Origin of the sequence: Derxia gummosa DSM 723 (assembly GCF_000482785.1) — a bacterium.
In the GTDB taxonomy this organism is placed as follows: domain Bacteria; phylum Pseudomonadota; class Gammaproteobacteria; order Burkholderiales; family Burkholderiaceae_E; genus Derxia; species Derxia gummosa.
The window spans coordinates 618,470-849,155 of the sequence record NZ_AXWS01000008.1 but is presented as its reverse complement, the minus strand read 5'-3'; the positions used below and the strand labels follow the sequence as shown (position 1 = coordinate 849,155).

Here is a 230,686-nt window from a genome sequence, read left to right as displayed (position 1 = left end):
TTCGGTGCGTTCGATGCCGCGCGCCACCTGATCGATGCGCAGCGCGAGCTGGCCGGCGCGCTGGTCGGCGGCCGCTTCGGCCTCGGCCAGCGCGTCAAGCGCGCCGCTGCTCCCGCCGAGCCGCCTCAGCACCAGCGCCAGTCCGCCGAGCGCGGCGATCAGGAGGACGAGGACGGCGGCGAGCAGCAGATCGGTCATTGACGGCGGAAGACGGAAGAAGGCGGATGCGCGACGAAGGCCCATGCTGGCGACGGTGCGGGCCGCGCGATGGCGAAGGCGCGACTCTAGCGCCGCGCCCGACCGGCGCGGCCCGGACCACTCGTCCGCCGCTCCCGCCGCCCCTACCCGCGAAGCGGTCGTCTGTACCGGATGCCAGCCGTAATTCCACGCAACGGAAGCAGCCGCGCAAGCCGATGCTCCCGAAGATCGGCCTGACCACAACACAACGACGGAGAAGCCATGGCAATCGAACTTTTCTACTGGCCTGGTCTGCAGGGGCGCGGCGAATTCGTGCGGCTCGCGCTGGAGGAGGCGGGGATCGAATACATCGAGGTCGGCGCGGGGGCCGAATCGGAAGGCCGGGGCGTGCCGGCAATCACCCACTGGCTCGACGGCGAGGACGTGCAGCGTCCGCCCTTCGCGCCGCCCTTCATCAAGGTGGGCGACCGCGTGATCGGCCAGACCGCGCTCATCCTCATGTGGATCGGCGAGCACTACGGCCTCGCGCCCAAGGACGAACCGGGTCGGCTGTGGACGCACCAGATCCAGCTCACGATCGCCGACGCGGTGGTCGAGGCGCACGAGAGCCATCACCCGGTGTCGGCCGGCCTGTACTACGAAGACCAGCGCGCCGAGGCGCAGCGCCGCGCGATCGACTTCCGCGAGCAGCGCATCCCCAAGTTCCTGCGCTGGTTCGAGACCCTGCTGGCGCGCAATCCGGCGGGTCCGGAATGGCTTGTCGGGGACGCGCTCACCTATGCCGATCTGTCGCTGTTCCAGTTGGTCGAAGGGCTCAGCTATTCGTATCCGAAGGCCACGGCGCGCGCGCTGGCCGAGTGCCCGAAGGTGGTGGCGCTGCATGCGCATGTCGGCAACCGGCCGCGCATCCGCGCCTATCTGCACAGCGGACGGCGTATCGCGTTCAGCGAGGGCGGGATCTTCCGGAGCTATCCGGAGCTGGATGCGTGAAAGCGAAGGGCCGGATTTCCGGCCCTTTGTCATTGCGCGGCGCGGGCGGACGACCACGGCGATGCCCGGCATGCAGGCCGCATTGGCCCGACCCGCCTCAGTTCGCGTTGAGCCCGAACCGCCGCGTCATCAGCACCGACTTCCAGTGCGATTCACGCGCGAGGATGCTTTCCTGGCTGTCGTGGATGTCGGCGATTTCGAGGATCGAGAAGCGGAACTGCCATGCGCGCTGCAGCCCTTCGGCCGCGAGCAGCCGGACGAGTTCCACATTGCCGCCGTGGCCTGTGGCCGCGTAATCGCACCAGCGCTGCCAGATGCCGCCCTCGCCGCAGGCGCTGCCCACGTAGCGCTTGCCGGAGCCGGCATCCGAGATCAGGTACACGCCCGCGACGCTCGACAGCGCCGCCTTCCAGCTGTCGAGCGCCTGGCTCGTGACGATGTCGAGCTGCTCCTTCGACAGGTCCACCGCGCGGAAGCCCGGAAAGTCGGCGATGGTCAGCCGCTCGGCGCGTACATGGTCGAGCAGCAGCGCCTCGGCCCAGGTTTCGGCATTGAGATAGGACTGGCGCCCCGGCCGTTCGAAGCGTGCCACCAGCCGGCCGCTCATCTCGCGGCACGAGGTCAGCTCCTCCATCTCGTAGGCGTACATCGCGCGTTCGTCATGCCACGCATGGCCGAGCGAGGCGTACACGCCCGCAAACAGCCATTGTCCCGGCGCCGGCAGCTGGATCAGCGACAGCACCCGCGGCCGCTCGAAGTTGCGCCGCGACTGCCAGCGCTGCCATTCGTCGAACCAGCCGCCGAGATAGACGTCGAGCGGATGGTCCTCGCCGTTGCCGGTGGCGAGGTGGAGCTTGGTGTGTTCCGGCGTGACGGCCGGGTCGAGCAGGCGGAGGAAGTCGAACAGGCGCATGGGGGGCGATATCACTCGTAATGCGTCCACATCCTCAGCACCCGCACCGTCTTCCGCTCGGCAAACACTTCGTACACGAGCCGGTGCTGGATGTTGATCCGCCGCGAATACGCTCCGGCCAGATCGCCCACGAGCTTTTCGTAAGGCGGCGGATTCTGGAACGGATTGGCGGCAAGCACCGCCAGCAATTCCTGCGCCTTGGGCTTGAGGCCGGCGGAGGCGAGTCTGGCCGCGTCCTTGACGGCGTGCCTTGCAAAGACGACCTGCCAGCTCACCAGTCGAGTTCTTTCGCGCTGGATTCGAGCGGTTCGACCATGCCTTCGCGGATCGATTCGCGCATGCCGGGCACCGACAGCAGATGCAGCGTTTCCTGGATCGCCTGCCAGTCCTCGGCCGAGACGAGCACCGCGCCACCGCGCTTGCCGACGATGTGGACGGGCTGATGCGATTGCGCCGTCTCGTCGATGAGTCGGTACAGATTCGCGCGTGCTTCGCTTGCAGTGAGAGTTGACATGCCGGCTCCTCGTGAACTGCGGATGGTACGCAATTGCGTACGTTTTCGGTGGCGCAATCGAACGACCCTGCCGCGCTTTCGCCGAGGGACGGCGCCTGCCTTCCGCCTCACCCCGCGCGCAGCGTGTCGAGCGGCGGCTTGCTGAGCACCCCGCGCATCAGCCACGCCCCGGCCGCAAAGGCCAGCACCGCCCCCGCCGCCACGCCCACGCCTACCGCGCCCGGCTGGAAGCGCGCATCCAGATCGAACACCGCCCGCCCCAGCCCCACCGCCATGCCCGCCGCCGCCAGCGCCGCGAGCAGCCCGGCCAGCCCGCCCGTGAGCAGCAGTTCCAGCGCCTGCGCCCGGCCGAGCTGGCTGCGCGTCGCGCCCAGCGCCCGCAGCAGGCCGGCCTCGCTCATGCGCTCGTCCAGCGTCGCGCCGATCGCCACCTGCAGCACCAGCAGCCCGGCCACCACGGTGAAGGCGAACAGGAACTGCACCGCCGCCACGAGCTGATCGACCATCGCGCCGATCTGCCGCACCAGCGCGCCGGTGTCGATGATCGTGATGTTCAGGAACTCGGCCGCGAGCTTCGGGCCGATGTCGCGGTCCTCCGGCATGCGGAAGGCGGTGATGTAGCTGCGCGGCATGTCGGCCAGCAGCGGCGCGCGGAACATGACGAAGAAGTTCACTCGCATCGAGTTCCAGTCGAGCTTGCGCACCGAGCCGATCGGCGCCTCGACCTGCTGGCCGCCGATGTCGAAGCGCAGCCGGTCGCCCATCTTCAGATGCAGCCGCTCCATCAGCCCGGCCTCCACCGACGCCGAGGCCACGCCGGGCGCCGCCCACTGGCCCGCGACGATCTGGTTGTGCGCCGGCGCGTCGTCGCGCTCGCTGAGGTTGAACTCGCGGTCGAGCAGGCGGCGGGCGCGGTCGTCGGCCCAGTCGTCGAGCCTGACCGGCGTGTCGTTGATGGCGATGAGCCGGCCCCGGATCATCGGTTGCAGCTCCTGCGCAGGCAGGCCGTTGCGCACCAGCGCGGCGTTGAAGGCGTCGGTCTGGTCGGGCTGGAGGTTGATGACGAAGCGGTTGGGCGCGTCCGGCGGCAGCGTGCGGCGCCAGCTGTCGATGAGGTCGCCGCGCGTGATGCCGAGCAGCAGCAGCGCGAACAGCCCGAGCGCGAGCGCCGTGATCTGCACCACCGTCGGCCCGGTGCGGCGCGCCATGCCCAGCAGCGCGAAGCGCCAGGCCACATTGCCCGGCCGCAGCCGCGCGCCCACGGCCGCCGCCGCGCGCAGCGCCAGCCAGGCCAGCCCGGCGAACAGCGCCAGCGCCACCGCCAGCCCGCCCGCGACCATCAGCCCGAGCTTCACGCCGCCGGCAAACCACACCATCAGCGCCGCGTAGGCAACGGCCGCAAGGCCCAGCGTCGCCAGCACCGGCGCCTGCGGCACCGCGAGTTCGCGCCGCAGCGCGCGCAGTGGGCTCACCTCGCCGAGGCGCAGCAGCGCCGGCAGCGCGAAGCCCGCGAGCAGCACCGCGCCCGCCGCCAGCGCCTTGAGCGCCGGCCACACGGTGGGCGCCGGCAGGCTCACGGTGATGAGCGAGACGACGCTTTGCATGAGCGCCAGATGCGCCACATAGCCCGCCGCCACGCCCGCCAGCCCCGCGAGCAGTCCGACCAGCCCGATCTCGACCAGCAGCGCGCCGAGCACCAGCGGCCGGGTCGCGCCGAGGCAGCGCAGCACCGCCACCGAGTCGATGCGCCGCTCGACGAAGCGGCGCGCGCCGAGCGCCATCGCCACGCTCGCCAGCACCGCGCCCGACAGCGCCGCGAGGCCGAGATAGCGCTGGGCGCGGTCCATGCCGATGTTGGCGGCGCCGTTGCCCTCGCCCGAGGCGCTGTCGCCGCCCGCCGCGGCGATGGCGTTGAGGCTTTCGCCGCGCGCGAGTTGCGGGCGGGCGGCGTCGAGCCAGTCGTGAACCGTGGCCGCATCGCCCGCGACGAGCAGGCGCCAGCCGACGCGCGCGCCGGGCACGACCAGTCCGGTCGCGGGCAGGTCTTCGAGCCGCATCAGCACGCGCGGCGCGAGCATGCCGAAGCCGGCACCGCGATCGGGTTCGAGCAGCAGCAGGCCGGAGACAGTGAGCTTCGCGTCGCCGAGGGTGATGCGGTCGCCGGGCTTCACGTCGAGCGAGGTGGCGATCTGCGGGTCGATCCAGACGCTGCCGGGCGCGGGGGGGCGGGTGAGCGTGGCGGTGGCCTGTTCATCCTTCACCTGCAAGCCGCCGCGCAACGGATAGCCGCCCGACACCGCCTTGAGCGACACCAGCAGCCCGCGCGGATCGACCGCCGGATCCTCGTCATGCGCGAGCGCCATCGACGGGAATTGCGCGACCTCGGCCGTGGCGAGGCCGGCGGCGCGCGCGGCGTCGGAGAGCGCGGGCGGCGGCGGATGGTCGGCCGACAGCACCGCGTCGCCGCCGAGCAGTTGCGCGGCCTGGGTTTCGAGCGCGAGCCGGATGCGGTCGGCCGCGAAGCCGACGCAGGCCAGCGCCGCGACCGCGATCAGCACCGCAAGGGCCAGCGCGCGCAGTTCGCCGCCGCGCCAGTCGCGCCAGGCATCGCGCAGCCCCAGATGCAGGAAGCCGGGCGGACGGCGAGGCGCGGCATTGCCGGCGACGGCGGGAGACGATGGGGATGAGGGCGGAATCGCGGTCATGGGCGGCGGAGGAGAACAGGGTTGCCGCGCCACCGGCCGCTGCCGGCACGGCCGCGCGACCGAGGCTGCGAGGGTAGAGCCTGGCCGTCGGGCGCGGTTCGCCTGCGCGCTTACCCGTGTTCGATCAGGCGTAACCGCATGCGACAGTCGCTGCGCTCTGCCCGCCCCCGCTGTCGTGATGGAGGCCGCCCATGGATATCCGCCCCGCTTCCCTGCCCGCCGCGCCATCGCGCCCGGCATCGCCACCGACTTCCGGTCCGGGGCGGGAGGGTGCGCCCGACCGGCGAGCCGGCGCGCCGGCACTCCCCAAACCGGCGCCGGTGCGGCATCGGGAGCGCTTCACCGCCGCGCTGCTGGCCTTTGCCGGCGCGCCGCTCGGCGCGCATTGCTGGTATCTCGGGCAGCGCCGGGCGCCGGTCTATCCGCTCGCGCTGGCGGCCGGGATGCTGCTGTTCGGCGCGGTCGGCAGCGCGCGCAATGCCTGGCTCGCGGTGCTGGTGCTGCTGCCGGTGTGGATCGCCTGGTGCGAAAGCCTGGCCATCGCCGTCATGCCCGACGAGCGCTGGGACGCGCGCTGGAACGCCGTCTCGCCGCGCCACAGCCGCAATAGCTGGAACTGCGTGTTCCTCGCCATCGCGGTGCTGCTGGTGGGCGCGACCACGCTGCTCACGGCCATCATCGTGGCCGCCCAGCTCTGGTACGAGGTGGCGCCGGGCTGAGTCGGCGCCGAAGGTCGGGCCGCGCCCGGGGACGGGCGGCGATGGGCGTGTCGTACTTCGGCGCGCGACCTCAAGAGGCCTTGAGGCAGCCCGACATGAAGTCCTTGCGCTCCTGGCCGGCAAGCTTCTTCTCGCCCGCCTCCTTGTTGCAGGCGCCCATGCGCTGCTGCGGCGTCAGCGGCGTCTTGCCGCTGGCGCAGTCCGACATGAAGGACTTGCGCGCATCGCCACTCAGGCCCTTGTCCTTCGCCTGCCTGCTGCAGGCGCCGAAGCGCTGCTGCTGCGCGGTGGGTTCGCCGTCGGCGGCGAAGGCCGAGGCGGCGAGCGCGGTGAGGGTGATGGCGGCAAGACGGATGGCGGGATGCATGACGGGTCTCCGATGGCAGGCGGGGTCCGGTGCGCGGTTTCGCGGGCGATGCCTGACAAGGAAATCTGTCACGTCATCGCGCTCGATGTCGCTCCGGCGAGCCAGACGGTCGTCGCGGCACGGCGAGCGTGGGCGAGGCCTGCTTTGACCGCCACGTTGCCGACCGCCACCGATCCGCGACAAAGCCCCGTGACTCATGTTTCCGGCGCAATCGATGACCTGTTCGGGTGATTGCCGGCATCCGCTTCATGCCGAAATCCGATTCGACAGCGGGGCGGGACTGGCCGCGCGTAGGACAGCCCGGCACGGATCAAGCCTCCTTAACCGTGGCATGCCATAGCCGGTGGCTGTGTCGCATGTCACGCAAGAGAGCATTCGCCCTCGCTTAGCTTTCGATGGAAACAGTGACTTGCCGGTGTTTGCAAGCAATTGCACGCATTTGGCGCAAGTACGCACTTTCAACGACTTCTCCAGAGCGGCGGCAAGATGGCAAGCATCCAGGGCACGGACCAGCCTGATTCCCTGATGGGAAGCACTTCGTACGACGTGATCGACGGTGGTGCCGGCGATGACCGTATCTGGTCCGGCGTGACCGGCGTGGTGTTCGGCTCGACGCGCAGCGCCATCAGCTACACCGTCACAGCCGGTGACACGATCGGCGACTGGCTGCTCGGCGGCGACGGCAACGACAGCATCGTCGCGGGCGCGGGCGCCGACACTATCGACGGCGGGGGCGGCTCGCTCGTCGCCTTCGGCAATGGCGGCGCCGATGTGATCGTCTCGGCGGGCAGCGGTAATTACATCGACGGCGGCGACGGCAACGACACGATCTCGGTCGGTGCCTCGTCCACGATCGTGGGGGGCGCCGGCAATGACCGCATCAACCTGTCCGGCTCGGGCAACGTGGTGGATGCCGGTGCCGGCAACGACACCGTCGATGCCGAGGCCGCGACTGGCCGCACGGGCAGCGGCGTCATCACCCTCGGCACCGGACTCGACACGCTGGTCCTGTCGCTCGCCGGCCGCGAGGCGGGCGACAGCCTGCTCCAGGTGACCGACTTCTCGGCCTCGGACGGCGACCGCATCGACCTGTCGCCGGTGCTCGCTCGGCTGGCCGCGAACGGCTACGACTATTCCAACCCCTTCACGAGCGGCTGGCTGCGCGTCGTCACCGCCGGCAGCAACACCCTCATCCAGGCCGACCTGACCGGTAGCGCCGACGGCGGGCAATGGACCAGCCTCGTCCAGATCAACAACTTCAGCGCCGCCAACCTGACCAGCAGCCGCTTCATCTGGGGCATCGCCCCGACTGGCCTCACCACCGCGCGCATCACCACCGGCACGACGGCCGACGAGACGTTGAGCGGCGCCGACGGTGACGACAGCCTTGCCGGCCTCGACGGCAACGACATCCTCGACGGTGCCTTCGGCGGCCGTGACACCCTGCTCGGCGGCAATGGCGACGACACGCTGTTCGGATTTGCCGGCAACGATTCGCTCGACGGCGGCAGCGGCGCCGACGTGCTGCTCGGCGGCTACGGCAACGACACCCTGCTCGGTGGCGACGGCGACGACGGCAGCAGCTGGTACGGCGGCATCTGGAAGGGCCGCCAGTACAACCACGCCGGCCTCTGGGGCGAGGAAGGCAACGACAGCCTCGACGGCGGTGCCGGCAACGATTCGCTGTTCGGCGGCAGCGGCAACGACACGCTCGCGGGCGGCAGCGGCGACGACATGCTCTACGCCGCCGACGGCCCGACCGCGAGCGAGACCGATCATGACTCCCTGGCCGGCGGCGACGGCGACGACACACTCGTCGGCGGCGGCGGCAACGACACCCTGGACGGCGGCAACGGCGCCGACAGCCTGCGCTTCGACGGCGCCGGCCTGTACGCGGCCAGCCTGCGCGGCGGCGCCGGCAACGACACGATCGACGTGAGCAACGCCCTTGGCGGCAGCGTGGCCGGCGAGGCCGATGCCGACTACATCCGCCTTGTCGCCAGCCCCGGTTTGGCCGTGGACGGCGGCGCGGGCAACGACACGATCGACGCCGGCGGCAGCGCCAACGACCGCGCCACCCTCGTCGGCGGTGACGGCGACGACAGCATCGTCGCCTCGGGCGCGGCGCTGGTCATCGAGGGCGGCGCCGGCAGCGACACGATCGACCTCGCCACCTGGGACAACGCCTCGGCCACGATCACCACCGGCGCGGGCACCGACGTGGTGAGGCTGTCGCTGCGCGCGATCGAGGCCGGCTTCGCCGCCAGCGTCATCACCGACTTCACGACCGGCGCCGGCGGCGATGTCCTCGACCTCGCGCCGGTGCTCGGCCGGCTGGCCGAGCTCGGCTACGACCACGGCAATCCCTTCACCGGCGGCTGGATGCGTCTGGTCGCCACGGGCAACGGCACCGATCTCCAGGTGGACCTGACCGGCTCGCGCGACGGCGCGCAATGGATCACGCTGGTCTCGCTCGCGGGCGTGACGCCCTCGGCCTTCAGCACCGTGGCCAATCTCGTGCCGCCCTTCGACAGCGCGAGCGGCCGCAGCCTCGCCGGCAGCGCGGGCGACGACCGCATCGTCGATGCCGGCACGGGCGCGAGCGGCTCGACCTCGGGCAACGACAGCATCAGCGGCCTCGGCGGCGACGACTTCATCGACGGCGCCGGCGGCAACGACAGCCTGTCCGGCGGCGACGGCAACGACACCCTGCTCGGCCTCGCGGGCGCCGACTCGCTCGACGGCGGCGACGGCAACGACGCGCTGTTCGGCGGTGCCGGCAACGACACGCTGCGCGGCGGCCTCGGCGACGACGCCTGGTACTTCGGCGACAGCTACAAGGGCGTGGTCTGGGGCGCCGGCCTCGACGGCGGCGCCGGCAACGACCTCGTCGACGGCGGCGACGGCGGCGACCGCATCACCGGCGGCAGCGGCAACGACACCCTGCTCGGCGGCAACGGCGAGGACACGATCGACGCCATCGGCGACAACACGCTCGAAACCGATGTCGATTCGGTGCTCGGCGGCGACGGCCAGGACTTCATCAGCGGCGGCAACGGCAACGACACCCTGCGCGGCGAAGGCGGCGACGACGTCATCACCTTCGCCGGCAAGCTGCTCTGGACCGCGCTGCTCGACGGCGGCGACGGCAACGACACGATCAGCCTCGACAGCGCCATCCGCGGCACCGTGCTCGGCGGCGACGGCGACGATGTCATCCTCCTGTCCAACCGCAGCACCGGCGTGTCGATCGACGGCGGCGCCGGCAACGACACGATCGACCTCGGCGCCGGCCCGAGCAACAACGCCACCGTGCTCGGCGGCCTCGGCGACGACAGCATCACGCTGTCGGGCGCGATGCTGGTGGTGAACGCCGGCGCGGGCAACGACACGATCGACTTCACGGCCTGGAATGCCGCCGGCGGCAGCATCACCGGCGGCGCCGGCAGCGACGTGATCCGCGTGTCGGCGCGCGGCATCGCCAGCTACGGCGCGGCCACCATCACCGACTTCGCCACCGGCGCCGGCGGCGACAGGCTCGACCTGAGCGGCGTGCTCAACCTGCTGGTCGAGGCGGGCTACGACCATGCCAACCCGTTCACGAGCGGCTGGCTGCGGCTGCTGGCCTCGGGCACGAGCACCCTGCTCCAGGCCGACCTGAGCGGGCCGTCCGGCGGCGCGCAATGGACCACGCTGCTCGTGCTCCAGAACACCGCGCCCTCGGCCTTCACCGCCGACAACTTCACCGATGGCCTGTCGCCCGTGGCGCGCACGACGGCGGTCACGCTCGTCGGCGGCGACGGCAACGACACGCTCTCGGGCAACGAGGGCGGCGACAGCCTCGGCGGCGGCGCCGGCGACGACCAGATCGACGGCGGCTACGGCGGCAACGACACGATCGCCGGCGGCGACGGCGAGGACAGCCTGTTCGGCTTCGGCGGCAACGACCTGCTGCGCGGCGATGCCGGCAACGACGTGATGTTCGGCGGCAGCGGCAACGACACCCTCATCGGCGGCGATGGCGACGACGTGTGGTGGTTCTCGGGCAGCGTCAAGGGCCACGACTTCGCGGGCGCCGGGCTGAACGGCGAGGCCGGCAACGATTCGCTCGACGGCGGCGCCGGCAACGACGCGCTCACCGGCGGCAGCGGCAACGACACGCTCGCGGGCGGCGACGGCAACGACCTGATCGACGCCGTCGGTGCCAGCAGCACCGAGACCGATCACGACCTCGTGCTGGCCGGCGCTGGCGACGACTACATCACCGCCGGCGCCGGCAACGACACGATCGACGCCGGCGACGGCGCCGACACCGTGCTGCTCGCGGGCGGCGGACTCTGGCGCGCCAGCATCGACGGCGGCGCCGGCAACGACGTCATCCATGTTGACGCTGCGGCCGGCGGCAGCGTGCGCGGCGGCACCGGCGACGACGTGATCGATCTGATCGGCGCCAACCCCGGCCTCGTGGTGGACGGTGGCGACGGCAACGACAGCATCTGCGGCGACGGCAGCCGCGATGACGGCGCCACCCTGCTCGGCGGCGCCGGCGACGACCTCATCGTCGCGGCCGGCAGCGCGCTCGTGATCGACGCCGGCAGCGGCGCCGACAGCATCGACCTCGCGGCCAGCGACAACGCCTCGGCCCGCGTCACCACCGGCAGCGGCGCCGACGTGGTCAGCCTGTCGCTGCGCGCGATCGAGGGCGGCTTTGCCGCCAGCGTCATCACCGACTTCACGGCCGGCGCGGGGGGCGACGTGCTCGACCTGTCCGCCGTGCTCGCGCGGCTGGGCGAACTCGGCTTCGACCAGGGCAATCCCTTCACCGGCGGCTGGCTGCGGCTGCTGGCGAGCGGCGGCGACACCCTGCTCCAGTACGACGCCAGCGGCAGCGCCGACGGCGCGCAATGGACCACGCTGGTCACGCTCGCCGGCCTGGCGCCGTCGGCGCTCGTGGCGGCCAACTTCGGCGACGGCCTGAGCCCGACCGCCGACACCACGGCGCGCGCCACCGCCGGCGGCCTCGCCGACGACAGCTACGCCGGCAGCGACCTCGGCGACGGCTACAACGGCGGCGGCGGCAACGACTTCATCGACGGCGGCTGGGGCGGCAACGACACCCTCGTCGGCGGCGAAGGCAACGACACGCTGCTCGGCTGGAGCGGCAACGACTACCTGAGCGGCGGCATCGGCGACGACATGCTCGCGGGCGGCGCGGGCGACGACACGATCTACGGCGGCAGCGGCGACGACAGCGTCGGCCTGGCCGACCCGGTCAAGGGCGTGAACCCGCCGGCCGGCCTCAGCGGCGGCGCCGGCCGCGATTCGATCGACGGCGGCGACGGCAACGACCTGATCGACGCCGGCAGTGGCGACGACTACGCCTTCGGCGGCACCGGCAACGACACGATCAACGCCGACAACGCCGCCATCACCGAGACCGACCACGATTCCATCCGCGGCGGCGACGGCAACGACGTCATCACCGGCGGCGGCGGCAACGACACGCTGCGCGGCGACGACGGCGCCGACAGCATCGTCTTCCACGGCGACGGCGCCTGGGCCGCCCTGCTCGACGGCGGCGACGGCGACGACACGCTCTGCGCCGAGGGCGGCGGCGCCGCAAGCCTGAGCGGCGGCGCCGGCAACGACAGCCTGGTCGCCAGCGGCACGGCGATGACGCTCGACGCCGGCGCCGGCAACGACACGATCGACCTCGCCACCCACGCGGCCGGCGGCACCGTCACGACCGGCGCCGGCAGCGACATCGTCCGGCTCGCGCTCGTCGGCGCCGGGGCCGAGACGCCGGTCACGGTCATCACCGATTTCACGGCCGGCAGCGGCGGCGACCGGCTCGACCTGTCGGCCGTGATCGCCGCGCTCGGGCTGGCCGAGGGCAGCGATCCGTTCGCGGCCGGGTATCTGCGCATCTCGGGCGCGGCCGGCGGCAGCGTGCTGGAGGTGGATGCCGACGGCGGCGCCAACGGCGCGGCCTTCACCACGCTCGCGCTGCTGCAGGGCACGACGGCCACCGCCATCACCGCCGCCAACTTCGTGCAGGCGGTCGTGCCCGTGACGGGCGCCAATGCCCGCATCCCGGTGGCCGACGCGAGCCGCGCCTACAGCTTCGACGAGGACGCGCCCGCCTTCGCGCTCGGCATCGCCGCGCCCACCGATGCCGACGGCGGCAGCCCGACGGTGCGCATCGACGGTCTGCCCACGGGCGGCGTGCTCACGCTCGCCAGCGGCGCGACGGTCAGCAACGGCCAGCTGCTCACGGCCAGCCAGTTCGCCGGCCTGAGCTTCACCGCCGCCGCCAATGCCAACGGCGATCTCGGCAGCCTCGCCTACACCGTGATCGACGATGAAGGCAGCGTGCTCAGCCGCAGCGCCAGTTTCACGGCCGCCTCGGTCAACGACCTGCCGGTGCTCGCGCTGGCCGACCAGCGTTACCGGGATACCGGCAGCAACGCCTTCGCGCTCGACCTCGACGACTTCGCCAGCGATGTCGAGAGCGACGCCGCGCTCGGCTTCACGCTCGCGGTGGCCGACGGCGGCGCGCTGCCGTCCTGGCTCGCGTGGGACGCGGTCGCGCACACGCTGTCGGGCACGCCGGCCTATGGCACGACCGGCTCGGTGACGATCACCGTGACCGTCACCGATCCCGACGGCGGCAGCGCGAGCGCAAGCTTCACGCTCGATGCCGCCAACGTGAGCCTGAGCGGCGGCAGCGGCGCCGACAGCCTGGCCGGCACCTCGCTCGGCGACCGCCTCGCCGGCCTCGCGGGCAACGACACGCTCGACGGCCGCGACGGCAACGACACGCTCGACGGCGGCGATGGCGACGACAGCCTCGTCGGCGGCAACGGCAACGACAGCATGACGGGCGGCGCCGGCAATGACGTATTCGTCGGCAATGCCGGCGATGACACCTTCATCGGCGGCGCCGGCGACGACAGCTACTGGATCGAGGGCGACGACCTCGTGGTCGAGAACGAAGGCGGCGGCAACGACACCGTGCGCGCCGGCGTTTCGTACACGCTGGGCGACAATGTCGAGTTCCTGGTGCTGACCGGCACGACGGCCATCAACGGCACGGGCAATGAACTCGCCAACACGCTCACCGGAAATACCGGCGCAAACCTGCTTTCGGGCATGGCCGGCAACGACAGCCTCGTGGGCGCGGCCGGCAACGACACGCTCGACGGCGGCAGCGGCGACGACACGCTCGTGGGCGGCGGCGGCAGCGACGTGTACGTGGTCGATTCGGTCGCCGACGTCATCAAGGAGGCCACGACCGACACGGCCGAGATCGACACGGTGCGCGCCTCGGTCGGCTGGACGCTCGGGGCCAATCTCGAGAACCTGGAGCTGACCGGCAGCGCCGCCATCAACGGCAGCGGCAACGCGCTCGCCAACCTCATCACCGGCAACGCGGCCGCCAATGCGCTGTCGGGCCTGGCCGGCAACGACAGCCTCTCGGGCGGCGCGGGCGACGACACGCTCGACGGCGGCACCGGCGACGACACGCTCGTGGGCGGCAGCGGCAACGACGTGTACGTGGTCGATTCCGCCGCCGACGTGGTGAGCGAGACCAGCAACCTCGCTACCGAGATCGACACGGTGCGCGCCTCGGTGGACTGGACGCTCGGGGCCAATCTCGAAAACCTGGAGCTGACCGGCAGCGCCGCGATCAACGGCAGCGGCAACGGGCTGGCCAACCTGCTTACCGGCAATGCCGGCGCCAATACGCTCGCGGGCGGCGGCGGTGCCGACACCCTGCTCGGCGGCGCCGGCAACGACAGCCTGGACGGCGGCAGCGGCAACGACAGTCTCGACGGCGGCGCCGGCAACGACACCCTCGATGGCGGTGCCGGCTACGACACGCTCGCGGGCGGCGCCGGCAGCGATGTGTACGTGGTCGATTCGGTCAGCGACGTGATCAGCGAGACCGGCACGCTCGCCAGCGAGATCGACACGGTGCGCGCCGGCCTGAGCTGGACGCTCGGCGCCAACCTCGAAAATCTGGAACTGACCGGCGGCGCCTCGATCTCGGGCAGCGGCAATGCGCTCGACAACAGCATCACCGGCAACGCGGCGGCCAATGCGCTGTCGGGCTTGGCTGGCAACGACAGCCTCTCCGGCGGCGCCGGCAACGACACGCTCGACGGCGGCAGCGGCGACGACACGCTCGCGGGCGGCAGCGGCGCCGATGTGTACGTGGTCGATTCAGCCGCCGACGTGGTGCGCGAGACCTCGGCCGACGGCAGCGACATCGACACCGTGCGCGCCTCGGTCAACTGGACGCTCGGCGCCTACACCGAGAACCTGGAACTGACCGGCGCCGCCGCGCTGACCGGCACCGGCAATTCGCTTGACAACACGATCACCGGCAACGCGGCCGCCAACGCGCTGTCCGGTCTCGCCGGCAACGACAGCCTGTCGGGCGGCGCCGGCGACGACACGCTCGACGGCGGCTCGGGCGACGACACGCTCGCGGGCGGCAGCGGCAACGACCTGTACTACGTCGATTCGGTCAGCGACGTGATCTTCGAGACCGTCACGACCGCGAGCGACATCGACACCGTGCGATCGACCGTGAGCTGGACCCTCGGCGCCAACCTCGAAATCCTCGAACTCACCTCCACCGCCGCGATCGGCGGCACCGGCAACGCGCTCGCCAACACCATCACCGGCAGCGCCGCCGCCAACCTGCTCTCGGGCCTGGGCGGCAACGACAGGCTCTACGGCGCCGACGGCAATGACAGCCTGCTCGGCGGCGACGGCAACGACACGCTCGGCGGCGACGCAGGCCGCGATTCGCTCGACGGCGGCGGCGGCGCCGACTGGCTCGACGGCGGCGCGGGCTACGACACGCTCGACGGCGGCGCCGGCAACGACACCCTCATCGGCGGCGATGGCGTCGATTCGCTCACCGGCGGCGACGGGTACGACGTGTTCCGCTTCACCACGCCGGCCGCCACCAGCGGCAACCTCGACTACGTGACCGACTTCGTCTCGCGCGTGGATCGGCTGGAGTTCGATCACACGGCCTTCGCCGAGGCGGGCGCGATCGGAGCCCTGGCCAGCGGGGCCTTCGCGCTCGGCAAGACCGCCACCGAGGCCGACGACCGCTTCATCTACGACGTGACGACCGGCAAGCTCTTCTACGACGCCGACGGCGCCGGCGGGGCGGCCGGCATCGCCGTGGCCCAGCTGGCGGCGGGCACGACGCTGACGGCGGCGGACATCAACATCATCTGAGGCGAGGCGGGCGACAGGCCCGCCTGCGCGTGGTCAACCGGCCGGCAGACCGGCGCGGATCAAAACATCCGCGCTGACTTTGCCCGGTCTCCGTCCGAAGCTGCGCTGTCGCGCCGGCTGCTCGGGCGGCGCGGCGGCGATGGCGGACATCCAGCCTGCCACGACAACCGGAGACCGCGATGCAGCTCGACCACCGCCCCGTCATCTACCGTTTCGAAGGCTATCCGCTCCAGCCCGACAAGGGCCTCGACAGTCTCGACGACCCCGCCCGCCTGCGCCTGCTGTGCGAGGGCGATTCGTGGTTCTCCGTCGGCGCCCTGCCCGTCACCTCCAACCTGCTGATGGGTCTGCGCTTCTGGCGCGAGACCCTGCTCGTCAGCCTCGCCAGACCGGGCGACACCCTCCTGAACATGTCCGACCTGTCCGCCAATCCGCAGCTGCGGCTGCTCATCGCCGACAGGAAGTTCCAGAGCAAGTGGGACGCGATCCTGCTCAGCGGCGGCGGCAACGACCTGATCGACCGCGCCGACCGCATCATCTGCAAGCCCGGGCCGGGCGCCGGCGGCAGCATGCACGACTACATCGACAGCGCCGAGCTTGCCGATTTCCGCGCCGATCTCCAGGCCGGCTACCGCGCGATCGCCGCCCTGCGCGCCGGCAGCAAGAACGAGAACACGCCGATCGTGACCCATGTGTACGACTACCCGACGCCGCGCGACGCGCCGGTCAAGTTCTTCGGCTTCGCGACGCCGTCCGGGCCCTGGCTGTACCGGGCGCTGAAGTTCCGCGAGGTGCCGGAACGGCTCTGGGCCACGATTTCCGATCATCTGTTCGAGACGCTCGCGAGCACCCTCGCCGAGCTGGGCGACCGCCGCCGGCCCGACGCCATCCCGAACTTCCATGTCGTCAAGGCGACCCGCAACACGCTGACACGGGCCGCGCTGCACACCACCGGCCCCGACGGCGACTGGGAGAACGAGATTCATCCGACGCCGGCCGGCTACGACAAGCTGGGCCAGGTGATCTCGGCGGAACTGGCGGTACTACTCGGCGGGGTGTGAATGGCGCGTGATCTTCCTCAGCAGCTCGATGAGGATCAGGTACTCGCCGGGGCTGAGGCTGGGCAGCGCCTCGCGCTCCATCGTCAGCGCGATCGCGTGGCCGCGCCGGGCCAGATCGCGGCCGAGGTCGGTGAGCTGCACGGTCTGGGCGCGGCGGTCGGTCTCGCTGCGCACGCGGCGCACGATGCCGCGCTTGACGCAGCGGTCGAGCAGGATGGTCATGTTGGGCGCCGAGATCGCGAGCAGGTCCGACAGCTGGGTCTGCGTCACGTCCTCGTTGCTGGACAGCAGCATGAGGATCGTGAACTCGACGGGGCGCAGGTCGAGCGGCTCGCCGATGGCGCGCGTGAAGATGCCGGCGGTCACGACCCGGGCGCGCGCGAGGTGGTAGCCGATCGAGCCTTCGAGCCAGGACTGGTCGAGCGCCGGACGGCGCGCGGCACGGCGGCGCGCGGGAGCGAGGTCGCCCGCGTCGGCGTCGGGCAGGTCGGTGTCGGGGGCGGTGCTGTCGGTGTCGGCGCTGTCGCCGGCTGCGGGAGCGCCCGCGACGGGGGCGCGCTTCCTGGTGGCCATCGGCTTCCTGTTCTGTCGTGCGGGCCGGCCGGGCGCGCTGGCGTCGGCGGCAGGTGGCGCCGGGGAACGGCGGCCACCGGGGCCGGGCGAGGATACAAGAAGGCCGGGGCGGCCGGCCCTCGGCGGACCGGCTTGCAAGCGTTTGCCGCGTCAGAAGAAGTGGCGCAGCCCCACCATCGTGCCGAGCTGGTTCTTGCCCGCGTTGGGCGTGCTGCCGGCACCGCCGCCGCTCACCGAGTACTGGGCGAGCGCGCTGTTGTCGAGATAGCCGGTCTGCAGGTACACCGAGCTGCGCTTCGACAGCGCGTAAATGCCGCGCGCGACGGTCATGGAGGCGCTGCGGTTGAGGTCGCTGTTGGTGGTGCGCAGGAACTGGCCGTCGAGCGTGAGCGCCGCCGTCACCGGATAGGAGGCGCCGGCATACCAGGTGTCGGACTCGATGCTGACGGTGGTGGTCTCGACCTTGCGGCCCATCCAGCCGGCCCCGAGCCTCACGTCGCCGGCCATGACATAGCCGCCCGCGAAGATTCGGCGGTCCTTGTTGTCGGCGCTGGTGAAGGCGATGGGTGCCGCCCCGTTGAAGAACGAGGCCGTCGCGCCGGTGCCGCCGCGCTGCTCGTCGATGGCGACCGTCAGGCCGTAGGGCTTGGGTGCCCAGCGCAGGAAGGCGCTCCAGTTGCGGCAGGCCATCGCGGCGCCGGCGGTCTCGCCCGCGCAGGTGCCCGAGGCGGGCGTGCCGCCGGCCGAGTCGCGGCCGAAGGACCAGCTGCCGAAGGCGGTGAAGTCGCCGAACGTGCCGCGATAGGTGATGGCGTTGTCGGCGCGCGCGTTGGGCACGCCGGGATCGATCGAGCCGAAGGCGTAGATGGCCGGGCCGAGCACGTCGGAATCGGCCAGCGCGTAGAACAGCGCGGTCGGCTGGCGGCCGAGCGCGACCTGGCCCCACTTGCCGGCTAGGCCGACGAAAGCCTGCCGGCCCCAGGCGCGACCGCCCTGGGCCGAGGCGCCGGTGTCCATGCCGAGGCCGGCCTCGATGGTGAACAGCGCCTTGAGGCCGTCGCCGAGGTCTTCGGTGCCACGGAAGCCGAGGCGCGAACTCATGAGGCCGGTGACGGTCGGCACGCGGATGAGCGTGCGGTCGGCCGTGCCCGAATGCGTGACGACTTCGACGCCGCTGTCGACCAGGCCGTAGAGCGTGACGTTGCTGCCGGCCTGCTGGGCGCCGGCCGTGCCGGCCATGAGTGCCAGGACGGCTGCCGGGATCGCGCGGATGGTTTTCATGCTTGGGTCTCCTCTGGGGTGGAAAGCCGGCGCCGGGCGGATGCGTGTCGCGCCCGGTCGCGCAGGGGCCCGCCGCGCGCCGGCGAGACCGGTGCGCGGGAAGCGGGATTGCAAGGGTTTGCAGCGGGTGGCGGCCGCGAGGCTGCCGTGGCCTCGGCCGACGGGCATGGCGCCCGCGAGCCGAGGCCCGGGCGACGTCAGGCCGGCGCGGTCGCCAGTCCGGCCAGCGGCGGTCTTGGCGCGGGCGCCGGGGCCGGCGGCGCGACCGAGCCGTGGCCGGTGCCGAGATAGGTGTCGATCACGCGCGGATCGTTGGCCAGCTCTGCCGCCGGGCCGTGCAGCGCGAACTGGCCGGTCTCCAGCACATAGCCGTGATCGGCCACGGCGAGCGCGGCGCGCGCGTTCTGCTCGACGAGCAGGATGGTCACGCCCGTCGCGCGCAGGCCTTCGATGATCGTGAAGATCTCGCGCGTGACCAGCGGCGCGAGGCCGAGGCTCGGTTCGTCGAGCATGAGCAGGCGCGGCGCGCTCATGAGCGCCCGGCCCACGGCGAGCATCTGACGCTCGCCGCCCGACAACGTGCCGGCCAGTTGCGCGCGCCGTTCCTTCAGGCGCGGGAAGCGCGCATAGACCTCGTCGATGCGCTCGCGCCACTTGGGGAACTTGCGGCGCATCTGGCGCCAGCCGCCGAGCAGCAGGTTGTCCTCGACGGTCATGGTGCCGAACAGCTCGCGCCGCTCGGGCACGAGGGCGATGCCGAGCATCACGCGCTCCTCCAGCGAGGCGCGGCCGATGTCCTGGCCGTCGAACACGATGCCGCCGCGCGACGGGATCGCGCCCACCAGCGCATTGAGCGTGGTGGACTTGCCCGCGCCGTTCGGCCCGATGATGGTGGCGACGCCGCCCTTGGGCGCGGCAAAGTCCAGCCCGTCGAGCACCTGGGCGCGGCCGTAGCCGGCGCGCAGGTCGCGCACTTCGAGCAGCGGCGCGGCGGCCGTCGCTGCCGAGGGCGCGTCGCCCGGTTGCGAGGCGACGGCGGCCTGCGCCGCGCCGGCGTTGCAAGCGCTTTCAGCGGGGTTGGGGTTCTGGCTCATGCGGCGCTCCTCAATGCTCGGTGCCGAGATAGGCGGCGCGCACCGCCGGGCTGTTGCGCACTTCCTCGGGCGTGCCTTCGATCAGCTTGGTGCCGAACTCCATCACCACGATGCGGTCGGTCAGGCCCATCACGAAGTCCATGTCGTGCTCCACCAGCAGCAGGCTCATGCCCTCGGCGCGCAACTGCCGCAGCACCTCCACGAGGGCGAGCTTCTCCTGGTGGCGCAGGCCGGCGGCGGGTTCGTCGAGCAGCAGCAGCGCCGGGTCGAGGCAGAGCGCGCGGGCGATCTCCATGAGCCGCTGCGGCCCGAGCGCGAGATTGCCGGCCTGCTCGTGCATGAGATGGCCCATGCCGATGCGCAGCAGCTGGCGCTCGGCCTCGCGCAGCAGGCGGCGCTCGTCGGCGCGGTCGAGGCCGAGGATGGCGCGCGCGATGCCCGAGCCGCCGCGCAGATGGGCGCCAAGCGCGACGTTCTCCAGCACCGTCATTTCCGGAACCATCTTCACGTGCTGGAAGCTGCGCGCGATGCCGAGCGCCGCGATCTCGCGCGACTTCGCCTTCTCGATGCGCCGGCCCATGAAGGTGACTTCGCCCGAGGTGGCGGGCAGCACGCCCGTCAGCAGGTTGAAGGTGGTGGACTTGCCCGCGCCGTTCGGCCCGATGAGGCCGACGATCTCGCCGTGGCCGATGCTGAAGCCCACGTCCTTCACCGCGACCAGCCCGCCGAACTGCTTGCGCAGGTCCTTGGCGGCGAGCAGCGGCGCGCGGTCGGCGGGCGCGTCGGTCTGACCGAGCGCGCCATGCAGCGCGATTTCCGCATCCACCTTGCCAGCGCTTGCAGGCTCCGGCCGCGCACGCGGCGCCAGCGCCTCGGCCTCGCCCCAGTCGCGCACGCGCTGCGGTGCCGGCCAGCGCCTTTCCACCCAGTGCCAGATGCCCCTGGGCGCGAAGCGCAGCGTGGCGATCAGCACCGCGCCGAACACGATGATCTCGAAGCTGCCCGACGTGCCCAGTAGTTGCGGCAGCCAGACCTGGAGCCGGTCTTCGAGCAGCTTGACCGCCGCCGCGCCCGCGAAGGCGCCCCACACCTGCCCGGCCCCGCCCAGCACCGCCATGAACAGGTACTGGATGCCCATGTGCATGCCGAAGGGCGACGGATTGATCGCGCGCTGGAAGTGCGCAAACAGCCAGCCCGACACGGCCGCCAGCAGCGCCGACAGCACGAAAATCGCCACCTTGTAGCGGAAGGTGGAAATGCCCATCGCCTCGGGCATCGTCGTGCCGCAGCGCAGGGCGCGGATCGCGCGGCCGGGGCGCGAATCGAGCAGCCGCGTCACGCCGAAGGCCGCCGCCAGCGCCACCGCCCAGATCACCCAGAACAGGCTGCGGTTGTCGCGCAGCTCCAGGCCGAACACGCTCAGCGCCGGGATCGCGACGATGCCGTCGTACTTGCCCAGGCCGTCGAGGTTGCCCATCAGGTAGTACAGCGCCAGCCCCCAGCAGATGGTGGCGAGCGGCAGGTAATGGCCCGACATGCGCAGAGTGAGGAAGGCCAGCAGCAGCGCCACCGCGCCCGCCACCGCCAGGCTCGCGAACAGCGTGATCCACGGCGACAGCGCGAACTGCGTCGTCAGCACCGCCGTCGTGTAGGCGCCGAGGCCCACGAAGGCCGCCTGCCCGAAGGACGTCAGCCCGCCCACGCCCGTGAGCAGCACCACGCCGAGCACGGCGATCGCGTACAGGCCGATGTAGTCGAGCTGGGTGATCCAGAACTCGGGCACCGGCAGCACCGGCAGCGCGAGCACGACCGCCGCGAGCAGCGCCGGCGCCGCGCGCCGCAACGAGAGGCCGCCGCGCGCGGCCACCGGGGCCGGGAGCTTGGCGGCGGATTGGGCCGGGGTCATCTCAGTGTTCCTCATGGTCCGGATGGCGCAGCGAGCGCCAGAGCAGCACGGGCAGGATCGAGGTGAAGACGATCACCTCCTTGAAGGCGCTGGCCTGGAAGGCGCCGAAGCTCTCGACCATGCCGAGCAGCACCGCGCCCAGCGCCGCGAGCGGATAGCTGTGCAGCCCCGCGAACACCGCCGCGACGAAGCCCTTCAGGCCGATCAGGAAGCCGCTGTCGTAGAAGATCGTCGTGGTCGGCCCGACCAGCAGGCCCGACAGCGCGCCGATGAAGGCCGCGAGCAGGAAGGCGCTGCGCCCGGCCGTCTCGGTCGAGATGCCGACGATGCGCGCGCCCAGCCGGTTGACGGCCGTGGCGTTCAGCGCCTTGCCGTAGAGGCTGCGCTCGAAGAACAGCCACAGCATCGCGATCAGCGCCACCGAGGCCAGCAGCATGATCACCGTCTGCCCGCTCAGCGACAGCGCGCCGAGCGAGAAGCGTTCGTCCCAGAAGCTCGGGTTGCGATAACCCTCGGCGCCGAAGAACACCAGCCCCAGCCCGGTCAGCACGAAATGCACGCCGACCGACACGATCAGCAGCACCAGCACGCTCGCGTCGGCCAGCGGCCGGAAGGCGATGCGCCACACCATGCCGCCCAGCGGCGTGACCAGCCCGAGCGTGAGCAGCGCCTGCACCCACAGCGGCGGCAGCTTGGGCGCGGCCCATACCGACAGCATCGAGATGATGACCGGCCAGCCCGCGACCGAGCGCACATGGCGCAGCACCGCGAAGAAGTCCTGCCCGCGCCGGAACAGCGCGACGCTCTCGGTCAGGCATGCAAACGCTGTCAGCGCCAGCAGCAGCCACACCGTGCCCGGCGTCTGGCCGAGCTGGAACATGCCGAGCGTGAGCGCGCCGTAGGCGACGTATTCGCCCTGGGGAATGAAGAGCACGCGCGTGACCGAGAACAGCAGCACGGTCGCGATCGCCAGCAGCGCATAGACGGCGCCGTTGGTGACGCCGTCGAGCGCGAGGATGCCCGCGATGGAGGCGTCCATGCCTCAGTTCTCCAGCTTCCAGTCGCCGTTGACGACCTTGAGGATGACGCCGGTCTCGGGCGTGAAGCCCCAGTGGTCCTTGGCCGAGTAGTCGAGCACGCCTTGCGACACCGCGATCGGGCCGGCGGCTTCGAGCGCGTCCTTGAGCGCGGCGCGGAATTCCTTGGTGCCCGGCTTCGCCTTCTTGAGCGCGACCGGCACGATGGTTTCGAGCACGAGGCGGATGTCGTAGGCGTGGGCGCCGAACTGGTTGCGCGAGCCGGCGCCGTAGGCCTTCTCGTAGTCGGCGACGAATTGCAGCGCCGGCTTCTTCGACGGATTGCTGTCGGGCAGCTGTTCGGCGACGGTGGCCGGTCCGCTCACCACGTAGGCGCCCTCCACGTCCTTGCCGCCGACGCGCATCAGGTCGCGCGAGGCGGCCGAGTGGGTCTGATAGATCTTGCCCTTGTAGCCGCGCTCGACGATCGCGCGGTGCGGCATCGCGGCGCCGCTGCCCGAGGCGACGACGAGCATCGCGTCGGGGCTGGCCGACACGAGCTTGAGCGCCTGCGCGGTCACGCTGGTGTCGGAGCGCTGGAAGCGTTCGGTGGCCACGAGCTTGATGCCGGCGGCCGTCGCCTTGGCGGTGAAGTCCTTGAGCCAGGCTTCGCCGTAGGCATCGCCATAGCCGAGGAAGCCGACGGTCTTCACGCCGAGCTTCTTCATGTGCTCGACCATCGCGTGCGCCATCACGGCCGTGCTGTGCGCGATGCGGTAGGTGTAGGCGTCGCGGCCGTCCGGGACGATGGCGGGCGACACGGCGATCTGGAGCGTCTGGCCTTCGGCGGCGACGTCGGTCATCGCGACGGCCACGGGCGTCGCGGCCGAGCCGACGATCACGTCCACCTTGTCCTCGGTGATGAAGCGGCGCGCGTTCTTGATGCCGGCGGTCGGATCGGTCGCGTCGTCGAGGACGATGACGTTGAGCTTCTCGCCCGCGATGGACTGCGGCCAGAGCGCGATGCCGTTCTTGACCGGAATGCCCAGGCCCGAGGCCGGGCCGGTGAGCGGCAGCGTCACGCCGATGGTGATGTCGGCATGCGCGGCGCCGGCGGCGAGGGCGCAGGCGAGCGCGGTGAGAACCGCGAGCTTGCGGGGCTGGGTCATGTCTTCCTCCAACGTGGGCTTGTGGTCGGGCACGGCTCTTTCGGCTGCGCCTCATTGCTTATCACTTTTAAGCAAAAAGCTTTTTCGCTCAGTTGGTGTTTTCCCTCAGACGCATGTTGCGTTGCGGCGTGCGGTGGCGTATCTGCCTAGGGGAAACCGGCTTTGTGCGCTCATCGGCCGATGCACGCCGCCGAGGCCCCTCGGCTAGGGGTAAGCACCAGTCCTTATGACTCGATTTATTTATTTCTCAAAAATAATAATCCGGCCCCACACAGGTCCGGCGTGGCGCGCCGCATCCGTCGGCAGACGACCGGACCGGGAGGAGACGCACAGGATGAAGACCCATTTCGCAATCCCCGTCGCGCTCGCAGGCGTGCTCGGGCTGGCCGGCTGCGGCAGCGACGACAGCAGCGACGCCGCGTCGGTTACGAAGCTCGCCTGCGGCGAGATCACCACGGCGGCGCTCGGCATCACCGGCCTGACCGTCACCGCCACCGAGACGGTCGCGGCGGGCACGGTGACGCCGAGCGGCGCCGACAGCGCCCTGCCCCAGCACTGCCGCGTGACCGGCAGCATCGATCCGCACACCAGCCCGGTGGACGGCAAGGCCTATGCGATCGGCTTCGAACTGCGCCTGCCCACCGACTGGAACGGCCGCTTCATGTTCCAGGGCGGCGGCGGCACCGACGGCGTGGTGAACCCCGCCTACGGCAACATCCTCGGCGGCGGCCCGACCACGAACGCGCTCACGCGCGGCTTCGCGGTCGCGAGCACCGACGGCGGCCACACCACCGAGAGCGCGCCGATCGTCGGCGGCTCGCTGTTCGGCCTCGACCCGCAGGCGCGCGTCGATTACGGCTACAACGCGGTCGGCCGCACGACCGAGATCGCCAAGGCGGTGATCCGACGCTTCTACGGCGCGGACGCCGGGCACAGCTACTTCCTCGGCTGCTCGAACGGCGGGCGCCAGGCGCTCGTGGCCGCCACGCGCTTCGCCGACCGCTTCGACGGCATCGTCGCGGGCAATCCGGGCTTCAACCTGCCGAAGGCGGCGGTGCAGCACGCTTGGGACGTGCAGGCCTTCTCGTCGGTGGCGCCGCTCGACACCGACGGCAAGCCGATCATTGCAAGCGCTTTCAGCAATGACGACCTCAACCTCGTCGCCGCGAAGATCGTCGAGAAGTGCGACGCGCTCGACGGCCTGGCCGACGGCATGGTCAACCGCTTCGAGAGCTGCAAGGGCGTGTTCGACCCGGCCGAACTCGCCTGCGCCGGCGACAAGACCGCGACCTGCCTGTCGCGCGAGCAGGTCGTGGTGCTGAACAAGGTGTTCGACGGGCCGCGCGACGGCAGCGGCAAGCAGCTCTATTCCGACTGGCCGTGGGACGCCGGCATCGGCGCGGGCGGCTGGCGCGTGTGGAAGCTCGGCAGCTCGACCACCTCGGTGCCCAACGCGATCATCGCCACGCTCGGCGGCGGCTCGCTGCCCTATGTGTTCACGACGCCGCCCACGCGCGTGACCGGCGACGGCACCAACGTCGTGGACTACCTGCGCGGCTTCAGCTTCGACATCGACGCGCCCAAGATCTACGCGACCGACCTGACCTACACGACCGCCGCGATGACCTTCATGACCCCGCCCAACCCGAGCGACCTGTCGAAGTTCAAGGGCCACGGCGGCAAGCTGATCGTCTATCACGGCGGCAGCGACCCGGTGTTCTCGTACAACGACACGCGCAACTGGTACGCGGCGCTCGCGGCGGCCAACAGCGGCGACGCCAGCGGCTTCGCGCGGCTGTTCGCGGTGCCGGGCATGAACCATTGCTCGGGCGGCCCGGCGACCGACAAGTTCGACATGCTCGCGGCCATCGTGGACTGGGTGGAAGGCGGCAAGGCGCCGGACAGCATCGCGGCGTCGGCGCGCGCGGCGAACACGGCCGCTGCGGCCTTCCCCACGCGGACGCGGCCGTTGTGCGCGTGGCCGAAGGTGGCGGTCTACAAGGGCAGCGGGGATGTGGAGGCGGCGGCGAGCTTCAGCTGCCAGTGAAAACGGCCCGGCCCGGCGCGGGGTGGTGGCGGGAAGCCGCGCCCCGAGCCTGCGGCCGCCGCTGGACGCGGCGGCTGCCCTTCGCTCCTTCGGTAGCCCGACGGCCCGGGCTGCCGACTCGGTCTGCTGCGCAGACCTCAAACAGGCAGCCCTGAGCCGCTTCGCGGCTCGTCGTCGTCTACCTCGTCGCTCGGCGCTGGCAAGGGGCGCGGCTTCCCGCCACCACCCCGCGCCGGGCCTTGTGCCTTGCTGAGGTTGATGGGACCGCTGTGCGGTCCCGGGCTGTGGTTGAGCTGGTCGCATCTTTCGGAGGCAAGCACCGACTCAACACCAGCCGGACTGCGGCCTGTCCAGGCGCGGGGCGGGGATGAGGGTGGGCGGGGTGTCTGGAGCGCCGAGCGAACGAGGTAGACGGCGGCAAACGGCCGCAGGCCGTTTAGGCAATCCTGTTTGAAGCCCGGCATCGCCGGGCTGAGTTGGATTGCCGGGCCGTCGGGCTACCGAAGGCAGCGAGGGAAGCCTTGTGCGCAGCGCAAGGCCGCTCCAGTCGCCCCGCCCACCCTCATCCCCGCTCCGCGCCCCCTCACTTCACGATCCGGCAGCCGGATCCACCACCGCACGCCGCAGCGGCGCCCGACTCTGCTCGTTGTTCAGATGCACGAACTTCCGCAGCAGCCGCATGAAGTCCTGCTGCTCCTGCGCCTCGAAACCCTCGAACAGCCGCGCCTGCAACTCATGCACTCCGGGCACCAGCCGGGCCAGCATTTCCTCGCCGGCCGGCGTCAGCACCAGCCGGCGCTGACGGCGCGGCAGCAGCTCGCGCACGATCCAGCCCTTCGCTTCCAGCCGCACCGCGATCTCGGCGGCAGTGGAGGTATCGAGCGCCACCTCCTGCGCGAGCGTCACCTGATCGATGCCGGGCCGCTCCTGGAGCATGCGAAGGATCGCGTACTGCACCGGCGTCACGTCGCGGCCGAGCGCGTCATGGAAGATCGACACCGCGATCTGCTGCGCGCGGCGGATGAGATGGCCGGGCTGATCGTAGAGGTCGATGTCGAGCGAATCGTCTTGCGGAGCGGGCATGGCGGCGGGCGGTCGGGTGCGTGGGCGATGCGGTGGATTCTGCCTTGCGGCGTTCTGCCTTGCGGCGAGCTGTCATCGCGCGAGTGAACGGCAGGTCCGACCAGCCGAGGACCGCGCAGCGGTCCCATCAACCTCCGCAAGGCACAAGGCCCGCCACCACCCCGCGCCGGGCCGCACCCCCACATAAGCTGCATTCCACGTGCGACTTCGGGTAATCACCAAGCGCCTCCGTCGGACATCCAGATTCATCATTCCGTACACGGAATGACTAACGGAGGAGACACCGATGTTCCCGAAAAACGCCTGGTACGTGGCCGCCCTGCCCGACGAGATTCCCGCCGACAAGCCCCTCGGCCGCACCATCTGCGACGAGCGCATCGCCTTCTTCCGCGACGCCGACGGACGCGTCGCGGCGGTGGAGGACTTCTGCCCGCATCGCGGCGCGCCGATGTCGCTCGGCAAGGTCTGCGGCGGCCGGCTGCAATGCGGCTATCACGGCCTGGAGATGGACCGCGACGGCAAGACCGTGGCGATGCCGGCCCAGCGCGTGCGCGGTTTCCCCGCCGTGCGGCGCTACGCGGTGGAAGAGCGCCACGGCTTCATCTGGCTCTGGCCCGGCGACGCCGCGCTCGCCACGCCCGACACCATTCCCGACCTCGCCTGGGCGCGCCAGTCCGACTGGGCCTTCGGCGGCGGCGTGTTCCACGTCAAGTGCGATTACCGGCTCATGATCGACAACCTCATGGACCTCACGCACGAGACCTACGTCCACTCCACGAGCATCGGCCAGAAGGAGATCGACGAGGCGCCGCCGGTCACGCGCGTGGACGGCGACCGCGTCGTGACCGAGCGCGAGATGCATGGCGTGATGCCGCCGCCGTTCTGGCAGGCCGGTCTGCGCGCCAACGGCCTGCCCGACGACCAGCCGGTGGACCGCTGGCAGAAATGCCGCTTCGTAGCGCCGAGCAACGTGCTGATCGACGTGGGCGTCGCGCTCGCCGGCAAGGGCGGTTTCGACGCGCCGGCCGAACTGAAGGCGAACGGCATCGTGGTGGACTTCATCACGCCCGAGACGGCGACGACGCACTGGTACTTCTGGGGCCTCGCGCGCCACTTCAAGGCCGACGACGCCGCCCTCACCGCCGCGACGCGCGAGCGCCAGGGCCAGATCTTTTCCGAGGACATGGAAATGCTCGAGCGCCAGCAGCTCAACCTGAGCGCGCATCCGCAACGCGCGCTGCTCAAGCTCAACATCGACGCGGGCGGCGTGCAGGCGCGCAAGATCATCGAGCGGCTGTGCGCCGAGGAAGCGGCGGGCGTGGCAACGAAGGAGGTCGCGTGAACGCGCCGGCCCCCGCCGCCGTCACGGGCGAGCCGGCCCCGGCGGACATGCCGCGCCCGTGTGCCGACATGAAAGCGCTTGCAAGCCCCGGCCGTGACCTGACCTTCGCGGTGCGCGTCGCGCGCATCCGCGACGAGGCGGCCGGCATCCGCAGCTACGAGCTGGTCGCGCCCGACGGCGCCGCCCTCCCCGGCTTCGAGGCCGGCGCGCACATAGACGTGCATCTGCCGGGCGGTCTGGTGCGGCAGTACTCGCTGTGCAACCCGCCCGGCGAAACGCATCGCTACCTGATCGGCGTGCTGCGCGATCCGGCCTCGCGCGGCGGCTCGCGCGCGCTGCATGACGAGGTGAGCGAGGGCATGACGCTCACCGTGGGCGCACCGCGCAACCTGTTCCCGCTCGTGCCGCAGGCGCAGCGCAGCCTGCTCGTCGCGGGCGGCATCGGCATCACGCCGATGCTCGCGATGGCCGAGACGCTCGCGGCGCGCGGCGCGGATTTCGCGCTGCATTACTGCGGCCGTTCGCGCGAGCGCATGGCCTTCCTCGACCGGCTGGCCGAACCGCGCTTCGCGGGGCGGGTCGCGCTGCATGTCGATGACGGCGAGGCGGCGCAGAAGCTCGATCTGGCGGCGCTGTTGGCAGGTTCGGCCACGGAGCGTGGCGCGACCGAGGCTGGCGCGCATGCCTTGGTCGCGGCTGACGGTGGCGCAGCTCCGGCCCCCGACGCTGGCGCCCACCTCTACGTCTGCGGCCCGGCGGGCTTCATCGAGGCGGTGCTCGGCGCGGCGCGCGCGGCGGGCTGGCCGGAGTCGCGGCTGCATTGCGAGTTCTTCGCGGCCGAGGTCGCGCCCCATGCCGGCGACCGCGCCTTCGAGGTGGTGCTGGCGTCGAGCGGCCGCGTCGTGACCGTGCCGGCCGACCGCACCGTCGCCCAGGCGCTCGCCGAGGCGGGCGTGGACGTGATGCTGTCCTGCGAACAGGGCGTGTGCGGCACCTGCCTCACGCGTGTGCTCGCGGGCGAGGTCGATCACCGCGACCAGTACCTCACGCCCGAGGAACAGGCCGCCAACGCCGAGTTCACGCCCTGCTGCTCGCGCGCGAAATCGGCGCGGCTGGTGATCGATCTCTAGGGCGGTCGGCCGACGCGGCGCGGCATCGGCAAAGGCGTCGCGCTCGTACCCACCGGACTCCGGCGTCGTGTCAAAGCTCGTCGTACTTGCGATTGCTGCCGCGCGCGAGTTCGACCGGGTACTTGAGCGCGTTGGCCGCGAGCTTGTCGCGCACGGCCGCGTCGAGGTCCACGCCGAGCCGGTCGGCCAGGCGCACGAGATAGCAGAGCACGTCGGCCATCTCGTCGCGCACGGCGCGGGCGGTGCGCGGATCGCGCCCGGCTTCATGCGACTCCGCCTCGGTCATCCACTGGAAGATTTCCACCAGCTCGCCGGTTTCGCCCGCGAGCGCCATCGCGAGGTTCTTGGGCGAATGGAACTGCGCCCAGTCGCGCTCCTCGGCAAAGCGGTCAAGAGCGGCGGCAAGGTCGGTGGCGTCGATGAGGGGCGTGGTCATGGCGGGGTCCGGACGGGAGAAGCGTGCATTGTCGACCCGGCGCCGCGCCCGCTAGGCTCGCCCGCCTCCGCGCGCCAGCCCGGCCCGCCCGCTTCCCCATCCGCCGCCGTCATGAACACGCCCCAGCCGCAGCACCACGCCTTCGCCTACCTCGACCAGAACAGCTTCCTCAAGGCCAGCGGCGGCCCGTCCGCGCCCTACGGCATCGCCGGCCTGACGTGGGACGGCTCCACCACCAACCGCTCGGGCGCCCGCCTCGGCCCGCGCGCCATCCGCCTCGCCAGCCATCAACTCTGCGACGGCATCCATCCGCATTTCGACGTCAGCCCCATCGAGCACCTGCACGACTGCGGCGACCTGCCCCTGCCCAACACCGGCCTCGACGCGATGCGCGCCCGCTTCGCGCAACTGCTGCCCGGCCTGCTCGCCGAGCGCCACATGGTCTGGCTCGGCGGCGACCACTCTGTCACCCTGCCGATCCTGCGCGCGCTCAAGGCCCACCTCGGCCGCCCCGTCGCCGTCATCCATTTCGACGCCCATTGCGACACCTGGGAAGACCACTTCGGCGAGCCGAGCGGCCACGGCACCTGGGTGTACGAAGCCATCAACGAAGGCCTCGTGGTGAAGGAATGCTTCACCCAGATCGGCATCCGCTCCTCCGGCGAGCGCGCCGCGCGCGACTACGTGCAGGACCAGGGCGGACTCATCTTCACCGCCCGCGCGCTGCGCGGCCGCGAGAACGGCGAACAGCTCGCCCCGGTGATGGACGCCATCCGCGAACGGCTGCGCGCCCACGGCAATCCGCCCGTCTATCTCAGCCTCGACATCGACTGCCTCGACCCCGCGTTCGCGCCCGGCACCGGCACGCCCGAGCCGGGCGGCATGACCACCAACCAGGTGCTAACGCTGCTCGAAGACCTCGCCGACCTCGACTTCGTCGGCATGGATTGCGTCGAGGTCGCCCCGCCCTACGACCACGCCGAACTCACCGCCTGCGCGGCCGCGACCTTCGTGTGGACCTATCTCGCGGGGCGGATCGCGGCCGGCGGACGCTGACGGCCTCGACCGCGCGGCGCGGCTTTCTGGCGCCACGCCCATCGCGGCCGGCAGGTCATCCGCCCGGCTCGGCCCTGAATAAACGTATCATCTACAAACCGTATATTCAGGAGCCCCTATGGGCCTGGTGAAGATTTCCGATTCCATGCACGAGAACCTGCGCGTCGCCAGCGGCGCGCTGAGCCGTTCCATCAATTCGCAGGCCGAGCACTGGCTGCGCATCGGCATGCTTTGCGAGCTGAACCCCGACCTGCGCTACAGCGACCTCTGCCGCCTGCTCATCGAGAACGAGGTGGCCGCCGACGCCACCTCCGCCAACGCCGGCAACCCGGCAAGTACCCCAGTCACCACCGTCACCGCCATGAGGGCAAGCGCATGAAGAACGGCCGCATCCCCCTGCGCAGCCCCGGCGAGATCGAGATGGCGCGCCGCGCCGGCAAGCTCGCCGCCGAAGTGCTCCGCATGATCGGCCCGCACGTCAAGGCGGGCATCACCACCGACGAACTCGACCGCATCTGCCACGACTTCATCGTGAACGAGCTGGGCGCCATCTGCGCCAACATCGGCTACCACGGCTATCCCAAGACCATCTGCGCCTCGGTCAACCACGTGGTCTGCCACGGCATCCCGTCGGACAAGAAGCTGAAGAACGGCGACATCGTCAACATCGACGTCGCCCTCATCAAGGACGGCTGGTACGGCGACAGCAGCCGCATGTACTTCGTCGGCGAACCCAGCCCGCTCGCGCGCCGGCTCGTGCGGACGACCTACGAAGCGATGGTGGCCGGCATCCGCGCCGTGCGCCCCGGCGCCTCGCTCGGCGACATCGGCCACGCCATCCAGACCGTCGCCCACCGCGAGAACTTCACCGTCGTGCGCGAGTACTGCGGCCACGGCATCGGCACCACCTACCACGACGAACCGCAGGTGCTGCACTACGGCAAGCGCGGCGAAGGCATCACGCTGGAGCCGGGGATGATCTTCACCATCGAGCCGATGATCAACGCCGGCAAGGCGCCGGTGAAATCGCTCGGCGACGGCTGGACTGTCGTCACCAAGGACCATTCGCTGTCGGCGCAATGGGAGCACATGGTGGTCGTGACCGAGACCGGCTTCGAAGTGCTGACGCCCTGGCCCGAGGGCGTGGGCGACTACCCGGCGATCGAGCCGGCGGCGGCCTCGGCCGCCGTGGCTACGCCGGAAGGCACGACGCCCGCGACGAGCGCGGCATGAACAACGGCGCGCGCGACGAGGTGACGGCGGCAGCGGCTGGCTTGGCCAGCTCGGCTGGTTCGGCTGGCGCGCTGCCGGCCGCGGCCGAGGTGGCCATCGCGCTGCCCGCCGAAGCCATCGCCCGCGTGCGCCGCCTGCTCGACGCCGGTGGCCGGCGCGTGCTCGGCATCGTCGGCGCGCCCGGCAGCGGCAAATCGACGCTCGCGGCGGTGCTGCTGCGAGCGTTTGCGGATGTGGCCGTCGTCGTGCCGATGGACGGCTTCCATCTCGCGAATGTCGAGCTGGCCCGGCTCGGCCGCGCCGGCCGCAAGGGCGCGCCCGACACCTTCGACAGCGCCGGCTATGTCGCGCTGCTGCGCCGCCTGCGCGACCCGCAACCCGGCGAGACGGTGTACGCGCCCGAGTTCCGCCGCGAGATCGAGGAGCCGATCGCCGGCGCCATCCCCGTGCCGCCCGAGACGCGGCTGGTGATCACCGAGGGGAACTATCTGCTGCTCGACCAGGGGCACTGGACGGGCGTGCGGGCGTTGCTGGATGAGGCGTGGTTCGTGGAGGTGGATGGGGATTTGCGGCGGGAACGGCTGGTGGCGCGGCATCAGCGGTTTGGAAGGAGTTATGAGGAGGCGGTGGCTTGGGTGGAAAGCACTGATGAGCCGAATGCGCGGCTCATTGACACGTGCAAGGAGCGGGCAACCTGGACTGTTTGAGACAGCGCTCTTACTGCAAGAGTCAGGTGCCGGCACTGTCTCGGGCACCCATCCGAGGTTTGCAGTGGCTTTTTCCGCCTTGTGACTTCACGCCTTTACCAACCACGGCAACTCCCTTCCACAAGGCCGCACCAGCTCCAACCGCAACCGCAACTCCGGCAACAACCAATCCCTTCCATGCCCGGCAATCACGATCCGCTGGGCATACCACGCATCCCCCGGATGCCTTGCCGCCGCCCGCGCGCTCCGCGCCCAGCCCCAGGCCAGCGCCACCAACCCGAAGGCCTTGAGCACATCGCCCGCCACGGCCGCCGGCCAGCCCGGATCGTCGCGCGCCACCTGCGCCAGTTCCTCCGCCCCGGCGCGGAAGGCCACGATCGCGTCCTCCAGCGCGGTCGCGAACTCGCGCAGCACCGGCGTGCCGAGCGCGTCGCGGTCGCAGGCTTCGGACGCCGCGCGGCAGGCGGCCGCCTCGGCGGCGAACTCGTCCAGCAGCGCGCCGAGGCGCCGGCCTTCGTCGCCGAGCAGCTTGCGCTGCACCAGGTCGAGCGCCTGAATCTCGTTCGTGCCCTCGTAGATCATCGCGATGCGGCTGTCGCGCAGGGTCTGCTCGATGCCGTACTCGTGCACATAGCCGTAGCCGCCCCAGAGCTGGAGCGCGTCGCTCGCGCCGAGAAAGCCGTTCTCGGTCAGCATGGCCTTGAGCAGCGGCGTCATCAGCTCGACATGGCCGAGCGCCTTCTCGCGCTCGGCGGCGTCGGGATGCTGCTCGGCGCGGTCGAGCCATTGCGCGGTGGCATAGGCGAGCACGCGCTGGCCTTCTGCAAGCGCTTGCAGCCGGCTGAGGATGCGGCGCACCGGCGCATGCAGCGCGATCGGGTCGCCGGCGGCGCCACCGCGCTGCGGCGCCACGGTCATGCTCGCGGCGAGACCGTTGGCGGGCGCGGGCCGGGCCTTGCCCTGGGTGCGCTCGTGCACATAGCGCAGCGCGTTCTGCGTGGCGGCCTCCAGATGGCCGAGGCCCTGCATGGCCACATGCAGCCGGGCCGAATTCATCATCACGAACATCGCGTTCAGGCCCCTGCCCGGCTCGCCGATGAGCCAGCCGGTCGCGCCCTCGAAGGCCATGACGCAGGTGGCGCTGCCCTTGATGCCCATCTTCTTCTCGATGCCGTCGCAGCGCAGCGCATTGCGGCTGCCGTCGTCGAGCAGCTTGGGCACGAGCGCGAGTGACAGGCCCTTGCTGCCGGCCGGCGCGTCGGGCAGCCGGCACAGCACGAGGTGGACGATGTTGTCGGTCAGGTCGTGTTCGCCGCCGCTGATGAAGATCTTGTTGCCGCTGATGCGCAGGCTGCCGTCGGCCTGCGGTTCGGCGCGGGTGCGCACCTGGCCGAGGTCGCTGCCGGCCTGGGGTTCGGTGAGGCACATGGTGGCGAGCGTTTCGCCGCTCACGATGCCGGGCAGCCAGCGTTCGCGCAGCGCGGGGCTGGCATGGGCCTTGATGCATTCATAGGCGCCGTGCAGCAGGCCGGGGTACATGGTCCAGCCGTGGTTGCCGGCGGCGAGCATTTCGTTGAGCACGGCGTTGAGCAGCAGCGGCAGGCCCTGGCCGCCGAGGTCGGCGTCGCAGGCGAGCGCGGGCCAGCCGGCGTCAACATAGGCGCGCCAGGCGTCGCGGTAGCCGGCGGGCGTCGTCACCTTGCCGTCGGGCGTCCACTTGCAGCCTTCGAGGTCGGCGGCGCCGTTGATGGGCGCGATCACCTCGCTCACGAACTTGCCGGCCTCGGCGATGACGGCGGCGGCGGTGTCGGCGTCGAAGTCGGCATGGGCGGGCAGGCGCGGCCAGTCGGCGGGCGCGTCGAGCACCTCGTCGATGACGAAGCGCATCGCGCGCAGCGGGGGTTCATAGCTCCACATGAGGGTCTCCCTGCGAGGCCGGGCCTCGTGCTTGGCGCGGCGGTTGCTGCCGCCGTCGGGTGTTGGGTGCGCGCCGGTGGGTCACGGCGCTGGCGCGTCGGCCCGGGTCAGCGCGGCGGCAGCCGCAGCGCGCCGTCGATGCGGATCACCTCGCCGTTGAGCGCGGGGTTCTCGGCGACGTGCGCGGCGAGCGCGGCGAATTCCTCGGGCTTGCCGAGACGCTTGGGGAAGGGAATCGACTCCGCCAGCCCGCGCTGCACGTCCTCGGGCAGCTCGTACAGCAGCGGCGTGAGGAAGAGCCCGGGCGCGAGCGTGAGCACGCGGATTCCGTGCTGGGCGAGGTCACGCGCGAGCGGCAGCGTCATCGCGGCGATGCCGCCCTTCGACGCCGAGTAGGCGGCCTGCCCCACTTGGCCGTCGAAGGCGGCGGCCGAGGCGGTGTTGACGATCACGCCGCGCTCGCCGTCGGCGAGCGGTTCGAGCTTCGCCATCGCGGCGGCGGCGAGCCGCAGCACGTTGTAGCTGCCGAGGAGGTTCACCTCGACGATGCGGCGGAACTGGTCGAGCGGCGCGGCGCTGCCGTCGCGCTGCACCACGCGCTTCGCCCCGCCGATGCCGGCCACGTTCATGAGCACGCGCGCCGGGCCGTGGGCACCGGCGGCGGTGGCGATGGCGGCCTCGACGCTTTCGGGCGAGGTCACGTCGCAGGCGCAGGCGATGCCGCCGATCTCGGCCGCGACCGCGTCGGCGGCCCTGGCGTTGATGTCGAGCACGGCCACCTTCGCGCCGCGCCGGGCGAGTTCGCGCGCGGTGGCGGCGCCCAGGCCCGATCCGCCGCCCGTCACGAGGGCGGCCTGTCCTTGAAGATCCATTTGAAGCTCCGGTTCAGAAGCGCTGCGGCAGCAGCACCCAGGGGTCGGCCGGGCGGCCTTCGTACAGCGCCTCGACCAGCGCGGCGCGGTTCTTGAGCACCGCGCGCTGGTTGATCGAGCCCTTGTCGGTCAGCTCGCCGGCGTCGAGCGACGGCGGCTCGGCCATGAGGTGGGCGCGCGCGACGCGGTTGGCGCTGCCCGTGCCTTCGCGCCAGAGCCGGTCCACCACGTCCTGGAAGAACTCGCGGACCTTGGGGTGATGCAGCACCTCGGGCACCGGCGTGTCGGCCGCGAGGCCGGCGTGCGCGCGGCAGGCAGTGATCTGCGGAAAGATCAGCAGGCCGATGTCGTCGCGGTTCATGCCGGTCACGACCGAGTCCTGCACCAGCGGCGCGCCCACGGCAAGCACCTTGGCGCGCAGTGCGCCGACGCTCACGAAGGTGCCTGTCGAAAGCTTGAAATCCTCGGCGATGCGGCCGTCGAACAGCAGGCCGCGCTTCACGTCGGCCGGGTCCACGAACTGCACCGCGTCGCCGGTCTTGTAGAAGCCTTCTTCGTCGAAGGCCTCGGCGGTCTGCTCGGGCTCGCGCCAGTAGCCGGGCATGACGTTGGGGCCGCGAAAGCGGATCTCGGTCTTGCCATCGACGGGCACGAGCTTCACTTCCACGCCCGGGCAAGGCAGGCCGATGTGGCCGGCCGCCACATCGTTGCGCAGCGCGAAGATCGCCGACGGCGCGGTCTCGGTCATGCCCAGGCCGCTGTACATCGGGATGCGCTCGCCGATCGTCTTCTCGGCCAGGGCGTCGAGCTTGTCCCACACCGCCTGCGCGAGGCCGGCGCCGGCGAAAAAGAAGGCCTTGACGCGCGCGAACAGCCGCTCGCGCAGCTCGTCGTCGCGCTCCATCGCATGGGCGATCTCCTCGAAGCCCTTGGGTACGTTGAAGTACACCGTGGGCGAGATCTCGCGCAGGTTGCGCAACGTCTCGGCGATGCCGCTGGGCGTGGGCTTGCCGCCGTCGATGTAGAGCGTGCCGCCGTTGTAGAGCACGAGGCCGATGTTCTTGTTGCCGCCAAAGGTATGGTTCCAGGGCAGCCAGTCCACGAGTACCGGCGGTTCCTCGGTGAGGAAGGCGAGGCTCTGCGCCACCATCTGCTGGTTCGAGCACAGCATGCGGTGGGTGTTGATGACGCCCTTGGGCGCCTTGGTCGAACCCGAGGTGAACAGGAACTTGGCGATGCTGTCGGGCGTGACGGCGGCATGCGCGGCGGCGCCGCTGTCGCGGTACTCGATGGCGAGCAGCTCGGTGTAGCGCCGGCTCGCGCGGCCGTCGATCGCGCCTTCGCCAAACACGAGATGCACGTCGGCCGGCACGACCGCCTCGATCGCGGCCGTGAACGGCGCCGCCGACGACGCAAACACCAGCCCCGGCGTGAGCTTGCCCAGCACATGGCGCAACTTGCCGAAGTCCTTCGACACCAGCGAGTACGCGGGCGAGATGGCCGCGTACGGAACGCCGGCCCACAGCGCGCCCAGCGCGAGGATCAGATGCTCGATGTCGTTGTCGGACAGAATGGCGATGGGCCGCTCGACGCTCAGGCCCATGTCGATGAAGGCCTGTGCAAGCGCTTTCGCCTGCGCGAGCGCCTCGACGTAGGTGACGCGGCGCCAGTCGCCCGTGGCCTTGTCGCGCTGGGCGACATAGGTGCGGTGCGGCGCGATCTGGGCCCAGAGTTCGAGCCGGTCGGTCACGCGTTCGGGATAGGCGCCGAGCGCCTCGGTCGAGCGCAGCACGACGCTGCCGTCGGCGCGCGTCTCGACGGTGGCATCGACGCAGCCGCCGACGCGGGTGTTGCGCCAGCGTGGCGCGAAGCTCGTGGGATCGATCGCGTTCATTGCTTGCTCACCTTTCCGGCCTTGCCTTCGAGGAAGGCGCGCATGCGCTGCTTGGCGGCATCGTCGCCCTGGGCGATCGCGGCCATCAGCGACTCGACGAACAGGCCCTCGGCCTGGGGCAGCTCGGCGATGCGCGGCAGCGCGTGCATCACCGCGAAGTTGGAGAGCGGCGCGTTGGCCGCGATGCGCTGCGCGAGCGCCTGCGCCTTCGCCAGCCCTTCGCCGTCGGCGACGAGGTATTGCGACAGGCCGATGCGCTCGCCCTCGGCGGCGTCGTACACGCGGCCGGTGAGCATCATGTCGGTCATGCGCGAGAAGCCGATCAGGCGCGGCACGCGGGCCGAGCCGCCGCCGCCCACGAACAGGCCGCGCTGGCCTTCGGGCAGGCCGTAGAAGGTGCTCGCCTCGGCCACGCGGATGTGGCAAGCGCTTGCAAGTTCCAGCCCGCCGCCCACCACCGCGCCGTGCAGCACCGCGATGACCGGCACGCGGCCGAACTGGATCGCGTCGAAGGCCGCATGCCAGCCGCGCGAATGCAGGATGCCCTCGGCGACGCTGCGCTCCGACAGCTCCGACAGGTCGAGCCCGGCGCAGAAATGCTCGCCCTCGCCGTCGATGACCACCGCCCTCACCTCTTCGGGCAGGTTTACGAAAAAGGTGTGGAGCTGGGCGATGAGCCGGTCGTTGATGGCGTTGCGCTTGGCCGGACGGGCCAGCGTGACCGTCGCGACGACGCCGGACACGTCGATGCGCAGCAGGTCCAGGCCGTCGAACAGGGTGGGCGGGGGAAGGTCGGGAGTGAGCATCGGAAGGCTGTCCTGCAATTCGTCGGAGGCCCCATTTTGCTTATTGTTTAAAACTAAAAACAAGCTTTAGAAGGCTAAGTAGTTTCCCTCGGATGAAGCTTTGGCATAGCTTTTCGGGTAATCCCTAGCCTGCGTTGCCTTGGTGTTTTCTCCGTCGTGACAGCGTGTTGCCTGCCGTGCGCCGGGTGGTACCAGCGGGTCGGCGTAGTGCCGAATATTTGTTATTGTGAATAAACAAACGGCGCATCGCCGCCGCCCGAGGAGACCCGCATGCTCAAGCCCGACGAACTCGTCGCGATCGACATCCACACGCACGCCGAGGTGTCGTGCTGGAACCCCTTCGACAACTACGGCGAGGAATTCGACCGCGCGGCCGACAAGTACTTCCGCAGCAGCCGGCGCCCGACCATCGCCGAGACGGTCGAGTACTACCGCGAACGCAAGATCGGCCTCGTGATGTTCACTGTGGATGCCGAGGCGCAGATGGGCCGCCGCCGCATCCCGAACGAGGAGATCGCCGAGGCCGCAAAGAACAATTCGGACACCCTCATCGCCTTCGCGAGCATCGATCCGCACAAGGGCAAGATGGGCGCGCGCGAGGCACGCCGGCTCATCGAGGAGCACGGCGTGCGCGGCTTCAAGTTCCACCCCACGGTGCAGGGCTTTCACCCGTGGGACCGCATGGCCTGGCCGATCTACGAGGTGATCGAGGAATACGGCCTGCCCGCGATCTTCCACAGCGGGCATTCGGGCATCGGCAGCGGCATGCGCTGCGGCGGCGGGCTCAAGCTCGAGTACTCGAATCCGATGCATCTCGACGAGGTCGCGGCCCATTTCGGCAGCATGCAGATCGTGATCGCGCATCCGTCCTGGCCCTGGCAGGACGAGGCGCTGTCGGTGGCGATGCACAAGCCCAACGTCTGGATCGATCTGTCGGGCTGGAGTCCGAAGTACTTCCCGCCCCAACTCGTGCAGTACGCGAACACGCTGCTCAAGGACCGCATGCTGTTCGGCTCCGACTACCCGCTCATCACGCCCGAGCGCTGGATGAAGGATTTCGACGAGGCGGGCTTTCGGCCCGAGGTGAAGCCGCTGATCCTCAAGGACAACGCGGCGCGGCTGCTGGGGCTGGGCGGCAGGGCCGAGGGCTGACGCGGGCGTGACCGGTTGGCACCGCCAGCCGAGGCCGGCACACGCCGTCTACCCCCGCCCCGGCGGAAACCCGAAGCTGATGGCCGGCGCCCTCCCTTTACCCTGATGCCGACTTCCTGCCCGACGGAACCGGCCCTTGATCCACTCCCCCCGCAGCAGCGATGACCGACTCGCCATCGGCATCGACCTCGGCACTTCAGGCGTGCGCGCGGTGGCGATCGACACCGCGCTCGATGTGGTCGCGACGGCGAGCGCGGCGCTGCCGCCTTCGCGCCGGGATGGCGCCGCCGCGACGCAATCGCCCGACGACTGGTGGAACGCGACCTGGGCGGTGCTGGCCGGTCTGTGCGCCGGGCTGGGCCGGCGCGGCGGCCGCGTCGCGGCGATCGCGGTCGATGGCACCTCGGGCAGCCTGCTGCTCACCGACGCGCGGCTGCGCCCGCTCACGCCCGGCCTCATGTACGACGACACGAGCTGCGCCGACGAGGCCGCGCGGGTCGCCGCGATCGTGCCTGAAGATTCGGCGGCGCGCGGGCCGGCATCGCCGCTTGCGCGGTTGCTGCGCTGGCAGGCCACGCCGGGTGCGGCGCATGTGCTGCATCAGGCCGACTGGATCACGGCGCGGCTGCGGGCCGAGGGCGCGACGGATCTGCCCGCCTCGCTTGCCTCCAGCGACGAGAACAACGCGCTCAAGCTCGGCTACGACCCGGTCGCGCGCGACTGGCCCGGCTGGTTCGATGCGCTCGGCGTGCGGCGCGCGCTGCTGCCGGCGGTGCGCCCGCCGGGCAGCGCCATCGGCGCGATCGCCCCCGAACTGGCCATGCACATGGGCCTGTCGCCGGAGGTGCTGATCGCCGCCGGCACGACGGATGGCGTCGCGGCCTTTCTTGCAACTGGCGCCTGCGAGCCGGGCGATGCAGTCAGTTCGCTCGGCAGCACGCTCGTGCTCAAGCTCCTCACCGACCGGCCGGTCAACGCGCCGGCCTTCGGCGTGTATAGCCACCGTCTCGGCGACATGTGGCTCGTGGGCGGCGCATCGAACAGTGGTGGCGCGGCGTTGCTGCGGCATTTCAGCGTCGGGCGGATGCGCGCGCTCGAAGCCCAGCTGCGCCCGGGCCATCCGACCGGCCTCGACTACTACCCGCTCGCCGGCACAGGCGAACGCTTTCCTTTCGCCGACCCCGACCTCGTTTCACGCGACGGGCCGAGGCCGATCAGCGACGCGACGCATTTCCAGGCGCTGCTCGAAGGCATCGCGGCGATCGAGGGGCTCGGCTACCGCCGTCTGGGCGAGCTGGGCGCGATCACGCCGACGCGGGTGTTCTCGGTGGGCGGTGGCGCCGCCAATGCGGCGTGGCAGGACATTCGCGCGCAACACCTGGGCGTGCCGGTGATCCGGTCGCGCCATGCGGATGCGGCCGTCGGCGCGGCCCGGTTGGCGCTGGCCGCATTGCCCCCGCATGAACCAGACGGAAAAGGCGCGGGGAAAGCTCCGACAGTGCCGCCGCACCAATGAAAAAGCCCCGGCATTTCTGCCGGGGCTCTCGTTGGCTCGCTGCGCGGACCGCTTACGCGCCGGTGGCCAGCTTCTGCCAGGTTTCGACGACGGTGTCGGGGTTCAGCGAGATCGACACGATGCCGGCGTCAACCAGCCACTGGGCGAAGTCGGCGTGGTCCGACGGGCCCTGGCCGCAGATGCCGACGTACTTGCCCTTGGCGCGGCAGGCGTCGATCGCACGCTTGAGCATGAACTTGACGGCCGGATCGCGCTCGTCGAAGTCCTTGGCCAGCAGCTCCATGCCGGAGTCGCGGTCGAGGCCGAGCGTGAGCTGGGTCAGGTCGTTCGAGCCGATCGAGAAGCCGTCGAAGTAGTCGAGGAACTGGTCGGCCAGGATGGCGTTGGACGGGACCTCGCACATCATGATCAGGCGCAGGCCGTTCTCGCCGCGCTTGAGGCCGTACTTGGCCAGCAGGCCCTGCACCGCTTCGGCCTGGCCGAGCGTGCGCACGAACGGAACCATGATCTCGACGTTCGTCAGGCCCATCTCGTCGCGCACGCGCTTGAGCGCCTGGCATTCGAGAGCGAAGGCCTCGCCGAAGTCGGCGGCGATGTAGCGCGACGCGCCACGGAAGCCGAGCATGGGGTTTTCTTCGTCCGGCTCGTAGCGCGAACCGCCGATCAGCTTCTTGTACTCGTTCGACTTGAAGTCGGACAGACGCACGATGACGGGCTTCGGATAGAAGGCCGCCGCGATCGTCGCCACGCCTTCGGCGAGCTTGTCCACGTAGAAGGCACGCGGCGAGGCATGGCCACGCGCGACCGACTCGACGGCGGTCTTGAGTTCCGGATCGATGTTCGGGTACTCGAGGATCGCCTTCGGGTGGATGCCGATGTTGTTGTTGATGATGAACTCGAGGCGGGCAAGGCCCACGCCACCGTTCGGGATCGACTGGAAGTCGAACGCGAGCTGCGGATTGCCGACGTTCATCATGATCTTGACCGGTGCCGGCGGCAGTTCGCCACGGCTGACTTCCGAGACTTCGACGTCGAGCAGACCTTCGTAGATCTTGCCTTCGTCGCCCTCGGCGCAGCTCACCGTCACGAGCATGCCGTCCTTGAGCTTGTCGGTCGCATCGGCGCAGCCGACGACGGCCGGCACGCCCAGTTCACGCGCGATGATGGCCGCGTGGCAGGTACGGCCGCCGCGGTTCGTCACGATGGCGCTCGCGCGCTTCATGACGGGTTCCCAGTTGGGGTCGGTCATGTCGGCGACGAGGATGTCGCCCGGCTGCACGCGCTCCATCTCGCTCGGGTCGAGGATGACGCGCACGGGGCCGGTGCCGATCTTCTGGCCGATCGCGCGGCCGGTGCTCAGCACGGCCGAGCTGCCCTTAAGCTTGAACTTCTGCTCGACCTTGCCGGCCGACTGGCTCTTCACCGTCTCCGGGCGGGCCTGGAGGATGTAGATCTTGCCGTCGATGCCGTCCTTGCCCCACTCGATGTCCATCGGGCGGCCGTAGTGCTTCTCGATGATCACGGCGTACTTGGCCAGCTCGATGATGTCGTCATCGGTGATCGAGTACTTGTTGCGCTCCGAGGCCGGCACGTCGATGGTCTTGGTGCGGCCCGGCTCGCCCGGCTGCGTGAACACCATCTTGATCAGCTTGCTGCCGATCGCGCGGCGGATGACCGGGAACTTGCCTTGTTCGAGGATGGGCTTGTGGACATAGAACTCGTCCGGGTTCACCGCGCCCTGCACGACCATTTCGCCGAGACCAAAGCTGGAGGTGATGAACACCACGTCCTTGAAGCCCGACTCGGTGTCGAGCGTGAACATGACGCCCGACGAGGCCATGTCGGAACGGACCATGCGCTGGATGCCCGCCGACAGCGCGACGATGTCGTGCGCGAAGCCCTTGTGCACGCGGTAGGCGATCGCGCGGTCATTGTAGAGCGACGCGAACACTTCCTTGATGGCGACGAGAATGCTGTCGATGCCGATGACGTTAAGGAAGGTTTCCTGCTGGCCGGCGAACGAGGCGTCGGGCAGGTCTTCGGCGGTGGCCGACGAACGCACGGCGAACGACACGCCTTCGGGCGAATCCTTGACCAGCTCGGCGTAGGCCGCGCGGATCTGCGCTTCGAGCTCGGGCTGGAACGGCGCGTCGATGACGAGCTGGCGGATGTCCTTGCCGGCTTCGGCCAGGGCGCGCACGTCTTCGACGTCGAGCGCGGCGAGGCGGTCGTTGATCTTGCCGGTGATGTTGCTGTAGGCGAGGAAGTCGCGGAACGCCTGCGCCGTCGTGGCGAAGCCACCGGGCACGCGTACGCCGGCACCGGCGAGCTGCGAAATCATCTCGCCGAGCGAGGAGTTCTTGCCGCCGACGGTATCGACATCGTGCATGCGCAGATGCTCGAAGCCGACGACAAGTGCCGCGGGAGTCGAGCCGGAAGCCGAATGGCCGCCGGCCGGGACTGCCTGAGCGAGGTTGGACATGGGTTCTCCTATGGAGCAGTTAAGATTCCTTATTCCTGACGATTGTAGCGGTGCCTTTTCATCTGCGCACCGCACAATCGGGCTCATTCCCAAGCCGAAGTTCTCCTTTTCGCATGCCTCTGACTCTCGTCCCTTCCAACCGCTACGAGCGGACCGCCTTTTTCGTTTCCGACGGAACGGGGATCACGGCCGAGACATTCGGTCATGCGCTGCTGTCGCAGTTCGATGTCAAGTTCAGGCAGGTGCGCCTGCCTTTTGTGGACAGCGTTTCGAAGGCTCTGGAAGCCGCTCGTCGGATCAATGAAGCTGCCGAACGCGATGGCAAGCGCCCGCTGGTTTTCTCGACGCTGGTCAATGCCGAAGTCGCGGCGGTGATGCGTCAGGCCAACGGCATGATTCACGAACTGATTCCCACATTCGTGCCGGGTCTGGAGCAGGAACTCGGAATCAAGTCCACTCACGGAATCGGCCGCAGCCACACGATCGCCGATACCGAGGAATACAACCGCCGCATCGAGGCCATCAACTTCTCGCTCGCGCACGACGACGGCGAGTCGAACAAGGGCCTGCCCGACGCCGATGTCATCCTCGTGGGCGTGTCCCGTTGCGGCAAGACGCCCACGAGCCTGTATCTGGCGATGACGCACGGGCTGAAGATCGCCAATTACCCGCTCATTCCCGAGGATTTCGCGCGCGGCAATCTGCCGTCGGTATTGCCGCGTCAGCGCGAAAAACTGTTCGGACTTTCGATTTCGCCCGATCGGCTGCATCAGGTGCGCAATGAGCGGCGCCCGGGCAGCAAATACGCGTCCATCGAGCAATGCCGCATGGAAGTGAACGAAGCGGAGGCGCTCATGCGTCGGGAAGGAATCCGCTGGCTTTCCACCACGACCAAGTCGATCGAGGAAATTGCGGCGACCATTCTTCAGGAAATCCGCATCGAGCGGAAATCGTTTTGAATGCTGCATTGCCGTGATGGGGTGAATCGGTTTCTCGATTCGCGTCGGGCAATTGAATGAAAAAGGCCGGAATTTCCGGCCTTTTTTGCGTCTTGCAGCAATCTCGAATCGATGGCGAGCTGCGTGGTGGTCAGTAGCTTCCGCTCGGCGCGAAATTGTCGAACTTCGTGTATTCGCCGAGAAAAGCTAGGCGCACGTCGCCGATCGGGCCGTTCCGCTGCTTGAGGATGATCACTTCGGCCGTGCCCTTGTCCGGCGTGTCCTTGTTGTAGACCTCGTCGCGGTAGATCGCGAGGATCACATCGGCATCCTGTTCAATGGCGCCCGACTCGCGCAGATCGCTCATGACCGGCCGCTTGTTCGGTCGCTGCTCCAGCGAACGGTTGAGCTGGGACAGCGCGATCAGCGGACAGTCCAGCTCCTTGGCCAGCGCTTTGAGGCCCCGGCTGATTTCGGAGATTTCGGTTGCGCGGTTTTCACCGTCGCCGCGTGCCGAACTCATCAATTGCAAGTAATCGACAATGATGAGGCCCATCTTTCCGTATTGCCGCGCGAGGCGACGCGCGCGGGCGCGCACTTCAAGCGGATTGAGCGCGGGCGTTTCGTCAATGAACAGCGGGGCTTCGCGCATCTTGTGCACGGCCGCCATCAGGCGCGGCCATTCCTCGTCCTCGACCCGCCCGACCCGCACGCGCTGCTGATTGAGCCGGCCCACCGAACACAGCATCCGAAGCGCGAGTTGCACGCCGCCCATTTCCATCGAGAACACGGCCACGGGTAAACCCTGCTCAATCGCCACGTGTTCACCGATATTGAGCGAGAAGGCCGTCTTCCCCATCGAAGGCCGACCCGCGACGATGATCAGATCACCCGACTGCATGCCGGCCGTCATCTTGTCGAGATCGATGAAGCCGGTCGGCACGCCGGTGACTTCATTGCTGCCTTCGCGGTGGTGCAATTCATCGATTCGCTGCACGACTTCCGCGAGCAGATCCGGAATCTGCGCCCAGCCGGACGAACCGCGCGAGCCCTCTTCCGCAATCGCGAAGATTCGGGATTCGGCCTCGTCGAGAATCTGCTTGGTATCGCGGCCTTGCGGATTGAGTGCCTTGGTCGCGATGTCGTCCGACACCGTCACGAGCGCGCGCAGCACGGCGCGGTCGCGCACGATCTCGGCATAGCGGCGAATGTTGGCCGCGCTCGGCGTGTTCTGCGCCAGCGCGTTGATGTAGGCGAGACCACCCACTTCCTCAGCCTTGCCGATGTTCTGCAAGGCCTCGAATACCGTCACCACATCGGCCGGCCGACTCAGCTCGATGAGCTTGAGGATGGCGCGAAAGATCAGCTTGTGGTCGAAGCGGTAGAAGTCGTCTTCATGCGACAGGTCGGCGATGCGGTCCCAGGCCTGGTTGTCGAGCAGCAGGCCGCCGAGCACCGCCTGTTCCGCTTCGATCGAATGCGGCGGCACGCGCAGCTGGCCGACCTCGGGATCGGGCTGCTCTTCGCGCTCGAACTTGCGTGACGACTTCGGAGAGTTCATGGGCGATCCGGACTGGACGGGTCGGCCGGCGGTCGGGCCGGAAGGGTGTGGGCAATCCTGTGCAGAGCCGGTGCACAGGCTGTGGGCAGGCAGTGGAAAACCGGCGGCCCAGAAAGCAAAAAGGCCGGGAGACCCGGCCTTTTCAGTGAGCGGAGTTGCTCAGGCTTCGCCGCTGACCGCGACGGTGATGTCGGCCGCCACGTCGGTGTGCAGCGCGATGGTGACTTCGAACTCGCCAATGGTCTTCAGCGGGCCGTTCGGCAGGCGAACCTGGAACTTCTCGACCTTGAAGCCTTGCTTGTCGAGCGCGTCGGCGATGTCGTGGTTGGTGACCGAACCGAACAGGCGACCATCGACGCCAGCCTTGGCGGCGATGTGCAGCGTGATGCCGGACAGCTTTTCGCCGACGGCTTGCGCGGCAGCCAGCTTTTCGGCGGCGGCCTTTTCGAGCTCGGCGCGGCGGGCTTCGAATTCCTTGATCGCGGCGTCGGTGGCACGACGAGCCATGCGTTGCGGGATCAGGAAGTTGCGGGCGTAGCCGTCCTTGACCTTAACCACGTCACCGAGGTTGCCGAGGTTGACGACCTTTTCGAGAAGAATGATCTGCATGCTTTATCTCCTGTGCGGGTCGATCAGACGCGGTGCTGGTCGCTGTACGGCAGCAGCGCCAGGAAGCGGGCGCGCTTGATGGCCGTGTCGAGCTGACGCTGGTAGCGGGCCTTCGTGCCGGTGATGCGGGCCGGCATGATCTTGCCGTTTTCCTGGATGAAGTCCTTCAGGACGTCGACATCCTTGTAGTCGATCTCTTCGACCTTCTCGGCCGTGAAACGGCAGAACTTGCGGCGCTTGAAGAGCGGGTTCTGTTGCTGGCGACGGGGACGACCCTTGCCTTTGCCGGTGGGACGGGGCATGACCAAATCCTTTTACGTGTCCGCGACGGGCGCGGAAATGTTCGTGATGTGAATGACGAGCGTCTTGGACTTGAGCGACTTCTGCGCGAGAAAGCCTTCGAACCTCAGCGTGCAACCCGCCGGAGCGGCATCGGCGCGGAGTGCCATGGGACCGAGTGCGACGGCGGCTGCCTCGAAGGCGACCTGCCGGGGTGCACCGGCCTCGATGCATTGCGAGGCGTGGCCCAGTCTCAGCTCCAGCACCGGCACACCGGCCGGCGTGTAGCGGACCTGCCCGCGTTCGACGATCTGCGCTGCGAGAACGACGGTGTTGGACGGCGCTTGCGCCGTCGCGGTCGACTCCCGCGTCACTCTTGCTTCGATGCTCAGGCGGCCGGCGCTTCGGTGGTCGCGCGGCGCTGTTCCTTCTCGATCGCCTTCATCATCGGCGACGGGCCGGTTTCGGCCTTCTTCGTCTTGATGATGAGGTGGCGCAGGACAGCGTCGTTGAACTTGAACGCGTGTTCGAGTTCGTCGAGCGTCGGCTGGCCGGCTTCGATGTTCATGAGCACGTAATGGGCCTTGACCAGCTTGCTGATCGGGTAGGCCAGCTGACGGCGGCCCCAGTCTTCGAGGCGGTGAATCTGGCCGCCTTCCGACTCGATCATGCCCTTGTAACGCTCGATCATCGCGGGCACTTGCTCGCTCTGATCCGGATGGACGATGAAGATCACTTCGTAATGACGCATCACAACTCCTTGTGGTCCTGCCGCGCGGTTGCGCGGCTTGGTACTTCGGGCCGCCCCGGAGCGTCAACACCAGGTGCGGCAAGGGAAAAGCCTACAACTATAGCCTGAAATCAGGCACGTCGCACGCGAAACCACGCTGCATACAGCGCCGGAAGGAACAGCAGCGTAAGCGCGGTGGCCACGATCAGCCCGCCCATGATCGCCACCGCCATCGGCCCCCAGAACACGCTGCGCGACAGCGGAATCATCGCGAGCACGGCGGCGGCGGCCGTCAGGATGATCGGGCGGAAGCGTCGCACCGCCGCCTCGACGATCGCCGTCCAGGCATCGACGCCGGCCGCGCGATCCTGCTCTATCTGGTCCACGAGGATGACCGAGTTGCGGATGATCATCCCCACCAGCGCGATCACGCCCAGTTGGGCCACGAAGCCGAACGGCGCCCGCAGCAGCAGCAGCGACGCCGCCGCGCCAATAAAGCCGAGCGGCCCGGTCAGGAAGATCATCACCGCGCGCGAGAAGCTGTGCAGCTGCGCCATCAGCAGCGTGAAGATCACGAACACCGCCAGCGGCAGCTTGGCCGCGATCGACTTGCCCGCCACATCGCTCTGCTCCAGCGCGCCGGCGATCACGATGCGATAGCCGAGCGGCAGCGAGGCGCGCAGCGCATCCATCTGCGGGTCGAGCGCGAGCGCCACCGTGTTGCCCTGGATGCCGTCGCGCACGTCGCATTGCGCGGTGATGGCCCAGTCGCGGTTCTGGCGGAACAGCACGCCCGGCTCCCACGCGAAGCCGATGCGCGCGAGCTGGCTGATCGGCACCGGCCCGTTGGGCGTGGCGATGTTCACTTCGGCCATCGCGGCGATCGCCTCGCGCTCTTCCTTCGGCGAGCGGACGACGATGTCGATCAGGCGGTTGCGGTCGCGCAGCTGGCCGACCGTCACGCCGCTGAGCGCGGTGTTGGCCGCGCGGGCCACGTCGGTGGAAGTGACGCCGGCGGCGCGCGCCTTGTCCTGGTCGACCTCGACGCGCAGGGTCTTGATCGACTCGTTCCAGTTGTCGTTGATGCCGAGCGTGTCCGGGTTGCCGCGCATGACGTCCTTCACCTGCTCGGCGATGGCGCGCACGCGGTCGGGGTCAGGGCCTTCGATGCGGAACTGCACCGGATAGGGCACGGGCGGGCCGCTCGGCAGATAGCGCACGCGGCCGCGCACTTCGGGCAGCTGCTCGGTCACGAAACGGGTCGCGAGGTCGCGCAGGCGGGCGCGGGCCTTGAGGTCGGTCGGCAGCACGATGATCTCGGCCACCTGCTTCTGCGGTAGGATCTGGTCGAGCGGCAGATAGAAGCGCGGCGCGCCGACGCCGACGAAGCTCGTCACGCTCTCCACGCCTTCCTGCTTGAGCGCCCAGGCCTCGAAGTCGCGCGCGACCTGCTCGGTCTGCTGATAGCTCGCGCCTTCGGGCAGGTAGAGATCGACCATCAGCTCGCGCCGCGTCGAGTCCGGAAAGAACTGCTGCTCGATGAAGCCGAAGCCGACGCCCCCTGTCACCAGCGAGGCCACGGTCGCCGCGATCACGATCCAGCGCCGGTTCACGCACCAGTCCACCAGCGCGCGGAAGCGCCGGTAGAACGGCGTGTCGAACAGTTCGTGATGCTCGCCCGAGCCGACATGGCTGCGGGTGCGCAGCAGGTGGTAGCCCAGCCAGGGCGTCGAGATGACCGCAGCGAACCACGAGATCACGAGCGCGAGCCCGGTCACGGCAAAGATCGAGAAGGTGTATTCGCCCGCCATCGACTCGGCCAGCCCGACCGGCAGGAAGCCCGCCGCCGTGACCAGCGTGCCGGTGAGCATCGGCATCGCGGTATGGCTCCAGACGAAGGTCGCTGCCTCCATGCGCGAGTAACCCTCCTCGAGCTTCCGCACCATCATCTCGACCGCGATGATCGCGTCGTCCACCAGCAGGCCGAGGGCGATGATCAGCGCGCCGAGCGAGATCTTGTGCAGCCCGATGCCGAAGATGCCCATGAACAGGAAGGTCACGGCCAGCACGATCGGGATCGTCAGCGCCACCACCAGACCGGGCCACACGTCCACGCGCAGCGGCTTCGTGTGCAGGCCGAGCGCGAGGAAGCTCACCACCAGCACGATTACCACCGCCTCGACCAGCGTGTGCTCGAACTCGTCCACCGAGCCGATCACCACCGTCGGCTGATCCTGCACCTGAACGAGTTCGATGCCGACCGGCAACGCCGCCGTCACCCGCTGCTCCAGCGCCGCGAGCGACTTGCCGAGCTGGACGATGTCGCCGCCCTTGCGCATCGAGATGCCGAGGCCGATCACCTGCTTGCCGTTCACGCGCATCGACTGCGTGGGCGGATCGACATAGCCGCGCGAGACGGTGGCGATGTCGCCGAGCCGCACGGTGTTGCCGTTGGCGCGCAGCCGCAGTTCGCGGATCGCGTCCTCGGAGGCAAAGGCGCCGCTCACGCGCACCTGCACATCGTCGGTGGGCGTGACGACCGCGCCCGCCGGCTCGACCGCGTTCTGCGCCGCGATCTGCGCCACCACGTCCTGCGCGCTCAGCCCGTACTGCACGAAGCGCCGGTGCGACACCTCGACGAACACCTTCTGGTCCTGCACGCCGAACAGCTCGACCTTGGCCACGTCGGGCACGCGCAGCATTTCCTGGCGCAGCGCGTCGGCCTGACGACGCAGCTCCTCGTGCGTGAAGCCGTCGGCCGAAAGCGCGTAGATCGTGCCGAACACATCGCCAAATTCATCGTTGAAGTTCGGTCCCTGGATGCCGGCCGGCAGCTTGTAGCGCATGTCGGAGATCTTCTTGCGCACCTGGTACCAGATCTCCGGCACCTCCTTCGGCGGCGTCTCCTCCTTGAGGTTGACGATGATGATCGTCTCGCCCGGACGGGCGTAGCTGACGATCTTGTCGATGTAGGGCGTCTCCTGGAGCTTCTCCTCCAGCTTGTCGGTCACCTGTTCGCTCATCTCGCGCGCGCTGGCGCCCGACCAGTTGGCGCTGACGACCATCGAACGGAAGGTGAAGGGCGGATCCTCGTCCTGCCCGAGCTTGAAGAAGCTCATCAGGCCCGCAAGCGCGAGCACGACGATGAGATAGGCGGTGATCGACTGGTGTTCGAGCGCCCAGCGCGAGAGGTTGAAGCCGCCGCCGGGCCGCTTGTCGGGGCCGGCGCTCACGAGCGGGCTCCCGTGGCGGGCAGGCCGGTGTCGGACGTCCTGGCCGGCTCGGCCGGCGCCTGCGGAGCGGTGGCGGGCGCGTCCATCAGCTTCACCTTCTGCCCGGCCTGGAGCACATGCACGCCGGCCGTCACCACACGTTGGCCCGGCGCGAGTCCGCCGACCAGCGCCTCGCCTCCTTCGGAGCCGCCGAGCTGCACCGGCTGCGGCTTGACCGTGGAGCTGGCCTCGTCGAACACCCAGACCGAGGTCTGGCCGTTGGTGTCGAGCAGCGCCGACAGCGGCAGCTTCACCATCTGGCCGGGGCGCTGCATGTCGAAGCGCACGGTCGCCGTCATGCCCAGGCGCACGTCGGCGGGCGGGTTGTCGAGCTTCATGCGCACGGTGTAGGTGCGCGTGGCCGGATCGGCGGCGGCGGCGATGTCGCGCACGCGGCCGGTCAGCGCTTCGCCCTGCTGCGACCACAGCCGCACCTCGGCCTTGCCGAGCGCGCGGATCGCGTCGAGACGGTCTTCCGGTACGGCGATCCACACTTCCTTGTCGTCGGCGCGGGCGACGCGCACCACGGTCTGGCCGGCGGCCACGACCTGGCCGGCCTCGGCCTCGATGGCGGTCACGACGCCGGCTGCGTCCGCGGTGAGCACAGCGTAGGAGGTCTGCGAGCCGAGCGAGCGCAATTGCGCCTGCGCCCGCTCCTGCTGGGCTCGTGCCGCGTCGAGTGTGCTGCGGCGGCGATCGACCTCGGCCTGCGAGACGAAGTTCTGCTTCTGCAGATCGACCGAGCGGCGGTAGTCGGCTTCGGCCAGCTTGTAGTCGGCTGCGGCGGCGGCCAGCGCCGACTTGCCGGCGGCCTCGGCATCGGCCAGATCACGCGGATCGAGCCGCGCGATCACCTGGCCGGGTCTGACGCTCGCGCCGAAATCGACCAGCCGCTCGACGATCTTGCCGCCGACGCGAAAGCCGAGCCGCGATTCGGCCCGCGCCTTCACCTCGCCGGGAAATTCGAGCTGGGCGCCGAACACGCCGGCCTGGACGACCACGGTTCGTACCGCACGCAGAGGCGGCTCGGCGGCCGGCGGCTTGCTGCAAGCCGCGAACGACACGGCGATGATGACGGCCAGAAGCGGCCGGCAAAACGGAGAGAGGACGGCTTTCATCAGCGCACCTGATGGAGTCGCCAGGCAGCGACGCGGTGGCCGGCCGGCGCGTTGTTTATTGAGGGCGGCCGGTTATAACACGCAGCCTTTCGCCGATTTCCGGGCATTTCGCCCGCACTGAACGATCCTTCAATGCCGGTCGATCATTACGAGAATTTCCCTGTCGCGTCCTTCCTGCTGCCGGCCCGTCTACGCCCGGCGGTCGAAGCCATCTACCGCTGGGCGCGCCATGCCGACGACCTCGCCGACGAAGGCGACGCCACCATCCCCGAGCGGCTCGCCGCTCTCGCCGCGATGACTGCCGACCTCGACGCACTGGCCGCCGGCCGCGCACCCGCCAGCCGCCTCGCGGCCGACCTCGCCGGCCCGATCGCGCAATACGGCCTGCCGATCCGGCTCTTCCGCGACCTGCTCTCCGCCTTCTCGCAGGACGTGGTCACGACGCGCTACGCCGACTTCGCGTCGGTGCGCGACTACTGCCGGCGCAGCGCCGATCCGGTCGGCCGGCTCATGCTGCATCTGTACGGCGCAGTCACGCCGCGCAATTTGGAGCGGTCGGACGCCATCTGCACCGGGCTGCAACTCGCCAACTTCTGGCAGGACGTGGCGATCGACTGGCGCAAGAACGGCGGCGAAGCCCGCATCTACCTGCCCGCCGACGACATGGCCCGCTTTGGCGTGACGCCCGCGCAGATTGGCGAGGGCCGCTGCGATGACGCATTCCGCAGCCTCATGCGACACGAGGTTTCGCGCACCCGGGCGCTGCTAGAATCCGGCGCCCCGCTGGCGGCCGACCTGCCCGGGCGCATCGGCATTGAGCTTCGCTTCGTGGTTCTGGGCGGGCTCGCCATCCTCGACGCGATCGAGGCCGCCGGCTGCGATGTGTTCCGCGCCCGCCCCACGCTCGGCCGCGCCGACTGGTTCCGCCTTCTCACCCGCGCCCTGCGCTACCGCACTCTCTTCCCCGCCCGATGACGCCCGACGAGTACTGCCAGGACAAGGCCGCGCGCAGCGGATCGAGCTTCTATTACAGCTTCCTGTTCCTGCCGCCGCCGAAGCGCCGCGCGATCACCGCCTTCTATGCCTTCTGCCGCGAGGTGGACGACGCGGTGGACGATGCGATCGAACCCGCCATCGCCCGCACCAAGCTCGACTGGTGGCGCACCGAAGTCCAGCGCTTCGCCGCCGGCACGCCCGAGCATCCGGTCACGCGCGCGATGCTGCCCTTCCGCGACGAGGGCGCGATCACGCCCGAGCGCCTCGGCCTCGTCATCGACGGCATGCAGATGGACCTGGAGCAGACGCGCTACCTCGACTACAAGGGCCTGAAGCACTACTGCCATCTGGTGGCCGGCGTGGTTGGCCTGGTATCGGCGGGCATCTTCGGCCAGACCCGGCCCGAGACCAGCACCTACGCCGAGAAGTTCGGCCTCGCCTTCCAGCTCACCAACATCATCCGCGACGTCGGCGACGACGCCCGGCGCGGGCGCATCTACCTGCCGATCGAGGATTTGCAGCGCTTCAACGTGAAGGCAGCGCAGATCCTGAAGCGCGAAAGCTCGCCCGAGTTCATCGCGCTCATGAAGTTCCAGGCCGACCGCGCGCGCGCCGTCTATGCAGAAGCGCTCGCCGCCCTGCCCGCCGAAGACCGCCGCGCCCAGCGCGCCGGCCTGATCATGGGCGCGATCTACCGCACCCTGCTCGACGAGATCGAGGCCGACAACTTCCCGGTGCTGTCGCATCGCGTCTCGCTCACGCCGCTGCGCAAGCTGTGGATCGCGTGGCGCACCTGGGTGTTCGGCTGGAAGGCCTGAGCGTCATGCGCGCCGCTGCAGTGACGGGCCGAGCGGCATGAGCGCGCTCCGCCCCGCACTGTCCGGTGGAGGCACCACGGGCGCGGGTCGCCGGGTCGCCGTCATCGGAGCGGGCTGGGCCGGCTGCGCGGCGGCGGTCGAACTGGCCGAGGCCGGCTGGCAGGTGACCGTCATCGAAGCGGCGCGCGAGGCCGGTGGCCGCGCCCGGCGCATCACGCACCAGGGCGAGGTGCTCGACAACGGCCAGCACATCCTCATCGGCGCCTATCGCGAGACGCTCGCGCTCATGGCGCGCGTGGGCGTACCCGGCACGGCACTGCGCCGTCTGCCTCTGCGGCTCGATCTGCCCGGGCGCTTCTCGCTCGCGCTGCCGCGGCTGCCGGCGCCCTTTCACGTGCTGGTCGGCCTGCTCGCGGCGCGCGGCCTGACACCGGCCGACAAGCTCGGCGCGCTGCGCTGGATGGTGGGCTGCCGGCTGCGCGGCTTCTCGGCACCGCCCGGCATGACCGTCGCCGACTGGATCGCCGGTGCTCCTGCCGCACTGCGCGAGTTGATGCTCGAACCGCTGTGCGTGGCCGCGCTCAACACCCGCGCCGACGAGGCCAGCGCCGCCGTGTTCGCGCGCGTGCTGCGCGATTCGCTCGGCGCGGGCCGCGCCGGCAGCGATCTGCTGCTGCCCGCCGCCGATCTTGGCGCCCTGCTGCCCGACGCCGCGCTCGCGCGAGTACGCGCGCTCGACGGCGAGGTCAGGCTCGGCGCGCGGCTCACGGCCTTGCGGCCGATTGCGGGCGGCGCGGGCTGGCATTGCGATTCGCCCCGCCATGCCGACGAAGCCTTCGACGCCGTCATCGTCGCCACGCCGGCCGCCACAACCGCCGCGCTGCTGCGCGCGATCGGCAGTCCGGCCTTCGCGCCCGCGCTCGCCGCGCTCGACGCGTTCGAGCACGAACCGATCGCCACGATCTATCTGCGCGCCGACAGCATCACCCTGCCCGCGCCGATGATCGCCCTGACCGAAGACCCGGCCAGCGACGGCTTCGGCCAGTTCGCCTTCGACCGGCGCGCGCTCGGTCTGCCCGACGGCCGCCTCGCCGTCGTCGCCAGCGGCGCGCGCGACCTGCTCGCGCTCGACCGCGGGCGCATCGCGGCCGGTGCCGCACGCCAGCTCGCGCGCGCCCTCGGCATCGACGCGGCGCGCTTCGACCTCGCCGATGCCGTCGTCATCACCGAGAAGCGCGCCACCTTCCGCTGCGTGCCGGGCGTTGCACGCACGCCGCGCAGCAGCGGAATGCCCAAGCTGTTCATTGCGGGCGATCACTCTGATCCCGACTATCCGGCCACCCTGGAAGCTGCGGTGCGCAGCGGTCTGGGCGCCGCTCGCGCCCTGCTGACGACCGCCTGACGCCCCGTTTCTGTCCGGCGGTCGCTGCGGCGGGCCAAGCCGATGCGACGAATTGTTCGCTCCACGCTGCAGCCGCTAAAGTCCTCCGACTCACCTCTAGGACGAACTACTCGATCCATGTCGTCGCCCAAGCTCGTTCCGCTCAGTCCCACCCAGACAATGCTGTCCGACCGACGCGCGCCGCATGAGGTGAGCCCGGCCCAGGCGCCGTTTGTCCAGGCCGTGCTCGACTGGATCGACCGCCCGATCGCCTGTCTGGACTCGGCCGGACGGCTGCGCTTCGCCAACGACGCCTTTGCCGCCTACACCGGCCTGGCGCGCGGCGCCCTCGCTGGGCTGCCGATCGACGAAGCGCTCGCCGGCTCGCCGGCCGCCACGCTTGCGCCGCTGGCCCGCGCGATGGCGAGCGGTGGCAGCCACCGCGAGCGCGCCAGCCAGGCCGGCTTCTCGCTGCGCATCGAACGCGACGCCGATGGCCTCGTCTGCGGCTGCATCCTGCTCGGCCCCGAAATACTTCCGGCCGGCGGCGACGCCGACACCCGTTCCGCCGCCGACCTCGGCGCGCCGGTGGCCGCCGATCTCGCGGCGCCGGTCGCGGGCGGCGTCCATGCGCAGCTCGACGCGCTGCCGCTCGCGGTCGCCTATCTCGACCGCGAACGGCGCGTGGTCTCGGGCAACCGTCAGGGTCAGCTGCTGTTCGCCGGGCCGGTCGGAGGCGAGATCGCCGGGCGCATCGACCAGGCCTTCACGGGGCATGCGGTCGCGTTCGAGCATCTGGTGCCGCAGGCCGGCTCCGAGCCGCGCTGGATGCGCATCACGCTCATGCCCGACTTGGCGGGCGACGAGGTGGCCGGCGTGCACGGCATCGCGCTCGACGTGCATGGCGAGCGCCTCGCGCGCAGCGAGATCGAAAGCCGCGAACTGCGGGTGCGCCAGTTCATCGACAACGTGCCGCTCGCCATAGCCTGGCTCGACGACCAGCATCGCATCGGCGTCGCCAACCGTGCCTTCAGCAACGCCTTCGGCCGCGACGCCGCCAGCACGATGGGCCGGCCGATCGCCGACCTGCTCGGCGAGCCGATGGGTGCCGATCTCGACGCCGCTCTCGCCCGGCTCCAGCGCGGGCTCAGCTATGTCGACGAACGCCTGCTGCCCATCTTCACCCTGCCCGGCAGCGAAGCCGCCCCGCGCTGGGTCGAGGTGCGCTGGCTGCCCGATTTCGACCACGGCGGCGCGCTCGGCTTCGGCGCGCGTCCGCGCGGCTCGTACTTGATCTTCCGCGACGTTCACGAGACGCGGCAGGCGCGCGCCGCCTATGACGCCTCCGTCGCCGAGCTGCAACGCGCGATGAACTCGATCGGCACGCCGATCGCGCTGTTCGACACCGACAGTCGGCTGCGCTTCGCCAACGCCAGCCTGTGCGAGCTGCTCGGCCAGGGTCGTTGCGATGCCGACATCGGCAAGCCGGCCGACGAACTCCTGCCCGCCGAAGTCCTCACCATCGTCGCGCCGATGCTGGCCCGCGCCCGCGAGGGCTTCGAGGTCAGCACCGAGCGCGAGCTGCCGCTGAGCGACGGCAGCCGGCGTTGGTGGCGGCTGCGCTTCGTGCCGCAGCGCGGCCTCGATGGTGCGGTGAGCGGCGTGTACATCGTGCTGTTCGATGTGGATGACCTGAAGGGCCAGCAACGCGAGCTGCAACTGAGCCAGGAGGAACTGCGCCGCGCCAACTCCCTGCTCTCCTCCCATCTCGACAACTCACCGCTCGCTGCGCTCGAACTCAATGCCGATCTCGCCATCACGCGCTGGACCGAGCGCGCCGAGCGGCTGTTCGGCTGGAACCGCGAGCTGGTGCAGGGCCGCAGCGTCTGGGACCTGGAGATGGTCGGTCTGGGCGAGGTGGACGCCATTACGCGGTCGTTCGCGCTCGTGCTGTCGGGCCTGCAACAGCGGGTATCGGCGCTTCAGCGCGTGACCCGCGCCGACGGCAGCCGCATCTGGTGCGAGTGGTACATCTCGGCGCTGGCCGACGAGACCGGCGCGGTCACGTCGATCTTCGCGCTCGTGCAGGACGTGAACCAGCGCGTCGAGGCCGAGGCGCGGCTCCAGCAGCTCGCCGCCTTCGATTCGCTCACCGGCCTGCCCAACCGCTCCAGCCTGCAATTCGAGCTGGCCCAGGCGCTCGACCGCGCGCGCCGCACCGGCCACGGCGTGGCGGCGCTGTTCATCGACCTCGACCATTTCAAGAACGTCAACGACACGCTCGGCCATCGCGTCGGCGACCAGTTGCTGCTGGCGGTCGCGCGCATCCTCAAGAGCTGCGTGCGCAAGAGCGACACGGTGTCGCGCATGGGCGGCGACGAGTTCATGGTGGTGATCGAGCACCCCAAGGTGAGGCCGGCCGCGCAGCACATCGCCAACAAGGTGCTCGCGGCGCTCAACCAGCCGATTCCGGTCGAGGGCCACATGCTCACGGTGGCGGGCAGCGTCGGCATCGCGGTGTTTCCGGAGCACGGCCAGGACGCCAACCAGCTGCTCAAGAACGCCGACGTGGCGATGTATCACGCCAAGGAACGCGGCAAGGGCCGCTTCGAGTTCTACAGCGAGGACCTCGCGCGCGAGCATGAGGAGCAGTCGCTCATCGAGTTCTCGCTGCGCGTGGCGATGGCGACCAACCAGCTGCGCCTGCATTACCAGCCGCGCGTCAACGTGGCCGACGGCTATATCGAGGGCGCCGAGGCGCTGCTGCGCTGGACCCATCCCGAGCTGGGCGAGGTGCCGCCCAAGAAGTTCATCCGCGTGGCGGAGGAAACCGGGCTCATCTTCGATCTCGGCATCTGGGTGTTCCGCCGCGCCTGCGAGCAGCTGCGCGAATGGCAGCGCGCGGGCATCGACTTCGGCAACATCTCGGTCAACTTCTCGGCGCGGCAGCTGCTGATGCGCGACCTGATCGACCGCATCTCGACCATCCTCGTCGAGACCGGGGCCGATCCGCACTGGCTCGAAGTCGAGGTGACCGAGACCTCGATGCTCTACGACGTGGCGCTCACCAAGAAGGTGATCGCGGCGCTCAAGCGGCTCGGCATGCGCATCGCCATCGACGACTTCGGCACCGGCTTCTCCAGCCTGTCGCACCTGCAACAGCTGGAGGTGGACGCGCTCAAGGTCGACCAGAGCTTCGTGCGCGACCTGCTGCACGACACCGGCGACGCGGCCATCACGCGCGCCGTCATCAGCCTCGGGCGCGGCATCGGACTGCACGTGATTGCCGAGGGCGTCGAGAACCGCGCCCAGCTCGCCTTCCTGCGCGAGTGCGGCTGCGATGCCTATCAGGGCTATCTGTTCAGCCCGGCGGTGCCGGCCGAGACCTTTGCCGGCATGCTGCGCGAGCAGATGAGCCTGGGCCGGCGCCTGAGCGCGCCGTCGGGCGCGCGCGGGCACTGAGCCGCACCCCGTTCAGCCCGCCATGCGCTGGCGCTGCATCTCGAACAGGCAGACGGCCGCCGCCGCGCCGACGTTGAGCGATTCGATCGCGCCGCTGTGCGGGATGGTGCAGCGCTCGTCCAGCCGGTCGTCGATCGCGGCCGACAGTCCCCTGCCCTCGTTGCCGAACACCCAGGCGCGCGGCCCGCGCAGATCGAAGCCGTAGAGATTGCTGGCGCCGCGCACGACGGTGCCGATCACCGGCACGCCCAGCGTGTCGAGCGCCGCGCCCAGGTCGGGCACCTCCACGCAATCGAGCAGCATCTGCGCGCCCATGCCGGCGCGCAGCACCTTGGGCGACCAGAAGCCGGCCGTGCCCGGCCCGGCGATCGCCACCTTCACGCCGGCCGCCGCCGCCGTGCGCAGCATGGTCCCGACATTGCCTGGGTCCTGCACGCCGTCGAGCGCGATCGCGTCGCGGCCCGCGAGCCGGGCCAGATCGGCCGTCGGCGGCGCCACCACCCAGACGATGGGCGCGGCCGAGTCGAGCTGCGATACCTGGGCCATGAGCGGCCGCCCGAGCGCGAGCAGATCGGCGCCGAGCCGGTCGGCGGCGGCGATGAGCGGCGCGATCTCGGCATGACCGGCAGCGTCCTCCGCGAAGGCGCAGGCCAGCACCGGCCAGCCGCGCTCGGCCCAGGCCTCGCACAGATGGATGCCATCGAGCAGCGCGCGGCCGCGCTCCTTGCCGGCGGCGACGGTGCGCAGCTGCCTGAAGCCGGGGTTCTCGCGCGAGGTGATCGTCTTCATGCGGCGTCGGCTCCGGTGGCGAGCAGCAGCGCCTGCTGGGCGATCGGCGCGAAGGAGCGGCGGTGCGCCGGCAGCACGCCGTGCCGGCGGATCGCCGCCATGTGCTCGACCGTGCCATAGCCCTTGTGGCGCTCGAAGCCGTATTCGGGATGCAGCTTTGCGAGTTCGCGCAGCTGGGCGTCGCGCGCGGTCTTGGCGAGGATGGACGCCGCCGAGATCGACGGCACGAGCGCGTCGCCCTTCACCACGAGCGCGGTGCGCAGGCCGACGCGCGGGTCCTGATTGCCGTCAATGGCGACGAGGTCGGGCACGAGCGGCGAGCCGTCGAGGACCAGGCCCGCGACCGCGCGCCGCATCGCCAGGAAGGTGGCCTGGAGGATGTTGAGCCGGTCGATCTCCTCGACCGTCGCCTCGGCCACGCACCAGGCAAGCGCACGCTCGCGGATGACGGGCGCGAGCGCCTCGCGGCGCTTTTCGCTCATGGCCTTGGAATCGGCCAGGCCGGGGATCGGGCGGGCGGCATCGAGCACGACCGCCGCCGCGACCACCGAGCCGGCCAGCGGGCCCCGTCCGGCTTCATCCACACCGCAGAGGCAGCGCACGTCGGGGCCGAAATCAGGGGCGACATAGGTTGCGAGCTGGGCGCGGGTCGGGGTTCGGGACATGGGGGGAGGCTGGGCGCTCGGCCCTTCGGTCGGTGTCGTGGATCGGGTTCGGAGTGTCGGCGCTTCGACTGGCGGCCATGAGGTTTCGCTGGTTCCGTTCAAGCGTGCCTGATGCCGGGACGGCGGCGTTCCGGCTGGCTTGCCGCGGCGGGTTCAGCGCCCGAGACAGGTGGCGATCGCCTCGGCGGCACGCGTGCCGGTATCGCAGCGCAGCCGCTCGTGCAGGCCGGTGAAGCGCTCGACTAGCCGCGCGCGCAGCTTCGCGTCGCGCAGCGCGGCGAGCGCCGCTGTGCCGAGCGCCTCGGGCGTGGCGGCTTCCTGCAGCAGCTCGGGCACGAGCGATTCGTTTTCGAGGATGTTGGGCAGGCCCACCCAGGGCAGATAGCCCATGCGCCGCATGATCAGCGCGGTGAGCCAGGCCACGCGGTAACTGATGACCATCGGCTTCTTGTAGAGCGCGCATTCGAGCGACGCCGTGCCGCTCGCGACGAGCACCGCGTCGCAGGCTTCGATCACGTCATGCGACCTGCCGTCGACGATCGTGATTGGCAGCTCACCGGTCGCGCCCGGAATCGCCTCGAACATCGAGCGCAGCCGCGCATTCGCCATCGGCACGACGAAGCGGATGCCCGGCTCGCGCGCATGCAGCCAGCGCGCGGCGGCGATGAAGTCCGGCCCGATGCGCTCGACCTCGCCGCGCCGGCTGCCGGGCAGCACCGCGAGCAGTTCGCCGTCGGCCGGAAGGCCCAGACGGGCGCGCGCGGCGGCGGGATCGGGCAGGAGCGGAATCTCGTCCCCGAGCGGATGGCCGACGTAGGCGCAGGGAATGCCCGCGCGCTCGTAGATCGGCGGCTCCATCGGGAACATGCACAGCATCAGATCGACCGAGCGCCTGATGCGCTCGATGCGTCCGCCGCGCCAGGCCCAGATCGACGGGCTGACGAAGTGGATCGTCTTCACGCCCTGCCGGCGCAGCCGCTCCTCGACCCCGAAATTGAAGTCGGGTGCATCCACGCCGATGAAGGCATCCGGCCGGTCGGCCGCGATGGCATCGAGCAGCCGGCCGCGCACCGCGAAGATCTCGCGCAGCGAGCGGATCGCATCCCAGTAGCCGTGCACCGACAGCGGGTCCATCGGCTCGGTCTGGCGAAAGCCCGCAGCGACCATCTTCGGCCCGCCCACGCCCCAGACGTCGCTGCCCGGCAGGCGCGCCGACAGGCCGCGCAGCAGCAGGCTCGCGAGCAGGTCGCCGGAGGGTTCCCCGGCGCACATGGCCAGCCTTGCCGCCGTCATGCCGCTTAACGCACGAGTCCGCGACCCTGCACCGACACGAAGTCGAGCAGCGTCTGGACGTGGACGTTGCCGGTCTCGGCCACGAGTTCGGCGAGCTTGAGCTTGGCTTCGTCGAGCGTCAGGCCGTCGCGGTACACATAGCCCTGCGCTTTCTTGAGATGGCCGATTTCCTCGTTGCTGAAACCACGCCGACGCAGGCCGAGCAGGTTGAGGCCGTGCACCGTGGCCGGATTGCCGTCCACCGTGATGAAGGGCGCCACGTCCTGCACGATCTTGGTCATGCCGCCGACCATCGCCTGCGAGCCGATGCGGCAGAACTGGTGCACGCCCGACAGCCCGCCGATCGTGACGTGATCGCCGACCGTGACATGCCCCGCGAGCGTGACCGCGTTGGCCAGCACGCAGTGGTCGCCGACCACGACGTCATGCGCCACATGCACGTAGGCCATGACCCAGTTGTCGCTGCCGAACAGCGTGACGCCGTCCTGCTGCACGGTGCCGATGTTGAAGGTGCAGCACTCGCGGATCGTGTTGCGATCGCCGATGACGAGGCGCGTCGGCTCGTCGCGGTACTTCATGTCCTGCGGGACTTCGCCGATCGAGCAGCCCGAAAAGATCTTGTTGTCGGCGCCGATCGTGGTGTGGCCGGTGATGAGCGCATGCGCGGCAATGCGCGTGCGGTCGCCGATCTTCACGTTCGGGCCGATGACGGCATAAGGCCCGATGTCCACCTCGGCGCCAAGCTCGGCACCGGGCTCGATGACGGCGGTCGGGTGGATGCGGCTGGTCATGCCGCGCCCTTGCCCGCAGCGTCGGTCGAACGCAGGGTGCAGAGCATCTCGGCCTCGGCGGCGAGCTGACCGTCCACATAGGCCTTGCCGAGGTACTTGCCGAGCGCCTTGCTCTGACGAATCGTCTCGATCTCCATCACGAGCTGATCGCCCGGTACCACGGCCTTGCGAAAGCGCGCCTTGTCGATGCCCGCGAACAGGTAAACCGAGTCGTCGCTCGGCAGGATGCCCATCGTCTTGAACGACAGGATGCCCGCCGCCTGCGCCATCGCCTCGACGATGAGCACACCCGGCATCACCGGCAGATGCGGGAAATGGCCCGTGAAGAAGGGCTCGTTCATCGTCACGTTCTTGAGCGCCTTGATGCGCTTGCCGGGCTCGATCTCGAGCACGCGGTCGACCAGCAGCATCGGGTAGCGATGCGGCAGATGCTTGAGGATCTCGTTGATGTCCATGGCTGTCCGTTCAGTCCGGGCATGGGCCGCGACTCGGCGGCCTGGGGTGGGCGATGCGGGATGGCCCACGCGACGCGCCGGCGGTCAGGCCTGCCGGCGCCGACCGCGAGGCACCGCCGCGGTCAGGAAGGATCGGCGAGTGTGCCGACCTGCTTTTCGAGGGCGCGCAGCCGCGCCCGGAGGTCAGCCAGGTTGCGCTGGATGACGGTGTTCTTCTCCCACTCGCGGTGCGGCAGGAGCGGCGCGGTGCTGGAGTAGCGGCCCGGCTCGGTGATCGACTTGAACACCGAGGTCGCGCCCGAGATGAAGACGTTGTCGCAGATCTCGATGTGGCCGCCGATCATCGCGGCGCCCGCGATCATGCAGTGCTTGCCGATCTTGACGCTGCCCGCGATGCCGGCGCAGCCGGCGACGGCGGTGTGGTCGCCGATCTCGCAGTTGTGGCCGATCTGGATGAGGTTGTCGAGCTTCACGCCCTTGCCGATGATCGTGTCGTCGAGCGCGCCGCGATCGATGGTCGTGTTGCAGCCGATCTCGACGTCGTCGCCCATGACCACGCGGCCGATCTGCGGAATCTTGATCCAGGCGCCACGGTCGGGCGCGAGGCCGAAGCCGTCGGCGCCGATGACGCAGCCCGAATGCAGGATGCAGCGCGCGCCGATCACGCAGCCGTGATGCACGGTGGCGCGGGCTTCGAGCTGGGTGTCGTCGCCGATCGTCACGTCGGCGCCCACATAGGACAGCGCGCCGATGTCGCAGCCGGCGCCAATGCGCGCCCCGCCCTCGATCACCGCGCCCGCGCCCACATTGGCGCTCGGATGGATGATCGCGTCGGGCGACACCACCGCCGTCGGATGGATGCCCTGGAGCAGGCGCGGATGACGCTTGCGCTCGATTTCCTGCGACGCCCGCGCGAAGGCGAGATAGGGGTTGTCATGCAGCCAGAGCGCCTGGGCCTGATGGCCTTCCATCTGCGCCGCGTCGCGCGGGCGGACGATGAGCACCGCCGCCTTCGCTTCGCGCGCAGCGGCCAGGAACTTGGGCTGTTCGACGAAGGCTGCTTCGGTCGGGCTCACACGCTCGATCGGCGCGAAGCCGCTGATTTCTGCCTTCTCGTTGCCGGAGATCGAGCCGCCGACGGCGGCCACCAGATCGGCCAGCGCAAACCGCAATGCCGGATTCGCCTTCACTTCGCACCCTGCTGGTTGAGCTGCTTGAGCACCTTGTCGGTGATGTCGATGCGCGGGCTGAAATAGACCGACTCCTGAAGGATGAGGTCGTATTTCTCGCTCTCGGCGATCTGCTTGATCACCTTGTTGGCGCGGTCGAGCAGCGCGGTGATTTCCTCGTTGCGACGCTGGTTCAGGTCTTCGCGCAGTTCGCGCTGGCGACGCTGGAAGTCGCGGTCCTGATCGGCCAGATCCTTCTGGCGGCGCGCGCGGTCAGAGTCGGTGAGGATGGCCGCGTCCTTGTCGAGCTTGTCGGACGCCGCCTTGAGGCGCGCGGCCATGTCTTCCAGCTCCTTCTGGCGCTTGGCGAAATCGGCTTCGAGGCGCTGCTGCGCGGCCTTGGCCGGCGCCGAATCGCGCATCACGCGCTCGGTGCTCACGAAACCGACCTTGAGCGGCTCGTCGGCGCTGGCCACGGCTGGCAATGAAAGCAGGATGCCGGCGGCAACCCCGGCCAATTGCGTGGAAATCGTGCGCGTCAGGAACATGACTGCTCGTCCTTTCGGAAACATCCGGTCAGAAGCCCGTGCCGAGCTGGAATTGGAACAATTGCTTGCGGTCATCCGGTTTCGCATTGAGCGGGCGACCGAGCGAGAGCTTGAGCGGCCCGACCGGCGAAAGCCAGCTGATGCCGAAACCCGTCGAGAAGCGCAAATTCGAGAACGACGGACTTTCGCCTTCGGGGAAAGTATTGCCGCCGTCCAGGAAGGTGAACAGCCGGACGGTCCGGTCCTTGGTGCCGGGCAGCGGAAACAGGAATTCGGCATTGCCGAAAATCCGGCTCGCGCCACCGAGCGAATAACCGTTCGAATCACGCTGCGTGGTAAGCGAACCCGGCTCGAAACCGCGCACGGTACCGATGCCGCCCGCGTAGTAGTACTTGAACAGCGGCAGGGGCTTGCCGCCGAAACCCTTGCCATAATCGACCTGGCCATTGAGTGCCAGCGTGAACGAATCGGACAGCGGCTTGAACCATTGCTGCTGGGCCGACGCGCGGTAATAACGCAGATCGAGCACCGGCAGCGTCACTTCAAAGGACGTGCGGCCATAACGGCCGCGCGTCGGCGCGAGGCCCGAATCCCGGGTGTCGTTGATCCAGGCGATCGAGGTGGTCGCGCCGCTGCTCGAATTGCCGAACAGATCTACATATTGCTTGTAGCGCGACGGACTCGCCGAACCAACGGTGATGTCGGTGTTCTCGGCATTGACGCCGAACACGATCGTATTGAAATCCGACACCGGAAAACCGAATCGCGTGCCAAGGCCTGTACTGCGCACCTTGTAATCCCCAAGATTGAGGGACGACGGATTGTAGGTGCGAGTATAGATATCGAAACCCTGCGAAATGCCGTCCACCGTGAAATACGGATTGGTCTGCGAAATCGCGAAGGTGCGATTCACCTTGCTGGTATTGACTTCGAAGGACAGCGAATTGCCGGTGCCGAACAGGTTGTTCTGCGAGATCGACGCCGTAAGCACGAGCTTGTCGGTAGAGGAGAAACCCGCGCCCACATTCAGCGTGCCGGTCGCGCGTTCCTTGACCGTGTAATTGACATCAAGCAAGTCGGGCGCTCCAGCCACGGCTGGCGAATCGACCTTCACTTCCTCGAAGAAGCCGAGACGGTCGATCCGGTCGCGCGACTGGCGCACGCGCTCGCCGTCGAAGTAGCCGCCCTCGAGCTGGCGCGATTCGCGGCGGACGACTTCATCGCGGGTACGCGCATTTCCGGCAATGTTCACGCGGCGGACGTAAACGCGGCGGCCTGGGTCGACGATGATCGTGAATGCAACGGTCGATTTTTCGCGGTCGATGTCGGGCGACGCATTGGCATTGGAAAAGGCATAGCCGTAATTGCCCATGATCTCGTTGATCTTCTTGATCGAGTCATTGAGCACCTGGCCATTGAAGGTTTCGCCCGGCTTGATGAGCAGCGCCTTTTCCAGCTCATCGCGCTTGTCGAGCAGATCACCCGCCAGCTTGACGTCCGATACCTTGTACTTCTGGCCTTCGGTGATCGAGACGGTGATGTAGATGTCGCGCTTGTCCGGTGTGATCGACACCTGGGTCGATTCGACATTGAATTCGAGGTAGCCGCGATTCAGATAGAACGACTTGAGCGTTTCGAGATCGGCAGTCAGCTTTTGCTTCGAATATTGGTCACGCTTGCTGAACCAGGTGAACCAGCCCGGCGTCGTAAGCTGGATTTCCTTGAGCAGATCGCTTTCCGAAAAAGCCTGGGCACCGACGATATGAATCTGCTTGATAGTCGCGATTTCGCCTTCGTCGATCGTGAAATTGATCGCGACACGATTGCGCTCCTGGGGCGTGACGGTGGTGGAAATGTTCACCCCGTACTTGCCGCGCGACAGATACAGTCGCTTGAGTTCCTGCTCGGCACGGTCGAGCTGACCGCGGTCGAAGGTGCGGGCCTCGGCGATGCCGATGTCGCGTAGCGCCTGCTTGAGCTTGTCGGCCTCGAATTCCTTGGCGCCGGAGAAATTGATCGACGAGATCGCCGGCCTTTCCTCCACGGTCACGACCAGGGTTTCTCCTTCTACCTCGAGGCGCACGTCACGGTAGAAGCCGGCGCCATACAACGCACGGATCGCGGCGGCGCCCTTGTCGTCGGAATAGCTGTCGCCGATGCGGAAAGGCAGATAGCTGAACACGGTGCCGGGCTCGGTGCGCTGCACGCCCTCGACGCGGATGTCCTTGATCACGAAGGGATCGACCGCGTAGGCGGCGGGCATCATGCAGGCCGCCGCGACGGCTGCGGCAATTCTGGATCTTGTCATTGCGAAATCGGCTTGCGATTCATGTTTCGCGCATGCCGGCCAATTGCCGGCGGCAAAACACGGGAACGCACCTGGAAAGGAAAAAGCACGAGGGAATTGATCAGCCGAAAAGCCGCGTCAAATCGTTGAAGAGCGCTATCGCCATCATCGCGGCGAGAAGGCCGAGTCCGGCACGCTGCCCGACTTCGATGACACGCTGGGGCAAAGGACTGCCCCGGAGAAATTCGACCGAATAATACAGGATGTGTCCACCATCAAGGACCGGGATGGGCAGCAGATTCAGGACCCCCAGGCTTACGCTGATGAGCGCAAGAAATGCGACATACGCTTCAAGCCCGATTCGGGCGGTCTGACCGGCGAAATCGGCAATCGTGACCGGACCGCTCAGATTCCGAAGCGAAACCTCGCCGATCACCATTTTTCCCATCATGCGGAGCGAAAAGAGACTCATGTCCCAGGTGCGCTCTGCACCGTGGCCGAGTGCGCTGAACAGGCCGCGCCTGACCTCGACCGATTCGAGCTGGACATCGAAGGCGACCCCGATTCGACCGATGCTCGCGCCGTCCGCTCCGGCGGCGGCGACCGGCGTGACCGCCAGTTCAAGCCGGCTCTCGGCGACGCTGCCGACATCACGACGTACCGACAGCGTCACCTCGCGGTCGGCGGATGCGCGGATGCGTTCGACCAGAGGGCCGGCGTCGGCGATATCGACGCCGTCGATGGCCTCGACCACGTCGCCCTCGCGCAGGCCGGCGCGTTCGGCGGCACTGCCGGCGTCGATGCGCAGGATGCGGGCGCGGGGCCTGCGCGGCGCCATGCCGAGACTCTCGACGAGCTTGCCGTCAGGGTCGGCTTCGGGCAGACGGTCGAGCGGCAGCACGAGTTCGCGCCGCTGGCCATCGATGCCGGTCACGTCGAGCCGGACCGGCTTGCGGTCGACGCCCGACTTCAGAAGTTGCCAGCGCGCGTCGACCCAGCTCGTGATCGGCTGGCCGTCAACGGCGTCGAGCACATCGCCGTCACGCAGACCGGCGTCGGCCGCGAGACTGGCCGCCGGCGGCGTGCCGAGGATGGCGCGCGGCTCGCGTACGCCATGCATGTCGAGCGCGGCGTAGAGCACGGCCGCGAGCAGCAGGTTGGCGACAGGCCCGGCCGCGACGATGGCGATGCGGCGCAGCGGCGATTGGCGGTTGAAAGCGCGTGGCAGGTCGGCGGCGGGGATCGGCTCGGTGCTTTCGCGCTCGTCGAGCATAGCGACGTAGCCACCGAGCGGCAGCACCGAGATTGCCCAGAGCGTGTCGTCGCGGCCGAAGCGGCGAGCGAGGATCGGGCGGCCGAAGCCGATCGAGAACTTGAGCACCTTCACGCCGCAGGCACGCGCCACGAGGTAGTGGCCCAACTCGTGGATGAGGATCAGCAGCCCGAGGGCGACGACGAAGGCGAGGATGGTCTGCAAGAGGTCAGCTCCGTTGGCCCGGACGGCGGGCGTCGGGAATTATGGCGCGGCGCCGGGGCCGGCCTTGCGCTGCCGGCCGCTTTCCTGAAAGCAAGTGTCAGCCCGCCGAGGCCGCGCCGCGGTCGATGAAATCGGCGGTGAGGCGGCGCGCGCGCGCGTCAAGCTCGAAGATGGCCTCGATCGACGCCGCGATCGAGCCGGCGAGCGCGTCGAGCGTCGCCCGGATCGCGTCGGCGATCGCGAGGAAGCCGAGCCGGCCGGCCAGGAAGCGATCGACCGCGATCTCGTTGGCCGCGTTGAGCACGATGGAGGCCGAGCCGCCCTCGGCGAGCGCGTCGAACGCGAGCTGCAGGCAGGGAAAGCGGACAAAGTCGGGCGCCTCGAAGCTGAGGGAGCCGATCGCGCACAGGTCGAGCGGCTTGACGCCGGCCTCGATGCGCGTCGGCCAGGCCAGGGCCGAGGCGATCGGCGTGCGCATGTCGGGCTGGCCCATCTGCGCGAGCACCGAACCGTCGATGTACTCGACCATGCTGTGCACGACCGATTGCGGATGGACGATCACGCCGATGCGTTCGCGCTCGACGCCGAACAGCCAGCGTGCCTCGATCACTTCAAGGCCCTTGTTCATCATCGTGGCCGAGTCGACCGAAATCTTGCGGCCCATGCTCCAGTTGGGATGGGCGACCGCCTGCTCCGGTGTCGCGGCGCGCATGCGCTCGCTGGTCGCGGTGCGGAACGGGCCGCCGGAGGCGGTCAGCAGCAGGCGTCGTACGCGCGAGATGTCGGCACGTCCGCGTGCATCGATCGGCAGACATTGGAAGATCGCGTTGTGCTCGCTGTCGACCGGTAGCAGCAGGCCACCGGACTCGGCCACTGCGTCGAGCATGAGCTGACCGGCCATGACCAGCGCTTCCTTGTTGGCGAGCAGGATCCGCTTGCCGGCGCGGGCCGCCGCGAGACCGGGTGCCAGCCCTGCCCCACCGACGATCGCAGCCATCACCACATCGGCCTCGGGCGCGCTGGCAACTTCGCACAGCGCGGCTTCACCATGGTCGATGGCACAGCGTGGATGGCCTTCGCGCAGCAGCGCGGCAAGGCGGGCCGCGCTCTCCGCATCGCCGACAACCGCGCGGTCGGGCCGGAACTGCAAGCAGAGCGCGGCGAGTTCATCGACACGGCGGTGCGCCGTCAGGGCATGCACGCGATAGTGCGCGGGATGACGCGCGATGACATCGAGCGTGCTGCGGCCGATCGAGCCGGTCGCGCCGAGCAGCGTGAGGGATTGGACGGACATGGATTCTTGCCTTCAGGCCAGCCAGCGCAGCAGCAGTTCGGCCACGGGCAGCACGGGCAGCAGCGCGTCGATGCGGTCGAGCACGCCACCATGGCCCGGCAGCAGATTGCTGGAGTCCTTGATGCCGGCACGCCGCTTGAGCAGGGATTCGAACAGGTCACCGACGATGCCGAGCGCGACGAGCATCAGCATCACGCCGGCGAGCGCGAGGGCCGATCCGCGCCCGGCGATCGTCGTGAGGAGATCAGTGTCGGTGGCGAAGCGCGACCAGCCGAGCGCGAGCAGTGTGACGATCACTGCCGCGCCGATCGCGCCCTCCCAGGTCTTGCCCGGGCTGACCGCAGGGGCGAGCTTGTGGCGCCCGAAGCGCTTGCCGCAGAAATAGGCCGAGATGTCGGACACCCATACCACCACCATCGCCGACAGCAGTGTGAGCACCCCGCGCTCGTACAGGGCGATTACCGAGGCCAGAAAGGCCAGCAGCAGCAGCACGCCGCTCGCGGCCGCGAGTCCGCGCTGTTCCATCCAGCTCGGCGCACGCGCGCCGAGCACGGCCTGCGGCGCCTGCAACAGCCAGAAGCCGACTGAGGCCAGGAGCAGGAAGGTGACTGCCGGATCAAGCTGGCCGAACGTCAAGGCGCCTGCCGTGCCCGCGACCAACATCCCGCCCGCCACAAGCAGTACAGCGGGCACGATCAGTGGCGAGAGTGAGAACAGGCGGGTCCATTCCCAGCCGCCCGCCACGGTTGCGAGCAATGCGAGCGCGGCGACTGCGAGCACGCTGCCGGAGGCCGCGACCGGCAGCACGACGGCAAGCAGGACCAGGGCCGTGATGACGCGAGTGCGGAGCATGCGGGAAGCCGCCGTTCAGCCGCGTTGCGCCGTGGCGGTAGCCGCGACCTGGGCGCTCGTGCGACCGAAACGACGTTCGCGCTCGCTGAACGAGGCGATCGCCCGATCGAGCGCGGCAGCGTCGAAATCGGGCCAGAAGTCGTCGGTGAAATAGAGCTCGGTGTAGGCGAGTTGCCAGAGCAGGAAGTTCGAGATGCGCTGCTCGCCACCGGTGCGGATGAACAGGTCGGGTTCGGGCATGCCGGCCGTGGCCAGTCGCGCGTCGATGGCCTCTGGCGTGATGAGCGCCGGATCAGTCATGCATTCAGGCTGCTCGGCAAGCAGCCGCCGCATGGCCTGTGCCACATCCCAGCGACCACCGTAGTTGGCGGCGACAGTGAGCGTGAGCTTGTCGTTGCCGGCGGTGCGCGCCTCGGCATCGCGGATCGCGGCCTGGAGCGTGGGATTGAAGGCTGAAACGTCCCCGATTACCTTCAGCCGAACGCCGGTGCGTGTGAGCCGACCGACCTCGCGTTCGAGCGCCGAGACGAACAGCGTCATCAGCACCGAGACTTCTTCCTCGGGTCGGCGCCAGTTCTCGGAACTGAAGGCGAACAGCGTCAGGTATTCGATGCCGCGCTGCACGCAGGCCTCGACCGTCGTGCGGACCGCATCAACGCCCTTGTGATGGCCGACGGTGCGCGGCAGAAGACGACGGGTGGCCCAGCGGCCGTTCCCGTCCATGATGATGGCGACGTGGCGCGGGACCACGCTCGCGGGAGCGCCGGCCGACGCATCGGAAATTGCCGCGTTGCGGCTGCCGGTCAGACGGCGCAGGGCCTTCATACCGTCATGATTTCCTTTTCCTTTTCGCCAAGGGTCTTGTCGACCTCGGCGACGAAGCGGTCGGTCAGCTTCTGGATGTCATCCTGGCCGCGGCGCTCTTCGTCTTCGGAAATGGTCTTGTCCTTCACGAGCTTCTTGAACTGCTCGTTCGCGTCACGACGCAGGTTGCGGATCGCAACCTTGGAACCTTCGGCCTCGCCGCGGATGACCTTGATGAGGTCCTTGCGGCGCTCTTCCGTCAGTGCCGGCATTGGCACGCGGATGAGGTCGCCCATCGTCGCGGGATTCAGGCCGAGGTCGGATTCGCGAATCGCCTTCTCGACGACCGCAACCATCTTCTTTTCCCAGGGCTGGACGCCGATGGTGCGCGAGTCGATCAGCGTGACGTTCGCGACGCCCGACAGCGGGGTCGGCGTGCCGTAGTAATCGACATGGATGTGATCGAGCAGACCGGTGTGCGCGCGGCCCGTGCGGACCTTCGAGAACTCGGTCTTGAGGCTCTCGATCGACTTCGCCATCTTCTGCTCGGTCGTCTTCTTGATGTCGGCAGTGCTCATGAAGCCAAACTCCGTGTGCTCGGCCGCCGGTCAGATGTGGACCAGCGTGCCTTCGTCCTCGCCCAGAACGATGCGCTTGAGCGCACCCGGCTTGACGATGCTGAAAACCCGGATCGGCAGTTTCTGGTCGCGGCACAGCGCAAAGGCCGTCGCGTCCATCACCGCCAGATTCTTGCTGATCGCCTCGTCGAAGCTGATCGACGAGTAGCGCGTCGCGTTCGGATCCTTCTTCGGGTCGGCGGTGTAGATGCCGTCAACCTTGGTCGCCTTGAGGACGATTTCCGCACCGATCTCGGCGCCGCGCAGCGCGGCGGCGGTATCGGTGGTGAAGAAGGGGTTGCCCGTACCCGCCGCGAAGATCACCACCTTGCCCTCTTCGAGGTAACGCAGCGCCTTCGGGCGGATGTAGGGCTCGAGCACCTGCTCGATCTTCAATGCCGATTGCGCGCGAGCGGGGATGCCCACGTTCTTCAGCGCATCCTGCAGCGCCAGCGAGTTCATCACCGTGGCGAGCATGCCCATGTAGTCACCGGTGGCGCGATCCATGCCGGCGGCGCCGAGCGCCATCCCGCGGAAGATGTTGCCACCCCCGATCACCACCGCGACTTCCACACCCAAGGCGTGGATCTCGGCGATGTCGGCGACCATGGCCTGGAGGGTGCCGCGGTCAATGCCGTAGGCGGTGTCGCCCATGAGGGCTTCACCGGAGAGCTTGAGAAGAATGCGCTTGTGCTTGATCGGCATGTTTTTCAGGAGGAGGGTCGAAAGACGCCCGCAATTTAGCGGTTTATTGGGCGCCGGCGGCCATCTTCGCGACTTCGGCCGCGAAATCGTCCGTCTTCTTCTCGATGCCTTCACCGACCACGTAGAGAGCGAACGCTGCCACCGAGGCGTTCTTGCCCTTGAGCATCTTCTCGACGGTTTCATCGGGGTTCTTGACGAAGGGCTGACCGAGCAGCGCGACTTCCGACAGGAACTTGTTGATGCGGCCTTCGACCATCTTGGCGACGATCTCGGCGGGCTTGCCCGACTCGGCGGCCTGCTGCGAGAAGATGCTGCGCTCGGCTTCGATCTTGTCGGCCGGCACCTGGTCGCGCGACACGCAGACCGGCTTGCTGGCGGCGATGTGCATCGCGACGTCCTTGCCGACTTGGTCGTCTTCCGCGGTGTACTCGACGAGCACGCCGATGCGGGTGCCGTGCAGGTACGAGGCCAGCTTGTTGGCGGTCTCGAAGCGCACGAAGCGACGGATCGACATGTTCTCGCCGATCTTGCCGATCAGCGCGCTGCGCTTGGCATCGACGGTCACGCCACCGGCATCGAGGGCCGACAGGGCTTCGACATTGGCGGGCGCCTGTTCGGCGACGAGCTGAGCGAGTTCGTTCGAGAAGGCGAGGAAGTCGTCGTTCTTGGCGACGAAGTCGGTCTCGCAGTTCACTTCGATCAGGGCGCCGGTCTTCTTGTCAGCCGAGATGAACGCGGCCAGGACGCCTTCGGCGGTCACGCGGCTCGCGGCCTTGCTCGCCTTGTTGCCGAGCTTGACGCGCAGCAGCTCTTCGGCCTTGTCCATGTCGCCATCGGCTTCAGCCAGCGCCTTCTTGCATTCCATCATCGGCGCGTCGGTCTTCTCGCGCAGTTCCTTGACCATGCCCGCGGTGATTGCAGCCATTTGAGTGCTCCTCAGATTCGATTCACAAAAAAGGGGCTCGCAAGCCCCTTCGCCGGTTCAGCTGGGAACCGTGGTCAGTTCGCGACCTCGACGAACTCGCCTTCGGCGGCGCGAACCGCTTCGACGACTTCGGTCACGGCGCTGGTGCGGCCTTCGACGATCGCGTCGGCAATGCTCGTCGCGTAGATCTCGATGGCGCGGCCCGAATCATCATTGCCCGGGATGACGTAATCGACGCCTTCGGGCGAGTGGTTGGTATCGACCACGGCGATGACGGGGATGCCGAGCTTGTTGGCTTCGGTCACGGCAATCTTGTGATAGCCAACGTCGATGACGAACAGCGCGTCGGGCACGCCGCCCATGTCCTTGATGCCGCCGATCGACTTCTGCAGCTTCTCGATCTCGCGCTCGACCGTCAGCGCTTCCTTCTTGCTGAGGCGCTCGAGACCGCCTTCCTCGACCATCGTTTCGAGGTCCTTCAGGCGCTTGATCGAACCCTTGACCGTCTTGAAGTTGGTGAGCATGCCGCCGAGCCAGCGGCTGTCGACGTAGGGCATGCCGGCGCGGGCGGCTTCGGCGGCGACGATTTCACGCGACTGGCGCTTCGTGCCGACGAAAAGGATCGTGCCGCGGTTGGCAGCCAAGGTCTTGGCGTACTTGGTCGCCTCGGCCAGCTGAACAACCGTCTTTTCGAGGTTGATGATGTGGATCTTGTTGCGATGGCCATAGATGAAGGGGGCCATCTTGGGATTCCAGAAGCGGGTTTGGTGACCGAAATGGACACCCGCTTCCAGCATTTGACGCATCGTTGCCGGCATTGGAAATGCTCCGAGAAGGTTGGGTCTTACGCGGACCAGTCGGGCGGCAAAGCCGCCACCTTCGGAGTGCCACTGCGTTGCAGGAGGCACGGATCCGCGTGGATTTGCAGCCGGAACCCGGCTGCGGGGCTGACGGACGCCGGGAGGCCCCGCCATTGCCTGCGCGCGATTCAGATTCATCGCGCCGGAATGGCTGCCAGATGCCGGCGAAATGTCCATTTGATTCGGCATTTCGCTTGCGTATCGCGGCTTACATTCCGAAAGCGCCTCTGCGCCGATTGGTCGGAAGCGTTTTTCAGGAAGCCTATAATCATAACCGAATTCGCTCGACGTTTGTTGCGAGCCGTGTTCCACGTTCAAAGGGCCAGGAAAACCCCGCATGGCAATCCAGATTAAGACACCCGAGGACATCGCCGCGATGCGCGTGGCCTGCCGATTGGCGGCCGAGGTGCTCGACTTCATCACGCCGCATGTCGTGCCCGGTGTGACCACCGGCGAACTCGACCGTCTTTGCCACGACTACATGGTTGGCGTGCAAGGCACGATCCCGGCCCCGCTCAACTATGCGCCGCCCGGGTACACACCCTACCCGAAGTCGATCTGCGCCTCGGTCAACCATCAGGTCTGCCACGGCATTCCCGGCGAACGGGTGCTAAAGGCCGGCGACATCGTCAATCTCGACATCACCGTCATCAAGGACGGCTACCACGGAGACACGAGCCGGATGTTCGTCGTCGGCGACATGACGGGGCCGGCGCGGCGGCTGTGCGAGATCACCTACGAATGCATGTGGAAGGGTATCGATGTCGTGCGCCCCGGCGCGACGCTCGGCGACATCGGCCATGCCTGCCAGACGCATGCCGAAAAGCATGGCTACAGCATCGTGCGCGAGTTCTGCGGCCACGGCATCGGCCGGCGCTTCCACGAAGAACCCCAGGTGCTGCACTACGGACGTCCCGGCACGCTCGACAAGCTCCAGCCTGGCATGATCTTCACGATCGAGCCGATGGTGAACGCCGGCCGGCGCGAGATCCGCGAACTGGCCGATGGCTGGACCATCGTCACCAAGGACCACAGCCTGTCCGCCCAGTGGGAGCACACCCTGCTCGTGACGCCCACGGGCTACGAGGTGCTCACCGTTTCCGATGCCTCCCCCGCCGTGCCCGACTGGGTGCGCGGCCATCAGACGGCGGTGACCGGTGCCTGACGATTCGACCCCGGGAAACAAGCCCGCAGACGTCCTGCGCGCGGTGCGCGAGCGGCTGCATGCCGAGCGTGCCGCAGCCGTTGAAAACTTCCGCCGCGACCACGGCACGCAGGAGTTGGTCAACCGCATGCGCGCGGCCGTCGATACCGCCGTCATCGCGCTGCGCGACGAAGCCCGGCTGCCGGCCGACTGCGTGCTTGTCGCCGTCGGCGGCTACGGGCGCGGAGAGCTGTTTCCGCGTTCCGACGTGGACATCCTCGTGCTGCTCGGCCAGCCGCTCGATCCGGTCGGCCACGAGCGCGTCGAGCGCTTCATCGGCAATTGCTGGGATCTGGGCCTGACCGTCGGCCACAGCGTGCGAACGCTGGACGAATGCATCGACGAAGCGGCGCGCGACATCACGATCCAGACCGCGCTGGTCGAGGCGCGCCGCCTCGCCGGCAGCCGCGCACTGTTCGCGTCGCTGCGCGAACGGCTTGCCGCGACGCTCGACATCCGCCAGTTCTACCAGGCCAAGATGCTCGAGATGCGGCAGCGCCACATCAAGCACGACGACACGCCCTACAGCCTCGAACCCAACGTCAAGGAAAGCCAGGGCGGCCTGCGCGACACGCAGATCATCTTGTGGATCGCGCGCGCGGCGGGCCTCGGCGAAAGCTGGCGCGAACTGGCCGAGCGCCAGCTCATTACCGCTGCCGAGGCCACTGCAATCGCACGCAACGAGCGCTTCATCAAGACGATCCGCGTGCATCTGCACCTGCTGGCCGGCCGCACCGAAGATCGTCTCGTGTTCGACCTCCAGGAGCAGCTCGCCGCCAACATGGGCTTCTCACCGCAAGGCCCGCGCCGCGCGTCGGAAGTGCTGATGCAGCGCTACTACTGGGCCGCGAAGGCCGTGGTGCAGCTCAACACCATCGTGCTGCAGAACATCGGCGACCGGATCTTCGAGCGCACCACGCTGCCCGGGCGTCCCATCGACGAGCGGTTCCAGGAAATCAACGGTCTGCTCGACGTCACCGCCGACGACGTGTTCGAACGCGATCCGGCCGCGATGCTCGAAGCCTTTCTCGTGATGCAGCGCCAGCCCGAACTCAAGGGCATGTCGGCGCGGCTGCTGCGCTCGCTCTGGCATGCGCGCACCCGTATCGATCAGGACTTCCGCGCCGATCCGCGCAACAAGGCGACCTTCCTCGCCCTGCTGCAATCGCCGCGCGGCATCGTCCACGAGCTGAGGCGCATGAACCAGACCAGCGTGCTCGGCCGCTACCTGCCGGCCTTCCGCCGGATCATCGGGCAGATGCAGCATGACCTGTTCCACGCCTACACCGTGGATCAGCACATCATGAACGTGCTGCGCAACCTGCGCCGCTTCACGATGGCCGAGCATGCCCACGAGTACCCGCTGTGCTCGCGGCTCATTGCCAACTTCGAGCGCCACTGGCTGCTGTACGTGGCGGCGCTGTTCCACGACATCGCCAAGGGGCGCGGCGGCGACCATTCCAAGCTCGGCATGGTCGACGCGCGCCGCTTCTGCAAGCAGCACGACCTGCCCGACGAGGATGCCGATCTGGTCGTGTTTCTCGTCGAGCAGCACCTCCAGATGAGCAACGTCGCCCAGAAGCGCGACCTGAGCGATCCCGACGTGATCCGCGGCTTTGCCGAAACGGTCGGCGACCGCCGCCGGCTCGCGGCGCTCTATCTGCTGACCGTGGCCGACATCCGCGGCACCTCGCCCAAGGTGTGGAATGCCTGGAAGGCGACGCTGCTCGAAAACCTCTACCACGCGACCGACCGGCTGCTCTGCAACGACGCGCCCGCGCCCGACCGCCGCTCCGCGCTCGAAGAACGCCGCGCCGAGGCACTGCGCATCCTCCGGCTCTACGCCTTCTCCGACAAGGCGCACGAGGCGCTGTGGAACCAGCTCGATGTCGGCTTCTTCCTGCGCCATGACGCACAGACCATCGCCTGGCTCACGCGCTCGCTGCACTACCGCGTCGCACCCGACAGCGCGGTGGTGAAGGCCCGTCTCGCCCACATCGGCGACGGGCTGGAGGTGGCGCTCTACACCCGTGACGAGCCCGACCTGTTCGCGCGCGTGTGCGGCTATTTCGACAGCAAGCGCTTCACCATCCTCGACGCCCGCGTGCACACGACGCGCAACGGCTATGCGCTCGACACCTTCGTGGTGACCGAGGCTGGCTCGGTGCCGGGGCGCAACGACTACCGCTCGCTCGTCTCGCTGGTGGAAACCGAGTTGGCCCAGCACATCGACAACCACGCGCCGCTGCAACCGCCGAGCAAGGGCCGCATCGGCCGGGAGATCCGCCACTTCCCGATCGAGCCGCGCATCGAGCTGGTGCCTGACGAGCGCGCGAAGTTCTACTTCCTCACGATGTCGGCGGCCGACCGTTCGGGCCTGCTGTACGTGATCGCGCGGCTGCTGGCCGAGTTCCGCGTCAGCGTCCACTCGGCCAAGATCATGACGCTCGGCGATCGCGTCGAAGACAGCTTCGTCGTGAGCGGCACCGGCCTGTCCGATGCCAAGCGCCAGCTCGAACTCGAGACCCGGCTGCTCAACGCACTGCAAGTCCCCGACACAACGGCACCCACCTCGATTGTGTTTTGATGCGGGTCGGGCCGTGCGCGCGGCCCGTCTCCCACAACACAACAGGAGCCCGTCATGAACGACCGAAGCTCTGAGCCGGGCAAAGGCGCCGCCTGGCCGAAGGGAATGCAGTTCGCGAACCGTTTCGCCCGCCATCTGCCCGGTGATTTCTATGCCGAGGTCGATCCGGTTCCGCTGCCCTCGCCCCACCTCGTCGCCGTGAGCCGCGATGCCTGCCGTCTGCTCGACCTCGACCCAGCCGAATTCGAGCGCCGCGACATCGTCGAGATGTTCTCGGGCAACCGCACGCTCGGCGGCACCCAGGCGCTCGCCGCCGTGTATTCGGGCCACCAGTTCGGCGTCTGGGCCGGTCAGCTCGGCGACGGCCGCGCCCATCTGCTCGGCGAGCTCGAAACCTCGCATGGTCACTTCGAGGTGCAGATCAAGGGGGGCGGCCAGACGCCCTACTCCCGCTTCGCCGACGGCCGCGCCGTGCTGCGCTCTTCCATCCGCGAATTCCTCTGCTCCGAGGCCATGGCCGCGCTCGGCATCCCGACCACGCGGGCGCTGTGCATCACCGGCTCGCCCCAGCCCGTGGCGCGCGAGACGGTCGAGACGGCCGCCGTCGTGACCCGGCTCGCGCCGAGCTTCGTGCGCTTCGGCTCCTTCGAGCACTGGGCGGCGCTCAAGCGCCACGACCAGCTGCGCACGCTGGCCGATTTCGTCATCGACACCCAGTACCCGCAGCTGCGCGGCGAGCCCCAGCCCTACGCCGCGCTGCTCAAAGAAGTGGCACTGCGCACCGGCCGGATGGTTGCCCACTGGCAGGCGGTCGGCTTCATGCACGGCGTGATGAACACCGACAACATGTCCATCCTCGGCCTCACGCTCGACTACGGCCCCTTCGGCTTCATGGAAGCCTTCGACGCGCTGCACATCTGCAACCACTCCGACAGCGACGGCCGCTACGCCTACCGCGCCCAGCCGCAGATCGCGCACTGGAACCTCTACCGCCTCGGCAACGCGCTCTACCCCCTCATCGACGACGCCGACGCCGCGCGCAAGGCGATCGAAGACGGCTTCGGCCCCGGCTACAACGACACGTTCTTCGCGCTCATGCGCGCCAAGTTCGGCCTCGCCACCGCGCACGAGAGCGACGACCGGCTCATCCGCGACTGGTTCCAGCTGCTCCAGGACAACCATCCCGACTTCACGACCGTCCATCGCGCGCTCGCCCAGCTGCCCGCCGAGGTGGCCGAGGCCGACCGTTCCGGCGCCGACGCGCCGCTGCGCGACCAGTTCATCGACCGCGACGCCTGCGACCGCTGGCTCGCGCAATGGCGCGCCCGCCTCGCGCTCGACCCGCCGCGCACCGACGCCGACCGCCGCGCCGCGATGAACGCCGTCAACCCCAAATACGTGCTGCGCAACTGGATCGCCGAGGGCGCGATCCGCGCGGCGCGTGATGGCGATTTCTCCGAGATCGCCGACGTGCTGCGCTGCCTGCGCCATCCCTTCGACGAGCAGCCCGAGTTCGAGCGCTACGCCGCCCCGCCGCCCGACTGGGCCAACGGGCTCGCGGTGAGCTGCTCCAGCTGAACCGACAATCGCCGGCCCATGACGCCGGCTCACCACGGAGACAAGCGATGTCCGAAGCACCCAAGAAAGTCGTGAAGACCGCCGAGGAATGGCGCGCCCAGCTCGACGAGATGCAATACCTCGTCACCCGCAAGGCCTACACCGAGCAGGCCTTCACCGGCCGTTACTGGGATCACCACGAGCACGGCATCTACCGCTGCGTCTGCTGCGGCACCGCGCTGTTCGAGTCCGACACCAAGTTCGACTCGGGCTGCGGCTGGCCGAGCTATTTCCGCGCGCTCGACCCGGACAAGGTCGAGGAGCGCCGCGACACCAGCCACGGGATGATCCGCACCGAGGTGCTGTGCAAGGTCTGCGACGCCCACCTCGGCCACGTCTTTCCGGACGGCCCGCCGCCCACCGGCTTGCGGTACTGCATCAATTCAGCCTCCCTCGCCTTCGAGTCGACCTGAACCGAAAGCCCGGCTGACTACAATCCGCCGCCATCGCCACCCGCCGGAACCCGCATGAAGCTGTTGTTCGATCTCTTCCCTGTCGCGCTTTTCTTTGCTGCCTTCAAAGTCGCGGAGATAAGCCCCGATGCCGCCGCCGCGCTCGCCACGCACTGGTTCGGCGCGCTTGCCTCAGGCGGAGAGATCGGCGCCAAGGAAGCGCCCGTCATGTGGGCCACCATCGCCACCATCGTCGGCACGCTGATGCAGGTGATCTGGCTGCTGCTGCGCCGCAAGCGCATCGAGCCGATGCTGTGGATCAGCCTCGGCATCGTCGTGGTGTTCGGCGGCGCGACGCTCTGGTTCCACGACGACACCTTCATCAAGTGGAAGCCGACCGTCCTCTACTGGGCCTCGGGCATCGGCCTCGCGGTCGCGCAATTCGGCTTCGGCAACAACTTCATCCGCAAGATGATGGGCGCCGAAATCGAGTTGCCCGAGTCGGTGTGGCTGCGGCTGCTGATGGCCTGGATCGGCTTCTTCGTGGCGATGGGCTGCATCAACCTGTTCGTCGCCTTCAACTTCCCGACCGAGACCTGGGTGAACTTCAAGATGTTCGGCTCGATGGGCCTGATGCTGGCCTTCGTGGTCGGACAGGCTGTCTGGCTCGGTCGCCATCTTCCACGCGAGGAGAACTGACATGTCCCAGGCCGACACCCCCGATTTCATCGAGCAGGCATTGCGCGCGAAGCTGACCGTGCATTCGCTGCACATTGAGGACGATTCGCACGAGCATGCGGGCCATCAGGCGGCTGGAGCCGGTGGCCATTACACCGTCGCTATCGTGGCCGACGAGTTCGAGGGCAAGCGTTCCGTGGCGCGTCATCGCCTTGTGTATGATGCCCTCGGCCCGCTGATGCAGACCCGCATCCACGCGCTGGCCATCGACGCCAAGGGCCCGTCAGAGGTCTGAGGCAACAGCACCCGCCGATCGCAAAAGCATCAGTCTTGTCCCTTCACGAGCCCCAGGCTCATTTCCCAGTGAGCACCGCCGAACCGGCCGCCAGCGCGTGGCCGACGTCATCGGCACTCGTGTTCAACCAATCCCCGAGGACTCCTACATGAAGTTGAAGCAACTCCTGACGGTCGGCTCGTCGGCCGCCGCCACGACGCTCATGACCGTCGCCCTGAGCGCGCCGGCGTTTGCGCAGAACGCTGCCGTCGTTAACGGCAAGGCCATTCCGTCGGCCAAGGTCGATGAAATCGTCGCCGAGGTGAAGAAGCAGGGCCAGCCCGACACGCCGGAGTTGCGCAGCCAGATCCGTGAAGACCTTGTGATGCGCGAAGTCTTCATGCAGGAAGCCACCAAGCAGAAGATCGCCGACCGTCCGGACATCAAGCTCGCGCTCGAGAACGCGCGTCAGCGCATCTTGTTCAGCGCGCTCGCGCAGGACTACCTCAAGGGTCATCCCGTGACTGATGCCGAGGTGCAGGCCGAGTACGACCAGGCCAAGGCCCGCATGGGTGGTGGCCAGGAGTACCACGCCCGCCACATCCTCGTGGAGAAGGAAGAGGACGCCAAGGCCATCATCGCCAAGCTCAAGGGCGGCGCGAAGTTCGAAGACCTGGCCAAGCAATCGAAGGACCCGGGTTCGGCAGCCAACGGCGGCGATCTCGACTGGGCGCCGGCCACTAACTACGTGCCCGAATTCGCCGAGGCGCTCACCAAGCTGAACAAGGGTCAGACTACCGACACGCCGGTCAAGACCCAGTTCGGCTACCACGTCATCAAGCTCGAGGACACGCGCGCAATGCAGTTCCCGCCGTTCGAGCAGGTCAAGAAGCAGATCCAGGATTCGCTGCAACAGAAGAAGCTCGCGGCCTACCAGAAGCAGTTGCGCGACGCCGCCAAGGTTCAATAATTTGCAGCCAGCGTCGCACTGACATGAAGGCGCTTCCGGGCAACCGGGAGCGCCTTTTTTATTGCTGTACCCACGCTCGATCAGGGGGGGAGATGAGCCAGACCACCGCCAAGCGCTCGGCCAATGAAGCGCGCAGCCTCGCCCAGGCGATCTCGCAAGTGATCCTGTGGGGCTTCAACAAGCACTACCGGCTGTTCCGCGAAACGTCGGCGCTCGCCAAGGATCGCTTCGAGCGCGCCGACTGGCATGGCGTGCAGCAGGCGGCGAGCGACCGGATCCGCTTCTACGACCTGCGCGTGAGCGAGACGGTCGAGCGCATCGAGAACGAGTTCTCGGCCACGCTCGGCGACGAGGACGTGTGGCAGCGCGTGAAGTTCGAGTACGTCGACCTGCTGCTAGACCACATGCAGCCCGAGTGCGCCGAGAGCTTCTTCAATTCAGTGGTCTGCAAGCTGGTGCGGCGCGAGTACTACCACAACGATTTCATCTTCGTCCGGCCGACGATCTCGACCGAGTATCTCGACGCCGATCAGCCTTCGTACAAGAGCTACTACCCGCTCGATTTCCGCGACGAGAACGAGACGCCGCTCACTGGGCTGCGCCGCGTGTTCCGCGAAATGATCTCGGATATCGACTTTGCCGTGCCCTTCGCCAACCTCGATTACGACCTCGATTGCATCGAGCGCGCGCTGGCCGAGGTGCTGCCCGACAACTTCCGGCCGCTGCCCAACCACCAGGTGCAGGTGCTGCGCTCGCCGTTCTTCCGCAACAAGGCCTGCTATCTGATCGGCAAGGTCATCAACGGCTTCCGCGAGCAGCCCTTCGCGCTGGCGATCCGCCACGAGCGGCGCGATTCGCTCACGATCGATGCGCTGCTGCTGGACCGCGACCACATCCTTACGCTGTTCTCGTTCGCGCGGTCCTACTTCTTCGTGGCGATGGACGTGCCGGCGGCCTATGTGCGCTTCCTGCGCCAGATGATGCCTAACAAGCCCAAGGCCGAGCTGTACTCGATGGTGGGCCTGCAGAAGTTCGGCAAGACGCTGTTCTACCGCGACTTTCTCGACCACCTCCAGCACTCGACCGACGAGTTCCAGATCGCGCCCGGCATCCGCGGCCTCGTGATGCTGGTGTTCTGCCTGCCGTCCTTCCCGTATGTGTTCAAGGTCATCAAGGACAAGATCGGCAGCACCAAGGACACGACGCGCGCCCTGGTGCGCGAGAAGTTCCAGCTCGTGAAGCAGCACGACCGCCTGGGTCGCATGGCCGACACGCTCGAATACAGCGATGTCGCCTTCCCGCGCTCACGCTTCTCGCAGGAATTGCTTGACGAGCTGATGGACCTGGCGCCGTCGATGGTGCAGCTGAGCAAGGACACGGTCGTGCTGCGCCACTGCTACATCGAGCGCTACATGCGTCCGCTCAACATCCACATGCAGCAGGCCGACGACTCGGAGCTGAAGCGCGCGCTGATCGAGTTCGGCAATGCGATCAAGGAGCTCGCGGCGGCCAACATCTTCCCGGGCGACATGCTCTACAAGAACTTCGGCGTGTCGCGCCAGGGCCGGGTCGTGTTCTACGACTACGACGAGATCGAGTACATGACGACGATGAACTTCCGTCGCATCCCGACGCCGCGCAACGAGGAGGACGAGATGTCGGGCGAGGTCTGGTACTCGGTCGGCAAGTACGACGTCTTTCCCGAGGAGTTCAAGCCCTTCCTGCTCGGCAATCCGAAGGTGCGCGACATATTGCTTGCGTACCACGGTGACCTGTTCACAGCGGAATTCTGGCAAGGACTGAAGAACCGCATCGGCAAGGGGCACATTGAAAGCGTGTTTCCCTATCCGGCGGCGCTGCGCTTCATCAACCGCTTTCCGCCCGCTGGCGATGAAGCCTGGGCAGCCCTGCGGGCGGCCCAGAACGACGCGGCAGCCAGCGCCACCGCCACTGCGCCCATCGCGATCGTCAGCGCGCCGCTCACCGCGCGCTCGAGCATCGTCGGGCTCAGTTCCGTCTGAACCAGGCCGATGTCAACGGCCCGCCTACTGGAACAAGGACACCCATGAAACGCATCGCCCTCCTCTCCCTCGCCCTTGCGGGTGCCACCGCCCTGCCCGCCAGCGCGCATGAACTCGGCCTGCTGCTGGACCAGCAGTTCACACCGTCGCAGGATGGCGGCGGCACCCATGTCGGCTTCATCAAGCCGCATGGCGTGGGCCTGCGCGGCGCCTACACGCTCGTGAATCTTGGTGTGGCCGAGGTCGGCATCACCGGCGGCTGGCACGACAAGGTGTCGGACGACATCGCGAGCGCACCGTCGGCCGCCTGGAACCGCGCGAGCTTCGGCTACACCTCGCTCGGCGTGCAGGCCGACTGGAAGCTGCTCGTCAACCTCAATGCCGGCCTCGAACTGCGCCGAGAGGTGGTGACGCTCGATCGCGCCGCCGGTGGCAGCGAGGACCACGACTTCACCCGTCCCTGGGCGCGCGTGGGCTTCGGCTGGTCGCTGCCGACGCCGGTGGTGTCGCCCTTCCTGCGCTTCGAGGGCGCCTATGCCCTCACCCGCGACAGCCTGCCGGCCAATGCCGGCGGCAGCGATTTCGCCAAGGCGGTCGCGCCGCGCTATCAGGTGGGTGTGTACGGCGGCATCCGGTTCTGACCGGCAAGTCATGACGACGACGCATTTGCTGTCGCCGGCCGACAGGGTGCTATTCGGCGACCGGCCGCGCCAGATGGCGGATGGCAGCGCCGCCTTCCAGCGAGCACTGGAAGGCGGCTACTTCCTCAACTGTTCGCCGGGCGATCGGACGCTGATCATCACCTTCCTGCCACTGGGTCAGGTGAAGCCGGAGACGGTGACATCTTCCGACGCCGGCGCCAGCACATCGACCGATCCGCCGCGATCGACACGACGGCGCGCGGCACGGTGGCCGCCTAGCAGCCAGCAGGTCGCAGCAGCGGCTCGGGGCTGAGCTGGTAGGAGTCGTCGCTGGTCGAGAACAGCACCGAGCCGTCCTGCACCGTGCAGTCGAACTGCATCGCCCGCTCGGCAAGACGCGCAAGCGTCTGCGTCAGTTCGGTGTCGAGCCGGTACACATCCAGATTGCCCAGGCGCTCCAACTCGCCCCGGCTCTTGTCCCACCACAGGCCGGCGGTGCGCCCGTAGGCATAGACGATCACCCGGTCGGCGCGGGCGGCGGCCTTCTTGACGAGACGCGGGTCGGGCAGGCCGACGTCGATCCACAGCGTGATGCGACCGGTGTAGTCACGCTGCCAGAGATCGGCTTCGTCGTCGGTGCTGAGGCCGGCGCCGAACAGCAGGCTTTCGTCGGCGTTCAGGCCGAAGGCGAGCAGCCGCACCATCAGGCGCTCGTCGGTCTCGGACGGATGACGCGCGAGCGTGAGCGCGTGGCTGGCGTAGTAGTGGCGGTCGAGGTCGTTGACCTGGAGCTGGGCCTTGAAGACGGTGGAGCGAAGAGCCATGGCGAGCGGATGTCGGTTGTGCGGATGAAGGCCAGCGAGCGGCGGGCGGCGGGCGAGCGTGGCGGGCCGGCCGCATGACCGGCGGCGCATGGCGGCCCGGCGTCAGACCACCAGCGGCGCCTCGTCCATGAGCGCGATCTGTTCGCGCAGTTCGAGGATGCGGTCCTGCCAGTACTTCTCGCTGCCAAACCACGGAAAGGCGGCCGGAAAAGCCGGATCGCTCCAGCGCTGCGCCAGCCAGGCGGAGTAATGGATAAGACGCAACGTGCGCAACGCCTCGATCAGGTGCAGCTCCCGGCGGTCGAACTCCATGAAGTCCTCGTAGCCGGCGAGCACGTCGCAGAACTGGGCGCTCATCGAGGCGCGGTCGCCCGACAGCAGCATCCACAGATCCTGCACGGCGGGGCCGCTGCGGGCATCGTCGAAGTCGACGAAGCAGGGGCCGGGCGGATCGCCGCGATCGTTCCAGAGCACATTGCCGGCGTGGCAGTCACCGTGCAGGCGCAGCGTGGCGACGTCGCCGGCGCGGTCGAAGCAGGCGGCGACGCGGTCAAGCGCATGACCGACGGTGCTGCTCCAGGCGTCGCGCAGCCCGGTCGGGATATCGGCGTGGGCGAGCAGCCAGTCGCGCGGAACGCGGCCGTAGCTGTCGAGATCGACGGCGGGCCGCGTCGCGAAGCGCGCCATCGCGCCCACTGCGTGGATGCGGCCGAGAAAACGGCCCATCCATTCGAGCGTGTCGCTGCGGTCGAGTTCGGGTGCGCGGCCGACGCAGCGCGGGAACACCGCGTAGCGATGCCCGCGAACCGTGGCGAGCGTGCCGCATGCGTCCACCGCCAGGTCGATGCAAGCGCTGTCAGCCCGCGCTAGCGGGAGCGGCGCCGCAACCGGAATCTCGCGCGCGGCCAGCTCGGTCACGAAGGCGTGCTCCTCCGCAATCTGCGCATCGGTCCAGCGGCCGGGGCGGTACACCTTGACCACTACTGGCGCCGCGTCCTCGATGCCGACCTGGAACACGCGGTTCTCGTAGCTGTTGAGCGCTAGCAACCGACCGTCGGTAAGAAAACCCAGGGCGTCGAGCGCATCGAGCACCTGCTCGGGTGTGAAGCCGGCATAGGGCGCGGCGGCGGTGTCGGGGGAGTGATCGATCATGGGCGGGGGATGCTAGCACGCAGGTTTTCGGGCTCCGGGCCGTCTGCGGGCAGTTCGAACGAGGCCGCTCGTGGCCCGTTCCGGGCCGTCCGGAAGTGCCACGCAAGCGGCTCGCAAGCCATTTCAACCGCCACGCCGGCAAGGAAATCCACACACCTGGATTGGTCCTTGCTAAAACTCCGCCCGCGCCATCCAGCGCCATGCCGCCCGCACCGGCGCGCCACCCGAGCGCCGCCTCCATATCGATAACAACCGAGACCGCAATGCCCGCAGCCCGCAACCGGCAGCCCAGCAGCCGAACCTCCGCAGACGACTCCCAGCTCATCGACAACATCCGGCTGCTCGGCCGCATCCTCGGCGACGTAGTGCGCGAACAGGAAGGCGCCGCCGCCTTCGAGCTGGTCGAGCGCATCCGCCAGCTCGCCGTCGCCTATCGCCTCAAGAACGACGACAAGGCCGGCAAGCAGCTCACCCGTCTGCTCAACAATCTGGCCACCGACCAGGCCGTATCGGTCATCCGCGCGTTCAGCTACTTCTCGCACCTGGCCAACATCTGCGAGGACCGCAACAACGCGCGCCGGCTCGAGAACGAAGCCATCGACGGCACCCACGGCGCGGGCACGCTCGACAACAGCTTCGAGAAGCTGGCCGACGCCGGCGTGCGCGCCAGCGACATCGCCGACCTGCTCCAGCGCGCCTGGCTGTCGCCGGTGCTCACTGCCCACCCGACCGAGGTGCAGCGCAAGTCCATCCTCGACGCCGAGCATGCGATTGCCGAACTCGTGCACGAGCGCGACCGCCTGCGCGCGCCGCGCGACCTCGCGCGCAACGAGATGCAGCTGCGCCAGCGCGTCACCCAGCTCTGGCAGACGCGCATGCTGCGCTACACCAAGCTCACGGTGGCCGACGAGATCGAGAACGCGCTCAGTTACTACGGCCTCACCTTCCTCGAACAGATCCCACGCGTGTACGCCGAGCTGGAGCAGCGCCTGCCCGGCCATGACATCGGCAACTTCCTGCGCATGGGCACCTGGATCGGCGGCGACCGCGACGGCAACCCCTTCGTGCTCGCGCCGACGCTGCGGCTCGCGCTGCGCCGCCAGAGCGACACCGCGCTGCGCCACTACCTGCGCGAGGTGCATGCGCTCGGTGCCGAGCTGTCGACCACCACGCTCCTCAAGCCGGCCGAGCAGGCACTGCTCGACCTCGCCGACGCCTCGGGCGACCGCGCCGAGCACCGCAAGGACGAGCCCTATCGCCGCGCCTGCGTCGGCATCTACGCGCGGCTCGCGGCGACGCTCAAGGCGCTGTCGGGCGGCGAACCGGCGCGCTACGTGGTCGCGCCCACCACGCCCTACCCCACCGCCGAGGACTTCCTCGCCGACCTGCGCACGATGGAAGCCTCGCTCGTCGCGCACCAGGGCGATGCCTTGGCCGACATGCGCCTGCGCCCGCTGATCCGCGCCGTGCAGGTGTTCGGCTTCCACCTCGCGACCATCGACCTGCGCCAGTCGAGCGACAAGCACGAGGCGGTCATCGACGAGCTGCTGAAAGTGTCCAAGCTCGAAGCCGACTACGCCGGCCTCGACGAAGCCGCTAAGCAAGCGTTGCTGCTCAAACTGCTGAACGACGCGCGCGGCCTGCGCGTGCGCGGCGCGCAATACGGCGAGCTGGTGGAAAGCGAACTCGCCATCCTCGAAGCCGCCCGCGACATTCTGGCCACCTACGGCCGCCAGGCGCTGCGCCACTACATCATCAGCCACACCGAGACGGTGTCGGACCTGCTCGAAGTGCTGCTGCTGCAGAAGGAAGTCGGCCTGATGCGCGGCACGCTCGACGACGACGCGGTGGCCGACCTGATCGTCTCGCCGCTGTTCGAGACCATCGGCGACCTGCGCAACGCCGCGCCCATCATGGCCGCCTTCTACGCGCTGCCGGGCATCGACCGGCTCATCGTCAAGTCGCGCGTCGGCGCCGTGCCCGAACAGGACATCATGCTGGGCTACTCCGACAGCAACAAGGACGGCGGCTTCTTCACGAGTAACTGGGAGCTGTACCGCGCCGAGGTCGCGCTGGTGAAGCTCTTCGACCAGCTGCGCGCGCAGCACGGCATCGTGCTGCGGCTGTTCCACGGCCGGGGCGGCACGGTCGGCCGCGGCGGCGGCCCGAGCTATGACGCCATCCTGGCCCAGCCGCCCGGCACCGTTAACGGCCAGATCCGCCTGACCGAGCAGGGCGAGGTCATCGCCTCCAAGTACTCGCATCCCGAGATCGGCCGCCGCAACCTCGAAACCTTGGTCGCGGCGACGCTCGAAGCCAGCCTGCTCCATCCGAGCAAGCCCGCGCCCAAGGCCTTTCTGGAAGCCGCCGACGCCATCTCGACCGGCAGCATGGCCGCCTACCGCAAGCTGGTGTACGAGACCAAGGGATTCACCGACTACTTCTTCAGCGCCACGCCGATCCGCGAGATCGCCGAACTCAACATCGGCTCGCGCCCGGCCTCGCGCAAGGCGACGCGCGCCATCGAGGATCTGCGCGCGATTCCCTGGGGCTTCAGCTGGGGCCAATGCCGCGTCGCGCTGCCGGGCTGGTACGGCTTCGGCTCGGCGATTGAGAGCTTCCTCGGCGAAGGCGACGAGCGCCCCGCCCGTCTCGCGCTGCTGCAGAAGATGCACAAGCAATGGCCCTTCTTCCGCACCCTGCTCGCCAACATGGAGATGGTGGCGGCCAAGTGCGATTTCGCGGTCGCGCTGCGCTACACCGAACTCGTGGAGGACAAGCGCCTCGCCAAGCGCATGTCGGGCGAGATCCAGGCCGAATGGCAGCGCACCAACGCGGCGCTCGACGCCATCCTCGGCACGGCCGGTCGGCTGTCGTCCAACCCATCGCTCGCGCGCTCGATCGAGTACCGCTTCCCCTACCTCGACCCGCTCAACCACCTCCAGATCGAACTGCTGCGCCGCTATCGCGCGCAGAAGGAAACCGGCTCGGTGGATGCACGCGTGCAGCGCGGCATCCATCTGTCGATCAATGGCGTTGCAGCGGGTTTGCGCAATACCGGCTGATACACAGTAACCCGGAGTTAGTAAACGCCCCCTGTCCGCAATTCGGGCAGGGGGCGTTTACTTTTTGCACGCCAACAATTTATCCACGTCAGTAAAAGGAACTTTGTCACGAAAACATTCATATGAAACTGTCCGATCGGGCAGCCAGAAAAAATAAATTCCTCTCGCCCGATCACATAACCCCCCTAGTTGTGAATGGTGGTGACATGATTCGCCGCCACAGTCATGTGCAATGACTGCGGAATGCAGGTACAACGCGCATCCGGCCAATGACCGATGCCAATTCATCCGGAAACTCAAGCGTCACCCCGGTCGGGGTTTGCCATGATTGCAGCCGCGCTCGACCATATTGCCCTTTACCTGAATCAGGCGATGCGCCGGCGCTTCCTCATCGACGAGGAATTCGCGGTGGTGGCACCGCTCACCGATCTGGACGGGCAACCGGCGGTGAATGTCGCCAATCGACTGGCCGTATTTCTGGTCAACGTCGAGAAGGATCCAGCGGCCTATACGCTGGCTTCAGCGAGCGAAAGGCATATCCGCCGACCTGAGCCGCTGCATCTGAATCTGCGCATCATGGTGGCGGCCAGCTATGGCGCGACGCATTACCGCGAAGCACTCAAGATGCTTTCAAATGCGATCAGCCTGCTCCAGGCACAGCCGGTATTCGATCGCGGCAACACTCCCGAAATGGATGGCCGCATCGAGAAGCTCATTCTCGATATCGAAAGCCTCAGCAACAACGATCTGAGCAATCTCTGGGGCGTGCTCGGCGGGCGCTACCACCCGTCGGTGCTGTATCGAATGCGCATGGTCTGCTACGACCGCACCGCGATCTCGGCACAGTTGCCGATCGTGGGCGGCACCGAAACGGCGGCCGCGCCGCATCGGAGCTGATCCATGCCTGCCTGGCTTCCGCTGCTCAATCTCACGGTCGAGCATGGCTATTACGTCAGCGGCCGTTGCGGCGACGCGCGCATTCGTCTGGTAGACGATTGCCGTCATGCCATCTCGGCACTCGATGTGATCGCGCGTGACGAGACCGGGCGCTTCGGTCTTCATTACTCCGATGCCCGGCGGGCGGTGCTCGAAGCGATGGCGGCCGATGCCCGCGACGGATTGACGATCGATCTGCAAATCGGCTTTGCGCCCGCCTTCGCCAATTACACGCTGGGCGGCCTGCCCGGCAACACCCGATTGACGCTCGACCGCCAAGCCGGATTGCGCGAGACCGATGGTCGTTATCGCCTGCATGAATCGCAATGCCTGGTGCTCGAACGCATCGGCATGCCGGCGTTGCGTGAACCTCCGGTCATTTCCGTCAGCTTGCCAATCCTGCCGGAAGATCTCGGCAATCTGCCGCTCGATTGCCTGATCCGTTTCGCGCCGCGGGCCACTCACTGGATGTATCTGCTCACGGGCAGCTGGAATGTCGAGGCAATGCGCATCGTCGATCGTGATGGCGCCATCGAATTCAGCCGGCAACCGCCTGCCCGACTCGATGATGGTCAATCCGCCGAAGTCTTCCTGTCGAACCGGCCTATTGAATTGAACGAACGTCCACCGCAGGCCTTCGAGCTGCGCCAGACGATCAATGGTTTTGAAAAGATCATGGTGAAGCGGCTCCCGACAGCCAATGCTTCCCATTTCCACCGAGAAGTTCGCGATGGCAGCGCGATCCTTGTCTCGCAAATTTATGTTCACTGCTAACCGTTGACGGGAGCTGCAATGGCTTACAAGACACCGGGCGTCTATATCCAGGAAAAGAGCGCCTTCGGGAATTCGGTGGTGGAAGTTGCAACCGCCATCCCGGTATTCATCGGCCACACCGAATTCGCGCTCGATCGCGGCAAGAGCCTGGCCGGCAAACCCTGGGCCATCAGCTCGCTGGCCGAATATCACCAGTATTTCGGCAGCGGCCCGGCGGTGAAATTCGAGCTCAAGACGCGTGAGGAACTCGGCTCGACCGATTCGGCCTTCACGCTCGGCAAGGTCGATTACGCGACGCGTCAACTCGCCGGTGTCGAGGGGGGGCGCTATCTGCTTTACTTTGCGATCCGCCATTTCTTCATGAATGGCGGCGGGCGCTGCTACATCCTGTCGGTCGGCGATTACGGGACCGACATCGACGGCGGCAAGATCGTCGAGAACGAGATCATCAAGCTCGAAAAGGAGCAGGAGCCCACGATGGTGCTCGTGCCCGACGCGGTGCTGCTCGACGAGGCCCAGTGCGCCAAGGTGCAAGTCGGCGTGCTCGAGCACTGCGGCAAGCTGCGCAATCGCGTCGCCATCTTCGATATCTGGAATGGCGGCAACGGCGATCCGCGTCATGCGAGCGTCGATGCGTTTCGCACCGCGATCGGCCGAAATTCGCTCGATTTCGGCGTCGCCTATTACCCCTGGCTCAATACCAGCCTGCTCGACGACAAGAATTTCAGTTTCGACAATGTCGCCAACAAGGATGCGCTGGCCGCATTGATCAAGACCGAACTCGGTCTCGACGCCGAAGCCACCGACGACAAGCATAAGGCCGTCCAGGCCCAATTGCTGACCCTGCTCGGCAAGATGACGCGTGACTGGGTTGCGCAACCGCCCGCCGGCGATGAAGCCGATGTCGCCACCGAAAAGAAGCTGGTCGACAAGACGCTGCGCAATCTGAGTCCGATCTATCGCGCGACGCTTGCCGACATCGCGCGTCAGGTCAATTGCCTGCCGCCCTCGGCCGCGATGGCCGGCATCTATACCAAGATCGATGCGACGCGTGGCGTGTGGAAGGCACCGGCCAATGTGAGCCTCAATGGCGTCATTTCGCCGACCGTCGAGATCTCGCATTCCGAGCAGGAAAACCTGAATGTCGACATCAACGGCAAGTCGATCAATGCGCTGCGCACCTTCATCGGTGAAGGCGTATTGGTATGGGGTGGTCGCACGCTCGATGGCAACAGCCTCGATTGGCGCTACGTGAATGTGCGCCGCACGATGATCATGCTGGAGGAATCCTGCCGTCTTGCCGCCAAGGCGCTGGTATTCGAGCCGAACGTCGCCAATACCTGGGTGACGGTACGCAGCATGATCACCAATTTCCTCACCAGCGTCTGGAAGCGCGGCGGTCTGGCCGGCGCATCGCCCGAAGATGCATTCAGTGTGCATGTGGGTCTGGGCGAAACCATGACGCCCGAAGACATTCTCGAAGGAATCATGCGCATCACCGTGCTGGTCGCAATCACGCGCCCGGCCGAATTCATCGAGATCACCTTCCAGCAGCAGATGCAGAAGTCCTGATGCGACATTCCGCCGCGCCCGTGTCGCGGGGCGGCGGATTCGACGTTCAATTCAAGAAACCCTTGTGGAGATGAATCATGGCCGATGACGGTTCCGCACAAAGCACTTCGGTATGGCCGCTGCCGAAATTCTATTTCCAGGTGAAATGGGATTCGACGGTAATGAAGTTCCAGGAGGTCTCGGGCCTCGACATGGAAGCCCAGATCATCGAATACCGCGCCGGTGACAATCCGGTGTTCTCGCCGGTGAAGATGCCCGGCCTCAAGAAGTACAGCGATGTCACGATGAAGAAGGGCGTCTTCAAGTCGGATAACGAGTACTGGAAATGGTTCAACCAGATCAAGATGAATGTCATCAAGCGCATTCCCATCACGATCAGTCTGCTCGACGAGAGCGGCGCGGCCACCATGGTCTGGACACTGACGAATGCCTGGCCGACCAAGATCCAGGGTACCGATCTCAAGTCGACCGGCAATGAAGTCGCGGTGGAAACGATCGTCATTGCCCACGAAGGCCTGACGGTCGCCAACGGCTGATGCCGATCGAACCAGGCACCGCGCCCGATCCCGCCTATCCGATCCCGGCCTTTCATTTCTCGGTCAGGATCGATCCGGGCTGGCCCCCGGGTGACAATTCCTTCCAGGAAGTGAGTGGGATCGGGCCGGAAATGCAGGTCGAAACCGTGGTCGAGGGTGGCGAGAACCAGTTCGTGCACACCCTGCCCGGCGGATTCAAGCACCCGAGACTGGTCCTCAAGCGCGGCATCAGCCGCGCCGATTCGCAATTGACCGCCTGGTGCGATTCGATCCTGCGCGGCGGCATTGCCGGCACGATCGAGCCAAAGACCATCGAGCTTTTCCTGCTCGGTGAAGACCAGCAGGTATTGCGCGGCTGGAATTTCGTGCGTGCCTATCCGGTCAAGTGGACCATCGATTCCTTCAACGCGAAGAACGGCAGCGTGGCGATCGAGAACATCGAGTTCTGCTACCAGTATTCGCAGCGCAGCAGCTGAAATGACGATCGAAATCCGCCAGCTTAGGGTGATTTCCGAAGTGAAGGCGCAATCGGACGCGCGCAATGTCCAGGCCGAATTGCGCGCGTCCGTCGATATGGCGGCACTCGAAAGGGCGATTCTCGCCAAGTGCCAGCGCATGCTTTCCGACATGCTGCGCGAGTCGCAGCACCAGCGGCAGGAGCGCTGACATGCCCGATGCCTCCGCCGCCCAGGGCGGCAAACAGCTGCTCACGATCCAGCGCTGCAAGCTCGAAACCGACGGCTCCGTCACCGTGGTGGAGTCGGATGCGTTCTCCGCGCTGATCAATCCCGCCAAGCTCACGCGCTCGGCCAGCATCAGCTACACGAACGACATGCCCGAGGGCGCGATCGGCAACGAGCTGAAGTTCAAGGGCTACGGCAACGAGAGCCTCAAGTTCGACCTCGTGTTCGACGGCACGGGCGTGATCGAGGGCAGCGCCGGCAAGACCGTGGACGGCATGGTCAAGGCGCTCGACAAGATCGTCTACGACTACGACGGCGATGCCCATGAGCCGTCGCGGGTGCAGATCGTCTGGGGCACGACGGTATTCAAGGGCCGGCTTACCTCGCGCTCGGTGGACTACACGCTGTTCGCGCCCGACGGCACGCCGCTGCGCTGCAAGCTGTCGCTGGGCTTCGACGGCTTCGTCAGCCCGCAGGAAGCGGCGGTCACGGCCAACAAGTCCTCGCCCGACCTGACCCATCTCGTGACCGTGCGCGAGGGCGACACCCTGCCCCTGCTCTGCTATCGCATCTACCGTCACGCGGGCTACTACCCGCAGGTCGCGCGCGTGAACGGACTCGACAGCGTGCGCCGGCTCAAGGCCGGCACGGTACTGCGCTTTCCGCCGCTGGAGTGAGCGATGGCCGACAGCCCGAATGCCGGCGCCAACGGCGTCGTCCGCGTCACGGTCAAGAGCGAGGGCGCGCCAGTGCCCGCCACCGCCCAGCTCATGGCGCTGGAAATCACGCATGCGATCAACCGCGTGCCGCTCGCCCGCCTCGTCTATCTCGACGGCGACATGCCCAATGACGCCTTCCCGCTGAGCGACGCCGACAGCTTCGCGCCCGGCAAGGCCATCTCGATCTCGCTCGGCTACGGCGACGAGGAGACCGAGGTGTTCGCCGGCATCGTCGTGCGCCAGGGCATCACGATCGGCGACGAGGGCCCGCGCCTGATCGTCGAATGCCGCCATCCGGTGGTGGCGCTCACGGTCGGGCGCAAGAACGCGAGCTACATCGACCAGAAGGACAGCGACGTGATCCAGCAGCTGCTGGGCGCGTCGGGCGCGAGCGCGACCGTGAGCGCGACCGAGGTGCAGTACGGCGAGCTGGTGCAGTACTACTGCACCGACTGGGACTTCGCCGTCGCGCGCGCCGAGGCCAGCGGCATGGTGGTGGTGTGCACGCCGGGCAAGGTCACGGTCGAGGCGCCGGCCACCGACGGCAGCGCGGTGCTCGCGCTCGACTACGGCAACGACCTGCGCGAGTTCCGCGCCGACATGGAGGCGCGCGACCAGTTCGGCAGCGTCACGGCCACGGCCTGGGACCCGTCCACGCTCGCGGTGGCCAGCGCCGAGGCCGCGCCCGAGGCGCTCAATGCCCAGGGCGATGTCACCTCGCAGAAGCTGTCGGAGGTGGTGAACCTCACGGCCTTCGCGCTGCAATCGGGCACGGCGCTGGCATCGGACGCGCTCACCGCCTGGGCCAAGGGGCGCCAGTTGCGCGCGGGCCTGGCCCGCATCCGCGGACGCATGCGCTTCGTGGGCAGCGCGCTCGCGCTGCCCGGCACGCTCCTCGACGTGGCGGGCGTGGGCAAGCATTTCAGCGGTTCGGTATACGCGACGGCGGTCACGCACCGGCTCTCGGGCGGCGACTGGGACACCGAGGTGGAGTTCGGCCTCGATCCGGCCCACATCACCGACCGGCCCGACGTGACGGCGCCGCCCGCCGCCGGCTGGCTGCCCGGCGTCGAGGGGCTGCAACCGGGCATCGTCAGCAAGCTCGACGGTGATCCGGCCGGCGGCCAGCGCATCCAGGTGACGCTGCCGCTGCTCGGCTCGGCGGCGCAGCCCGTGTGGGCGCGCTGGGTGATGCCCTATGCGTCGAATGCCTTCGGCGCCTTCTTCGTGCCCGAGGTGGGCGACGAGGTGCTGGTCGGCTTCTTCAACAACGACCCGTCGCATCCGGTGGTGCTCGGCAGCCTGTACGGCGGCAAGAACGCGCCGGCCTACGACCTCACCGCCGACAACAACACCAAGGCCATCGTCACGCGCTCGCTCACCAGGGTGGAGATCGACGACGAGAAGAAGTCCATCACCCTCGTCACGCCGGCCAAGAACCAGATCGTCATCAGCGACGACGCCAAGTCGATCACCGTGCAGGACCAGACCGGCAACAAGCTCGTGCTGAGCGATTCGGGCATCGAGATGAGCAGCCCCAAGGACATCAAGATCAGCGCCACCGGCAACCTGAGCCTGAGCGCGACCGGCAAGGTGTCCATCGAGGCGACCCAGGACCTGAGCGCCAAGGGCATGAATGCCACCGTCGAGGCCCAGATCGGGCTGACCGCCAAGGGCGCGGCCACGGCCGAGCTGTCGGCCAGCGGCCAGACCACGGTCAAGGGCGCGCTCGTGATGATCAACTGAGCCGCCCCGCCATGCCGCCCGCCGCCCGCCTCACCGACATGCACACCTGCCCGATGCAGACGCCCGGCCTGCCGCCCGTGCCCCACGTGGGCGGACCGGTGGTCGGGCCGGGCGCGCCCACGGTGCTGATCGGCAAGCTGCCGGCGGCCGTGGTGGGCGACAGCGCGGTGTGCGTCGGCCCGCCCGACACCATCGTCATGGGCTCGACGACGGTGCTCATCTGCGGCAAGCCGGCGGCGCGGCTGGGCGACCCGACAGCGCACGGCGGCAGCATCGTGCTGGGCGAGTTCACCGTGATGATCGGCGGCTGAGATGCAGGACGACGACAGCGGCTTTCTCGGCACCGGCTGGGCCTTTCCGCCCGCCTTCGACGCGCCCTCGCGCGACGCCGCCCTCGTGTCGGGCGCCGACGACATCGCGGAGAGCCTGCTCATCCTGCTGTCGACCCGGCCCGGCGAGCGCGTGATGCGCCCGACCTACGGCTGCGACCTGCGCAGCATTGCCTTCGAGCACATCGACCTCAATACCGCCACCCGCATCCGCACGATGATCGAGCAGGCGGTCCGCTTCTTCGAGCCGCGCGTCACGCTCGAGGACGTGCGGCTCAAGCTCGACCGGCTGTCGACCGCCGCCGTGCTGCGCATCGAGCTGGTGTACCTCGTGCGCAGCACCAACAGCCGGCACAACCTCGTCTATCCGCTCTACATCGAGGAAGGCAACGCCGTCGGGAGGGTGCTGTGACGGGCTGGCGACCGCAGGGCGACGGCACCGACCGCGCCCGCCGCGCCCCGCCCGCGCTCGGCGCCGGCCGGGTTGGCCTCGACGAGAGCACGCTGCCCGAGCGCATCGCGCGGCTCGCGGCCTTCGCGGCGAGCGGCGAAGCGCTGGCCACGGCCGCGCGCGCGATGGCCACCGCCGGCAATCCGGGCGCCCTGCCGCCGGCCAGCGCCGCCCGCCGCACCGCGCTGTTCGGTGCCGACGACGCCCTCAGCCTCGCCCGTCTGCTCGCGCTCGATGTCGATGCCGTCATGGCCGACTTCCTGCGCCACGCCGATCGGCCCGGCGCGCGCGTGCCCGACGAGTACTTCGCACTGCTGACCGCTGCCGTCGCCGACTGGCAGGACGCGCTCGCGCTGCGCGCCGACCGGCCGCGCCTGCCCGACGCCCTGCATGCGCTGCTCGTCGCCCTGCCCCGGCCCGCCGCCGCGCCCGAGGCACTGCCCGATGGCCGGGGCCGGATCGACGCCGGCGTCGCCGCCGAGCGCCGCGGTGCCCTCGTCGCGCTGGCCAGCGCCCTCGGCCGCGCGCGCGAACTGGCCGCGCCCGCCTTCGAGGCCACGCTCGCCGATCCGCGCCACGGCCCGGCGCCGGCGCTGCTGCTCGCCTTCCAGCAGCTCTATGACCGGGTCCGCGCCCATCTCGACCGCTTCGCGGCGCGCCATGCCGACTTCTACTACCGCGAAGTGCTGAAGGCCGAGCCGCGTCCCGCCGCGCTCGACTGGACCCACGTGGTGTGCGCGCGCACGCCGCGCTTCGACGGCGAGGTGCGCATCGCGCGCGGCCTGCGCTTTCCGGCCGGCAAGGACGCCGCCGGCCTGCCGGTCGAGTTCGCGGCCGACCACGAACTGCTCGTGACCGACGCCCGCGTGGCCGAGGTGCACATGCTCAGGCTCGACCGCGATCCGCTCCAGGCGCCGGCCTGGCAGCTCGGCATGGTCTGCCGCGCGCGCGTCTCGACGCTGGCGTCGGCCGACGCGGGCGGCGCCTCTGGCCTGCCGTCGGCGCGGCCGTGGTGGCCGCTGTTCGGCGGTGACGCGGGCGAAGCCGGCGGCGCCGAGGCTGCGCCCGCGCGCATCGGCTTTGCGATCACGTCGCCGCTGCTCTGGCTGGCAGAGGGCCAGCGCGACATCCGGCTCGATATCGAGCTGGACGATGCCGACGCCACGCCCACGAGCGAACTGGTGGCGCGCCTCCTCGGCGAGGACGCCGGCACGGTGGATGCGACCGCAAGCGCTGCCGGCGTATTCGGTGCCGATGGCAAGGACGCCGGTCCGGACGACGGCGCCGCCGGCCGCGCCCGGCCCGCGCCCGCCACCGACCCCGTCGCCGAGGGCCGCCGCTTTCGCGCCACGCTCGGCCAGCTGTTCGCGCGCTGGCTGGTCGATGACCGCGACTGGTTCGGCGCCGACGGCGGCGAGCCCACGGCCGAGGCCGAACTGCTGTCCGAGGCCGTGCGCACGCGCCTGCGCGAACGCGCGCGCCCCTTCTTCGCCGGCGCCGATCCAGAGGCCGACGATCCGCCCGACCTCGCCTCGCCGCTCGCGCTGATCCGCCCCGGCCTGCCCGAGCGCGAGATCGTGTTCGACCGCTGCCTGCGCCAGGCCTTCCGCTTCCAGCTCGCCAGCGCCGAAGGCTGGCTGCCGGTCGAGGCCAGCCTCGATCCGCTCGACGGCCGGCGCGCGGCCGGGCGCGCCGGCTTCACCGCGCGGCTGCATCTCGGGCTGGCCGAGCCGGCCGTCGTCGCCTGCACGCCCGCGCTGCATGACGGTCTGGCCACCGAGCATCCGGTGCTGCGCGTGGTGCTCGACGAGGGCAGCAACCTGTTCGCGCTGTCGCTGTTCGCTGGGCTGCGCATGCCGCGCCTGCGCATCGCCGTCGCGGTGCGCGGTCTGCGCCAGATCACGCTGGCCAACCAGTACGGCGCGCTCGACCCGAACCGGCCGTTCACGCCCTGGGGACCGCTGCCGGTGCAGGGCGCCTGGCTGGTGGTGGGCGCGCCCGAGATCGCCGTCAAGCCGATCACGGCGCTCACGCTCGATTTCGCCTGGGCCGGGCTACCGCGCGGCGTGGGCGGCTTCGAGCGCCATTACGCCGGCTACCGCCCGCGCCCGGCCGACGCCGATTTCCGCGCCACGACCGCCGTGCTGCACGACGGCCGCTGGCAGGCCGGCCGCGAGCAGGCGCTGTTCACGCTCGACGATGCCGGCCGGCTGCGCGCGCGCCAGCGCATCGCCATCGACGCCGAGCTGCTGCGCGACCATTTCCGGCCCGGTCCGCCGGTCGCCGCCTACGACCTCGGCGCGCGCAACGGCTTCCTGAGGCTCGACCTGTCGAACCCGGCGCAGGGTTTCGGCCACGCGCTCTATCCGCGCCTGCTCACCGAGGCCGTGACCGAGGCCGCGCGCCGCAAGCGCCGCGCCGTGCTGCCTGAGCCGGCCTACACCCCCGCCATCGAGGGGCTCGCGCTCGACTACCGCGCCGAAACCACCGTCGATTTCGACAGCGGGCGCGGCGGCGACGTGCGCTTCTTCCATCTGCATCCCTTCGGCGCGCGCGAGGTGCTGGCCCAGGCCGACGGTGGCCGGCCATTGCTGCTGCCCGACTTTGACGACGAGGGCAATCTCTACCTCGGCCTCGACGCCAGCGAACTCGCCGGCCCGCTCAGCCTGCTGTTCGAGCTGCGCGAGGAAACCGCCCAGGCCGGCGCCACCGCGCCCCCGCCGGTGCGCTGGTCCTGCCTCGCCGGCGACCGCTGGGTCGAGCTCGAAGCCACCCGCGTCCTCACCGACACCACGCAAGGCTTTCTCGGCAGCGGCATCGTCCGGCTCGACATCCCGGCCGCGGCCGACCGCGAGCACCGGCTCATGCCCACCGGCCGCTACTGGCTGCGCGCCTCGGCCGCCGGCGATCAGCCGCACTTTCGCGGCTTCGCCGGGCTGTACGCGGTCCATGCCCAGGCGCTGCGCCTGACGCGCTGCCCGCCGCCGCCGGGCGCCGCGCCAATTGACGGCCCGCTGCCGGCCGCGAGCCTGCGCCGGCCGGTCGTGCCGGTGCCCGGCCTGGCCGCGATCGAGCAGATCGGCGCCAGCTTCGGCCACGCGCCGGCCGAGACGCGCGAGCAGCTCCAGACCCGCCTCGGCGAGCGGCTGCGGCACCGCCAGCGCGCCGTCACCGCCTGGGACTATGAACGCCTCGTGCTCGACGCCTTCCCCGAGGTCGAGAAGGTCAAGTGCTTCGTCCACACCGCGCTCGACGACGACGCCACGCGGGCCGCCAGCTCGGCCGGCGTGGTCGAGCGCGCCGGCCATGTGCTGGTGGTGGTGCTGCCGGCGGCGCGCAGCCTCGACGACATCGCCAGCACCGGCGGGCCGCGCCTCAACAACCTCGCGCTCGCGCGCATCGAGGGTTTCCTGCGCCGCCATGCCTCGCCCACGGCGCGGCTGCGCGTCATCAACGCGAGCTACGAGCATCTCCAGGTGCGCTGCGCGATCGCGCTGCGCGGCACGCGATCGCCTGGCCTCGCGCTGCGCAACATCGAGCTGGCCATCGGCCGCTACCTCTCGCCCTGGCACGAGGGCCTGGGGGCGCGCTTCGGCTGGAGCATCAGCGGCCACGACATCGAGGCCTGGCTGCGCTCGCTCGACGAGGTGGCCGACGTGGCCGGCCTGTCGCTGCTGCACTTCACCGAACGCGACGTCGCCGGCGGCAATCCGAGCTACCGCTTCGACGACAGCGCCGGGCCGGGCGCCGCCGGCGGCAGCCTGATCATCGAGGCGCGCTCGCCGTATTCCATCGCCATCCCGACCGCGCGCCATCTGCTCACGGCCTTCGACGCGGCCGGACGGCCGCTGCCCGAGGCGAGCGGCGTCGGCCGGCTCGAAGTCGGCTCGACCTTCATCGTGGACCCGTCATGAACATACCCGTGCGCAGCCAGCGCGCCACGCGCGACACGCTCAAGCGCTTCTTCGGCGCCAACACGCGGCCCAACGCCGGGCACTTCTCGACCCTCATCGACTCGATGCTCAACATGGAGGACGAGGGCTTCAGCAAGCACCCGAAGCGCGGCCTCGAAGTGCGCGCCGCGCCCGGCGAGAACACGCTGTTCAGCCTCTACCGTCCCGGCGACGTGCGCGAGCAGCCGCGCTGGCAGATCGGCCATCTCAACGGCGAGAGCCTCGGCATCCAGGCCTGTCACGAGCGCGAGGCGAGCAGCGTGCTCACGCTCAGCGGCGATGCCGAATCGGCCTGCCGCGTGGCCGTGGGCGCCGGCGCCACCGGCCGCGCCGTGCTGGCAGTGGACGGTCGCGTCGAGATGGACGGCCGGCTCGGCCGTGCCGTGACCGACCTGCCCGAGCCGCCGCTGGCCGACGGCCGCTGGCACGCCGTCACCGGCGACCTCCAGGGCTGCCAAGCCTTCGAGGTGATGGCGGTGGCCGGCAATCCGGGCCGCAAGCGCTATGCGCTCATGCATGCGCTGTGCATCAACACCTTCCATCCGCGCACCGGCCTGCTCGACTGGCTCTGGCGCCGGCGCGGCATCCGCATCACCGACAACTGGTACGGCCGGCGCTGCGGCCGGCTCGAACTGCGCTGGACCGGCAGCCACGGCACGCGCGGCCAGTACCGGCTCGAGGTGCGCAGCGGCTGCGACTACGGCGACGGCACGGTCATCCGAGTGCATCTCACGAAGTTGTGGTTCGACGACATGAAGCCCGAGGCGTGATGACCGGCGAGTCGGTCGCCCACATCCCCCGGCGTCGGCCGGACGAGGACGAGTTCAGTTTCGAGCAACTGCTCGAAGCCGGGGTCGCGCTCGTCCAGCGGCTGTCGGGCAAGGTCTGGACCGATTTCAACGCTCACGACCCCGGCCTGACGCTGCTGGAGGCGCTGTGCTTCGCGCTGACCGATGTCGTCTACCGCGCCGACTTCCCGCTGCCCGATCACCTCGCCGACGACGACGGCCGGCTCGACCCCGACCGGCTCGCCCTGCCGCCGGCCGCGCGCGCCTATCCCTGCCGCCCGCTCACGGTCGATGACTGGCGCCGGCTGCTGCTCGACCGCGTGCCGGCGCTCGACGACGCCCGGCCCTTGCCGTTCGCGCGGGCGACGACCGGCGCCGTCGCCGACCTTCCCGGCCTGTGGACCGTCGCGCTGCGCATCGGCGGCAGCGAGGCCGAGCGGGCCGCCGCCCGTGCCGAGGCGCGCGCCGTCTGGCAGGCGCACCGCAACCTCGGCGAAGACTTGCACGCGGTCGAGACCATGCGCCCCCAGGTCTGCGACCTGGACACCCGCCTGCCCGACGGCCGGCCCGGCATCGAGATCGGCGGCGGGCGTGACGCGATCGACATCGCCATCGACATCTACGTCGCCTGCGCCCGCTACATCGCCGACCGGCCGCGCCGGCAGTCGCATGACGCGCTGCTGGCCGAGGGCCGCAGCACCGAGGACGTGTTCGGCGGTCCGCCGCTGGTCAACGGCGTGCTCAGCCTCGACGAGCACGACAGCGACGTCGCCGGCCATGTGCTGTTCGTGGGCGAGCTGCGCGCGCACATCGCCGCCATCGACGGCGTGCGCGAGGTGCTCGGCTTCGCGCTGCGCGTGCCGGGCTGCGCCCTCAGCGATGGCGAGCCGGTCGATGACGAAGGCATGGCCACCGTGACCGGCAGCGTGCTCTGGCATGGCGAGGACTGGGCGCTGCAACTGCGCCAGCCCGACGCCCCCGACTTCGAGCGCCATTTCCGGCTCGCGCTGCGCCGCGCCGGCCAGCCGGTGCGGCTCGACCTCGACGCGCTGCGCCGCCGCTTCGCCGACCTGCGCCAGATGCGGCTCGCGCGCGGCGGCGACCTGACGCCGCTGGCGCCGCGCCATTTCGAGCTGCCGCGCGGCATCCACCGCGACCTCGCGCGGCATGACAGCGTCGCGCTCGATTTGCCCGAGATCTACGGCGTCGGGCCGCTCGGCGTGCCGGCCACGGTCGGCCTCGAAGCCGACATCGAGGCGGCCGACGGGCTGGTCGCGGCGCGCGCCAGCCGCGACCGGCGCGAGGCGCGCGCGGCCCAGCTGCGCGACTACCTCGCGCTGTTCGACCGCACGCTGGCCGATGGCCTCGGTCGGCTGGCACGGGCGCGCGAGCTGTTCTCGCTCGATGACGAGGGGCTGCTCGATGCCGACATGCCGGCCGGGGCCGCCGAGGTTGCCCCGGTCGCCGGCGCCGTGGCCGCCACCAGCGCCCCGCCCATGACGGTCGCCGCCGGCGGCGCCGCCTTCGCCGCCGGTTCGCCCGCCGCCAGGCTCGACCGCGCGCGCCGGCTCGACCACAAGCACCGCGCGCTCGACCACCTGCTCGCGCTCCAGGGCGAGCGCCATCCGCAGGACATGCTGAGGCAGTTCCTCGGCCATCTGGAGCCGGCACGCCAGGACGAGCGCCTGCTCGCCAACAAGCTCGACTTCCTGCGCGCCGTGCTGGAAGACGCGCGCGACCGGGGCGCCGGCTTCGACCACGGTCGGCCGAGCTGGCGCCGCTCCGACAACCACGCGCCGCTCGCGCGCCGGCTCGCCCTGCTGCTCGGCTTCGAATGGAGCGGCAGCCGGCCGCTGGCGACCGAGGTCATGCACTGGCGCGCGCATTTCGCGCGCATGGCACCCGATGCGGCGCCGGCCGGCGGCGAGGGCATGCGCCTGCTCGCGCGGCTGCTCGGCGGGCGCGCCGACCTGCTGGACGACGCGCTGCTCGGCGCGGCCTGCCATGAGCGCAACTTCTCGCTGCGCGCCCGGAACGACGGGCAGACGCTGCTGCTCGCGCTCGACGAGGCGGGCACCGCGCCGCGCGAGCTGGGCCGCTTCGATTCCGCCGCCGAGGCCTGGCGCGCGGCGCGCGCGCTGCGCGGCCTGGCGCTGCATCTGGCGCGGCGTGCCGAAGGCTTGCATCTGGTCGAGCATCTGCTGCTGCGGCCGCTCGGGCGGACCGACTTCCATCGCCGCGCGCTCGGCACGGACGACGGCGCCGCCTTCGATGCCGCGCTGGCCGATTTCTGCGCCGCGCGCGTCAGCCTCGTGCTGCCGGCCTGGGGACCGCGTTGCGGCGACCCGCTGTTCCGCCACCACCTCGCCGATCTCGTGCGCGAGCACGCGCCGGCCCATCTGCTGGTCGAGCCGGTCTGGCTCGACAGCGCCACGCTCGGCGCCTTCGAGACCGACTACGAGAAATGGCTCGCCGACCGCGTCGCGCTCGCGGCCGCCGATCCCGCCTCCGGCCCCGACGACGACCTGCTGCGGCGCCACGACCGCCATGCCGCCCGCCTCGCGCGGCTGCTGCGTCAAGCGGGAGCGCGGCCATGAGCGGCCACCTGATCGACGCGCTCGACCTCGACTTCCGCTTCGATGACGAAGCGCTGGCCTTCGACCTCCAGTCGCGGCTGGTCGATTGCGCGCGGCGTGGCATGGCCGAGCTGATCGCCGATCGCTTCGACCGCGCGAGCCCGCCCGACGAGGTGCTGCGCATCGACACGCTGGAACTGGACCTCGGCGTGCTGCCGGCGGACGACTTCGAGGCCGTCTTCCTGCGCCGGCTGGGCGAGGCGCTGGATGACTGGCTGGCGGGGCTGAGGGCCCGCGGCGCGACGCCGAGTCGGCTCGCGCGCGGCGAGGCCGACATCGAGGCGCTGCGGCATTTCCTGCTGCACGGCCGGCTGCCCTGGCATGTGGGTGGGACCGATGCCGCCACGCTCGACCGGCTGGCGCGCTCGGCGATGGTCGCGGCGCCCGATGCGCTCGCGCGCTCGCTCGGGCCGCTGCTCGACCGGCCCGGCGTTGCACGCCGGCTCGACGCGCAGTTCGCGCCGGCCTGGGTCGCGCGGCTGCGCGAAAGCGCGCACAGGATGACGGCGCCGGCAGCCGGAAGCGAGACGACGGCAGCGCATTCGGACGAGTCCCCGGCCGCGTCGGCGATGACGACGGCCGGCGCGGATCCGGGCGAGAACTCGGCGGCAGGATCTCCGGGCAGCCCCCTGGGCACGCCTCTGACGCCCGAAGCGGCGTCCGCGCTGAACGCGTCAGCGCGGACGCCGGGCCGCGTCGCCACCGCCACGCCGTTCCGCACGCCGCCCGCGCCGATCGCCGCGCCGGCGTCCTCCCATGCCCACGCCCACGCTGTCGCTACTGTCGCAGTCGCCGACGGTGCTCCCGGCCCGTCCACGCCGGACGGCGTGACCGATGTGCGGCGCCTCCGGCTGCTCGATCGCCTCGCCGGCAGGGAGCCATTCGCCGACGCGTCGATCTGGCTCGACGCGCTCGCGGACGATCGTGCCTGGACCGTCGGCCGACTGACCGAGGCACTGCGCATCCGGCGCCTGCGCCGCGCGCTCGCCGCGGCTGGCGACGACCGGCTGTTCGAGGCGGTGCTGACGCTCTGGCTGGCACCTGCCGAAGCGCGGCGGTCCGCACGGGCGTTGGCGCGTTCCACCCGGCCCGGCGCTTCGGGCGTGGGAACCACCGCCGAGCCGCCCGGAGTGCGGCCGTCCGCCGGCGTCGCGCCTGCTTCGGCTGCTTCGACCGCCCCGGTCGCTCAGGCCGCTTCGATTGCTCCGGCCGCTCCGAGCGCTCCGATCACCGCGCCCCAGCCGATCCGCGAGCTGGCGCTGGCGACCCTCGTCTTCTCGCTCGACACGGCCGACGCCGGGATGCCGGCGGCGCTTGACGTCGCCTCCATCACGCCGCGACGCCTGCGCCTGCTCGTCGCGCTGCACGCCGATGACGGCGCCACGTTGGCCGCCGAACTGCCCGGCCTGCTCGCCGAGGACACCGGCTGGCTCGCATCGGCGCTCGCCGTGCTCGGGCGCGAACGGCGCTGGCGCCGCCGACTGGCCAGCGTGCCGCTGACGCCGGAACACTTCGCGCGGCTGATCGCGCTCTGGCTCGCTCCCGAGCCACGGCGGGCGCTGCTGGCGCATGTCGGTCTGACGGATGAGCGCGATGCCGACGCCGGCGCCGAGCCGTCGAGCCTTGCGGCCGGCACGCCCGAGGCCAGGGAAGCCGCGCTCGCCCATGTGCTGCTGGACCTCGACGCCGGGCGCAGTCCCTTCGATGCGGCCTTCTTCGGCGCCGCCGGAGCCGGAGCCGCAGAAGCATCGAGCCCGCCGGGCATGCCGCTGGCAAACGTGCCACTGCCGCTGGGACGGCTGCTGCTGAGCCTGCTGCCGGAGCTGTCGCGGCGGTCGGTACCGCCCCTGCAGCCCGTTGAGGCCCCGCCGCCCGGCGCGCCGGGCGTCGACCTGACGCTGCGGGCGGCTCTCGACATCGCCCTCGGCGATGCCCCCCGGCGGCGGCGCCTTGCTGGCGCCGCGCGCGCCGAGCGTCTGCTGCCTGAGTTGCTCGCGCTGTGGCTCGCGCCGGCGGAGGTCGCCTCCGCGCTCGCCATGCTTCGCGCCTTCGAGAACATCGCGCGCACGGCAGTCGGCGAGGGAGGAGTGCCGGCGTCGCCGTCACCGGGCGCGCAAGCCGAGGCGGGCAGGCCCGGCGATGGCGCCGACCACGACCATGCCGCCGTTGTCGCCCTCGATCGTCTGCTCGCCGCCTTGGCAGCCGGCACCGGCCTCCAAGGCTGGCTGCGCCCGGACCATGTCGCCCCGGCGCCCCGGTCTGCGGCTGGCGCCGGGACCGCGCGGACTGACGCGGACGGGATGGCGGTCGGGAGCGGCGGCGCGCTCGGTCGCACGACATCCGACGACCGCGCCGACACCGACACCGACACCGACACTGGTATCGGCATCGGCATCGGCATCGGCATCGGCGTTGATGCTGACGTTGACGGCAACGCCACGGATGACGCCAGCGCCGACGACCTGCCCGACCGGCTGTCGCGCGCCTTCGACCATGCCGATGCCGACACCCTGGTCCGCCTGCTGCCGGCGGCGCTGTCCACCCACGGCGAGCGCATCGCGCGTCGCCTCGCCGATCTGACCCGTTCCGCCAGCTATCGTCGGCAGCTGAGCGCCGCGCTTCCACCCGTGCTCTTGCGCCAGCTGCCGCTGACCGGCCTGACTGACCTGAACGACCCGACCGATCTGGCCAGGCTGCCCTATCGAACGGAGTCCGGCGCCACTGTCCCCGCGGCCGGCCCCAACCCGCCGCCCGTGAGTGATGCGAGAGCCGGCTCCCTTCCGTACGGCGCACCCGACGCATCGCTCCCGGCCGGTGGTCAGCCACTCCGATCGACGCCCGCCGATCGGCCGACGGCCGACTCCGCACGAACCGCAAGCATCGGCGCCGCCCAGGCCCACGATGACGGGCCCGCTCCCGACACGCCGGGCGCAGTCGGCATGGGCGACCGCGCCCAGCAAGACTCGGTGGAAGCTCCCGCTCCCGCGCCTGCCCGCCGCGCCGCGCGCGTCGATCTCGACGCCGCCTTCCATGCCGGGCGGACCGCCGATTTCCACGCCCGCCTGCGCGATCTGCTCGCCACCGACCGCGACTGGCTCGCGGGCTGGCTGCGCGACATCGGCCGTGCCCGCCGCCTGCGCAAGCGCCTCGCCGCGCAACTCGACGACGCGCGTGCCGATGCGATCGCGCGACTGCTGCTGCCCGCCGTCATCGCCGACGGCATGACGCTGGCCGCTGACGCCATCGCACCGGAACGGCGTTCGGGCTGGCTGCTCGACCTGCTGCTCACACCCGACACCCACGCGCTTGCCCGGCCCGCCGCCGCGTTGTTCGCGGCCCTCCGCGATGCGCCCGCCGATGCTCGCCTGCGCCGCCTCTGGCTGGCCTGGGCCGCCGCACTCGACACGCTGCCCGCGCCAGCCAGCGCCCTCGCTGCCGCCTTCGCCCGCCCGGCCCCCAACCGAAGTCACGCGACCACCGCGTCTCCCGAAGGGTCGGGCGCCAGCGCGCTCGCCACCCGCCTCCTCGCGGTGCTGCCGCACGCGGAGCTGATCGGCCTGCTGCGCCGCCTGGCCGATGGCGACGAACAAGTCTTCGACGCCCTGCTGACCCTGGTCGATGCCACCGCTGCCGGCACGCCGCGCACCGACATCGCCGACCCTGCCCCGGACGCCGCGCCCGCCACCGAAGCCGCAGAAGCCGCCGAGGTCGCCAAAGCCACCGAGGCCGCTGAAGCCACCCAAGGCGCCGACGCCACAGAAGGCGGAAAACGCGCGGACACCGAATCGCCCTCGGCCGCCCTCCTCGCCCGCCGGCAACGCGTCGAGGCCCTGCTGCTGCTGCCCCTGCCCGGCGCCGATGCCGCCGACCTCTGGCGCGACGACCGGACCTCGGCCGCGACCCTCATGTCGTTCATCGATGACCGGGTGACCGACCCCGATCCCGATCACGACGACTTGCGACTCAGCCTCGCCACCGATGCCGACTGGTTGCGCGCCCTGCTGCGCGATCTGGCCCGATCGCCGCGCCAGCGGGCCCGGCTCGCCCAGCGGCTCGCGATCGCTCCGGGCGTCGGCGTTCTCGCGCGGCTGCTGATCGACGATCCGCAGGCGCCGGCCTCGACACCGGCGCGGCCGCCGCTCCCCGTCAACGTGACGGCCCCCGGCCAACCCGAGGCGGCCGGCGCGGCATCGCGGTCGAAGGACGCCGCGAGTTCGGGTCCGGCAGCCGTGGTCACGTCCGCCGTCAGCGCCGGGCCTGTCGCTGCCCTCCGCTCCAACGGGCGGCAAGCAGAAACACGAAGGCCGGGCAAGGCCGATCCCCTGGTTGACAGCTTCGAGCACGGCTGGCTCGGGGGCGATGCCGACCTGCTCGCCGCGAGCCTCGCCCACCCGCCGGGCGAGGGCCTGACCGCCGCGCTGCGCGAGCGTGTGCTCGACCTCGGCGCCTCGCCGCGCCTGCGCGCGCGTCTCGCGCGCCTCCTCGCGCCCGATGCGCGCGCGCGCCTGCAAGCCGCCCTCGGTTTCGATCTCGGTGCCGATCCGCCGCCCGACGCGCTTGCGGCCCAGGCCGATCCGCCTGAGCTGCCGCCCGGCGCGTTCACGACCACCGCCGCCCCGAACACCGCCACGTCCAATGCCGCCGACCCGAGCCCGGCTGTCGTCGGTACCCGGCAGCCCGCCCCGCCCGCCGACGCGCGGGCCGACGCACCGGATGCGGCAGCCATCACCGCCGCGCGCCGCGAACGCGTCTCGGCCCATCTGCTCCGCCACTGGCAGGCCACGCCCGCACCCGCCACCGATGCCCGGTTGCACGCCGAACTCCGCGCCAGCGCCGACTGGCGGCTCACCCTCGCCGAAGACCGCGCCTGGCTCGACGGCTGGCTCGACGAATGCTCGGCACGCAGCGAATCGAGGGCCGGGGCGCTTCTCCTCCGCATCGTGCTCGCCGCCCGGGAAACCCCGCCACCGCCGACGCCCGACGACATCGCCGCCGCATCAGCCTCCGGCACCCATCCGGCGACCCGGGTCCGCCGCAAGCATCTCGCCCACTGGATGCTGAGGTATCGCTCGCGCGGCGGACTCGGGCTGCCGCCCGGCCTCACCGAGACGCCCGCCTGGCGGGCGACGCTTGCCGAGGATTGCGAGTGGCTCGCCACCGCACTGCGGCGCTTCTCGCATCCGAACCGCGCCGCGTGGGCCAGGGCTCGGCAGGCGAGTCCCGAGGCACGCGCGCTCGCCGATTGGCTGCTCGCCGCACCGCCCGCGACGGCGAACGAGTCGGTCGCCGTCGCCTTCGCCGCGCTGACCGGAGCCAGGGGCGCGAACTCCGATGCAAGCCTCGCCCGGCTCGCGGCGCGGTCGTCCGCGCCGCGAGCCGCTGCCGATTCCGCTGCCCACGAGGCCGTTGGTGCGGTCACGGTCGGCGATGGCCCGGGCGCGGTCGTTGGTGCCGGCAAGGCCGTCACGGCAGCGGGCGAGGCCACCGCGCCGGCGCCCGCCGGATCGGCGTCGGCTGACGATGTCCGTCGCTTCCTGCGCCATCTCGCCGAGGACGCGGCGGACGACCGCCCGCCGGCCGCCGCCAGCCTTGAGGCTGTCCGCGTCGCGGCCCTGCGCGCCCTGGCCAGCGGCGGCTCCGCGTTGCGCATCGCGCTCGACCGCCGGCTCGACTCGCCGCTCGCCGCGCGCCGTCTGATCGAGCTGCTCGGCCCTGATCACCTCCCGCGCGCGACCGATCTGCTCCTGCCCGCCAGCCGCGTGCCCGAGGCCGTCGCCGCCGCCGTCGCGGCCGTCGCCATCCGGCCCAACGCGCCGGCGCGCGACCAGCTCGCCGAGACTGCCTGGCGCCTCGCCCTGCGCCATCTGTTCGAGGAAGGCCGCCGCGCCGACGCTTCCGGCCTGGCCGCCGACCTGCGCGTCGCGCTCGAACAGACGCTTCCGCCCGGCGTCGCCTCCACGCCGGCCATTCCCCGCGACCCGGGCCAGCCGGCCGCCGATCACCGCATCGTCCGCGCCTTCGCGCCCGGAACGCCCGCCGCCGCCGAGCGCCAACCCGCCGCGACCGCCCGAGCGCCCGTCGCCGCCCGTGCCTCCGCGCCGGACCCCTGGCGCTTCGAGGATGCCCCGCCCGCCGCCACCGAGCGCGAGCCCATTCATCTCGCCAACGCCGGCCTCGTACTGGCCGGCGCCTACCTGCCCCGCCTGTTCGCCATGCTCGATCTCGTCGCCGACGGCGCCTTCCGCACCCCGGCCGCCGCCGAACGCGCCGTCCATCTCATGCAGATGGTCGTCACCGGCCAGCCCGACACGCCCGAGCCACTGCTGCCGCTCAACAAGCTCATGGCCGGCCTGCTGCTCGACGCCCCGGTCCCGCGCGAGATCGGCCCGGCCGAGCGCGAGACCGAGGCCATCGACGGGCTGCTCGGCGCGATGGTCCAGCACTGGCGCGCGCTCGGCCAGACCAGCGTCGCCGGCCTGCGCGAATCCTTCCTCCAACGCGCTGGCCGCCTCTGGCACGAGGACGGTCACTGGGCGCTGCGCGTCGAACCGCGCGCCTACGACATGCTGCTCGACCGCATTCCCTGGAGCTTCCGCACGATCAAGTTCGCCTGGATGGAGGAACCGATCCATGTCGACTGGCGCTGACCGTCTCGCGGCCAACGCGGCCGCCCTCGCGCGCGAACTCGACTGGCTCGACGCCAGCCTCAACGCGCGGCTCGAACGGCATTTCGCGGCGGCCGGCGAGCCGCTGCCCGAGCCGGCCGGCCATGCCCCGCCAGCGGCCAGCCCGGTTCCCGGCGCCACATCCGGCGCCGCGACAACCGTCACGGGCAACCCCATCGTCCCCTGGCCGCTCGATCTGCTGCCCGCCCCGCCCGCCCTCACGCCCGGCAGCGATCACGCCGAGCTGGTCACCCGCCTCGCGCTTGGCCCGGTCGAACGCCTCGTGCTCGCGCTCGCCCTCGCGCCGCACCTGCGCCCGCAACTGCTCGACACGCTGTTCCTGCGCAATTCCACGCTCGACCGGGGCTTCAGCGAATTCGGCGGCTGGAAGGGCAAGCTGCACGGCGGCTTCCTGCCCACCTGCGAGACCGCCGCCTTCCTCGTCGCCGGCGACGATCTGGCCGCCCGCCTCGCGCTGCGCCAGCAGCTCGACGACGACGCGCCGCTGCGCCGCGAAGGCGTGCTGCGCATCGAGCACGACGCGCCCGGCGAGCCCTTCTTCAGCGCGCCGCTGCGCATCGCCGACGAATACCTCGACCTGCTCACGCTCGGCCGCCGCCACAAGCCCGACTTCAGCGCCGGCTTTCCCGCGCACCGCCTCGACAGCCCCTTCGACTGGGCCGACCTCGTGCTCGCGCCCGAGACCATGGCCGAGATCGACGCCATCCGCACCTGGCTCGCGCGCGGTGCCGAGCTGCTCGACGACTGGCGGCTGCGCAAGGCGCTCAAGCCCGGCTACCGCAGCCTGTTCTACGGCCCGCCCGGCACCGGCAAGACGCTCACCGCCACCCTGCTCGGCAAGGCCACCGGCACCGACGTGTACCGCATCGACCTGTCGATGGTCGTCTCCAAGTACATCGGCGAGACCGAGAAGAACCTCGCCCATGTGTTCGACCAGGCCGAGAACCGGCGCTGGATCCTGTTCTTCGACGAGGCCGACGCGCTGTTCGGCAAGCGCACCGCCACCAGCAGCAGCAACGACCGCCACGCCAACCAGGAAGTCGCCTACCTGCTCCAGCGGGTCGAGGACTTTCCGGGCACCGTCATCCTCGCCACCAACCTGCGCAGCAACATCGACGACGCCTTCGCGCGTCGCTTCCAGTCGCTCATCCACTTCCCGATGCCCGACGTCGACCAGCGCCTGCGGCTGTGGGAATCGGTGCTGCGCCCCACAGGCCGCCTCGCCGACGACGTCGATCTGCGCCGCCTCGCCGAGGCGCACGAACTGGCCGGCGGCGCCATCGGCAACGTCGTGCGCTATGCCGCGATCGGCGCGCTCCAGGCCGGCCGCGACCGCCTCACCGCCGCCGACCTCGAACGCGGCGTCGCCAAGGAGATGCGCAAGGAGGGCCGCACGCGATGAACCGTCCGCCGCCCGCCCTCCCGCCGCGCCGCAACACCAAGGAGTCTTCCGTGACCACGCCCCCGCCACCGGGTCGCCCGGCACGCCCGTCGTCCCCGGCGCCGACGCGCATCACCACGCGCGGCCTGCGCGCCCTGAGCGCAGCGCTCGCCGTCGCGCTGGCGGCCGGCGTCGGCGCGCTTGCGCTCCATGCCCGCGCTGGTGCCCAGACCGACAAGGCCGGCGCGGGCGCCGCCCGCCCGGCCGCCGATGCGACCGTCGGCGGCACGCCGCAGAGCGTCACGCCGCTCGACGCGCATCCGCTGCCCGCCGCGCCGACCCCGGCCGCCACTGCCGCCACGCCCGACCCCTGCCAGCAGACCGGCAGCGACGGCCGCTGCATGAACCCGGTCGCGCCGGTGCTGAGACTGGTCATCAAGGCGGCCCCGCTGCCCGGCGGCACGGTCGGCAAGGCCTATGACCAGGCCCTGCGCGCCGGCGGCGGCAGTCCGCCCTACCGCTTCGCGCTCGACGGCGGCGCCCTGCCCGCCGGCCTCGCGCTCGGTGCCGATGGCAGGCTCGCCGGCACGCCCGAGGCCGCCGGCGGCTTCAGCTTCGTCGCCCGCGTGACCGACGGCGGCGGCAGCGACGCGCGCCAGACCTATTCGCTGCGCATCGCCAGCGGCAAGCCGGCCGCGCCCCGGCCCGCCCCGCCGGCCGAGCCGACCGTGGACGTGGCCGCGCTCGACATCCCGCTGCCCGAGCGCCATCGCGCCCTGGTGTGGCGGCTCGACCCGAAGGACGTCGACGACATCCTCGCCGGCAAGCCCTATCTGGCCTGGAAGGCCAGCGGCGCCACCAGCCCGCCGCCCGACGAGCCGGTCCTGCCCACCCGCATCGCCGAGAGCATTCCCAAGGGCACGGCCGAGGTGCTCAAGCGCATGGCCGGCGTCGAGTTTCCGAGCCGCGCCCAGTTCGAGAGCGCGCTGGAAGACTTCACCTGCGACGCGGTGCGCGAGCTGTTCGTGCGCCGGGCCATCCTCACCGTGCCCCAGGCGCGCAGCCAGATCCGCGCCTGCTTCGACCCGACCCAGCCGCCGGTCCCGATCGTGCCGCCGCCCACCCGGCTCACGCCGCGCACGGCCGCCGCCGAGCTGCTGCCCGATTACATCCGCTCGGTGGCGGTGGCCTATGCGCGCAAGTCGGACTACAGCTTCTCCGCCGCGCCCGCCGGCCCGGCCGACGATCCGCCCACCGACCACGCGCCCTGGACCGCCACGCCCGACTGCGCCTGCGTGGCCGAGGACATCCAGGGCCTCACCTACGGCATGTACCCGTTCTGGCGCCAGAAGGATCCGGCCGCCCCGCCGGCGGTCGATTTCGGCAGCTACAGGCGGCTCGGCTACCTCGGCGCCACCTTCGACAGCGGCGGCGGCCTGGTCGGCGCCGGCTCGCACTGGAACGCGCGCTCGGGCATCGACCTGCTGCCGCACCGCTACGACAGCCGGCTCGACTACGTCGTGCATCGCGGCCAGTGGGACGACCTCGCCAGCCTGCTCGCCTTCGACAAGGGCGGCAGCGTCGCGGAGTTCACGCCCTTGCGCCGGGAAAGCGATGCTTCGCTCGCCACCCGGGCGCGCGGCTGGCTCTCGCAGCGCATCGCCGACGCCAGCGGCAGGGACGACGCCCATCGCTGCCAGCCCGCCGAGGCCGGCTGGCCGGTCGGCGACCTCAAGAGCCTGCCCGGCCTGCCGCGCGGCCATGTGCCGCTGGCGATCGACCGGCTCACGCAGAACCTGGTCGCCCAGATCGATCTGCCCTCGACCGACCGCGCGCGCGGCCTCGCCACCCTGCTGCCCGATCTCGGCCTCGACGGCCACGACCGCATGGGCGACGGCGTCACGCTGTTCTTCGACCCGCCGCGCGTCAGCGCCGACGATCCCGGCTCGGCCGACACCGTCCGGCGCTACAACGACTTCATGCAGCTGCTGCTGCGCCAGCTCGTGGGTCGGCTGCAAGCCTCGCCGCGCGAGGTGGCGCTCAACCTCGTCATTCCCTACGACCTGTTCGTGCGCGAGCAGACGCCCGATTCCACCGACATCTACTCGATGGGCATGCTCTACCAGCTGCTGCTGATGGCCGAGCAGCCGCTGGTGGAAGACCTCGGCGGCGGCGAGCGGCGCATCTGCGAGAGCGGCTCGGACTACCGCTCGCGCACGCCGGTGACGGTCAACTTCATCGTGCTCATGAACGAGCCGACCCGCCTGACCACCAAGCTGCTGAAGGCAGCGGTGGACCGGACCCAGGCGGTGCGCGGAGTCAACCGCCGCATCCTCGTGCGCAAGCTGGTGCCGATGCTCACGCTCGGCACCTACGCGGCGCCGGCCGGCATGGTGTTCGCGGCGCCGGCCGATGACGCAGCCGACGCCGCAGCCGATGGACAGGCCGCCGACGCCAAGACCGCGCCCGCCGTGCCGGCCGAGCGTGGCACCGACGACCTCGTGCAGTTCAACGACGACCTCGCCTACCTGGCCGACGCCTTCGCCGGCGTGGCGGTGTGGGAATTGCCGACGGCGGAGTTCAACAGCGCGCTGCAACTGCCGGCGCAGCTGCGCAAGGCCTTCGTGCCGGCCGGCAACGCGGGGCCGGGTGGACTGTGCCGCTTCGTCTGCCCCAACCGGCACGAGCTGAGGCTCGCGGCCAAGGTGCTGGGCCTGCTCGCCCTGCTGGGCGCGGTGGCCTGGTGGGCGTCATGCACGGTGCAGCGCCTCGGCCGGCCCTATGTGATCGGGCTGCTGGTGTGCGTGGGCCTGTTCGTGGTGCTGGGCATGGCGCTGCTCGGCTGCGATCCGGCGCTCGCGGCGGTGCGCGAGAACAACGTGCTGCTCGGCGTGCTGGTGGCCGGGGTGCTGCTCTGGGCGTTGTACGTGAACCTGAAGGCGCAGGACGACTGAACGCGGTGGCCGGGCTCTCGCTTCGCGCCGGCCCGGTCGCGCCGGCGGGCCGACGTCGGGTCCGCTGCCCGTCCTCAACCCGCCAGCGCGTCGATGAAACCGAGCGCGTTGCGCGGCCCCTGGTCCTCGCGGTTGGTGTTGAAGACCACATGCAGGCGTTTGGCGTCGAGGGCGAGCATCCGGGCCTGATCGGCGAGCGTGGCGAGCTCCGCCGCCGAGTAGTCGTAGTCGAACCGGCTTGCTGAAGACGTTGCGGCGCTGTTGCCCCATGCGGCCTCGTTTCGTCCGTGCAGACGGAGTATTGCCAGCTTAGGTTGTGACACTTCCCAGACTGCCGGGATCGTGTTGCGCCAGTCCTGGGGTTCGTCGACCACCACGTTCACGAGGCCGAGTTCGCGCTCGCGGTCGAGCGTGTCGATGCAGGCGGCGGGCGTGGCGAACCAGCTGCGGTCGCGGAACTCGGCCGCGAGCAGCGGCGGCTCGACTCCGGGACGCGCGGCCGCGAAGGCGTCGGTGGCCGACCGGACGCAATCCCCGACATGGGCCTGCCCTGCCCGGTCGCGCCGCAGCCAGGGCGCGAACTGGAACAGGAGCGCGCCGAACTTGCCGGCATCAATGAGCGGCAGCAGCGCATCCATCTGGCGGCGCCAGAGTTCGTCGATCACTTCGCCGGGCAGCTTGCGATAGCTGTAGCGATCGCCCGGTCGGGCGCCGAGTGCGGTCCGGAGGTCGGCCGGCAGCACCGAGGCATCGGCGGGGTGACCGGTAAAAACGCGAAAGGCCTTGAAATTGAAGGTGAAGCCGGCGGGCGTGCGATCGCGCCAAAGCTCCGCATTCCGGCGCGACGGCAGCGCGTACCAGCTCGAGTCCACCTCGACCAGCGGAAACACCGAGGCGTAGTGACGCAGCCTCGCTTCGGCCGTGTTGCAGCCGGGCGGATAGAAGCGCCGCGTGGCGATCAGGCCCTTGTCGGCCCACGAGGCCGTGCCGACGAGGATGTTGGCTGGCGTTGTCATGGCGAGCTTAGGTAGATACACATTCGTTTGCCCGTCCGAGCCGTCCGCGCGGGTGGCCGAGGCTGCCGGCCCGAGGCTCAGACTGCCGGTGGCCCGGAGGCATCGACGGCATCGAGCGCGTCATGGAAGAACACGCAGACCGGCGGCTCCCCCTTGGCAAAGCGGCGCGCGACGGCCACATAGCCGTTGGGCGCGGCGCCCGGCGTGGTGGCGACGCGATCGCGCAGCAGCAGCACGACGGTGGCTCCGTCGGGCGCGGCGATCGCCTGGGTGAGCGTGAGGTTGGCGGCGCTCAGGTCGGGAGGCAGCACAAGCGGCTGGCCGTCGATGTGCACGAGCGTCGGCTCGTCGAGGCGCCAGAACTCGCGCTCGCCTTCGAGATACACGTCCACATGCAGGCTGGGCGGTACGCCATAGCGGGCCGGGGCGTCGATGGTGTCGGGCGCGTCGGGGCTGAGGGTGAGGCTGTCGGTCATGGATGGCTCGCGCGTGGGTTTTGTTGGCGGGAAGACGAGGTCAGGCAAGGTCCGCGCCGCCACTTACCCCCACCGCCCGCGCAGCTTCGCGCCGAGGTCGATCACCGGCCGCTTCGCCGCCTCGCGCGCCATCGCCGCCGCCTCATGCGACAGCGGCGACGGCGGCGGCCAGCTCGCCTGCTCGAACAGCGGCAGCAGCGCGGCCGGGATGAAGCGCGTGCGCGCCGCGAACACATGGCGGTCGCCGCCGGGCGTCTGGCCGGTGACGTGGAAGCGCTGCGGAATCACCAGCGCCAGCGCGTCCTTCGCGCGCGTCATGGCCACGTACAGCAGGCGGCGCTCCTCCTCGATCTCGGCGGCGGAGCTGGTGGCCATGTCGGACGGCAGGCAGCCGTCCACCGCGTTGAGCAGGCTCACCGCCTCCCATTCCTGGCCCTTGGCGGAATGGATGGTGGAGAGGATGAGGTAGTCCTCGTCGCGCAGCGGCACGCCCGATTCATCGCTTGTGGCCTCGGGCGGGTCGAGCGTGAGTTCGGTCAGAAAGCGTTCGCGGCTGCGATAGGTGGCGGCGATGGATTCGAGCTGGAGCAGGTCGGCCTCGCGCACGAGGGCGTCGTCGAAGCGGCGCTCCAGGAAGGGCGTGTACCAGCGGCGGATGAGTTCGACCTCGGCGGGCCAGCCGGCGGGTACGGCTGGCGTTGCGACGCCCTGCTCCGCCGGACCGGCGCCGACCGACGCCGACGCCTGGCTCGTCGTCGCCCCTCCGGCGTCCGCCCGCGCGCCGCGCAAGGCCCGCATCAGCGCCGCCAGCGCCTCCCACTCGCCCGCCGCCGCTGCCGGCGGCTCGTAGCAGTCGAACGCCAGCCACGGCGTCGCGCTCGCCTCCATCGCATCGAGCACCTTGCCCGCCGTGGCCGGACCGATGCCCGCGAGCAGCTGCATCACGCGGAAGCCCGCGAGCCGGTTGCGCGGGTTGTCGGCCCAGCGCAGCACGCCGAGCAGATCCTTCACATGCGCCGCCTCCAGAAACTTCAGCCCGCCGAACTTCACGAACGGAATGTTCCGCCGCGTCAGCTCCACCTCCAGCGCTGCGCTGTGGCTGGAGCTGCGGAACAGCACCGCCTGCCGCTTGAGCGGCGTGCCCGCCTCGCGCCGCTCAAGCACGGCCGAGGCGACGAAGCGCGCCTGCTCGGCCTCGTCGTACACCGTCACGAGACGCGGGCGCGCGGTGGATTCGCGCTCGGTCCAGAGGTTCTTGGTGAAGCGCTCGGCGGCCAGCCCGATCACGCCGTTGGCCGCGTCGAGGATGGGCCGCGTCGAGCGGTAGTTGCGGTCGAGCGTGACCACGCGCGCCGCCTGCGCAAACTGCGCCGGAAAGTCGAGGATGTTGCGCACGGTCGCCGCGCGGAACGAATAGATGCTCTGGGCATCGTCGCCCACCACCGTCAGCCCGCGCCCGTCGGGCCGCAGCGCCAGCAGGATCGCGGCCTGGAGCCGGTTGGTGTCCTGGTACTCGTCCACCAGCACATGGTCGAAGCGCGCCGCCACCTCGGCCGCGAGTTCGGGCACTTCCATCATCTGCGCCCACCACAGCAGCAGGTCGTCGTAATCGAGGATGGCCTGCTTCTGCTTGGCCTCGACATAAGCGCCGAACATCTGCTTCAGCTCGGCCTCCCATTCGAGGCACCACGGGAAGGCCGTCTTGAGCACCACGTCCAGATCGTCGGTCGTGTTGACCGCGCGCGAATAGATGGCGAGGCAGGTGCCCTTGGTCGGAAAGCGCTTCGCCTTGGCCGACAAGCCCAGCTCGTGGCGCACAAGGTTGAGCAGATCGGCCGAATCCTCGCGGTCGTGGATGGTGAAGGTGGGCGCGAGGCCGATGCGCTCGGCGTGCTCGCGCAGCAGCCGCGCGCCGATCGCGTGGAAGGTGCCGGCCCAGTCGAGGCAGCTCTCGGCCGCGTCGGCGCGCAGGCCGAGACGACGGCTCAGCAGCCGGCTCACACGCCGCGTCATCTCCGCCGCCGCCCGGCGCGAGAAGGTGAGCATGAGGATGCGGCGCGGATCGGCGCCATGGGCCACCAGATGCGCGACGCGGTGGGCGAGCGTGTTGGTCTTGCCCGAACCCGCGCCCGCGATGACGAGCAGCGGCGCCGTCTCGGCCTCGCGCGCCGCGCCGATGCCGTATTCGACGGCCTCGCGCTGGGCGGGATTGAGGGTGGCGAGCGGGTCGGTGTCGGAGGGCTGGGGCTGGGCGGGCATGAGGCGGCGGGCGGGCGCTGGATACTGGTCGAATATACAGCTCGTGAGGGCGGTCTCATCCACCCCTCGCGGCCGGCAGCGCCGGACGGCAGTCGCAGGAAACGGAGTGCGCGGCGGCGCCGGGCAGCCATACTCGCCGCCCGCCACCGCCCGCCGGTCTCGCCGGCCCCGCCTTCGCGCGACCTGCCCGGCCGAAAGCACCCGCCCGCGCCCCCGCCTCGCCACAGCCGCATGAACACCGCCAGCCTCCTCCGCCTGCTCTGCCTGTCCGCCATCTGGGGCGCGTCGTTTCCGCTCATGCGACACGGCGTGCCGGCGCTCGGCGCGGGGTGGATGAGCTTCTGCCGCATCGGGCTGGGCGCGCTGTTTCTCTGCGCGGTGGCCTGGCGGCTCGGGCGCGCGCTCGACTGGCGCGCGCACTGGCGGCACTACCTGTTTCTCGGGCTGTTCAACACCGCCCTGCCCTTCGTGCTGATCGGCGTCGCGGCGCGCACGCTGCCGTCGTCGATGCTCGCGATCCTCAACGCGACCGCGCCGACCTGGGCGACGCTGATCGGCGCGGCGATGGCGGGCGGCGGCCTCGCGCCGACGCGGCTGGCGGGCCTCGGCTGCGGCGTGCTCGGCGTGACGCTGATCGCGGGCGTCGAGAGCCTGCACCTGCCGGCCGGCGCGCCGCTCGCGATCGCCGCCTCGCTCGGCGCGGCGCTCAGCTATGGCGTGTCGTCGGTGTATGCGAAGTCGGCGCGCGCGGTGGAGCCGGTGGCCAATGCAAGCGGCAGCCTGTGGGCGGCGACGGCCTTCGCGCTGCTGATGGCCTTGTCGGCGCCGCTGCCGGCGGCCCTGCCCGGGCCGACGGTGCTCGCGGGCGTGCTGGCGCTCGGCGTGCTGTGCAGCGGGCTGGCCTATCTGCTGTATTTCCGGCTCGTGGCGGATGTGGGGGCGGCGTCGGCGTTGACGGTGACGTTTCTGGTGCCGGTGTTCGGGATGCTCTGGGGGGTGGTGTTTCTGGGGGAGCGGATCGGCTGGCACACGGTGGCGGGGTCGGGGTTGGTGCTGGTGGGGACGGGGTTGGTGACGGGGTTCAGGCTGCCTTGGCCTGCCCGCGCCGAACGCGGCAACTGACGCAGGGCCCGCCCGCCGTTTTTCCTTCCTGTGTCCGACCTCTTCGGACATCCGTTTCCTGCCCGCCCATCGCGCCGGGGACGCGCCGTCGAATCACGGCTTTCGACTCGTTGTCGCGTACTTACGCAGTACGTACACTCGGCATGACCACGATCCGCTTCGACTGGGACCGGCGAAGGCCACGACCAACAAGGCCAAGCACGGCGTGAGCTTCGAGGAAGCCCGCAGCGCATTCGCCGACGAAAACGGCCTGCTCATCGACGACCCCGATCATTCCGAAGATGAAGACCGGTTTCTTCTGCTCGGAATGAGTTCGTCATTGCGGCTGCTTGTGGTCGTGCATTGCTACCGTGCCGATGGCAATGTCATCCGCATCATTTCGGCACGAAAGGCGACCACGCGAGAAGCGGCGTCCTACGGTTGAGGGAGATGGCGATGAGGGATGAATACGATTTCAGCAACGCGCGGAAGAATCCGTATGCGAAGCAGGTGAAGAAGTCGGTGACGATCCGGCTGGATGCGGAGGCGCTGGATTATTTCAAGCGGTTGGCGGAGGAGACGGGGATTCCGTATCAGAGTTTGATTAATCTTTATTTGAAAGACTGCGCAAACAGTAAGCGGCGCCTGGACCTTCACTGGAATCAATAGCCACAAAAGCTTTCAACAACTGGATAACACAAGGAATTTATCAGATGAAACTTTCCGACTATGCTTTACAAAAACTAGGCGAATTTATTGCTGGCAATCCTGACGGATGGCCATATCGCCGCGGCGTCGATCCAGTTGATTTTTTCAACAAATATGGATTTCGAGATGTCTATCCATGAGAAGGTGGATTTCCTTCAAGAGCCTCATACGCGCAAGACAAAGTCACCCTGCTCAACAATAAACCTGTGATGCGTGAAGTCCTTCATGATCTGCTTGACCCCAGGTTATGGACAGAACTGCAAAAGCATGACCACTTAGAATGGACGGTGCAAAAGTGCGCCACCGAAGTTAACGAACTATTGAAATATGATGGCTATGAAGTTGTCTTGGACGGGCATTTCTACAAAGTAAGAGAGCTTGCAGGAACCATAATCGATGTGGAAAATCGCTTCCAAACCGCCTCCGAACTAACTGAACTAATCATCGAAGAACAAATCAAAAAATGCAGAGAAAAGATTGAATGCAATGATTACTCCGGCGCAATCACAAATGCCAGAACCCTCCTCGAATCAGTTTGCATAAAAATTGAATCCGAATTGGATTCAAGCTACACACCAAGCAGCGATGGCGATCTCGCAAAACTTTTCAATCGCGCCCGCAAACTCTTGAATCTTGACCCGAGCCGCCAGGATATTTCTGACGCCCTAAAGCAGGTGTTGTCGGGACTTATGAATATCGTGAATGGGCTGGCAACGATGCGCAACAAGATGTCGGACTCTCATGGCGTGACTTACAAGCCAAATCGTCACCATGCAAAGCTGGCAGTTAATTCAGCAAAGACTCTTGCCGATTTCCTTTTTGATTCCATGAATTATCAGCTAGAAAAAGGCTCCCTCAAGAAAGAGAAGCCGAGTACCCGCAGCTCATAGGCATCGAGTTTGCTTCGCAAACTACCGAGAGTAGAAGCGTTCACCGCCCCACCCGCGCCACGCACCACCACGGCGCATTTCACCCCGGGGCGGCCGGAAATTGCTCTTGAAGCGCCCTGATTGCGTGCCGTGCAATGCGGCATGCCGGGGCATTGCAACCTTCAAGACGCGAGGCATTCATGCTGACCACCCGGCAGCCCATCTTCCGCAAGTTCTGGCACGCGGTCATGCCGCTCAGCCATCTGGCCGACGGCCCGCGGCCTTTCACTCTGCTCGGCGAGAACATCGTCCTGTTTCTCGACGCCGACGGCCGCCCGGCCGCATTGAAAGACCGCTGCTGCCACCGTACCGCAAGGCTCTCCAAGGGCTTCTGTCCCTCGGAAGGCGCGCTCAAGGGCACGCTGCAATGCGGCTATCACGGCTGGGCCTATGACCGCGCCGGCAAGGTCATCCACATTCCCCAGCTCGATGCCGGCAAGCCCGTGCCCGACGGCTATTGCACGCCGGCCTATCACTGTCAGGCGAAATACGGCTATGCCTGGGTCGCGCTCGACGAGCCGATTGCCGATATCCCGCCGGTGCCCGAATTCGACGATCCGGCCTTCCGCACGATCTTCCAGTTTCACGAAACCTGGAATACCAGCCCGATGCGCGCGCTCGAAAACTCCTTCGACAATTCGCATTTCAGCTTCGTGCACCGCGCAACCTTCGGCGTGTTTGCCCAGCCCAGGCCGAGCAAATACGAACTGGTCGAGAACGACAGCGGCTTTTACGCCGAGACGATCATCGACGCGGCCAATCCGGCGCAATACCACCGCATCAGCGGCGTGACTGACGCGATCACGACCCGCCACATGCGCAATGCCTATTTCCTGCCATTTTCGCGCCGGCTCGACATCGAATATCCGTCGGGCATCCGGCACATCATCATCAATTGCTTCACGCCGATCGACGACGGGCACATCCAGCTTTGCCAGTGGCTGTTCCGCAATGACCGCGAGGAGGATTGCCCGGCGCGGATGCTGATCGAATTCGACGAGATCATCACGCGCGAGGACAAGGACATTCTCGAATCGACCGACGCCGATGCCGTCATCGATACCCGCCGGCGCGGCGTTGAATACTCGATGCCGAGCGACCGGCCCGGCATGCTCATCCGCAAGAAGCTCATGGAATTGCTCACCCGCCACGGCGAGCAGGAAATCCATCGCGGCAATGCGAACGAGCAGGCGGTGATGCCGCCGATTACCGGGTGAATTTCGCTCATCAATGGCCGGCCGCGGTGCCAGCTTAGGCTAGCGGCAATTCACCTGCGGGTTTCGAGCAAGTGCGTCGATAACCCGCGCAGCCAATCCCTTTTCCTTTCCGTCCGGAAAACCCCGAGTTTTCCGGCAAGGGGCGCGTTCGGCCTGCATTTGCCGAATCGCCCGTTTTCCCCGGCGCAGGCGCCGTGATCCGGCGCCACATTTCACACAAGAGGAACCGTCATGACTTCGCCTTCCCGTCGCAATTTCCTGCGCTTTTCCGCCGCCGGCCTCGGCGCGCTCGCGGCACCGGCCGTGATTGGCCAGCCGTCGCTTACCAAGATCCGCTTCACGCTCGACTTTCGGGTGACGGGTCAGGTCGCGCCCTTCTTTCTCGCGCTCGGCAAGGGTTATTACCGCGAGGAAGGGCTGGAGGTGAGTTTCGACGTGGGCAGCGGTTCGGTCGCGTCGATCACGCGCGTGGCGAGCGGCGCCTATGACATGGGATTCGGCGATCTGAATTCGCTGATGGAATTCACCGCGCAGAACAATGGCGTGCCGCAGGTGCAGGCGGTCTATCAGTATTACAACCGCGCGCCATTCGCGATCATCGGCCGGCGCGATCGCGGCATTTCCGATTTCAAAAGCCTGGCCGGAAAGAACATCGCGGCGGCGGCGGTCGAATCGACCAAGCGCGCCTGGCCGATCGCAGCGCGCCATCTCGGCATGCCGGCCAATTCGCTCAACTGGATCACGACCGATTTCAGCGCGCGCGACAACGTTGTGGTGCGCGGCGATGTGGACGGCGCGACCTATTTCCATGATTCGGCGCTGTCGCTGTTCCAGCGCATGAAGCCGGCCGAACTGGCGGTATTGCCGTTTGCCGACAGCGGCGTGGTGCTCTACGGCAACGCGGTGCTCGCGGCGTCGAAGCTCGTCGCCGAGAACCCGAAGGCGGTGGCCGGCTTCGTGCGCGCGACCAACCGGGCGCTGCTCGAATGCCTGGCCGATCCGGCGCCGGGCGTGGCCTTCGTCAAGCAGCGCGAGGGCCTGCTCGACGAGGCGACCGAGGTCGAGCGCTTCCGCATCACCGCGCAGTACATCGCGACGGCGGAGTCGCGCGCCAACGGCATCGGCGATGTGGTGGCGGGCAATCTCCAGCAGCAGATCGACGAGGTGACGGAGGTGTTCGGGCTGAAGCTCAGGCCGAAGGCGGACGCGGTGTGGAACCCGGCCTTCCTGCCGGCGAAGGCGCAGCGGATGGCGCGCGGCTGAGGGCCGTTGCTGGGATCGAGGGCCAGGCGGCGCCTTGCCGGGCCGCTTGGCCGCATTGCAAGGTTCGCGGCAAGAGCAGTGCCGACGCCGCTCAGAACAGGCTGGCCTGCCCCGCTCCGTCGTCCGCCGGGCCATCGCCGTCACCGGCAACTTCCCCGCCGGCAGTCGGGCCCACGCGCGCCGCGCCGAGCAAGCGCGCAAAGCCCTCGCGCTCCATGCCCCCGAACACCGCGAGCGCCAGCCTCGCGTCAAGAACGAAACTGCCCGCCGCCCCCGACGCCAGCCCGAGCCGCAAGCCCGCGAGCGGGTGCGCGATCACGCGCAGCCTCGCGGGCAGCGCGGGAAACGCGGCAGGCGCCAGCGGCGCGGCAGACACGAGCAGGTCGGCTTCGGGCGCGCGCGGCGCGTCGGCGGCGGCCGGCGGGGCCGCTTCCAGCAGCCAGCCGGCGTCGAGCACGGCGGCGAGCGTCGCGGCCGCGTGCGCATCCAGTTCGCCGGTCGCGACCACGATCTGACGCGGCGGCGTTGCGCCCGCGAGCGCCGTCACCGCCTGCGCCAGCCGGCGCAGTGCCTCGCGCGCGGCGGGCGGTGGCGCGCGCCGCGCGTCGAGCGTGCGCGGATCACCGCGCGCGGCCGGCGGCGGCTCGATGAAATCGCGTGCCGTGGCCGCGAGCGCCTCGGCCTGGAGCGCGGCCGGCAGCGGCGCGTCGATACCGCCGTCGTCGTCCGGCCCGCCGAAGCGGAAACCGCGCTGCCAGACCAGCAGCGCGAGCCGGTCGAACAGCGCGAGCAGCAGGCCCGGATTACCCGCCGTCGCGTCGATGAGCGCGCCGAGGCCGGCGCCGGGCGCTTCGGCCAGCGGCGGCAGCGCGCCGGGCGCGAGACGGCGGTCGAGCAGCGCCTGGGCAAGCACCGGCCAGTGCGGCTGGCGGCGCAGCAGCTCGTCCCAGCAGCATCGCGGCCAGCCGGCGAATGCCGGTTCGCGCGCGAGTTCGCGCCGACCGGCGACGCGGATGCGCAAGGCGGTGAAAGGCTCGCCGGACCCGTCCCGCGCGATGACCGTCTCGGCAAGCAGCGCGCCAAGCCGAGCGAGCTGGTCGGCGGGCAGCAGCTCGGCCTCGTCGATGACGAGCACGAGCGGCAGCGCGACCAGTGCCGGATGCCAGCCGGCCCAGGCATCGGCGAGGGCGCGCAGCACCGCGCCGGGCGGGTCGGCCGGCAAGGCGGGCGGGCGCTCGGCGGGGGCGCGGGCGGCATCGATGTCGAGCCGACGGCGCGCATCGACGATGACGCCGAGCAGCGCGATCGGGCCGACCGGCGCGCCGGAAGACTCGACCGGGCTGCCGCCGCCCTCGCCGCCCTCGCCACCCTCGCCGGCCGGCCGGCCGACGGCGAGTCCGGCCGCCGCGCGCCGCCAGACCGCGTCGTCGAAACCCGCGTCGCCGCAGCGTCGTCGCCAGCCGTCGAGCACCGCGAGCAGCCGCTCGGCCATGCGCCATTCGATCTGGCGCGCGAAGGCGGCCTGCCAGCCGGCGCCGGCCGAGGCGCCGCCGCGCCCGCGATAGCGCCGCGCGTCGAAGGCGCTCGGGCGGAAATGCACGGCCAGGCAGCCGTCGGCGCGCGCGAGGTCGAGTCCGTCGGCGTCGGGCGCACGCTGGCCGGCGACCGGCCAGCTCCACAGCCGCAGCGCATGCGTCTTGCCGCTGCCGCGCAGGCCGAGCACGAGGCACGGTTCGGTGGCGGCCGGCGCGAGCACGGCGACGCGCGCGGCCGGGCCGGGATCGATTGCAAGGGCTTGCAGGCGCGGATCGTCAAGATCGGCGGCGGACATCGACGCGAGCGGGCGGGCGGAGGTCATGGCGGTGGCGGGCGGAGGACGGGCGACTATGGCCCAGGCCGGCCGGTCGGCCAAATCGCCGCCGGCATCTCCGGCCGCGAACGGGCCGGGGCCTGCGCCGCTTCACCCCCTCGGGTGCCCCGCCGCGCCGTGCGTGCCCGGGCGCCGCAGTCCATCACATCCGGCGGTAACAGGACGGCACCGGCCCCCTTGCCGCGCCGCGAGAATCGCGCGCGGCATCGCCACCGTCCGCGCGATGCGCCTTCCGCCGCCGCTCCATGCCGATCGCCCCCCAGGCCGACTCCCCGTCCTCCGACGTACTCACCGCCAGCTTCCTGCCCCCGCCCACGCTGCATCCCGTGCTGTCGCGCCGGCTCAGCCTGGCCGACTTCCAGAACGCCGTGCCCTTGCTGCGCGAACTGGTGGTGCGCAATCCGGCCGCCGAGTCGCTGCATGCGCTCGACCTGTCGATCGAGGCTGAGCCGCCCTTCCTGCGCCCGCGTCGCTGGCACATCGACGCGATCGCGCCCGAGGGCGAGGCTCATTTGGGCGATCTCGACCTCGCGCTGGACGGCGCCCTGCTGGCGCGGCTGATCGAGACCGAACCGGCCACCGTGCGGCTGCGCCTGCGCGGCAAGCACGGCGGCACGCTGGCGAGCCTCGACACCACGCTCGACGTGCTGCCGCGCAACCACTGGGGCGGGCTGACCCAGCTGCCCGACCTGCTCGCGGCCTTCGTCCAGCCCAATTCGTCGGGCATCGAGCGACTGCTCAGGCGTGCCGCCGACCTGCTGCGCGCCCAGGGCCGGCGCGATGCGCTCGACGGCTACACCGACGGCCCGGCGCGTGCGTGGGAACTGGCGTCGGCGTTGTGGAGCGCGACCGCCGCCCTCGGTCTCGGCTATGCGCTGCCGCCGGCGAGCTTCGAGCACGCGGGGCAGAAGGTGCGCTCGCCGGCGCAACTGCTCGATGGCGGTCTCGGCACCTGTCTCGACCTCGCACTGATGTTCGCCGCCGCGATCGAGCAGATGGGCCTGAACCCGCTCGTGATCGTCACGCGCGGCCATGCCTTCGCCGGCCTGTGGCTGCGGCCGCACACCTTCGAAAGCGTGGTGACGGACGACCCGAGCGCATTGCGCAAGCGTTTGCATCTGGGCGAGATCGCGCTGTTCGAGACCACGCTCGTCACCCACGCGCCCGCGCCCGGCTTCGCCCGGGCCTGCGAGCGCGGCGCGCACCAGCTCTCCGAGGCCGACGACGATGGTTTCGAGCTGGCCATCGACATCCGCCGCGCCCGCCAGCAGCGCATCCGCCCGCTGGCCGAGGCGGTGATGGGCCGGCCCGCGCGACCGATCGGCACAGGCGACGCTCCGGACCCAGCCGCCCTCTCCCTGCCCGATGGAGCCCGCGCGCCCGGCGGTGCGGCAACGGTGCCCGGCGCCGATGCAGCTTCCGATACCGCGGCACCGGGCGGCACCGCCCCCGCCTTCGACCCCGCGCCCGACTTCCCCGACCTCCCGCCCGACAGCGATGCCGGCGCCCTCAGCCCGGCCGACCGGCTAGCACGCTGGCAGCGCAAGCTGCTCGACCTGTCACTGAGCAACAACCTGCTCAACTTCCGCCCCGGCCGGCGGGCGGTCGCGCTGCATGCGCCCGACGCCGCCGCGCTCGAGGATCTGCTCGCCGCCGGCACGCCGCTGCGCCTGGTCGCGCGTCCGGCGCTCATGGCCGGCGTCGATCCGCGCAGCCTCGAACTGCACGAGCAGCGTCATGCCGGCCGGCTGCATGCCGAACTCGCGCGCGAGGCCCTGGCCCGGCATGAACTGCTGGTGGACGACAGCCCGGCCCGGCTCGACGCCAGCCTCGTACGGCTGCACCGCGCCGCGCGCGCCGCCTGGCAGGAAAGCGGCGCCAACACCCTGTTCCTCGCGCTCGGCTTCCTGAACTGGATGCCAGCGCGCGCCGACGGCCGGCCGGGCTCGCGCTGCCTGCGCGCGCCACTCGTGCTGCTGCCGGTGGCGCTCGAACGCCGCAATGCACGCTCCCCCTTCCGGCTGCGCATGCTCGACGACGAGCCGCGCTTCAACCCGACGCTGGTCGAGCTGCTGCGCCAGGACTTCGGCCTCGCCCTGCCCGGCCTCGATGGCGGCGAGCTGCCGCGCGACCACTCCGGCCTCGACATCGCCGGCATCTGGCGTCGCGTGTCGCGGGCGGTCCGCGACTTCGCCGGCTGGGAGGTGAGCGAGGACGTGGTGCTTGCCGGCTTCTCCTTCGCCAAGCACCTGATGTGGAAGGACCTGGTCGAGCAGACCGGCCGGCTGCGCGAGAACCGCGTCGTGCGCCATCTGATCGACAGCCCGCGCGCGCCCTGGCCCGCCGGCGAACCTTTTCCCGAGCCACGCCGGCTCGACGCCGACTTCCCGCCCGAGCGCGTGTGCTGCCCGCTGCCGGCCGACTCGACCCAGCTCGCGGCGGTGCTGGCGGCCGGGTGCGGCAAGGATTTCGTGCTCATCGGCCCGCCCGGCACGGGCAAGAGCCAGACCATCGCCAATCTGATCGCTCAGTGCCTTGCCGACGGCAAGCGGGTGCTGTTCGTGGCCGAGAAGATGGCGGCGCTCGACGTCGTACACCGGCGGCTGCGCGAGGTCGGGCTGGGCGAGTTCTGCCTGGAACTGCATTCGAGCAAGGCGCGCGTGCGCGAGGTGCTGGCGCGGCTGCGCGCGGCCTGGGATCTGGCCGACGACGGGGGTGGCGTCGGCGTCGGCGACGCGACGCAGGCCGCGCGGCGCGACCTGACGGGAGCCGCATCCGGCGACGCCGGCCACGGCCGACCGGAAGCCACGGCCGCCGGCCAGCTCGCCACCGCGCGCGACACCGAGGCCGCCCGCCTCGGCAAGCTGCGCGCCGGCCTCGATGCCCTGGTCGAGCGGCTGCACGCCTGTCACGCCAACGGCCTGAGCGTGCGGAGCGCGATCGGGCTGGTGCTCGATCACGCGACACGGGCCGCGACACCGGCCGGCCCGACCGCGCCACCGGGCCACACGACCACGCCCCCGCTTGCTCCCGCCGGCTCGGCCGGCTCGGCGCCACCGCTGCCCGCCCTCGCTTGGCCCGACCGCGATCCGCACGATGCCGACGCGATGCTCGAACTGCGCGATGCGGTCGATGCGCTCGCGGTGACGGCGGGCGCCGTCAGCCCCTGCGGCCATCCGCTCGCGGTCATCGGCGCACGCGACTGGTCGCCGGCCTGGCAGCAGGCGCTGCTCGACGCCAGCCGCGCGCTCGGCGAGGCGGCTGCCGGTGCCGGGCGGGCGCTGCGCCGCTTCTGCGCCATCACCGGCCTGCCCCGACCGGCCGGTCGCCAGGGCGCGGTCGCGCTCGCGCTGCTGGCCCGGCTGCTGCCGCGCGCCGCCGGCCACGACTGGCGCTTCATGCTGCGCGCCGATGCCGAGGCGCTCGCCCGCCGTCTGGCCGAGGGCCATGCGCTGCTCGCTCGCCATCGCGCCTACGGCGCCCGGCTGTCCGAACCCTGGCCCGACGCGGTGCTGCAGGACGCGCATCGCGGCCTCGATCTGCTGCGCCGCGAACGCGCGGCCCGCGCCGCCCTGCCGGAACCGCTGCCGGCCTCGGTGGCGGCGCTGCTCGAGCGCGGCCTCGAAGTGCTCGACGAGATCGCCACCGTCAAGGCCGGCCTCGCCGCGCGCTACGGCGCCGACGCGGCGCGGCTCGACATCGCGCGACTGAACGCGCAATGGGCGGCGCTGCCCCGCATGGTCTGGCCGCTGTCGGCGTTGCGGCGCTTGCGCATCGCGCGGCTGCTCGCCGCCGTCGCTGTCGAGGGCCGGCCCGATCCCGCCGCCGACCTGCCCCGGCTCGCGCAACTGGACGAGCTGCATGCGCGCTTCGCCACCATCGACCCCGGCCCTCATGCCCGCGACTTCTGGCACGGCGAAGGCGCCGATCCGCTGCGCGCCATGCTCTGCCTCGACGCGGCGCTCGCCGCCGCCCGCGCCGGCGAGGCCTGGACCGATGAAGGTCTCGACCCGGTGGCGGTCGGCACCTGCGGCGCGGCGGCCCAGGACCAGTTCGCCCGCCTGCTGGCCTTGCGCGAAGCACAGACCGGACTGGCCGCGCTCGCGCCGCTCGACGCCGCCACCGGCGGCCTGTGGCAGGGCCATGCCACCGACGAGGCGCGGCTCGACGCGGCGCTGCGCTTCCAGCTCGCGCTGCGCAAGCTGCGCGCGATCGGCCGTGGCGCTCCCGGCGACGAGCATGTCGCCATCGCGCGCGGCGACGCCGGCCCCGCCATGGCGGCCGACCTCGCCACGCTGCGCAAGCGCGCGGCCGTCGAGGCCCGCATCACCGCCCTGGCCGACCTCGGCCGGCTCAGCGGCGGTCTCTGGCGCGGCCTCGACACGTCCGCCGACGAGCTGCGTGCCGCCCTCGGCTTCCATCAGATGCTGGCCGGCATCCTCGCCCGCCTCGCGCCCACGCCGCGCGATCGGGCCGTCTGGCTCAAGCCGCTGGCCCGGCTGCTCATCGGCGACCGCGCCCGGCTCGCGCCCGACGCCGAGCCGATGCGCGTCGGCGAATCGCTCGCGCTCGCGCTCCAGGCCCTGCCGGGCGCCATCGCCGTTCATGCCGAGGTGGCCGGGCTCGATCCCGGCCGGCGCGCCGCGCTCGACCGCGCCGACCTCGATGCCCTGGCCCGCCACGCCGCCGGCCTGCTCGCCGCCGGGCCGCGCCTCAAGGCCTGGTGCGCCTGGCGTCGCGCGCGCGATCACGCCGCCGCGCTCGGCCTCGGCCCGATCGTGGCGGCGCTCGAAGCCGGCACGCTGGCACCGACCGACGCGCGCGCCGTGTTCGAGGCCGCCTATGCGCGCTGGTGGCTCGACGCCGTGGTCGAGCACGAGCCGCTGCTGCGCGACTTCCTCGGCCCGGTGCACGAGCAGCGCATCGCCGACTTCCGCGCCGCCGACCGCCGCCTCGCCGATCTCACGCGCGACTGGCTGCGTGCCCGCCTGCGCGCCGGCCTGCCCGCGCCCGACAGTCCGGCGCTCGATGCCGACTGGACCCTGCTGCGACGCGAGCTCGCCGGCCGCCCGAACCTCACGCTGCGCCAGCTCATGGCGCGCGCGCCCGGCGCGCTGGCGCGGCTCGCGCCCTGCATGCTCATGAGCCCGCTGTCGATCGCTCAGTTCCTGCCGCCCGAGGCCCCACCCTTCGACCTCGTGGTGTTCGACGAGGCCTCGCAGATCGCCGTCTGGGACGCGATCGGCGCGATGGCGCGCGGGCGCCAGGTGGTGATGGTGGGCGACCCGAAGCAACTGCCGCCCACCGGCTTCTTCGGCCGCGCCGAGGCCGACGGCGGGTTCGATGGCGGCGGACCAAGCGGCCACGGCCCCGTCGCCGACGGCAGCGACGCCGCTCCGCCCGACGCCGACGTCTTTGTCGCCGACCCCGACAGCATCCTCGACGAATGCCTCGGCGCGAACCTGCCCGCGCGCCGCCTCGGCTGGCACTACCGCAGCCGCAGCGAAAGCCTGATCGCCTTCGCCAACCACCGCTACTACGACGGCGCCCTCGTCACCCTGCCGGCGCCCGTCACCGACGACCGCGCGGTCAGCTTCCACGCCGTGGCCGACGGCTGCTACGAGCGCGGCGGCAGCCGCACCAATCCGGCCGAGGCCCGCGCCCTCGTGGCCGAGCTGGTCGCGCGACTGCGCGCGCCGGGCTTTGCCCAGGCCGGGCTGAGCGTGGGCGTCGTCACCTTCAACGCCGAGCAGATGGCGCTGATCGAAGACCTGCTCGACGAGGCACGCCGCGCCGACCCGGCGCTCGAAGCCTTCTTCGCCGACGGCGCGCGCGAGCCGGTGTTCGTCAAGAACCTCGAGAGCGTGCAGGGCGACGAACGCGACCTCATGTACTTCTCGATCACCTACGGGCCGGACCGCGACGGCCGGCTGTCGATGAACTTCGGCCCGATGAACCGGGCCGGCGGCGAACGCCGGCTCAACGTGGCGATCACGCGCGCGCGGCTCGAACTGCATGTGTTCTCGTCGCTGCGCGCGAGCCAGATGGACCCGGCGCGGCTGCGCGCCGAAGGCGCCCGCGACCTGCGGCGATTCCTCGATTTCGCCGAGCGCGGCACGGTGGCGCTCGAACTGGCCGGCACCCCGACCACGCGCGAACCCGAAACCGACCGCCTCGCCCGGGCCGTCGCGCGCGCGCTCGCGGCGCGCGGCTGGGTGCTCGACGGGCCGGTCGGCGCCTCGGCCTTCCGCGTCGAGCTGGCGGTGGTCGATCCCGACGATCCCGCCCGCTACCTCGCCGCGCTCGAATGCGACGGCGACACCTGCCGCCGCGCCGCCACCGCGCGCGACCGCGACCTGCTGCGCGAGCAGCTGCTGCGCGACCTCGGCTGGGACGTGCTGAGGCTGTGGTCGGTGGACTGGTGGAGCGACGCCGACGGCGCCTGCGAGCGCCTGGACGCCCGGCTGCGAGAACTGCTGGCGGCGACGCGCGACCGGCGCGCGACGGCCGAGGCCGCGAATGTCGCGGCAGTGGCGCAGACGGCGCGGGCGGTGCTCGCGCGCGCGGCCGGCACGGCGGACACGGCGGAAAGCGTCGATGCGGCGGAGCCGGACACCATGGCGGAGACGACCGGCACGCCCGCGCCGGACGACGCGGTCGGGCCGACCGCCGCAACGCAAACGGCCGACGCCCAGGTTCTCTCGCGCGCGCCGGCGATGGCCGACACCGCGCCCGACGCGCATGCCGACGCCGCCCCGGCCGCCGAACCTCCACGTCTGCTCGCCGACTTCGCCGGCGCCGACGACGACACGCTCGCCCTCCTGACCGAAACCGATCCCGCCCCCGCCGACCTCGACGCCCGCGACGAGATCCCCACCCTCGACACGCCGATCGCCGACGACGCCACCGCGCCGCTGTTCGCGCCCTACCGCGTCGCCGATCCGGCCACGGTCGCGCGGCCCGACGCCGAGGCCTTCCACTCCCCGGCCTACGACCATGTGCTCGCCGGCATGGTCCTGCATGTGGTCGCGGTCGAGGCGCCGGTCGGCGCCGAACTGCTCGTCGAGCGCATCGCGCGTGCCCATGGCTTCGCGCGCAGCGGCCGGCTCATCCGCGAACGGGTGCTCGGTTTCGCGCGCCGGCTCTGCCGCGTCACGGTCGAGGGCGAGGCCGACGCGCCGGCCGAGGTGTTCTGGCGCATCGACGCCGATCCGGCCGTCGCGCCCGTCTTCCGCACGCCGGTGCCCGAGGCGCCGCGCGGTCTCGCCGACATTTGCGACGCCGAACTCGCGGCCCTCGCCCGTGCCGTGCTCGCCGCCGGCGCGGAAGGCGACGCCGCGCTCGGCCGGATGGCACGGCAGATCGGCCTGCGCCGGCTGGTCTCGGCCAGCCGAGCCAGGCTCGCGGCGGCGCTCGACGCGGCGCGCGGCTAGGCGGTGCACCGCCGGCTCCGCCCGATGCCGCCCCGCGCCTGACGCTATCGGGCACGTATCGGCGCCGCGTCGCGCGGCCCGATGCGGCAGCATTCCTCCTTCAACCGGAGGAAAGCTGCAAATGGAACTCGGATTCATCGGCCTCGGCGCCATGGGCCATGCGATGGCCATGAACCTCATCCGCGCCGGGCATTCGCTACGCGTCTGGAACCGCTCGCCGGGCAAGGCGGACGACCTCGTCGCGCTCGGCGCACAGGAAGTCGCCACGCCCGCCGAGGCCGTGGGCGCCGACGGCATCGTCTTCACGATGGTGGCCGACGACGCGGCGCTGCACGAGGTCGTGACCGGCCCCGGCGGCTTCGGCGAGCGGCTCGGCGCGGATGGCATCCATGTATCGATGAGCACCATCGCGCCCCAGACCGCCCAGGCGCTCGCCGAGCTCCATGCGCGGCAGGGCGCGGCCTATGTGGCGGCGCCCGTGTTCGGCCGGCCCGACGCCGCGGCGGCCGCGAAGCTCTGGGTGCTGGGCGCCGGCCCCGAGGCCGCGTGCAAGCGTGTGCAATCCCTGCTCGAAACGCTCGGCCAGCGGGTGTTTCCGCTCGGCGACGATCCGGCCCGGGCGCATGCGCTCAAGCTCGCCGGCAACTTCCTGATCATGGGCGCGATCGAGGCGATGTCCGAGGCGACCGACCTCGTCGAGCACTACGGCCTGCCGCGCGAGACGCTCATGGAGGTGCTCGGCCAGTCGATCTTCCCGTCGCCGATCTACATCAACTACGGCGCCCAGATCGCCCGGCGCGACTACCGCGAGGCGCGCTTCAGGCTCGCGCTCGGCCTCAAGGACGCCAACCTCGTGCTCTATGCCGCCGGCAAGGCGGGCGTCGAGATGCCGGTCGCGCAACTGGCCCAGGGCCGGCTCGCGCAATCGGTCGCGCTCGGGCGCGGCGACTGGGACTGGACCGCCTTCGCGCATCGGGACTGAAGGGTCAAGGCCGGCGCGCGGCCCCGGGCGCGGCGCAATCGGGGGCGGCGGCCGGTGATCCGCGCTCGTCCGGCGCCGGCTTCAGCGCGTCGGCGCGCCGGGCGCGGCCAGCCCGATGCCGCGCGCGACGACCGCCGCGAGCCCGTCGGGCGTGACCGGCTTGCACAGGTAGTCGTCCATGCCGGCGTCGATGCAGGCATCGCGGTCGCCGGCCAGTGCGTTCGCGGTGAGCGCGACGATCGGCAGCCGGTGCCGCCCGGTCTCGGCCTCCCAGGCGCGGATGCGCCGCGTCGCCTCGAAGCCGTCCATCTCCGGCATGTGCACGTCCATGAGCACGACGTCGTAGTCGGCGGTGCGCACGGCGGCGAGCGCCTCGACGCCGTTCTCCACCACCTCGACCTCATGGCCGAAAGCTTCAAGCAGGCCGCGCGCGACCTGCTGGTTGATCGCGTTGTCCTCGGCCACGAGCACGCGCGCCTGGCGCGGGCGGCGGACGTCGGGCCGCGTGTGCGTGCCGACCTGGCCGGCGTCGGGATCGGCGACGCCGAAGCGCGCGGTGAACCAGAAGGTCGAGCCGAGGCCCGCGGTGCTCATCACGCCGATCTCGCCCTGCATCAGCAGCACCAGCCGGCGCGCGATCGACAGACCGAGCCCGCTGCCGCCGAAGCGCCGGGTCGTCGAGCTGTCGGCCTGGGTGAAGGCCTCGAAGATGCGCTCGCGCTCGCCGGGCGCGAGGCCGATGCCGGTGTCGCTCACCTCGAAGCGCAGCTCCCAGTCGCCCTCGGGCAGCGCGCGCGCCACCGCCGCGATGCAGACCTGCCCGTCCTCGGTGAACTTGATCGCGTTGCCCACGAGGTTGAGCAGCACCTGGCGCAGCCGGCCCGCGTCGCCGTTCACCTGGCGCGGCAGGCCGGGCGCGAAGCGCGACGACAGCAGCAGCCCCTTCGCGCGCGCCGCGCCCGACATGAGCGCGACGATGCCGTCGACGCATTCGGACGGATCGAAGGGCAGCTGCTCCAGCTCGAGCTTGCCGGCCTCGATCTTCGAGTAGTCGAGCACGTCGTTGATGATCGTGAGCAGCGCCCGGCCCGAATGCCGGATGGTCTGGACGATGCGCTCCTGCGCCGGATCGAGCGGGCCGGTCAGCAGCAGCTCGGCCATGCCGAGCACGCCGTTCATGGGCGTGCGGATCTCGTGGCTCATGGTGGCGAGGAACTGCGACTTGGCCTCGTTCGCGGCCTCGGCCTGCTGCTTGGCCACTTCCAGTTCGCCGACCGCGCGCGCGAGCGCGGCATCGCGGCTCTGCACCTGGCCGAGCATGCGGTTGAAGCCGTCGATGAGCAGACCGATCTCGCCCTCCACGCCACGCTCCGCACGCAGCGAATAGTCGCCGCGCGCCGAAACCTCGCGCATCGTCGCGGCCAGCGCTTCGAGCGGCCGCGAGATGAAGCGCTGCAGGCGCGTCGCGAGCAGCAGCCCGACCAGCAGCGCGCCGCCGAACACCACCGCCGCGAAGCCGATCTGGCGCCGCACCTGGGCCGCGAGCCGCGACTCGGACAACGTCAGTTCGAGATGCCCGACCGTCGTGCCGCCGATGTCGGCGGGCTGGAGCACGGTGAGCCGGCCGCCCGAGAATTCGGCGCGCGGCGGGTGGCCGGCGGGCGAGTCATGGTCGCCCGCCGGCGCAACAATCAGATGCGACAGCGGCGGGGTGGCGCGCAGCGCCTCCACCTCGGCCCGCAATGCGGCGCGACTGCCCCAGGCCGTGACGAAGGGCGTGCCGTCCTCCAGGAAGACGCGCACCGCCAGCACGTCGCTTTCGCCGGCGAGCGCCTCGGCCACCTCGGTCGCGGCGGCCTTGTCGCGGAAGGCGAGCGCCGCGCCCGAGCTGTTGGCCGACACGCGCGCCAGCGCCAGCGCGGACGACAGCATCGCCTCGCGCGCCGCGCGGTTCTGGTCGATGACGAACAGCGCCGAGGCGGTCAGCAGCGCGAAGGTGGCGGTCGCCACCGCCACAACGACGATGCGCGCCTTGAGCGACAGGCTGCCCAGGCGACGGCCGGTGGTGGCAGGCGGGAAAGCGTCACTGGTAGACATTGCCGGCCAGCCTGAGGAGCTTGGAGCTGAGATGAAGGCCGGCGCCGCGGGCCGACCGCAGGTTCACCTCGAAACCGATCTTCGATTGCACCGGGAGCATGTTGATCGCGACCCCTTCGCGGGCGGCGTCGGGGCTGTCGGCCACGGTCAGCACTGGCACGCCACTCAGCGCGTCGAGCAGGCGCGGCAGCGACGCCATCGCCGACGGCGCGATGTAGAGCATCTGGCAGCCGGAGGCCGGATCGCGGAAGCCGAGGCGGCGCACGCCGATCACGCGCCGGCCGACGTTCCTGCCCTGCAGCGCGTCGAGTTCTTCGCCGAAGGGATCGGGGCCGAGCACGCAGAGGTTGATCGTCGGGCCCAGTTCGGCCGGCCATTCGGTCAGCAGCGCGAAGTTGTAGAGAAAGGCCGCCTTGAGCCGGTACTCGGGCAAGGCGTCGGCGGCGCGCGCGTCGCCCGTGCGCGGCAGCAGCGCGAACAGGCAGGCGAGCAGGGTGAGCAGGCGCGTCATCGCCGTCACAACCGCCAGCGCAGGCCGATGCGCAGGCTGCGGCCGTCCTGCTCGAGCCCGGTCTGCCAGTTGGTGTCGGCGGCCGGCTGGGCGTAGCGGCGGTCGAGCAGGTTGTGCGCGGTCACAAGCAGCTCGGCGCCGATCGGCTTCAGGTCGCAGACCGCGCGCGCGTTCACGAGCAGGTAGCCGCCGAGCGTGCTGCCGTCGATCGCGCGGCGCGGGCCGTCGTAGCGCAGTTCCCAGCCAGTGTGGCCGCCGGGCAGGACGCGCAGCGGCGTCGAGAAGTTGAGCCGCGCGAGCAGCACCGGCGAATTGGCCGGCCGCTCGCCGCGGTCGGCGCTGACGTCCTGCACCGAGACGTTGCCGCGCAGACGCGCGCCGCCTTCCCAGGTCTTGTCGGCCGAGATCTCGGCGCCCTGCGCCTGCACCGAACTCGACGCCTGGTACTGCGACAGGCCGCTGGCCTCGTCGTTGCCGAGATGGATGAGGTTGTGCATGTGCCAGCGGTAGAGCGAGACGCGCACGGCGAGGTCGCTGAACACGCGCCGGTCGGCCACGGCCTCCCAGGTCTCGACATGCTCGGCCGGCAGTGACGGGTTGGCGGTGAGCGAGACCTCGTCGTGATAGGCGCTTTCGTAGGCGTTGGGCGAGCGGCGCGCGCGGCCGTGCAGCAGCTTGAGCGTGGTGGCCGGATCGCGCTGCCAGATCAGGCCGGCGCGGGGGCTCGCGGCGTTGCCGCTGACATCGTCGTGGTCGAAGCGGGCGCCGACGATGGCCGCGAGCGCGGGCGTGATCCGCCATTCATCCTGGCCGTAGAGGCCGAGCCGGTGGCCGCCGGTCCTGATGTCCACGCGCGTCACGTCGCTGGCGAGATCGATCTCGCGCTGGCGCACGCGGGTGTTCTGCTGCGCCTCGATGCCGAACAGCAGGCGGTGCCGCTCCGATCCGTCGGCGACGAGGCGCAGCTCGCCGCCGTGCCAGCCGCTGGTCGACGGGTAGGAGACCATCGCCCCGTCGTAGCTCAGGTGGCTGCGGTAGTCCTCGGTGCCGCCGAACAGCCGGCCCGTGAGCAGCAGCGCGTCGGTCACGCGGTCCTGGTACTGAAGCTGGCCGACGGCATAGCGGTCGGCCTGGTACTGACCGCCGACGAGCGGATCGGAGCGGAAGCCGGCGGTCGGATCATCCTTGCGCCGGCTGCCCCAGGCGAGGCTGGCGAACAGCGGGCCGCTGCTGGCGCGCAGGAAGGCCTGCCGGCCGCGCTCGCCGTCGAGGCCGGGCGCGACGCCCGAGACGCCGGTGTCGCCGAAGCCGTAGGCGAGGTCCTCGCCGCGCGCCCGCATGCCCGACACCGACAGCAGCACGTCGCTGCCGTCATCCCAGCGCCGGCCCCAGGTCGCGCGGCCTTCGCGCAGGTTCTGCGGCGCCTGCCAGGCGGTCTCGATCTCGGCGCCCTTGAGGTCGGCGCCCGAGCGCGTGATGACATTCACCACGCCGAACATCGCGTTCTGCCCGTACACCGCGCCGCCCGGCCCGGGGATGAACTCGATGCGCTCGACCAGTCCCATGTCGAGCGGAAACGCACGGTCGATCGGGCCGGAGTCGAACAGCGGGTCGTTGACGCGGTTGCCGTCGATCGTCACGAGCACGCGGGCGGTCAGGTCGCCCGGCGGCCCGTAACCGCGCGCGCCGAGGTAGCCGTACTGGCGGTCGTAGGTCTGGTAGAGGCCGGGCAGGCTCGCGAGCGCGTCGCCGAGCGTGCGCCAGCCGAAGGCGTCGATGTCGGCGCGGGTCAGGATGCTGGCGGCGGCGGCCACCTCGGTCTGGCGCTGCTCGTAGCGAGCGGCGCTCACGACCGGCAGGTCCATGAGCTGCTCGAGGCTCAGCGTCGTGAGGTCGGCGGGCGCCGCCCGGCTCGGCAGGGAAAAGGCAAGCGCGAGACAGAAGGCGAGGCGCCAGGGCCGGACGCCGTTTTCGGGCAGGAGACAGCGGTCCGGCAAGTCCGGCATGGGGTTGAAGCGAGGTGAGATCGGTGCGGCATTCTGCATGGGCAGAATTGTCCGCGGAGGGATGACTGACTTATCGGCCGACGAGCGCCGTATTTCAGGCCAGCCATCCGCCGATCAGCGATAACCCTCTTCGGCCAATACCGCCTGCACCACCGGCCGCGCCCGCATGCGCTCGTAATGCGCCTTCACGTTGGGCGGCAGCGCGATGCCGAGCCGGTCGGCCCAGAACTCGTTGTAGAAGATGGCCGCGTCGCCGATCGAGAACTCTCCGGCGATGTAGTCCTGGCCCGCGAGCTGGGCGTCGAGGATGGCGAAATCGCGGTCCACCATCTCGCGGCCCCTGGCCTTGACGGCCTCGTGCTGGCTTTCGTCGAGCGCGAACTTGTCGGTCGTGAAGATGCGCGCGAAGGCCTGGCCGTGCAGATGGCCGCAGGCGAAGGCCATCGCTTCGATGGCCTTGGCGGCGAGCAGCGGGTCTTCCGGCAGCAGCTTGCGGCGCGGGTAGCTGCGCGCGAGCCAGAAGGCGATCGACTGGAACTCGGTCAGCGCCGTGCCGTCCTCCAGCACCAGCGTCGGGATCGTGCCCTTGGGGTTGAGCGCGAGGTACTCGGGCTTGAGGTTGTCGCCGGCGGGGATGTTGACGATCCAGGCCTCGAAGGGAATGCCGATGGTTTCGAGCAGGATGTGGATGCCGGTCGTGCAGGAACCGGGCGTCATGTGGAACTTGAGCGGCATGGCGGAGGCAGGCTGTGGGGAATGTCGGGAACGTCGCGCGCGGCGACGGCTGGCGGCCAGCCCTGCAAGCGGCGGTCCACGCCGCCGGCTGCTCGCCACGGTCACGACCGTTCATGCGGCCGTGCAATTCGCCGACCCGCGAGCCGAGGCACACTCGCGCCCCCGCATCACTCACACCCAGGCAGCCATGAGCCTCCCCAAGTGCCCCAAGTGCAACTCCGAATTCGTCTACGAGGACGGCGCCCTCTACATCTGCCCCGAATGCAGCCATGAATGGCCGCAGGCCGGCGACGCCGCCGAGCCCGCCGACGGCCCGCGCGTCGTGCGCGACGCCAACGGCACGCCGCTCGTCGACGGCGACAGCGTGATCGTCGTGAAGGACCTGAAGGTGAAAGGCTCGTCGCTCGTCATCAAGGTCGGCACGAAGGTGAAGTCGATCCGACTCGTCGAGGGCGATCACGACATCGACTGCAAGATCGACGGCGTGGGCGCGATGTCGCTCAAGTCGGAGTTCGTGAAGAAGGCCTGACGGCCGCCGTCAGACCACCGCTCGCCGGGCCACACCGGCCTCGCGGCACAACCCTCCTCATTCCTCGCCCTCCGCCCGCGCGCCCGCCGGCCGGGGCGGATGGTCGATGCGGTAGATGATCCCGTTCTGGTCGTCGCCGACGAGCAGCGAGCCGTCGGCCGCCACCGCCAGCCCCATCGGCCGGCCGAAGCGGGCCCAGGACTTTTCTCCGGTCCGGATCAGGAAGCCGGTGAGGAAGGGCTGGATGTGTACCGGCCGCCCGGCCTGGAACTGCACCCGCAGCACCTCGTAGCCGCTCGGCGGCTCGCGGTTCCACGAGCCGTGCAGGGTGACGAACAGGTCGCCATGGAAGCGCCGTGGAAAGCGCTTGCCGTCGTAGAACGCGATCTGCATGCCGCTCGAATGCGCGGTGTGGCTGATGACCGGCCGTTCGCTGTCGCGATCCCATTGCTCGACCGTGCCCTGGCCGCGCGGCGGATCGCGGTAGAGGTTGAGCACGCCGTTGCCGAACACATAGGGCCAGCCGTACTTGCGGCCCGGGCGGATGAGGTTGAGCTCCTCGCGCTGCTCGTCGTCGCCGAGCCAGTCGGTGCCGTCGTCCCAGCCCCAGAGCTCGTCGGTGCCAGGGCGGAACATGAAGCCGATGGTGTTGCGCAGGCCGGTGGCGAAGATCTCGCGCCCGCTGCCGTCGGGCCGCATGCGCAGCATGGTCGCGCTCTCGGGGTTCTGCTCGTCGCACTCGTTGCAGGTGGAGCCGATGCTTTCGTACAGCCAGCCGTCGGGGCCGAAGGCGAGCGTGCGGTTGTTGTGCTGGCCTGTGTCGGGCAGGTCGGCGGCGATGCGCTGCTCGGCGCCGAGCGAGCCGTCGGCGCGGATCGGCGCCGAGAAGGTTTCGGTGGCGATCGCGTAGTAGAGGCGGCCGTTGGCGATGGCGAGACCATGCACGTCCTTGCGGCCCGACAGCACGGTCTGGCGATGCGTGGCGCGCTCGCCGCCGCGCAGCAGGGTGATGGTGCCGGCCACCCGGCTCGACACGTACACATCGCCGCCCGGCGCCACGACGATGACGCGCGGCGTGTCGAGGTTCTCGGCCCATTTGGTGAGCCGGAAGCCCGGCGGGTAGCGCAGGCTGTTGACGAGCGCGTCGGTGGCTTCGAGCGGCGCCGGCGCGGTGATGTGGCCGACGATCTCGGCGTTGACCGGGCGCTCAAGTCCCTGGGCATGCGCGGCTGGCGCGACGGCGACCAGCGCGACGGAGATTGCAAGCGCTGTCAGCGTGGGCAGGCATGTGCGGACGGGCTCGGTTGGCATGGTGGTCTCCTCACGGCCTCGCGGCCCGGTGGCGCGTGCCGGGAGGCGCCGCGCGATGCCGCCTCGTCCGGGCGCTGTGCATCCGGCGAGCACCTTGAACCGACGGCCGCGCAGCGCAGCGTCAATTCGTATCGCTTGTCGGCGGTGAGGAAGAAAGGATGTCGGCGCTGGTCAGCGGCCGTGCCCGCCCGCGAGGCGCCCGAGCGCGCCGAGCAGCAGGAAACCGAGCAGGAAGGCCAGCGCGAAAGCGGCCACGAAGGCCGAGAACCAGATCGGCCCGGCGATGAATTCCGGCGCCAGCGTGCCCTTGCCGGCAAAGCGGTCGAAGGCATCCGCAAACGCGAACTGCGCGACCGGCCAAGCCGCGAAGGGCGCCAGCCCGAGCGCGACCAGCAATCGCGGCCACGGCAGCACCGACACCCGCGCGATGCCCTGCCGCGCGAGCTGCCGGCGTCGCAGCGCCAGCCCGATGCCGCAGGCCACCGCCAGCCCGCCGAGCCACAGCAGCGGCACGGCCCAGGCCTGATGGCTGCTGCGCGGATCGGGCGCCGGCCCGGCCGCGCCGGCGGCAAGGCAGAAAGCCCAGGCCCACGCGGCGATGGCCGCGCGCGCAGCGGATTCAGTCGGTCGCATCGCTCACCCCAGCAGCACCCAGCCGACCACCGCGAGCAGCACGACGATCGCGATGCCCACCGCCGCGCTGCCCGCATCCTTGGCGATGCGGATCAGCTCGTTGCGCTCGGTCGTCACGCGGTCGCAGACGGCCTCGATCGCGGTGTTGACCAGCTCGAACGCGAGTACCGCGCCCGCCGCGCCGACGAAGGCCACCCATTGCGCCACGCTCGCACCCTGCCAGCCGATCAGCCCGGCGAGCACGGCAATCAGCAGCACTTCCTGGCGGAAGGCCGCCTCGCCGCGCCATGCGCCCGCCAGTCCGCGCAGCGTGTTGCCGAGGGCGTTGAACACCCGCGTCACGCCGCCCGGCGGCTTGCTGCGCTCGCCGGGTCTCGCGGCGCCGGGCGCCCACCCGCCACTCGCGGGCCGGCCCGCCGGCTGGCCGGCGCCGCCATCACCCACCTCAGCCGACCCAGACGCGCGCATTGCGGAACATGCGCATCCACGGGCTGTCTTCCGTCGCCTCGGCGCGCTTGAAACGCTCGGCCGAGTAGCTCTGAAGCACGGTGCGGAACACGCGTTCGGCGTGCGGCATCATCACCGTGAAGCGGCCGTCGGGCGTCGTCACCGACGTGAGACCGCCGGGGCTGCCGTTGGGGTTGAGCGGATAGGTCTCGGTCGGCTTGCCGTGGTTGTCCACGTAGCGCAGCGCGGGAATCGCGTCGCGCAGCGAGCCGTGCTGGCTGAAGTCGGCAAAGCCTTCGCCGTGCGACACGACGATCGGCATGCGGCTGCCGGCCATGCCCCGGAAGAACACCGACGGCGAGTCCGCCACTTCCACCAGCGCGAAGCGCGCCTCGAACTGCTCGCTCTTGTTGCGCGTGAAGCGCGGCCAGGCGTCGGCACCGGGGATGATCGGCGCGAGGTTGGCCATCATCTGGCAGCCGTTGCACACGCCGAGGCCGAAGCTGTCGGCGCGCTCGAAGAAGGCGCGGAACTGCTCGGCCAGCTGCGGGCGGTAAAGGATGGTCTTGGCCCAGCCCTCGCCCGCGCCCAGCACGTCGCCGTAGCTGAAGCCGCCCACCGCGATCAGGCCCTTGAAGTCGGCGAGTTGCGCGCGGCCGGCGATCAGGTCGCTCATGTGGATGTCGTAGGCGTCGAAGCCGGCGCGGTGCATCACGTAGGCGGTCTCGTGGTGGCTGTTGCAGCCCTGCTCGCGCAGGATCGCCACCTTGGGGCGGGCGCCGGTCGCGATGAAGGGCGCGGCCACGTCGTCGGCGCGGTCGTAGGTCAGGTGTTCGTGCAGGCCGGGGTCGGCGTCGTCGGCGATGAGGCCGAATTCCGAATCGGCGCAGGCCGGGTTGTCGCGCAGGCGCGCGATCTGCCAGCTCGCCTCGCTCCAGGCCTGCTGGAACTCGGCGCGCGAGCCGCCCATCACCTGCTTCGTGTCGCGGTAGAACTCGATCAGGCCCGTGCTATTGGGCTTGCCGATGCTGTTGCTGACGGCGCCGAGGCCGTGCTTGCGCAGCACGTCCATGACCGGCGTGCGCTGGTCGCGGCGGATCTGGATGACGGCGCCCAGCTCCTCGCTGAACAGCGCGCGCATCGACATCTCGTGCCGGCGGGCGGACACCTGGTCGGCCCAGTTCTTGGCGTCGCCCCATTCGCCGCCGGTGGCCGGGTCGATGCAGAGCAGGTCGAGGTTGATGCTGACGCCGCAGCGCGCCGCGAAGGCCATCTCGGCCACGGTCGCGAACAGGCCGCCGTCCGAACGGTCGTGGTAGGCGAGGATCTGACCCTGCGCGTTGAGTTCCTGCACCGCCGCGAAGAAGGCCTTGAGCCGCTGCGGATCGTCCACGTCCGGCACGTCATGGCCGAGCTGCTGGGTCACGTAGGCGAGCGCCGAGCCGCCGAGGCGGTTACGGCCCGCGCCCAGGTCGATGAGGATCAGCTCGGTGTCGCCCGCGTCGGTGCGCAGCTGGGGAGTGAGCGTGCTCCGCACGTCGGCCACGGTGCCGAAGGCGGTGATGATCAGCGACACGGGCGACGTGACCTGCTTCTTCTCGTCGCCGTCGGTCCATTGCGTGCGCATCGACAGGCTGTCCTTGCCGACCGGAATGCTGATGCCGAGCGCCGGGCACAGGTCCATGCCGACGGCGCGCACGGTGTCGAACAGCGCCGCGTCCTCGCCGGGCTGGCCGCAGGCGGCCATCCAGTTGGCGGAGAGCTTGATGTCCTCGATGCGCGCGACGGGCGCGGCCGCGAGGTTGGTGATGGCCTCGCCGATCGCCATGCGGCCCGAGGCCGGCGCGTCGATGACGGCGAGCGGCGTGCGCTCGCCCATGCTCATCGCCTCGCCGCAATAGCCCTGGTAATCGAGCAGCGTCACGGCGCAATCCGCCACCGGCACCTGCCAGGGGCCGACCATCTGGTCGCGCGCCGTGAGGCCGCCGACCGAGCGGTCGCCGATCGTGATGAGGAAGCTCTTGTTGCCGACCGTCGGCAGGCGCAGCACGCGCAGCGCGGCTTCCTTGAGATCGATGCCGATCACGTCGAGCGGCGCCGGATCGCGCGTCACATGCTCGGCCACGCGATGCATGCGCGGCGGCTTGCCGAGCAGCACGTTCATGTCCATGTCCACCGGCGCGGCCTGGTCGGTACCCGCGTGCAGCGGATCGACCAGCTTGAGCCGGTGCTCGGCCGTCGCCACGCCCACCACCGCGAAGGGGCAGCGCTCGCGCTCGGCGATGGCGCGGAACTGGTCGAGCGATTCGGGCGCGATCGCGAGCACATAGCGCTCCTGCGATTCGTTCGACCAGATCTCGCGCGGGCTCAGGCCCGACTCCTCCAGCGGCACGCGGCGCAGATCGAATTCCGCGCCGACGCCCGCGCCGTGCGCGAGTTCGGGGAAGGCATTGCTCAGGCCGCCCGCGCCCACGTCGTGGATGCTGAGGATCGGATTGCTCTCGCCGAGCGTCCAGCAGGCGTCAATCACTTCCTGCGCGCGGCGCTCGATCTCGGGGTTGCCGCGCTGGACTGAATCGAAATCGAGGTCGGCCGTGTTGGTGCCGGTCGCCATCGAACTGGCGGCGCCGCCGCCCATGCCGATGCGCATGCCCGGCCCGCCGAGCTGGATGAACAGCGCGCCCGGCTCCAGCGACTTCTTGTGCGTGAGCGTGCTGTCGATGATGCCGACGCCGCCCGCGATCATGATCGGCTTGAGATAGCCGCGCACATTGCCGCCGACGTTCTGCTCGTAGGTGCGGAAGTAGCCGCAGAGGTTGGGCCGGCCGAACTCGTTGTTGAACGCGGCGCCGCCGAGCGGGCCGTCGATCATGATGGCCAGCGGCGTGGCGATGCGCTCGGGCTGGCCGTAGAGCGCGGGCTTGGGCGCGGTCTTGCCGGCGGGCGCCTTGGCGACTTCGCTCACCACGGCTTCGCGCAGCTCGACGGGCACGGTCACGTCGCGGGCGTTCTCCCATTCGCGCTCGTGGCCGGGAATGCGCAGGTTGCCGACGGTGAAGCCGGTGAGGCCGGCCTTGGGCTTGGAGCCGCGGCCCGTCGCGCCTTCGTCGCGGATCTCGCCGCCCGCGCCGGTGGAGGCGCCCGGGAAAGGCGCGATCGCGGTCGGGTGGTTGTGCGTCTCGACCTTCATCAGCGTGTGGTACGTGGCCGGGCGCGGCGCGTAGGGCGACGTCGGGCCGTTGGGCACGAAGCGCGCGCCCGCGAAGCCTTCGATGACCGAGGCGTTGTCCTCGTAGGCCACCACCGTGCCCTGCGGATTGAGCTTGTGCGTGTTGCGGATCATCCCGAACAGGCTCATGTCGCGGTCCTGGCCGTCGATGGTCCAGCTCGCGTTGAAGATCTTGTGGCGGCAGTGCTCGCTGTTGGCCTGGGCAAACATGAACAGCTCGACATCGCTCGGATTGCGGCCGGCCTTGGTGAAGGCGTCAAGCAGGTAGTCGATCTCGTCGGCGGCGAGGGCGAGGCCCCAGTCGGCATTGGCCTTTTCGAGCGCGGCGCGGCCGCCGGCGAGCACGTCCACATGATCCAGCGGCTGGGGCGGCAGCTCGGTGAACAGGCCGTCGAAGCCGAAGCCCGGCGGGCAGACCGTCTCGGTCATGCGGTCGTGGATGGCGGGCGCGAGGCGCGGCAGCAGTTCGGCCAGCTTCGCGGCGTCGGCCGGCTTGCTGCGGCCGAGCAGACCGCCCTTGAGCGTGAACACGTAGGCGATGCCGCGCTCGATGCGATGCACGCCGGCGAGGCCGCAGTTGCGCGCGATGTCGGTCGCCTTCGAGGCCCAGGGCGAGATGGTGCCGAGGCGCGGCACCACGACCAGCGAGGCCGCCGGGTCGATCGCGCCGAGCGCCTTCTCGTCATAGGGCACGCCATAGGTGAGCAGTTTGCCGAGCGTGTCGAACTCGGCATCGCCGAGGCCGGCGCCGTGCACGAAGTGCAGGAAGCGCGCCGACACGGCGGTGATGGCAGGTTCGATGGCTTGCAGCGCGTCGAGCAGGCGCTGGCGGCGGAAATCGCTCAGGGCGAGCGGGCCGGGCAGGATGCGGAGGGTGGCGATGGCGGGGGCGGCGGGATGTGCGGAGTCGCGCGTCATGGCGGGCGAGGCGAGGCCTCTGATGGAAACAATCCGCCATTTTATCGGGCGCGGCCGGCCGGCCCGGGGAACCCGCTGGCCGCCGGTCAGCCGGCGCGATGCGCCACCCCCGATCCGACGCCGCGATACCCGTCGCCCTGTCGGTCGGGAAAGCGCCCGGCACGCTCGCGCCGGACCGCAGAGCCTCGGACGACATCAGCCGACGTGTGCTCCCTGCCCTCGCTGTCACCCGATCATTCATCCACCTTTCGCCACTCAAGGAAAACCGATGAATGCAAGAGCCCTGATGGTCGCAATGTTCACGATTTCACTTTTCGGATGCGCGAGTACCGGACAGAACGCGAGTGACGCCAAGGATTACAGCAAGGCCGAGAAGAAGATCTCGATGGCGATCGGCGAAGACGTCGGCAGCTTCAAGATCACCGAGCGGGTCGATGGCGATTCGGCGCCGGTCGGCTTCAGCCAGGGCATCTACACGGTCGTCACCCGCAACGGCACCCGCTACAAGTGCAGCGTGCTCGAAGCGTCGTCGGTGATGAACGTGCTGTCCTTCGGCGGCGCTGGATCCGCGGATGCGACCTGCACCAACTTTTCCAGGTCGTCCAAGGCACCTGAACCGGCCAGCGCCCCCAACTGCAACGACCTGCTGCGCGCCGCCCGCAAGTGCTGACGGCGGGGCCGCAACACGGCGGCCCCGGGTGACGCACGGCGGTGCGACCATGCGGGCCGTCGCTCAGCCAGGCCCTGCCGTTCCGTCATGACGCTTTCTCTCTCCCTGCCTGTCCGCGCCGCTGCCGGCGGCGCGCCTGTGCCCCTCGCGCCCCTGCTCGCACGCCTCGCCGCGCTGGCCGAGGCTGGCGGCGAGCACATGCCGCTGTGCATCCGCGCGCGCCATGAACACGGCGTGCGCTCCATCGTCATCGAGCGGCCGACCTTCGCGGTGCTGGTCGAGGGCCGCAAGCATTTGCGGCTGGGCGCGAGCGAGACGACCATCACGCCGGGCACGCTCTTCCTGCTCCCGCACGGCGGACGCATCGACGCGATCAACACGCCCGACACCGGCAGCGGCCGCTACCGCACGGTGATGGCGCCGGTCTGCGCCGAGGTGATCGAGGCGGCGCGCCTGCTCTGGCCCCGGCCGCCCGCGCGCCCGCCGGAGCTGCCGCTCGTCACCCTCGACGCCGACCTGCTGCGCCCCGAGCTGCACGCCTGGTGCGACGCGCTCGAACATCGCCGCGACGGCGCGGCGCGCGGCGCGATGGCCGCGCTGCTGATCCGCCTATGCGAGCTGGGCCACGACTGGCTGCTCGCGCCGCCGCCGCCGAGCGTGACGGCGCGCATCCGCGCGATGGTCGCCGCCGAACCGGCACGCGACTGGCGCTCGACCGATTTCGAGGCCGAGCTGGGCATGAGCGGGGCGACGCTGCGCCGCCGCCTCGCCGCCGAGTCCAGTTCGCTCGCCGACACCCTGGCCGAGGCGCGGCTCGGCGCGGCGATCGGCCTGCTCTACACGACCGACTGGCCGGTCAAGACCATCGCCGCGCGCGTCGGCTATCGCTCGGTGCCGAGCTTCGTTAGGCGCTTCGTCGAGCGCTACGGCATGGAACCACACGAAGTCGGCAACGCCTGAGCAGGCGATTTGCCCGACATCGCCGCACGACGTCGCAGGCGCGCCACCCGACCGCCCGCGTGAGCGTTTGACGCAGGGATTTGAGCGACAGGCGCACGCGGTCGCGCCGACCATCCGGAGGTCGCGGCAACTTGCCGCCTTCTTCCGGTGATCGACCATGCCCCACGCCAACCACCCTTCCGCCGATCCGCTCGGCAAGCGCTTGCAAGCCAGCCTGCCGTGCGCCCGCGCCGACCGTCTCGCACCGACCGCCCAGCTCCCGCTTGCCGGCCGTCTCGCGCTTGCCACCCGTCTCGCCGGCGCCGCCGCGCTCACCGCCGTCGCGCTTGCCGGCACGTGCCTGTTCGCCGGCCCCGCGCATGCCGCGCCGCCCGCCGACGCGGCGAGCCTCGCCCAGGCACCCGGCTACTACCGCCAGGTCATCGGCAGCTTGCGCGTGACCGCGCTGTTCGACGGCGTGGTGCCGCTCGGCCGCAACCTCATCGTCGGCATGACGCCGAAGCAGATCGACGCGCAACTGTTCCAGCGCTACGTGCCCGAGACGCCCGCCGGCATGCAGACCGCCGTCAACGCCTATCTCGTCGAGCACGACGGCCGCCTCACGCTGGTGGACGCCGGCACCGCCAAGTGCTTCGGCGACGCGCTCGGCCATGTGGTCGAGAACCTGAGGCTCGCCGGCTTCAAGCCCGAGCAGGTGGACGACATCCTCGTCACCCACGCCCATCCCGACCACCTCTGCGGCGTGCTCGACGACAAGGGCGCGATCGCCTTCCCCAATGCCACGCTCTGGCTGCCGCGCGCCGACGACGCCTTCGTGCGCGACCCCGAGGCCGAGAAGCACGCGCCCGAAGCCTTCAAGGGCATCTTCGGCCTCGCGCGCAAGGTGATCGAGCCGTGGCAGACGGCGGGCAAGCTCAAGCTCTTCGGCGCCGGCGACGCGCTGCCGGCGGGCGTGAGCCTCGTCGCCTCGCCGGGCCACACGCCGGGCCACAGTTCCTATCTCTTCGACGGCGGCAAGGACGCGAAGCTGCTGGTGTGGGGCGACGTGGTGCACTACCACGCGGTGCAGTTCGCCACGCCCGAAGCCTCGTTCGAGGTGGACGCCGACCGCGCTCGCGCGATCGACAGCCGCCGCAAGCTCATGGCCACCGCGACGCGCGAAGGCTGGTGGGTGGCCGGCGCGCATCTGCCCTTCCCCGGCCTCGGCCATGTGCGCGGCGAGAACAAGAACTACGCCTGGGTGCCGGCGGAGTACTCGCCGCTGCCGGCGGGGAAGTGAGCCTCGCGCGCCGGGCGACACGGCACCGGTCCGGCGGCGGGCGCTGGCGCACTGAAAGCCGGCGCCCGGGGCGCCTCAGCCGCCCGCGCGTTTGGCCGCGTGGCCCTCGGCCATGAGCAGGGCGACCAGCCGGTCGGCATGGTCGCCCTGGATTTCGAGTACGCCGTCCCTGACGGTGCCACCGCTGCCGCAGGCGGTGCGCAGCTTCTTGCCGAGGGCGGCGAGCGCCGCCTCGTCGAGCGGCAGGCCGCGCACGATGGTCACGGTCTTGCCGCCTCGCCCCTTGGTTTCGCGCATCACGCGCACCGGGCCGTCGGCGCGCGGCGCGGGCTTCGCCTTGCAGACGCAGGCCGCGACCGGCTGACGGCAGGCCGGGCACATGCGCCCGCTTTCGGTGGAATAGACGAGGCCGCCGGACGATTTCATTGCGCGCTCCCTTCACGACCGGGCGTGGCGCCGGCCACCGCCGCCGATGCCGATGCTGCGGGCACGGATGGCGTCGATGCGCCGTCGTGCCTCCGGCCCGAGGCCGGCAGGGCCGTCGCGCCGCGCTGTGCCGCCAGCCGGCGCTCATCGCGCTCGCGCCACCACAGACGCAGGATCGTGGTCGAGTTGGTGATGAAGATGGTTCCCTCCAGCAGCGTGCCGCCGATCGAACCGCTCAGGACGTTGTTGGTCAGCCAGCAGACCGTGCCGGTCAGCAGCAGCAGGCGCATCCTCAGACCCTGCAGCAGGAAGAGCGCCAGCGTGCCAGCCACCGAGCCGACGATCGGGATCACATGCCGCCATTCCGTCGCCAGCCAGCCGCCGAGCGCCACGTTGAGCGCAACGAACAGCGCCGCCAGCCAGCGGTTGCGCCACCAGATCGCCACCAGCGAGCGCACCGCCGAGATGAAGGTGCCGACCGAGGCGACGGGATTGCCGAGCAGCGCGAAATGCAGCGAATACAGCAGGCACATCGTCGCAGAGAAGAAGCGCAGCCGGTCGTCGTCGCGCTGCATGAAGGCGAAGATGCCCACGGCCAGCGCCGCGTAGCCGACCCACTGGGCGGGGGAGTTGAATTCCATGGCCGGCGCGGCGTCGCCGGCCGCGCTCCGAGGTGAAGGAAGGGGCGGGATTCTACGGGCCATGCCCGAGCGAAACCGATGGATACGCGACCGGCGTAACGGTCGGCGTCGGTGGCGGCATACCGGCCCGGCGGGCGTCAGGCTGGGCGCTCGACCATTCACGTGCGCCGGCCAGCCGCGCGCACCGCCATCCCGAGGAGCCAGACCATGACCCGTCGCCGCACGCCCAAGAATCCGTTCATGAGCCTCTGGCTCAGCGCCGCGAACAGCATGCTAGGCAGCGCGCGCGGTCATGTGGCCAACGCCGTGCGGCGCCAGACCGGGACCGCCAAGGCGCAGATGACGAAGCAGATCGTCGATTTCTGGACCGGGGGAATGCTCAAGCCGCCCGCCAAGGCGCGGCGGCGCAAGACGGGGCGGTGAGTACCGCCCGCCGCCCCGTCAGCCCTGGCGGCCGTTCTTCAGCGATTGCATCAGGCGCATCGCGTCCTCGATGGAGTCGACCGGACCGGGTGAGCCGTCAACCGCGGCTTGCCCGCCCGCCAGGAAACAAGCCTTGCCATCGCGCCCCTTGCCATCGGCGGCCGGCGGCCGCTGGAGGGACGGGTAGATCTCGCCCGTCGCGATGGCGGGCGCGTCGTCCGCGACCTTGACGTTGCTCCGGGTCACCGCATCGATGATCTGGTCGTTGACAGGGGTGGGATGAGCCATCGCTTTGTCCTTTCAGGTTGACTCCGGTGCCGCCGTCTCATTGACGGCGTACTCCGTACCCGGCGGCCGTGAAAGCCGCCGACGAGCCGCGAACTCTAGTCGCCAGGAACGGACGGTGGCCGGCAGGTCACGATCTTCACGGTTACCGAGGCCCGAACGGTCAGCCGCCCGTGCGTCGCAAGGCCCGCTGCCGGCGCACCTCCTCCTCGCGCAGGCTGCTCAGCGTCTCGTCCACGAAATCGATATGCGACTCGGCCGCCTTGCGTGCCGCCTTCGGGTCGCGCGCCCGGATGCCTTCCCAGATCGCCCGGTGCTGGCCGAGCAGCTGCTCGGCCACCGGCCCGACCGCGAACAGGTTGGCGACGTTGTCGTGCACATGGGCCTGCAACATGCTCAGCAGGCTCGACGTGAGATGGGTGAACAGCGCGTTGTGCGCCGCGTCGGCAATCGCCTGGTGAAGCTGCACGTCGAACTTCGACGACACCTCCACGTTCGAGTACGAGGCCTCGATCTGGCCAAAGATGCGGCCGATGCGCTCGAGGTCGGCATCGGTCGCGCGCGTCGCGGCCAGTTCGGCCACCGTGCCTTCGAGCATGCGGCGGAACTCCAGCACGTCGCGGTGCAGCTCGGGATGCTTGCCGATCATTTCCTGCCACGGGTCGGCAAAGCCGCTGTCGAGCTGGTCGGTCACGAAGGTGCCGCCGCCCTGGCGGCTTTGCAGCAGGCCGCGCGCCGCGAGCTTCTGGATCGCCTCGCGCAGCGACGGCCGGGACACGCCGAGCTGCTCGGCCTGCTGGCGTTCGGGCGGCAGCCGGTCGCCCGGCTTGAACGAACCCTCGACGATCATCGTTTCGAGCTGCACGACGATCTGGTCGGACAGCTTGGTGACATTCAGCCGGCGCAGCGGCGGGGCGGTGTCGGACATGGCGCGGACTTTCTTGATGGCTTGTTGTCGTTGTCGCGATTGGTCATACCACGATAACGGATGCGTGTCGGGCCTGGCAGTGACTGCATTCAACCGGTCGGACCATTTTCACAGTTCGGCACAAACACGGGTTAACCCCAAGAAATTTGCCGTTGACCCACCGATCACGCTTGCCTAAATTCGTGCCCAGTCAGTTTTCTATTGGACTGACCAATTAACCAAGCAAGCCCCGATCGCCCTTCAGCCCACCCGGCGCGACGATCCTGACCTTGCTGAAGACCAGGACACACCCCATGGCCGACGCCGGCGCGAAACCCCGCGACGTCTATCTGTTCTCGACCTGCCTGCTGGACATGTTCATGCCCGAGGCGGGCCTCGACGCGATCACGCTGCTGGAGCGCGAAGGTTTGCGCGTCCATTACCCGCAGGGCCAGAGCTGCTGCGGCCAGCCGGCCTACACCAGCGGCCTGCCCGACGAGGCGCGCGTGGTGGCGCGCCAGCAGCTCGGCCTGTTCGACCAGCCCTGGCCGATCGTCGTGCCGTCCGGTTCCTGCGGCGGGATGATGAAACACCACTGGCCGACGCTGTTCGAGGGCACGCCCGACGAGGCGCGCGCCAAGCAGGTCGCCGCCCGCGTGGTCGAGCTGACCGACTTCCTGCGCAACGTGCTCAAGGTGCAATGGCAGGACCAGGGCGGGCCGGTGAAGGTGGCGGTGCATACCTCGTGCTCGGCGCGCCGCGAGATGAACGTGCACATCAACGGCTGGGCGCTCGTCGATGGTCTGACCAATGTGCGGCGCGTCGTGCATGACCATGAGAGCGAGTGCTGCGGCTTCGGCGGCACCTTCAGCATCAAGCACCCCGACATCTCGGGCGCGATGGTGGCCGACAAGTCGGCCGCGCTCGCCGGCACCGGCGCCGACGAGTTCATCACCGCCGACGGCGGCTGCCTGCTGAACATCAACGGCAAGCTCGCCAAGGACGGTCTCCGCTTCAAGGGCAGGCACATCGCGAGCTTCCTGCTCGAACGCACCGGGGGGAAGAAATGAGCGCCCACGCCACCACGCCCGCCGGCCACGGCGTCGCCCACGCGCCCGCATCGAGCGGCAGCCACGGCGCCGCGGCGCATGCCGGCCACCCGGCCCCGTCGGCACGCGACCGCATCCTCGGCAAGCTGCGCGCGGCCCGCGAAGAGACGCTGGCCGAAGCCGCCCGCCCCGTCACCGGCCCCGCGCCCGCCGAGCACACACGCGACGAGCATCACCTCGCGGCGCACTGGGTCGAGGCCGCCAACGGTGGTGACGTGGCCGGCTATTACTCCGCCGCGACGCCGCGCTGGTCGGCCGAAGAAAAGCTGCTGCGCTTCGTGCGCGCGATGCGCGCCGTGCATACCGAAGTCCATCTCGTGCGCGATGCCGACTGGCCCGCGAAGCTGGCCGAACTGGTCGCCGCCAAGGGCCTGTTGAGCCTGCTGGTCGCGCAGACCACGCCGCACGGCGCCCGCGCCGCCGAGGCGCTCGCCGCCCTGCCCGCCGCGCCGCGCCTGCTCGGCTACGACCGGCCGATCGAGCAATGGAAGGCCGAACTGTTCCGCACCGTCGATGCCGGCTTCACCGGCACGCGCGCGGCGATCGCCGAGACGGGCAGCCTCATCGTCTGGCCCGACGCCGCCGAGCCGCGCACGCAAAGCCTGGTGCCGCCGATCCACATCGCGCTGGCCGACGGCGCGCGCATTCACGCCAACTTCCACGAGGCCGTCACGCGCGAAGGCTGGGCCGCGAACGGCATGCCGACCAATGCGCTGCTGATTTCCGGCCCGAGCAAGACGAGCGACATCCAGCAGACCCTCGCCTACGGCGCCCACGGCCCGCGCGAACTGGTGCTGCTGCTGGTCGTGCCCGCCGAAATGGACATCGCCGCGCTGGAGGCCCGCCTGTGAACGCATCCGTGCAAGAACGCGCCGCCAAGGTCGCGCCCCACTTCCCGCCCGCGCTCGACGCCGCGCTTGCCGCCGGCCATCCCGCCCGCCCCGCCGGCGTGCCCGAGCCGCATCCCATCGAGTTCATGCCCTCGCGCCAGTTCAAGGCGCGCGCACATGAGGCGCTCGACAACAAGCTGCTGCGCCGCAGCTTCCGTGGCGCGATGGACTTTCTCCAGGCCAAGCGCGCGGCGCAGTTTCCCGACGCGGCCGAACTCGAAGCCCTGCGCCTGCTCGGCGAGCAGATCCGCCAGCGCTGCCTGAGCAAGCTGCCCGAGCTGCTCGAAAAGCTCGAAGCCAGGCTCACCGCCAACGGCGTGAAGGTGCACTGGGCCGAGACGCCCGAGGAAGCCAACACGATCATCCAGGGCCTCATTGCCGCCCGGAAGGGCACGCTGGCGCTCAAGGGCAAGTCGATGGTGAGCGAGGAGACCGAGCTCAACCACCACCTCGAAGCGCACGGCATCGTCGCGATCGAGAGCGACATGGGCGAGTACATCGTCCAGCTCGCGGGCGAGAAGCCGAGCCACATCGTGATGCCCGCGATCCACAAGACGAAAGTGCAGATCGCCCGCCTCTTTCACGAGCGCCTGCCCGACACGCCCTATACCGAGGATGTGGACGAGCTGATCCACATCGGCCGCCACGCGATCCGCGACCTGTACGTGCAGGCCGACGTCGGCATCTCGGGCGTCAACTTTGCCGTGGCCGAGACCGGCACGCTCTGCCTCGTCGAGAACGAAGGCAACGGCCGCATGTGCACGACCGTGCCCGACATGCACATCGCGATCACCGGCATCGAGAAGGTGGTCGAGCATCTGAGCGACATCCCGCCGCTGTACTCGCTGCTGCCGCGCTCGGCCACGGGCCAGCCGGTGACGACCTACTTCAACATGATCAGCAGCCCGCGCCGGCCAGGCGAGCTGGACGGCCCGCGCGAAGTGCATCTGGTGCTGCTCGACAACGGCCGCAGCCAGGCCTATGCCGACGCCCAGCTGCGCAAGACGCTGCAATGCATCCGCTGCGGCGCCTGCATGAACCATTGCCCGGTGTATGCCCGCGTCGGCGGCCATGCCTACGGGACGACCTACCCCGGCCCGATCGGCTCGATCATCTCGCCCCATCTGCTCGGGCTTGAGAACACCAAGGACCTGCCGACGGCGAGCAGCCTGTGCGGCGCCTGCGGCGAGGTCTGCCCGGTCAAGATACCGATTCCGGAAATGCTCATGCGCCTGCGCGAGGAAGCCGCACGCAACCCCGAGCAGACCGTCGCGCATGCGCTGCGCGGCCAGGGCGCGGCGCACAACCCGACCATCAGCCTCGCCTGGCGCATCTGGCGCTTCGTGCATGCCGGCGCGCTGCGCTACCGCGCCTACTCCTGGCTCGCGACGCGCTTCCGGCGGCTCGCGCCGAAGCAGCAGCTCGGCTGGACCATCCACCGCATCCCGCTCACCCCCGCCCCGAAGTCGCTGCACGACCTGATGCGCGAACGGGGCACGCCAGGACGCTGACCCGCCCCGGCCCACCGAGAGACCCCCGCCCGAATTCCGCATGCGGCATGCCGCAGGGCGGCGCTCGGCCTGACGAACACAAACAACCCTGCCCTCCCAACCTCATGTCGCCCCAGCACCAGGCATTCCTGAGCGCGCTTGAACAGCGCATGCCCCGCGCGCGGCTCATCACCGATCCGACGCGCACCCTCGCCTACGGCACCGACGCGAGCTTCTACCGGCTCGTGCCGCAGATCGTCGCCTACCCGGCGAACGAGGCCGAGGTGAGCGCCATCCTGTCGCTTGCCCACGCGCACGGCGTGGCCGTGACCTTCCGCGCCGCCGGTACCAGCCTGTCGGGCCAGGCGGTGACGGATTCAGTGCTGGTGGTGATGGCCGACGGCTGGACCGGCATCGAGGTGCTCGACGACGGCATGCGCATCCGCCTGCAACCGGGCGTGATCGGCCAGCATGCGAATGACGCGCTGCGCGGCGTGGGCCGCAAGATCGGCCCCGATCCGGCGTCGATCGCCACGGCCAAGATCGGCGGCATGGCTGCCAACAACAGCTCGGGCATGTGCTGCGGCACGGCGCAGAACGGCTATCACACGCTGGCCGCGATGCGCGTGATGCTGGCCGACGGCACGGTGCTCGACACCGCCGACGCCGCCAGCGTCGCCGCCTTCCGCGTGTCGCATGCCGAGCTGCTCGGCCAGCTCCAGACGCTCGGCAACTTCATCCGCGGCAATGCCGAACTCGAAGCGAAGGTGCGCCGCAAATACCGGTTGAAGAACACCACCGGCTACGGCATCAACGCCCTCATCGACTTCATCGACCCGGTGGACATGCTGGCCCACCTGATGATCGGCTCCGAAGGCACGCTCGGCTTCATCTCCAGCATCACCTACCACACGGTGCCCGACCATCCGCACAAGGCGAGCTGCCTGGTGCTGTTTGCCGAGCTGGAGGATTGCTGTCGCGCCGTCACCGCGCTCAAGGACGGTGGCGCCGTCGACGCGGTGGAACTGGTGGACCGCCGCTCCATCCTCGCCGTGCAGGGCAAGAAGGGCCTGCCCGGCTTCCTCTACGGCGAGCAGGCGCCCAACGCCGCCGCGCTGCTGATCGAGACGCGCGGCGCCGACGCCGCCGAACTCGCCGCGCGCTGCGCCGCCGTCGATGCGACCGTGGCCGGCTTCAACCCGAGCGCCAACAGCGGCTTCTCGACCGACCCGGTCGTGGGCGAGACCTACTGGGCGGTGCGCAAGGGCCTGTTCCCGGCCGTGGGCGCGGTACGCCCGGTCGGCACCACCTGCGTGATCGAAGACGTGGCCTTTCCGGTCGAGAAGCTGGCCGAGGGCGTGCTGCGCCTGACCGAACTGTTCGACCGCTACCGCTATGACGAGGCGCTGATCTTCGGCCATGCGCTCGAAGGCAATCTGCACTTCGTGTTCGCGCCGGGCTTCGAGAGCGAGGCCGAGGTCAAGCGCTACAGCGACTTCATGGACGCCGTGGGCGAACTGGTGGCGGTGGAATTCGGCGGCTCGCTCAAGGCCGAGCACGGCACGGGCCGCAATGTCGCGCCCTTCGTCAAGCTCGAATGGGGCGACGAGGCCTACGCGGTGATGTGCGAGCTCAAGCGCCTGTTCGACCCGCGCAACCTGCTCAACCCCGACGTCATCATCACGAGCAACGAGCGCCTGCATCTCGAAAACCTCAAGCGCATGCCGGCCGCCGACAGCCTGGTGGACCGCTGCATCGAATGCGGCTTCTGCGAGCCGGCCTGCCCGAGCAACGGCCTGTCGCTCACGCCGCGCCAGCGCATCGTGACCTGGCGCCGCATCCAGCAACTGCGCCGCGACGGCAGCGACGCCGCCCAGCTCGCCACGCTTGAAGCCGACTACCAGTGGGCCGGCCTCGACACCTGCGCCGCCACCGGCATGTGCGCGACGCGCTGCCCGGTCGGCATCAACACCGGCGATCTGGTCAAGAAGCTGCGCGGCGGCGCCAAGCATCCCGCGCTGGCCGAGAAGATCGAGGCCAACCTCGGCACGGTGGTCGGCACGGCGCGCGCCGGCCTGGGCGCGCTCAAGCTCGCGCGCGGCATCCTCGGCGCCGAGGCGACGACGGCGCTCAACCGCGTGGCGCACCGCGTGTTCCCGATGATCCCGGTCGCGCCGCCCGCCACACCCGGCGCCGCCGGCCCGTTGCCCGACGCTCCCGTCGGCCCGATGTCCAACACCGTGGTGTTCGCCACGCCCGCGCCGGCCGGCAACGGCAGCGCGGCTGGTGCCGGCGGCGCCGGCCGCGGCGTGCCGCCCGCGCGCCGGCTGGAGCCGGTGGTGTTCTTCGGCTCCTGCGTCAACCGCACGTTTGCCGAGCACGAGGCCGGCGCCAACCTCGCCGACAGCACCTTCAGCCTGTTCGCCAAGGCCGGCTTCGCGCCGCTGCATCTGGCCGACCGCAAGAGCCTGTGCTGCGGCCAGCCCTTCGAGAGCAAGGGCGCGACCGAAGCCGCCGACCGCGCCCTCGCCCGCACCGGCGCCGCCCTGCTTTCCGCCAGCGACAACGGCCGCATCCCGGTCTATCTCGACAACGCGCCCTGCGCGCTGCGGCTGATCGACGCCCAACGCGCCGGCAAGCTCGACGCCCGCCTGCAACTGCATGACGCCGTCGGCTTCCTCGCCGACAAGGTCGCGCCGCGCCTCGACATCGTGAAGCGCCTCGAACAGCTTGCGGTGCACATCCCGTGCAGCACCAGCAAGGCCGGCACCGGCGCCAAGCTCGTCGCGCTGGCGAAGAAGTGCGCCACGCAGGTGACCGTGCCCGACATCGCCTGCTGCGGCTTCGCCGGCGACAAGGGCTTCAACCTGCCCGAACTCAATGCCAACAGCCTGCGCCGCCTGAAGCCCGCGCTGCCGTCGGGATGCCGCACCGGCGTCTCGGCCAGCCGCACCTGCCAGATCGGCCTCGCCAGTCACGGCGGCATTCCCTACCGCAGCCTCGAAGCCCTGCTCGACGACTGCTCGCAGCCTGCCGCCGCCACCGTTTCAGTTTCGTAAACCCGCCCGCCAACCCACTTGACGCGCAGCGGCCGCAAGACGCGACGGCCGCACGCAGGAGATGTTCTTCATGCCCACCTGGATCCAGTCCTACACACCGCTGGGGAGCCTGACGCTGTCAGCCCTCGTTGCGGTCATCCCCGTCGTGTTCTTCTTCGTCGCGCTCGCGGTGCTGCGCATGAAGGGCCACATCGCCGGCACGATCACCGTGCTCATCACGCTCGCGATCGCGATCCTTGCCTACGGCATGCCCGTGGACATGGCGCTGGCCTCGGCCGGCTACGGCTTCTGCTACGGCCTGTGGCCGATCGCGTGGATCATCATCTGCTCGGTGTTCCTCTACAAGGTGACGGTCAAGACCGGCCAGTTCGACGTGATCCGCGCGTCGATCCTGTCGATCACCGATGACCAGCGCCTCCAGATGCTGCTCGTGGGCTTCGCCTTCGGCGCCTTCCTGGAAGGCGCGGCGGGCTTCGGCGCGCCGGTGGCGATCACCTCGGCGCTGCTGGTGGGCCTGGGCTTCAACCCGCTGTACGCGGCCGGCCTGTGCCTGATCGCCAACACGGCGCCCGTAGCCTTCGGCGCGATGGGCATTCCCATCCTCGTCGCCGGCAAGGTGACGGGCATCGACCCCTTCCTGATCGGCAAGATGGCCGGCCACCAGCTGCCGCTGCTGTCGGTGTTCGTGCCGTTCTGGCTCGTGTTCATGATGAACGGCCTCAAGGGCGTGAAGGACACCTGGCCCGCCGTGCTCGTGGCCGGCGCCAGCTTCGCCATCACCCAGTACTTCACCGCCAGCCACCTCGGACCGGAACTGCCGGACATCACCTCGGCGCTGGTCAGCCTGGTCTGCCTGACGCTGTTCCTGAAGGTCTGGCATCCCAAGGAAACCTTCCGCTTCGCGACCGCCGGCGGCGTGGGCGCCTCGGCCGTGGCCGGCGCGGGCATCACCACCGTGGGCGGTGGCAAGGGCAAGCCTTCGGGCTACTCGGCCGGTCAGATCATCAAGGCATGGTCGCCGTTCGTGATCCTGACCGCCATGGTCACGGTCTGGTCGCTCAAGGATTTCAAGGCGATGTTCGACAAGGGCGGCGCGCTCGCCAGCTTCGTCTTCAAGTTCGAGGTGCCGCATCTGCACAACCTCGTGATCAAGACCGCGCCCATCGTCACGAGCGACAAGCCCTATGACGCGATCTACAAGCTGGACCTGTTCTCGGCCACCGGCACCGCGATCCTGCTAACCGCGATCATCTCGATGATCATTCTCAAGATGAAGCCGGCCGAAGGCGTGAAGACCTTCTTCGAGGTGCTGAACGAACTCAAGCGCCCGATCTACTCGATCGGCATGGTGCTGGCCTTCGCCTTCGTGGCCAACTACTCGGGCCTGTCGTCCACGCTCGCCCTCGTGCTCGCCGGCACCGGCGCCGCCTTCCCGTTCTTCTCGCCCTTCCTGGGCTGGCTGGGCGTGTTCCTGACCGGCTCCGACACCTCGGCCAATGCGCTGTTCTGCTCGCTGCAGGCCACGACGGCCCACCAGGTCGGCGTGAGCGACACCCTGCTGGTGGCGGCCAACACCACCGGCGGCGTGACCGGCAAGATGATCTCGCCGCAATCGATGGCCGTGGCCTGCGCGGCCGTGGGCCTGGTCGGCAAGGAATCGGACCTGTTCCGCTTCACCGTCAAGCACAGCCTGTTCTTCGCCACGATCGTCGGCGTCATCACCTACGTCCAGGCCTACTACCTGACGGGAATGATTCCGCAGTAAGCACCGCTCTCTGACCGCCGATGCCATGTGCCCGCCATCCGGCGGGCGGTGTCGGACTTGATGGCCACGCTCCGCAAGGTGCGTGGCCTTTTTTCGTTGCCGGACGCGCGAATCGCGGGCTGTTTCCGGGAATGGGCCGCCGCGGCGCCCTCCTAGAATGCGAGCTCACCAGACTCGCAAGACCGGAGCGGAAACTTGTCATCGCCCCCCGGCCCCCAGCGGCCGAACGACGTCCCGACCGCCGAGCGCGCCACCGCGGGCGCGATCGCCCTCGCCTATGCCGCATCCTCGGCAGCGTGGATCTTCCTGTCGGATCTGGCGCTCGCGCGCTTCGTCAGCGATCCGTCCTTGCAGGCGCTGGTCGGCGTGGGCAAGGGATTGGGCTTCATCGGCCTCAGCGCCTGGCTGCTCTACCGCCTGCTGCTGCGACGCGGGACCACGGGTCGGTCCCCGCGCGCGACGCGCGGCCGCCCCCATTTTCTTGGCACCGCGACGCTGCTGCCGGCTCTGGTGATCGCGCCGCTCACGCTGCTGGGCATCTATCTGTCCTACGTCCAGCACCGCGACACGGCCTTCGCGCGCATCGAGGCGGTGGGCGATCTGCGCACCCATCAGCTCGGCAACTGGCTCGGTGAACGCCTGTCCGACGCACGCTTCGTGCGCGACAACCGGGTCTGGGCCGATCTGGCGCGCCGCTGGCGCGATGGCGATGCCGCCGCCCGAAGCGCGCTGGCCGAACAGCTCGATACCCTCCGCTCGGTGCATCCGGTCGACGATGTCGCCCTGCTCGGCCCGGACGGTCGGCCGTTATGGTCGACCGACACCGGGATCGACCGCATTCCGCCCGAACTGGCCGCCGGCCTCGGCTCGGCACTGAGCCGGCCGCTCGACGGCTCGGCCGACGCGGTGGCACGCGGCGAATACGTCGGCCCCTATCTCGACGCAGACGGCCGCCCTCGGCTCGACTTCATCGCCGTGCTGACCGGCCGCGACGGCGAGGCCGTGGCCGCCGTGGTGATGCGCATCGATCCGCTGCGCACCCTCGAACCGATGCTGGCCGACTGGCCCGGCCAGTCGCGCACCGGCGAGACCGCGCTCTACCGCTACGAAGGCGACGAGCTGCGCCTGCTGTCGGCCCCGCGTGGCGGTCAGCACGAGCCGCTCGCGATCCGCCTGCCGGTCACGGGCGGCAGCTCGCTGGCGGCGCAGTTCGTGCGTGGCCAGCTGCATGCCGGCGAATCGGGCTGGGGCCGCGACTACCGTGGCGATGCCGTGCTGGGCGTGGTCAGGCCGGTACCCGACAGCGACTGGCTGGTCGTCGCCAAGATGGATCGCGCCGAACTGCTCGAAGGCACGCTGCGCGACACGCTCTGGGTGGTGCTGGCTGGCGTGGCCGCGTTCATGCTCGCCGCCAGCGTCATGCATCTGCGCCAGCAGCAGCGCGAACTCGCCGACGAGCGCAACGCGCGCGAAGCCCAGGACTCGCGCGTGCGCACGCTCAGCCTGCTCGACAGCCTCGTGCACAGCACCGACGACGCCATCTACGCCAAGGACGAGCAGGGCCGCTACCTGCTGTTCAACGAGGCCGCCGCGCGCCATCTCGGCCGCGGCGAGGCCGAGGTGCTCGGACGCGACGACCGCAGCCTGCTGCCGCCCGCCGAAGCGGCCGCGGCCATGGCCATCGACCGCCGCGTGATGGAGACCGGCCGCACCGAGCGCTACGACATGCACCTCGTCAGCGGCGGCGAGACCCGCGTGCTCTCCACCACCAAGGGCCCGCTGCGCATGGGCGACAGCATCATCGGCGTGTTCGGCATCTCGCGCGACATGACCGACCGCGCGCGCGACCGGGAACGCCTGCGCCAGCTCTCGCGCGCGGTCGAGCAGAGCCCGGAAAGCATCGTCATCACCGATCTCGCGGCCAACATCGAGTACGTCAACGACGCCTTCGTGCGCGTGAGCGGCTGGAAGCGCGACGAGGTCATGGGCCGCAATCCCAAGCTGCTTCAATCGGGTCGCACGCCGCGCGAGACCTACACCGAGATGTGGGCCACGCTCACCGCGGGACGGCCCTGGCGCGGCCAGTTCTTCAACCGCCGACGCGACGGCAGCGAGTACACCGAGATCGCGATCATCACGCCGCTGCGCGACGCCGACGGCAACATCAGCCATTACGTCGCCGTGAAGCAGGACGTCACCGCCCAGCAGCGCGACCAGGCCGAACTCGAAGCCCACCGCCACCGGCTGGAGGAACTGGTCGAGAGCCGCACCCGCGAGCTGGCCGAGGCGCGCCGCAAGGCCGAAGACGCCAACCGCGCGAAAAGCGAGTTCCTGGCCAACATGAGCCACGAGATCCGCACGCCGATGAACGCCATCCTCGGTCTGGCGCGGCTGCTGCGCCGGGGCGGCGCCACGCCCGAGCAGACCGAGAAGCTCGGCAAGATCGACGCCGCAGCCAACCATCTGCTGTCGATCATCAACGACATCCTCGACCTGTCGAAGATCGAGGCCGGCCAGCTCAGGCTCGAGCAGACCGATTTCGCGCTCGGCGCGGTGCTCGACCATGTGCGCTCCATCATCCAGCCCCAGGCCGAGGCCAAGCGCATCGAGCTCGTGGTGGAGGCCGAAGGCGCGCCGGCCTGGCTGCGCGGCGATCCGACCCGTCTGCGTCAGGCACTGCTCAACTACGCGGGCAATGCGGTCAAGTTCACCGAGCACGGGCGCATCGTGCTGCGCGCCGAGATCGTCGACGAGGCCGACGACGAGGTGATGCTGCGCTTCGAGGTGATCGACACCGGCATCGGCATCGACCCGACCGAGCTGCCCCGGCTGTTCCAGGCCTTCGAGCAGGCCGACGCCTCCACCACGCGGCGGCACGGCGGCACCGGGCTCGGGCTGGCAATCACGCTGCGGCTCGCGCGGCTGATGGGCGGTGACGCCGGCGCGAGCAGCGAACCCGGTATCGGCAGCCATTTCTGGCTCACCGCCCGCTTCGCGCGCGGACGCGCCGGCGTGACGACCGAACCGAGCCTGGGCGCGCTGCGCGCCGAGACGCTGCTGCGCGAGCGCCATGCTGGCCAGCGCGTGCTGCTGGCCGAAGACCATCCGGTCAACCGCGAAGTCGCGGTCGAGCAGCTCATGGTGGTGGGACTCGCCGTGGATGTGGCCGAGGATGGCGCGATCGCCGTGCGCAAGGTGGAGAACGCCGACTACGCCCTCGTGCTGATGGACATGCAGATGCCGCATCTCGACGGCCTCGACGCCACGCGCGCGATCCGCGCCCTGCCGGGGCGCGCGACCCTGCCCATCATCGCCATGACCGCCAATGCCTTCGAGCAGGACCGCGAAGCCTGCGCCGCCGCCGGCATGAACGACTTCGTCACCAAGCCGACCGATCCGCAGACGCTCTACGCCACGCTGCTGCGCTGGCTCCCCGCAGGCGGCGCCAGCAGCGCGGCCCGGCCGGCGATCACCGCCGATCCCGAATCGCTTGCACTCGACCGGCTGCGGCGCATTCCGGGCCTCGACACGCGCGCCGGCCTGGAACTCGTGTGCGGCAACAGCGCGACCTATGTGCGGCTGCTGCGGCTGTTCGCCGACACCCACCGCGACGATCCGGCCCGGCTGCGCGAGGCCTCGGCCGATCCGGCCCGGCTCGCCGTCCTGGTGCACACGCTCAAGAGCGCGGCCGGCAGCATCGGTGCGCAGCTCGTGCGCGATGCCGCCACCGCGCTGGAAGCAGCCCTGCGCGCGCCGGCGCCGCACGGGCACGAACCCGCCGCGCCCGACACCGACGACGTGGCGGCACTGGCCGATCAGGTCGCCCGGCTCGTGACGGCGCTGGAGTGCGCCTGCGCCGTCAACGCCTGAATCAGAGCGACGCCGCCTGCATGTAGCGGTCGAAGCCCGCCTCGCAGAAGCGGAACCACAGGTTCTGGTCCTTGCGGAACGCCGAATAGTCGGCGTAGACCTTCTTCCAGTGCGGGTTCTTCTCGCTCAGCTCGTTGCAGATGTCCATCGTGTGCTTGAAGGCCGCGTCCAGCACGTCCTTCGGCATGCCGACCACCTTGGTGCCGGCCTGCACGAGTTGCTTCAGCGCCGCCGGGTTATGGGCGTCGTAGCGCGCCTGCATCCACACGTGGGCGCTGCTCGCGGCCGCTTCGAGCACCGCGCGGTACTCGGCCGGCAGCGCGTTCCAGGCCTTGCTGTTGATGAAGAAGTCGAGCTCGGGGCCGCCTTCCCACCAGCCAGGGTAGTGATAGAACGGCGCGACGCGCTGAAAGCCGAGCTTCTGGTCGTCGTAGGGCACCGTCCATTCCGCCGCGTCGATCGCGCCCTTTTCGAGCGCCTGGTAGATCTCGTTGCCGGGCAGGCTCTGCGGCACGCCGCCCATGCGCTCGACGATCTTGCCGGCGAAACCCGAGATGCGGATCTTCAGACCCTTCATGTCGGCCACCGACTTGACCTGCTTGCGATACCAGCCGCCCATCTGGGCGCCCGTGTTGCCACCCGGCAGGTTGACGATGTTGTAGTTGCCGTAGAACTCGCGCATCAGCTTGAGGCCGTTGCCCTCGAACATCCACGCCGTCATCTGACGCGAGTTGAGGCCGAAGGGAATCGCGCAGCCGATGGCGAAGGTGTCGTCCTTGCCGAAGAAGTAGTAGGGCGCGGTATGCGCCATCTCGACCGTCTCGTTCTGGACCGCGTCCACCACGCCGAAGGGCGGGACGAGCTCGCCAGCCGCGTGCACCGAGATCTGGAACTTGCCGCCGGTCATGTCGGACACCTTCTTCGCGAGGTGTTCCGAGGTGCCGAACAGCGCATCGAGCGACTTGGGGAAGCTGGAGGCCAGACGCCAGCGGATCGTCGATTGCGAATGGACCACGGCCGGGGCGGCACCCGCGGCCAGGATGCCGGCCACGCCGGTCTTGCCAATGAAAGCGCGTCGCTGCATGCGCGTACTCCTGAGCGTTCTTGGATTGCGCCGCGCGCACACGCACGCGGGGGACGCGATGGTAACTGCGCCGACCTGTCGTTCCGACCGTTCAGAAACCCGTCGGTCGATCGTCGTCAAGCCGCACGCGCACCGCCACATGGACAATCTCGCGCCCGAACAGCACGTTGCGCACCCGCAGTCGCTCGTCGCTCGTGAGACGGCGCAGCCGGCCATCCGGCAGCCGCGCAAGACTGCGCCGCGTGAGCGTCACCTCCACCTCGGACCACGGGAAGCCGGCCTGCTCCACCTCGAGGCCGGCGATCTCGGTCGTGCCCGCGCCGGAGGCGATGCCCAGCATGTCGGCAATCTCGGCGCGCCAGGCGCAGATGCCTGCGCGCCCGCGATCCGTCGCCGCGCTCAGCTCGCGGTCCAGCGGCACGATCTCGTAGTTCACGTCCTCGGCGTAGCGGGCGCAGTTCTCGCGCGCCGGTTCCTGCATCTCGGCGTGGTCGGGCGCCAGCCAGCGCGCCACCGATTCGGGCTGGAGCCGCTGCCAGCCGAGCACGAAGTACAGGCTCGACAGCAGCATGAGCAGCAGCAGCCGCCTGACGAAGGCCCGTTCGTGGGCGCGGAAATCGGGCGCCGGACGATGCGCCGGCCATTTCGGCGATTCCTGGATGCGGTCCGCCGCGTGCGTTTGCGCGGACCATTGGCCGTCGATATCCATCGATTCGACCGTTTCTTTCGGCAGCCCTGACATGTTTCTCTGATTCCGAGGATGAGGCCCTGCAATGCCCGGCGAATTGCGGAAGCACATTCGATCGGTTGATTGCAACACCAAACACAATCCTTTTACATCTTGGGCGCCGAATCCAATCCCGCACCGGCATGGGAAAGAGAAATAGTCGGCAATTCACTTGCGAATGCACGCTCACGCCGCGACGGGCCGCCACAGGGCCGGCAAATCCGTCACGCTTGCCTGCGGAAACACGTCACACGGCACGACGGGCGACAGCACCAACGACATCCGCCTCGCTCCTGAAACCGCCGTCATGACCTGCCAGCAGGCCGGGCCGGAGAAAGGCCGATTCCGTGCGGAATTCATTGTTTCCGCTGTGCCAGCCGGGTTTGTTCAGTCCAAATGCAAAACGGCCGGCATCTCGCGATGCCGACCGTTCCGGAGATTGCCCGGCCAATCAGGCCGGAAATCGGTCAATTACAGCTGCACCGATTGCATGTAGCGATCGAAGGTGGCCTCGGTAAAGCGGAACCAGAGGTTCTGGTCCTTGCGGAAGGCCGCGAGGTCTTCGTAGATCTTCTTCCACTCGGGATTCTTGGCGTTCAGCTCGCTGTAGATGTCCATCGAATGCTTGAAGGCCGCATCCATCACGTCCTTCGGGAACGGGACGACCTTGGTGCCACCCGCGACGAGCGTCTTGAGCGCGATCGGATTGCGCTGGTCGTACTTGGCCTGCATGTCGATGTGGGCGTAGGCCGAAGCCGCCTCGACGATGGCCTTGTATTCGGCGCTCAGCCCTTCGTAGGCCTTGTGGTTGATGAAGAAGTCGAACTGCGGACCGCCTTCCCACCAGCCCGGATAGGCATAGAAGCCGGCCACCTTGTTGAAGCCGAGCTTCAGGTCGTCATACGGGCCGATCCATTCGGCCGCGTCGATCGTGCCCTTTTCGAGCGCCTGGTAGATCTCGCCACCCGGCAGGCTCTGCGGCACGCCGCCCATGCGCTCCAGCACCTTTCCGGCAAAGCCGGAGATGCGCATCTTCAAGCCCTTGATGTCCTCCAGCGACTTGACCTGCTTGCGGTACCAGCCACCCATCTGCGCGCCCGAGTTGCCGCCCGGGAAACTGATCATGTCGTACTTGGCGTAGAAGGCGCGCATCAGCTTGAGGCCGTTGCCCTCGTACATCCACGCCGTCATCTGGCGTGAGTTCAGGCCGAACGGAATCGAGCAGCCGAGGGCGAAAGTGTCGTCCTTGCCGAAGAAGTAGTAGGGCGCCGTGTGCGCCATCTCGACGGTGGCCTGCTGCACGCCATCGACGACGCCGAAGGCCGGCATCAGCTCGCCAGCCGCATGCACCGAGATCTGGAACTTGCCGCCCGACAGCTCGCCCACCTTCTTGGCGAACACTTCGGCCGTGCCGTAGATCGTGTCGAGCGACTTCGGGAAGCTCGACGCGAGTCGCCAGCGCAGCGCGGTCTGGGCATGGACGATGGCCGGCGCGCTGCCGGCGGCCAGGATGCCGGCGAGGCCGGTCTTGCCGATGAACGATCGACGTTCCATTTGCTGCTGTCTCCTCGGGTGGTGGCCGGGAGCTTGCCCGGCCGGGGATCGGTGGCGGCACGGACCTGCGAACCGCGCCGCGGATTTCTCGATCTCAGTTCTTCTTTTCGTTCTTGAGTTCGCGTTCCAGAGCCTTCATCGGGTCTTCCTCGGGCGCCGGCTCGGTGGCCGGCGCGGCGGGAGCGGCACCGTCGGACCTGGGAGCGGCACCGGGTTCGGCGGGCGTCTCGTAGGGCTGGGGTGCGAACGGGTCTTCGCCGCCGGGCGTGGTCATTTCCTGGAGCGCCTTGTCGGGGTCGATCGTGCCGGCCTCGACCGCCGTGGTGCCGACGATGCCCGGGAAGGCGATGATCAGACCGACCATCACGATCTGGATGATCACGAAGGGCACGGCGCCCCAGTAGATCTGCGTGGTCTCGATGCGCGCCACCTGCTTGCCGGTGATGCGGTCGATGTAGTCCTTGATGGGCGCGACCGAGCGCAGATAGAACAGCGCGAAGCCGAACGGCGGATGCATGAACGAGGTCTGCATGTTGACCGCGAGCAGCACGCCGAACCAGACGAGGTCGATGCCCAGCTTCTCGGCCACCGGCCCGAGCAGCGGCACGACGATGAAGCTCAGCTCGAAGAAGTCCAGGAAGAACGCGAGCACGAAGATCAGCAGGTTCACCACGATCAGGAAGCCGAGTTGGCCGCCGGGCAGCTGCGTGAGCAGATGCTCGACCCAGCGCGGCCCATCGACGCCCTGGAACACGAGGCTGAACACCGTCGAGCCAAGCAGGATGAACACGACGAAGCACGACAGCTTGAGCGTGCTGTCCATCGCCTGCTTCATGAGCTTGATGTCGAGCCGGCGGCGCGAGAAGGCCATGATCAGCGCGCCCACCGCGCCCATCGCGCCGCCTTCGGTCGGCGTCGCGACGCCGAGGAAGATGGTGCCGAGCACGAGGAAGATCAGCGCCAGCGGCGGGATCAGCACGAAGGTCACGCGCTCCGCCATGTTGCTCAGCAGCCTGAGCCGGAACAGCTTGTTGGCGAGCGACAGCACGAAGGCGATGCCGATGCCCACGCACATCGAGGTGACGATGAGTTCATCGGTCGGCGTCGCGGCCGGGCGCGACTTCGCGAAGAAGATCGCGGCGGCGGTGGACACCACCGTCAGCACGCCGAGCGACTTCAGGCCGCTCGTGCCGTCGTCCTCGCGGATCGTGCGCGCCTCGGCCGGCAGCGCCGGCGCCATCTGCGGCCTGAAGATCGTGACGAGCAGGATGTAGCCGACGTACAGGCCGGTCAGCACGAAGCCCGGAACGAAGGCGCCCTTGTAGAGGTCGCCCACGCTCTTGCCGAGCTGGTCGGCCATGATGATCAGCACCAGCGACGGTGGAATGATCTGCGCCAGCGTGCCCGACGCGGCGATCACGCCCGAGGCGACGCGGCGGTCGTAGCCGTAGCGCAGCATGATCGGCAGCGAGATCAGCCCCATCGAGATGACCGAGGCCGCGACCACGCCCGTGGTGGCCGCGAGCATCGCGCCGACGAAGATCACCGCATAGGCCAGACCGCCGCGGATCGGGCCGAACAGCTGGCCGATCGTGTCGAGCAGGTCTTCCGCCATGCCGGAGCGCTCCAGGATGAGCCCCATGAAGGTGAAGAACGGGATCGCCAGCAGCGTCTCGTTCTGCATGATCCCGAAGATGCGCAGCGGCAGCGCCTGCATCAGCGACGGCGGCAGCACGCCCAGCTCGATGCCGACGATCGAGAAGAACAGGCCGCAGGCCGCGAGCGAGAACGCGACCGGAAAGCCGACCAGCAGAAAGAAGATCAGCCCGCCGAACATCACGGGCGCCATGTTGGACGCGAGGAATTCCGTCATTTGGCCGCCTCCTGCTGGGCACGCAGGAACTCGGCGAGTTCTTCCTCGGCCGTCTTGCCTTCGGTCTTCATGCCCGGATCGGGTGCCTTGCCCGCCAGGAAGGCGAGCCGCTTGATGAACTCCGACACGCCCTGGAGCCCCAGCAGCGCGAAGCCGACCGGAATCAGCAGATAGGCCGGCCAGCGGATAAGCCCGCCCGAACTCGCCGACATCTCGCCCGAGTTGAGCGCGCGCAGGAAGAACGGAAAGCCCAGATCGAGCACCAGCAGCACGAAGGGCGCGAGAAACACCACGAAGCCGAACAGCTCGACCTTCACCTGGGTGCGACGGCTGAACTTGGAGAGCAGCACGTCGATGCGCACATGTTCCTGCCGCAGCAGCGTGTAGCCCGCGCCGAGCAGGAACACGCCGGCGAACAGGTACCACTGGATTTCGAGGAAGGCGTTCGAGCTGTAATTGAACGCCTTGCGTACGGCGGCATTGACGGCGCTGATGACGACCGCCGCGAGCACGAGCCAGCCCACGGCGCGCCCGACCCGCTCGTTGAGCGCGTCGATACCGTGAGCGAATCGCAGAAAGGGACTCACTCTGTCTCCACTTGTTGGTTTGGCCAGCGACGGATGGCCACTGGTTTGGTGGTGTGACCAGCGTGTCGCGCCGGCACGTGGCGAGTGTCCCGGACAATTGCAATGAAAGGCAACCGAATAACTACTTACCCCCGCGGCCGCTCAGGGAAGACGGTGGAATTGCCCCGCCGGGCGGTTGAGCACTTCGGATCGCGCGATCGTGAGGGAGTCACATGGTCAGTGGTCGGACCAATATGGCTCATCGCGCCATCGAGGCAGGTCTCGAACCCACCGCCGCTCCCGGAATGTGCGCGGCGGCGTCAGTCGAGCAGCCGGCACAGCGCGTCGATCGCGCCGAACAGCGTTGCGCACAGCGCGCTGCTGTCGCCGAAGCCGTCGCGCAGATGCTCGAACTGTCCGGTCCACAGCACCCTGCCATCGTCGCAGCGCGACAGGCGCAACGCCGCCCGCGCCACATCATCGACATGACGGATGCTGCCTTCGAGCAGGCAGTAGTCCTGATCGGCGTTTTCGAGCATGCGCAATTCGGTCGGGCGGTCATGAAAAAGCACCTGTCGTCCGCCGGGAGCGGCTCGCGCCGCAAGCCGCTGGCGCAGTTCATCGTTGAGTTGTGCACCAAAGGCCAGTCCGGCCGGATCGCAGTCGTGACAGATGAGCGGCGTCACCAGGAACAGGCGACGCCGAGACTCCGGAGCGTCGAAGCCGGCCCGTGGATCATTGGCCGGCTGGGTCTCGGCGATGAGCGAGTCATGCAGGGGCTGACGCTGGAAGCTCGCCACGTAGGCACCGTTCGGCACGCTGATGCGCAAGGGGTCGGCGGCGCCCTCGTCGCGGTAGTAGGCCGCCAGCTTGTCGCGCAGGCGGCGCGCCTGTACCCGCACGATCGGATCGAGGCCCGGGTCATAGCTGGCGGGCTCGCGGTCGAAGACGGTCAGTCCAATCGCCATTTCGCTCAGTTCCCGACGGCTCGCGCCGCGCAGCGTCGCATCGACGATATGACGCAACAGGCGACGCAACCGGCGCGCCCGGGCAAACGATGCCGAGCCGATGACCCGCTCAAGACATTCGACAGCAAGCTCGTGATCGGAAGGCCCGGGCACCGCGTGGGTCGGAAGCAGCGGGAGCGGCGCGTGCAGCGGGAGCAATTCAAGATTCATTTCTGTTTCCTCCATGAATCGGATGCTGGAATTGGGCTTCCGCATCACTGGACCTGCATATCCGTGCCACGGAACAATTCGATCGACCGGCGCTGGTCATTGCCTCGAATGACGGCCACGGCGCCGTCAACCACGCGCATCTGCGTGGCAAGAAGATCAATGTTGTCGAGACGATCCCCGGGAGACACGCCCGGCGGAATCACCGCGAGATAAAAAGGTTGACGCAGATTTTCCCGGCGCACCTGCCCGGGACGAATGACGAATGGCGGATAGATCGCCGCAGAGTCATTGAGCACCGACACCCACAGCTCATCCTGAGTGCGATTGCCGACCTGCACATTCCCGTAGTTGACCGATTCAACCTGAATCGTCCGCACCGCGATGCTGAGTTGCGATTGCCCCTCGACATCGCAATCTAGGCCTACCTCGTCGAATTCGACATGTGGAACGATTTCCCTCTGCGCAATGCCGACTTCCGCACGGGAATGAATTTCGAAGCGGTGACGACGGTCAATCTGCACAATCGCCGGGACATCCGGCAGCAGCGAAATCACCTTCCAGGCAATCGTGCCCAGCGCCGCCTGCATGATTGGCCGCTTGAATATCGCCACGGAGACAATGCCGGGCTCGGAACTGCGATTGATTAGGGTCATCCTGCACATGGGCTTCGGGCTTTCGCGTCTGGCTATCCTGCGTTGATCCCGAGCCATGAAGCGGACTGCCGGCCCGGTGAGGCCAATCTGCTCATCGAGCGTCTGCGGCGCCTTCCGGAAACCTGCCGACGAGTTCCGGCAGACGATTCCGTGATTTTTTTCACGCAAAGTGCCTGACTAACCGAGGCCGATCCGCCGAGGCATCCGGACAGGTCATCGACCGCCGGAACCGCGGCTCACCGCGAAACGGATTCAGGAGCAGGTATGAGGGCCTGGATCGAGCGGTAGCCGGCCCATTCATTCGCAGAATGCGAAGCATGATTACCGGAAACGAGGGCCAGCCATTCCCGTCTGATCGACAGGGATGCCTCGTTGATTGCAGGCATCCATCTCCCGCATCGGCCATGCGAAATCCAAGACTGCGAGAGAGAAAGTCAGTCACATTGCGGGCGAAGGCATATTCGTGAAGTCAGGCGATGAGTGGATCGAGAATTGCGCGGAATCCCTCGAGAATCAGGAAGTGAACGAACAGCCCACATTCAGACCCGAGTTCCGCAATTGATGCCATTCCAGCCGCAATCGAATGCAAGAGCAAGAATCAGTCACGACAAAACAAGACCCCCGACCGCAATCGATGCGGCCGGGGGTCCGGACAAGCCCTGAATTTATGAATTACGGAATGATCTAATCAGGAGCAGCATTCATTCATGATCAGGATCATGCTGTGAAGGCGGATCACTGGCCGGAAAGCTTTCCTCGATACTTTCATCGACAAGATCCTCGGAGTGATCCTGTTCCGGGCGATTCTTGCTGATGTCATCCTGAATTGACTCGTCAGGATTGACAGCAGGTTTTCTTACGGTCGGGGTGTTCATTCATTCTCCCTTTCGTCATTTGCCGGGCTGCGATGCGGCCTGGCGGAAGAATGAGCCTGCACGTATCGACTTGCGGCGGGGGAGCAGGCGGGTGGACTGTTACAGCACACAGGCCGTCAGTCAGCACAGCAGCGGGCGCAGCGTGCCGATCGCGCGGATGACGGCGGCGCACAGGGCCTCCTGGGCGGCAAGCTCGTCGTCGATGGCCTCGTCGAACTGACCTGCCCACAGGACGCGGCCGTCATCGGCGCAGGACAGGCGCAGCGAGGCACGGGCGCGATTACCGGCGCGCCGGATGCTGCCTTCGAGCACATGAGCACGACCGTCACCGCCAGGCGCGCGGCGATCCGTCGTTCCGAGACGGGTACGAATGGCCAGCGGCACACCGCTGTGCGCCTCGGCTTCATAGACACGGGCGATGGCGCCGATCAACTCCTCGTTGACGCCATCCACGAAACGGTGGTCGCGCGGTTCGACATTCAGGCTGACAAGCGGCGCCACGATCAGCTCGCCGCTCGCTCCGGAAGCGGGCGTGAGGCTGGCGGCCGGCGCGGCGAGCAGGTCATTGCTCGCGGATGCTCGGCGGCCGGCGACATGGCCAGGGGGATTGAACGGGACCGACTGGCGAAACACGGCAACGTAACCGCCACAAGGCACGACGATCTGCCAGGCATCGTCGCGGCCATCGGCCTCGTAGTAGGCGGCGAGCTTGTCGCGCAGGCGGCGGGCCTGGACGCGCACGATCGGGTCTTCGGCCGGGTTGTAGGTGGCGGGATCACGGTCGAACACCGCCAGCCCGATGGCCATCTCGCTGAGTTCGCGGCGCTGGCCCGCGAGCGTGGCATCGACGATGTGCTGGATGAGTCGCACGAGGCGACGCGAGCGGATGAGCTGGGGCGAATTCAGCAGTCGCTCCATCAGCACGCGAACCGTGCCCGGCTCGGGAAAGCCGCCGGTGGCGGACTGGATTGCGGATGCCTGCGACTGCGTGACGTGATGCGCCATCTCTGATCTCCGGTGTCATGTGCTTTGAAGCTTTCGCTCCGACGTACACATGCTCGTTTCGACCGTTGGTACGCTCAATTACCGTTCATTACGTTTCACCGCGCCGAATCCGTGCAAGGGCGCCGCTTCACAGGAAAAGCGGCGCCGGATTGAGTCCGGCCTCGGTGACGGGCGCCTGGAGCCAACCGAGCGCGATCGGCACGTCGTACAGCCGACCCGGGCCGAAGCGAGGCCAGAAATGGCGCAGCCCGGGCACGATCACCTGCACGACCGCCAGCTCGATGTCGGGCCGGGTCTTGTCCACCATCCAGGCGGTCAGGCCCGCGCCGGCGAGCCGGTCGACGATCAGGCGGATGTCGTCGCGCAAGTCGTGGCCACTGTCGATGCGTTCGATCAGCTGGCAGCAACCGGCGGGCGCGAGGAAGTCGGCCACGGGCAGCAGCCCCTGATCCCAGGGATGCGGCGCGTCGGGTCGCGCGTCGAGCAGCTGGTTCAGCTCGGTGAAGGCGCGCCGCGCCGCGAGCCGGGCGCCGAGATGGCAGCCGAAGCCGATCGCATGCCGGTCGAATCCGGCGTGATGCGCGACGGCTGCGTACACGGGGATGCCCAGGTCATGCGTGAGGTCGATGAGGCGCGGCGTCCAGCCGGCGGCGGCATAGTCGGCACGCATCTCGTCGATCCACGGATCGGCCAGCGCGTCGAGGTCGACGGCCGGCCGGTGCAGACGGTGGTACCACCAGATCGCGGTCGCGTCACGCTCGATCAGTTCGAGCAGGCCCTGGAATACCGCTTCCTCCAGGCAGTTGCCGGCAGCGGTGCCATTGGGGTTGTAGATGCCCCAGGCGCTGCCCTGCCCCGGCGGCGTCTCGGCGTAGCAATAGGCGAGCGGTACCTGGGCGCGGCGTCGGCCGTCGAGTGTCCAGGCCGGTGTCCAGGCCAGCGGCGCGCGGTCGTCGGGCGGCAGCGGAACCTGGCGTCGGCGGTCCGGGGTGAGCGCGTTGATGCTGTCGCGGCGCGCGTACTGGTCGGCGCTGAAACCCTGGAGCAGCCCGAAATCGAGCACCTCATGGCCGGCCTCGACCAGATCGGCGCGGGTCGCGAGCAGCGCGGGCTCGTCGCCCTGCCAGACGCTGCTCGCGCGTTCGAGCGCCTCGCACAGCGCGCTGGCCATCGACTGGTCATCGGTCTGCCCCTTGCCGGCGCAGACCTTGTCGAACGGGTTCTCGCCCGAGAACTCCTGGGGGCAGACCTGATAGCCGGACACATAGACCTTGCGCCGTCCGGCATGGCGTCCGGGCATGGGATGGAGGTAGTTGACGACACCGGTGATCGGACTGAGCAGGCGGCGGTAACGCTCCAGCGTCGCACGCGGTTCGCGGATGCGGTAGCCGGCCTCGGCACGCCAGGCAATGTCGGTGCTGGCCAGGACCGGCGGCCGCTCGGCGCGTCGACGCAGCAGATCGGCATCGCCGCAATGCGGGCACTGCGGGCGGCGCCGGACCGCGTGAGGCTGGGTCTGGAGCGTGGCGAGATCGAGCGCGAGCAGCGCCTCGCGCAGGCGCGGACTGCCGGCCAGCGCCTGCGCGATCGCCAGCGCCGCGATACCCGCGACGGCCGACTGTCCGGCGCGGCTGCGCAGCGTGGGCGCCGTGGCGCAAGCACCCAGCTGATGCTCGACGAAACGCTGCACCGGCCGGTTCCAGCGCAGGGCATGGGCGAGACAGTGCCAGCACGGTCCGCCCGTGACGCCGAGCAACGGCCCGACCGTCGGCATCACGCCCGAGAGCTTCACCGGTAGCACCGGGCCGCGCCCATCGGTGCACAGGCGCTCGACATCGGGATGCAGCAGGTCGTCACAGACGATCACGCGCAGCGCAGCGCCGTCATGCCATTGCGCGAGCTGGACGCCTGCCGTCTCCAGCGCGCGACGCAGCAGCGCGGCACTGTCGGGGACGATCTCGACGCTGTCGCCACGGCCCGGCGTGTTCGGCAGCGTGGCCATCACATGGCGCATGCCGCCGCCCGCCGTGACCACGTACACGCCGCGCGCGAGGCGCCGGGGTGCCTCGGGCAGGCCGATCAGCTGCCAGAACGGCGCGTCGCCTGCCTGCCGGCGGGCATCGACGAGATAACCCGCCTGCTGGAGCTGGTCGAGCAGCGACCGGAAATCGTTGAAATCGAGCCGGGGCGCGAGCCGATGCGCCAGCTCGCCCACCGCACATCGGCCATCGATCGCGCCCAGCAGCACGACCACACCCGCCCCGTCGAGCACGACGCGGCGGATCTCGGACTGGACGATGACCGAACGGTCATCCAGCGCGACCGCGGTGTACTGCGGCGCGAGTGTCGGCACGGCGGCCGGATCGAGTGAAAGCATGTGCGCTCATGCCGCGCGCGTTCGGGCGCGCGCGGCAATCTCCGTTGCGCCGGGGGCGCTCAGCAGCAGGTGAACAGGTAGGTCGGGCTCGCGTCGTTGTAGGCCGCGAAGGCGATGCCGCGTTCGGCAAGCTTCTCGGGCCGCTTCGGCACGCCGAAGCTCGCCATGATCGGCGGCAGGGTCCAGCGGCTGCCCTTGACGGGCGATTTGCCGACATTCCAGCCGAACTCGGGGCCCTCGGCCGCCTCGACCGACAGGTCGAGAATCCATGGGCACTGGTAGGCGAAGTTGCGCCGGAGAGCCTCGGTCGGATCGGCGAGCAGTTCGCGGTGGAACTCGGGACTCTCCCAGGCAAGCGCGACGGCGCGAAGCCAGACTTCCTGGAACTCGAGCAGGGTTTCGTAGGACGGCAGTTCGTTGTTGCGTGGCATGTTGGTTCCTCAACCCAGGAAGGTCAGGTGGTAGCGGTTGTAGTCGGCCAGGGCCTCGATGCGCTCCTCGACCGGCGGCGCGGGCGGCAGCACCATGCGCAGGCGGTTGTTCTTGAGCACCTTCCAGTCGGCCACCGTGGTGGGCAGCCATTCGTCGGACTCGGTATCGATCTCGATCGCGATCTTGAACGGCACCTCGTAGCCGAAGTGTTCGAGCAGCGCGGCGCGCGGATCGGCCACCAGCTCGCGGTAGAAACTTTCGTTGCTCCAGGCCTTTGCAATCGCTTGCATGATGACTGCCCGGTATTCGAGGAACTTGTCGTAGGTCCCGTGCTGCGCCTTGTTGGACATCGTGGGTGTGCTCCGTGGGTTGGATTTGGGCAGCCGCCCGAGGCGGCACCTGCATCGCCGCGAAGCTCAGCCCAGCCGGCCCAGCATCGCGGCGGCACGCCTGCCCGACACGACCATGCCGTTCACACGCGCGACTTCGATGGCGTGCTCCAGCAGACGGGCCGCCTGCTGGCGCGCATCGGACCGGCCGCGCGCGAGGTGGTTGCCAGCCTGCTGGATGGCAAGTTCCGGCTCGTAGTAGCGCTCGCCGATGCGGTGAGCGCGTTCGAAGCACTCATCCAGGCAGGCGATCGCCTCGTCGAGACGGCCCTCTCGCGCAAGCAGATCGCCTGCGAGGGAACGGTAATAGGTCAGGCCGAGCATGCAGCCCATGGCATCGAGCGCGCCGAGAATCCCGGTCATGGATGCCACGTCCTCGCGCAGCCAGCAGTCGAGGATGGCGCCGTAGGCCTCGACCGCCGGCAACCCGTAGCGACGGGAGAGTTCCAGCAATCTCCCGCAGGCCGCCTGCATGCCGGCGCGATCCTGCATGTACTGATGCAGCAGTACCCGGTACATCAGCACGATCCCGAGCGTTGGCACGTGCGCGCAGGTAACAGCTTCGGCGAGCGCCGCGTCGGAGTGTGCGAGCGCGGCCTCCCGGTCGCCATCGATGAACCAGATGACCAGCGCCAGCGACGCTTCGCTCCAGGGCCGGCAATCGAGCGCGTAATGCGCGACATCCGCGCCCGCCTCGGCGCGCGGCTCGGCGAGCACACGTCTGAAAGCCTTGGCGGCATCGGGGTAACGGCCGTCGATCCAGGCGCAGGAGCCGTCCATGGTGTAGGCGGCACGACGCAGGCGGGCATCGCCGGACGCCTCGGCGATGGCAACGAGCTGGGCTACCGGGGCGCGCATCAGGCTGCGGTCGCTGGCGCAGTGGTAGTAGATCGCCAGCGCCCAGAGGGCGGTGAAACGTTGCTCGCTCGATCCGGCGCTGGTCAGCAGGCTTTGCGTGTGCTGGACAGTCTCGCGCACCCGGGGGTCCGTCCAGCCGTAGCGATACATCATGGCCTGGGTGGTGATGAGGCCGAGTTCGAGCTCGGCCGGTGCACGCACCTCCGTCGGCAGGCGGTCGAGGCGACCGCGGGCCACCTCGGCATGACCGAGCGCTTCGTCGTAGAGCGCGCGGCCGAGCGCGATGAAGGCCGCGCGCGTGCCATGCCGCACCGAGGCCTCGTGCATGCTGGCACCGGCGTAGTGCCGTGCCAGCGCAACCGCGTTGCCTTCCGGATCGACCGCTTCCAGCACGCGCGCGACGCGGGCATGCGTCTGCTCGCGGAACTGCGTGGTCATGGAGTCGTAGGCCGCATCGCAGATGAGCGCATGGCGGAAGCTGAAGCTGTCGCCCTGGACCCGGCGCTGGCGCCCGGCGAGATCGGCCAGCTCCATGAGTTCGAGGTCATCCTGCACGCTGGCCTCGTCGCGCAGCGCGACCGACAGCAGCAGCCCGAGGTCGAAATCGCGGCCGAGCACGGCGGCGAGCTGGGCCGTTTCCTTGGCGGGCCCGAGTCGGTCGAGCGCCTGGCCGAGCACGTCGCGCAGGCTGGCCGGGATCGGGTCGGCATCGGCGCCTTGGCCGGCACGCCGACCGATGCGGGCGCGTGTCAGCTCGGTGAGATAGAGCGGATTGCCCTCGGCGCGCGCGACGATCTGCTCGATCTCGCCAACGTCGAGCGCCTCGGCGCCTGGCAGCGCGCGCGCGAGCGCGGCGGCCTCCGACGGCGCGAGCGCGCCGAGCTGCAGCCGGTCGACCGAGGGCTGGTAACCGCCTTCGGGACGGGTGGTGAGCAGCAGGCCGAGCCGGCCTGAGGGCGCCTCGGCGACGAGGCGGTCGAGCAGTTCGCGGCTGGTCGGGTCGATCCAGTGCACGTCCTCGATCACGACCACGGCCGGCCCGCCCGACAGGGCGTGCAGCAGGTTGTGCAGCGTGTCCAGCACGAGCTGGCGCTGGCGCTGGGGCGCGAGCAGCACCGGCGGCTGGTCGGGGCGCGGCGGCAGGCCGAGCCAGGCGCCGAGCACCGCCACCGCCTCGTCATCGCCACCGATGCCGCCCAGCGCTTCGGCCAGACGACGCGTCGCGCTCTGGGGTTCGGCCACTACATCGAGCCGCAGCTGGGCCGACAGCCAGCGCATGAAGGGATAGAGCGCGGTGTTGCGCTGTTCGGGCAGGCAGGTGAGCTGCCAGCTGTGCCCGCCGTCGGCCTGGATGCGGGCGCGCAGCGCCTGGGCGAGCCGCGACTTGCCCAGGCCCGGCTCGCCGCTGAGCAGCAGCGCGCAGGCCGCGCCGGCGCGCGCGCGATCCCACACCGACAGCACCGTGCCCAGCTCGGCGGCGCGCCCGAGCAGCGGACGGGTACCGGCCTCGGGACTGTCGGCGAGCGATTCGCGTTCGGCCACGAGCTGCCAGACCGCCGCCTCGTCACCGACGGCCGCTTCGGCCGTGGCCTCGAACAGGAAATCGCGCTCGAGCAGGCCGCGCGCACCCTCGCTGGCGGCGATGCTGCCCGGCATCGCGCCGGCCGCGAGCCGGGTCGCCACCGTGGCGGCCACGCCGGCCGGCACCTGGCCGAGCCGCGCGAGCACGACGCCGGTGTGCAGTCCGATGCGCAGGCTGAGCTGCACGCCGTCGCGCCGCTCGATGCGGCGCGCGCGCTGACCGAGCTGCCCCAGAAGTTCGAGCGCGGTGCGCGCCGCGCTGCGTGCCGCGCTGTCGGCCGCGAGCGGATAGCCGAAGTAATAGAGCCGCATGCCGCCGAGCGCGCCGGCGGCGAAGGCGCCGGCCGCGAGGCAGGCGTCATGGCATTGCAGCAGCTGGTCGTCGAGCAGTTCGTCGAGCAACTGGCCGTCGGGTCGGGCGCCCTCGCCCGCCGAGATGCGCAGATCGAGGCAGAGCATCGTGATCTGGCGCCGATGCTGAGGCGCGCCGGCCGCGACGCGGGTTGCGTCGGTGGCGCTGGCGAACCCGACCAGACCGGAATCGGCGCCCACGCGTATCTGGCGCGGATCAAGGTCGGACAGCGGAATCTGGCGCAGCTGCTCGTACAGCTCGCGCGCCTCGGAGACGCGCTCGCGCGGATTCTTGGCCAGCACGCGCCGCAGCAACCCGCCGAGCGGATGACCCGCGAGCGCCGCCGGCAGCGGTACCTCGTTCGGACTGAGATGCTGGTGATAGATCTGAGCCAGCGACTCGCCGCGCACGACCGGCGCGCCGGTCAGGCATTCGACCAGGATCAGGCCCCAGGCATAGAGATCGGAACGCGCCGTGGCCGGCTCGCCGCGCAACTGCTCGGGCGCGACATAGCGCGGCGTGCCCAGCGCGAGGCCGGCGTCGCGCGCTTCGGCCGGTGCCAGCTCGCCGGCGATCGTGCCGATGCCGAAGTCAAGCACCTTGGCGTGGGCGCGCGCGCCGGTGCGCGTGACCATGATGTTGAGCGGCTTCAGGTCGCGGTGCACCACACCCTGGCCGTGGGCCGCCACCAGCGCGTCGAGCACCTGGGCCATCAGCTCGGCCGCCTCGGCCGGTGCCAGCGGACCGCCGCGCAGCAGCAGGTCGCGCAGCGTCTCGCCGTCGACGTACTCGAACACCGCGAAATGCTCGCCGGCCGCCGTCTCGCCGCGATCAAGCATGCGCACGATGTGCGGATGGTGCAGGCGCGCGCAAAGCTGGGTCTCGCGCAGGAAGCGGGCATCACGCTGGCCGCGCGCGGCGGCGTCGTCATCGGCCGGGCGACGCAGCAGCTTGATCGCCACGTCCTGCCCGGTGCTCAGGTGACGCGCGCGGTGCACGCTGCCGCTCGTGCCTTCGCCCAGGAAACCGAGCAGCGCATAACCAGGCAGCGACGGCACGGGTGCGGCCCCCATCAGACGTCCTCGCCGACCATGGCCTCGGGCATGAATTCGCCTTCGAGCGCATCGCCGCGGAAGATCCCGAAGCCGAAACCGCCGAGCCTCAGGCTGCCGCGCCGGCGCTCGACGATGTTGGCGAGTTGCACCGCCGACGGCAGTGCCGCCATGAGCTGGTTGCGGGCCCGGAAGATCTGCACGTTCACATGCTGGATGTCCATGCCGAGCATGCGCGCGAGATCGCTGCCGGCAAGCCAGCCCTGGTCGGCCGGCCCGATGCCGGCATGCGCGTCGGCCAACCGTCGGCGCGCCAGCGTGACCAGGCAGTAGTGGTGCATGCGTTCGCCCAGATCGGCCTCGTGGGCACCGTGGGTGACGCGCAGTTGGGTGTGTTCTTCATCCAGGCTGAGCCGGAAGCACAGTCGGGGCGCGCCGAGCTGGCTGCCGACCAGTTCGGCGCGAGTCTCGTCCACCTCGTCGGAAAGCAGCAGCCGGTAGCGCTGGCCGGCGAGGTCGAGGGTTGCGCCGGAGCCGAGGACCTGGGCCTCGCCTTCGCGTTCGAGCATCCAGTGACCGGTGTCGCTCTGGTAGATCGACAGCTCGGGCTCTTCCGCCGACGGCAGCAGGTTGTTGCGTTGCAGCGGGATCGGCTTGACACCCGGCGCATCGCACACCAGCAGACTGCCGGGCGGCGCCAGGTCGGCGACGCGAAACTGGCTTGCCGGGCTGGAACCGAAACGCAGCTGCTGATCGATCCTGAGCGGCACCCATTGCCCTTTCGACAGGAAGCGACCGTCGACGATGGTGCCGTTGCGGCTGTGATCGGCGACGGCCCAGCCGCCATCACGCCAGCGCGCGACGGCATGCATCATCGACACTTCGGGGTCGGGAATATGGGTGTCGGATCGCATGGCATCGCGGCCGAACACATGATTCGAACGCAGGACGACGCACTCGCCCGTCACAGCATTGAGCAGCATGCCCACAGGACGGCTCTCCTGGATGGAAACGGAAGACGCGGGCCGCTCGCACGAACAGCTCGCGTAATTGAATGTAATAGCTTTTTGTTAGGGAGCGAATCCCTGCATCGCTGAATAGGGCAATTACATCCTCGGCTTGCGGCATGTTCCGCATTTCGCCATTGCAGATCGCCGGGAATGGCCTTTCGGGCAGACGGCCGAACCGGCGATTCGGCAGGGCAATTGCCGGTGGATTGCCGATGCAGCTTATCGGCCTGCCGCCAAGATGGTTCCGGAATATGAAAATTCAAAAAAATGACGTTCACCTTGCACGATTGGCGCAAACGAATCGGTCGCAATCCGGCAAGCAAGCCAATGGCCAATCGCCATCCGATTTCGGGTGACACCGTTTCCTGCGTGAATTAATTCACAGTTTTTGACGCATCCGTCCGGGATCGCCGGCGGTGCTGGCTAGCCTTTGCCCGCCCCTTTTCCGCGCCAGGGTCCGACTCGCCGTCTTTCCAGCAACCCACGCGTGCTGCCCATGGATCGCCTTCGCGCTTCACCCCTTGCCGTCGCCGAAACCCGGCCATTCCGCCTTGGCGACTGGCTGGCATTTCCGGCCGAGAACGCGCTCGTGCGCGCCGGCCTGCGCGCCCAGGTGGAGCCGCGCTGCATGGATGTGCTGGTCTGTCTGGCAGAAGGCAATGGCGCGGTCATTTCGGCCGACCAATTGCTCGATCAATGCTGGGCCGGCATCGATACCGGCGACAACCCGCTGCACAAGACGATTGCCCAATTGCGGCGTGTGCTGGGCGATAGCGCGACCCGGCCGATCTATATCGAGACGATCCGCAAGCGCGGCTATCGGCTGATGCAGCCGGTGCAATTGCTTGACGCGGGCATCGATATCTCGCCGCTGCAGGCGCCGTCGGCGAGTCCGTTTCGCGGGCTGGAGGCTTTCGACAGCAGCCATTCCGACTGCTTCTTCGGACGCGACCGCGCGGTGGCCGACTTGGCGGAGCGGGTCGGCCGGCAGTGCGCGGCGGGCAACGGCTTCCTGCTCGTGCTCGGCTCCAGCGGCTGCGGCAAGACCTCGCTGCTGCGCGCCGGGCTGATGGCGCGGCTCGACAGCCTCGCGCCCGAGCATCCGGCGCGCCCGGCGGCGGTGCTGCACTGGCGGCTCGACATGCCCGGTGAACGGCATGACGCCTGGCACCAGCTTGCGGCGCTGCTGGAAACGGCGCTCGTGCCCGGCCAGACGGTCGACACCGACTGGCTGAGCGTCGCGCCCGAATCGGCCGTCGAGGCGCTGCTCGCGGCGCGGGCCGGCGGCGGCGCGCCGGCGGGGCGGCTCTATCTGCTGATCGATCCCTTCGAGCATCTGTTCACCCTGCCCGGCTTCACGGCGGCCGCGCGCGCCGCCTTCGTCGAGATGCTGGCGCGGCTCGCGGCCTGCCCGCGCGTGTTCGTGCTCGCGGCCTGCCGCAACGAGTTCTATCCCGACATCACGCGGCTCGCGGCACTGTCGCCGCTGCGCGCGGGTGCCGGCCAGTTCGACGTGCCGCCGCCCACGCCGGCCGAACTGGCCCAGATGATCCGGCACCCGGCGCTCGCGGCCGGCCTGAGCTTCGAGGTCGATGCCGGCGGTGCCCGCCTCGACGACGAGCTGCGCGATGCCGCCGCCCGCGGCAACGAGGTGCTGCCGCTGCTCGAATACGCGCTGGCCGAGCTCTACCGCAGCCGCGACGAACGCGGCCGGCTCACCTTCGCGGCCTATCGCGCGATGGGCGGCGTCGAGGGCGCGATCGGCCAGCGCGCCGAGCACACCGTCGCGGCGTTGCCGGCGGAGGCGCAGCAGGCGCTCGGGCGACTCATGTCGCGCATGCTCGTGCTCGACGACGGCGACCATGTGAGCGCGCGCCGCGCCCGTTTCGCCGAACTGGGCGGCAGCCACGAGCGCCGGCTGCTCGACGCGCTGGTGGCGGCGCGCCTGCTCGTCACCGAGTTCATCGACGGCGAACCCTGCTTCTCGGTCAGCCACGAGGCGCTGTTCCGTCACTGGCCGCGCGCCACCGCCTGGATCGAAAGCCACCGCGCCGCGCTGCGGTTGCGCGCGCGCATCACGCCGCTGGTGGCGCGCTGGTCGCACGAAGACGAATCGCCCGACTTCCTGCTGCCGCCGGGCCGTCAGCTCGACGAAGCCACCGAGCTGCTCGCCGCCGCCGAACTCGACCTCACGCCCGACGAGACGCGCTGGCTCGCCGCCTCGGCCGAGCGCGCGCGCGGCCTGCGCCGCCGCCGCAAGCTCGCGATCGGCGCGCTCGCGCTGCTGGCGCTGGTGGCCACGCTGCTCGCCGCCATCGCCTTCGAGGCGCGCCAAGTGGCCGATGCGCGCCGCCGCGAGGCCGAGGGGCTGATGAGCTTCATGGTCGGCGGGCTGGCCGACAAGCTCAGGCCGATCGGCCGGCTCGACCTGCTCGAGGACGTCAGCAGCCAGGCGCTGCGCTTTCTCGCCGAAGGCGGGCGCGAAGGCGACCTCGGATCGCGCATGGCACGCGCGCGGGCCTTGCAGGTCGGCGCCGAGGTCGAGCAGGCGCGCGGCGAGACCGATGCCGCCGAGCTGCGGCTGCGAGCCGCACTGGCCCTGCTGCCCGACGACCCGGCGCGCATCGACGACATCGGCCTGCTCAAGCTGCTGGGCGAGCTTCGCTTCTGGATGGGCCAGATCGGCTACGACCGGCGCGACTTCGCCACCGCCGGCCAGTACTTCGGGCTCTACCGCGCCACCGCCGACCGCTGGGCCGAACTGCGCCCGACCGACCGCGATGCGATGACCGAGCAGTCCTATGCCCTGTCCAGCCTCGGCAGCGTCGCGCTCGCCCAGGGCCGGCTCGACGACGCCATCGCCGCCTTCGACCAGTCGGTGCGGCTCAAGCGCCAGCTCCGCACGACCCACGAGGACGACGACCTGCTCGGCGCCGACCTCGCCGACACGCTCTCCTGGCTCGCCAATGCCCACGGCAACCGGCCGGCGCCGGCACGCGCGCTCGAATTCGCGCGCGCCGGCTTCGCGCTGATCGCGCCGATCGCCGAGCGCCGTCGCGGCGAGGCCGACTGGCAATCGCGCGCCAGCGTGCTCGCCGCCCAGCAGGCGATGTGGCTCGCCGACCTCGGCGACGACGCCGGCGCGCTCGACCGCGTTCGCGTCGCGCGCGACTACCTCGACCGCGCGCTCGCCATCGACCCCGGCCGGCCCGAATGGCAGCGCCGCCGCGCCCAGCTCGACTGCCGCGAAGCCGAGCTGGCGTTCGCCGCCACGCCCGGCGCGCGCGAACGCGACCGGCGCCAGGTCGAGGCCGCACTCGCCCGCCTCGCGCCCATGCTCGAACGCGATGTGCCGGTGGCCACTGCCATCGACGCCGGTCGCTGCCTGCGCCAGCTCGCGCGGCTCGCGCTTGCCGCCAATGATCTTGGCGCCGCCGACGCGGCGCTCGCGCGCGGCATCGGCCTGCTCGCCTCGGCCGAGCCGCGTGCCGAGCCGGCGCTCGGCGCCCTGCTTCGCGACCACCTCGCGCTCGCCCGGCGCGAAGGCAACCCGCTGCGCATCAGCCGCGCGCGCGCCGCCCTCGCCGACTCGCTCGCCCGGCTCGAACGCGCGCCGCTGCTCGGCAACGACTTCCTGCCGGCCCGGCTCGCCGCCCGGCTCGCGCTGACCGAACCCGGCCAGGCTCCCGATGCCGCCACGCGCGAACTGGCCACCCTGCTCGCGCGCAACGGCTATCGCGGCCGGGAACTGGCCGCCGCCGGCAGGCCCGACGATTGACCCACCACCAAGGCAAGCGCCCATGAGCATCCAGTACGTCCCCACCCCGCATGTCAATCCGCGCGGCAAGTTCGATACGCCGGTCAACGCCAGCACCTGCACGATCATCGTGTACCCGCCGGTAGCCCCCAACGAGCCCCAGCTGGCCGCGCTGCGCTATGCCCGCATCTACCAGAACGGCGGCGCGAGCGAGTTCATGGGCCTGCTGCCCTACGAAGTGCTGGGCTATGTGCGCAAGCCGCAGACCACACCGACGGACGGCGGCGGCACGCTCGACGGCACGGTCAGCTACCAGCTGCGCTTCACCAGCTACTCCCGTGGCGCGAACTTCCCGCACGTGGTCCAGGGCATTGCCTGGAGCGGCCGCATCTACTGCACCAGCACCGTCGGCTACACGCTCGCCGCCGACGCCATCGCCAGTCCGGTCATGCCGGAGCGCTTCATCAGCCCCAACCTGTGCGACGGCTTCAATCCGCTGCTGCCCCCGGCCTATGTCGCCCCCTGCGACGCCCCCCTGCCGCCCGACGGCGACTTCAGCAGCGACAGCGGCGACATGCAGGTCACCTTCACCCAGACCGTGCCGACGCCCGGCAACAGCGCCGACCTGCTCGTCGACGTCACCATCGGCGCCTATGTGTGGATCGGCAGCAGCTACGACGACCCGAACCCCAGGCGGACGATGGTGCTGTTCGACCCGCAGGTGCGTTCGACCACGGCGCCGAAATAGGCCCGGCTCAGGCCTGACCGAAGCCTCCCGCCCCCGGCGTCTCGATCACGATCGAATCGCCGGCCGCCAGCTCGGCGCGCGCGCAGCCGCCGAGCACTTCCACGCCGCCCCCGGCGCGCTCGACGCGGTTGACGCCCGGCGCGCCATCCGCCCCGCCCTCGGCGCCGCGCGGCCCCGCCGCCCGGTTGCCCGACAGCAGCGACACCGTCATCGGCGCGAGGAAACCCAGCCGGCGCACCACGCCATCGCCGCCCTTCCAGCGCCCGGCCCCGCCCGAGCCGCGCCGGATTGCAAAGGCTTGCAGCCTGACCGGAAAGCGCCACTCCAGCACCTCGGGATCGGTGAGGCGCGAATTGGTCATGTGGGTCTGCACGGCGTCCGTGCCGTCGAAGCCGGCCACGATCGCGCCCGCCGCGTCGCGCACGACACCCGCCGACGAGCCGCCGGCGAGGGTCTCGTAGTACTGCCGCGTCGCGTCGCCGAAGATGAAGTTGTTCATCGTCGCCTGGCTTTCGCTCATGAGGCCTAGCGCGCCGTAGAGCGCCTGCACGATGGCCTGGCTGGTCTCGACATTGCCGGCGACGACGGCGCCCGGCGCCTTCGGATCGAGCATCGAGCCGGGCGGCACGATGATCTCCAGCGGCGCGAGGCAGCCTTCGTTGAGCGGGATGTCGTCGCCCACCAGCGTGCGGAATACATAGAGCACGGCCGCCGTCGCGATCGAGCGCGGCGCGTTGAAGTTGTTGGGCAGCTGGGCGCTCGTGCCGGAGAAGTCGATGCGCGCGGCGCCGCGCTCGCGGTCGACGGTGATGGCGACACGGATGACGGGGCGGATCGGTGAATCGGCCAGCGGATCGAGCCACACCTCGTGCGCGCCGTCGCGCAGGGCGCCTATCACCCGCCGCACCGCGCCCTCGGCATTGGCCTGCACATGGCGCATGTAGGCCAGCACGACCGCGAGGCCGTGACGGCGGCAGGCGGCGGCCAGTTCCTGGGCGCCCTTGGCGTTGGCCGCGACCTGGGCGCGCAGGTCGGCGAGGTTCTGCTCGACGTTGCGCGCCGGCCAGCGCGCGCCCGTGAGCAGCGCGCGCAGCTCGGCCTCGCGGAACATGCCGTCGCGCACGAGCAGGAAGTCGTCGATGAGCACGCCCTCCTCGTCCACCGTGCGGCTGTTGGCCGGCATCGAGCCGGGCGCGATGCCGCCGATGTCGGCATGGTGGCCGCGCGCGCCGAGCCAGAAGACGGGCGCGTCGCTGCTCGCGGCGGGGTCCACGTCCTGCGCGAACACGGGTGTCACCACGGTCACGTCGGGCAGGTGGGTGCCGCCGTTGTAGGGCGCGTTGAGCACGTACACGTCGCCGGGGCGGATGCGGCGCGCGTCGCCTGCAAGCGATTGCACGGCGTCCGTCCCGCTTGCCTTGGCCGCCGCCGGCACCGGCAGGCCGCCGGCGCGCATCACGCTGCGCACGCTCTCGCCCATCGAGCCGAGATGCACGGGCATGTGCGGCGCATTGGCGATGAGCCGGCCCGCGCCGTCGAAGATCGCGCAGGAGAAGTCGAGCCGCTCCTTGATGTTGACCGAGTGCGCGGTGTTCTGGAGCCGCAGGCCCATCTGCTCGGCGATGTTCATGAACAGGTTGCCGAACACCTCCAGCAGCACCGGGTCGGGTCGGTCGGCATCGGCGGGGATGCGCTCGGCGAGCGGCTCGGCGCGTTCGAGCAGCAGGTGGCCGGCCGGCGCGAGCGTGCCGGTCCAGCCGGGCTCGATGACAGTCGTGGCCGTGGCCTCGGCGATGACGGCGGGGCCGGTGACGGGCTGGCCGGGCGCGAGGGCGTCGCGGTCGAGCAGCGGGGCGTCGTGCCAGCGGCCGGCGGTAAAGAGGCGGATGCGGGGGGCGGGAGCTGCCGGGATGGCCTCGGCGCCAAGCATTGCCATACCTGCCGCGTGTGCCGTCATCGCGGGCGGGGTGGTTCGTACGGGCTGCGTGAGCGCCTTCGACCCGGTTGTGCCGCAAGCGCTTGCAGGCGCCGCGCCGGGCAAGGCCTGTTCGGTCGGCGCGACCTCGACCGAGACGGCCTCGGCCACCAGCGCGCGCCCGGTCATCGTGAAGGCATAGCGGCGCCGGTAGGCGGCCTCGAAGTCGGCAGCGAGGGTCGGCAAGTCGGCATGCCAGGGCAGGACGAGCGCGGTGTCGGTGCCGGCGTAGCGCAGGTGGACGCGGCGCAGGACGAGCGGCGCGGGCACGGCGGGCGTCACCGTGGCATGTGCCGCAGTGCCGCTGGACTCCGCGTGCGCCCCGCCGCCAGTGCCGTCAGGCATCGCAGTGCCATCCGTCGCCGCCGCATCGCCCAGCTCCGCCAGCGCCTCGCCCGCGAGCGCGTCGAGCGCCGCTGCGAGTGCCGGCAGCGCGGCCTCGTCCAGCGCCAGTTCCATCGACCGCTCGCGCAGCACCGCCGGCCGCGCGAGGCCCATGCCGTAGGCCGAGAGCACGCCCGCGAGCGGATGCGCGAACACGCGAGTCATGCCGAGCGCGTCGGCCACGCGGCAGGCGTGCTGCCCGCCCGCGCCGCCGAACACCGCCAGCGTGTAGCGCGTGACGTCATGCCCGCGCGCGACCGAGATCTGGCGGATGGCGTTGGCCATGTTCTGCACCGCGATGTCGATGAAGCCCTCGGCCACTTCCTCGGGCGCGCGGCGGCTGCCGGTGGCGGCGGCAATCTCGTCGGCGAGCGCGGCGAATTTTTCGCGCACCGTGTCGGCGTCGAGCGGCGCGTTTCCATCGGGACCGAACACCGCGGGGAAGCGCGCCGGTTGGAGCTTGCCGACCATCACGTTGGCATCGGTGACGGTGAGCGGTCCGCCGCGACGGTAGCTCGCCGGGCCGGGATCGGCGCCGGCCGAATCGGGCCCGACGCGCAGCCGCTGCCCGTCGAAATGCAGGAGCGAGCCGCCGCCCGCCGCAACGGTGTGGATGGACAGCATCGGCACGCGCAGCCGCGCGCCCGCGACGGTCGTGTCGAAGCTGCGCTCCAGGTCGCCGAGGTCGCGGCCGGCAAAGTGCGACACGTCGGTGGACGTGCCGCCCATGTCGAAGCCAATCAGGCGCAGGGTCGGCGGCTCGGTGGCGGCTTGCGCCATCGGCACCGCGCCGGCCGTCGCGCCCGCCGCCTCGCCGTCGGCGAGCCCCGCCGCCAGCGCCGTGCGCACCATGCCGACGATGCCGCCGGCCGGCCCGCTCAGGATCGCGTCCTTGCCCGCGAAGCGCGCCGCCTCGGTCAGGCCGCCGTTGCTCTGCATGAAGCTGAGCGGCACGCCCGGCAGCTCGGCCGCGACCTGCTCCACATAGCGCCGCAGCACCGGCGAGAGATAGGCATCGACCACCGTCGTGTCACCGCGCGGCACCAGCCGCATCAGCGGCGACACGCGGTGCGACACGCTCACCTGAGTGAACCCGACCTCGCGCGCCATGTCGGCCAGCCGCGCCTCGTGCGCCGTGAACTTCCAGCCGTGCATGAGCACGATCGCCACCGCACGCAGCCCACGCGCGAAGGCCGCTTGCAGCGCCGCGCGCGCCGCCGCCTCGTCGAGCGGCGTCACCACCTCGCCATCGGCGCCGATGCGCTCGTCGATCTCGATCACGTCGGCGTTGAGCGGCGCCGGCAGCACGATGTGCCGGTCGAAGATGCGCGGCCGGTGCTGGCTGCCGATGCGCAGCGCGTCGGCAAAGCCGCGCGTGATCACGAGCAGCGTCGGCTCGCCCTTGCGTTCGAGCAGCGCGTTGGTGGCGACGGTCGTGCCCATCTTCACCGCCTCGACGGCGCCGGGCGGGATCGGGTCGCCGGCGCCGAGACCGAGCAGTTCGCGGATGCCGGCGATGGCGGCGTCGCGGTAGCGGCCGGGGTTCTCGCTCAGGAGCTTGCGCGTCACGAGGCTGCCGTCGGGGCGGCGCGCGACGATGTCGGTGAACGTGCCGCCGCGGTCGATCCAGAACTGCCAGCGGGCGGGGAAGGAAATGTGCTCGGTCGTCATCGGGCGAATCTAGCAGCCGATGCCAGCCAGGCACGCCGTTAGAATCCGCGCCCGTCCCGGCGGCCCCATCCGCCGACCGCCACTTGAAGAAGAACACCTCCCCATGCATGTCGCCGTCATCGGCGCGGGCGTCGTCGGCGTCTGCACCGCGCACTGGCTGCGCGCGGCGGGTCATGACGTCACCGTCATCGACCGTCGCGCCAACGTCGCGCAGGAAACCAGCTTCGCCCCGGCCGCCATCGCGGCGCCGGCACTCGCCGTGCCGTGGTCGGCGCCGCACATGCCGGGGCGCTGGCTGCGCAACTGGCTGCGGCCGCACGGGCCGGTGGTGCTGCGCCCGGGGCTGTCGCCGGCCAATTGGCTGTGGCTTATTCGCTGGCTCGGCGAGTCGCGCGCCAGGCGCTTCGTCGCCAACCAGGAGCGGCTGCGGCGGCTGGCGCTGCTTGGCCGCGAGGCCTCGCTGGCACTGATCGCCGAGCGCGAGATCGATTCGCGCGACCGCGCGGGCTGCCTGCGGCTGTTCCGCTCGGAGCGCGCGCTGGCCGCCGCGACTGCCCAGTTGCCGGTGCTGGCCGACGCGGGCTTCATCGTGGAGGAAGCCTCGCCCGAGCGCTGCCGCGAGATCGAGCCGGCGCTGTCGGACGAGCTGCCGCTCGCGGGCGGCCTGAGCCTGCCCGATGCACGCACCGGCAACGTCGCCTGGTTCACGCGCCAGCTCAAGCGCGCGCTGATGGCCGACGGCGTGCGGTTCCATTTCCGCGCCGAGGTGAACGAGCTGGACGTGTCGGGCGGCCGACCGCGCCTGCGGCTGCGCGCCACCCCCGAATTGCAGGACCCCGACCTGACCTGGCATCCGCCGTCGGCGCCCGACACGCTGGAGCCGGACGCCGTCGTGCTGTGCACCGGCACCGACAGCGCGGGCCTGCTGCGCCGGCTCGGCTGCTCGCCGGGCTTCGTGCCGGTGCGCGGCTACTCGATCACGCTGGGTATTCGCCGGCACGAGCGAGCGCCGCTCGCGGCGGTGATCGACGAGGCGACGGGCGTGTCGATCACGCGCATGGGCAACCGCATGCGCGTGGCGGGCGGGGTCGAGCTGGGCGCGCGGCGCGAACTGAGCGCCGACGGCCCGGTGCCCGAGGCGCTGTGGCGCGTGATGCGCGGCTGGTTCGGTGGCGCGGCCGACCTGACCTGCCCGCAGATCTGGGTGGGCGAACGCGCGCTGCTGCCGCAAGGCACGCCGCTGCTCGGCGCGACGCCGCATCCGGCGGTGTTCGTGAATCTTGCCCACGGCAGCCACGGCTGGACGGTGGCGGCCGGCGCGGGCCAGGTGCTGGCCGAACTGGTGAGCGGGCGGCCGGCGCCGATCGATCTCGACGGGCTGACGCTGGCATCGCTGCGGCGCTGACGCGGGCAGCCGGCATCGCCGCATGCCGAAGGCGATGCCGTCCGGCGTGTGCGCCGGCTAGCATCACCGCATGACTCCGCTGCTCACCCTCGCCCAGTTGCGCGCCGTCGAGACCGCCGCCCAGGCGGCGCTGCCGGCGCGCACCCTCATGTCGCGCGCCGGCGCCGCGATTGCCGACGCCGCCCTCGCGCTCGACGCCGACGACTTCCTGCTGCTGGCCGGCCCCGGCAACAACGGCGGCGATGCCTTCGAGGCCGCCGCGCGGCTGCATCGCGCCGGCCGCCGCGCGACCGTGCTGGCCTTCGGCGACCTCGGCCGGCTCACGCCCGACAGCGCCGGCGCGGTCGCGCTCTGCCGGGCCGCCGGCCTGCCCATCCGCCCCGCCGCCGATCTCGTCGGCCTTCTGCGGCCCGATCGGCGCCAGTGCGTCATCGACGGCCTGTTCGGCATCGGCCTGCAACGCGCGCCCGGCGGCGAGTACCGCGCGGCGATCGAGCGCGTCAACGCCCATCCCGGCCCGGTGCTCGCCATCGACCTGCCCTCGGGCATCGACGGTGACAGCGGCGCGGTCGTGGGTGGCGCCGACGGCATCGCGGTACGGGCGACGCTCACCGTCACGATGATCGGCGACAAGCCCGGCCTGCACACGGGTGCCGGCCTGGTCCACGCCGGCCGCGTGACCGTGGCGCCGATCGGCCTCGACACCGAGGCCGCCGCCGCCGCGAGCGCCTGGCTCAACGCGCCCGACGGCTTCGCCGCACTGCTCGCGCCACGCGCGCTCGACAGCCACAAGGGCAATTCGGGCGACCTGCGCATCATCGGCGGCTCGGCTGGCATGACCGGCGCGGCGGTGCTGGCAGCACGCGCCGGGCTGCTCGCGGGCGCGGGCCGGGTGTTCGCGCACACGCTTGCGGACGCGCCCGCCTATGACCCGATTCATCCCGAGATCATGTGGCGGCCCGTCCCGGCCGAGGGCGGGTCGCCCGGGCTGAAGGCCGGCGGCGAAGCGGCCGGACCGGCGTCCGTCATCGCGCCGCCCGCCAGCGGCGCGCTCGTGATCGGCCCCGGCCTCGGCCAATCGGCCGAGGCACGCGATCTGCTCGCCGCGCTGCTGCCCGTCGCCGACCGTCTGGTGCTCGATGCCGACGCGCTCAATCTCGTCGCCGCGACGCCCGCGCTGCAAGCCGCGCTCGCCGCGCGTGCCGGCACCGGCCTGCGACCCGCCGTGCTCACGCCGCATCCGCTCGAAGCCGCGCGTCTGCTCGCGGCGACGCGCGCGAGTGACGGCGCTGCCCGGGCCGCGCCGCCGCCCGACGCCGGCCTCGTCAATGCCGACCGCCCCGCCGTGGCGGCCGAGCTGGCGCGGCACTACGCAAGCGTGGTCGCGCTCAAGGGCGCGGGCACGGTCGTCGCCGCGCCCGACGGCCGGTTGCGCATCAACCCGACCGGCAATCCGGCGCTGGCCACCGGCGGCACCGGCGACGTGCTCGCTGGCCTCGCGGGCGCCCTGCTCGCGCGCGACGACGATGCCTTCGAGGTCGCCTGCGCGGCGGTCTGGCTGCACGGCCGCGCGGCGGACGAGCTGGTCGCTGCGGGCATCGGCCCGGTCGGCCTCGCGGCCGGCGAGCTGGCGCCGGCGATCCGGACGCTGCTCAACCGGCTGACGCGGCCCGCCTGAGCGCGCGGGCAGCGTCAGGCGGGCAACGTCTCCGCCAGCCGCCCGGCCTGCATCGTCATCACCCGGCCGCAGCGCCGCGCGAGCGCCGGATCGTGCGTGACGAGCACCACCGTCGTCCCGTGGCGCGCGACGAGATCGAACATGAGCGCCACGATCTGCTCGCCCGTCTGCGCGTCGAGGCTGCCCGTCGGCTCGTCGGCCAGCAGCACGCGCGGCTCGGCCACGAAGGCGCGCGCGAGCGCGACGCGCTGCTGCTCGCCGCCGGACAGCGTCGCGGGCCGATGGTCGAGCCGCGCGTCGAGGCCCACCGCCTCTAGCGCCGCCTTCGCACGTGCCTTCGCGTCGGGCGCGCCGGCGAGTTCGAGCGGCAGCATCACGTTCTCGATCGCCGTCAGATGTGGCAACAACTGGAACGACTGGAACACGAAGCCGAGGTTTGCGGCCCGCCAGCGCGCGCGGCCATCCTCGTCCTCGGCAAGAATGTCCCGCCCCGCATAGCGCACCGCGCCGGCGGTCGGCCGGTCGAGCCCGGCGAGGATGCCGAGCAGCGTGCTCTTGCCCGAACCACTCGCGCCGACGATCGCCACCGTCTCGCCGGCAGCGATGTCGAAGTCGATGCCGTCCAGAATCGTGAGCGTGCCGGTCGAGTCGCTCACCTCGCGCCGCACGCCGCGCACCGAAATCGCGGGCACCGTGTCAACCATCGTGGATGTTTCGAACATGAAGAGAAGAACCTGGGTTACCGCCCTCGCGGGCCTCGTGATGGGAGCGGCGCTCGCGCCCGCGAGTTCCGTCGCCGCGACGCGCACGCTGCTGGTGCTCGGGGACAGTCTATCGGCCGAGTACGGCCTGCCGCGCGACAGCGGCTGGGTCAAATTGCTACGGGATCGCCTGGCCGAGAAGAAACTCGACTGGAACGTGGTCAACGCCAGCATCAGCGGCGAGACCACGGCCGGCGGCGCGAGCCGGCTGCCAAAGCTGCTCGACGAGCACAAGCCGAGGCTCGTCATCGTCGAGCTCGGCGCCAACGACGGCCTGCGCGGCAGCCCGCTCGACATGACGCGCCGCAACCTCGACACGATCATCGGCGCGAGCCAGGGCGCGGGCGCGAAGGTGCTGCTGGTGGGCATGCAGCTGCCGCCCAACTTCGGGCGCGGCTATACCGAGCGCTTCGCGGCGGTGTTCGAGCAGACGGCGCAGGCGCACAAGGCGGCGCTCGTGCCCTTTCTGCTCGACGGTTTCGCGGCCGATGCGAGCTTCTTCCAGGCCGACCGCATCCATCCGACGGTGCAGGCCCAGCCGCTCATCCTCGACAACGTCTGGCCGAAGCTGGAACCGCTGCTGCGCGCCGGGCACTGAGGCGCCGGGCGCTCGGGCAGTGCCGGGCGCGCCAATGAAAACGGCGGCCGAAGCCGCCGTGTCGCGCGCGCCGGCCGCGCCGCTCAACCATCGAGCGGGCAGATCTTCACGAAGTTGAGCAGGTCGCGCTGGAGCGCGAGGTTGTAGTAGTCGGCCTCGCTAGCGTCGGGATCCTCGAGCAGTTCGGCCAGCAGGCCGATCGCCTCGGGCGTGCCCCACTTGGCCCAGATCGACTGGAGCATCTCGGGGTTGGAATCGAGGCCCACGCCGCGATCGAGCGAGCCGGCCTGATCCCAGGCACGTGCCGGACGGCCGAAGCGCTCGGCGAAGGCGGCAGCCAGCTTCTCGTAGGCCGGCGTGCGGTCGGTGCGCCGATACAGCTCCAGCAGCATCAGCCAGGCGGCCCGCGGCGCATCGGCATGCTCCTCGATGTAGCGCGCGAGCGTGACCACGGCCGACTCGAACTGGCCGTTCTCGACATAGTTGTCGGCCTGCTCGACCGCATCGACGGTGGCGCGCAGCCGGGCCTGGATGCGCCTTGCCTCCGCGGTGCCGAGCGGCGTGCGCGCGACTCCGGTCGCCGGGCGCAACTCGGGCACGGTGGCCGAGAAATCGAGGCCGGCCGAGGCCGGCTGCTCGCCTTCGGGCATGCCAAGGTCGAAATCCAGCGGCGGCAGCTTGGCGGCGTCAAACACCGAACTCGCCTGCAGCGCCGGCTGCTCCTGGGTCGCCGACAGTTCGAATTCGGCATCGGGCATGTCGAGCACCGTCGAACGCGTGACCACGCCCGCGCGCTGCGGAACCTCCGGCTCGGTGCGCAGCGCATTGAGGGCGCGCGTGCCACTCAGTTCTTCCACCTCGATCTCGCCGAGGCGGTCGGGAAAGTTCACCTCGACCGGCGCCGACGACAGCGAGGCACGCGCGACGGGGCGCACATTGAGATCGTCGTCGGCCTCCGTCGCGTAGGCGCTCATCAACGTGGCGGGCATGTCGGCTACCATCGGAGCCGGCGCGACCGGCGCGGCGGCATTCTGCCACCACGGCGCACGCTCGATCATCTCGCCGAGCTGGCGCTGGCGCCGGTACATGCCCAAGGCGGCCAGCATCGACAGCAGCGTCGCGCCGCCAAGGGCGAACGCCCACCACGGCGGCAGCTCGACCTCGGCCGCCGCGACCGGATGCGCGACCTCGGTGGCGGCGCGCTTCTTCAGCTCCTCGATCTCCTTGCCGAGCGCGATCACCTGGGCCGCGAGTTCCTGCTCGCGGGCCGAGATGCGGGCCTCGGCCGCGATGCTGGCGCCATCGATGCCGGCGCGGTCGGACGGAGCCTGGGCGCCACCGATCGGCCGCGAGTCCTCGGGACTCAGGAGGCGCATGCGATCACCCGGCGGAAGCGCCGGTGCGTGAGCGGGCACGGATTCATTCGCGCCGGGAACGGCGGGGGCCGGCCGTGGCCGCACGACACGCGGCTTGCGCACGCTCTGGCCGGTGCTGGCGGACGCCTCCGCCCGGGTCGCCGCCGGAAGGCTGCCCGCGCCCGCCACGGCCAGCGGCACCGAGGCAAAGGCCGGAACCGGCTGATTCGCGGGCATGCCCAACTCCGGCGGATCGACGAACAGCGTGAAATCGCGCGTGACGCGCGCATCGCAGCCCGCCTCGATCACCAGCCGGGCCACCGGCTCGTTCAGCGCCGAACGGCCGCGCACCACCAGCAAGGTGCGGCCGCCGCGCGATTCGATGGTCACGTTCGCGCGGCCGATGCCCGGAATGTCACCGTCCGCGACCCTCGGCAGGTTCACGCAGGCCGAGGTGAGGGTCTCGCCCTCCGCGAGGCGCACCGGAATCTCGGCGTGGAATGCCTGACCCAGCTGCGAGCGCATCTCGATCTCGCCCAGGCCTAGCGCCCCTGCGGGACGACCGACGAGCGCGAACGCAAGACCGAAAGCGAGCGACACGCCGCGAAGGCTGCGGTGGAAAGGCTGGGCTGGTTTGGCCGACATCGAAGTCATCTGGATACGAGCTGCAGTCCGGTTGCTGGACGGCGCCGGGAAACCGCCTGGCCCGCCGGTGGAACCCGGTCGGCAACCTGCGCTTTGTGCTTGCTGGTAAATGATTGTATCCAATCATCCAGGCGGCCCATGCGCAACGGCACGGCTTGCAGAGGTTTCTCGGCGACAACGCGATCGTCGCCGCCTTCGCATTTCATCGATCGGACGAAAAGCGCGCGATTGCGGCGGCCAGACCCGATATGAGGGATGACCCGCTTTCGGAAACGCGGGCCGAATAGGCGCCCGCTCCGAATTGCCTTACCTGATTTGAATTGACGCGAAAGAATGAAAACCGCCGGAATTGCTCCGGTATTCGCGCATTGAAGAAAAAACTGCCGGGAATCTGGATTTACCCGCGTCATCGACGGCGGATGCAACAAAGCCGGAGGCTCCTCGCCCCCGGCTTGCGTACCACCTGACAGTCCGGGTGAGCCGGACCGACGCGGGCCGCCGATCAGGCCGGATGCGCCTCGTTCGACGGATTCTGCGCAGCCGCGTGAAGCAGTTCCTGATACTCGATGAGTTCGCGCTCGACGTCGGAACCCGCACCGCTGACGTCGGTGCCCGCCGACACCTCGATCGCCTCGTCACGCCCGAAACCCCAGGGCGCGGGCTTGGACAAGGGGCTGAAGCGCTTGCGCGGCAGCGGCAGGGTTTCGGCCCGCTCGAGAATCTCGCGCACCGCCTCGGGGAACATCATCGCGAACGGCGACATCACCATGGTGTTCGCCTGCGCAGTCGAGTTCGCCATCTGGGTTTCTCCTTGAAAGGATCATCGGGTCCGAATCTGGTGTGACGGATGATCCGGGGAAGCCCGGTGCAGGAAAGTCGGCCATCATGCAGAGCGCTTGTAGGACAAACACCGACAAGAAGACTTACGAATGCAACGAAGTCGGCGCTCGTATCCCAGTTACTGCAGCGTCGATTTGGCGCCAGGGGCGAGCGGGAACGATTGCACTTCAATGCCTTCTTCCCGCAGCTCGCGCGCCTGTTCCGGCGTCGCGGTTCCGCGAATATTTCGCTCCGGCGCTTCCTGGTGATGGATGCGGCGCGCCTCAGCGGCAAAGCGATCGCCGACGTCCTCGGTATTGGCGACGATGTGGCGCGACACCGCGACCCAGGCCTTGTGCAGTTCGGCCGCCAGCTCGGGGGGCGGACCGGCGGACGGCTCGGCGGCGGCGAGACGCGGCGCCTCGGCATGCACGTCGCCGCCACGCAGATTCAGCCGGGGCGCCGACAGCCGCCGCGTGATCTCGCGGCTCTCGCACACGGGGCAGACGAGCAGACCGCGCGCCTTCTGATCGTCGAAGTCCTGCGCCGATCCGAACCACCCTTCAAAGGCGTGGTTGTGCTCGCAAGCCAGATTGAAGACGATCATCGGTTCCCCCGCGTCGAACGCGCCGCCCCGCGCGGCAACTCCATGAATCCGAATCGATTATACGAAGCGGCCCGATGCCGCCCCGCACCATGACGCCCGCCGTTCGCGCCACACCGGCCCGTGCCGACATCACGGGACTGATCCTGGCCGGCGGGCGCGGCAGCCGCATGGGCGATGCCGACAAGGGGCTGATCGAACTGGCTGGCCGGCCGCTCGTGACGCTCGTGCTGGAGCGGCTGCTGCCGCAGGTGGACACGGTGATGATCAGCGCCAACCGCAATCTCGACCGGCATGCGGCCTCTGGCTGGCCGGTGCTGCGAGATCTGCGCGACGGCTATCCCGGCCCGCTTGCCGGCCTCGAAGCCGGGCTGCGCGCCGCCACCACGCCCTGGCTCGTGATGCTGCCCTGCGATGCGCCGTTCTTTCCGCTGGACCTCGTCGCCCGACTCGCGGCGCGCGCCGCCGAGACCGGCGCCCGGGTCGTCATGGCCGAATGCGGCGGCCACCGCGAGCCGGCCTTCATGCTCGTCGCGCGCGAACTCGCCGACAGCGTCGGCGCCGCGCTCGACGCCGACCAGCGCAAGCTGGGCGCCTGGGCCGCCACGCAAGGCGCGGCGCGGGCCGTGTTCGACGACGAATCGGCCTTCCGCAACCTCAATACGCCCGACGACCTCGCCGCCGCGGGCTGAACCGCATCGGGCCGATCACGATGCGTCAGCGCCAGACACGCGAACCCGACGGCTGGGGGCCGACCTCGCACCCGGATCCAAGCGAGGCCGCCAGGATTCGCACGAGGGCGTTCAGGCACGCCGGAAATCGTGCGCGACAAACTCCTGGCCCTCGGGCGGCAGTTGCAGCCAGTCGTCATGCGCAAGCGAAGCGCGGATGTCGTCGAGGCCGCTCTGCCAGTGGTCGCGCATCGTCAGCGGGCCGAACTCGTAGTCCTTCGACAGCCCTTCCCATTCCTTGCCCTGGTAGATCAGGTGGATGACGCCATAGCGCTTGCCGCAGGCGAGTTCGCGTGCCTGGCGACACCAGGCGTCGTTGTCGCAGGAACCCTCGGGCAGCCGCTCGATCACCTCGCGCAGGATGCGGCGGTAGTGCTGCTCGTTCGCGAACAGGTTGGTCACCATGCGGGTACGGCTCGAATACTGGATGTCCTTGACGCGCTCCTGCACGTCGAACACCGAATCGGGCAACACGCCGATCGCGCTCCACAGGTCGACCTGGAAGGCCAGCGTGTCGCGCCGGGGCCGTGCCCCCAGTACCTCCGACAGTGGCGTGTTCGACACCAGTCCGCCGTCCCAGTAGTACTCGCCGTCGATCTCCACCGCCGGAAAGGCCGGCGGCAGCGCGCCCGAGGCCATGAAATGCTCGGGCCGCAGCCGAGTGCGGCGATTGTCGAAGTAGGCGAAGTTGCCGGTGCGCACGTTCACCGCGCCGACCGACACGCGCATCGGCCCGTCGTTGATGCGGTCGAAATCGGCATGCGCCTCCAGCGTCGCCTTGAGCGCCGAGGTGTCGTAGTAGCTCGCGCCCGCCGTTCCCACCCGCATGCCGAGCGCCGCGAACGGCGGAAACCTCGGTGCGAAGAAGCCAGCCTGCCCTTCGCTCACTGCGCGCCAGGCCTCGAAGGCACTGAATAGCCGCCGCACCTCGCCGCCCAGCGGCTCGATGGCCGCATGGATTACCTCGGTGGTCGGCAGCGATACGGCGGGCCGGCAAATGCGGTTCCAGAAGTCGCGCAGACGCCGCACCCGCATTTCGGGTGGATTGCCCGCGATGATCGCGCTGTTGAGCGCGCCGATCGAAATGCCCGCGACCCAGTCGGGTTCGATGCCGGCCTCATCCAGCCCTTCGTAAACGCCGGCCTGATAGGAACCGAGCGCCCCGCCGCCTTGCAGCACCAGGCAGATCGTTTCCCACGGCAGTTGCCGGCGCACCGGGCGCACGACGAGTGTGGATAGCTGCTTTCGATCGTCATCACGGGGCATTCGCGCTTCCTTTGCGGAGAACCGGTTTTGCTTGGAACAGTGAAACTGCTGCGACGCACAAATGTTGCGCATTCGTCGGAGGGGAGCAAATCCGGCATATTCGGCCTCGCGGTATTTCGCATCACCATGCGGGATTTAATCGTTTTCATTATTCCGCGATAAGAAACCATCGCCTTGCGCTACAAATGCAAGCGAAAAATGACCTTCTGAAAGCAGAATCCGCTCCGTAGAGTCGGAGAGGCATAGTTGGCGCCAGTCACCCAGACCGCCGCCGGCTTGCCCAGTACCAGGAAATCAAAGATGGCCTATAGCGTCGAAATCAGACCGCCCGGCGCCGGTCCCTACTCACTGCTCAGGCTGTTCGACGATTACATGGACGCACACAGCGAAGGCATGTCCCAGAGCACCGGGTCATTTGTCGCGGGCTTCCAGGTGCGGCTGGTTTCGCCAGAACTCGCGGCCCACCATTTCGAGATGCGCACGCGCTATCAGGCGCTCCAGCCACCACCGGTCGGCGAATCGAAGCCGGTTTCCACTGATGTGCTTTTCGCGCATTACCGCCGCAATCTGGTGCGACGCGGCAGCCTCTGATCCAGTCGCGGCGCAGCAAGGGCTCATGAAAAACGCCTGCCGGTTCATCGCCGGCAGGCGTTTTTCCATTGCGGGCCACCGCACCTCTACGGTGCCGGCGGGTTGCGGACGACCGGCATCACGGGATGGCTCCGGATCGGGTCGTCGCCCGACGATGAGCGACGGTGCGATGCGCGGGCCGCTCAGTCGGCAAACACGAAATGGTCGCCTTCCACGCGCACCGGGATCGTGTCCTTCGGCACGAACTTCCCTTCGAGCACCAGCTTCGCGACCGGATTCTCGATCTGCTGCTGGATCGCCCGCTTGAGCGGCCGCGCGCCGAACACCGGATCGAAGCCCGCCTCGGCGATGCGCGCGAGCGCCTCGTCCGCCACATCCAGGCCCAGATCCATCTTGGCCAGCCGGGCCTCCAGCCGCTTGAGCTGGATGCGCGCGATCGCCTCGATGTTCTTCTGGTCGAGCCCGTGGAACACCACCACTTCGTCGATGCGGTTGAGGAACTCGGGCCGGAAGTGCTGCTTCACCTCCTGCCACACGAGGCCCTTCACACGCTCGTAGTCGGCGTCGGTGGCGGCGCCGCCTTCGGCCAGGATCATCTGCGAGCCGATGTTGCTGGTCATCACGATGACGGTGTTCTTGAAGTCCACCGTGCGGCCTTGGCCGTCGGTGAGCCGGCCGTCATCCAGCACCTGGAGCAGCACGTTGAACACGTCCGGATGCGCCTTCTCCACCTCGTCGAGCAGGATCACGCTGTAGGGCTTGCGCCGCACCGCCTCGGTCAGATAGCCGCCTTCCTCGTAGCCGACGTATCCGGGCGGCGCGCCGATCAGCCGCGCGACGCTGTGCTTCTCCATGAACTCGCTCATGTCGATGCGCAGCAGCGCTTCCTCGGTGTCGAACAGGAAGGTCGCGAGCGCCTTGCACAGCTCGGTCTTGCCCACGCCCGTCGGGCCCAGGAACAGGAAGGAGCCGTAAGGCTTGTTCTCGTCGGCGAGACCGGCGCGCGAGCGGCGGATCGCGTCGCTCACGAGCCGCACGGCCTCGTCCTGGCCCACGACGCGCTGATGCAGCACGTCTTCCATGCGCAGCAGCTTGTCGCGCTCGCCCTGCATCATCTTGCTGACCGGAATGCCGGTCGCGCGCGACACCACCTCGGCGATCTCGTCCGCGCCCACTTCCGTGCGCAGCAACTTGAATTCGCGCTTGTGGCCGTCGCCGGCCTCGGCCGCCTTGGCCTGCTTTTCGAGCGCGGGCAGCTTGCCGTACTGCAGCTCGGCCACCTTGTCGAACTTGCCCTCGCGCTGAAGCTTCGCGATCTCGGCCTTGACCTTCTCGACCTCCTCCTTCACCTGGGCGGAGCCCTGGACGCTCGACTTCTCGGCGGTCCAGATTTCCTCCAGATCGGCGTATTCCTTCTGCAGCCGCTCGATTTCGGTCTCGATCAGCTCCAGCCGCTTGATCGACGCCTCGTCCTTCTCGCGCTTGACTGCCTCGCGCTCGATCTTGAGCTGGATGAGCCGGCGGTCGAGCCGGTCCATCACCTCGGGCTTGGAGTCGATTTCCATCTTGATGCGCGACGCCGCCTCGTCGATCAGGTCGATCGCCTTGTCGGGCAGGAAGCGGTCGGTGATGTAGCGGTGGCTGAGTTCGGCCGCCGCGACGATGGCCGGGTCGGTGATCTCGACGCCGTGGTGGACCTCGTACTTCTCCTGGAGGCCACGCAGGATCGCGATCGTGCTTTCGACGCTCGGTTCATCGACCAGCACCTTCTGGAAGCGGCGTTCGAGCGCGGCGTCCTTCTCGATGTACTTGCGGTACTCGTCGAGCGTGGTCGCGCCGATGCAATGCAGCTCGCCGCGCGCGAGCGCCGGCTTGAGCATGTTGCCGGCGTCCATCGCGCCCTCGGCCTTGCCGGCGCCAACCATCGTGTGGATCTCGTCGATGAAGACGATGGTCTGGCCCTCGTCCTTGGCGATGTCGCTCAGCACGCTCTTCAGCCGCTCCTCGAACTCGCCGCGGTACTTGGCGCCCGCGAGCAGCAGCGCCATGTCGAGCACGAGCAGGCGCTTGTTCTTGAGCGATTCGGGCACCTCGCCGTTGACGATGCGCTGCGCGAGGCCCTCGACGATCGCCGTCTTGCCCACGCCCGGCTCGCCGATCAGCACCGGGTTGTTCTTGGTGCGGCGCTGGAGGATCTGGATCGCGCGGCGGATTTCATCGTCGCGGCCGATGACCGGATCGAGCTTGCCCTGGCGCGCGCGCTCGGTCAGGTCGAGCGTGTACTTCTTGAGCGCCTCGCGCTGGCCTTCGGCATCGGCGCTGCCGACGGCATCGCCGCCGCGCACCGCGTCGATCGCGGCTTCGAGCGCCTTGCGGCTCAGGCCGTTTTCCTTGGCGACGCGGCCCACTTCGGCCTTGGAGTCGGCCACGGCGAGCCAGAACATCTCGCTCGCGATGAACTGGTCGCCACGCTTGAGGGCCTCCTTCTCGGTGAGGTTGAGCAGGCCGGTCGTGTCGCGGCCGAGGCTGATCTCGCCGTTGGTGCCGCTCACGGCGGCGAGCCGGTCGATGGCCTGGTCGAGCGCCTTGGCGAGGCCGCCGACATTGACGCCCGCGCGCTGGAGCAGCGAGCGCGACGAGCCGTCCTGCTGGGCGAGCAGCGCGGCGGCGACGTGCACCGGCTCGATGTACTGGTTGTCGTGCTGGAGCGCGAGGCTCTGGGCGTCGCCGAGGGCTTCCTGGAACTTGGTGGTGAGCTTGTCGATGCGCATGGCTTGTCTTGGTCTGACCCGGTGAGTCTTCGATGGGCAGCAGATGCGGCCCGGGCGGGGTGTTTCAAGCCGTCATGCCGGCGCGGCCCGCCCGGACACGCCGGGCTTGCGCGCGGTCAAGCACCGTCGAACGCCATGCCGCAGCCCGCTTGCATGCGCGCGTGACGACCTCATGTCGGCCGTCCCGCGAAGTGAGCGCAGATTGCGCCGCTGCTCGCGGCCATGGCTTCGCGGACGCACGCGGACGATGGCGCCTTCCCGCTCGTCTGCCCGGACCATCCCATGCTCGACCGCCTCTCCATCTCCCGAAAGCTCGGCCTGCTGCTCGGCAGCTGCGGGCTCGCCCTCGTGTTCGTCTGCGGCGTTGGCATCAGCGCGCTTGACCGGCTCGATGTCGCCCAGCAGCAGATGCTCGCCGCCCTGCATCGCAGCGACGCCGTCGCCAGCCTGCGCCAGCAGGTGATGCAGCTGCGCCGCTTCGAGAAGGATCTGCAACTCGGCGCCGGCAACCCAGACCGCTTCGAGCCCTACCTGAAGAAATGGGATGACGCCGGCCAGCGCTTCGACGAACTCGCGCAGGACGGCGACCTCGCCGGCCTCGCGTCCGAGCACGCGCGGCGCCTTGCCGCCGCGCGCGCCGACGTGGCCGAGTACCGCCGGCTGTTCGCCCGCCTGCGTGACGACATCGCCAACGGTCGCGTATCCGACGCCGCGATCGCCGCCGATGCCGGTCTCGCCGCCAAGCCGGCGATTCATCGCGCCGAGGTTGCGCTCGACGAGATCCACCGCGACACGCTCGCCGCCTCGACTGCCTCGGTGGCCGGGCAGACCGCCTTCGCGGCGCGCATCCGCTGGACGCTGGCCGGTTGCGCGCTCGCGGCGCTCGCGGCCTTCGGCGTGCTGGGCGCGGTGATCGCCCGTTCGATCCGGCGACCGGTCGAGCAGGCCATCCGCATCGCCGAGGAAGTGGCGGACGGCAATCTCGCCCTCGCCATCCATGCCGAAGGTCGGCACGACGTGGCCCGGCTGCTCGGCGCGCTGCGCGACATGACGGCCGGCCTGCGCAGCCTGGTCGGCAACATCCAGGCCGGCGCGAACGAGATCGAGCATGCGGCAGGCGAAGTATCGGCAGGCAACCTCGACCTGTCGCAGCGCACCGAGCGCGCCTCGGGCAGCCTGCAACAGGCCAGTGCCTCGATCGAGCAGCTGGCACGCGCCGTGAACGGCAATGCCGACGGCACGCGCGAGGCACGCGGCGTCGCGGCCGACACCGCGCGCATGACCCATGACGCGAGTGCGGTGGTCGAGCGCGTGGCCACGACCATGGCCGACATCGCCGCCGCCTCGGGCCGCATCGGCGACATCGTCGCGACGATGGATGGCATCGCCTTCCAGACCAATCTGCTCGCGCTCAACGCGGCGGTCGAGGCCGCCCGTGCCGGCGAGCAGGGGCGCGGCTTTGCCGTCGTCGCGGCCGAGGTGCGCGGCCTTGCCAAGCGCGCCGCCGATTCCGCCGCCGAGATCCGCGCGCTGATCCGGGACTCGCTCGCGTGCATCGAGGGCGGGCATCGCACTGCCACCGAGGCGCGCGGCGCGATGGAGGCGGTCGGCCGCAGCATCGCGCGACTCGACGCACTGATGGGCGAGATCGCCGGCGCGACTGAGCATCAGAGCGGCGACCTCGGCGCCGTGTCGAGCGCGGTCGGCGCGCTCGACGGCATGACCCAGCAGAACTCGGCCCTCGTCGAGCAGACCGCCGCCGCCGCGCACAGCCTGACCGAGCAGGCGCGGGCGCTCGCCGCGCTGGTCGGCCGCTTCCGGCTTGCGACCTGAGTTACCGCCCGCGAGCGCCGCACGGCCGTCCATCGGCGGGCGCGGCTGTTGGCCTTGGACAATCCTCGTTACACAAGCGGTTCCCGCCTGATTCGGTGTTATTTCTCACGAAACAGGCGGGAAACCTGAGTCAGGACTGGTAAAAAACCTCGATTTCCCCCCGGTTCCATCGGATGTCGGCCGCGTCGGCATCCGCCAGCGATCACCGATCCCGGAGGAAACGAATGCCGTCCACCACCAGCCTGCGCGCCGTCGCCCTGCTCACGCTCGGCCTTGCGGGCCTCCCGGCCCATGCCAGCCTGCCGGCCGACCCGCTCTATGCCTTCGGCGCCGATGACTACGGCCTCGGCAACGTCTTCACCCGGCTCGGCGGCAGCAGCAGCGCCGTCGGCGATGGCAGCCTTGCCTTCAACGGCGGACTGACCTGGGGCGGCGGCAACTTCTACGCGATCGGCAACGACAGCCTCGGCAATTCCTGGCTCACGAGCTTCGGCGCCGGCGCGCCGAGCTCGATCTCGACGCCGATCGCCCTCGGCAGCGGATTTACCGGCGGCCTTGCCGCCAGCACCGGCGGGCTGTATGCGATCGGCTTCGACGGCGTCGGCGCCAGCACGCTCTACAGCGTGGGCGCCGGCGGCGCGAGCGCGGTCGGCAGCCTCGGCGCCGGCTACTACTCGGGCCTGACCTGGGGCGGCGGCGCCTTCTACGCCATCGGCAGCGACGACCTCGGCATCGCGCGCCGCGTCACCCGCATCGACCTCGGCGGCGGCACGCCCACCGCCACCACCCTGTTCGACCTCGGCGACGGCAGCCTCGCCTTCAATGGCGGGCTCGCCTGGGACGCGGCCCACGGTCGCTTCCTGGTGATCGGCAATGACGGCGTGGGGCCATCGGCGCTCTACAGCTTTGCCGGCTCGGGCGCGGCCAGCCTCGCCAACCTCGGCGGCATCGGCAACGGCTTCTACAACGCCGGCCTCGCGCTCGCCGCGCCGGTGCCCGAGCCGGGCGCGCTGCTGCTGGTGCTGGCCGGCCTGCCCGCCGTCGCCTTCGCCGTTTCCCGCCGTCGCGCACGCCGCGAGGGCTGATCCGCGCAGTCCATCCCACGCGCCGCCAAGGCCCATCCGCGCAGTCCGTCACGTCCCGAGGAAACCCGCATGCACACCCCGATCCCGCTCCGCCGGCTTGCCGCCGCCCTCGCCTTCGCCGGCCTCGCCGGCCCGGCCGCCGCCCAATACTCGACGCCGATGCGCGATGTCGAGAACCCCGATCGCGCTCCCTTCACGATGAGCGCCAGTGGCGGGCCGAGCTCGCCCTACGTCAACGGCTTCGTGCAGTTCGCCACGCCGCTCGGCTTCCGCTATTTCATCGACCAGGCGAGTCTGGTCTGCACCACGGCGTCGTCAACCGACCAGATAACGCTGGTCCAGCTCGCGACCTTGCAGAAGACCGGCGCCAACTTCCTGCAGTCCTCTTACATCACGCCGTTCATCATGACCCGCATCGGCCCGGCGCCCTTCGGCGGCTGGTACTGGACGGGCACGGCCCAGCTGCGCGCGTACTCCGATCCGAACATCTTCGACACGAATGGCGGCCGCAGCATCTTCTACAACATCTTCCACACCGAGGCTTCGAGCGCCACGAGCTGCTCCGGCACCATCGTCGGCCACACGCTCCCGCTGGCCCAATGAACCCGATTCGCTCACGTTCGGTCATCGCGCTGCTGATTCTGTCCGGCGTCATGGGCGAGACCGCCGGCGCGGCACCGCCGCCCGCCAGCGGCGAAGCCCCCAGGATCCAGGTGCAGGCGCTGCCGGCACCGCCCGCGCCGGTCGGCCGGGCGGCCTTGGCCGCCGCGCCATCCGCCACGCCGGCCGCCGCAACCTGCGCGGTCGTCCTGCCCGGTGGCGCCCGCATGCTCAACATCACCGCCCCCGGCCCGGTCGAGGGCGACCGGCCCGCGCCTGCCGCCATCCAGCCGCCCGCCTGTCCGCCGGCCAAGGCTCGCACCGACGACCGAGTCCCGGTCGTCACGCCCCCCGAAGGCGCCCGCGTCGAAACCCGCGTCGTCGGCGGACGCCGCGTGCAGCAGCTCAGCCTGATCGACGACACTCCCGCGCCCCTCGGCTCCGCACAGCCCGGCGGCCCGGTGCCCGAGGTGCGCCAGCTCCCCGATGGCCGCCAGATGCTCGTGCTCCCCGACCCCGGCGCCGGCCGCTGAGCCTGCCCGCGCCACCTCCCGACGACCGGGCAGATCCGGCCAGTCGGACGAGACCGTGCCCGAACCATCATCCGCGCTCGACCAAGATCAAGCAGGAGACTCCCGATGCGCTCCCTTCCCACCGCCCGCCGCGCGCTGACCATCGCGCTGCTGGTTGCCGGCTTCGGTACCGGACCGGCCGATGCCCAGGTCATCACCTACACCCGCGACGCCGACAACCCCGACCGCTTCCCCTTCATGCAGAGCAAGTCGGCGACGATCAGCACGAACACGGTCAACACCTTCATCCAGTTCGCCACGCCGACCGGCAAGCGCTACTTCATCGAGACGGTCACGCTCCAGTGCTCGACGCCCTCGGCTTCGGACAGCTTTCCGCAGATCTACCTGAGCGTGACGCAGAACACCGGTCCCAGCTCATCGACCGGCTATTCGCTCACGCCGCTCGCGCTCAGCTATCGCGGCCGCGAGACCTTCTCCAGCCGCTACATCTACAGCGGCAGCGCCACGCTCAACGGCGTATTCAGCGACCCGGTGTACTACGTGGCCGGCGGCGGCAACGGCATCTCGCTGAACGTCTATCACACCGACACCACCGTGCAGCCGAGCTGTACCGGCTTCATCTCGGGCCACGCCTTCCAGCCCTGACGGCGGCCGACGCGCGCCAGCGCGTCTAGCCCGACTTCCTGACAAGCAGATGGCGCCGGCCGCCACATGGCTGTCGCGTCACTTTCATTGCCGGGACATTGCCGCCTCCGACCCTTGTGATTTCCGTCACAAGATCATCAGGAGAACACCGCATGTCCCTGCACCGCCCGCGCCTGCTGCGGCTGACCACGATCGCCGCCCTCGTCGGCGCCTCCTTCGTGGCCGCCTGCTCCAGCGACGACGACAACAACAGCGTCGCCGACATCACCGAGCCCACGCTCGCCGCCCGCGCCGTCCTGCCCGCCGCGACCTTCGCCGACGGCCCGAAGTCGGCGCAGTACATCTCGGGCGACAGCAACGGCGCGACCGTGCCGTTCGCGCGCCAGCCGGTGCAGGGTTTCTCGGCCGTGCTGCCCGACCCGGACGGCGGCCTGCTCGTCATGGCCGACAACGGCTACGGCAGCATCGAGAACTCGGCCGACTTCAACCTGCGCGTGTACAAGGTCGATGCCGACTACAAGGAGAAGGCGGGCGGCAGCGGCAACGTGACGGTCAAGGGCTACATCGAACTCAAGGACCCGAATCGGAAGGTGCCCTGGGCGATCGTCAACCATTTCACGACCGACCGCGTGCTGACCGGCGCCGACTTCGACCTCGAATCCTTCCGCCGCGCCGCCGACGGCACGCTCTGGTTCGGCGATGAATTCGGCCCCTTCCTGATCCACACCGACGCCAACGGCGTCGTGCTCGACACCCCCATCGAGCTGCCCGACTTCGCCAACGCCGGCAAGAAGGTGCGCGCCGCGCAAAGCCCGCTCAATGAAGAAGGCACGCCGCTGCGCATCATGAACGCGGTGCGCGCCCACGCCTTCGCCCACGGCGCGACCCGCACGCCGGTGTTCTCGCCCTACTACGTCGAGCTGAAATACAACCGCAACAGCGTCCAGAGCGACCCCAACGCGCATTACGCGCGCGGCAACAATCCGCAGCCCGGCCTCACGCCCGCCACGTCCGAAATCCATGATGTCGCCTCGCTGCAGAACGGCGGCTACAAGGTCGTGACCTGGACCGTCAACGACAGCGCCCAGATGACCAAGCTGCTCAAGGCCGGCATCAACGGCATCATTTCCGACCGCCCCGACCTGCTCTACGCCGCCGTCGCCGCCTTCGACGCCAACAACGACGGCAAGGCCGGCGATTACCTGCTCGCCGACGGCCGCATCGACATCACGAAGTTCGACGCCCAGGGCCATCGCGGCGGCCGCAACCTGCGCCCCGAGAACACCCTGCCCGCCTGGGAAGTCGCGCTCGACAACCTCATGACCACCGTCGAGACCGACTCGGGCATCACGTCGGACGGCGTGTCGGTCATCAAGCACGACCCGTACATCGAATCGGGCAAGTGCCGCCGCGCCGACGGCGCCAGCTACACCTTCGCCGACGAAGTCCTCATCAAGGACCTGACCGCCGCGCAGATCCAGTCCACCTTCATCTGCGACAAGCTGTTCCGCGGCGCGAGCCAGGTGAACGACCGCGCGCTGTCGCCGGTGAGCGTGGCGCTCGCCGCGAGCAAGGGCTACATCGACCCCTATGTCGTGCCGCGCACCCAGGACCTGTTCGATCTGGTCACGGCCTACATCGCCTACTACGAGACCGGCGCCGGCAAGACGCATCCGCAGGCCGCCGTGCGCGTGGCCAACGCCAAGGTCGTGCGCTTCAACATCGAGACCAAGATCAATCCGCGCAGTGACCGCGACGCCCACGGCAAGGTCTACAAGGACCGCACCGTCGGCGTGCAGCAGATGGCCGACACGCTGGCGGGCCTGATCCTCGCCAACGGCATGGCCGACCGCGCCGACATCCAGAGCTTCGACTTCCGCACGCTCATCCGCGTGCAGGAGACGGCGCCGGCGATCCGCACCGTCTACCTGTTCGGCGACTTCCCGATCTACGGCGATCCGGCCAACACCGACGACGGCACCAACATGCAGGACGAGAGCGGCGCCAACACGCCGTGGATGGCCGGCCTGTTCTGGCCCTATCGCTCGACAGTCATGAGCAACCCGGTGCGCGCCCAGACCTCGGGCGGCTTCGAAGGCATGGCGATCAGCCCCGACGCCAGGACGCTCTACCCGCTGCTCGAAAAGCCGCTCGCCGGCGATGACGCCAAGACGCTGCTCATCAGCGAATTCGACCTCGCGTCCAAGAGCTACACGGGCAAGCAGTGGAAGTACAAGCTCGACGCCAAGGGCACGAACATCGGCGATTTCACGACCTTCAACGCGAGCGAAGGCATCGTGATCGAGCGCGACGGCTCGCAGGGCGACCTCAACGGCTTCAAGAAGCTGTTCCAGGTGAAGTTCGGCGCCGCCGGCGACTACGTGACCAAGACCGAGCTGGTCGATCTCATGAAGCTGCGCGATCCCAACAAGATCAGCGCCGGCGGCCTCGCGGGTGACGTGGGCCTCGGCGATCCGTTCGCGATGCCGTTCACGACGATCGAGGACATCCTCATCCTCGACAGCACGACGCTGCTGGTCATCAACGACAACAACTATCCGTTCAGCGTCGGCCGCCACGTCGGCGCCAAGAAGCCGGACGACAACGAGTTCATCAAGATCCGCCTGCCGCAAAGCAAGGCGCTCAAGCTGAACTGAACATGCTGACCGCGCGGGCCGGGCAGCCGGCCCGCCGCGCATGACGGCGACCGCGCCCTGGCGCGCGTGATCGCACCCAGGGGCGGACCTGCCACGGCGGGTCCGCCCTTTTCATTCCCGTCCGGCGCGGTGCCCGCCCGCGCCCGCCAGCATCACGTCCGCCGCGAGCACGCCGTCCTTGTAGGACAACGCCCGTCGCCGCCGGCCGCCCGCCTGCCGACACGCGAAACCGCCGCGCGCCGACCCGCCGTCGTCCCCGCCGACGACAGTCCCGCGCCGCGCCGGTGGCGACCATGTGCCCCGAGCCGATCCACCCCGGACCGGCGCTTTCTCGAAGAAGAAACGGAGTAGCCCATGGAAGCCTCTCGCACCCGCGCAGCCGCACCGCGCTCGCGCGTCGCCATGCTGTTCGGCGCCCTCGTCCTTGCTGGCGGCCTTGGCGCTTGCGCCAGTGTCCCGCCGCCGACTGCCCAGCTCGCCGTCGCCCGGTCGAGCATCGATCAGGCGAGCGCCCAGCCCATCACCGATCCGGAAGGCGCGACCGCGCTGGCCCGCGCCCGCGACGAGATCGCCGCCGCCAACCGCGCGCTCGACAAGGAAGACAACGTGACCGCGCGCCGCATGGCCGAGCTGGCCGATGCCGACGCCCGCCTCGCGATGGCCTCGGCGCGTGCTTCCAGCAGCCGCCAGGCCGTCGCCGACGTGCAGAAGTCGCTCGACGCGCTGCGCACTGAGATCAACCGCAGCGGCGCCGCCGCGCAATGACGGACCGAGGGAGAACCGACATGAAGACCACACCGCTCACCCTTTCCCGCGCTCCGTCGGCGCATGACCGCGCGCCCATGACGACCGGTCGCGCCTCCCGCCTCGTGCTGGCCGGCGGCGTCATCGCGCTGTCGCTGGCTTTTGCCGGCTGCGCCTCGACGCCCAAGCCCAATCCCGATCTCGACGCCGCGCGCCAGCAGGTGCAGATGGTCGAGAGCAATCCGTCCGCCCTCTCCTACGCGCCCAACGAACTGCGCGACGCCAAGGACGCATTGCGCCGCGCCGACACCGCCTGGAACGACGGCGACAAGGAAGAAACCGCCCACCTGAGCGAACTGGCCAGCCGCCGCGCCAAGGTGGCGATGGCGATCGCCCAGTCGCGCGCCGACGGCGAACAGCTGAAGAACGTGCAGGCCGAAACCGACCGCATCCGCCTCCAGGCGCGCCAGACCGAGGCCGAACGCGCGCGCGCCCAGGCCAGCGACGCCCAGATGCAGGCCCAGCAGGCGCAGATGCAGGCGCAGCAGGCTCAGGCCCAGGCCGAACGGCTGCGCAACGAACTGTCGAGCCTCCAGGCCCAGCAGTCCGATCGCGGCATGGTCGTGACCTTCGGCGACGTGCTGTTCGCGTTCAACAGCAGCACGCTCGCGCCGTCGGCCACGCCCAAGCTCGACAAGCTGGTCGAGTTCCTCAACGAGAACCCGCAACGCAAGATCTCGGTCGAGGGCTATACCGACTCGGTCGGCTCGGAGAACTACAACCAGCAGCTGTCGCTGCGCCGCGCCGAGGCGATCAAGCAGGCGCTGGTGCTCAAGGGCATCAGCCCGGATCGCGTGATGACCCAGGGCCTCGGCGAGAGCTATCCGGTCGCCGACAACGGCACGGCCGACGGCCGCGCGATGAACCGGCGCGTCGAGGTGGTGATCGGCGACGAGCAGGGCGGCGTGAAGTCGCGCAGCGCGGCGGCGCCGGCCCGGCAGGCGATGGGGCAGTAAGCGCGCCCGACCGCGAGTGCTGTCAGGAGCGGGCGCAGGCGGCGCCCGTATCGGGATTGCGCTTGCGGCGATCGGCAGCCGTTTCCCGCCGCACGACGCCGGGAAACGCTGCCGCTGAATTGACAACGCGGCCGGGCATGCCCGGCCGTTTGTTCGTCCACCGCCGGCAGCCTGCCGGCCCACGATCAGGCTTCCTTGTGGAACACCCGCCCGCCGTGCTCGCGCATCGCGTGAAAGCGGATCTGCGGCGCGCGTTCCATCGCGAGTTGCAGCTCGCTGTGATGCGCGGCCATGAAGGCCGGCGCGTCCACCACGTCCCAGGCCACGCGGAAGGCCTCGGTCTCGATGAACTTCTGCAGCACCGCGTCGTCGTCGCAGGTGATCCAGCGGGCGAGCTGGAAGCGCGTGTTTTCCAGCCGCGCCTCGACGCCGTATTCGCTCTTGAGACGGTGCAGCACCACTTCGAATTGCAGCTGGCCGATCGCGCCCAGCAGCAGCGAGCCGCCGGCATGCGGGCGGAACACCTGGATCGCGCCCTCCTCGCCGAGCTGCTGCAAGCCCTGGCGCAGCTGCTTGCTGCGCAGCGGGTCCTTGATCTCGACCGCGCGGAACGACTCCGGCGCGAAGAACGGCAGGCCGGTGAAGTTGAGCGCCTCGCCCTCGGTGAGCGTGTCGCCGAGCTGGAGCGTGCCGTGGTTCGGGATGCCGATGATGTCGCCCGCGACCGCCTGCTCGACCAGTTCGCGCCGCTGCGACATGAAGGTCACGACCGTCTGCGGCCGGATTTCCTTGCCCGAGCGGGTCACCTTGAGCTTCATGCCGCGCGAGAACTCGCCCGAACTCACGCGCACGAAGGCGATGCGGTCGCGGTGGGCCGGGTCCATGTTGGCCTGCACCTTGAACACCACGCCCGAGAACTTGGGCTCGACCGGCTGCACCTCGCGCTCCTGCGCGACGCGCGCGCCGGGCGGCGGCGCGAGCTGCACGAGCGCATCCAGCACCTCGCGCACGCCGAAATTGTTGACCGCCGAGCCGAAGAACAGCGGGCTCTGCTTGCCGTCGAGAAACTCCTGGCGGTCGAGCGGCGGGGTCGCGTCCTGGAGCAGGCCCAGCTCTTCCATCGCCTTGTCGTATTCGGCGCCGAAGCGCTCGGCCAGGGTGTCGCTGTGCAGGCCCTCGACCACTTCGTCGGCGTCATCGACGCGGTCGGCGCCGGCGCGGAACACGCGCATGCGGTCGTTCTGCACGTCCATCACGCCGCGGAAGAGCTTGCCCATGCCCACGGGCCAGGTCATCGGCACGAGGCTCATGCCCAGCGTCCGCTCGATCTCGTCGAGCAGGTCGAGCGGCTCCTTCACCTCGCGGTCCATCTTGTTGACGAAAGTGAGGATGGGCGTGTTGCGGCTGCGGCAGACCTTGAGCAGGCGCAGCGTCTGTTCTTCGACGCCGTTGGCGGCGTCCACCACCATCAGCGCCGCGTCCACGGCGGTGAGCACGCGGTAGGTGTCTTCGGAGAAGTCCTGGTGGCCCGGGGTGTCGAGCAGGTTGATGACGCAGTCGCGGTATTCCATCTGCATGACGGAAGACGCGACCGAGATGCCGCGCTGCTTCTCGATTTCCATCCAGTCGGAGGTGGCGTGGCGGCTGGCCTTGCGCGCCTTGACGCTGCCGGCGATCTGGATCGCGCCCGAGAACAGCAGGAGCTTTTCGGTGAGCGTGGTCTTGCCCGCGTCCGGGTGGGAAATGATCGCGAAGGTGCGACGGCGCTTGATTTCGTGAGTGAGGTCGGTCATGGGGCGCGAGTTTACCGGCGGGGGCGGAGCGGCTCCCGGGCACGGGCCTCGGGTGCGCGATCTTCCGGCCGCGACGCCGCTTGCCCGGTCACGCCGCCGGGCAGCGCCCGCCTCGCGCTACGGCTCACCACGGCAGGAAGGCGTCCGTCAGCACCCGCAGGCCGAGGCTCATCCAGCGGCCGTCCATGCGTTCGCCGAGGCGGGCGCCGCCGGTCACGTCCAGCTGCAGGCGCTCGGGCAGCAGCCACCAGCGCAGGCCCAGCTGGCCGAAGCCGCCGCTGCCACCCTGCCCGAAGCTCTCGGCGATGAGGAACAGCCGCTCGCCAAGCCGCGTCTCCGAGCCGATGCCCCAGGTGGCGCGGCCCTGCGCGGTCGCGCGCTCGCGCAGCACGCCGGCATTGAGGTGCAGCACGAAGTCGTCGCCCCGGAAGGCGAAACTCGCGGGCAGGTTGAAGTACACGTCGCCGAGCATCGCCCGGGCGCTGTCCACCGACGGATGGTTGAGGTTGCCGACCGCCACGCCCCAGCCCCAGCCGTCCGGTTCGAGCGGCCGGATGATGGTCTTGGCCTGGGCGACGACCTCGGTCTTGAGCGCGCCGGTCTCGTCGCGGCCGTGGGCACCACCGAGCGCGACTTCGACATCGAGCAGGTTGCAGGCCGGGAGCGCCCAGTACTCGCTGCTGCCACCCGACCGGCGCACCCAGCTTTCGACCTGGCAGGAGCGTGGATCGACCACGCGGGCGTCGTCGGTGATCATCGGCCGGGCTGCGCGGGCATCGCCACCCGCGAGCAGGCTGAAGGCGAGCGCGGCCGGCGCTGCAAAGCCTTGCAGCCTCGCGCCCATTCCCGGCCGGCCGCCTCGGTCGCTGCTGTCGGCCACGCCGGCGCGCGCGCCACGAACCGCTGGCATGCGCCCGCCCGCCGCGCTCAGAACACCTCCGGCACGATCATCGACGCCGGCACCGGCTGGCGCAGATAGTCCTCGTGCCGCACGCGCTCGGGCAGGACGATCTCCGGCCGCTCCACCTCGTGATAGTCGAACTGGCCGAGCAGATGGTGGATGCAGTTGAGCCGCGCCTTCTTCTTGTCCACCGCCTGCACCACCCACCATGGCGCCTCGGGGATGTGGGTGCGTTCCAGCATCTCCTCCTTGACCTTGGTGTAGTCCTCCCAGCGGCGCCGGCTTTCGAGGTCCATCGGGCTCAGCTTCCATTGCTTGAGCGGATCGTGGATGCGGCCGAGGAAGCGCAGTTCCTGTTCCTCGTCGGTGATCGAGAACCAGTACTTGATGAGCCTGATGCCCGAGCGCGCAAGCATCTTTTCGAACTCGGGCACGCTGCGGAAGAACTCCTCCACGTCGTCCTCCGAGCAGAAGCCCATCACCCGCTCGACGCCGGCGCGGTTGTACCAGCTGCGGTCGAACAGCACGATCTCGCCCGCCGCCGGCAGATGCGCCGCATAGCGCTGGAAGTACCACTGCGTGCGCTCGCGGTCGTTGGGCGCCGGCAGCGCCACCACGCGGCAGACGCGCGGATTGAGCCGCTGGGTGATGCGCTTGATGACGCCGCCCTTGCCCGCCGCGTCCCGGCCCTCGAACAGCACCACCACCTTCTGCCTCGTGTGCTGGACCCAGTCCTGGAGCTTGACCAGCTCGCCCTGGAGCCTGAACAGCTCGCGGAAGTAGCGGCGCCGATACTCCTTCTCGGCTTCGTCGGGCACGCGGGTGCCGCCCGCCGCGAGGTCGTCGATGGAACGGTCCTCCAGCTCCATCTCGAATTCCTCGTCGTAGCCGTCGGCGAGGTCGCGCTGGATGCGGCGGATGAGGTCGTGGTCGTCGGGCAGTTCGGGAAGAGTCATGGCGCGCCTGCTGGCTTGGGCAAAACGCGCAAGTTGCGGCGGCCGCGTGACCTCGGCGTGACGACGCGATGACGGCCGCCCACCGCTTACACTTGACGATTCCGCTCAAGCTTCATCCGCCGCCATGCCCCAGCCTCGCCCCGCCCTCGAACTGCTCTCGCCCGCGCGCGACGCCGATATCGCCATCGAGGCGGTGAACCACGGCGCCGACGCGGTCTACATCGGCGGGCCGGCCTTCGGCGCGCGCTCGACCGCCGACAATTCCGTGGCCGACATCGCGCGCGCGGCGGCGCATGCCCACCGCTACGGCGCGCGCGTGTTCACCACGCTCAACACCATCCTCCACGACAGCGAGCTGGAGCCGGCGCGCAAGCTCGTGCACGAGCTGTACGACGCCGGCGTCGATGCGCTGATCGTGCAGGACATGGGCCTGCTGGAGCTGGACCTGCCGCCCATCCAGATCCACGCCAGCACGCAATGCGACATCCGCACCGTCGAGAAGGCGAAGTTCCTTGGCGACGCGGGCTTCTCGCAGATCGTGCTCGCGCGCGAACTCACGCTCGACGAGGTGCGCGCCTGCGCCGAGGCGACTGACGCGGTCATCGAGTTCTTCGTGCATGGCGCGCTGTGCGTGGCCTTCAGCGGCCAGTGCTACATCAGCCACGCCCAGACCGGCCGCAGCGCCAACCGCGGCGACTGCTCCCAGGCCTGCCGCCTGCCCTACACGCTCACCGACGCCAATGGCGCGGTCGTCGCCTACGACAAGCACCTGCTGTCGATGAAGGACAACGACCAGAGCGCCAACCTCGCGGCGCTGGTCGATGCCGGCGTGCGCAGCTTCAAGATCGAAGGCCGCTACAAGGACATGGCCTACGTCAAGAACATCACCGCGCACTACCGGCTGCTGCTCGACGAGATTCTCGAACAGCGCCCGGAGCTGCACCGCGAGTCGTCGGGAAGCTGCACGTACACGTTCCGCCCCGAGCCGGAAAAGACCTTCAACCGCGGCACGACCGACTACTTCGTGAATGGCCGCCAGGGCGACATCGGCGCCTTCGACGCGCCGGGCCATGTGGGCCTGCCGCTCGGCACGGTGGTCAAGCTCGGACCGACCTGGTTCGACATCGAGACGACCGAGCCGCTGCGCAACGGCGACGGCCTGAGCTGGATCGACCGCAAGCGCGACGTGGCCGGCGTGCGCGCCGACAAGGTCGAGAAGCTCGCCGCGCCAAGCGACGACCGCCAGTTCTGGCGCGTGCACACCAACCAGCCGACGCCCGAACTCAAGGATCTGAAGCTCGGCCTCGCGATCTCGCGCAACCGCGACACCGGCTTCGAGGCCGCGCTCGCGAAGAAGTCGGCCGAGCGCCGCATCGGCCTGTGGGCGCGGCTGTCAGACAGCGCCGACGGCCTCGCGCTCACCCTCACCGACGAGGACGGCCACGAAGCCACCGCCACGCTCGCCGTCGAGAAGCAGCCGCCGCAGGACGCCGCCCGCGCCGAACAGGCGCTGCGCGACGGCCTCGGCAAGCTGGGCGCGACGATCTTCGAGGCGCATGACATCGCGCTCGCGACCGCGCGGCCGTGGTTCGTGCCGGCGTCGGCCGTCAACGCGCTGCGCCGCGACGCCATCGAGAAGCTGGAGGCGGCGCGCCTCGCCGCGTATGCGCGCCCGCCGCGCAAGGCGCCGGTCGAGCCGCCCGTGCCCTACCCCGAAACCTCGCTGAGCTATCTCGCCAACGTCTACAACGAGAAGGCGCGCGCCTTCTATGCGAGGCACGGCGTGAGCCTGATCGACGCCGCCTACGAGGCGCACGAGGAGGCGGGCGAAGTGTCGCTGATGATCACCAAGCACTGCCTGCGCTTCAGCTTCAACCTCTGCCCCAAGCAGGCCAAGGGCGTGACCGGCGTGCAGGGCCAGGTGAAGGCCGAGCCGATGACGCTCATGAACGGCGACGAGAAGCTCACGCTGCGCTTCGACTGCAAGCCCTGCGAGATGCATGTGGTCGGCCGCATGAAGAAGCACATCTTCAAAGCGCCACCGCCGAGCACGGTCGAGATCGCGGAGGTGAAGTTCCACCCGCGCCGGCCGAAGGTGCAGGCGTGATGGCCGCTCTGCCCGATAGCGACGGCAACCGCGACGGCGCGCGGGGCGACGGCGCATCGGCCGCCGGCGCGTCCGGCGCCGGCCGGCTGCCAGACCTGCTCTCGGCCGCCCAGCTCGGCATCTTCGACGACGCAGGCGCCGTCATCCTGAGCTTCTCCTACGAGAACGATCCCGACGCCTTCTTCGCCTCGCGCATCGCGCGGCGCGAGGTCGAGGCCCGGCTCGCGACGATGGCCGATGCCGCGCGCCGCCTGCCGCCCGGCCTGCGTGCCGAGCTGGAAAAGGTGGACTGGGACGCCTGGTGGTCGCTCGGCGAAACCCTCGCGAGCCGCGCCGATGACGATGCCGCCCGCATTGAGTTGTGGAAGGCGATCAAGACGCTGGTGCCGGAAAGCCTGCTCTGGCTGCGGCGCTACAAGGTCGCGCGGCCCGAGCTGTTCGCGCTACGCGGCTGACTGACCGCTCCGCGGATGCGTAGGCGCCGCGGCACCGTGCCGGCACTGCCGCGCCGCCGCACCACGCCCGCCCCGCCGCTCCGCCACGACACGCCCGCCCTGCTGCGCCCCCGACTCACAGCGCCCTGAGCTTCGCCGCCATCGTCGCGTCGCCGACCTTGTTGCCGAGGTCGAGGCCGAGCGTGGTCGCGAGCCGGAAGTGGTAGCCGATGTACACGCGCGAAATCGCGTTCTCCTCGGCCGCGTCGGTGAAGCTCGCGAAGTGGCGCTTCTTGCTGGTGTCGTTGGCGGTCTGGCTGCTCTGGTCGAAGGCGATGTCGTTGGCCATGAACACGGTCTTGAGCACATGCGCCGCCGCGCCACCGGCCGCCGCGTGGAAGGACACATAGTCCGGATGCGCGGGTGTGACCGGGTCGTAAGGGAGCCAGTTCGACACCGTCACCGGCGAGCTGCCGCCCGTCATCGCCGCATTGCGGATGGCCGTGACCGGGCGCCAGAACTTGTAGGTGTACTTGACGAGCGAGGCGGCTGTGAAGGCGTCGGCCTGGGCCATGTTGAGCAGCGCGTAGAGCCGCAACTGCTCCAGCCCGCCGAGGCCCCGCGCGGTCGCGATCTCGCGCGCCATGCGGTTCCAGCTCTGCGACGCGGATTCGCGCCAGAACTGAGCGAGTTCGGACTGGTCGGCCGTGCGCACCTTGGGTGGCGTGGCGTTGTCGCAGGCGGGGATGCCGATGCTCGGCAGGCGGCCGTAGCACATGACTTCCGCCATCTCGCGCTGGAAGTAGTCGCCGTCGAGGGCGGTGTAGTACTCGGGCGCGGGCACCATGTAGTCGCTGACGGAGGCGACGGCAAAGGGCTTGACGGCGCCCCAGGCCGAATAGGCGGCGGGGGCGTAGTAGGTAGGCGTCGGGATGTAGGCGCCAGCGGCGGGCGGGATGCCGTTGGTGATCGCGTCGGTGCTCAGGCTGACGTCGGCGGATTCGGCGCCGTCGCCGGTGCGCGCGGCGATGATGCCGGCCGCCGCCTGCTCACCGAGCGCAATGCCGGCGGTGACCGCCGGACCGGCCGTGAGCGCGGCGATCTGCGACGAGTACCAGCTTTCGATGCGGGCGGTCTGGCCGGTCGTGGTCGCGAGCAGCGCCTTGCGCGCGGCGGCAGCGACGGCGGCGGCCACGTCGGCGCTCGCGTTGACGGCGAGCACGGACTGGTAAGGCTGATAGCGGCGATCGACCGCGTCGGCGGCGTCGTACATGGCGATGTAGACGATCGACAGCAGCCGCGATTCGGCGCGGCCGGCCAGGCGGCCGCTGGTGTCGAGCGAGGCGTAGGCGTCGATGGTGTCGGCGACGAAGGCCGCCGCCGAATTCGCCTTGCCCGCTGCCAGTGGGGCGGCGGCACTGCCGCCAGAATCGCCGCTGCTGCTACCACCACCGCCACAGCCGGTCAGAACGGCCAGCACTGTGAGCAGCAAGCCGCCTGCGGCGGCCAACGGTAGACCTCGTTGCATGGTTGCCTTTCTTGCGAGCACGCCGCCGGCTGCGCGGCGAAGGCCGCGGGCGGGTCGGACGACGTTCAGCCCGCCAGGAGGCGGCAATACCCCTCCGCCCGGGGCGGATGCTTCCATGCGGAATACGTCACAAACACACTCTTACGGGCGGTTGCGGAACGCCCGAAAAGAAGGCAACTCAGCTCGCCCAGCGGTCGGCGGCGCTGTCGTCGCTGTCGCGCGCCTCGACCCAGCGTTCGCCGTCGGGCGTGCGTTCCTTCTTCCAGAACGGCGCGCGGGTCTTCAGGTAGTCCATGACGAATTCGCAGGCAGCGAAGGCTTCGCCGCGATGCGCGCTGGTCACGGCCACGAGCACGATCTGGTCGGTCGGCCGCAACGGGCCGACGCGGTGGATGACGAGGATGTCGAGCAGGTCCCAGCGCCCGCGCGCCTCGGCGCAGATGGCTTCGAGCGACTTCTCGGTCATGCCGGGGTAGTGCTCCAGCACGAGTTCGCGCACCTCGCCATCACCGAGGTCGGGATTGGCGTCGCGCACCGTGCCAAGAAAGGTGGCGACGGCGCCGACGCACGGATCGCCGGCACGCAGCGCGGCGATCTCGGCGCCGAGGTCGAAGTCTTCGGTCTGGACGCGGACGGGCATGGCGGGCTTTCGGGCGGGTGGGGATCGCGGAGCGGGCCTGGTTCGCGGTGGCGCGCCGCGCTGGCCGGCTTTCAGCCGCCGGTCACGGGCGGGAAGAAGGCCACCTCGGCACCGTCGCGCAGCGGGGTGTCAGGCGTGGCCATGGTCTGGTCGACCGCCGCCTTGACGCGGCGCGCGGCCGGGCTGGCGTCGCCGAAGCGCTCGGCCCAGGCACCGCCGCGCGCGGCAAGTTCGGCGCGCAGGTCGGCGAGCGTGGCGGCGGTGGTGTCGAGCGTCTCGTCGGCGCGGTCGAGCGCGTCGCGCAGCGCGGCGAAGTAGAGGATGCGGATCTTCATCGCGACTCCTTCAGCGCCCGCCGCCGAGCCGCGCATGCGCCTCGATCGTCACGTCGAGCGCGTGCTTCGTGGCAAAGGTGGCGATGGCCTCGATGTCGGACAGCAGCAGCAGCGGCAGCGCGCAGCCGGCGGGCGGCGGGCCGTCGTAGGCAACGCCCACGATGCTGTCGTCCTCCGGAAAGCGCACCGGCTTGCCGACCTCCTCGCGCCACACCTCCAGCTTGGGCATCGGCGCGCGCTTGTAGCCCTCGACGATCACGATGTCCACCGGCGCCATGCGCGCGAGCTGGGCTTCGAGCGGCGGCTCGGCCTCGTCGCGCAGCTCGTGCATCAGCACCCAGCGATGGTCTCCGGCGAGCAGCACCTCGTGCGCGCCGGCCTCGCGGATGCGGTGGCTGTCCTTGCCCGGCTTGTCAATATCGAAGTTGTGGTGCGTGTGCTTGATGACCGACACGCTCAGGCCGCGCGCCACGAGCGCCGGCAGCAGCCGCTCGATGAGCGTCGTCTTGCCCGAGCCCGACCAGCCGGTGATGCCGAAGACCTTCACGGCGCTCAGCCCGCGTGCTTGACGATGTAGGCCTTGACGGCCTCGACATCGTTGGCGATCACGTCGGAGCGCTGCGGCAGGCTTTCGAGGTTCTCGAAGCCGGCCGGACGCGGCGCCGGACGGCCGAGCGCTTCCTCGATCGTCTCGGTGAACTTGGCGGGCAGCGCAGTTTCGAGCACCACCATCGGGATGCCCGGCTCCAGCTGCTCGCGCGCGGCCTTGATGCCGTCGGCCGTGTGCGTGTCCACCACGACGCCGTAGCGCGCGTCGATGTCGCGGATCGTGGCGAGGCGGTCGGCATGCGACGAGCGGCCCGACGCAAAGCCGAACTTCGTCGCAACCAGCGCGCGCTTGTCGGCGTCGAGCGTGAAGCTGCCTTCGGAATCGATCTTCAGCCAGGTCGCGCGGAAGGCGGCGACGTCGCGGTCGAATAGGTCGAACACGAAGCGCTCGAAGTTGCTCGCCTTGCTGATGTCCATCGACGGCGAGGTCGTGTGGTAGGTCTCGACGCTCTTGCGCGGGCGGTAGCTGCCGGTGCGAAAGAACTCGTCGAGCACGTCGTTCTCGTTCGTCGCGCACACCAGCTTGGCGATCGGCAGGCCCATCTGGCGCGCGATGTGACCGGCGCAGATGTTGCCGAAGTTGCCCGACGGCACGGTGAAGCTCACGCGCTCGTCGTTCGACGAGGTGGCCTCGAAGTAGCCCTTGAAGTAGTACACGACCTGGGCCACGACGCGCGCCCAGTTGATCGAGTTGACCGTGCCGATCGCCCACTTGGCCTTGAACGCGATGTCGTTCGACACGGCCTTGACGATGTCCTGCGCGTCGTCGAACACGCCTTCTACCGCGAGGTTGAAGATGTTCGGGTCTTGCAGGCTGAACATCTGGGCGGTCTGGAAGGCGCTCATCTTGCCCTTGGGCGAGAGCATGAACACCTTCACGCCCTTGCGGCCGCGCATCGCGTATTCGGCGGCCGAACCGGTGTCGCCGGAGGTGGCGCCGAGGATGTTCAGGTGCATGCCGGTCCTGGCCAGCGCGTACTCGAACAGCGCGCCGAGCAACTGCATCGCCATGTCCTTGAACGCGAGCGTCGGGCCGTTCGACAGCGCGAGGAGCGACAGCCTGGTGCCGCCCTCCTCGCCCAGCACGCGCAGCGGCGTGATGTCGGCGGCGTTCTCGCCGTCGCGCACGTTGCGGTAGACCTCGGCCGTGTAGACCTTGCGCGTGATCGCGCGCAGGTCGTCGGCGGGGATGTCGTCGGCGAAGCGGCTCAGGATCTCGAAGGCGAGGTCGGCATAGCTCAGGCCGCGCCAGCGCGCGAGATCGTCGGCGGACACCTGCGGATAGGTGAGCGGCAGGTAGAGGCCGCCATCGTCGGCCAGGCCCGCGAGCAGGATGTCGAGGAAGGACTTGGGCGCGTCATGCGCGGCGCCGCGGGTGCTGAAGTACTTCATGGCGGTGTCGGGACCGGCGGCTGCGCGGTCGGTATCGGAAAGATGTCGGGCCGCAGGCGCGGAGCCGGCGGGACGGATTCGGTGCCGCCGAGCGGCGGGTGCTTGCCGCGATCGGGGCGGCGCCGGGACCGTTCCGCTTCGGTCGGGCCCGGATCGGCCGGTGCTGCAATCGTTTGCAGCACCGGCCGGCAGTTCAGTCGAGCATCGGGATCAGCGTGACGCCAGCGGCAAGCATCTGCGCGCGCGCCGCGTCTGCCGAGCCGTTGGCGTCGATGGCGCGGCAGGCGCCTTCGATCACCACCGCCTCGAAGCCGGCGGCGCGCGCATCGAGCGCGGTCCAGGCGACGCAGAAGTCGAAGGCGAGGCCGACGCAGAACACCCGCGTCACGCCCTGCGACTTGAGCCAGGCGGCAAGACCAGTGTCGCTGCGCCTGTCGGCTTCGAGAAAGGCCGAGTAGCTGTCCACCCGCGGGTTCATGCCCTTGCGCAGGATGAGGCGGGCGTTGGGCACATCCAGCGCGTCATGCAGCTGCGCGCCGCGCGTGCCCTGCACCGCGTGGTCGGGCCAGAGCACCTGCTCGCCGTAGGGCAGCGTGATGCTCTCGAAGGGCTGGCGGCCGGCATGCGACGAGGCAAACGAGATGTGCCCGGCCGGATGCCAGTCCTGCGTCGCCACCACCGTGCCGAAGCGCGGCGCGATCGCGTTGATGACCGGCACCACCGCGTCGCCGTCCGGCACGGCCAGTTCGCCGCCCGGGCAGAAGCAGTACTGCACATCGACGACGATCAGCGCATCGCCGGCGGCGGGAGTGATCGTCGTCATCACGCGGTCCTCAGCTCAGGTCTTCCTGGCGGATGCGCACGACGCTGCCGACCACCGTGGGCAGCGCCTCGATCTTCGCGATCGCGGCATCGACGTTCGCCTCGGCGGTCTGGTGCGTCAGCACGATGACCTCGGCTTGGTGCTCGCCCTCGGCCGGCTCCTTCTGGAGCAGCGCATCGATCGAGATGTCCTGGTCGGCCATGATGCGGGTGATGTCGGCCAGCACGCCGGTCTGGTTGGCCACGCGGATGCGCAGGTAGTAGCTCGACACCACCTTGCCCAGCGGCAGGATCGGCGTGTCGGCCAGCGAGCCTTGCTGGAAGGCCAGATGCGGCACGCGGTTGTGCGGGTCGGCGGTGAGCGTGCGGGTGATGTCCACCAGATCGGCGATGACGGCCGAGGCGGTCGGTTCGCTGCCGGCGCCGGCGCCGTAGTAGAGCGTCTGGCCGACGGCGTCGCCCTTGACCAGCACGCTGTTCATCACGCCCTCGACATTGGCGATCAGGTGCTTGGCCGGCACGAGCGTCGGATGCACGCGCAGCTCGATGCCGTCGCCGGTGCGGCGCGAGATGCCGAGCAGCTTGATGCGGTAGCCGAGTTCTTCCGCGTACTCGATGTCGGCCGGCGTCAGCTTGGTGATGCCCTCGACATGCGCCTTCTCGAACTGCACCGGGATGCCGAAGGCGATCGCGCTCATCAGCGTGATCTTGTGCGCGGCGTCGATGCCCTCAATGTCGAACGTGGGATCGGCCTCGGCATAGCCGAGTTCCTGCGCCTGCTTGAGCACCGTGTCGAAGGCGAGGCCCTTGCTGCGCATCTCCGACAGGATGAAGTTGGTGGTGCCGTTGATGATGCCGGCGATCCACTCGATGCGATTGGCCGTCAGGCCCTCGCGCAGCGCCTTGATGACCGGGATGCCGCCGGCGACGGCCGCCTCGAAGGCCACGCTCACGCCCTTGGCATGCGCCGCCGCGAAGATCTCGTTGCCGTACTTGGCCAGCAGATGCTTGTTGGCCGTCACCACATGCTTGCCGTTGGCGATGGCTTCGAGCACCAGTTCCTTGGCGATGCCGGTGCCGCCGATCAGCTCGACGACCACGTCGATCTCGGGGTTCGTCACCACGTCGCGGCCGTTGTCCGTGACCGTGGCGGCGTTGCCCACCAGCTGGCGCGCGCGGGCGGTGTTCAGGTCGGCCACCATCGCAATCTCGATGCCGCGACCGGCACGGCGCGTGATTTCGCCCTGATTGCGCTGGAGGACCTTGAACGTACCGCTGCCCACGGTACCGATGCCGAGCAGACCGACTTTGATGGGTTTCATGATTGTTTGAGCGCTGCCTTGAAACTGAAGGACGGGATCACCATGCCTTCGCGGAAGTAGAACTTGTGCGCCTGTTGGCGCTGGGTGCCCGATTCGAGCGTGAAACTGTCGCAGTCGAGCGCGACGGCGCGTTGACGCAGCCAGTCGATCATCAGCTTGCCGACGCCGCCGGAGCGACGCGATTCGTCGGTGACGAGATCATCGACGTAGAAGCGCAGGCCGTCGTGGGTGTTGGCGAACCAGCGGAACACCGCCACGCCCAGCACCGCTGCATCAGGCCCGACCAGGCCGCCGTCAAGGGCCTTGCCCGCGACGACATCACCCGCCACCGCGAGCGCCATGCGCGCGCCGCCCGCCGTCACCGCCTCGATGCGCTTCGCATAGCCCGCGAAATCATCGAGATGCGGCCGCAGCTGCCGATGCACCGGCCAGGCGCGCTCCAGCCAGTCCTGGCCAGTGAAGCGCCCGTCGGCGTCGTGCAGCTCGACAATGCGCGCGGCGGTCGTCATCACGCGGCGTTCCGGGGCAGGAGTCCGTCCTTGCGGAACATCTCCTTGATGCCGCGCAGCGCCTGCTTGGTGCGCTGCTCGTTCTCGATCAGCGCGAAGCGGACATGGTCGTCGCCGTAGTCGCCGAAGCCGATGCCGGGCGACACCGCCACCTTCGCGTCGGCCAGGAGGCGCTTGGCGAATTCGAGCGAGCCGAGATGGGCATAGGGCTCGGGCAGCTTGGCCCAGATGTACATCGACGCCTTGGGCACCTCGACGTTCCAGCCGATGTCCTGCAGGCCACGCGCGAGCACGTCGCGGCGGCTCTGGTACTGCGCGGTGATTTCCTTGACGCAGTCCTGCGGACCTTCGAGCGCGGCGATCGACGCCACCTGGATGGGCGTGAAGGTGCCGTAGTCGTGATAGCTCTTCATGCGCGCGAGCGCGGCCACCATTTCCTTGTTGCCGACCATGTAGCCGATGCGCCAGCCGGCCATGTTGTAGCTCTTGCTCATCGTGAAGAACTCGACCGCGACGTCGCGCGCGCCCGGGATCTGCATGATCGACGGCGCCTGATAGCCGTCGAAGCAGATGTCGGCGTAGGCCAGATCGTGCACGACGAGGATGCCGTGCTCCTTGGCCAGCTTGATCACGCGCTCGAAGAATTCGAGATCGACGCACTGGGCGGTCGGGTTGCTCGGGAAGCCCATGATCATCATCTTGGGCTTGGGCAGCGTCTCGCGGATCGCGCGCTCGAGTTCGGCGAAGAAATCTACGCCGGGCGTCATGCGCACCGAGCGGATGTCGGCGCCGGCGATGATCGCGCCGTAGATGTGGATCGGGTAGCTCGGGTTGGGCACCAGCACGGTGTCGCCGCGGTCGAGCGTGGCGAGCATCAGGTGGGCCAGGCCTTCCTTCGAGCCGATGGTGACGATCGCCTCGCTGTCGGCGTCGAACTCGACCTCGTAGCGGGTCTTGTACCAGTTGGTGATGGCGCGGCGCAGGCGCGGGATGCCCTTGGAAACCGAGTAGCCGTGGGTGTCGGGGCGCTTGCTGGCCTCGACGAGCTTGTCGACGATGTGCTGGGGCGTGGAGCCGTCCGGGTTGCCCATGCTCATGTCGATGATGTCTTCGCCGCGGCGCCGGGCGGCCATCTTCAACTCGGCAGTGATGTTGAAGACATATGGCGGCAGGCGCTTGATGCGGGGAAAGTCGATCACGTTGCAACTCCGGGTAAAGGGCGCGGGCAAGGGATGAAAAATGCTCGCGGGAACCCGAAATTCTAGCTGATGCATTCCGCGCATCCGGTGCATGCGGGACGCGCGAATCACCCTCGCTAGAATCGGCCGCTCCCACGGAGCCCAGAGTGAAGCTGCATACCGACGCCCTCAATTCCCTCAACACCGTCACGGCCTACGGCGACGGGTACATCGAGATCAACGCCCGCCGGCATGAGACATCGGTGCTGGTGACGCCCGAGCAGGCGGTCGCGGCATGGCCGGCGCGCGATTTCGACGCGCTGGCGGCCGAGCAGTTCGAGGCGGTACTGGAGCGTTCGCCGGAGGTGGTCATCCTCGGCACCGGCCCGAAGCAGCGCTTCGTGCATCCGAGGCTGGTGGCAGCGCTGATCGCGCGGCGTATCGGCGTCGAGTGCATGGACACCCAGGCTGCCTGCCGCACCTACAACATCCTCATGGCCGAGGGCCGCAACGTCGCGGGCGTGTTCCTGCTGGCCTGAACTGGCGCGTGGCGTGCTTGTCAGACGCACCAGTCCAACAATCACGACAGGAGTCAGCATGTCCGACACGCCCAGCCTCATCGGCAAGGCCGTTCCCGATTTTTCGGCGCCGCTCACGAGCGGCAAGACCTTCTCGATGAGCGGCAGCAAGGGCCGCAAGCTCGTCCTCTACTTCTATCCGAAGGACAGCACGCCGGGCTGCACCACCGAGGGTCAGGGCTTTCGCGACGCCATCACCGAGTTCGAGGCCGCCGGCTGCGATGTGATCGGTGTGAGCCGCGACAGCCTCAAGTCGCATGAAAATTTCCGCGCCAAGCAGGCCTTCCCGTTCGAGCTGCTGTCCGATCCGGATGAAAAGGTTTGCCAACTGTTCGGCGTCATGAAGCTCAAGAACATGTACGGCAAGCAGGTGCGCGGCATTGAGCGCTCGACCTTCGTCATCGATGCCGAAGGCGTGGTGCGCGCCGAATGGCGCGGCGTGAAGGTGCCCGGCCATGTGGCCGCCGTGCTTGCGCAAGTGCAGGCGCTGGGCTAGCTTGGAGCCGTGCCGCCCGAGGGCGGCATCCGCGACGCGGTTCGACGAAGCGATTTGAAGACGACAGCTTTCTTGAATGGCGCGACCTGCTTGAGATCCACCCCGTTCATCCCTTGTTGCCCTCCGCCCGGCGCAGCCGGCGGACATGCAACATCCGCACAGCAGCTGCACCGCAACGCCGCTCCGGACCGTGCTGTCCCGAGCGGCGTTTTCGTTTGTGCGCCTGATTCGCGCCCTGCCCCCTTTTCCCACTTCCCTCGCCGATAGCACGCATGCCTCTGCCCAAAGCGCCTACCAAGCCCGCCACCCTGCTCACCGACTTCGAGCCCGCGCAGCCGCGCCGTGCGCCGGCGCGAAAACGGGCTTCCACGGCGGGCATCGCGTCCGCCGAGCCGGCGGCCAATGCGCCCCACGTGCAGACGACGCTGGCGCTCGCGCTCGGTGACCCGGAGATTGCCGCCACGCCAGCCGTGCTGCCCGCCCAGGAAACCGAGACGGTCGAGCTCGTGGTTGCCGACCTGCCCGACACCACCGACGAAGCCACGCCCGACCCCGTTCGCCTGACCGACGCCACGCCGGCTGCCGGCCGTGCGGGAGTCGTGGCGCCGGCGTCCCGCATTCCGGTACCACCTCCCACCACCAGGCGCACCAAACCGGTCGCGCGCGTGGTCGAAGCCAAGCCGACCGAACCGAATCCGCGTCAGGCCGCGGCCCATCGCGCCACCACCAGCAAGCGCGGCGGCGCCAAGGACCATGCCGATGCCGGCGTGCGCAAGCTGTTCGTGCTCGACACGAACGTGCTCATGCATGACCCGTCGTCGCTGTTCCGCTTCGAGGAGCATGACGTCTATCTGCCGATCATGACCCTGGAGGAACTCGACAACCACAAGAAGGGCATGAGCGAGGTGTCGCGCAACGTGCGGCAGGTGAGCCGCACGCTCGACGAGCTGATCGAGAAGGCCGGCGCCGACAGCGACATCGACGGCGGCCTGCTGCTGTCGAGCCTCGGCAACCGCGACGCGGGCGGCCGGCTGTACTTCCAGACGCAGATCTTCGCCAACGTGCTGCCCACGGGTCTGGCGACCGGCAAGGCCGACAACCAGATCCTCGGCGTGGTGAAGGCGCTGCAGGAGAGCAAACCCGAAAAGCTCGTGGTGCTGGTGACCAAGGACATCAACATGCGCATCAAAGCGCGTGCCCTTGGCTTGCCGGCGGAGGACTACTTCAACGACCACGTCCTCGAAGACACCGACCTGCTCTATTCGGGCTGGCTCGCGCTGCCCGACAACTTCTGGCAGCGCCACGGCAAGGGCGTCGAGAGCTGGCAGCAGCAGGGCTCGACCTTCTATCGCGTGAGCGGGCCGCTCGTCACCGCCTTCATGGTCAACCAGTTCGTGTACTACGAAGGCAAGGACGGCGAGGCTCCGCTCTACGCCCAGGTGCGCGAGGTGAACGGCAAGACCGCCGTGCTCCAGACGCTGCGCGACTACACCCACGGCA

179 protein-coding genes (2 of these 179 cut by a window edge) are annotated in these 230,686 nt (G+C 69.7%); 86 read left to right on the top strand and 93 right to left on the bottom strand.

Annotation, left to right across the window (positions count from 1 at the left end; genetic code table 11):
* On the bottom strand, window positions 1-198 hold the start of the coding sequence (locus tag H566_RS0109850) for a DNA recombination protein RmuC (protein WP_028311319.1). Its footprint begins 1,269 nt before the window's first position; only the first 198 of its 1,467 coding nucleotides appear in the window; it begins with the start codon at window positions 196-198; its stop codon lies beyond the left edge, outside the window.
* 261 nt (window positions 199-459) lie between these two features.
* Between H566_RS0109850 and H566_RS0109845 the strand changes: the two genes are divergently transcribed.
* A complete protein-coding gene (locus H566_RS0109845; RefSeq protein ID WP_028311318.1) occupies window positions 460-1,188 on the top strand; it encodes a glutathione S-transferase in 729 nt (242 codons plus the stop codon).
* Between the two features lie 97 nt (window positions 1,189-1,285).
* On the opposite strand, the gene H566_RS0109840 is transcribed toward H566_RS0109845, so the two are convergent.
* The 4 genes from H566_RS0109840 to H566_RS0109825 form a co-directional block, all read right to left on the bottom strand.
* Window positions 1,286-2,116, bottom strand: coding sequence for a GIY-YIG nuclease family protein (locus H566_RS0109840; protein ID WP_211238064.1), 831 nt, complete (start codon window positions 2,114-2,116; stop codon window positions 1,286-1,288).
* On the bottom strand, window positions 2,113-2,376 hold the full coding sequence (locus H566_RS0109835) for a Txe/YoeB family addiction module toxin (protein WP_028311316.1): 264 nt from the start codon (window positions 2,374-2,376) through the stop codon (window positions 2,113-2,115). The genes H566_RS0109840 and H566_RS0109835 overlap by 4 nt, the downstream gene beginning before the upstream one ends.
* The gene (locus tag H566_RS0109830; RefSeq protein ID WP_028311315.1) at window positions 2,373-2,615 is read right to left on the bottom strand and encodes a type II toxin-antitoxin system Phd/YefM family antitoxin; all 243 of its coding nucleotides are present in this window, start codon (window positions 2,613-2,615) and stop codon (window positions 2,373-2,375) included. Before H566_RS0109830 ends, H566_RS0109835 begins: the two co-directional genes overlap by 4 nt.
* Window positions 2,616-2,722: 107 nt before the next feature.
* Entirely contained in the window at window positions 2,723-5,320 is a 2,598-nt protein-coding gene (locus H566_RS0109825) for an ABC transporter permease (RefSeq protein ID WP_028311314.1), read from the bottom strand.
* A gap of 320 nt (window positions 5,321-5,640) precedes the next feature.
* Here H566_RS0109825 and H566_RS0109820 point away from each other — a divergent pair, with 320 nt between their 5' ends.
* Window positions 5,641-6,039: a hypothetical protein gene (locus H566_RS0109820; RefSeq protein ID WP_028311313.1), complete on the top strand. Its 399-nt coding sequence runs from the start codon at window positions 5,641-5,643 to the stop codon at window positions 6,037-6,039.
* A gap of 70 nt (window positions 6,040-6,109) precedes the next feature.
* Here H566_RS0109820 and H566_RS0109815 read toward each other — a convergent pair whose 3' ends face one another.
* Window positions 6,110-6,406 carry a PsiF family protein gene (locus tag H566_RS0109815; RefSeq protein WP_028311312.1) on the bottom strand — a complete coding sequence of 99 codons (297 nt, stop codon included), beginning with the start codon at window positions 6,404-6,406 and terminating at the stop codon, window positions 6,110-6,112.
* Window positions 6,407-6,892: 486 nt separating this feature from the next.
* Here H566_RS0109815 and H566_RS28920 point away from each other — a divergent pair, with 486 nt between their 5' ends.
* Together H566_RS28920 and H566_RS0109805 are read left to right on the top strand one after the other, a co-directional pair.
* Window positions 6,893-15,667: a type I secretion C-terminal target domain-containing protein gene (locus H566_RS28920; protein WP_156924358.1), complete on the top strand. Its 8,775-nt coding sequence runs from the start codon at window positions 6,893-6,895 to the stop codon at window positions 15,665-15,667.
* 179 nt (window positions 15,668-15,846) lie between these two features.
* Window positions 15,847-16,728 carry an SGNH/GDSL hydrolase family protein gene (locus H566_RS0109805; protein WP_028311310.1) on the top strand — a complete coding sequence of 294 codons (882 nt, stop codon included), beginning with the start codon at window positions 15,847-15,849 and terminating at the stop codon, window positions 16,726-16,728.
* Here H566_RS0109805 and H566_RS0109800 read toward each other — a convergent pair.
* The 6 genes from H566_RS0109800 to H566_RS0109775 all read right to left on the bottom strand — a co-directional run bounded on the left by H566_RS0109800 (window position 16,711) and on the right by H566_RS0109775 (window position 23,767).
* Window positions 16,711-17,301: a MarR family winged helix-turn-helix transcriptional regulator gene (locus H566_RS0109800; RefSeq protein WP_051378470.1), complete on the bottom strand. Its 591-nt coding sequence runs from the start codon at window positions 17,299-17,301 to the stop codon at window positions 16,711-16,713. The two genes, H566_RS0109805 and H566_RS0109800, sit on opposite strands and share 18 nt — an antisense overlap.
* Before the next feature lie 150 nt (window positions 17,302-17,451).
* Complete coding sequence (locus tag H566_RS0109795) at window positions 17,452-18,582, bottom strand: porin (RefSeq protein WP_028311308.1); 1,131 nt, start codon at window positions 18,580-18,582, stop codon at window positions 17,452-17,454.
* 197 nt (window positions 18,583-18,779) lie between these two features.
* On the bottom strand, window positions 18,780-19,676 hold the full coding sequence (locus tag H566_RS24110) for an ABC transporter ATP-binding protein (RefSeq protein WP_084544928.1): 897 nt from the start codon (window positions 19,674-19,676) through the stop codon (window positions 18,780-18,782).
* A 10-nt stretch (window positions 19,677-19,686) separates the two neighbouring features.
* Entirely contained in the window at window positions 19,687-21,582 is a 1,896-nt protein-coding gene (locus H566_RS0109785; protein ID WP_034411024.1) for a branched-chain amino acid ABC transporter ATP-binding protein/permease, read from the bottom strand.
* Window position 21,583: 1 nt separating this feature from the next.
* On the bottom strand, window positions 21,584-22,621 hold the full coding sequence (locus H566_RS0109780) for a branched-chain amino acid ABC transporter permease (protein WP_028311306.1): 1,038 nt from the start codon (window positions 22,619-22,621) through the stop codon (window positions 21,584-21,586).
* Window positions 22,622-22,624: 3 nt separating this feature from the next.
* Window positions 22,625-23,767 (bottom strand): ABC transporter substrate-binding protein, encoded by a 1,143-nt coding sequence (locus tag H566_RS0109775; RefSeq protein ID WP_028311305.1) that lies wholly within the window; start codon window positions 23,765-23,767, stop codon window positions 22,625-22,627.
* A 334-nt stretch (window positions 23,768-24,101) separates the two neighbouring features.
* Here H566_RS0109775 and H566_RS0109770 point away from each other — a divergent pair, with 334 nt between their 5' ends.
* A complete protein-coding gene (locus tag H566_RS0109770) occupies window positions 24,102-25,814 on the top strand; it encodes a tannase/feruloyl esterase family alpha/beta hydrolase (protein WP_028311304.1) in 1,713 nt (570 codons plus the stop codon).
* Between the two features lie 588 nt (window positions 25,815-26,402).
* Here the strand turns inward: H566_RS0109770 and H566_RS0109765 are convergent.
* Complete coding sequence (locus H566_RS0109765; RefSeq protein ID WP_028311303.1) at window positions 26,403-26,897, bottom strand: MarR family winged helix-turn-helix transcriptional regulator; 495 nt, start codon at window positions 26,895-26,897, stop codon at window positions 26,403-26,405.
* 286 nt (window positions 26,898-27,183) lie between these two features.
* On the opposite strand from H566_RS0109765, the gene H566_RS0109760 reads away from it, so the two are divergent.
* On the top strand, window positions 27,184-28,239 hold the full coding sequence (locus H566_RS0109760) for an aromatic ring-hydroxylating dioxygenase subunit alpha (protein ID WP_028311302.1): 1,056 nt from the start codon (window positions 27,184-27,186) through the stop codon (window positions 28,237-28,239).
* A 68-nt stretch (window positions 28,240-28,307) separates the two neighbouring features.
* Window positions 28,308-29,369, top strand: coding sequence for a PDR/VanB family oxidoreductase (locus tag H566_RS0109755; protein WP_051378468.1), 1,062 nt, complete (start codon window positions 28,308-28,310; stop codon window positions 29,367-29,369).
* A 70-nt stretch (window positions 29,370-29,439) separates the two neighbouring features.
* Here H566_RS0109755 and H566_RS0109750 read toward each other — a convergent pair whose 3' ends face one another.
* On the bottom strand, window positions 29,440-29,805 hold the full coding sequence (locus H566_RS0109750) for a nucleotide pyrophosphohydrolase (protein WP_028311300.1): 366 nt from the start codon (window positions 29,803-29,805) through the stop codon (window positions 29,440-29,442).
* 111 nt (window positions 29,806-29,916) lie between these two features.
* On the opposite strand from H566_RS0109750, the gene speB reads away from it, so the two are divergent.
* From speB to H566_RS0109730, 4 genes are all read left to right on the top strand, one after another.
* Window positions 29,917-30,861 carry an agmatinase gene (speB, locus tag H566_RS0109745; protein WP_028311299.1) on the top strand — a complete coding sequence of 315 codons (945 nt, stop codon included), beginning with the start codon at window positions 29,917-29,919 and terminating at the stop codon, window positions 30,859-30,861.
* Between the two features lie 118 nt (window positions 30,862-30,979).
* The gene (locus H566_RS24105; RefSeq protein WP_051378466.1) at window positions 30,980-31,240 is read left to right on the top strand and encodes a ParD-like family protein; all 261 of its coding nucleotides are present in this window, start codon (window positions 30,980-30,982) and stop codon (window positions 31,238-31,240) included.
* Complete coding sequence (map, locus tag H566_RS24100; RefSeq protein ID WP_051378464.1) at window positions 31,237-32,094, top strand: type I methionyl aminopeptidase; 858 nt, start codon at window positions 31,237-31,239, stop codon at window positions 32,092-32,094. The genes H566_RS24105 and map (H566_RS24100) overlap by 4 nt, the downstream gene beginning before the upstream one ends.
* A complete protein-coding gene (locus tag H566_RS0109730) occupies window positions 32,091-32,801 on the top strand; it encodes a nucleoside/nucleotide kinase family protein (protein ID WP_084544927.1) in 711 nt (236 codons plus the stop codon). Before map (H566_RS24100) ends, H566_RS0109730 begins: the two co-directional genes overlap by 4 nt.
* A gap of 87 nt (window positions 32,802-32,888) precedes the next feature.
* Here H566_RS0109730 and H566_RS0109725 read toward each other — a convergent pair whose 3' ends face one another.
* The 4 genes from H566_RS0109725 to H566_RS0109710 form a co-directional block, all read right to left on the bottom strand.
* Entirely contained in the window at window positions 32,889-34,718 is a 1,830-nt protein-coding gene (locus tag H566_RS0109725) for an acyl-CoA dehydrogenase family protein (protein WP_028311297.1), read from the bottom strand.
* A 107-nt stretch (window positions 34,719-34,825) separates the two neighbouring features.
* The gene (locus H566_RS0109720; protein ID WP_028311296.1) at window positions 34,826-35,590 is read right to left on the bottom strand and encodes an SDR family NAD(P)-dependent oxidoreductase; all 765 of its coding nucleotides are present in this window, start codon (window positions 35,588-35,590) and stop codon (window positions 34,826-34,828) included.
* A 13-nt stretch (window positions 35,591-35,603) separates the two neighbouring features.
* Window positions 35,604-37,484 carry a feruloyl-CoA synthase gene (locus tag H566_RS0109715; RefSeq protein WP_034411023.1) on the bottom strand — a complete coding sequence of 627 codons (1,881 nt, stop codon included), beginning with the start codon at window positions 37,482-37,484 and terminating at the stop codon, window positions 35,604-35,606.
* Window positions 37,481-38,290, bottom strand: a complete 810-nt coding sequence (locus tag H566_RS0109710; protein ID WP_084544926.1) for a crotonase/enoyl-CoA hydratase family protein — start codon at window positions 38,288-38,290, stop codon at window positions 37,481-37,483. Before H566_RS0109710 ends, H566_RS0109715 begins: the two co-directional genes overlap by 4 nt.
* A gap of 270 nt (window positions 38,291-38,560) precedes the next feature.
* Between H566_RS0109710 and H566_RS0109705 the strand changes: the two genes are divergently transcribed.
* The gene (locus H566_RS0109705) at window positions 38,561-39,442 is read left to right on the top strand and encodes an amidohydrolase family protein (protein WP_028311293.1); all 882 of its coding nucleotides are present in this window, start codon (window positions 38,561-38,563) and stop codon (window positions 39,440-39,442) included.
* 136 nt (window positions 39,443-39,578) lie between these two features.
* On the top strand, window positions 39,579-40,958 hold the full coding sequence (locus H566_RS24095; protein ID WP_245591319.1) for an FGGY-family carbohydrate kinase: 1,380 nt from the start codon (window positions 39,579-39,581) through the stop codon (window positions 40,956-40,958).
* A gap of 52 nt (window positions 40,959-41,010) precedes the next feature.
* Here H566_RS24095 and ppsA read toward each other — a convergent pair whose 3' ends face one another.
* Window positions 41,011-43,440: a phosphoenolpyruvate synthase gene (ppsA, locus tag H566_RS24090; protein WP_084544925.1), complete on the bottom strand. Its 2,430-nt coding sequence runs from the start codon at window positions 43,438-43,440 to the stop codon at window positions 41,011-41,013.
* 113 nt (window positions 43,441-43,553) lie between these two features.
* Between ppsA and ppsR the strand changes: the two genes are divergently transcribed.
* Window positions 43,554-44,399, top strand: coding sequence for a posphoenolpyruvate synthetase regulatory kinase/phosphorylase PpsR (ppsR, locus tag H566_RS0109690; RefSeq protein WP_051378461.1), 846 nt, complete (start codon window positions 43,554-43,556; stop codon window positions 44,397-44,399).
* Window positions 44,400-44,529: 130 nt separating this feature from the next.
* On the opposite strand, the gene H566_RS0109685 is transcribed toward ppsR, so the two are convergent.
* From H566_RS0109685 to H566_RS24085, 7 genes are all read right to left on the bottom strand, one after another.
* Window positions 44,530-45,939, bottom strand: a complete 1,410-nt coding sequence (locus H566_RS0109685; protein WP_028311291.1) for a replicative DNA helicase — start codon at window positions 45,937-45,939, stop codon at window positions 44,530-44,532.
* 159 nt (window positions 45,940-46,098) lie between these two features.
* Entirely contained in the window at window positions 46,099-46,548 is a 450-nt protein-coding gene (gene rplI, locus H566_RS0109680) for a 50S ribosomal protein L9 (protein ID WP_028311290.1), read from the bottom strand.
* Window positions 46,549-46,571: 23 nt separating this feature from the next.
* On the bottom strand, window positions 46,572-46,850 hold the full coding sequence (gene rpsR / locus H566_RS0109675) for a 30S ribosomal protein S18 (RefSeq protein ID WP_028311289.1): 279 nt from the start codon (window positions 46,848-46,850) through the stop codon (window positions 46,572-46,574).
* 12 nt (window positions 46,851-46,862) lie between these two features.
* Window positions 46,863-47,201, bottom strand: coding sequence for a primosomal replication protein N (priB, locus tag H566_RS0109670; protein WP_034411021.1), 339 nt, complete (start codon window positions 47,199-47,201; stop codon window positions 46,863-46,865).
* Window positions 47,202-47,215: 14 nt separating this feature from the next.
* A complete protein-coding gene (gene rpsF, locus H566_RS0109665; protein ID WP_028311288.1) occupies window positions 47,216-47,578 on the bottom strand; it encodes a 30S ribosomal protein S6 in 363 nt (120 codons plus the stop codon).
* Between the two features lie 110 nt (window positions 47,579-47,688).
* Window positions 47,689-50,790, bottom strand: a complete 3,102-nt coding sequence (locus H566_RS0109660; protein WP_028311287.1) for an efflux RND transporter permease subunit — start codon at window positions 50,788-50,790, stop codon at window positions 47,689-47,691.
* Window positions 50,787-51,947, bottom strand: coding sequence for an efflux RND transporter periplasmic adaptor subunit (locus tag H566_RS24085; protein ID WP_051378459.1), 1,161 nt, complete (start codon window positions 51,945-51,947; stop codon window positions 50,787-50,789). The genes H566_RS0109660 and H566_RS24085 overlap by 4 nt, the downstream gene beginning before the upstream one ends.
* 132 nt (window positions 51,948-52,079) lie before the next feature.
* On the opposite strand from H566_RS24085, the gene hpnC reads away from it, so the two are divergent.
* The 4 genes from hpnC to H566_RS27410 all read left to right on the top strand — a co-directional run bounded on the left by hpnC (window position 52,080) and on the right by H566_RS27410 (window position 58,604).
* Window positions 52,080-52,922 (top strand): squalene synthase HpnC, encoded by an 843-nt coding sequence (hpnC, locus tag H566_RS0109650; protein WP_028311286.1) that lies wholly within the window; start codon window positions 52,080-52,082, stop codon window positions 52,920-52,922.
* Window positions 52,919-53,761, top strand: coding sequence for a presqualene diphosphate synthase HpnD (gene hpnD, locus H566_RS0109645; RefSeq protein ID WP_028311285.1), 843 nt, complete (start codon window positions 52,919-52,921; stop codon window positions 53,759-53,761). The genes hpnC and hpnD overlap by 4 nt, the downstream gene beginning before the upstream one ends.
* Window positions 53,762-53,798: 37 nt before the next feature.
* Window positions 53,799-55,163 carry a hydroxysqualene dehydroxylase HpnE gene (gene hpnE / locus H566_RS0109640; RefSeq protein WP_051378457.1) on the top strand — a complete coding sequence of 455 codons (1,365 nt, stop codon included), beginning with the start codon at window positions 53,799-53,801 and terminating at the stop codon, window positions 55,161-55,163.
* A gap of 117 nt (window positions 55,164-55,280) precedes the next feature.
* A complete protein-coding gene (locus H566_RS27410) occupies window positions 55,281-58,604 on the top strand; it encodes an EAL domain-containing protein (RefSeq protein ID WP_169732511.1) in 3,324 nt (1,107 codons plus the stop codon).
* Window positions 58,605-58,616: 12 nt separating this feature from the next.
* Here the strand turns inward: H566_RS27410 and H566_RS0109630 are convergent, their stop codons facing one another.
* The 16 genes from H566_RS0109630 to rpsB form a co-directional block, all read right to left on the bottom strand.
* Complete coding sequence (locus H566_RS0109630) at window positions 58,617-59,393, bottom strand: TrmH family RNA methyltransferase (protein WP_028311283.1); 777 nt, start codon at window positions 59,391-59,393, stop codon at window positions 58,617-58,619.
* Window positions 59,390-60,058, bottom strand: a complete 669-nt coding sequence (rnhB, locus tag H566_RS24075; protein WP_084544923.1) for a ribonuclease HII — start codon at window positions 60,056-60,058, stop codon at window positions 59,390-59,392. Before rnhB ends, H566_RS0109630 begins: the two co-directional genes overlap by 4 nt.
* Before the next feature lie 153 nt (window positions 60,059-60,211).
* Window positions 60,212-61,351 (bottom strand): lipid-A-disaccharide synthase, encoded by a 1,140-nt coding sequence (gene lpxB, locus H566_RS0109620; protein WP_028311282.1) that lies wholly within the window; start codon window positions 61,349-61,351, stop codon window positions 60,212-60,214.
* Window positions 61,352-61,356: 5 nt separating this feature from the next.
* Window positions 61,357-62,142, bottom strand: a complete 786-nt coding sequence (lpxA, locus tag H566_RS0109615) for an acyl-ACP--UDP-N-acetylglucosamine O-acyltransferase (protein ID WP_028311281.1) — start codon at window positions 62,140-62,142, stop codon at window positions 61,357-61,359.
* Complete coding sequence (fabZ, locus tag H566_RS0109610; RefSeq protein WP_028311280.1) at window positions 62,139-62,597, bottom strand: 3-hydroxyacyl-ACP dehydratase FabZ; 459 nt, start codon at window positions 62,595-62,597, stop codon at window positions 62,139-62,141. The genes lpxA and fabZ overlap by 4 nt, the downstream gene beginning before the upstream one ends.
* Window positions 62,598-62,719: 122 nt before the next feature.
* Window positions 62,720-63,787, bottom strand: coding sequence for a UDP-3-O-(3-hydroxymyristoyl)glucosamine N-acyltransferase (lpxD, locus tag H566_RS0109605; protein ID WP_245591318.1), 1,068 nt, complete (start codon window positions 63,785-63,787; stop codon window positions 62,720-62,722).
* Window positions 63,784-64,314, bottom strand: a complete 531-nt coding sequence (locus H566_RS0109600; RefSeq protein ID WP_028311278.1) for an OmpH/Skp family outer membrane protein — start codon at window positions 64,312-64,314, stop codon at window positions 63,784-63,786. Before H566_RS0109600 ends, lpxD begins: the two co-directional genes overlap by 4 nt.
* Before the next feature lie 28 nt (window positions 64,315-64,342).
* Window positions 64,343-66,622 carry an outer membrane protein assembly factor BamA gene (gene bamA, locus H566_RS0109595; RefSeq protein ID WP_028311277.1) on the bottom strand — a complete coding sequence of 760 codons (2,280 nt, stop codon included), beginning with the start codon at window positions 66,620-66,622 and terminating at the stop codon, window positions 64,343-64,345.
* Between the two features lie 100 nt (window positions 66,623-66,722).
* Window positions 66,723-68,078, bottom strand: coding sequence for an RIP metalloprotease RseP (gene rseP / locus H566_RS0109590; protein WP_028311276.1), 1,356 nt, complete (start codon window positions 68,076-68,078; stop codon window positions 66,723-66,725).
* A 97-nt stretch (window positions 68,079-68,175) separates the two neighbouring features.
* On the bottom strand, window positions 68,176-69,372 hold the full coding sequence (gene ispC, locus H566_RS0109585; RefSeq protein ID WP_028311275.1) for a 1-deoxy-D-xylulose-5-phosphate reductoisomerase: 1,197 nt from the start codon (window positions 69,370-69,372) through the stop codon (window positions 68,176-68,178).
* Between the two features lie 12 nt (window positions 69,373-69,384).
* On the bottom strand, window positions 69,385-70,224 hold the full coding sequence (locus H566_RS0109580; RefSeq protein ID WP_028311274.1) for a phosphatidate cytidylyltransferase: 840 nt from the start codon (window positions 70,222-70,224) through the stop codon (window positions 69,385-69,387).
* Window positions 70,225-70,239: 15 nt separating this feature from the next.
* Window positions 70,240-71,049 (bottom strand): polyprenyl diphosphate synthase, encoded by an 810-nt coding sequence (gene uppS, locus H566_RS0109575; RefSeq protein ID WP_051378451.1) that lies wholly within the window; start codon window positions 71,047-71,049, stop codon window positions 70,240-70,242.
* Window positions 71,046-71,606, bottom strand: coding sequence for a ribosome recycling factor (gene frr, locus H566_RS0109570; RefSeq protein WP_028311272.1), 561 nt, complete (start codon window positions 71,604-71,606; stop codon window positions 71,046-71,048). Before frr ends, uppS begins: the two co-directional genes overlap by 4 nt.
* 30 nt (window positions 71,607-71,636) lie before the next feature.
* A complete protein-coding gene (gene pyrH / locus H566_RS0109565) occupies window positions 71,637-72,350 on the bottom strand; it encodes a UMP kinase (protein ID WP_028311271.1) in 714 nt (237 codons plus the stop codon).
* Window positions 72,351-72,393: 43 nt separating this feature from the next.
* Window positions 72,394-73,275 (bottom strand): translation elongation factor Ts, encoded by an 882-nt coding sequence (gene tsf, locus H566_RS0109560; RefSeq protein WP_028311270.1) that lies wholly within the window; start codon window positions 73,273-73,275, stop codon window positions 72,394-72,396.
* A 74-nt stretch (window positions 73,276-73,349) separates the two neighbouring features.
* On the bottom strand, window positions 73,350-74,093 hold the full coding sequence (rpsB, locus tag H566_RS0109555) for a 30S ribosomal protein S2 (protein WP_028311269.1): 744 nt from the start codon (window positions 74,091-74,093) through the stop codon (window positions 73,350-73,352).
* 379 nt (window positions 74,094-74,472) lie between these two features.
* Here rpsB and map (H566_RS0109550) point away from each other — a divergent pair, with 379 nt between their 5' ends.
* From map (H566_RS0109550) to H566_RS28915, 10 genes are all read left to right on the top strand, one after another.
* Entirely contained in the window at window positions 74,473-75,300 is an 828-nt protein-coding gene (map, locus tag H566_RS0109550) for a type I methionyl aminopeptidase (RefSeq protein WP_028311268.1), read from the top strand.
* Window positions 75,293-77,926: a [protein-PII] uridylyltransferase gene (locus H566_RS24070; RefSeq protein ID WP_211238063.1), complete on the top strand. Its 2,634-nt coding sequence runs from the start codon at window positions 75,293-75,295 to the stop codon at window positions 77,924-77,926. The genes map (H566_RS0109550) and H566_RS24070 overlap by 8 nt, the downstream gene beginning before the upstream one ends.
* Window positions 77,927-77,980: 54 nt before the next feature.
* Entirely contained in the window at window positions 77,981-79,504 is a 1,524-nt protein-coding gene (locus tag H566_RS0109540; protein ID WP_028311267.1) for a protein adenylyltransferase SelO, read from the top strand.
* A gap of 47 nt (window positions 79,505-79,551) precedes the next feature.
* Window positions 79,552-79,956, top strand: a complete 405-nt coding sequence (gene msrB / locus H566_RS0109535) for a peptide-methionine (R)-S-oxide reductase MsrB (RefSeq protein WP_028311266.1) — start codon at window positions 79,552-79,554, stop codon at window positions 79,954-79,956.
* A gap of 54 nt (window positions 79,957-80,010) precedes the next feature.
* Window positions 80,011-80,634, top strand: coding sequence for a septation protein A (locus H566_RS0109530; RefSeq protein ID WP_028311265.1), 624 nt, complete (start codon window positions 80,011-80,013; stop codon window positions 80,632-80,634).
* 1 nt (window position 80,635) lies between these two features.
* The gene (locus H566_RS0109525; RefSeq protein ID WP_028311264.1) at window positions 80,636-80,908 is read left to right on the top strand and encodes a BolA family protein; all 273 of its coding nucleotides are present in this window, start codon (window positions 80,636-80,638) and stop codon (window positions 80,906-80,908) included.
* 148 nt (window positions 80,909-81,056) lie between these two features.
* A complete protein-coding gene (locus tag H566_RS0109520; protein ID WP_084544922.1) occupies window positions 81,057-81,857 on the top strand; it encodes a peptidylprolyl isomerase in 801 nt (266 codons plus the stop codon).
* Window positions 81,858-81,949: 92 nt separating this feature from the next.
* Window positions 81,950-83,878: a bifunctional isocitrate dehydrogenase kinase/phosphatase gene (aceK, locus tag H566_RS24065; RefSeq protein ID WP_245591317.1), complete on the top strand. Its 1,929-nt coding sequence runs from the start codon at window positions 81,950-81,952 to the stop codon at window positions 83,876-83,878.
* 44 nt (window positions 83,879-83,922) lie between these two features.
* Window positions 83,923-84,519, top strand: a complete 597-nt coding sequence (locus H566_RS0109510; RefSeq protein ID WP_028311262.1) for a hypothetical protein — start codon at window positions 83,923-83,925, stop codon at window positions 84,517-84,519.
* 10 nt (window positions 84,520-84,529) lie between these two features.
* Complete coding sequence (locus tag H566_RS28915) at window positions 84,530-84,832, top strand: hypothetical protein (protein ID WP_156924357.1); 303 nt, start codon at window positions 84,530-84,532, stop codon at window positions 84,830-84,832.
* Here H566_RS28915 and H566_RS0109505 read toward each other — a convergent pair.
* Window positions 84,795-85,343 carry a YaeQ family protein gene (locus tag H566_RS0109505; RefSeq protein WP_028311261.1) on the bottom strand — a complete coding sequence of 183 codons (549 nt, stop codon included), beginning with the start codon at window positions 85,341-85,343 and terminating at the stop codon, window positions 84,795-84,797. The genes H566_RS28915 and H566_RS0109505 overlap by 38 nt on opposite strands.
* A gap of 102 nt (window positions 85,344-85,445) precedes the next feature.
* Window positions 85,446-86,495, bottom strand: a complete 1,050-nt coding sequence (locus tag H566_RS0109500; protein ID WP_028311260.1) for a serine/threonine protein kinase — start codon at window positions 86,493-86,495, stop codon at window positions 85,446-85,448.
* A 200-nt stretch (window positions 86,496-86,695) separates the two neighbouring features.
* On the opposite strand from H566_RS0109500, the gene ppc reads away from it, so the two are divergent.
* The 17 genes from ppc to H566_RS0109415 all read left to right on the top strand — a co-directional run bounded on the left by ppc (window position 86,696) and on the right by H566_RS0109415 (window position 115,704).
* Entirely contained in the window at window positions 86,696-89,560 is a 2,865-nt protein-coding gene (gene ppc / locus H566_RS0109495) for a phosphoenolpyruvate carboxylase (protein WP_169732510.1), read from the top strand.
* A gap of 324 nt (window positions 89,561-89,884) precedes the next feature.
* Entirely contained in the window at window positions 89,885-90,457 is a 573-nt protein-coding gene (locus tag H566_RS0109490; RefSeq protein ID WP_028311258.1) for a Pvc16 family protein, read from the top strand.
* Window positions 90,458-90,460: 3 nt separating this feature from the next.
* Window positions 90,461-91,270, top strand: coding sequence for a hypothetical protein (locus tag H566_RS0109485; RefSeq protein ID WP_028311257.1), 810 nt, complete (start codon window positions 90,461-90,463; stop codon window positions 91,268-91,270).
* Between the two features lie 18 nt (window positions 91,271-91,288).
* Window positions 91,289-92,842 (top strand): phage tail sheath family protein, encoded by a 1,554-nt coding sequence (locus H566_RS0109480; protein WP_028311256.1) that lies wholly within the window; start codon window positions 91,289-91,291, stop codon window positions 92,840-92,842.
* A gap of 77 nt (window positions 92,843-92,919) precedes the next feature.
* Entirely contained in the window at window positions 92,920-93,378 is a 459-nt protein-coding gene (locus tag H566_RS0109475; RefSeq protein WP_028311255.1) for a phage tail protein, read from the top strand.
* Window positions 93,378-93,854 carry a phage tail protein gene (locus tag H566_RS0109470; protein ID WP_034411018.1) on the top strand — a complete coding sequence of 159 codons (477 nt, stop codon included), beginning with the start codon at window positions 93,378-93,380 and terminating at the stop codon, window positions 93,852-93,854. The genes H566_RS0109475 and H566_RS0109470 overlap by 1 nt, the downstream gene beginning before the upstream one ends.
* A 1-nt stretch (window position 93,855) precedes the next feature.
* The gene (locus H566_RS0109465) at window positions 93,856-94,044 is read left to right on the top strand and encodes a hypothetical protein (protein ID WP_028311253.1); all 189 of its coding nucleotides are present in this window, start codon (window positions 93,856-93,858) and stop codon (window positions 94,042-94,044) included.
* Window position 94,045: 1 nt separating this feature from the next.
* Window positions 94,046-94,738 (top strand): LysM peptidoglycan-binding domain-containing protein, encoded by a 693-nt coding sequence (locus tag H566_RS0109460; RefSeq protein WP_028311252.1) that lies wholly within the window; start codon window positions 94,046-94,048, stop codon window positions 94,736-94,738.
* Window positions 94,739-94,741: 3 nt separating this feature from the next.
* The gene (gene vgrG / locus H566_RS0109455; protein ID WP_028311251.1) at window positions 94,742-96,526 is read left to right on the top strand and encodes a type VI secretion system tip protein VgrG; all 1,785 of its coding nucleotides are present in this window, start codon (window positions 94,742-94,744) and stop codon (window positions 96,524-96,526) included.
* An 11-nt stretch (window positions 96,527-96,537) separates the two neighbouring features.
* Complete coding sequence (locus tag H566_RS0109450; RefSeq protein ID WP_028311250.1) at window positions 96,538-96,837, top strand: PAAR domain-containing protein; 300 nt, start codon at window positions 96,538-96,540, stop codon at window positions 96,835-96,837.
* Between the two features lies 1 nt (window position 96,838).
* Window positions 96,839-97,267, top strand: a complete 429-nt coding sequence (locus H566_RS0109445) for a GPW/gp25 family protein (RefSeq protein ID WP_028311249.1) — start codon at window positions 96,839-96,841, stop codon at window positions 97,265-97,267.
* Window positions 97,264-101,220, top strand: a complete 3,957-nt coding sequence (locus H566_RS0109440) for a baseplate J/gp47 family protein (RefSeq protein ID WP_028311248.1) — start codon at window positions 97,264-97,266, stop codon at window positions 101,218-101,220. Before H566_RS0109445 ends, H566_RS0109440 begins: the two co-directional genes overlap by 4 nt.
* Window positions 101,217-102,029 carry a hypothetical protein gene (locus H566_RS0109435; RefSeq protein WP_028311247.1) on the top strand — a complete coding sequence of 271 codons (813 nt, stop codon included), beginning with the start codon at window positions 101,217-101,219 and terminating at the stop codon, window positions 102,027-102,029. Before H566_RS0109440 ends, H566_RS0109435 begins: the two co-directional genes overlap by 4 nt.
* Window positions 102,029-104,644 carry a hypothetical protein gene (locus tag H566_RS0109430; RefSeq protein ID WP_028311246.1) on the top strand — a complete coding sequence of 872 codons (2,616 nt, stop codon included), beginning with the start codon at window positions 102,029-102,031 and terminating at the stop codon, window positions 104,642-104,644. Before H566_RS0109435 ends, H566_RS0109430 begins: the two co-directional genes overlap by 1 nt.
* Window positions 104,641-111,330: a contractile injection system tape measure protein gene (locus tag H566_RS0109425; protein WP_028311245.1), complete on the top strand. Its 6,690-nt coding sequence runs from the start codon at window positions 104,641-104,643 to the stop codon at window positions 111,328-111,330. Before H566_RS0109430 ends, H566_RS0109425 begins: the two co-directional genes overlap by 4 nt.
* On the top strand, window positions 111,314-112,771 hold the full coding sequence (locus H566_RS24060) for an ATP-binding protein (protein WP_034411017.1): 1,458 nt from the start codon (window positions 111,314-111,316) through the stop codon (window positions 112,769-112,771). The genes H566_RS0109425 and H566_RS24060 overlap by 17 nt, the downstream gene beginning before the upstream one ends.
* 50 nt (window positions 112,772-112,821) lie before the next feature.
* Window positions 112,822-115,704, top strand: coding sequence for an Ig domain-containing protein (locus H566_RS0109415; protein ID WP_156924356.1), 2,883 nt, complete (start codon window positions 112,822-112,824; stop codon window positions 115,702-115,704).
* A 74-nt stretch (window positions 115,705-115,778) separates the two neighbouring features.
* Here the strand turns inward: H566_RS0109415 and H566_RS0109410 are convergent, their stop codons facing one another.
* The 3 genes from H566_RS0109410 to H566_RS0109400 form a co-directional block, all read right to left on the bottom strand.
* Window positions 115,779-116,720: a DUF72 domain-containing protein gene (locus H566_RS0109410; protein ID WP_028311243.1), complete on the bottom strand. Its 942-nt coding sequence runs from the start codon at window positions 116,718-116,720 to the stop codon at window positions 115,779-115,781.
* A gap of 77 nt (window positions 116,721-116,797) precedes the next feature.
* A complete protein-coding gene (locus H566_RS0109405) occupies window positions 116,798-117,196 on the bottom strand; it encodes a hypothetical protein (protein ID WP_028311242.1) in 399 nt (132 codons plus the stop codon).
* Window positions 117,197-117,259: 63 nt separating this feature from the next.
* The gene (locus H566_RS0109400; RefSeq protein ID WP_028311241.1) at window positions 117,260-119,455 is read right to left on the bottom strand and encodes an ATP-dependent helicase; all 2,196 of its coding nucleotides are present in this window, start codon (window positions 119,453-119,455) and stop codon (window positions 117,260-117,262) included.
* Window positions 119,456-119,686: 231 nt separating this feature from the next.
* Here H566_RS0109400 and H566_RS0109395 point away from each other — a divergent pair, with 231 nt between their 5' ends.
* From H566_RS0109395 to H566_RS0109375, 7 genes are all read left to right on the top strand, one after another.
* Window positions 119,687-120,577, top strand: a complete 891-nt coding sequence (locus H566_RS0109395; RefSeq protein ID WP_028311240.1) for a DMT family transporter — start codon at window positions 119,687-119,689, stop codon at window positions 120,575-120,577.
* 205 nt (window positions 120,578-120,782) lie between these two features.
* Window positions 120,783-121,001, top strand: coding sequence for a BrnT family toxin (locus tag H566_RS28220; RefSeq protein ID WP_245591315.1), 219 nt, complete (start codon window positions 120,783-120,785; stop codon window positions 120,999-121,001).
* An 11-nt stretch (window positions 121,002-121,012) separates the two neighbouring features.
* A complete protein-coding gene (locus H566_RS0109385) occupies window positions 121,013-121,225 on the top strand; it encodes a BrnA antitoxin family protein (RefSeq protein WP_028311239.1) in 213 nt (70 codons plus the stop codon).
* A 44-nt stretch (window positions 121,226-121,269) separates the two neighbouring features.
* The gene (locus tag H566_RS30365) at window positions 121,270-121,404 is read left to right on the top strand and encodes a hypothetical protein (protein WP_281173119.1); all 135 of its coding nucleotides are present in this window, start codon (window positions 121,270-121,272) and stop codon (window positions 121,402-121,404) included.
* Window positions 121,405-121,473: 69 nt separating this feature from the next.
* Entirely contained in the window at window positions 121,474-122,154 is a 681-nt protein-coding gene (locus H566_RS28215; protein WP_084544919.1) for an abortive infection family protein, read from the top strand.
* A gap of 179 nt (window positions 122,155-122,333) precedes the next feature.
* Window positions 122,334-123,410, top strand: coding sequence for an aromatic ring-hydroxylating dioxygenase subunit alpha (locus H566_RS0109380; protein ID WP_028311238.1), 1,077 nt, complete (start codon window positions 122,334-122,336; stop codon window positions 123,408-123,410).
* A 231-nt stretch (window positions 123,411-123,641) separates the two neighbouring features.
* Complete coding sequence (locus H566_RS0109375) at window positions 123,642-124,673, top strand: ABC transporter substrate-binding protein (protein WP_028311237.1); 1,032 nt, start codon at window positions 123,642-123,644, stop codon at window positions 124,671-124,673.
* A 91-nt stretch (window positions 124,674-124,764) separates the two neighbouring features.
* Here H566_RS0109375 and H566_RS0109370 read toward each other — a convergent pair whose 3' ends face one another.
* The gene (locus tag H566_RS0109370) at window positions 124,765-126,531 is read right to left on the bottom strand and encodes an ORC-CDC6 family AAA ATPase (RefSeq protein ID WP_028311236.1); all 1,767 of its coding nucleotides are present in this window, start codon (window positions 126,529-126,531) and stop codon (window positions 124,765-124,767) included.
* Between the two features lie 257 nt (window positions 126,532-126,788).
* Here H566_RS0109370 and H566_RS24055 point away from each other — a divergent pair, with 257 nt between their 5' ends.
* Window positions 126,789-133,976: a DUF3320 domain-containing protein gene (locus H566_RS24055; protein ID WP_051378448.1), complete on the top strand. Its 7,188-nt coding sequence runs from the start codon at window positions 126,789-126,791 to the stop codon at window positions 133,974-133,976.
* Window positions 133,977-134,097: 121 nt separating this feature from the next.
* Window positions 134,098-134,958, top strand: coding sequence for an NAD(P)-dependent oxidoreductase (locus H566_RS0109360; RefSeq protein WP_028311235.1), 861 nt, complete (start codon window positions 134,098-134,100; stop codon window positions 134,956-134,958).
* Window positions 134,959-135,039: 81 nt separating this feature from the next.
* Here H566_RS0109360 and H566_RS24050 read toward each other — a convergent pair whose 3' ends face one another.
* The 4 genes from H566_RS24050 to H566_RS0109340 all read right to left on the bottom strand — a co-directional run bounded on the left by H566_RS24050 (window position 135,040) and on the right by H566_RS0109340 (window position 140,289).
* Window positions 135,040-137,055: an ATP-binding protein gene (locus H566_RS24050; protein WP_051378446.1), complete on the bottom strand. Its 2,016-nt coding sequence runs from the start codon at window positions 137,053-137,055 to the stop codon at window positions 135,040-135,042.
* Window positions 137,042-137,566, bottom strand: a complete 525-nt coding sequence (locus H566_RS0109350) for a YfiR family protein (RefSeq protein WP_028311234.1) — start codon at window positions 137,564-137,566, stop codon at window positions 137,042-137,044. The genes H566_RS24050 and H566_RS0109350 overlap by 14 nt, the downstream gene beginning before the upstream one ends.
* Before the next feature lie 5 nt (window positions 137,567-137,571).
* Window positions 137,572-139,572, bottom strand: coding sequence for a TonB-dependent receptor plug domain-containing protein (locus tag H566_RS0109345; RefSeq protein ID WP_084544976.1), 2,001 nt, complete (start codon window positions 139,570-139,572; stop codon window positions 137,572-137,574).
* A 114-nt stretch (window positions 139,573-139,686) separates the two neighbouring features.
* Window positions 139,687-140,289, bottom strand: a complete 603-nt coding sequence (locus H566_RS0109340) for a glutathione S-transferase family protein (RefSeq protein ID WP_245591314.1) — start codon at window positions 140,287-140,289, stop codon at window positions 139,687-139,689.
* Between the two features lie 205 nt (window positions 140,290-140,494).
* Between H566_RS0109340 and H566_RS0109335 the strand changes: the two genes are divergently transcribed.
* Window positions 140,495-140,836 carry a zinc ribbon domain-containing protein YjdM gene (locus H566_RS0109335; protein ID WP_028311231.1) on the top strand — a complete coding sequence of 114 codons (342 nt, stop codon included), beginning with the start codon at window positions 140,495-140,497 and terminating at the stop codon, window positions 140,834-140,836.
* Between the two features lie 57 nt (window positions 140,837-140,893).
* Here the strand turns inward: H566_RS0109335 and H566_RS24045 are convergent, their stop codons facing one another.
* The 4 genes from H566_RS24045 to purL all read right to left on the bottom strand — a co-directional run bounded on the left by H566_RS24045 (window position 140,894) and on the right by purL (window position 147,374).
* Window positions 140,894-142,147: a PQQ-dependent sugar dehydrogenase gene (locus H566_RS24045; RefSeq protein WP_051378444.1), complete on the bottom strand. Its 1,254-nt coding sequence runs from the start codon at window positions 142,145-142,147 to the stop codon at window positions 140,894-140,896.
* A 171-nt stretch (window positions 142,148-142,318) separates the two neighbouring features.
* Window positions 142,319-142,780 (bottom strand): hypothetical protein, encoded by a 462-nt coding sequence (locus H566_RS0109325; RefSeq protein WP_028311230.1) that lies wholly within the window; start codon window positions 142,778-142,780, stop codon window positions 142,319-142,321.
* Between the two features lie 3 nt (window positions 142,781-142,783).
* A complete protein-coding gene (locus H566_RS0109320; RefSeq protein ID WP_169732509.1) occupies window positions 142,784-143,113 on the bottom strand; it encodes a diacylglycerol kinase in 330 nt (109 codons plus the stop codon).
* A gap of 112 nt (window positions 143,114-143,225) precedes the next feature.
* A complete protein-coding gene (gene purL / locus H566_RS0109315) occupies window positions 143,226-147,374 on the bottom strand; it encodes a phosphoribosylformylglycinamidine synthase (RefSeq protein WP_051378440.1) in 4,149 nt (1,382 codons plus the stop codon).
* A gap of 268 nt (window positions 147,375-147,642) precedes the next feature.
* Here purL and H566_RS0109310 point away from each other — a divergent pair, with 268 nt between their 5' ends.
* From H566_RS0109310 to H566_RS24040, 3 genes are all read left to right on the top strand, one after another.
* On the top strand, window positions 147,643-148,044 hold the full coding sequence (locus tag H566_RS0109310; protein ID WP_156924355.1) for a hypothetical protein: 402 nt from the start codon (window positions 147,643-147,645) through the stop codon (window positions 148,042-148,044).
* Between the two features lie 138 nt (window positions 148,045-148,182).
* A complete protein-coding gene (locus tag H566_RS0109305; protein ID WP_028311226.1) occupies window positions 148,183-149,004 on the top strand; it encodes a helix-turn-helix transcriptional regulator in 822 nt (273 codons plus the stop codon).
* A gap of 157 nt (window positions 149,005-149,161) precedes the next feature.
* Window positions 149,162-150,283 (top strand): MBL fold metallo-hydrolase, encoded by a 1,122-nt coding sequence (locus tag H566_RS24040; protein WP_084544916.1) that lies wholly within the window; start codon window positions 149,162-149,164, stop codon window positions 150,281-150,283.
* 75 nt (window positions 150,284-150,358) lie between these two features.
* Here the strand turns inward: H566_RS24040 and H566_RS0109295 are convergent, their stop codons facing one another.
* Together H566_RS0109295 and H566_RS24035 are read right to left on the bottom strand one after the other, a co-directional pair.
* Window positions 150,359-150,709, bottom strand: a complete 351-nt coding sequence (locus tag H566_RS0109295) for a translation initiation factor Sui1 (RefSeq protein ID WP_028311225.1) — start codon at window positions 150,707-150,709, stop codon at window positions 150,359-150,361.
* Window positions 150,706-151,350, bottom strand: coding sequence for a YgjV family protein (locus H566_RS24035; RefSeq protein WP_084544915.1), 645 nt, complete (start codon window positions 151,348-151,350; stop codon window positions 150,706-150,708). The genes H566_RS0109295 and H566_RS24035 overlap by 4 nt, the downstream gene beginning before the upstream one ends.
* Window positions 151,351-151,557: 207 nt before the next feature.
* Here H566_RS24035 and H566_RS0109280 point away from each other — a divergent pair, with 207 nt between their 5' ends.
* Window positions 151,558-151,773, top strand: a complete 216-nt coding sequence (locus tag H566_RS0109280; RefSeq protein ID WP_028311223.1) for a hypothetical protein — start codon at window positions 151,558-151,560, stop codon at window positions 151,771-151,773.
* 18 nt (window positions 151,774-151,791) lie between these two features.
* Here the strand turns inward: H566_RS0109280 and H566_RS0109275 are convergent, their stop codons facing one another.
* Both H566_RS0109275 and H566_RS0109270 read right to left on the bottom strand, forming a co-directional pair.
* Window positions 151,792-152,061 (bottom strand): RebB family R body protein, encoded by a 270-nt coding sequence (locus H566_RS0109275; protein ID WP_028311222.1) that lies wholly within the window; start codon window positions 152,059-152,061, stop codon window positions 151,792-151,794.
* A gap of 160 nt (window positions 152,062-152,221) precedes the next feature.
* Window positions 152,222-152,986, bottom strand: coding sequence for an FCD domain-containing protein (locus tag H566_RS0109270; protein ID WP_028311221.1), 765 nt, complete (start codon window positions 152,984-152,986; stop codon window positions 152,222-152,224).
* A 293-nt stretch (window positions 152,987-153,279) separates the two neighbouring features.
* Between H566_RS0109270 and H566_RS0109265 the strand changes: the two genes are divergently transcribed.
* From H566_RS0109265 to H566_RS27405, 6 genes are all read left to right on the top strand, one after another.
* A complete protein-coding gene (locus H566_RS0109265; RefSeq protein WP_028311220.1) occupies window positions 153,280-154,035 on the top strand; it encodes a (Fe-S)-binding protein in 756 nt (251 codons plus the stop codon).
* On the top strand, window positions 154,032-154,925 hold the full coding sequence (locus H566_RS0109260; RefSeq protein WP_084544914.1) for a LutC/YkgG family protein: 894 nt from the start codon (window positions 154,032-154,034) through the stop codon (window positions 154,923-154,925). Before H566_RS0109265 ends, H566_RS0109260 begins: the two co-directional genes overlap by 4 nt.
* A gap of 125 nt (window positions 154,926-155,050) precedes the next feature.
* Window positions 155,051-156,475, top strand: a complete 1,425-nt coding sequence (locus H566_RS0109255; protein WP_034411305.1) for a LutB/LldF family L-lactate oxidation iron-sulfur protein — start codon at window positions 155,051-155,053, stop codon at window positions 156,473-156,475.
* Between the two features lie 104 nt (window positions 156,476-156,579).
* The gene (locus H566_RS0109250) at window positions 156,580-159,513 is read left to right on the top strand and encodes an FAD-binding and (Fe-S)-binding domain-containing protein (RefSeq protein ID WP_028311217.1); all 2,934 of its coding nucleotides are present in this window, start codon (window positions 156,580-156,582) and stop codon (window positions 159,511-159,513) included.
* Between the two features lie 70 nt (window positions 159,514-159,583).
* Window positions 159,584-161,278, top strand: a complete 1,695-nt coding sequence (locus tag H566_RS0109245) for a lactate permease LctP family transporter (RefSeq protein ID WP_028311216.1) — start codon at window positions 159,584-159,586, stop codon at window positions 161,276-161,278.
* Between the two features lie 195 nt (window positions 161,279-161,473).
* Window positions 161,474-165,148 carry a PAS domain S-box protein gene (locus tag H566_RS27405; RefSeq protein ID WP_051378437.1) on the top strand — a complete coding sequence of 1,225 codons (3,675 nt, stop codon included), beginning with the start codon at window positions 161,474-161,476 and terminating at the stop codon, window positions 165,146-165,148.
* A gap of 1 nt (window position 165,149) precedes the next feature.
* Here the strand turns inward: H566_RS27405 and H566_RS0109235 are convergent, their stop codons facing one another.
* From H566_RS0109235 to H566_RS24015, 14 genes are all read right to left on the bottom strand, one after another.
* Window positions 165,150-166,232, bottom strand: a complete 1,083-nt coding sequence (locus H566_RS0109235) for a TRAP transporter substrate-binding protein (RefSeq protein ID WP_028311449.1) — start codon at window positions 166,230-166,232, stop codon at window positions 165,150-165,152.
* Between the two features lie 91 nt (window positions 166,233-166,323).
* Window positions 166,324-166,941 (bottom strand): hypothetical protein, encoded by a 618-nt coding sequence (locus H566_RS0109230; RefSeq protein WP_028311215.1) that lies wholly within the window; start codon window positions 166,939-166,941, stop codon window positions 166,324-166,326.
* Between the two features lie 489 nt (window positions 166,942-167,430).
* A complete protein-coding gene (locus H566_RS0109225) occupies window positions 167,431-168,513 on the bottom strand; it encodes a TRAP transporter substrate-binding protein (RefSeq protein ID WP_028311214.1) in 1,083 nt (360 codons plus the stop codon).
* A gap of 94 nt (window positions 168,514-168,607) precedes the next feature.
* The gene (locus tag H566_RS0109220) at window positions 168,608-170,386 is read right to left on the bottom strand and encodes a TRAP transporter large permease (protein ID WP_028311213.1); all 1,779 of its coding nucleotides are present in this window, start codon (window positions 170,384-170,386) and stop codon (window positions 168,608-168,610) included.
* A complete protein-coding gene (locus H566_RS0109215) occupies window positions 170,383-170,973 on the bottom strand; it encodes a TRAP transporter small permease subunit (RefSeq protein WP_028311212.1) in 591 nt (196 codons plus the stop codon). The genes H566_RS0109220 and H566_RS0109215 overlap by 4 nt, the downstream gene beginning before the upstream one ends.
* A 299-nt stretch (window positions 170,974-171,272) precedes the next feature.
* Window positions 171,273-172,130: a hypothetical protein gene (locus H566_RS0109210; RefSeq protein WP_156924354.1), complete on the bottom strand. Its 858-nt coding sequence runs from the start codon at window positions 172,128-172,130 to the stop codon at window positions 171,273-171,275.
* 44 nt (window positions 172,131-172,174) lie between these two features.
* Window positions 172,175-172,783 carry a hypothetical protein gene (locus H566_RS0109205; protein WP_156924353.1) on the bottom strand — a complete coding sequence of 203 codons (609 nt, stop codon included), beginning with the start codon at window positions 172,781-172,783 and terminating at the stop codon, window positions 172,175-172,177.
* A 701-nt stretch (window positions 172,784-173,484) separates the two neighbouring features.
* Entirely contained in the window at window positions 173,485-173,658 is a 174-nt protein-coding gene (locus H566_RS28910; protein ID WP_156924352.1) for a hypothetical protein, read from the bottom strand.
* Between the two features lie 120 nt (window positions 173,659-173,778).
* Window positions 173,779-174,663 (bottom strand): hypothetical protein, encoded by an 885-nt coding sequence (locus H566_RS0109195; protein ID WP_028311209.1) that lies wholly within the window; start codon window positions 174,661-174,663, stop codon window positions 173,779-173,781.
* Between the two features lie 127 nt (window positions 174,664-174,790).
* Window positions 174,791-177,040, bottom strand: coding sequence for a TOMM precursor leader peptide-binding protein (locus H566_RS24025; RefSeq protein WP_051378435.1), 2,250 nt, complete (start codon window positions 177,038-177,040; stop codon window positions 174,791-174,793).
* 59 nt (window positions 177,041-177,099) lie between these two features.
* On the bottom strand, window positions 177,100-177,471 hold the full coding sequence (locus tag H566_RS0109185; protein ID WP_028311208.1) for a BMA_0021/BMA_0022 family TOMM bacteriocin: 372 nt from the start codon (window positions 177,469-177,471) through the stop codon (window positions 177,100-177,102).
* A gap of 9 nt (window positions 177,472-177,480) precedes the next feature.
* Entirely contained in the window at window positions 177,481-177,822 is a 342-nt protein-coding gene (locus H566_RS0109180; protein WP_028311207.1) for a BMA_0021/BMA_0022 family TOMM bacteriocin, read from the bottom strand.
* A gap of 66 nt (window positions 177,823-177,888) precedes the next feature.
* On the bottom strand, window positions 177,889-181,725 hold the full coding sequence (locus H566_RS24020; protein ID WP_034411014.1) for a TOMM system kinase/cyclase fusion protein: 3,837 nt from the start codon (window positions 181,723-181,725) through the stop codon (window positions 177,889-177,891).
* Entirely contained in the window at window positions 181,725-182,687 is a 963-nt protein-coding gene (locus H566_RS24015; RefSeq protein ID WP_051378433.1) for an FHA domain-containing protein, read from the bottom strand. The genes H566_RS24020 and H566_RS24015 overlap by 1 nt, the downstream gene beginning before the upstream one ends.
* Window positions 182,688-182,830: 143 nt before the next feature.
* On the opposite strand from H566_RS24015, the gene H566_RS28905 reads away from it, so the two are divergent.
* From H566_RS28905 to H566_RS0109160, 3 genes are all read left to right on the top strand, one after another.
* On the top strand, window positions 182,831-183,070 hold the full coding sequence (locus H566_RS28905) for a hypothetical protein (protein ID WP_156924351.1): 240 nt from the start codon (window positions 182,831-182,833) through the stop codon (window positions 183,068-183,070).
* 140 nt (window positions 183,071-183,210) lie between these two features.
* Entirely contained in the window at window positions 183,211-186,492 is a 3,282-nt protein-coding gene (locus tag H566_RS24010) for an nSTAND1 domain-containing NTPase (protein ID WP_051378431.1), read from the top strand.
* Window positions 186,493-186,514: 22 nt separating this feature from the next.
* Entirely contained in the window at window positions 186,515-187,219 is a 705-nt protein-coding gene (locus H566_RS0109160; RefSeq protein WP_028311206.1) for a hypothetical protein, read from the top strand.
* Window positions 187,220-187,226: 7 nt separating this feature from the next.
* Here the strand turns inward: H566_RS0109160 and H566_RS0109155 are convergent, their stop codons facing one another.
* A complete protein-coding gene (locus H566_RS0109155) occupies window positions 187,227-191,249 on the bottom strand; it encodes a hydantoinase B/oxoprolinase family protein (protein WP_028311205.1) in 4,023 nt (1,340 codons plus the stop codon).
* A gap of 19 nt (window positions 191,250-191,268) precedes the next feature.
* Between H566_RS0109155 and H566_RS0109150 the strand changes: the two genes are divergently transcribed.
* Complete coding sequence (locus H566_RS0109150; RefSeq protein ID WP_084544913.1) at window positions 191,269-192,654, top strand: FAD-dependent oxidoreductase; 1,386 nt, start codon at window positions 191,269-191,271, stop codon at window positions 192,652-192,654.
* A gap of 70 nt (window positions 192,655-192,724) precedes the next feature.
* Window positions 192,725-194,332 carry a bifunctional ADP-dependent NAD(P)H-hydrate dehydratase/NAD(P)H-hydrate epimerase gene (locus H566_RS0109145; protein ID WP_028311203.1) on the top strand — a complete coding sequence of 536 codons (1,608 nt, stop codon included), beginning with the start codon at window positions 192,725-192,727 and terminating at the stop codon, window positions 194,330-194,332.
* A gap of 14 nt (window positions 194,333-194,346) precedes the next feature.
* Here the strand turns inward: H566_RS0109145 and H566_RS0109140 are convergent, their stop codons facing one another.
* On the bottom strand, window positions 194,347-195,054 hold the full coding sequence (locus H566_RS0109140) for an ABC transporter ATP-binding protein (RefSeq protein ID WP_028311202.1): 708 nt from the start codon (window positions 195,052-195,054) through the stop codon (window positions 194,347-194,349).
* Between H566_RS0109140 and H566_RS0109135 the strand changes: the two genes are divergently transcribed.
* On the top strand, window positions 195,053-195,691 hold the full coding sequence (locus H566_RS0109135) for an arylesterase (RefSeq protein WP_211238062.1): 639 nt from the start codon (window positions 195,053-195,055) through the stop codon (window positions 195,689-195,691). The two genes, H566_RS0109140 and H566_RS0109135, sit on opposite strands and share 2 nt — an antisense overlap.
* A gap of 83 nt (window positions 195,692-195,774) precedes the next feature.
* On the opposite strand, the gene H566_RS0109130 is transcribed toward H566_RS0109135, so the two are convergent.
* From H566_RS0109130 to H566_RS0109120, 3 genes are all read right to left on the bottom strand, one after another.
* Window positions 195,775-197,691: a type IV pilus assembly protein FimV gene (locus H566_RS0109130; protein ID WP_156924350.1), complete on the bottom strand. Its 1,917-nt coding sequence runs from the start codon at window positions 197,689-197,691 to the stop codon at window positions 195,775-195,777.
* A gap of 502 nt (window positions 197,692-198,193) precedes the next feature.
* On the bottom strand, window positions 198,194-198,490 hold the full coding sequence (locus tag H566_RS0109125; protein ID WP_028311199.1) for a hypothetical protein: 297 nt from the start codon (window positions 198,488-198,490) through the stop codon (window positions 198,194-198,196).
* 159 nt (window positions 198,491-198,649) lie between these two features.
* Window positions 198,650-199,117, bottom strand: a complete 468-nt coding sequence (locus H566_RS0109120) for a DUF1178 family protein (protein ID WP_028311198.1) — start codon at window positions 199,115-199,117, stop codon at window positions 198,650-198,652.
* Between the two features lie 74 nt (window positions 199,118-199,191).
* Here H566_RS0109120 and mobA point away from each other — a divergent pair, with 74 nt between their 5' ends.
* Window positions 199,192-199,806, top strand: a complete 615-nt coding sequence (mobA, locus tag H566_RS0109115) for a molybdenum cofactor guanylyltransferase MobA (protein ID WP_051378428.1) — start codon at window positions 199,192-199,194, stop codon at window positions 199,804-199,806.
* A 111-nt stretch (window positions 199,807-199,917) separates the two neighbouring features.
* Here mobA and H566_RS0109110 read toward each other — a convergent pair whose 3' ends face one another.
* Entirely contained in the window at window positions 199,918-201,111 is a 1,194-nt protein-coding gene (locus H566_RS0109110; protein ID WP_028311196.1) for a DUF3734 domain-containing protein, read from the bottom strand.
* Window positions 201,112-201,411: 300 nt separating this feature from the next.
* Here H566_RS0109110 and H566_RS0109105 point away from each other — a divergent pair, with 300 nt between their 5' ends.
* Complete coding sequence (locus tag H566_RS0109105) at window positions 201,412-201,702, top strand: hypothetical protein (RefSeq protein WP_028311195.1); 291 nt, start codon at window positions 201,412-201,414, stop codon at window positions 201,700-201,702.
* Between the two features lie 182 nt (window positions 201,703-201,884).
* Here H566_RS0109105 and clpB read toward each other — a convergent pair whose 3' ends face one another.
* On the bottom strand, window positions 201,885-204,473 hold the full coding sequence (gene clpB / locus H566_RS0109100; RefSeq protein ID WP_028311194.1) for an ATP-dependent chaperone ClpB: 2,589 nt from the start codon (window positions 204,471-204,473) through the stop codon (window positions 201,885-201,887).
* Between the two features lie 282 nt (window positions 204,474-204,755).
* On the opposite strand from clpB, the gene H566_RS24005 reads away from it, so the two are divergent.
* From H566_RS24005 to H566_RS24000, 8 genes are all read left to right on the top strand, one after another.
* The gene (locus H566_RS24005) at window positions 204,756-206,306 is read left to right on the top strand and encodes a methyl-accepting chemotaxis protein (RefSeq protein WP_156924349.1); all 1,551 of its coding nucleotides are present in this window, start codon (window positions 204,756-204,758) and stop codon (window positions 206,304-206,306) included.
* Between the two features lie 224 nt (window positions 206,307-206,530).
* The gene (locus H566_RS0109090) at window positions 206,531-207,391 is read left to right on the top strand and encodes a PEP-CTERM sorting domain-containing protein (RefSeq protein ID WP_028311193.1); all 861 of its coding nucleotides are present in this window, start codon (window positions 206,531-206,533) and stop codon (window positions 207,389-207,391) included.
* A 69-nt stretch (window positions 207,392-207,460) separates the two neighbouring features.
* Window positions 207,461-207,994 carry a hypothetical protein gene (locus H566_RS0109085; protein WP_028311192.1) on the top strand — a complete coding sequence of 178 codons (534 nt, stop codon included), beginning with the start codon at window positions 207,461-207,463 and terminating at the stop codon, window positions 207,992-207,994.
* Window positions 207,991-208,524 (top strand): hypothetical protein, encoded by a 534-nt coding sequence (locus tag H566_RS0109080; RefSeq protein ID WP_028311191.1) that lies wholly within the window; start codon window positions 207,991-207,993, stop codon window positions 208,522-208,524. The genes H566_RS0109085 and H566_RS0109080 overlap by 4 nt, the downstream gene beginning before the upstream one ends.
* A 105-nt stretch (window positions 208,525-208,629) precedes the next feature.
* Entirely contained in the window at window positions 208,630-209,169 is a 540-nt protein-coding gene (locus H566_RS0109075; RefSeq protein WP_028311190.1) for a hypothetical protein, read from the top strand.
* A gap of 152 nt (window positions 209,170-209,321) precedes the next feature.
* A complete protein-coding gene (locus H566_RS0109070) occupies window positions 209,322-211,826 on the top strand; it encodes an esterase-like activity of phytase family protein (protein ID WP_051378424.1) in 2,505 nt (834 codons plus the stop codon).
* 354 nt (window positions 211,827-212,180) lie between these two features.
* Window positions 212,181-212,591, top strand: a complete 411-nt coding sequence (locus H566_RS0109065) for a DUF4398 domain-containing protein (RefSeq protein WP_051378422.1) — start codon at window positions 212,181-212,183, stop codon at window positions 212,589-212,591.
* A 20-nt stretch (window positions 212,592-212,611) separates the two neighbouring features.
* Window positions 212,612-213,586 carry an OmpA family protein gene (locus tag H566_RS24000; protein WP_245591313.1) on the top strand — a complete coding sequence of 325 codons (975 nt, stop codon included), beginning with the start codon at window positions 212,612-212,614 and terminating at the stop codon, window positions 213,584-213,586.
* A gap of 185 nt (window positions 213,587-213,771) precedes the next feature.
* Here the strand turns inward: H566_RS24000 and H566_RS0109055 are convergent, their stop codons facing one another.
* The 3 genes from H566_RS0109055 to ppk2 form a co-directional block, all read right to left on the bottom strand.
* Window positions 213,772-215,379: a peptide chain release factor 3 gene (locus tag H566_RS0109055; protein WP_028311187.1), complete on the bottom strand. Its 1,608-nt coding sequence runs from the start codon at window positions 215,377-215,379 to the stop codon at window positions 213,772-213,774.
* Window positions 215,380-215,503: 124 nt separating this feature from the next.
* A complete protein-coding gene (locus H566_RS0109050; RefSeq protein ID WP_211238061.1) occupies window positions 215,504-216,289 on the bottom strand; it encodes a hypothetical protein in 786 nt (261 codons plus the stop codon).
* Between the two features lie 17 nt (window positions 216,290-216,306).
* Entirely contained in the window at window positions 216,307-217,236 is a 930-nt protein-coding gene (gene ppk2 / locus H566_RS0109045) for a polyphosphate kinase 2 (RefSeq protein WP_028311185.1), read from the bottom strand.
* Window positions 217,237-217,360: 124 nt separating this feature from the next.
* On the opposite strand from ppk2, the gene H566_RS0109040 reads away from it, so the two are divergent.
* Entirely contained in the window at window positions 217,361-219,343 is a 1,983-nt protein-coding gene (locus H566_RS0109040; RefSeq protein ID WP_028311184.1) for a peptidase U32 family protein, read from the top strand.
* Window positions 219,343-219,798, top strand: coding sequence for a ribonuclease HepT family protein (locus H566_RS27400; protein ID WP_051378418.1), 456 nt, complete (start codon window positions 219,343-219,345; stop codon window positions 219,796-219,798). The genes H566_RS0109040 and H566_RS27400 overlap by 1 nt, the downstream gene beginning before the upstream one ends.
* A gap of 115 nt (window positions 219,799-219,913) precedes the next feature.
* Here the strand turns inward: H566_RS27400 and H566_RS30360 are convergent, their stop codons facing one another.
* The 9 genes from H566_RS30360 to alaC all read right to left on the bottom strand — a co-directional run bounded on the left by H566_RS30360 (window position 219,914) and on the right by alaC (window position 228,133).
* The gene (locus H566_RS30360; RefSeq protein WP_169732508.1) at window positions 219,914-221,269 is read right to left on the bottom strand and encodes a vanadium-dependent haloperoxidase; all 1,356 of its coding nucleotides are present in this window, start codon (window positions 221,267-221,269) and stop codon (window positions 219,914-219,916) included.
* A 214-nt stretch (window positions 221,270-221,483) separates the two neighbouring features.
* Complete coding sequence (moaE, locus tag H566_RS0109025; RefSeq protein WP_028311182.1) at window positions 221,484-221,945, bottom strand: molybdopterin synthase catalytic subunit MoaE; 462 nt, start codon at window positions 221,943-221,945, stop codon at window positions 221,484-221,486.
* 71 nt (window positions 221,946-222,016) lie between these two features.
* Window positions 222,017-222,280, bottom strand: coding sequence for a MoaD/ThiS family protein (locus tag H566_RS0109020; RefSeq protein WP_028311181.1), 264 nt, complete (start codon window positions 222,278-222,280; stop codon window positions 222,017-222,019).
* A gap of 10 nt (window positions 222,281-222,290) precedes the next feature.
* On the bottom strand, window positions 222,291-222,827 hold the full coding sequence (gene mobB / locus H566_RS23990; RefSeq protein WP_034411010.1) for a molybdopterin-guanine dinucleotide biosynthesis protein B: 537 nt from the start codon (window positions 222,825-222,827) through the stop codon (window positions 222,291-222,293).
* Between the two features lie 5 nt (window positions 222,828-222,832).
* Window positions 222,833-224,281 carry a threonine synthase gene (gene thrC / locus H566_RS0109010; RefSeq protein ID WP_028311180.1) on the bottom strand — a complete coding sequence of 483 codons (1,449 nt, stop codon included), beginning with the start codon at window positions 224,279-224,281 and terminating at the stop codon, window positions 222,833-222,835.
* A gap of 193 nt (window positions 224,282-224,474) precedes the next feature.
* Window positions 224,475-225,104, bottom strand: a complete 630-nt coding sequence (gene pncA / locus H566_RS0109005) for a bifunctional nicotinamidase/pyrazinamidase (RefSeq protein WP_028311179.1) — start codon at window positions 225,102-225,104, stop codon at window positions 224,475-224,477.
* 10 nt (window positions 225,105-225,114) lie between these two features.
* On the bottom strand, window positions 225,115-226,425 hold the full coding sequence (locus tag H566_RS0109000; protein ID WP_028311178.1) for a homoserine dehydrogenase: 1,311 nt from the start codon (window positions 226,423-226,425) through the stop codon (window positions 225,115-225,117).
* Window positions 226,422-226,934, bottom strand: a complete 513-nt coding sequence (locus H566_RS0108995) for a GNAT family N-acetyltransferase (protein ID WP_034411008.1) — start codon at window positions 226,932-226,934, stop codon at window positions 226,422-226,424. Before H566_RS0108995 ends, H566_RS0109000 begins: the two co-directional genes overlap by 4 nt.
* The gene (gene alaC, locus H566_RS0108990) at window positions 226,934-228,133 is read right to left on the bottom strand and encodes an alanine transaminase (RefSeq protein ID WP_028311176.1); all 1,200 of its coding nucleotides are present in this window, start codon (window positions 228,131-228,133) and stop codon (window positions 226,934-226,936) included. Before alaC ends, H566_RS0108995 begins: the two co-directional genes overlap by 1 nt.
* 146 nt (window positions 228,134-228,279) lie before the next feature.
* Between alaC and H566_RS0108985 the strand changes: the two genes are divergently transcribed.
* The 3 genes from H566_RS0108985 to H566_RS0108975 form a co-directional block, all read left to right on the top strand.
* Window positions 228,280-228,651 (top strand): Mth938-like domain-containing protein, encoded by a 372-nt coding sequence (locus H566_RS0108985; protein WP_028311175.1) that lies wholly within the window; start codon window positions 228,280-228,282, stop codon window positions 228,649-228,651.
* A 58-nt stretch (window positions 228,652-228,709) separates the two neighbouring features.
* Window positions 228,710-229,186, top strand: coding sequence for a peroxiredoxin (locus tag H566_RS0108980; RefSeq protein ID WP_028311174.1), 477 nt, complete (start codon window positions 228,710-228,712; stop codon window positions 229,184-229,186).
* Window positions 229,187-229,458: 272 nt separating this feature from the next.
* A protein-coding gene (locus H566_RS0108975) for a PhoH family protein (RefSeq protein ID WP_028311173.1) crosses the window boundary here: on the top strand, window positions 229,459-230,686 show its 5' portion. The gene runs 713 nt beyond the window's last position; the window shows 1,228 of its 1,941 coding nt (coding positions 1-1,228); the start codon lies at window positions 229,459-229,461; its stop codon lies beyond the right edge, outside the window.

Excerpts from the sequence above, each read along its gene's own strand:
- H566_RS0109155 (WP_028311205.1), bottom strand. The coding sequence starts at position 191,249 with ATGACGACCGAGCACATTTCCTTCCCCGCCCGCTGGCAGTTCTGGATC.
- H566_RS0109145 (WP_028311203.1), top strand. The coding sequence starts at position 192,725 with ATGACTCCGCTGCTCACCCTCGCCCAGTTGCGCGCCGTCGAGACCGCC.
- H566_RS0109800 (WP_051378470.1), bottom strand. The coding sequence starts at position 17,301 with ATGGCCACCAGGAAGCGCGCCCCCGTCGCGGGCGCTCCCGCAGCCGGC.
- H566_RS0109430 (WP_028311246.1), top strand. The coding sequence starts at position 102,029 with ATGACCGGCGAGTCGGTCGCCCACATCCCCCGGCGTCGGCCGGACGAG.
- H566_RS0109500 (WP_028311260.1), bottom strand. The coding sequence starts at position 86,495 with ATGATCGATCACTCCCCCGACACCGCCGCCGCGCCCTATGCCGGCTTC.
- H566_RS0109780 (WP_028311306.1), bottom strand. The coding sequence starts at position 22,621 with ATGGACGCCTCCATCGCGGGCATCCTCGCGCTCGACGGCGTCACCAAC.
- H566_RS0109480 (WP_028311256.1), top strand. The coding sequence starts at position 91,289 with ATGGCTTACAAGACACCGGGCGTCTATATCCAGGAAAAGAGCGCCTTC.
- H566_RS24015 (WP_051378433.1), bottom strand. The coding sequence starts at position 182,687 with ATGCTGCTCAATGCTGTGACGGGCGAGTGCGTCGTCCTGCGTTCGAAT.
- H566_RS0109130 (WP_156924350.1), bottom strand. The coding sequence starts at position 197,691 with ATGTCGGCCAAACCAGCCCAGCCTTTCCACCGCAGCCTTCGCGGCGTG.
- ppsR (WP_051378461.1), top strand. The coding sequence starts at position 43,554 with ATGCCTCTGACTCTCGTCCCTTCCAACCGCTACGAGCGGACCGCCTTT.
- H566_RS28905 (WP_156924351.1), top strand. The coding sequence starts at position 182,831 with ATGTTCCGCATTTCGCCATTGCAGATCGCCGGGAATGGCCTTTCGGGC.
- H566_RS0108980 (WP_028311174.1), top strand. The coding sequence starts at position 228,710 with ATGTCCGACACGCCCAGCCTCATCGGCAAGGCCGTTCCCGATTTTTCG.
- H566_RS0109150 (WP_084544913.1), top strand. The coding sequence starts at position 191,269 with ATGCCAGCCAGGCACGCCGTTAGAATCCGCGCCCGTCCCGGCGGCCCC.
- H566_RS0109505 (WP_028311261.1), bottom strand. The coding sequence starts at position 85,343 with ATGGCTCTTCGCTCCACCGTCTTCAAGGCCCAGCTCCAGGTCAACGAC.
- H566_RS24000 (WP_245591313.1), top strand. The coding sequence starts at position 212,612 with ATGAAGACCACACCGCTCACCCTTTCCCGCGCTCCGTCGGCGCATGAC.
- H566_RS0109520 (WP_084544922.1), top strand. The coding sequence starts at position 81,057 with ATGAAGTTGAAGCAACTCCTGACGGTCGGCTCGTCGGCCGCCGCCACG.
- map (WP_051378464.1), top strand. The coding sequence starts at position 31,237 with ATGAAGAACGGCCGCATCCCCCTGCGCAGCCCCGGCGAGATCGAGATG.
- H566_RS0109065 (WP_051378422.1), top strand. The coding sequence starts at position 212,181 with ATGGAAGCCTCTCGCACCCGCGCAGCCGCACCGCGCTCGCGCGTCGCC.
- H566_RS0109485 (WP_028311257.1), top strand. The coding sequence starts at position 90,461 with ATGCCTGCCTGGCTTCCGCTGCTCAATCTCACGGTCGAGCATGGCTAT.
- lpxA (WP_028311281.1), bottom strand. The coding sequence starts at position 62,142 with ATGACCAGCCGCATCCACCCGACCGCCGTCATCGAGCCCGGTGCCGAG.
- hpnC (WP_028311286.1), top strand. The coding sequence starts at position 52,080 with ATGCCGGTCGATCATTACGAGAATTTCCCTGTCGCGTCCTTCCTGCTG.
- H566_RS0109235 (WP_028311449.1), bottom strand. The coding sequence starts at position 166,232 with ATGCAGCGACGCGCTTTCATTGGCAAGACCGGCGTGGCCGGCATCCTG.
- rpsB (WP_028311269.1), bottom strand. The coding sequence starts at position 74,093 with ATGCCGGCAACGATGCGTCAAATGCTGGAAGCGGGTGTCCATTTCGGT.
- H566_RS0109395 (WP_028311240.1), top strand. The coding sequence starts at position 119,687 with ATGAACACCGCCAGCCTCCTCCGCCTGCTCTGCCTGTCCGCCATCTGG.
- H566_RS0109120 (WP_028311198.1), bottom strand. The coding sequence starts at position 199,117 with ATGATCGTCTTCAATCTGGCTTGCGAGCACAACCACGCCTTTGAAGGG.
- H566_RS0109080 (WP_028311191.1), top strand. The coding sequence starts at position 207,991 with ATGAACCCGATTCGCTCACGTTCGGTCATCGCGCTGCTGATTCTGTCC.
- rnhB (WP_084544923.1), bottom strand. The coding sequence starts at position 60,058 with ATGTCCCGAACCCCGACCCGCGCCCAGCTCGCAACCTATGTCGCCCCT.
- H566_RS0109000 (WP_028311178.1), bottom strand. The coding sequence starts at position 226,425 with ATGAAACCCATCAAAGTCGGTCTGCTCGGCATCGGTACCGTGGGCAGC.
- H566_RS0109775 (WP_028311305.1), bottom strand. The coding sequence starts at position 23,767 with ATGACCCAGCCCCGCAAGCTCGCGGTTCTCACCGCGCTCGCCTGCGCC.
- thrC (WP_028311180.1), bottom strand. The coding sequence starts at position 224,281 with ATGAAGTACTTCAGCACCCGCGGCGCCGCGCATGACGCGCCCAAGTCC.
- H566_RS0109725 (WP_028311297.1), bottom strand. The coding sequence starts at position 34,718 with ATGTGGAGCTATGAACCCCCGCTGCGCGCGATGCGCTTCGTCATCGAC.
- H566_RS24040 (WP_084544916.1), top strand. The coding sequence starts at position 149,162 with ATGCCCCACGCCAACCACCCTTCCGCCGATCCGCTCGGCAAGCGCTTG.
- H566_RS0109475 (WP_028311255.1), top strand. The coding sequence starts at position 92,920 with ATGGCCGATGACGGTTCCGCACAAAGCACTTCGGTATGGCCGCTGCCG.
- H566_RS0109195 (WP_028311209.1), bottom strand. The coding sequence starts at position 174,663 with ATGGCGCATCACGTCACGCAGTCGCAGGCATCCGCAATCCAGTCCGCC.
- H566_RS24005 (WP_156924349.1), top strand. The coding sequence starts at position 204,756 with ATGCTCGACCGCCTCTCCATCTCCCGAAAGCTCGGCCTGCTGCTCGGC.
- H566_RS0109105 (WP_028311195.1), top strand. The coding sequence starts at position 201,412 with ATGGCCTATAGCGTCGAAATCAGACCGCCCGGCGCCGGTCCCTACTCA.
- ppc (WP_169732510.1), top strand. The coding sequence starts at position 86,696 with ATGCCGCCCGCACCGGCGCGCCACCCGAGCGCCGCCTCCATATCGATA.
- H566_RS0109085 (WP_028311192.1), top strand. The coding sequence starts at position 207,461 with ATGCACACCCCGATCCCGCTCCGCCGGCTTGCCGCCGCCCTCGCCTTC.
- H566_RS0109720 (WP_028311296.1), bottom strand. The coding sequence starts at position 35,590 with ATGGATCTTCAAGGACAGGCCGCCCTCGTGACGGGCGGCGGATCGGGC.
- H566_RS0109685 (WP_028311291.1), bottom strand. The coding sequence starts at position 45,939 with ATGAACTCTCCGAAGTCGTCACGCAAGTTCGAGCGCGAAGAGCAGCCC.
- H566_RS0109490 (WP_028311258.1), top strand. The coding sequence starts at position 89,885 with ATGATTGCAGCCGCGCTCGACCATATTGCCCTTTACCTGAATCAGGCG.
- mobA (WP_051378428.1), top strand. The coding sequence starts at position 199,192 with ATGCCGCCCCGCACCATGACGCCCGCCGTTCGCGCCACACCGGCCCGT.
- tsf (WP_028311270.1), bottom strand. The coding sequence starts at position 73,275 with ATGGCTGCAATCACCGCGGGCATGGTCAAGGAACTGCGCGAGAAGACC.
- H566_RS28910 (WP_156924352.1), bottom strand. The coding sequence starts at position 173,658 with ATGAACACCCCGACCGTAAGAAAACCTGCTGTCAATCCTGACGAGTCA.
- purL (WP_051378440.1), bottom strand. The coding sequence starts at position 147,374 with ATGACGCGCGACTCCGCACATCCCGCCGCCCCCGCCATCGCCACCCTC.
- H566_RS0109070 (WP_051378424.1), top strand. The coding sequence starts at position 209,322 with ATGTCCCTGCACCGCCCGCGCCTGCTGCGGCTGACCACGATCGCCGCC.
- H566_RS28915 (WP_156924357.1), top strand. The coding sequence starts at position 84,530 with ATGACGACGACGCATTTGCTGTCGCCGGCCGACAGGGTGCTATTCGGC.
- H566_RS0109140 (WP_028311202.1), bottom strand. The coding sequence starts at position 195,054 with ATGTTCGAAACATCCACGATGGTTGACACGGTGCCCGCGATTTCGGTG.
- H566_RS0109310 (WP_156924355.1), top strand. The coding sequence starts at position 147,643 with ATGAATGCAAGAGCCCTGATGGTCGCAATGTTCACGATTTCACTTTTC.
- rpsF (WP_028311288.1), bottom strand. The coding sequence starts at position 47,578 with ATGCGTCATTACGAAGTGATCTTCATCGTCCATCCGGATCAGAGCGAG.
- H566_RS24110 (WP_084544928.1), bottom strand. The coding sequence starts at position 19,676 with ATGAGCCAGAACCCCAACCCCGCTGAAAGCGCTTGCAACGCCGGCGCG.
- H566_RS27400 (WP_051378418.1), top strand. The coding sequence starts at position 219,343 with ATGGCCGCTCTGCCCGATAGCGACGGCAACCGCGACGGCGCGCGGGGC.
- H566_RS0109460 (WP_028311252.1), top strand. The coding sequence starts at position 94,046 with ATGCCCGATGCCTCCGCCGCCCAGGGCGGCAAACAGCTGCTCACGATC.
- H566_RS30365 (WP_281173119.1), top strand. The coding sequence starts at position 121,270 with ATGAAACTTTCCGACTATGCTTTACAAAAACTAGGCGAATTTATTGCT.
- H566_RS0109075 (WP_028311190.1), top strand. The coding sequence starts at position 208,630 with ATGCGCTCCCTTCCCACCGCCCGCCGCGCGCTGACCATCGCGCTGCTG.
- ispC (WP_028311275.1), bottom strand. The coding sequence starts at position 69,372 with ATGTCCGTCCAATCCCTCACGCTGCTCGGCGCGACCGGCTCGATCGGC.
- H566_RS0109770 (WP_028311304.1), top strand. The coding sequence starts at position 24,102 with ATGAAGACCCATTTCGCAATCCCCGTCGCGCTCGCAGGCGTGCTCGGG.
- H566_RS0109205 (WP_156924353.1), bottom strand. The coding sequence starts at position 172,783 with ATGACCCTAATCAATCGCAGTTCCGAGCCCGGCATTGTCTCCGTGGCG.
- H566_RS0109755 (WP_051378468.1), top strand. The coding sequence starts at position 28,308 with ATGAAAGCGCTTGCAAGCCCCGGCCGTGACCTGACCTTCGCGGTGCGC.
- H566_RS24020 (WP_034411014.1), bottom strand. The coding sequence starts at position 181,725 with ATGGGGGCCGCACCCGTGCCGTCGCTGCCTGGTTATGCGCTGCTCGGT.
- H566_RS0109765 (WP_028311303.1), bottom strand. The coding sequence starts at position 26,897 with ATGCCCGCTCCGCAAGACGATTCGCTCGACATCGACCTCTACGATCAG.
- H566_RS0109845 (WP_028311318.1), top strand. The coding sequence starts at position 460 with ATGGCAATCGAACTTTTCTACTGGCCTGGTCTGCAGGGGCGCGGCGAA.
- hpnD (WP_028311285.1), top strand. The coding sequence starts at position 52,919 with ATGACGCCCGACGAGTACTGCCAGGACAAGGCCGCGCGCAGCGGATCG.
- H566_RS0109470 (WP_034411018.1), top strand. The coding sequence starts at position 93,378 with ATGCCGATCGAACCAGGCACCGCGCCCGATCCCGCCTATCCGATCCCG.
- H566_RS0109465 (WP_028311253.1), top strand. The coding sequence starts at position 93,856 with ATGACGATCGAAATCCGCCAGCTTAGGGTGATTTCCGAAGTGAAGGCG.
- H566_RS24105 (WP_051378466.1), top strand. The coding sequence starts at position 30,980 with ATGGGCCTGGTGAAGATTTCCGATTCCATGCACGAGAACCTGCGCGTC.
- H566_RS0109830 (WP_028311315.1), bottom strand. The coding sequence starts at position 2,615 with ATGTCAACTCTCACTGCAAGCGAAGCACGCGCGAATCTGTACCGACTC.
- H566_RS27410 (WP_169732511.1), top strand. The coding sequence starts at position 55,281 with ATGTCGTCGCCCAAGCTCGTTCCGCTCAGTCCCACCCAGACAATGCTG.
- H566_RS0109370 (WP_028311236.1), bottom strand. The coding sequence starts at position 126,531 with ATGACCTCCGCCCGCCCGCTCGCGTCGATGTCCGCCGCCGATCTTGAC.
- H566_RS0109410 (WP_028311243.1), bottom strand. The coding sequence starts at position 116,720 with ATGACAACGCCAGCCAACATCCTCGTCGGCACGGCCTCGTGGGCCGAC.
- H566_RS0109325 (WP_028311230.1), bottom strand. The coding sequence starts at position 142,780 with ATGCGACCGACTGAATCCGCTGCGCGCGCGGCCATCGCCGCGTGGGCC.
- H566_RS28920 (WP_156924358.1), top strand. The coding sequence starts at position 6,893 with ATGGCAAGCATCCAGGGCACGGACCAGCCTGATTCCCTGATGGGAAGC.
- aceK (WP_245591317.1), top strand. The coding sequence starts at position 81,950 with ATGAGCCAGACCACCGCCAAGCGCTCGGCCAATGAAGCGCGCAGCCTC.
- H566_RS0109275 (WP_028311222.1), bottom strand. The coding sequence starts at position 152,061 with ATGGCTCATCCCACCCCTGTCAACGACCAGATCATCGATGCGGTGACC.
- H566_RS0109225 (WP_028311214.1), bottom strand. The coding sequence starts at position 168,513 with ATGGAACGTCGATCGTTCATCGGCAAGACCGGCCTCGCCGGCATCCTG.
- H566_RS0109375 (WP_028311237.1), top strand. The coding sequence starts at position 123,642 with ATGACTTCGCCTTCCCGTCGCAATTTCCTGCGCTTTTCCGCCGCCGGC.
- H566_RS0109750 (WP_028311300.1), bottom strand. The coding sequence starts at position 29,805 with ATGACCACGCCCCTCATCGACGCCACCGACCTTGCCGCCGCTCTTGAC.
- H566_RS0109020 (WP_028311181.1), bottom strand. The coding sequence starts at position 222,280 with ATGAAGATCCGCATCCTCTACTTCGCCGCGCTGCGCGACGCGCTCGAC.
- H566_RS0109230 (WP_028311215.1), bottom strand. The coding sequence starts at position 166,941 with ATGGATATCGACGGCCAATGGTCCGCGCAAACGCACGCGGCGGACCGC.
- H566_RS0109530 (WP_028311265.1), top strand. The coding sequence starts at position 80,011 with ATGAAGCTGTTGTTCGATCTCTTCCCTGTCGCGCTTTTCTTTGCTGCC.
- H566_RS0109425 (WP_028311245.1), top strand. The coding sequence starts at position 104,641 with ATGAGCGGCCACCTGATCGACGCGCTCGACCTCGACTTCCGCTTCGAT.
- H566_RS0109540 (WP_028311267.1), top strand. The coding sequence starts at position 77,981 with ATGAACGACCGAAGCTCTGAGCCGGGCAAAGGCGCCGCCTGGCCGAAG.
- H566_RS0109825 (WP_028311314.1), bottom strand. The coding sequence starts at position 5,320 with ATGACCGCGATTCCGCCCTCATCCCCATCGTCTCCCGCCGTCGCCGGC.
- H566_RS0109580 (WP_028311274.1), bottom strand. The coding sequence starts at position 70,224 with ATGCTCCGCACTCGCGTCATCACGGCCCTGGTCCTGCTTGCCGTCGTG.
- clpB (WP_028311194.1), bottom strand. The coding sequence starts at position 204,473 with ATGCGCATCGACAAGCTCACCACCAAGTTCCAGGAAGCCCTCGGCGAC.
- H566_RS0109335 (WP_028311231.1), top strand. The coding sequence starts at position 140,495 with ATGAGCCTCCCCAAGTGCCCCAAGTGCAACTCCGAATTCGTCTACGAG.
- vgrG (WP_028311251.1), top strand. The coding sequence starts at position 94,742 with ATGGCCGACAGCCCGAATGCCGGCGCCAACGGCGTCGTCCGCGTCACG.
- H566_RS0109795 (WP_028311308.1), bottom strand. The coding sequence starts at position 18,582 with ATGAAAACCATCCGCGCGATCCCGGCAGCCGTCCTGGCACTCATGGCC.
- H566_RS24055 (WP_051378448.1), top strand. The coding sequence starts at position 126,789 with ATGCCGATCGCCCCCCAGGCCGACTCCCCGTCCTCCGACGTACTCACC.
- H566_RS0109715 (WP_034411023.1), bottom strand. The coding sequence starts at position 37,484 with ATGAACGCGATCGATCCCACGAGCTTCGCGCCACGCTGGCGCAACACC.
- frr (WP_028311272.1), bottom strand. The coding sequence starts at position 71,606 with ATGAGCACTGCCGACATCAAGAAGACGACCGAGCAGAAGATGGCGAAG.
- H566_RS0109270 (WP_028311221.1), bottom strand. The coding sequence starts at position 152,986 with ATGTCCGACACCGCCCCGCCGCTGCGCCGGCTGAATGTCACCAAGCTG.
- H566_RS0109040 (WP_028311184.1), top strand. The coding sequence starts at position 217,361 with ATGCCCCAGCCTCGCCCCGCCCTCGAACTGCTCTCGCCCGCGCGCGAC.
- H566_RS0109630 (WP_028311283.1), bottom strand. The coding sequence starts at position 59,393 with ATGAAGACGATCACCTCGCGCGAGAACCCCGGCTTCAGGCAGCTGCGC.
- H566_RS28215 (WP_084544919.1), top strand. The coding sequence starts at position 121,474 with ATGCGTGAAGTCCTTCATGATCTGCTTGACCCCAGGTTATGGACAGAA.
- msrB (WP_028311266.1), top strand. The coding sequence starts at position 79,552 with ATGTCCGAAGCACCCAAGAAAGTCGTGAAGACCGCCGAGGAATGGCGC.
- H566_RS0109245 (WP_028311216.1), top strand. The coding sequence starts at position 159,584 with ATGCCCACCTGGATCCAGTCCTACACACCGCTGGGGAGCCTGACGCTG.
- H566_RS24050 (WP_051378446.1), bottom strand. The coding sequence starts at position 137,055 with ATGTCTACCAGTGACGCTTTCCCGCCTGCCACCACCGGCCGTCGCCTG.
- H566_RS0109050 (WP_211238061.1), bottom strand. The coding sequence starts at position 216,289 with ATGCCAGCGGTTCGTGGCGCGCGCGCCGGCGTGGCCGACAGCAGCGAC.
- uppS (WP_051378451.1), bottom strand. The coding sequence starts at position 71,049 with ATGAAGGCCCTGCGCCGTCTGACCGGCAGCCGCAACGCGGCAATTTCC.
- hpnE (WP_051378457.1), top strand. The coding sequence starts at position 53,799 with ATGAGCGCGCTCCGCCCCGCACTGTCCGGTGGAGGCACCACGGGCGCG.
- fabZ (WP_028311280.1), bottom strand. The coding sequence starts at position 62,597 with ATGGACATCAACGAGATCCTCAAGCATCTGCCGCATCGCTACCCGATG.
- H566_RS0109340 (WP_245591314.1), bottom strand. The coding sequence starts at position 140,289 with ATGACGCCCGGTTCCTGCACGACCGGCATCCACATCCTGCTCGAAACC.
- H566_RS0109350 (WP_028311234.1), bottom strand. The coding sequence starts at position 137,566 with ATGACGCGCCTGCTCACCCTGCTCGCCTGCCTGTTCGCGCTGCTGCCG.
- H566_RS0109760 (WP_028311302.1), top strand. The coding sequence starts at position 27,184 with ATGTTCCCGAAAAACGCCTGGTACGTGGCCGCCCTGCCCGACGAGATT.
- H566_RS0109710 (WP_084544926.1), bottom strand. The coding sequence starts at position 38,290 with ATGCTCACTCCCGACCTTCCCCCGCCCACCCTGTTCGACGGCCTGGAC.
- H566_RS0109280 (WP_028311223.1), top strand. The coding sequence starts at position 151,558 with ATGACCCGTCGCCGCACGCCCAAGAATCCGTTCATGAGCCTCTGGCTC.
- H566_RS24060 (WP_034411017.1), top strand. The coding sequence starts at position 111,314 with ATGTCGACTGGCGCTGACCGTCTCGCGGCCAACGCGGCCGCCCTCGCG.
- H566_RS0109405 (WP_028311242.1), bottom strand. The coding sequence starts at position 117,196 with ATGACCGACAGCCTCACCCTCAGCCCCGACGCGCCCGACACCATCGAC.
- H566_RS0109135 (WP_211238062.1), top strand. The coding sequence starts at position 195,053 with ATGAAGAGAAGAACCTGGGTTACCGCCCTCGCGGGCCTCGTGATGGGA.
- H566_RS0109255 (WP_034411305.1), top strand. The coding sequence starts at position 155,051 with ATGCCCTCGCGCCAGTTCAAGGCGCGCGCACATGAGGCGCTCGACAAC.
- H566_RS0109090 (WP_028311193.1), top strand. The coding sequence starts at position 206,531 with ATGCCGTCCACCACCAGCCTGCGCGCCGTCGCCCTGCTCACGCTCGGC.
- H566_RS0109400 (WP_028311241.1), bottom strand. The coding sequence starts at position 119,455 with ATGCCCGCCCAGCCCCAGCCCTCCGACACCGACCCGCTCGCCACCCTC.
- H566_RS0109210 (WP_156924354.1), bottom strand. The coding sequence starts at position 172,130 with ATGAATCTTGAATTGCTCCCGCTGCACGCGCCGCTCCCGCTGCTTCCG.
- rplI (WP_028311290.1), bottom strand. The coding sequence starts at position 46,548 with ATGCAGATCATTCTTCTCGAAAAGGTCGTCAACCTCGGCAACCTCGGT.
- bamA (WP_028311277.1), bottom strand. The coding sequence starts at position 66,622 with ATGACAAGATCCAGAATTGCCGCAGCCGTCGCGGCGGCCTGCATGATG.
- map (WP_028311268.1), top strand. The coding sequence starts at position 74,473 with ATGGCAATCCAGATTAAGACACCCGAGGACATCGCCGCGATGCGCGTG.
- H566_RS24035 (WP_084544915.1), bottom strand. The coding sequence starts at position 151,350 with ATGGAATTCAACTCCCCCGCCCAGTGGGTCGGCTACGCGGCGCTGGCC.
- H566_RS0109600 (WP_028311278.1), bottom strand. The coding sequence starts at position 64,314 with ATGTTCCTGACGCGCACGATTTCCACGCAATTGGCCGGGGTTGCCGCC.
- H566_RS0109260 (WP_084544914.1), top strand. The coding sequence starts at position 154,032 with ATGAGCGCCCACGCCACCACGCCCGCCGGCCACGGCGTCGCCCACGCG.
- H566_RS0109220 (WP_028311213.1), bottom strand. The coding sequence starts at position 170,386 with ATGACGGAATTCCTCGCGTCCAACATGGCGCCCGTGATGTTCGGCGGG.
- rpsR (WP_028311289.1), bottom strand. The coding sequence starts at position 46,850 with ATGCCCCGTCCCACCGGCAAAGGCAAGGGTCGTCCCCGTCGCCAGCAA.
- H566_RS0109450 (WP_028311250.1), top strand. The coding sequence starts at position 96,538 with ATGCCGCCCGCCGCCCGCCTCACCGACATGCACACCTGCCCGATGCAG.
- H566_RS0109265 (WP_028311220.1), top strand. The coding sequence starts at position 153,280 with ATGGCCGACGCCGGCGCGAAACCCCGCGACGTCTATCTGTTCTCGACC.
- H566_RS0109385 (WP_028311239.1), top strand. The coding sequence starts at position 121,013 with ATGAGGGATGAATACGATTTCAGCAACGCGCGGAAGAATCCGTATGCG.
- H566_RS0109160 (WP_028311206.1), top strand. The coding sequence starts at position 186,515 with ATGAGCATCCAGTACGTCCCCACCCCGCATGTCAATCCGCGCGGCAAG.
- H566_RS0109185 (WP_028311208.1), bottom strand. The coding sequence starts at position 177,471 with ATGCCACGCAACAACGAACTGCCGTCCTACGAAACCCTGCTCGAGTTC.
- pyrH (WP_028311271.1), bottom strand. The coding sequence starts at position 72,350 with ATGCCGATCAAGCACAAGCGCATTCTTCTCAAGCTCTCCGGTGAAGCC.
- H566_RS0109730 (WP_084544927.1), top strand. The coding sequence starts at position 32,091 with ATGAACAACGGCGCGCGCGACGAGGTGACGGCGGCAGCGGCTGGCTTG.
- H566_RS0109510 (WP_028311262.1), top strand. The coding sequence starts at position 83,923 with ATGAAACGCATCGCCCTCCTCTCCCTCGCCCTTGCGGGTGCCACCGCC.
- H566_RS24025 (WP_051378435.1), bottom strand. The coding sequence starts at position 177,040 with ATGCTTTCACTCGATCCGGCCGCCGTGCCGACACTCGCGCCGCAGTAC.
- H566_RS0109435 (WP_028311247.1), top strand. The coding sequence starts at position 101,217 with ATGAACATACCCGTGCGCAGCCAGCGCGCCACGCGCGACACGCTCAAG.
- H566_RS0109345 (WP_084544976.1), bottom strand. The coding sequence starts at position 139,572 with ATGCCGGACTTGCCGGACCGCTGTCTCCTGCCCGAAAACGGCGTCCGG.
- H566_RS24045 (WP_051378444.1), bottom strand. The coding sequence starts at position 142,147 with ATGCCAACCGAGCCCGTCCGCACATGCCTGCCCACGCTGACAGCGCTT.
- pncA (WP_028311179.1), bottom strand. The coding sequence starts at position 225,104 with ATGACGACGATCACTCCCGCCGCCGGCGATGCGCTGATCGTCGTCGAT.
- H566_RS0109805 (WP_028311310.1), top strand. The coding sequence starts at position 15,847 with ATGCAGCTCGACCACCGCCCCGTCATCTACCGTTTCGAAGGCTATCCG.
- H566_RS0109525 (WP_028311264.1), top strand. The coding sequence starts at position 80,636 with ATGTCCCAGGCCGACACCCCCGATTTCATCGAGCAGGCATTGCGCGCG.
- H566_RS0109295 (WP_028311225.1), bottom strand. The coding sequence starts at position 150,709 with ATGAAATCGTCCGGCGGCCTCGTCTATTCCACCGAAAGCGGGCGCATG.
- H566_RS0109705 (WP_028311293.1), top strand. The coding sequence starts at position 38,561 with ATGCTCAAGCCCGACGAACTCGTCGCGATCGACATCCACACGCACGCC.
- H566_RS0109815 (WP_028311312.1), bottom strand. The coding sequence starts at position 6,406 with ATGCATCCCGCCATCCGTCTTGCCGCCATCACCCTCACCGCGCTCGCC.
- H566_RS0109360 (WP_028311235.1), top strand. The coding sequence starts at position 134,098 with ATGGAACTCGGATTCATCGGCCTCGGCGCCATGGGCCATGCGATGGCC.
- speB (WP_028311299.1), top strand. The coding sequence starts at position 29,917 with ATGAACACGCCCCAGCCGCAGCACCACGCCTTCGCCTACCTCGACCAG.
- H566_RS0109250 (WP_028311217.1), top strand. The coding sequence starts at position 156,580 with ATGTCGCCCCAGCACCAGGCATTCCTGAGCGCGCTTGAACAGCGCATG.
- ppsA (WP_084544925.1), bottom strand. The coding sequence starts at position 43,440 with ATGTCCAACCTCGCTCAGGCAGTCCCGGCCGGCGGCCATTCGGCTTCC.
- H566_RS24010 (WP_051378431.1), top strand. The coding sequence starts at position 183,211 with ATGGATCGCCTTCGCGCTTCACCCCTTGCCGTCGCCGAAACCCGGCCA.
- H566_RS24085 (WP_051378459.1), bottom strand. The coding sequence starts at position 51,947 with ATGAAAGCCGTCCTCTCTCCGTTTTGCCGGCCGCTTCTGGCCGTCATC.
- H566_RS0109785 (WP_034411024.1), bottom strand. The coding sequence starts at position 21,582 with ATGACCCCGGCCCAATCCGCCGCCAAGCTCCCGGCCCCGGTGGCCGCG.
- H566_RS0109055 (WP_028311187.1), bottom strand. The coding sequence starts at position 215,379 with ATGACCGACCTCACTCACGAAATCAAGCGCCGTCGCACCTTCGCGATC.
- ppk2 (WP_028311185.1), bottom strand. The coding sequence starts at position 217,236 with ATGACTCTTCCCGAACTGCCCGACGACCACGACCTCATCCGCCGCATC.
- H566_RS0109180 (WP_028311207.1), bottom strand. The coding sequence starts at position 177,822 with ATGTCCAACAAGGCGCAGCACGGGACCTACGACAAGTTCCTCGAATAC.
- H566_RS0109125 (WP_028311199.1), bottom strand. The coding sequence starts at position 198,490 with ATGGCGAACTCGACTGCGCAGGCGAACACCATGGTGATGTCGCCGTTC.
- H566_RS0109110 (WP_028311196.1), bottom strand. The coding sequence starts at position 201,111 with ATGCCCCGTGATGACGATCGAAAGCAGCTATCCACACTCGTCGTGCGC.
- H566_RS0109380 (WP_028311238.1), top strand. The coding sequence starts at position 122,334 with ATGCTGACCACCCGGCAGCCCATCTTCCGCAAGTTCTGGCACGCGGTC.
- moaE (WP_028311182.1), bottom strand. The coding sequence starts at position 221,945 with ATGCCCGTCCGCGTCCAGACCGAAGACTTCGACCTCGGCGCCGAGATC.
- H566_RS0109445 (WP_028311249.1), top strand. The coding sequence starts at position 96,839 with ATGCAGGACGACGACAGCGGCTTTCTCGGCACCGGCTGGGCCTTTCCG.
- H566_RS0108995 (WP_034411008.1), bottom strand. The coding sequence starts at position 226,934 with ATGACGACCGCCGCGCGCATTGTCGAGCTGCACGACGCCGACGGGCGC.
- lpxB (WP_028311282.1), bottom strand. The coding sequence starts at position 61,351 with ATGACGGCGGCAAGGCTGGCCATGTGCGCCGGGGAACCCTCCGGCGAC.